The organism is Pimelobacter simplex (genome assembly GCF_900114845.1).
GTDB classification, from domain to species: Bacteria; Actinomycetota; Actinomycetes; order Propionibacteriales; family Nocardioidaceae; genus Nocardioides; species Nocardioides simplex.
Genome location: NZ_FOUK01000002.1, coordinates 336,450 through 562,333 on the forward strand (window position 1 = coordinate 336,450; position 225,884 = coordinate 562,333).

The following is a 225,884-nucleotide window of genomic DNA, read 5'->3' on the forward strand; positions in this document are numbered from 1 at the left end:
AGAGCTCGCCGTCGTCGCCCCGGCACACCAGCGGCACCGCCTCGAGCGGGCTGTCGAAGCGCTTGCCGTGCCAGCGCACCTTCTCGAGGACGGTGCTGGCGACGTGGCCGGTGGCGAAGTCGCCGCCGCGCCAGGCGCCGAGCATCTCGTCGACCTCGACGGTCGCGAGGTCCGCCCAGAGTGCGTCGAGGTCGGCGGGTTCGGCCCGCTCGGCGGCCCGGAGGTCGTCGAAGCGGGTTCGGATGTCGGTCACGCCGAGCAATCTAGAACACGTTCCACCTCTTGGCGAGGGGTCATCGTCACGAGGACCAGGTGCGTGCCACCCGGGCCGCCAGCTCGGTCAGCGAGCCGACGGGGTCGCCGTAGGCGCGGCTCTCGCCCACCGCCTCGACCAGCGAGTACGCCGCGTCCATGCCGAGGGCGCGCATCTCGCGCGAGCCGACGAGGACCTGGCCGGCGAGCGCGACGCACGGCCGCAGCGCGGTGGCGGCGACCGCCGCGACGCCGGCGGGGACCTTGCCGGCCCGGCTGCTGAAGTCGAAGGCGCCCTCGCCGGTGATGACCAGGTCGGCCGCCGCGGCCTGCTCGGCGAGGTGGACGGCGTCGGCGACGAGCTCGATGCCGGAGACCCGGTGCCCGCCGAGCAGGAGCAGCGCGAAGCCCAGTCCGCCGGCCGCGCCGGCCCCCGGCTCGAGGGCCAGGCGGCGGTCGGTGGCGGCGGCGAACTGCTCGAGGTAGCGGTCCATCACCACCTGCGTGTCGTCGTCGAGGCCCTTCTGCGGGCCGAACGTCTTGGCCGCCCCGAAGAGGCCGGTCAGCGGGTTGTCGACGTCGGTGGCGGCGACGAGCTCGACGCCGTCGACCAGGCTCCGGGCGATGCCGAGGTCGACCTCGGTGATGCCGTCGAGGAAGATCCCGCCGACGTCGAGCGAGACGTCGGCGTCCGCGCCGAGCGCCGCGAGCAGCCCGGCGCCGCCGTCGATCGTGCCCGAGCCCCCCAGTCCGACGACGACGCGGCGCGCGCCCGCGTTGATGGCGGTGAGCACGAGCGTCCCGACCCCGACCGTGGTGCCGAACTCGCCGAGCTCGCCGCGGGTCAGGTGGATGCCGCACGCCTGCGCGCTCTCGACGTACGCCGTGTCGCCGACGAGCAGCAGCGTGGCCGGGACCTCGTCGCCCGAGGGCGCCTCGACCGTCACGGCGAGCAGGTCTCCCCCCAACGACGCGTGGAGGACATCGACGAAGCCGGGGCCGCCGTCGGACATCGGGGCGAGGACCACCTCGTCGTCGGGCGCGTGCCGGTGCCAGCCGGCCGCGATCGCCTCGGCGGCCTCGACCGCCGTCAGGGTGCCCGCGAACTTGTCGGGGGCGACCAGAATCCGCATGCGGCCCATCATGGTGGACCCGTACCGTCCCCGGTGTGCACATCCGCCCCATGTCGCCCGAGGACGTCACCACCGCCGAGCAGATCAGCGCGGACGCCTTCCTCGCGCTCGACCTCGCCACCCGCCGTCCCCACGACCCCGAGCCGGTCCGCCGGCCGCCGGCCGGCGCGGCCGGCTGGGTGGCGCGCACCGAGCAGTTCCTCGTGACCGACCCCGGCGGCTCGTGGGTCGCCGAGGACGACGACGGCGTGGTCGGGTTCGCGACGAGCTTCCGCCGCGAGCGGGTCTGGTGCCTGGCGACGTTCGCGGTCCGCCCGGGCCGCCAGGGCACCGGGACGGGCGCCCGGCTGCTCGCCGCCGCCGAGGCCTACGGGGCCGACTGCCCGCACGGGATGCTCGCCGCCTCCGACGACCCCCGCGCCGCCCGGCGCTACCACGCGGCCGGGTTCACGCTGCACCCCCAGATGACGCTCACCGGGACCGTCGACCGGGCCGGGCTGCCGGCCGCGTCGGCGGTGGGGCCCGCGGTCCGCGAGGGCGGCGCCGACGACCAGGAGTGGATGGACGACCTCGACCGGGTCCGGCGCGGTGGCCCGCACGGCCCCGACCACGCCCGGCTGCGGGCGGCGGGGCGGCTGCTGGTGACCGCCGACCGGACCGGCTACGCGTACGCCAACGGACAGCTGCTCGCCCTCCTCGCCGCGGCGGACGAGGCCGCCGCCCGGGCGCTCCTCGTGGCCTGCCTGGCCGGCGCGGAGGGCCGCTTCTCGATCGATCACGTGACCGCGGCCAACGCCTGGGCGGTCGGGCCCGCGCTCGCGGCCCGGCTCGACCTCGGCACCAGCGGCTACCTCGGGCTGCGCGGCCTGGCGCCCCCGACGCCGTACGTGCACCACGGCGCGCTGCTCTAGTCGCTCCGGAGGAGACGGCGATCACCGCCGCCGCGCAGCGCCAAACTAGGATGAGCCCATGACCACCGTGGACCTTCCACTGCTGCCGCTCGGCCGGGGCACCGACCCGCTCTCCGAGCGTGGTGTCGACTGCCCGGGCGAGCTGCCCGCCGCCTCCGACCCCGACCTGGTCGCGCGGGCCCGCGCCGCCAAGGAGAAGCTCGGCGACAAGCTGTTCGTGCTGGGCCACCACTACCAGCGCGACGAGGTCATCCAGTTCGCCGACGTCACCGGCGACTCCTTCAAGCTCGCCCGCGACGCGGCCGCGCGCCCCGACGCCGAGTACATCGTGTTCTGCGGCGTCCACTTCATGGCCGAGTCGGCCGACATCCTCACCGGGCCCGAGCAGCGGGTCATCCTGCCCGACCTCGCCGCCGGCTGCTCCATGGCCGACATGGCGCGCATCGCCCAGGTCGAGAAGGCCTGGGAGGCCCTGGCCGCGGCCGGCGTCCAGGACGTCGTGGTCCCGGTCACCTACATGAACTCCAGCGCCGCGATCAAGGCGTTCTGCGGCCGCAACGGCGGCGTCGTGTGCACGTCGTCCAACGCCGAGGTCGCGCTCGAGTGGGCGTTCGCGCAGAAGGGCGACGACACCAAGGTCCTCTTCCTCCCCGACCAGCACCTCGGCCGCAACACCGCCGTGCTCCAGCTCGGCTACTCGCTCGACGAGTGCGTCGTGTGGAACCCCCACAAGCCCAACGGCGGGCTCACCGCCGACGAGCTCGCCCAGGCCAAGGTCATCCTCTGGAAGGGCCACTGCTCGGTGCACGGCCGGTTCTCGGCCGACGTGATCGACGAGCTGCGCGCGAAGGTCCCCGACCTCAACGTCCTCGTCCACCCCGAGTGCCAGCACGACGTCGTCCTCAAGGCCGACCTGGTGGGCTCGACCGAGTTCATCATCAAGACGATCGAGGCGGCCCCGGCCGGCTCGAGCTGGGCCATCGGCACCGAGCTCAACCTCGTGCAGCGCCTCAAGAACGCGCACCCTGACAAGAACATCATGTTCCTCGACCGCAACGTCTGCTACTGCTCCACGATGAACCGGATCGACCTGCCCCACTTCGTGTGGGCGCTCGAGAACCTGGTCGAGGGCACCGTGGTCAACCAGATCGAGGTCGACCCGCAGACCGAGGCCGACGCGCTCACCGCGCTGCAGCGGATGCTCGACCTTCCCGGCAAGTCGCACCGTGACTGACGCCCTGCCCGCCTGTCCCGCCTGCGCGGGCGAGTTCACCTACGCGATGGGCGACCTCGTGGTCTGCCCCGAGTGCGCCCACGAGTGGTCGCCCGCCGAGGCGGCCGCGGCCGCCGACGAGGCCGCGGCGGCCGACGTCGTCCGCGACGCCCACGGCACGCCCCTCACCGACTCCGACGACGTCATCGTCGTCAAGGACCTGCCCGTCAAGGGCGCCCCCAAGCCGATCAAGTCCGGCACCAAGGTCCGCAACATCCGCATCGTCGCGCCCGCCGACCGGGTCGGCGACCACGACCTCGACTGCAAGGTCGACGGTTTCGGGCCGATGCAACTGAAGTCCAGCCTGGTCAGGAAGGCCTGAGCGTGTTCAAGCGCACGAAGTCCCCCGTCGAGTCCCCGCAGCCGACCGACGTCAAGCCGGGCGGCAAGGGCCGCCCCACGCCCACCCGCAAGGAGGCCGAGGCCGCCGCGAAGGCGCGCAACAAGGCGCCGCGCGACAAGCGTGAGCTGGCCAAGCTCCAGCGCGAGCACCGCACCGAGCAGAGCCGCAAGATCCGCCAGGGCATGAAGAGCGGCGACGAGCGCTACTTCCTGCCCCGCGACAAGGGTCCGGTCCGCCGCTTCATCCGCGACTTCGTCGACGCGCGCTTCTCCATCGTCGAGATGGTGATCCCGCTGATGCTGGTGGGCCTGCTGCTCGGCTACACCGGCAACTCGGCGCTCGCCCAGGCCAGCAGCATGATCCTGCTCGCCACGGTGCTCTTCGTCGTGGTCGACATGCTCCTGCTGCGCTTCAAGGTGCGCCGCGAGCTCAAGCGCCGCTTCCCCGACGAGCCGCTCAAGGGGACGACGTACTACACGCTCACCCGGGCCATGCAGATGAAGTTCATGCGCCTGCCCAAGGCACGCGTCAAGATCGGCCAGCCGCTGCCCGAGGACTACCACAAGTAGTCCCCGTTCAGCCGACCCCGGGACCAAGCATCCGCTAGGTTGCCGGGCGTGAAGGTCATCGCTGCGCTGCACACCCCTGGGCCCGGCCTCGCGGCCGCCCTGCTCTCCCCCGCACTGCGCGCCGGCGTGGCCGCGGTGGGCGCCTCGCGCCTGCAGGTCAACGTCGACGACGACGCCGTCGCGCCCGCGATGCGCTTCGGCCCCGGGACGCCGATCACCGCCGTCGTCGCCGCGTGGGACGTCGCCGACCCCGCGGCGCTGCTCGACGTCCTGCGCCCGCTCGACGCGGACCTCGCCGCCTGGCAGGTCGACGAGCGCGAGCCGCTCGTGCCGCCCGTCGTACCGGACGGCGTGCGGGCGGACGCGCTGGCGAACATCGCCTTCCTGCGCCGGCCCGCCGCCATGGCGCACGACGCCTGGCTGGCCGACTGGCTGGAGCGGCACACCCAGGTGGCGATCGACACCCAGGGCACGTTCGGCTACGTCCAGAACCCCGTCGTCGCCGCGCTGACGCCCGGCGGCCACGACGTGGCCGGGATCGTCGAGGAGCACTTCCCGATGGCCGCGCTGAGCGACCAGCACGCGTTCTACGGCAGCGGCGGGGACGAGGCCGAGCTGCAGCGCCGGTTCACCACGCTCATGGAGAGCTGTGCGCGCTTCGGCGCCTCCGACGGGCTCGACCTCGTGCCCACCAGCCGCTACGTGTTCGGGCTGCGGGAACGCTCCTAGCCGAGGACCTCGGAGCGTCGCGGCGACTTCGTCAGGGCGGGGTCGGTGGTGACCACGCCGTCGAGCACCTTGTCGATGGCCGCGAGCGTCTCGGCGTCGAGCCGCACGCCGGCCGCCTTGACGTTCTCGGTGACCTGCTCGGGACGGCTCGCGCCGATGATCGCCGCGGAGACGTTGTCGTTCTGCAGCACCCAGGCGACGGCGAGCTGGGCCAGCGTGAGTCCGGCCTCCTCCGCGATCGGGCGCAGCTGCTGGACCCGCTCGAGGACGTCGTCGCGCAGCCAGCGGCTGATGTCGTTGGCGCCGCCCTTCTCGTCGGTGGCCCGGGAGCCGGCCGGCGGCGGCTGACCGGGGAGGTACTTGCCGGTCAGCACGCCCTGGGCGATCGGCGACCAGACGATCTGGCCGATGCCGAGCTCGCGGGAGGTGGGCACGACCTCGGCCTCGATGACCCGCCAGAGCATCGAGTACTGCGGCTGGTTCGAGACCAGCGGGACCCGCAGCTCGCGGGCGAGCTCGGCGGCGGCCCGGATCTCCTCGGCCCGCCACTCCGAGACGCCGATGTAGAGCGCCTTGCCCGCGCGGACGACGTCCGCGAAGGCGACCATGGTCTCCTCGAGCGGCGTCTCGTGGTCGTAGCGGTGCGCCTGGTAGAGGTCGACGTAGTCGGTGCCGAGCCGGCGCAGCGAGCCGTCGATCGACTCCATGATGTGCTTGCGCGAGAGCCCGTGGTCGTTGTGCTTGCCCGGGCCGGTGGGCCAGAAGACCTTGGTGAAGATCTCGAGCCCGGCCCGCCGCTCGCTCGCCAGGGCCTTGCCGAGGACGGTCTCGGCGGCCGTGTTGGCGTAGACGTCGGCCGTGTCGAAGGTGGTGATCCCCTCGTCGAGGGCCTGCCGCACGCAGGCGAGCGCGGCGTCCTCCTCGACCTGGGAGCCGTGCGTGATCCAGTTGCCGTAGGCGAGGGCCGAGATCCTGAGCCCGCTCGCCCCGAGGTTGCGCATCTCCATGGGTCCGACCCTAGTGCGGGACGCCACATGCGGCCCCTGACAGACTGCGGTCCATGGTCGTTGCCGACGTCTCCGTGCGGGTCGCCTGGCCCGCCGACGCCCCCGGGATCGCCGCGGTCCAGCTGCGCGCCTGGCAGCAGCGCTACGACGGCGAGGCCGCGGCCGGTCCCGACGCCGACGCCCTGGCCGCCGCGTGGCGCCAGTCGCTGTCCCGGCCGCCCGAGGCCCGGCACCGGGCCCTGGTGGCGCTCGCCGGCGCCGAGGTGGTCGGCTTCGCGCTGACCGGCCCCAACGCCGACCCGGACGCCGACCCCGCCGTCGACGGCGAGCTGGCCGAGTTCACCGTCGACCCCGGCGCCACCCGCGGCGGGCACGGCTCCCGGCTGCTCCAGGCCGGCGTCGACACGCTCGCCGCCGACGGCTTCACCCGGGCCGTGTGCTGGACCGACGCCGCCGACGACGTCCTGCGCGCCTTCCTGACCAGCGCCGGCTGGGCGGCCGACGGCGCGAGCCGCGAGCTCGCCGGCGAGTCCGGCACCCACGTGAAGCAGGTGCGGCTGCACACCGCGCTGGGGTGAGCGGGTGGAGCAGCAGACCCGCCGGACCGTCGTCCGCGACAGCCTGGGCGTGGCGATCGCCACCGGCACCTACGGCCTGAGCTTCGGCGCGGTCGCCGTCACCTCGGGCCTGGACGTCTGGCAGACGTGCGCGCTCTCGCTGGTCATGTTCACCGGCGCCTCGCAGTTCGCGCTCGCCGGGGTGCTCGGCTCGGGCGGCACTCCCCTGGCCGGCGCGCTCGCCGCGCTGCTGCTCGGGACCCGCAACACGCTCTACGGGCTCCGGATGGCGCCGCTGCTCGGCTACCGCGGCTGGCGGCGGGCGGCGGCCGCCCACGTGCTCATCGACGAGTCGACCGCCATGGCCGTGACCCGGCCCGACCGGGAGCTCGCCCGGACCGGCTTCCTCACCACCGGCGTCACCATCTTCGTGCTCTGGAACCTCACCACGCTCGCCGGCGCCGTGGCCGGCGAGCAGCTCGGCGACCCCCGCGACCTCGGCCTGGACGCCGCGGTGGGCGCCGCCTTCCTCGCCCTGCTCTGGCCCCGCCTGACCACCCCGCTGCTGCGCGTCGTGGCACTGCTCGCCGCCCTCGTCGCCGCGGGCGCGGTGACGGTGACCCCGGCCGGCGTCCCGGTGCTCGTGGCGGCGGGCGTCGCCGTCCTGGTGGGGGTGCTGAAGCGATGATCTGGTGGGCCGTGCTCGGCGCCGGCGTCGGCTGCTACCTGCTCAAGCTGGCGGGGCTGTCGGTGCCCGCGCGCGTGCTCGCGAACCCGGTCATCGCCCGGGTCGCCGAGCTGATCCCGGTGGCGCTGCTCGCCGCCCTGGTCGCCGTCCAGGTGCTCGCGGCGCCGGAGGGGCGGGCCTTGGTGGTCGACGCCCGGGCCGCCGCGCTGGGCGTGGCCGTGCTGCTCCTGCTCGCCCGGGCGCCGTTCCTGGTCGTGGTGTTCGGCGCGGCGGCCAGCGCCGCGCTGCTCCGGCTGCTCTGACCCCCCCCAGCCCGGCGAAGAGGCACGAACCGGCGGGCGAAGGAGCACGAAGAGGCGGTCGAGGACGCACGTTCCGGCGCGGCCCGAGCCGCGGTGTACACCCTCGGGCGCCGGTACTCGCTCCTTCGCCCGCCGGTTCGTGCCCCTTCGCGGGGGGAGGGTCAGCCGAGGTCGAGGAAGTGCTCGAGGCCCACGGTGAGGCCCGGGAAGTCGCCGATCTTGCGGACGCCGGCCAGCACGCCCGGGGTGAACGAGACCCGGTCGAGGGAGTCGTGGCGGATGGTGAGCGTCTCGCCCAGCCCGCCGAGGATGACCTCCTGGTGGGCGACCAGCCCGCGGACCCGCACGCTGTGCACCCGGACGCCGTCGACGTCGGCGCCGCGGGCGCCCTCGAGGCCGGTGCTCGTCGCGTCGGGCATCGGGTCGCAGCCGGCCTCGCGGCGCGCGGCCGCGATGATCTCGGCGGTGCGGCCCGCGGTCCCGCTCGGGGCGTCGGCCTTGGTCGGGTGGTGCAGCTCGACGACCTCGACCGACTCGAAGAACGGTGCGGCGATGGCGGAGAACCGCATCATCAGGATCGCGCCGATCGAGAAGTTGGGGGCGATGAGGACGCCGGTCCCGGGGTGCTCGGCGAGCCAGCCGCGCAGCGTGTCGAGGCGGGCGTCGTCGAAGCCCGTCGTCCCGACGACGGCGTGGATGCCGTTCTCGATGCAGTAGCGCAGGTTGTCCATCACCACGTCGGGGTGGGTGAAGTCGACGACGACCTGGGTGCCCGCGTCGCGCAGGGCGCCGATGGCGTCGCCGGCGTCGACCCCGACCGTGAAGTCGAGGTCGTCGGCCGCCTCGACGGCTCTGACCACCTCGGCTCCGACCTTGCCGCGGGCGCCCAGCACCCCGACTCGAAGGCGGTCTCCAGCGGCGTTCTCCGCGACACGTGACGTCACGGGACCAAGGTAGTGCGTCGCCTCCGGCGACGTTCTGGCAGGCTGACCCCCATGGTGAACAAGATCCCGAGCCGGATCCGGTGGGCGGTGGACTTCATGGACGTCCAGCCCAACGACCACGTGCTGGAGATCGGCTGTGGGAACGGCGCTGCCGCGGACCTCATCTGCCGGCGTCTCGAGGGCAAGGGCAAGATGTTCGCCATCGACCGGTCCGAGGCCGGTGTCGACCGCACGAAGGCGCGCTGTGCCGCCCACATCGAGGCCGGCAAGCTCACGGTCCGCCAGATCGACCTGGCCACCCTGCGGGTGCCGGTCAAGCGGCTCACCAAGGTGTTCGCCTTCGACGTCAACCTGTTCTGGGTGCGCGACGCGGCCGAGGAGATCGCGCTCCTCCACGAGCGGCTGATGCCGGGCGGCTCGGTCAACCTGTTCTTCGACACGACCCGTCCCGAGCAGGTCTCCGACATCCTCGCCAAGGCCTCCGAGCAGCTGCGCGACGGCGGCTTCCGGGTCTACATCGTGGACTCCAAGATGCCGCCGGTGATCGGCATCATCGGCCGCCGCTGAACCTGACGAAAACGACGATTCGTTCAGTTTTTGTTAACCTGCTGAGGCAGCACGCCCGAACCCGGGCTGATCTGACTCTCGGAAATATCACGAATACTTCGGGGTCCCATCACGACTCCTCCCGTCAGAACGTCGGGGCCCGGGCGTGCGCACGGACTGTGCGTGAGAGACCCCAGGAGTGACGTGAGCGAATCCAACAGCACCAACAACGGCCGACGGTCGCGGGCAGCCGCCGACCTGGCCGAGGCCCTGAGCAGCCCTGCGGCGGACGTCGTCCCGCACCCGGCGCTCGATCTGGCCATCGATGCGGGCACCGAGCCCGAGGAGCACCCGCGTCGCGGGATCGACCCCGTCGTCTTCGGGACGGCGGCCGCCGTCTCCATCGGCTTCGTGGTCTGGGGCCTGCTCGGCACCGACTCGCTCGCCGAGGCGTCCAGCAAGGCGCTCGACTGGGTGATGACCAACACCGGCTGGCTGTTCGTCCTGACCACCAGCGGCTTCGTCGTCTTCGTCATCTGGCTGGCGATGAGCAAGTACGGCACCATCCCGCTCGGCCGCGACGACGAGGAGCCGGAGTTCAAGACCGTCTCGTGGATCGCGATGATGTTCAGCGCCGGCATGGGCATCGGCCTCATGTTCTACGGCGTGAGCGAGCCGCTGTCGCACTTCGTCACCGCTCCCCCGGGTACGGGCGGCGACGCCGACGCCGCGGCGCAGACCGCGATGGCCACGACGATGTTCCACTGGACCCTGCACCCGTGGGCGATCTACGCCGTCGTCGGCCTCGCGATCGCCTACGGCGTCTACCGCAAGGGCCGCGTGCAGCTGATCTCGGCCGCCTTCGTCCCGCTCCTCGGCAAGCGTGCCTCGGGCGGCGCGGGCCGGGTGATCGACATGTTCGCCATCTTCGCGCCCCTGTTCGGCTCGGCGACCTCGCTCGGCCTGGGCGCGCTCCAGATCAGCAGCGGCTTCGAGATCGTCGCCGACATCGGCCCCCTGGGCAACGGCGCGCTCGTGCTGATCATCACCGTGCTGACCATCGCCTTCGTGCTCTCCGCCGTCTCCGGCGTCGCCAAGGGCATCCAGTGGCTCTCGAACATCAACATGGTGCTGGCCGTCGTGCTCGCGCTCTTCCTGTTCGTCGTCGGCCCGACCGTCTTCATCCTCAACCTGGTTCCGACCTCGCTCGGCAGCTACGTCCAGGACCTCGCGATGATGGCGGCCCGCACCGGCGCCGAGGGCCCCGACACCGAGGCCTGGCTGAGCTCGTGGACCGTCTTCTACTGGGCCTGGTGGCTCTCGTGGACGCCGTTCGTCGGCATGTTCATCGCCCGGATCTCGCGCGGCCGCACCATCCGCCAGTTCGTCACCGGCGTCCTGCTGGTGCCGAGCGTGGTCAGCGTCCTGTGGTTCTGCGTCCTCGGCGGCACCGCCATCGACCTGCAGAACAAGGGCACCGACATCGCCGGTGCCGGCGGCCTCGAGGCCCAGCTCTTCGGCACCCTCGACGCCCTCCCGCTGGCCACCGTCGCCATCGTGCTGGTCATGCTCCTGGTCGCGATCTTCTTCGTCTCCGGCGCTGACGCCGCCTCGATCGTGATGGGCAGCCTCTCCGAGCGCGGCACCACCGAGCCCCGCCGCACGGTCGTCATCTTCTGGGGTGTCGCCACCGGCGCCGTCGCGGCGGTGATGCTCCTCGCGGGCGGTGAGGACGCGCTCCAGGGCCTGCAGACGATCACCATCGTCGCGGCACTGCCGTTCGTCCTGATCATGATCGGGCTGACGGTCTCGCTGATGAAGGAGCTGCGCACCGACCCGCTCGTCGTCCGCCGGCGCTACGGCGAGGTCGCGGTCGAGCAGGCCGTCATCGCCGGCGTCACCGAGCACGGCGACGACTTCGCCATCACCGTCGAGGCGACCGAGCCGACCACGGAGACCGAGGTCCCCACCGAGCCCGCCGCCGAGCCCGAGCTCGAGACGACGGACCGCTGAGGCTCAGGCCGGTCCGACCTGCGCGAGCAGCTCGGGCCGGCCGGGCGCCGTCGCACCACCGGCGTCGGTCATCGCGGGCAGCGACGGAGCCAGAGCGCAGGGAGCGAGGCACGAGCGACCGGAGCGGCGGCTGCGAGCTTCCCGCGAGCCGACCGTCCGGTCGCCAGACCACCTCGACCGTCGCGGCGCTCGACCGCGGCGCGGCAGCGCGGCGCGAGGCCCGAGCGACGCGCTCGCGCCGTCAGGCGCCGCCCGGTCCGACCTGCGCGAGCAGCTCGGGCCGGCCGAACACCTCGGCCGCGACCTCGCGCACCTGCTCGAGGGTGACGCCCTCGATGCGCGCGATGACCTCGTCGATGCCGAGCACCTCGCCGTTGACGAGCTCGTTCTTGCCCAGGCGCATCATGCGGGAGCCGGAGTCCTCGAGACCGAGGATCATGCCGCCGACGAGCTGACCCTTGCCGCGGGCGAGCTCGTCGGCCGTGATGCCCTCGGCCGCGATGATCGCGAGCTGCTCGCGGACCACCGCCAGGACGTCGTCGGTGCGGTCCGGGAGGCAGCCGACGGCGACGCCGACCAAGCCGGAGTCGGCGTAGTGGGCGGCGAAGGAGTAGACCGAGTAGGCCAGGCCGCGGTGCTCGCGGACCTCCTGGAAGAGCCGGCTCGAGGTGCCGCCGCCGAGGGCGGTGTTGAGCACGCCGAGGGCGTAGCGGCGCTCGTCGTCGCGGGTCAGGCCCTCGCAGCCGAGGACCAGGTTGACCTGCTCGAAGGGGCGCGTGACGTGACCCTGGGCGGTGGCGATCCGCGGACGGCGGCGGGCGGCCGCCGCACGGGGCGCGACGGGGGCCGCGACGGTGTCGAGCCAGTCGTGGCGGGCGAACGCCTTCTTGACCGCCCGGACGACGGCCGCGTGGTCGACCGCGCCGGCCACCGAGATGACGGTGTTGGCCGGCACGTAGTGGCGTCGGTAGAAGCGCTTGATCTGCGCGGGCGTCATCGCCTCGATCGAGGCGTCGGTGCCGGCGATCGGGCGGCCCAGCGCGCTGTCCTCGCCCCAGGCCAGCGCGGCCAGGAGGTTCTGGACGACGTCGTCGGGGTCGTCGTCGTGCATGGCGATCTCGTCGAGGATGACGTCGCGCTCGGCGTCCACGTCAGGGGTGGCGATCACCGAGCCGGTGATCATGTCCCCCAGGACGTCGACCGCGAGCGGCAGGTCGTCGGAGAGCACCCGTGCGTGGAAGCACGTGTACTCCTTGGCGGTGAAGGCGTTGAACTCGCCGCCGACCGCGTCGAGCTCGATCGAGATGTCGAGTGCCGAGCGCTCCGTGGTCCCCTTGAACAGCAGGTGCTCGAGGAAGTGCGAGGCCCCGTGGGTCTTGGCCGTCTCGTCGCGCGAGCCGACCCCCACCCAGACGCCGACGGACGCGGAGCGAGCGCCGGCCATCTGCTCGGTGACGATCCGCAGGCCCGAGGCGAGCTGGGTGCGGCGGACCAGCGAGGTGACCTGACCGGTCTCGTCGCGGACGGTCTCCAGGGTGCGGGTGGAGGCCCGGGGAACGGCCGACGGCCGGCCAGCGGAACGCTGACCGGCCGTCGTGGTGCGGGTGGTGCTCACGCCTCGTCGGACTCCCCGGCCTCGGTCGCCTCAGCCGCGGCCTCGTCGGAGGCGGCCTCCTCGACCACGGGAACCAGCGAGAGCTTGCCGCGGTCGTCGATCTCGGCGATCTCGACCTGGAGCTTCTGGCCGACCGAGACGACGTCCTCGACGTTCTCGATCCGCTTGCCACCGGCCAGGGCGCGCAGCTTGGTGATGTGCAGCAGCCCGTCCTTGCCCGGCATCAGCGCGATGAAGGCACCGAAGTTGGTGATCTTCACGACCGTGCCGAGGTAGCGCTCGCCGACCTCGGGCATGGTCGGGTTGGCGATCGCGTTGATCGCCTGGCGGGCGGCCTCGGCGGCCTCGCCGTTGGTCGCGCCGATGTAGACGGTGCCGTCGTCCTCGATGGAGATCGAGGCGCCGGTGTCGTCCTGCAGCTGGTTGATGACCTTGCCCTTGGGCCCGATCACCTCGCCGATCTTGTCGACCGGCACCTTGACGGTGATGATCCGCGGAGCGTGGACCGACATCTCCTCGGGGCCGTCGATGGCCTCGCCCATGACCTCGAGGATCGCCAGCCGGGCGTCCTTGGCCTGGTTGAGGGCCTTCGCGAGGACCTCGGCCGGGATGCCGTCGAGCTTGGTGTCGAGCTGGAGCGCGGTGACGAACTCCTTGGTGCCGGCGACCTTGAAGTCCATGTCGCCGAAGGCGTCCTCGGCACCGAGGATGTCGGTCAGCGCGACGTACTCGAGCTTGCCGTCGATCTCACCGGAGATCAGGCCCATCGCGATACCGGCGACGGAGGCCTTGAGCGGGACGCCGGCCTGGAGGAGCGCCAGCGTGGACGCGCAGACCGAGCCCATCGAGGTCGAGCCGTTGGAGCCCATCGCCTCGGAGAGCTGACGGATCGCGTAGGGGAACTCCTCGCGGCTCGGCAGCACGGGCAGCAGCGCACGACGCGCCAGGGCGCCGTGGCCGACCTCGCGGCGCTTGGGCGAGCCCACGCGACCGGTCTCGCCGGTGGAGAACGGCGGGAAGATGTACTTGTGCATGTAGCGGCGGTGCGTCTCCGGGGAGAGCGTGTCGAGCTGCTGCTCCATCTTGAGCATGTCGAGGGTGGTGACGCCCAGGATCTGGGTCTCGCCACGCTCGAACAGCGCCGAGCCGTGCACGCGCGGGACGACGTCGACCTCGGCGTGCAGCGGACGGATGTCGGCCAGGCCGCGGCCGTCGATGCGGACCTTGTCGCGCAGCACGCGCTCGCGCACGACCTGCTTGTTGACCGAGCGGAAGGCCGCGCCGATCTCCTTCTCGCGACCCTCGAACTGGCCGGAGAGCTTCTCGAGCAGCTCGGCCTTGAGCTCGTCGGTGCGCGCCTCGCGCTCCTGCTTGTCGCCGATGGTCATCGCCTCGGCCAGGTCGGCCTTGGACGCGGCCTCGACGGCCTCGAAGACGTCGTCCTCGTAGTCGAGGAAGATCGGGAACTCCTGGACCGGCTTGGCGGCCACGTTGGCGAGCTCCTGCTGGGCCTCGACCAGCTGCTTGATGAACGGCTTGGCCGCGTCGAGACCGCTGGCGACGACCTCCTCGGTCGGCGCCTGGGCGCCCGAGGTGACCAGGCCCCACGACTGCTCGGTGGCCTCGGCCTCGACCATCATGATCGCGACGTCGCCGGTCTCGGTGACGCGGCCGGCGACGACCATGTCGAAGACGGCGTTCTCGAGCTGGCTGTGCGTCGGGAAGGCGACCCACTGACCCTCGATGAGGGCCACGCGGGTGGCGCCGACCGGGCCGGAGAACGGCAGGCCGGAGAGCTGGGTCGAGATGGACGCGGCGTTGATCGCGAGCACGTCGTACGGCGTGTCGGGGTTGAGCGCCATCACGGTGATGACGACCTGGACCTCGTTGCGCAGACCCTTCTTGAAGGTCGGGCGCAGCGGGCGGTCGATGAGGCGGCAGGTGAGGATGGCGTCCTCGCCGGGACGACCCTCGCTGCGGAAGAACGAGCCGGGGATCTTGCCCGCGGCGTACATCCGCTCCTCGACGTCGATCGTCAGGGGGAAGAAGTCGAAGTGGTCCTTGGGGTGCTTCCCGGCGGTGGTCGCCGAGAGCAGCATGGTGTCGTCGTCGAGGTAGGCGGTCACCGAACCGGCGGCCTGGCGGGCCAGCAGGCCCGTCTCGAACTTGACGGTGCGGGTGCCGAACTTTCCGTTGTCGAGAACGGTCTCGACGGCGGAGATGACGGGTTCAGTCAACGTTTGACTCTTTCGTTCGCGGTGCGATCCGCGACGCCCGCGTCGGTGATCGATCTTCGATCGAGGCATGCAGGACGCGACGGCCCTGAGTGCCACTACCGAGGATCGATGGCGTGGTTGACGCGGATCGCTCCAGTGGTTGCTGTCTTCAGTTGTGCTTCAAGGCTGAATGTAGCGAAGGGACCCACCGGAGTGGTGGATCCCTTCGCTTCGAGTCAGCGGCGCAGGCCGAGGCGCTCGACGATCGAGCGGTAGCGCTCGATCTCGGTCTTCTTCAGGTAGTTGAGAAGACGACGGCGCTGGCCGACGAGGAGCAGCAGGCCACGACGGCTGTGGTGGTCGTGCTTGTGCTGCTTGAGGTGCTCGGTCAGGTGGCTGATCCGGTGGCTCAGGAGCGCGATCTGGACCTCGGGCGAACCGGTGTCACCCTCGGTGGTGGCGTACTCCGCGATGATCTTCTTCTTGGTCTCAGCGTCGGTACCGACTGCCATGGGAACTCCTGGTTCGCTCGTTGCGCGGCGCCCCAGCCTGAAATCCTGGGGCTCTCTTTGTCCGCGGCCGTTCTGACGGCAACCGCACAAGGCTAACAGCGGGGGCCGCACGGGGCCGAATCCCTGTGCAACGATGCCAGCGTGGAGACACGGACCGGCGTGTGCAACCTGTGCGAGGCCACCTGCGGCCTGCTGCTGACCATCGAGCCGACCGCCGACGGCGAGCGGGTGAGCGGCGTCCGGGGCAACCCGGACGATCCTCTCTCACGCGGGCACATCTGCCCCAAGGGGGTTGCGATCGGCGACGTCCACGCCGACCCGGACCGGCTGCGCCGCCCGGTCCGGCGCGTGGGCGACACCTGGGTCGAGCTCGGGTGGGACGAGGCGCTCGACCTGGTGGCCGACCGGCTCGCCGCGACCGTCAACGAGCACGGCGAGGACGCGCTCGCGATCTACCTCGGCAACCCCAACGTGCACAGCCTGGGCTCGATGACCCACGGCGTGGCCCTGGCGCAGTCGTTCCGCACGCGCAACAAGTTCAGCGCGACGTCGGTCGACCAGCTCCCCCACCAGCTCGTCGGGTACCTCCTCTACGGCCACCAGCTGCTGCTGCCGGTCCCGGACATCGACCGGACGTCGTACTTCCTGGTGCTGGGGGCCAACCCGATGGCCTCCAACGGCTCGCTGATGACGGTCCCCGACTTCCCGGGACGGCTGCGCGAGCTGCACGCGCGCGGCGGGCGGATGGTCGTGCTCGACCCGCGCCGCACCGAGACGGCCAAGGTCGCCGACGAGCACCACTTCGTGCGGCCGGGCACCGACGCGTGGGTGCTGCTGGCGCTGCTGCAGGTGCTGTTCGCCGAGGGGCTGACCCGGCCGCCGGCGTACGCCGACGGGCTCGACGACGTCGAGCGTCTCGTCGCGGACGTCACCCCCGAGCTCGCCGAGCAGGCCAGCGGCGTGCCGGCGGGCGAGATCCGGCGGATCGCCCGGGAGCTCGCGGCGGCCGACGGGGCGGCGGCGTACGGGCGGATCGGCGTCTCGACCCAGGAGTTCGGGACCGTGTGCCAGTGGGCCGTGCAGATGATCAACCTGGTCACCGGCAACCTCGACCGCGAGGGCGGCGTCCTGCTGACGGAGCCGGCCATCGACGCGATCGGGCGCGGACTGATCGGGCGGGGACACCTCGACCGCTACCGCTCGCGGGTGCGCCAGGCACCGGAGTTCGGCGGCGAGCTGCCGGTGTCGGTGCTGCGCGAGGAGATCGAGACGCCCGGCGAGGGCCAGGTCCGCGCGCTGCTGACCGTGGCCGGCAACCCGGTGCTGTCGACGCCCGACGGCGCCGCGCTCGACCGCGCGATCCAGGGGCTCGACTTCTACGTGGCCGTCGACATCTACGTCAACGAGACCACCCAGCACGCCGACGTCATCCTGCCGCCGACCACGCTGCTCGAGCGCGACCACTACGACCTCGTCTTCCACCTGCTCGCGGTGCGCAACACGGCGCGCTTCACGCCCGCCGTGCTCGCGAAGGGACGCGACCAGCGCCACGACTGGGAGATCTTCCGCGACCTCTACCTGCGCGTCACCCGGCGCCGGCGCCGCAAGCCGCCGCTCAAGCGCCGTCTCGTCGCCGAGGCCCGGATGCGGATGAGCCCGACCTTCCTGATCGGCATGCTGCTGCGCACCGGCCGCTCGCAGACCACCCTGACCGAGCTGCGCCGGCACCCCGAGGGCGTCGACCTCGGCCCGCTCCGCGCCGGTCAGCTGCCCGGCCGGCTGCGCACGAGGACCGGCCGGATCGACGCGCTGCCCGCGATCGTGGCCGAGGACGTCGCCCGGCTGCGCGAGCGCGCACTCCCCCGCGACGGCGAGCTGCTGCTCATCGGCCGGCGCCACCAGCGCGACTGCAACTCGTGGATGCACAACACCGACCGCCTCACCCGCGGCAAGGCCCGCCACCAGCTCCTCATGCACCCCGCCGACCTCGCCTCCCGCGGGCTGAGCGACAGCGCGGTCGTCACCGTCCGCTCGCGGGTGGGCGAGGTGCGCGTCGAGGTGCGTGCCACCGACGACGTCATGCCCGGCGTCGTCTCGCTCCCCCACGGGTACGGCCACGGCCGCGCGGGCGCGCGCCTGGGGGTGGCGGCCGGCGTGGCCGGCGTCTCGATCAACGACCTGACCGACCCCGAGCGGCTCGACGTGTCGGGCAACGCGGCGCTGTCCGGCGTACCGGTGACGGTGTCGTAGTGGACCTCACCGTCCCACCGGGGCCGGGGCTCCCCGGCGGCCTCGTCGTCCCCGACAGCGAGCTGGTCGAGCGCTTCTCGCGCTCCCCCGGCCCCGGCGGCCAGTCGGTCAACACCACCGACACCCGCGTCGAGCTGGTCTGGGACCCGGCCGCCTCCACGGTGCTCGACGAGCGCCAGCGCGCCCGGCTGCTCGCGCGCACGTCCGGCCCGATCGCGGTCGTGGCCCACGAGCACCGCTCCCAGCACCGCAACCGCGGCGCGGCCCGCGAGCGCCTCGCGGCCCGCATCCGCGAGCTGCTCGCCCCACCACCTCCGCCGCGGCGTCCCACGAAGCCGACGCGGGGGTCGAAGGAGCGGCGGCTCGACGCGAAGCGGCAGCGTGGGCAGACCAAGCAGCTGCGCGGGCGGGTCGAGGACTGACCCCCCGCTACGGTGACGGCGTGACCGCGACTGCCTGGGACCGGCTCTTCCACGCCTACGGACCCGCCACCGACACCCCCGAGCACCTCGCCGCCCTCTCCGGCGGCGACGAGGACGAGATCGACGACGCGCTCGACCACCTCGACGGCGCGGTGCTGCACCAGGGCACGATCTGGACCGCGACGCCGGCCGCCGTGGCCGAGGTCGCCGCACGGCTCGCGGACCCGGCCGCGGCGGCGACGGCCCAGGCCGGGATGCTGCAGTGGCTGGGGTGGGCGATGGACGCCGCCCGGCAGTCCGACCCCGGCGCCGAGCCGGTGCCGGAGCCCGCCGAGGCAGACGTCGACGCCTTCCTGCGGGCCAGCGCGGCCGAGGACGAGGAGGCGTGGTCGAGCCCCGTCGTGGACCTGCTCATGAGGCGTGCCGTGGTCGACGTGCGGGCGCTCGCGCCGCAGGTCGCGGCGGCCGCGAGCCCGCTCCTCGACCACCCCACCCCCGACGTACGACGCGAGGCCGTCGCCGCCCTCGGTGCAGCCACGGCACTGCTCGGCGAGGGGGCGCAGGCGCCCGCGGTGAGCGCACTGACCGACCTGGTCGCCGCGTCAGCCGACCGCGACGAGAAGGCCGCCCGGGTGCTCGCCGTGCGCGACGGCGGCGGCGACACGAGCCCCTGGCTCACCGACCCCGACCCGGCGGTGCGGGCGTGCGCGGCGCTGGGCGAGCGGGGGCCGGCCGGCAGCGCCGAGCTGGTCGCGGCGCTGCGCGACCCGGCGGCGTGCGACGCGTGGTTCACCGAGCGGCCGCCCCAGCTCGGGCGGCACGTGCGGCTGGTGCTGCTCGGCGAGCTGCTGGAGCGCGAGGACGTGGGCCTCGACGAGATGCTCCCGGCGCTGACCGCGATGATCGCGGCCGGCGGCGCCTTCACGGTCGACTCCGACGTGGCGCCCATCCTGCGGCGGACCTTCCCCGAGGTGGTCTTCACGCCCGGGGTGCGCCCCGAGCCGGCGCCGGTGTGGAGCGCCGCGCAGTGCGCGGTCGTGGCCGCGCTCGTCGCCAACGAGGCCACCTGGGCGCCCGGCAACGGCAATGCCGTGCTTGCCCGGATGCAGGTGGGGCTCCCCGACGACCGGGCCGCCGCCGCGGCGCTCCTCGCCGAGCGGCAGCGCTAGCCCACCGTCACCGGGTGCCGCACCACCGCGTCGAAGAAGTACCCGTTGGGGTTCACCGCCGCGACGTCCGGCTGCGACCGCCCGTGCGCGTCGGTGGCCCGGGCGAGCAGCTCGTGCGCGCCCGCGGCGGGGCGGTGCCAGGTGTGGGTCCACTGCGTCCAGCCGCGGCCGCGGGCGGGGTGCAGCCGGGCCCGGGACCAGGTGGCGCCGCCGTCGGTGCTGACGTCGACCCGGGCGATGGGCGCGGCGCCCGACCAGGAGCGTCCGGTCAGGGTGACCCGGCGCCCGGCGGGGAGGCTCGCGGCCCAGGGCAGCTCCCAGGCGGAGCGGACCGGGTTGACGGTGAGGGGGCCGTCGACGTTGTACCAGCGGGTGTTCCAGGGCGAGGTGAGCTCGGTGGTGGCGACCTCGAGCGAGCCGAGCCACTTGACGCTGGCGATCCCGATCCAGCCCGGCAGCACGAGCCGCAGCGGGTAGCCGTGGTCGGGCAGCAGCGGCCGGCCGTTCGCGCCCCAGGCCAGCAGGGCGTCGTCGAGCGCCTTCGCGACCGGGAAGGGACGGCGCACCCGGCCGTGGTCGACGCCCTTGTCGACGTACGGCGCGTCGAGGCCGGTGGCCTGGATCGACACAGCGTCGGGGCGCAGTCCCGCCGCGGCGAGGACGTCGCGCAGCCGGACGCCCTGCCAGGTGACGGTGCCGACGGCGCCGAGCGTCCAGGGCGTCCCGGAGACCGTCGCGCGCTGCTGCGAGGCGAAGAAGCTGCGCCCGTTGCCGGTGCACTCGTGGACGGCGGTCACCTCGACGGTGCGGAACCGGCGCCGCAGCTCGCGCAGGTCGAAGGAGCGCCCGACCGGGTCGCGCAGGCCGTCGCCGAAGACGCGCAGGCGGTAGTCCGCCGGGTCGATCGTGGGCGTCGCCGTGTGGTTGCGCACGAACAGCCGCGCCTGGGGCGTGCGGTAGCGCTGCGGGTCGACGGACTCCCAGCGCATCTCGGCGTTGGTGCCGTAGTCGATGAACCAGGACGCCGGCAGCACCTTGCGGATCGCCGGGGCACCGGCGAGCGCGCGCTGGGTGAGAGGTCCGGCCTGGGCCGCGACGGCGGCGGCCAGGCCCGCCAGCGGCATCCCGAGCAGCGCGCGTCGGCGCAGAGCGTTCTCCGTCATGCCCTCGACGGTAACACGATTGACTTGGTTGACTTAGTGCTGTTTTCCGAGTGTCGTGCACAGCAGGTCGACGTACCGCTGCCGGTCGGCGCCGACGGCGACCGTGGTCCGCCCGCGCTTCTCGTCGACCTCCGCGGCGAACCGGGTCGCGCCGTACGTCGTGGGGTCGGCGCACTCGACCCGGACCGCAGCGCGCAGCGTCACCAGCAGGGTCGGGTCGATGACCGCGGCCACGGCGAGCGGGTCGTGCACGAGCGCACCGCGGTCGAGCCGCTCGGCGCACAGGTCGGCCGCCGCGCCGGCTCCCGCGGCGCGAAGGCGGGCGAGGTCGGCGTCGGTCAGCGCGGCCGACGCGGTCGCGTCGGCGGTCACCAGCCAGGTGTCGCGGAAGGGCGCGGCCAGCACGGTCGCGGCGGCCGCGGGATCGGTCCAGATGTTGCGCTCGGCGTGCGCCGTCACGCCCGCGGCGCGGTGCGCTCCCCCGAGCACGACCAGCCGGGCGACGGCACGTGTGATCGACCGGTCGGCGGCCAGCGCGGCGGCGACGTTGGTGAGCGGCCCGGTCGTGACGAGCGTGACCGGGGCCGGCGCCGCGCGCAGCAGGTCGCCGAGCCGCGCGGGACCGGCGTGCACCGTCACCGACCCGGTCAGCGCGCCGAGCGCGCGGGCCTGGTCGTCGTCCGCCGCGCACACCCCGAGCAGGTCGACGGCGGGGTGCGCCGCCGCGAGCAGGACGGCGACCGCGTCGTCGGTGTTGGCGTCGGCGTCGATGACGACGGGCGTGGTCACTCGACGACCTCGCCGTCGCGCAGCGACCGGTAGGCCACCCGGGCGCTGACCGCCCGCTCGAGCTCGCGGATCACCGTCGAGAAGAACTGCCGGCGGTAGAGCTCGTCGGTGACGGCGTAGACCGTGAAGTAGAGCCCGCTGAACGCCGCCAGGAACGTCGAGACCCGCAGCAGCTCGAGGCTCAGCCGGTCGCCGAACAGGTCGCCGAGCGGGCCGTCGAGCGGGTGCAGCGGGTGGGTCGTCCACAGGGTGATGACGTCGGGGTCCATCGCGACCAGGCCGAAGACGATGAAGAAGGCGAACACGGCCAGCGCCAGCAGCAGCACCTGCACCGCCTGCGCGACGAGCAGGACGAGGACCAGGTTGACCCGCTGCAGCCCGCTCACCTCGGCGTCGACGGAGCCCACCCGGTCGACCTGCGCGGCGATCCGGCGCGCGGCCGGCTCGAGCGGCGTCCCGGTGCAGGCGTCGACGAGCTGCTTGCCCTCGACCTCGTCGTCGACGCTGTCGAGCTCCTCGGGCAGCCGGGTGAGCAGGAAGCCGACGGCCATCGCCGCGAACAGCAGCACCGCGACCCACAGCACGCCGCCGTCGAGGCTCGCCGCGACCTGCCAGACCTCGGCGTTGATGAACAGGAAGGTGACGAAGAGCAGCAGCAGCGGCAGCGCCCGCGTCACCAGCGGGACCATCAGCCCCAGCGACCGGAAGGTGCGGCGCACCGCCCAGCCCACGATCAGCCACGCGCGGAGGGTCGCGACGGCGTACCCCGCGAGGACGACGCCCAGCGCGGTCAGGGCCGCCCCGAGCGCGGCCGCAGCGCCCAGCCACGGCCCGGTCAGCGCCCCGGCCAGCGCGCCCACGACGACGGCCACGGCGAGCACCGGCACCAGCCGGGCCCGGCTCAGCCCGCGGGCGACGGCGGCGCGGTAGTCGTCGACGAAGTACGGGAGCCCGTGGTCGACGAACCACCGCTCGGCGGCGGCGACGTCGGACCGCGAGCGGTCGGGCATCAGTCCGCGAGGATCGTGCGGGCCCGGGCGACGTCGTCGGCCATGGCGGTGAGCAGGTCGTCGACCGAGTCGAAGCGCACCATGCCGCGCAGCCGGTCGGCGAAGGCGACCTCGACCTCACGGCCGTAGAGGTCGAGGTCGGTCCGGTCGAGGACGTAGGACTCGACCCGGCTCTCCCGCTCCCCCGCGAACGTCGGGTTCGTGCCCACGCTGATCGCCGCCGGGTACGTCGTCCCGGCGTCGGGGCCGTCGAGCACGGTCAGCCGCCCCGCGTAGACGCCGTCGGCAGGCACGGCCGCGCCGGTCCGGACCGGCACGTTGGCCGTGGGGTAGCCGAGCTCGCGCCCGCGCTTGTCTCCCTCGACGACGACGCCGCGGGTGGTGAACGGGCGGCCCAGCGCCTCGGCGGCGCCGGCCACGTCACCGGCGGCCAGGCAGGTCCGGACGTAGGTCGAGGACCACACCTGCGGACCGCCGTCGAGGCTGACCTCCTCGAGGACGAAGTCGTGCTCGGCACCGGCGGCGCGCAGCAGGTTGCAGTCGCCGGCCGCGCGGTTGCCGAACCGGAAGTTCGCGCCCACCACGACCGCCTTGGCGTGCAGTGCGGCGAGCAGGATCCGGTCGATGAACTCCTGCGGGCTCCAGCCGGCGATCTCGCGGGAGAACGGGATGACCAGGACGTCGTCCACGCCGGCCTCGCCCAGCAGCCGCAGCCGCCCGTCGATCGTGGTCAGCGTCGGCGGGGCGTGCTCGGGCCGCAGCACCGCGATCGGGTGCGGGTCGAAGGTCACCGCCACCACGTGGTCGACGCCGACCTCGGCCGCGACCTCGCGGGCACGTCGTACCACGTGCTGGTGCCCCAGGTGCATGCCGTCGAAGTTGCCGATCGTCACCACCGTGCGGCCGAGATCGCTCGGCACCTCGGAGAAGTCGCGCCACACTCGCACGGCGGCAACTCTCCCACATCGGGCTCGCAGGTTCAGCGTCCGGGCAGCAGCGCGATCGTGGCGAGCACTGGCCGGTGGTCCGAGGCGTAGCCGTCGAGCGAGCGGTGCGTCACGAACCCGGCCCGGCCCGCGGCGAGCGACGGCTCGTCGAGCCAGACGTAGTCGATCCACCGCGTGTTGCGGCTCGGGCAGACGCCGGTGAGCCCCAGCACCTCGAACGAGCTGCGCGCCTTGCCCGCGAAGGTGTCGGTGATCCCGCCGCGCGGACGGGCCGCGAGGTCGTCGTGGTGGTCCCACTGGAAGTCCCCCGTCGCCAGCCGCACGCCGCCCGGCCGGCCGAGCAGGTCGGCGAGCCGACGGTAGTGCTGGCGGGCGGCGCGGGCGTTGACGTTGTCCCCCCAGCGGTCGCCCGTCTCGATGTGGTTCGGGACGTGGGTGTCGAGCAGCGTGACGACCCGTCCGGTGGCCCGGTGCCGCAGGGTGACCGCGGTCGCCCACTTCGGGCGGAACGGGTGGTCGGTGACGTCGCGCCCGGCACCCTCGGTCATCGGGTGCGCCGCGGTGGCGACGAGCGCCCAGCGCGACGTGCGCCAGCTGATCGGCACCTGGCGCTGCCCGTCGGCGGCGTCGAAGATCTCGGTGCGCCAGCCCGGGACGTCCCGCACCGCACGGGCGAAGGCGGCGGTGTCGGCCTCCTGCCAGCCGACCAGGTCGACGTCGTCGCGCCCCAGCAGGCGGCGGACGTCGGCCGCGATGCCCCGGGGGCGCCCGGTCCGGTCGACGTTGAAGCTCGCCACGGTCAGCCGGGCCACGGCGTCGTCGTAGGTGCGGACGGCGGGGCGCTCGCTCGCGCACGACGCCGCCCCCGACGACGGCTCGGGACCCGGCTCCCCCGCGCCCGCCGAGCACCCCGTCAGCACGACGAGGGCCAGCAGGACGCCGAGCCGCCGGCTCACCCGACGAAGACCGCCGCGGGCCGGGCCGCGGCGCCCTCGGGCTTGTAGAGCGCGAGGAACTCGCCGGCCGGGTCGAAGACACCGGTGAGCTCGTCGATCGCCAGCGCCAGGGGGCGGCCGTAGCGCACCGCCTGGGCCTGCTCCGCGTCGAGGTCGATCGCGGGGAACGAGCGGCGCGCGGCCTCGGCCAGGGGCAGCACCGCGACGTCGTCGAGGTCGGTGACGGCGCCGTCGAGCGTGAACTCGCCGACCGCGTGCCGGCGCAGCGCGGTGAGGTGGCCGCCCACGCCGAGCGCGGTGCCGAGGTCGCGGGCGATGGCGCGGATGTAGGTGCCGCTGGAGCAGCGCACCCGGATCTCGAGGTCGAGGAAGTCGCCCTCGCGGCGGAACCCGCCGGCCGTGATCTCGTGGATCGTCACCGGCCGGGCCTGGAGCTCGACCTCCTCTCCCGCGCGGGCGCGGGCGTAGGCGCGCTTGCCGTCGACCTTGATCGCCGACACGGTCGAGGGCACCTGGGAGATCTCACCCTCGAAGGCGGCGAGCGCGGTGCGGACGGCGTCCTCGGTGACGTGGGCCGTCGAGGTGGTCGCGGTGGGCTCGCCCTCGGCGTCGTCGGTGGTCGTCGCCTGCCCGAGCCGGACCGTCGCGGAGTAGGTCTTCTCGGTCAGCATGAGGTGCCCGAGCAGCCGGGTGGCGCGCTCGACGCCGAGCACCAGGACGCCGGTCGCCATCGGGTCGAGGGTGCCGGCGTGCCCGACCTTGCGGGTGCCGAGCGCGCGCCGCACCCGGGAGACGACGGCGTGCGACGTCATGCCACCGGGCTTGTCGACGACGACGAGCCCGGACGGCGCGCCGGACGACGTCACTCGGTGTCCTCGGCCTCTTCGTCGACGACCTCGCGCGGCTTCTTGTACGGGTCCGGCTCGCCGGCCGGCTGGGCGCCCTCGCGGGCCGCGGCGACGGCGGCGTCGGCCTCGCGCGCCTTGGCGAGGACCTCGTCGAGGTGCCGGGCGGCCTCGGGGACGTCGTCGAGCTCGAAGGCGAGCGTCGGGACGGTCCGCATGCCGAGCTGCTTGCCGACCTCGGAGCGGAGCATCCCCCGGGCCGACTCGAGCGCCTGGGCGGTGGCCGCCTGGTCGGCGTCCTCGCCGAGCACGGTGTAGTAGATGGTGGCGTTCTGGGCGTCACCGGTCATCCGGACCTCGGTGACGGTCACGAACCCCAGCCGGGGGTCCTTGACGCGCCGCTCGAGCATCTCGGCGACGATCACCTGGATCCGGTCGGCGATCTTGCGTACGCGCGGGCTGGCCATGGTCTGATTCCTATCAGTTCGAACGGCTGTGCCGCCCGTCCCGGGGTCGGGACGGACGGCACAGCACGGGTGGAGCGTCAGCGCCTCAGGAGCGCGGGATCTCCCGCATCTCGAAGGCCTCGACGATGTCGCCCTCCTTGATGTCCTGGAAGTTCCGGAGCACGAGACCGCACTCGAAGCCTTCCCGCACCTCGGCGGCGTCGTCCTTCTCGCGCTTGAGCGAGGCCAGGTCGAGGTTGTCGGCCACCACGGCGCCGTCGCGGAGGACCCGCACCTTGGCGTTGCGGCGGATGACCCCGTCGATGACCATGCAGCCGGCGATGTTGCCGAGCTTGGACGAGCGGAAGATCGCACGGATCTCCGCCTGGCCGAGCGCGTGCTCCTCGAACTCCGGCTTGAGCATGCCCTTGAGCGCCGCCTCGATCTCCTCGATCGCCTGGTAGATGACCGAGTAGTAGCGGATCTCGACGCCCTCCTTCTCCGCCATCTGGCCCGCCTTGCCCTGGGGCCGGACGTTGAAGCCGATGATGATGGCGTCGGAGGCGGCGGCCAGGTCGACGTTGGTCTCGGTGATCGCACCGACACCGCGGTCGATGACCCGCAGGCTGACCTCGTCGCCGACGTCGATCTGCGCGAGGGCGTCCTCGAGGGCCTCGACCGAACCGGACACGTCGCCCTTGAGGATGAGGTTGAGCTCCTGGCTCTCGCCCTTCTCCATGGAGGCCATGAAGTCCTCGAGCGTACGACGCACGCGGCGCTTGGCCTGCATGGCCGCCCGCTCGCGGGCCTCACGCTTCTCGGCGATCTGGCGCGCCATCCGGTCGTCCTCGACCACGATGAAGTTCTGGCCGGCGCCCGGGACGGACGAGAGGCCGAGCACCATCGCGGGCCGGGCCGGGTCGGCCTCGGTCAGCTCGTTGCCGTGCTCGTCGAGCATCGCGCGGACCCGGCCGTGGGCCGGACCGGCGACGATCGAGTCGCCGACCTTGAGCGTGCCGCGCTGGACGAGGATGGTCGCCACCGGGCCGCGACCGCGGTCGAGGTGCGCCTCGACCACGAGACCCTGGGCGTCCTGCGTCGGGTTGGCCCGCAGGTCGAGCGACGCGTCGGCGGTCAGCACGATCGCCTCGAGCAGCTTGTCGAGGTGGAGACCGGCCTTGGCCGAGACGTCGACGAACATCGCGTCGCCGCCGTACTCCTCGGGCACCAGGCCGTACTCGGAGAGCTGGCCGCGGACCTTCGTCGGGTCGGCCGTCTCCTTGTCGATCTTGTTGACCGCGACCACGATCGGCACGCCGGCCGCCTTGGCGTGGTTGAGCGCCTCGACCGTCTGCGGCATGACGCCGTCGTCGGCCGCGACCACCAGGACGGCGATGTCGGTCGCCTGGGCACCACGGGCACGCATGGCGGTGAACGCCTCGTGACCCGGGGTGTCGATGAAGGTGATCCGGCGGTCGTTGCCGTCGACCTCGGTGTGGACCTGGTAGGCACCGATGTGCTGGGTGATGCCACCGGCCTCGCCCTCGACGACATTGGCGTTGCGCAGCGCGTCGAGGAGGCGGGTCTTTCCGTGGTCGACGTGACCCATGACGGTCACGACGGGCGGACGGACGACCAGGTCGTCCTCGCCGCCCTCGTCGGCACCGAACTCGATGTCGAACGACTCGAGCAGCTCGCGGTCCTCGTCCTCCGGGGAGACGACCTCGACGACGTAGTTGAGCTCGTCACCGAGCAGCTCCAGCGTCTCGTCGCCCACCGACTGGGTGGCCGTGACCATCTCGCCGAGGTGGAAGAGCATCTGCACGAGCGAGGCCGCGTCGACGCCGATCTTCTCGGCGAAGTCGGTCAGCGAGGAGCCGCGGGCGAGACGGATCGTCTCGCCGTTGCCCTTGCGGACCCGCATGCCGCCGATCGTCGGGGCCTCCATGGCCTCGAACTCCTGGCGACGCGCCCGCTTGGACTTGCGGCCACGACGAGCCGGACCGCCGGGGCGCCCGAAGGCACCCTGGGTCTGGCCACGCTGACCGGGCCGGCCACCGCCACCGGGACGACCGCCGCCACCGGGGCCGAAGCCACCGGGACCACGGCCGGGAGCACCGGCACCGGCACCCGCGCCACCACGGCCCGGAGCACCTGCGCGACCGGGACCGCCGGGACGACCCGGACCACCCGCGCCGCCGCCGGGACGACCCGGACCACGACCGCCGGGACCCTGGCCGAAGGCGGCCGGGGACTTGGGCATCATCGCCGGGTTGGGACGCGGCATGCCCGGGCGGGCACCGCCGCCACCACCGGCACCGGCGGGGGGACGCGGTCCGGCGGGACCGGCCTCACCCTCGCGCGGCGGCGGGGACGGACGACGTCCCATGCCCTGGCTGGGCGCGAACGGGTTGTTGCCCGGGCGCGGCGTGCCGCCGGGCTTGCCGACCGGACGCGGGGCCGGAGCCTTGGGCGTCGGGGGCTTGGGACCCGGGGTGGCCGGCTTGGCCGGAGCCTCGGGCGCCGCCGCGGCAGCGGCCGGCTGCTCGGGCTCGGCCGGGGCGACCGGCTCGGGCTCGGGCTCCGGCGTCTTGGCCGGACCGGGGCGCGGGCCCGGTCGCGGACCGGGCGCGGGCGTGGCGGGCTTGGCCGCGGGGGCAGCCTCGGCCGGAGCCGGGGCGGCCGGAGCGGCCGGGGCCTCGACCGGCGCCTCGGCAGCGGGCGCCTCCGGAGCGGGGGCGGCCGCGGCCTTCTTGGCCGGAGCGGGCTTGGGGGCGGCGGGCTTGGCCGACGCCTCGGCGCCGGGCTTCATCTTCGAGAGAAGCTCCGTGCCGTAGGTGTCCTCGAACTTCTTGACAGCAGGAAGCTCGATGCTCGAGGACGCAGTCTTGGCGAACTCGCCGATGTCATTGAGCATCTTGAGCGCGTCGGCGCTCTTGATGCCGTACTTCTTTGCGAGTTCGGAAACTCGGGTCTTGGCCACTTTTCTCCTCATGGCCCAAGACCCGGGTGGATCTCAGACCGTCGATGGGTGGTGCTGCAGAACGAACTGGCTCATCGCGAGGTACTCATCGAGTGCTCATGAGCTGTTGCTCCAGTCTCTGTTGACGGGTTCGGTCGGATCGATCAGCGAGGCGACGTACTCCCCCACCGGCGCACTGGAAAGCCCACCCGCGCCCGGCGTGAGCCGGAGCGCACGGGAGAAGGCCTTCCGCCGCACCGCGAGGTCGTAGCAACCGGTGGTGGGGTGCAGGTGCGCTCCACGCCCCGGTGCGGTGCCGTCAGGATCGGGGACGACGGCCGGGCGGCCATCGGGACCCGAGCCGGCGGTCACCCGCAACAACTCGCGTTTGGCGGCCCGCTGCCGGCATCCGATGCAGGTCCGGACGGGCTCCCCGAGGGGAAGGTCGTCAGGGCGTGCAGGGGAATTCATTCGGCGTGCCACCGAGGGTCGACTCTACCGCCCTGGCGGTGCAGATCACGAACCGGCACCCCTTCGGCGGGCGACCTCGGTCACACCGGAACCGCGTTCACGCGCACAGGAAGGGCTCCGCCGCCTTCTCGTACGTCGCCAGCACCGTCCCGTCGCCGTCGGTGTAGGTGAGCACCCCGTCGGCGCCGAGGGTGGCGTAGCCGTAGACCCCGCCGCCGCCCGGCGGGATCGGCCAGCCCGCCGGTGGCCGGTCGCCGCCGTCGTAGCCGGGTCCGTCGTCGGTGCGCTGCCAGCTCTGCTCGCCGAACCAGATCGGGTCGATCCCGCAGTGGGTGGACAGCGGAGCGGCGTAGCGGGTGCCGACCTCGGGCCGCTCGCCGTCGGCGAGCCGGACCAGGTCGACGGTCCGCGGCCGGTCCAGGGCAGGCGCGTCGGCCAGCGGGACGCCGGCCGGCCAGGTGTCGACGAGCACCCCCTTCTCACCCGCACGCAGCACGAGCAGCCGGCCGTCGGCGGTCGCGGCGGCCGCGGCGACGTCCGTCGGCCCGGCGACCGCGCGCCAGTGCTCGCCGTCCTCGCTGAGCGCGAGCCGCGGGCCCGGCCCGGCGCCGGCGCGGCACTGGTCGAGGTCGGCGTAGCAGACCTCGGGCCGGTTCCAGTCGACGCCGTCGTCGGCCGGCGAGCGGACGGTCAGCAGGCGGCTGCCGGCCTGCCACAGCCAGACCGGCTCGTCGCTCTCGAAGGGGACCGCGAGGCCGCGGTTGATCCGCCAGCTCCGCCCGCCGTCGTCCGAGAGGAGGGTCGGGTGGCTCAGCCCGCTCACCGCGGCGAGCACCCGGTCGCCGTCGGCGATCGGGCGCTCGATGCCGTCGGCGCGGGCGACGAGCGGGTCGTCGACCACCGTCCAGCTGGCGCCGTGGTCGGCGGAGCGCCAGAGCCGCACCGACCGGCCCGCCCGGCCGGTCGCGAGCAGCGCGCCGCCGGCGACCGGCACCAGCCCGCTGACCGACGACTCGCTCCGGTAGCCGCGGTAGGCGGGCACCCCGGGCAGGGCGACCTCGGTGAACGCGCGACCGTCGTCGCTGCGCCAGGCCAGTGCCGAGAAGCCGCCCATGCTCGGGTCCGCGGCGTGGCGGCGCACGCCGACCGCGACGACTCCGTCGGCGGTCGCGACCAGCGCGGAGAGCTCGGCCCGGTCGGTGACGCCGGTGGTGGGCTCGACCGTCCAGGTGAGACCGTCGGCGCTGCGCAGCGCGCGGACGACGTAGTCGTCACCGCCGGTGGCGACCGTGTACCAGCTGCCGTCGGCGAGCCGCACGGGCGTCAGCACGTCGAAGAAGCCGTCGAGGCCGGTCGCGAACGGCGTGCCGGCCGCGAAGGGCGCGCCGTCGCGGGAGACGTGGGGCTGGACCCGGCCGTGCTCGGAGACGAGCAGCACGAGCGCGTCGTCGCCGTCGGTCACCAGGCGCGGGGACTGGTCGGCGCCGACCGGTCCGGCCAGCCGCTGGCCGGACCACTCCCCCTGCGCGTCGGCGGGCGGGGCCGGTCGGTCACCGCACCCGCTCGCGACCAGGACGAGCGCGAGCAGGGCGGCGCCGAGCGGCAGGGTGCGACTCATGACGGAGTGACGGCCCGGACGGGCCGCCGGTTCCGTCGTCGGTCAGTCGGCCGACTCCTCGTCGGAGTGGATGTCGATCCGCCAGCCGGTCAGCCGGGCGGCGAGGCGGGCGTTCTGGCCCTCCTTGCCGATCGCCAGCGACAGCTGGAAGTCGGGGACGACCACGCGCGCCGACTTGGCCGCGGCGTCGACGACGGTCACCGACTGCACCTGGGCCGGCGACAGCGCGTGGGCGACCAGCGCCGCCGGGTCGTCGGACCAGTCGACGATGTCGATCTTCTCGCCGTGCAGCTCGGACATCACGTTGCGGACCCGCTGGCCCATCGGGCCGATGCAGGCGCCCTTGGGGTTGACGCCGGAGACGGTCGAGCGGACCGCGATCTTGGTGCGGTGGCCGGCCTCGCGGGCGATCGCCGAGATCTCGACGGTGCCGTCGGCGATCTCGGGGACCTCGAGCGCGAAGAGCTTCTTGACCAGGTTCGGGTGCGAGCGCGAGAGCGTGATCTGGGGACCGCGCATGCCCTTGCGGACCGAGATCACCAGGCACTTGATGCGCGTGCCGTGGCTGTAGTCCTCGCCGGGCACCCGCTCGCTGGCGGGGAGCTGGGCCTCGATCTTGCCGAGGTCGACGAGCACGTCGTCGGGGTTGCGACCCTGCTGGATCACGCCCGAGATGATGTCGCCCTCCTTGCCGGAGAACTCGCCGAACTTGATCTCGTCCTCGGCGTCGCGCAGCCGCTGCAGCATGATCTGCTTGGCCGTCGTGGCCGCGATCCGGCCGAAGCCGTCAGGGGTGTCGTCGAACTCGCCGACCTTGTTGCCCTCGTCGTCGAGCTCGGCGGCCAGCACGCTGACGTGCCCGGTCTTGCGGTTGAGCTCGACCCGCGCCTGCGCGACCGAGCCCTCGGTCTTGTGGTACGCGGTGAGCAGAGCCTGCTCGATCGCCTCGACGAGGACGTCGAACTTGATCTCCTTCTCGCGCTCCAGCGTCCGGAGGATGCTGAGGTCGATGTCCATCAGTCGGCGTCCTTCTCTTTGCGGTTGAACTCGATCTGCACCAGTGCCTTGCGCACCTCGCCGTACGGGACCCGGAGCTCGCTGCCGGCGACGTCGAGGGTGACGCCGTCGTCGTCGCTGGCCCCGATCCGGCCGACCAGCTCGGACGACTCCTCGCCCTCGGCCCGGGTCAGCTTGACCAGGCGGCCCTCGTTGCGCCGCCAGTGGCGGGGCAGGGTCAGCGGCCGGTCGACCCCGCGCGAGGTGACCTCGAGCGTGTAGGGCTGCTGTCCCATCGCCGTGCTGCCGCCGTCGGGACCGTCGTCCTCGAGGACCTGGTCGATGACCTTCGTGGCCGCGGCCACGTCGTCCAGCGTCAGGCCGCCGTCGGTGTCGACGGCGACGCGCAGGACGCGGCGCTTGCCCGCGGGGGTCAGCTCGACCGCCTCGACGTCGAGGCCCAGTGCGGCCAGCGGCGCGGCGAGGACCTGCTCGATCCGCTCTGCAGTCGCTCCCTGAGCGGAATGAGTACCCATGGGAGTCCTCCCCGTGTCCTGTTGTGGCTGTGCGGAGGCCACGATACCCGCCGGGTAGGGTCACCGCGTGCCCGCCAGCCCCCCTCCCGTCTCCCGACGGCTCGTCGTCGCCGGCGGCCTCGGCGGCGCGGCCCTGGCGCTGAGCGGGTGCGACGCCCTCGACGACGTCCTCGGACGCAACGACGACCCGGGCGTGTCGGGCGCCGCCTCGGGCACGGTCACCCCGACCGCCCCCGCCGCGGACGCCGACAGCACCCTCGTCGACACCGTCGTCGCCGCGATCTCGGGTACGAGCGCACTGGTGGCCGCCACCGGGACGGCCGTCCCCGGGCTCGCCAAGATCACCGCGTCGCTGACCCGCCTGCACACCGCGCACGCCACCGAGCTGGGCGGCACGCTCAGCACCACCCCGCCGGCCACCCCGGTCACCGGCCCCCGGGCCGCGGCGCTGCGCCGGCTGCTGCGCGCCGAGGCCGACCTCCAGGAGCGGCTCGTCGCCGCGGCCGGCCAGGCCCACAGCGGCGCGCTCGCCCAGCTCTTCGCCGCCATGGCCGCGGCGCTCGCCCAGCAGCGGGCGGTGCTCGGATGAGCACCCCGACGCCCACGCCCACGCCGACGTCGTCCTCCGCGCCGGACCCGACGAGCGCCGCGCTCCAGCAGACCCTCGCTGCCGAGCACGCCGCCGTCTTCGTGTACGGCGCCCTCGGCGGGCAGACCTCGCAGTCGCGCACCCCGGCGCTCTACGCCGCCGTCACCGCGGCCTACACGGTGCACCGCACCCGGCGCGACGAGCTCACCGCCCGGATCCGCGCCGCCGGCGCCGAGCCGGTCGCCGCCGAGCCGGGCTACCAGCTGCCGGCCGACCTCGGCTCGACCGCCGCCGTCACCGCCCGCGGTCGCTCCCTCGAGGAGGCTGCCGCCGCGACGTACGCCTATCTCGTCGCCAGCTCGACCGGCGAGACCCGCGGCTGGGCGGTCGCCGCGCTCATCGACGCGGCCGTGCGGGGCCTGGGCTTCGGCGCGGCGCCGGACCGGCTGCCCGGCCTCTGAGCCGCCGCCACCACGGACCGGCGAGGAGCGGCGAGGACCGGCGCCAAAAAGACCAACGGTCCGCGACCTCGACATCCGGGGAACTCCCGAGACGTCCCCCGAAGCCGGGGTCGCGAACCATTGGTGACCGGGGACAACGGTCATCAGGTGCAGGGAGAGGTGGGGCTCACCAGCACCTGTGCACAATCATGCAACAGAACGCGTCCGCCGTGTGCCAACCGCGATCCTCATAAATGTGCAGTGCACAAACCTGCAGCCGCGACATGCTGTCGCGCGAACCGCCCGCGGGGGCACTCAGCGCCAGGGCGCGAGCAGCTCCGGGAGGTCGGCGAGGCGGTGCGCGACGGCGTCCGGCTCGCCCTCGGTGTGGCCGACCTGGTCGGCCGGGATGGCGCTGTGGGGGATGTGGATCGCCCGCAGCCCGGCGTTCTGGGCGCCCCAGACGTCGTCGAAGAGGCGGTCGCCCACGTAGACGCAGCGGGCCGGGTCGGTGGCGCCCACGGCGTCCATGGCGGCCTGGAAGGCGTGGGGCGAGGGCTTCGTCCACGGGACCTCGCTCGTGTAGACGTCGCCGTCGACCAGGTCGAGGACGCCGTCGCGCGCGAAGAAGCCGCGGTGCCACTCCCGCGGCCAGATCGTGTTGGACAGGACGCCGACCTTGATCCCCTCGCCGCGCAGCCACTCCCACAGCGGCCGCACCTCGGGGTCGGTCAGCGTGTGCGCCTCCCAGAAGGCGTAGTAGGCGTCGAGCAGGTCGGCGTCGTGCTCCAGCCCGGCGGCCGTGAAGAGGTCGGCGATGGTCGCCGACTGCTGGTGGTCGCGGCTGCGCCCCCAGATCACGCTGCCGGCCTCGTGGAGGCGGGTGGCGAAGGCGTGGTGGTCGTCGGAGGTGTCCGGGGTGGTCAGCACCGCCTGCGCCAGCGCGAGCGACTCCGCGTGGAAGTCGATGTCGTGCCAGGCGGTCAGCGTGCCGCCCCAGTCGAAGATGACCGCGTCGACCGCCACCGCCCGGCCCCCGCTCAGCCCCGGACGATCGCCGACAGGGCGGCGACGGCGCCGTCGAGCGCGAGCTCCTGCCGCTCCCCCGTACGACGGTCCTTGACCTCGATGACCTGGTTGTCGGGGTCGGCCACCCCGCGGCCCACCGTGACGATGGTCGGGCAGCCGATCAGCTCGGCGTCCTTGAACTTCACGCCGGGGCTGATCTTGCCGGCCCGGTCGTCGTAGATGACGTCGAGGCCGGCCTCGGCCAGGCCGGCGACGAGGGCATCGGCGGCGGCGAAGACGGCGTCGTCCTTGCCGGCGGCGACGACGTGGAGGTCGGCGGGCGCGACATTGCGCGGCCAGCACAGACCGATCTCGTCGAGGCTGTTCTCGGCGATGGCGGCGACGGCGCGGGTGACGCCGACGCCGTAGGAGCCCATGGTGACGGTGACGAGCTTGCCGTTCTCGTCGAGGACCTTGAGGTCGAGCGCCTCGGCGTACTTGCGGCCGAGCTGGAAGACGTGGCCCATCTCGATGCCGCGCGCCGACTCGAGGGTGCCCTCGGTGCAGTTCGGGCAGGCGTCGCCGTCGCGGACGTCGGCGGCCTCGATGGTGCCGTCGGCGGTGAAGTCGCGGCCGGCGACCAGGTCGATCACGTGGCGCCCGGGCTCGTCGGCACCGGTCACCCAGCTGGTGCCCTCGGCGACGCGCGGGTCGACCAGGTAGCGGATGCCGCTCTTGCCCTCCTCGCCCAGCACGCCGGGCCCGATGTAGCCCTTGACCAGCGCCGGGTGCTTGGCGAATTCGGTCTCGTCCATGGGCTCGACCTCGATCGGCTCGAGCTGGCCCTCGAGCCGCTTCTGGTCGACCTCACGGTCGCCGGGCAGGCCGATCGCGAGGGGCTCGCGGGTGCCGTCGGGGTGCTTGAGGACGACGAGCACGTTCTTGAGGGTGTCACCGGCGACCCAGGGGCGGTCCGCGCGGGGGAACGCCGTGTTGAGGTGGTCGACGAGGCTGTCGATCGTGGGCGTGCCGGGGGTGTCCTCGACGTGCGCGGCGGGGGCGTCGTCGTAGGGCGCGGGGGCGGCGGGCCGGACCTGGACGGCCTCGACGTTGGCGGCGTAGTCGCAGGTGGTGCAGCGGACGTAGGTGTCCTCCCCGACGTCGGCCTTGGCCAGGAACTCCTCGGACTTCGAGCCGCCCATCGCGCCCGCGGTCGCCTTGACGATGGCGTAGTCGAAGCCGAGCCGGTCGAAGATCCGGACGTACGCCGCCCGGTGCTTCTGGTACGACGCGTCGAGCCCGGCGTCACTGACGTCGAAGGAGTAGGAGTCCTTCATGGTGAACTCACGACCGCGCAGCAGGCCGGCGCGCGGACGCGCCTCGTCGCGGTACTTGGTCTGGATCTGGTAGAGGCTCAGGGGCAGGTCCTTGTAGGAGCTGTACATGTCCTTCACCAGGAGGGTGAACATCTCCTCGTGCGTGGGGCCGAGCAGGTAGTCGGCGTCCTTGCGGTCCTTGAGGCGGAAGATGTTGTCGCCGTACTCGGTCCAGCGGCCGGTCGCCTCGTAGGGCTCGCGGGGCAGCAGCGCCGGGAAGCTGACCTCCTGCGCGCCGATGGCGTTCATCTCCTCGCGGATGATGCCCTCGATCTTGCGCAGCACGGCGAGACCCAGCGGCAGCCACGTGTAGATACCCGGCGCGGCGCGGCGGATGTAGCCGGCGCGCACGAGCAGCCGGTGGCTCGGGACCTCGGCGTCCGAGGGGTCCTCGCGCAGGGTTCGAACGAACAGGGTCGACATCCGCATCAGCACGGGCGAAGCCTACGGCCGCCCGTGCGGGTGGAGCGAACCAGTAACGCTCAGGCGGTGCGCGCCGCCTTGAGCGCGGAGCGGATCATCGGCCACTGCAGGGGCAGCCGGGCCAGCGCCGCCGCCTTGAGCCCGGGGTTGTCGCCGCGCAGCGCGTCGGCCGCCATCTGCACGTTGCCCGGGAAGACGCCGGCCAGCAGCGCGGCGCTGGCGTAGCCGGCGACCTTGCGGGTCCGCGGCGCGAGCAGCCCCGCGGCGCAGAGCAGCTCGGCGACGCCGCTGGCCAGGATGATCTCGCGGTGCGCGGGCAGCTGCTTCGGCATCAGCGGCTCGAAGACCTCGGGCTTGACCAGGTGGACGACGCCGCTGACGACGAACGCTCCGGTGACGACCTTGGCTCCGGCGGGCAGGCTCATGGCGCCATCATGGCAGCCGGTCCTACCCGAGCGCGGCCGCGCCGGTGAGCACGACCCGGTCACCCTCGAGCAGCGCGTCCCAGCCGTCGACCTCCTGGCGTCCGACCCGCTCCCCCGTCGTCAGGTCGTAGGTCTCGAGCACCACCTGGTGATCGCCACCGACCAGGACCAGGTGGAGGCGGTCGCCCTGCCAGGCGGCGGTCGCGTCGACGGCACCGGCCGCCTCGGGGCTGAGCGTGCCGACGACGCGGACCTTCCTGGTCGGCAGGTCGATGCCGAGGATCTCGCCGTCGGTGGTGCCGGCGTACAGGGTGTCGCCGTCGAGGTGGCCCGCGCGCAGCTCCACCGCGGCGCGGTCGACCGCTCCCCGGTCCCCGGACGGCGCGGCGCCCGGGCGCTGGAGGGCCGTCGTGGTCGCGCGGCGCGTGACGGGGTCGAGCTCGGCCAGGCGCAGGTCGGCGTCGAGGGCGACCAGGCGGCCGGCGTGCCAGAACAGGTCGGTGAGCGTGTCGGACCCCACCTCCCAGGACAGGTGCTCGGTGGTCTCGCCGGTGGCGAGGTCGGTCCGGTAGAGCGTCTCCGGGCCGGGTCCGGACTCGGGCGCCCCGAGCACCCAGAGCGCGTCCGGCGACAGGCCGGCCGGCCCCGGGATGTCCGGTACGACGGAGCGCCGGGCGCGCCCGTCGGTCTCCCAGCGCACCTCGGCCGAGGTCCCGCTGACCACGCTCACGCACCCGCCGCCGTCGGACCTCACGCCCGCCCACCGCCCCGAGGCCTCGTCGCCGCCGCGCGGAAGGGCGGTCCGCTGCGCGCCGGAGGCGGTGACCCGGTAGGTCCAGCGCCGGTCGGTGGCGCAGAGCACGCCGTCACGCGCCGCGAGGAGGCCGTCGGCCCGGGTCTCGATGGTCAGGAACTCCGTGCGGCCCTCGCTGTCGACGAGACCGAGGTAGCCCCGCGGCTCGGCCGCGTCGGCGTACGTCGACACGAGGACGGCGACCCGCCCGTCGCTGCCGGTCCCGGCACGCTCCAGCTCACGCCACGACAGCCGGTGGTCCGGGTCGGCCTCGGGCGCGCCGGCGCATCCCGACAGGCCGAGGGCCGCGACGCAGACGGCCAGCACCCAGCTCCGCATGCAGGCAGGGTGTCACCCCAGGTCAAGCAGGTTGCGCCGGCCGAGCCGGTACAGCAGCCGGTCGGTCTGCTTGAGCAGCGTGAACTCCGGCGGGTCGTAGAGCCGGAACGTCGTGGCCCGCGCCGCCGACGATCCCGACTCGTCGAGGATGGCGTTGACCGCGTGGCGCGCCGACTCGTTGGCGCCCTCCATGGTGGCGAGGTCGATGTCGGTCTGCACGAAGTCGCCGCTCATCATCAGGTTCGGCACGCCGGTCCGGGCGGTCGGGCGCCGCGACCAGGAGTCGACGGTGTTGACGAGCAGCGGCGTCTCGTTGGTGTTGCGGCGCTGGGCGGCGTCCCAGCGCACGCCCGGGTCGAGGAACCAGGAGTGCACGATCCCCTCGGGCAGCAGGTCGCCGGCCGTGTGGTGGGCCCGGACCTGGGCGAGCACCTCGGCAGCGATCTCGGCGGGCGTGCACTCCTTGGCGGTCTTGCCGTAGAGGATGCCCGGCGCGTCCCAGTTGGAGATGTCGATCGAGAGGATGTCGACGACCGCACCGTCGCCGTAGTCGCGGGTGATCGTCCGGTCGGCCCAGAACTGGCCCTGGGTGAGGGCGGTCAGCGACCACGGGGCGTCGAGGAAGGTGAGGTGCCCGTGGGTCAGCTTGACCGGCGCGCGCAGGAAGAACTGGATGCCCACCATCCAGTCGGTGGTCAGCGTGCCGAGCTCCTTCAGCTCGGGCGCGAGGCCGAGCAGGTCGGGCGTCAGCGTCGGCACCACGCGCTCGACGGGCATCGCGCTGACGAACCAGTCGGCCTCCACCCGGGTCGTGGCACCGGAGGCGTCGGCGAGGACGGCGGCAGCGACCCGGCCGCGCTCGACGTCGTACCGGACCAGGCGCCGGCCGTGGACCAGGCGCACTCCCCGGCTGCGCAGGTACGCCGTCCACGGGTCGATCCAGGCCTCGTTGGTGGGCAGGTCGAGGACCCGGTCGAGCGCGCCGTCGTTGCCGCGGCCCATCATGTTGTAGACGAACGCCTCGCCCATGGTGCCGATCGTGCGGGTGCTGGCGATCGTCTCCTTGGCCGCGACGAGGCTGCGGGTCAGGCCCGCGGCGAGGACGCGCTGGTACTCCTTCGAGCGCCGGCCGGCGCCGACGAAGTCCCACCAGCTGACCTTCTCCCACTGGCCCAGGCGGCGCTCGTCGCAGCTGGTCAGGAAGACGAGGAGGCGCTCGACGAAGTAGGCGAGCTCCTGCGGCGGGACGGTCCGGCCGCCGAGCGTGTCGCGCAGGTAGCGGCGCAGGCCGTCGACGGTGAGCAGCTGCTGGGGGTCCGGTCCGATGCCGAAGACGAAGCCGTCGGCCCGCTCCCCCGCGCGCAGGAACTTGCCGCCGGTCGCCGCGACGAGGTTGTCGCCGACGGTGCCCGCGCCGAACGGGATGCGGCGCATCGTCTCGGGGACGTGGTGGTAGAAGCCCGGGAAGAACCGGAAGCCGTGCTCGCCAGGCAGGTCGGCACGACCGCCGGTCCCGGTGCCGGCGACGGGGATGCTCCGGGCCTTGCCGCCCCAGGCCGACGGCTCGAAGACGGTCACCTCGAAGCCGCGCTCGACCAGCTCGTGGGCGGCGGTCAGCCCCGCCATCCCGCCGCCGAGGACGACGGCCCGGCGACCGGGCGTCGCGGCGAGCGCCGGCGCCAGGCCGGTGCCGGCCAGGACGGCGCCGGCGCCGACCGCGGCCGACGACGTGAGCAAGGTACGACGGTCCAGACGCTGCGCCATCCGCGATCACCCCATGATCTCAACCGACACTGGTGTCGGTAAGTGCGTGCCGCCGAGTATCGTGACCCGCGCCACACCAGGTCAAGGGGCGCCCAGGAGGAGCCGTGAGCACGACACCGTCCGTCCGCCGCCGGCTCACCGCGCCCGCGCGCCGCGAGCGGATCGAGGCCGCGGCCGTCGAGGTCTTCGCCGGCCGCGGGTACGACGCCGCGTCGGTCGGCGCCATCGCGGCCGCCGCGGGCGTCTCGCGGACGGTCCTCTACGACCACTTCCGCGACAAGCGCGCGCTCTACCTGCACGTGCTCGGCACCGAGAACGCCGCGATGCTCGCCGAGGTCGGTGCCGGGATCACCGGCGCGGGCGCCGGCCGGGCCCGGATGCGAGCCACCGTGGCGGCCTACCTGTCCTTCGCGCAGCAGCGCCCCGCGGCCCGCCGGCTGCTCGTCGACCCGGTCCCCACCGGCGACCCCGGCCTCGACGAGGCGGTGCGCAGCTACCGCACCGCGCGGACCCAGGCGGTCGCGGAGATGCTCGGCCCCGACCTCGTCCGCGCGGGGCTCGCGCCGGGGGCGACCGCGACCGCCGTCGTGGTCGAGCTGCTCATCACCGGCGTCGACGGCGTCGCGAACTGGTGGCAGGACCACCCGGAGGCGACGCTCGACGAGGTCACCGACGTCGCGGCCCGGCTGCTGTGGAGCGGGCTGCCGCGGGTCCGGGCGCCTAGAACATGACGGTCGCGAAGCGCGCCGTCTCGACGAAGCCGACCCGCTCGTAGGCCGTGCGCGCCGCGTGGTTCCAGTCGTTGACGTAGAGCGAGACCGTCGGTGAGATCCGGGCCCGGACCTGCTGGACCACGGCAGCCATGCCGGCCGTCGCGATCCCCTCGCCGCGCCGGTGCGGCGGCACCCACACGCCCTGGATCTGGGCCGCGTCGGGCGTCGCGCACGCGACCTCGGCCTTGAAGACGAGCTCGCCGCCGTCGTACCGGACGAACGACCAGCCGCGGCCGACGAGCTGCGCGACGCGGGCCCGGTAGAGGTCGCCGCCGCCACCGGCCTCGGGTGAGACGCCGACCTCCTCGGTGTACATCGCGACGCACGCCGGGTAGAGCGTCGGCAGGTCGTCGCGGACCCCCGCGCGCACGCCCTGGTCGGGCGCGATCGCCGGCGCGGCGTCGATGGCGAGGTGGCGCTGGTCCCAGCGCACGTCGCGCGGCTGGCCCCAGTGCGGCGCGACCTGGCCCCAGAAGGAACGGACCGGGTCCTGCGGGCCCACGATCGTCGAGACGGTACGACGCCGGGCCAGTGCCCGCTCGGCGAACCGGGCCGCGTCGTCCGCGGTGGCCTGGACGGGGACCAGGTTCGCCGCGACGTGGCAGGCCGCGACCAGCTCGCCGTCGCGGAACCGGCCCCACATCTCGCCCCCGAGCCAGCGCGGCTCGAGGTTCGTGGTGTGCGCGCGGTGCAGCACGAAGACGTTGACGACGGGGTCGCGCCCGGCCAGGGCCAGGAACGCGGGCAGGTCGGCCTGCGCGAGCACGCGGATGCCGGACCGGGTCGTCAACACGGCCCGAGCCTAGTGGGCGCGGCGGGGCGCCGGTACGGGACCGCTCAGGAGACCGAGACGCTGGGCTCGGCGCCCTCGACCGGCTCCATCGACTCGGCGATCTTCATCGCCTCCTCGATCAGGGTCTCGACGATCTCGGCCTCGGGCACGGTCTTGATGACCTCGCCCTTGACGAAGATCTGACCCTTGCCGTTGCCCGACGCGACGCCGAGGTCGGCCTCGCGGGCCTCGCCGGGGCCGTTGACGACGCAGCCCATGACCGCGACGCGCAGCGGCACCTCGAGCCCGTCGAGGCCGGCGGTGACCCGCTCGGCCAGCGTGTAGACGTCGACCTGGGCGCGGCCGCACGAGGGGCACGAGACGATCTCGAGCTTGCGCGGGCGCAGGTTGAGCGACTGGAGGATCTGGATGCCGACCTTGACCTCCTCGACCGGCGGCGCCGAGAGCGAGACCCGGATGGTGTCGCCGATGCCGCGGGAGAGGAGCGCACCGAAGGCGGTGGCCGACTTGATGGTGCCCTGGAAGGCGGGGCCGGCCTCGGTCACGCCGAGGTGCAGCGGCCAGTCGCCGGCCTCGGCGAGCAGCTCGTAGGCGCGGACCATGACGACCGGGTCGTTGTGCTTGACCGAGATCTTGAAGTCGCGGAAGCCGTGCTCCTCGAAGAGGCTCGCCTCCCACACCGCCGACTCGACGAGGGCCTCGGGCGTGGCCTTGCCGTACTTCTCGAGCAGGCGCTTGTCGAGCGAGCCGGCGTTGACGCCGATCCGGATCGAGGTGCCGTGGTCGGAGGCCGCCTTGGCGATCTCCTTGATCTGGTCGTCGAACTTCTTGATGTTGCCGGGGTTGACCCGCACCGCCGCGCAGCCGGCCTCGATCGCCGCGAAGACGTACTTCGGCTGGAAGTGGATGTCGGCGATCACCGGGATCTGGCTGTGCCGGGCGATCTCGGGCAGCGCGTCGGCGTCGTCCTGGCTCGGGCAGGCGACCCGGACGATGTCGCAGCCGGCCGCGGTGAGCTCGGCGATCTGCTGGAGCGTGGTGTTGACGTCGGAGGTCAGCGTCGTCGTCATCGACTGCACCGAGATGGGGTGGTCGCTGCCGACGCCGACCTTGCCCACCTGGATCTGGCGGGTGGTACGACGGGGGGCGAGCACCGGCGGCGGGGCGGCCGGCATGCCCAGGCTGATCGACGTCATGACGTCAAGACTACTTTCCGCAGGGGCGGGATCAGGATTCGAGGTGCACGGGCACGACGATGTCCGCGACGATCAGCACGAGGCCCATCACGAGCAGCGCGCTCGCCACGACGTAGGCGATCGGGAGCAGCTTGGCGGCATCGACGTAGCCCGGGTCGGGACGGCGGAACAGCCGCGCCCGGCCCCGGCGCACGGCCTCCCACAACGCGCTGGCGATGTGGCCGCCGTCGAGCGGCAGCAGCGGCACCAGGTTGAGCATGCCGATGAAGAAGTTGAAGCCGGCCACGAGCATGAGCAGCGAGAGCACCTTGTCGCGGCTGCTGATCTCGTCGTGCGCGGCGGTCTCGCCGGCGAGGCGGCCGCCGCCGACGATGCTGACCGGGCCGGCGGGGTCGCGCTTCTCGACCCCGACGATCGCCTTGGCCACGCCCCACACCTTGACCGGCAGGGTGGCCAGCGACTTCACGACCTCGACGGTCATGTGGCCCATCTGGCCGCCGGTGTAGAAGACGCCGCCCTTGGTCGGGTGGGTCTCGGGGCTGACGCCGAGGAAGCCGACCGCGGTCTTCTCCTTGTCGTCGGCCTGCAGGAAGCGCGGCTCGACCCTGGTCCGGGTCGCGACGGTGAGCTGCTCGCCGCCGCGCTCGACGACGATCGTGGCCTCGCCGTCGTCGTTGGCCCGGATCAGCTTCTGCAGCTGCTCCCAGGTGGAGATCTCGGTGCCGTTGAAGGAGACGAACCGGTCGCCCTTCTGCAGCCCGGCCGCGTAGGCGGGGGTCGGCGAGGTCGCGATCTCGTCCTCGGTGCAGGTCCGGCCGTTCTCGTCGGCCGGGATGACGCAGCCCTGGACCTCGCTGATGGTCAGCTCGGTGGTCGGGTCGCTCGGGTTGCCGTAGGTCGCGAAGACGCCGGCGAAGATGAGGAAGGCGATGGCGATGTTCACCATCGGGCCGCCGCCCATGACGATGACCTTCTTCCACCAGGCCATCTTGTAGAAGAGCCGCTCGGTGTCCTCGGGACGGACCAGCTCCCACTCCGCCGCCCGCGCGTCGGAGATGAGCTGGGTGAACATGCCCGTGTTGGACTTGCGGACCTTGAGCACCTGGTTGCCGTGCTCGTCGACGTCGGCCTCGTCGGCCAGCTGCTCGGCGCCGGGCGGGAGCATGCCGACGATCTTGACGTAGCCGCCGAGCGGGATCGCCTTGACGCCGTACTCGGTCTCGCCGACCTGCTTGCTCCACACGGTGGGGCCGAAGCCGATGAAGTACTGGGTGACCTTCCCGCCGAAGGCCTTCGCGGGGATCATGTGGCCGAGCTCGTGCAGGCCGATCGACGCCAGGATCGCGACGGCGAAGACGACGACACCGAGAAGGTAGAGCAGAGCGGTCATGGGCGGGGCGCGGTCCTCGGTTCGATGAGCTGGGTGGCCGCTTCCCGCGCCCACGCGTCGGCCGCGAGGACGTCGTCGAGGGAGAGCTGCCCCTCCGAGGGTACGTCGTGGGCGGCTAGAACGTCCCGCACAACGTCGACGATCCCGGTGAAGGGAAGCCGGCCCCTGCGGAAGGCGTCGACGGCGACCTCGTTGGCGGCGTTGTAGACCGCCGGCGCGGTGCGCCCGCGCTCCCCCGCCGTCCGGGCCAGGGCGACCGCGGGGAAGGCGTCGTCGTCGAGCGGGAGGAACTCCCAGGTCTCGGCCCTGGTCCAGTCCACCGCGGGCGCCGCGTCGGGCACCCGGTCGGGCCAGGAAAGGCCGAGCGCGATGGGGATGAGCATGGTCGGCGGGCTGGCCTGGACCAGCGTCGAGCCGTCGACGAACTCCACCATCGAGTGCACGACGCTCGTCGGGTGGACGACGACCTCGATCCGGTCGAAGGGGATGCCGAAGAGCAGGTGCGCCTCGATCACCTCGAGGCCCTTGTTGACCAGGGTCGCGGAGTTGATGGTGATCACCGGCCCCATGTCCCAGGTCGGGTGCGCAGCGGCCTGCTCGGGGGTGACGTCGGCGAGCTCGGCACGGGTGCGGCCGCGGAACGGCCCGCCGCTCGCGGTGAGCACCAGGCGGCGCACCTCCTCCGGGGTGCCGGCACGCAGGCACTGCGCGAGCGCGCTGTGCTCCGAGTCGACCGGCACGATCTGGCCGGGCCGGGCCCGCTCCAGGACGAGCGGGCCGCCCATCACCAGCGACTCCTTGTTGGCCAGGGCGAGCGTCGTCCCGGCGTCGAGGGCGGCGAGGGTGGGCCGCAGACCGACCGCACCGGTGATCCCGTTGAGGACGACGTCGCACGCCTGCTGGGCCGCCTCGACGCTCGCCTCCTCGCCCAGCCCGTGGAAGCGGGGGGCGAACTCGGCGACCTGCTGGTCGAACAGCGCGGGGTTGCTCCCGCCGGCGGTCAGCCCGACGACGCGGAAGCGATCGGGGTTGGCACGCACCAGGTCGAGCGCCTGGGTGCCGATGGAACCGGTCGAGCCGAGGATGACGACGTCCTTCACCCGCCCATCCTCTCAGCGGGCGACATCACAGCACCGAATCGCCGAAATGACCGTGCCGGGGCGCCGGACGGTTCATGCTGTCCGCGTGCTCCTGCGCCGTACCCCCCTTCTGCTGGTCACGCTGGCCCTGGCCTGCGTCCTCTCCGTCCTCGTCGCGCCCGCCCAGGCCGCCGCCCCGGCGCCGGCGAAGAAACGGGGGTGCAAGGGGCAGGTCGCGCTCACCTTCGACGACGGCCCGGTCCGCGGGACGACGCACCGGCTGGTCCGGCTGCTGCGCAGCAAGCACGTGCCGGCGACCTTCTTCGTCGTCGGCCAGCGGGTCGAGGCGCTGCCGGGCGCGGTCCGCGAGATCGAGCGGTCCGGCTTCCTCGTGGGCAACCACACCTGGGCGCACCAGGACATGCGCACGCTGTCGTACGACCAGGCGCTGCGGACCCTGCGCACCACCCACCGCGCGCTGCTGCGCGCCGGTGCCCACCCCACCCGGCTGATGCGGCCGCCGTACGGCGCGACGAACCCGACGATCCGCCGGGCGATCCGCGACGCGGGCTTCGTGCCGGTGCTGTGGACCACCGACTCGCTCGACTGGAAGAGCGGCACCTCCGAGCAGATCGCCGCCCGGATCCTCGGCTCGCTGCGCCCCGGCGCCAACATCGTGCTCCAGCACGACGGCGTGAACCGCTCCCCGATCTCGGTCGGCGCGGTCGCCCAGGTGGTGCAGGGCGCGCGGCGCCGCGGCTACTGCTTCACCGCGCTCGACGAGAAGGGACGCCCCGGCTTCCCGACCCCGACCGCCACGCTCGTCACCCGCGACGGCGTCGAGGGCGGCTCGGCCGTCGTCCGGGTCCGGCTCGACCGGCTGGCCGGTCGCGACACCGCGGTCGTCGTCGAGACCCACTCCGGCACCGCGACCGTGGGCAGCGACCTGCCGCGGCTGAGCACCCGGGTCGTCGTCCCGGCGGGCCGGCGCTCGGCCAAGCTCCGGATCCCGCTCACCTCCGACGGCGTGCTCGAGCCGGCCGAGACCTTCACCGTGCGGCTGCGCTCGCCCGAGGGCCTGCGCCTGGACGACGTGCGCTCGGCGGCGGTGACGATCACCGACGCGGCGGCGGCCGGGCGGGTCGTCCTGCCGGGGCCGCCGATCCTGCTCAAGCGGGGCGGGGTGCTCTAGGAGCCTGCGACCAGCGCGTCGGCTGCCGTGTAGGGGTCCGTCTCACCGGCGACCACGGCCGCGGCCAGCTCGTCGAGCCGGTCGCCGGAGCCGACGCTCCCCCAGCGGCGGCGCAGCGCGGTGAGCGCGAGGGTCTCGACCTCGTCGCGCGCACGGCGGACCCGCCGGCGCTCCAGCTCGCCGCTCTCGCGCAGCCAGGCGGCGTGCTCCTCGAGCGCGTCGACGACGTCGGCGACGCCGGTCGCCGTGGACGCAGTGGTCTTGAGGACGGGCGGGCGCCAGGCACCGTCGCGGCGCTCGGCGAGGCCGAGCATCGAGCGCAGGTCGCGGCGCACCTTGTCGGCACCGTCGCGGTCGGACTTGTTGACGACGTAGAGGTCGCCGATCTCGAGGATGCCGGCCTTGGCCGCCTGGATGCCGTCGCCCATGCCGGGCGCGAGCAGCACGATGGTGGAGTCGGCGTGGCCGGCCACCTCGACCTCGCTCTGCCCGACGCCGACCGTCTCGACCAGGACGACGTCGAAGCCGGCCGCGTCGAGGACCCGCAGCGCCTGGGGCGTCGTCCAGGCCAGCCCGCCGAGGTGCCCGCGCGCGGCCATCGAGCGGATGAACACGCCCGGGTCGAGCACGTGGTCGCCCATCCGGATCCGGTCGCCCAGCAGCGCCCCGCCCGAGAACGGCGACGACGGGTCGACCGCCAGCACCGCGACCCGCTGGTCGCGGCGGCGCAGCTCGCCGATGAGGGCGTTGGTCGACGTCGACTTGCCGACACCCGGCGAGCCGGTGAGGCCGACGATGCGGGCGTGCCCGGCGTACGGCGCGAGGGCCCGCATGAGGTCGGGCAGCAGGGGCGACTCGTCCTCGACGAGCGAGATCAGCCGGCCCACCGAGCGCGGGTCGCCCTCGCGCGCCTTGGCCACGATGTCAGGAACGGCCGCCGCGGTGATCCCGCGACGGCCGCCCTGGGTGCTTCGGTCAGGCAAAGCCGGACGATCAGGCAGAGGGAACCCGGATGACCAGGGCGTCGCCCTGGCCGCCGCCGCCGCAGAGCGCGGCCGCGCCGACGCCGCCACCGCGGCGCTTGAGCTCGAGCGCGAGGTGCAGCGTGATCCGGGTGCCGGAGGCGCCGAGCGGGTGCCCGATCGCGATCGCGCCGCCGTTGACGTTGACCTTGGCCTCGTCGAGGCCGAGCGCGCGCGCCGACTCGATGCCGACCGCGGCGAACGCCTCGTTGAACTCGACCAGGTCGAGGTCGGCCGCGCTCAGGCCCGCCTTGTCGAGGGCCTTCTGGGTGGCGTTGGCCGGCTGCAGCTGGAGGCTGGAGTCGGGGCCCGCGACCTGGCCGTGGCTGACGATCTCGGCGAGGATCGGGAGACCGAGCTCCTCGGCCTTCTTCTTGCTGGTGACGACCACGGCGGCGGCGCCGTCGGAGATCTGCGAGGCCGAGCCCGCGGTGATCGTGCCGGACTTGGAGAACGCCGGGCGCAGGCCCGCGAGCGACTCGACGGTGGTGTCGCCGCGCACGCCCTCGTCCTTGCTGATGACGACCGGGTCGCCCTTGCGCTGCGGGATGCTGACCGGGACGATCTCGTCGTCGAAGACGCCGTTCTTCTGCGCGGCGGCGGCGAGCTGGTGCGAGCGGGCCGAGAACTCGTCCTGCTCCTCACGGGTCAGCGCGTTGTCGCGCTCGGCGTTGACGGCCTCGGTGAGGTTGCCCATCGCCTGCTGCGTCGCCTGGTCGTAGAGAGCGTCGTAGGCCATCGAGTCGACGAGCGTGGTGTCGCCGTACTTGAAGCCGTCGCGGCTCTTGGGGAGCAGGTGCGGCGCGTTGGTCATCGACTCGGCACCACCGGCGACGACGATGTCGGCCTCGCCGGCGCGGATCATCTGGTCGGCCTGGGCGATCGCGTTGATGCCCGACAGGCACACCTTGTTGATGGTGATCGACGGCACGCTGGCCGGCAGGCCCGCGGCGAGACCGGCGGTGCGGGCCGGGTTCTGGCCGGCGCCGGCCTGGAGGACCTGGCCGAGGATCAGGTAGTCGACCTGCTCGGGCGCGACGCCCGCCTTCTCCAGCGCGCCCTTGATCGCGACGCCCGCCAGGTCGGCGGCCGACAGGGTCTTGAGACCGCCGAGCAGGCGGCCGATCGGCGTACGAGCGCCGGCGACGATGACGCTGGGGTTGTCGGACATTGCTGCCTCCGTGAAGAAAACATCGGTGGTACCGAAACGTGAACTCCTTCGACTCTACTCGCGGGTCACCTGGGGTCGCGAGGGGTCTCAGAGGGGCGTGGATGTGGCACTCGTCACCGATCGGGGGTGGTGCCCCGTGGTCCAGAATGGCCCGCATGAGTACTGACGGCCTGCCCCAGCACCTGTTCACCGCGATCGACCACGTCGGCATCGCGGTCCCCGACCTCGACGTCGCGATCGCGTTCTACCGCGACACGTTCGGCATGGTCGCCGTGCACGAGGAGACCAACGAGGAGCAGGGCGTGCGCGAGGCGATGGTCGCCGTCGGCGACTCCGGCTCCTGCATCCAGCTCCTCGCCCCGCTCAACGAGGAGTCGACCATCGCGAAGTTCCTCGACCGCAGCGGCCCGGGCGTCCAGCAGATGGCCTACCGCGTCGCCGACCTCGACCAGGTCTCGGCGATCCTGCGCGAGCGCGGCGTCCGCCTCCTCTACCCCGAGCCCAAGCGCGGCACGGCCAACAGCCGGATCAACTTCGTGCACCCCAAGGACGCCGGCGGCGTCCTGGTCGAGCTCGTCGAGCCGGCCGCCGACGGCAGCCACTGAGTCTTCCGGCGGGGCGAAGGGGCGCGTTCCGGCGGGCGAAGGAGCACGTTCCGGCGGCCGAAGGAGCACGTTCCGGCGGCCGAGGGAGCGCGGATGCCCGGGCACGCGCACCTGGACCGCCGGTCTGCGCCACTTCGCCCGCCGGTCTGCGCCACTTCGCCCGCCGGACCGTGCCCCTTCGCGGGGATTCAGGCCCAGCGGAAGCGGACCGGGTCGCCGGGGCGCAGCTGGGCCAGCCGGTCGGTGTCGGCGTCGACGACCACACCGACCACGGGATAGCCGCCGGTGACGGGGTGGTCCGGGCCGAACACGACCGGTCCCCCGCCCGGCGGCACCTGGATCGCGCCGCGCAGCGCGCCCTCGCTCGGCAGCTCACCCCGGTCCGGTGCCGGCGTCAGCGCCGCACCGTCGAGGCGCAGGCCGACCCGGTCGCTGGCCGCGCCGACCTGCCAGGTCGTGGTGACCAGCCGGTCGGCGTCGGCGACCCAGTCCGCTCGCGGGCCGCGGACCACGCGCAGCACCACCGGGCCGTCGTACGACGTCGGGGGGACGGCGTCGACGAGCAGCTCCCCCGTCCCGTCCGCCCCCAGCGGCACCCGGTCGCCGGCGGCCAGCGGCGCGGGCCCGATCCCGGCGAGGGTGTCGCGCGAGCGCGAGCCGAGCACCGGCGCGACCGCGATCCCGCCGCGGACGGCGAGGTAGGAGCGCAGGCCGCTCGCCGGCGTCCCCATCCGCAGCCGGTCGCCGGGCCGCAGCGCGAGCACGGCGCCCGTCGGCTCGGCGCGGCCGGCGACGGTGAGCGGCACCGGCGCCCCGGTGACGCAGACCCACGTCGCGGCGGTCGCCTCGACCTCGAGCCCGCCGAGGACCACCTCGAGCGCGGCCGCGCCGGGGCCGTTGCCGACCAGCCGGTTCGCCAGCCCGTACGACGTCCGGTCGGCCGCCCCGCTCGCCCCGACGCCGATCGCGGCGTGCCCGGGCCGGCCGGCGTCCTGGACCAGGCACGGCCCGCCGACGGCTCGCACCACCAGGGCGCCGCTCACGCCGGGACCGCCACGAACCGCACCGTCGCGCCCGCAGCGAGCAGCGCCGGCGGCTCCCGGTCGAGGTCCCACAGCACGACGTCGGTGCGCCCGATCAGCTGCCAGCCGCCGGGCGAGGCGCGCGGGTAGACCCCGCTGAACTCCCCCGCCAGCCCCACCGATCCCGCCGGCACCGTGGTGCGCGGCTCGGCCCGGCGCGGCACCCGCAGCCGCGGGTCGCCGCCGACGAGGTAGGCGAAGCCCGGCGCGAACCCGCCGAACGCCACCCGCCACGGCGTCCCGGTGTGCGCGGCGACCACCTCGGCCTCGCTCAGGCCCGTCTGCCGGGCGACCTCCGCGAGGTCCGGGCCGTCGTACACGACCGCCACCCGGATCTCCGCCCCCGCCCGTCGTACCGGACGAAATGGTCGTGATGCGGGCGATTCGACGACCATTTCGTCCGGTACGACGGAGCGCAGGCGGTCGAGCGGGATGCCGGGGCGGGCGACGAGGAGGACCGACCGCGCTCCCGGCACGACGTCGAGCAGCAGCGCGGCAGCGGCCGGGTCGGCGCGGACGGCGTCGGTGCAGGCGACGACCTCCGCGGTGCCGGCGAGCTCGACGAGCAGCCCGCGGTCGCCGTAGGGCAGCAGCCTCATGCGAAGGCGCCGACGGGGATCCCGGCCTCGTCGAGCCCGGCGCGCACGGCCGCGGCGAGCCCGGGCGCGCCCGGGGAGTCGCCGTGGATGCACACCGAGCGCACGTCGCCGGCCCGGGCGAGCTCGACCGCCTGCGCGGCGACCGCGACCGGGTCGGTCAGCACCGCGCCGCGCTCGGTGCGCGGCACCAGGCCGCCGTCCGGCAGGTACGCGCGGTCGGCGAAGCCCTCGCCGACGGCCTCGAGCCCGGCCGCGGCGACGGCGTCGAGGAACACCGATCCGGCCAGGCCCAGCACCGGGAGCCCGCCGAACGCGCGGACGGCGTCGACCACCGCCTCCGCCTGCCCCGGGTGCCGCGAGACCGCGTGGTAGAGCGCGCCGTGCGGCTTGAGGTAGGCCACCCGACCCCCGGCCGCGCGGGCGATCGCGTCGAGCGCACCCAGCTGGTAGAGGACGTCGGCGGTCAGCTCGGCGGCCGGGACGTCGATGTAGCGGCGCCCGAAGCCGGCCAGGTCGCGGTAGCCGACCTGGGCCCCGATCGTGACGCCCGCCGAGACCGCCATCGTGCAGGTGTGACGCAGCGTGAGCGGGTCGCCGGCGTGGAAGCCGCACGCCACGTTGGCGCTCGTCAGGTGCGGCAGGAGGGCGCCGTCGTCGCCCAGCTGCCAGCGGCCGAACGACTCGCCGACATCGGCGTTGAGGTCGACGACCCCCTCGTTCGTGGACAGGCCACCCGCATGCGACGTCACGGCTCTATGGTGGCCCATCGGAGCGCCGCCGAGCCCAGGACGGCGCGAGCCGCCGCCGCCCGCCTGCCGGGCGGGAGCCGATGAGATGAGTGTCACGAACTCACCACCCGATGGTTACCGACGGGTATCTTCGCGGCGGCCGTACTAGCCCACCCGGCCCGACTGGTTACGCACCGACTTTTCTAGGGAGACGACGATCGTGCAGCACATCCTCGACGCCATCCAGGCGGAGGCCTCTGCGGAGGACTTCGCCAACCTCGAGCTCCCGGAGTCCTACCGGGCCGTCACGGTCCACAAGGACGAGGTCGACATGTTCGAGGGCATCGACTCTCGCGACAAGGACCCCCGCAAGTCCCTGCACGTGGACGAGGTCGCCCTCCCCGAGCTCGGTCCGGGTGAGGCGTTCGTGGCAGTCATGGCCTCCGCGATCAACTACAACACCGTGTGGACCTCGATCTTCGAGCCGGTCTCGACGTTCGGCTTCCTCGAGCGCTACGGCCGCGAGTCCGACCTCGGCGCCCGGCACAACCTCGACTACCACATCGTCGGCTCCGACCTGTCCGGCGTCGTCCTCGCCGTCGGCGCGGGCGTGACCAAGTGGAAGCCCGGCGACCGCGTCGTCGCGCACTGCCTGAGCGTCGAGCTCGAGGCGCCCGACGGCCACAACGACACGATGATGGACCCCTCGCAGCGCATCTGGGGCTTCGAGACCAACTTCGGCGGCCTCGCCGACGTCGCGATGGTCAAGGCCAACCAGCTCATGCCCAAGCCCGAGCACCTCACCTGGGAGGAGGCCGCCTCCCCCGGCCTCGTCAACTGCACCGCCTACCGCCAGCTCGTCTCCGCCAACGGCGGCAACATGAAGCAGGGCGACAACGTCCTCATCTGGGGCGCCTCCGGCGGTCTCGGCGGCTTCGCCACGCAGTACGCCCTCAACGGCGGTGCGAACCCGATCTGCGTGGTCTCCAACGAGGAGAAGGCCCAGATCGTGCGCAACATGGGCGCCGAGATGGTCATCAACCGCTCCGAGCTCGCTCCGAAGTTCTGGAACGAGGAGGGCACGAAGCAGAACCCGAAGGAGTGGCAGCGCTTCGGCAAGGCCATCCGCGAGCTCACCGGCGGCGAGGACATCGACATCGTCTTCGAGCACCCGGGCCGCGAGACCTTCGGCGCCTCGGTCTACGTCACCCGCAAGGGCGGCACCATCACCACCTGTGCCTCGACCTCGGGCTACATGCACGAGTACGACAACCGCTACCTGTGGATGAACCTCAAGAAGATCATCTCCAGCCACTTCGCCAACTACCGCGAGTCGTGGGAGGCCAACCGCCTCATCGCGCAGGGCAAGATCCACCCGACCCTGTCGCGCACCTACAAGCTCGAGGACACCGGCCAGGCCGCCCTCGACGTGCACCACAACAAGCACCAGGGCAAGGTCGGCGTCCTGTGCCTCTCCCCCGAGGAGGGTCTCGGCGTGCGCAACGGCGAGATGCGCGAGCAGCACCTCGACAAGATCAACCTGTTCCGCGGGATCTGATCCCAGCGGTACGACGAACGGGCCGAGCGCACCACGCGCTCGGCCCGTTCGGCTTTTCGCGCACGGATCCGGGCCGCCGTCCGCGCCCGGCGAGGCGGGCTGGGAAACGCTTCGCCTATCGGGGATCATGGGTCCGGTCCCACCCCAAGTCCACCCCCCAGAACACCGACGCGAGAGCCAGGGAGGCTCAGTTCCATGAGCGACGAGGGTCTGTCCATCTTCGACGACGAGCCCACCCCGACCGAGGAGTCCAAGAACGTGACCACCAAGGCTGACGACGAGCCCACCCAGGTGATCCCCGCCGTGAAGACGGCCGAGACCCCGGTCGCCCGGCCGCAGGCGGCGGCAGGCAACCGCCCTGCCCCTGCCGGCCGTCCCGCGAACCCCGCCCCGGTCCCGCCGGCCGCCCCCGCCGGGAGCGCCGGCGGCGCCCGTCCGGTGGGCTTCTCCGCCCCGGGCGCGGGCGGTGGCCTGCCGATCGTCCGCAAGGGCGGCTACGACCGCGACGCGGTGGACGCCCAGATCCGCCAGCTCTCCAGCGAGAAGGCGACGCTCGGCGCGAGCCTGACCGAGTCCGAGCAGAAGGTCATCGAGCTCGAGCAGGAGGTCGCCCGGCTCAAGGGCGAGCTCGACGAGGCCGACAACCCGTCGTACGCCGGTCTCGGCGGCCGCGCCAGCGCGATGCTGCGCCTGGCCGAGGAGGAGGCCTCCGAGATCCGGGTGACGGCCGAGAACGACGCCGCCGAGATCCGCGAGCAGGCCGCCCGCGACGCCAAGGCGATCCGCGCCGAGGCCGCCCGCGAGGCCGACGACATGCGCGCCGTCCAGCTCCGCGAGCTCGAGGAGAACCGGACCCGGCTGCTCACCGACGCCGAGCAGGAGCGGTCCCTGGCCAAGAGCGAGGCCGAGGACACCCTCGCCGCCGCACGCCGCGAGGCCGACCAGCTCCGGCTCGCCTCCCAGCAGGAGGCCTCCGAGCTCCGCGCCCAGGCGCAGCGCGAGGTCGAGCAGGCCCGGGCGGCCGTCGACCGCGAGGTCCAGGAGGCGCGCCGCGCCCTGGCGATGGAGAAGGAGCGGCTGGCCCGCGAGGCCACCGACCACCACAACACCGCCGTCGGCGAGACCCGGCGCCTGGTCGAGGAGGCCGAGCAGCGCGCCAACGCGGCCGAGGCCCGCGCCGCCGAGGCCAGCAAGCAGGCGAGCGCCAACCGGTCCGCGGCCCAGGCCGAGGCCGAGGGCCTGCTCACCCGCGCCCGCCGCGAGGCCGAGCAGATCATCGTCTCCGCCCGCACCCAGGCCGAGGCGGTCACCGCCACCGGCGACGCCGAGCTGGAGCGCGAGATCGCCACCCGCAAGGCCGAGCTCGACCGGCTCACCAAGCGCCGCGCCGCCATCACCGCCCAGCTGTCCTCGCTCGCCGACCTGGTCGCCGGCTTCGGCGAGGACGACAGTTGAGCACATCCGCGGCCGCTGACGGCGTCCAGGAGCACGGCGGCGTCGACCCGGCGACCCCGGTCGACGCCGACTCCGACCCGACGCCGTACGGCACGCCCGGACGGCCCTTCGACCGGCGCTCGCCGTTCTTCTACGGCTTCGTCGGCGGTCTGGGCGCGCTGACGGCGTTCCTGCTCTTCAAGTCGCTCACGGCCATCAGCTCGGTGCTGATGCTCGTCGTGGTCGCGTTCTTCCTCGCCGCGGGCCTCAACCCCGCGGTCGAGGCGCTGGAGCGGCGCGGCCTGCGCCGCTCCTTCGCGGTGACCGTGGTGCTCGTCATCGCCTTCGTCGCGCTCGGGCTCTTCCTGGTGGCGATCGTCCCGGTCATCACCGACCAGGTCACCGCGATCACCAAGAACGCCCCGGCCTGGCTCGACGAGCTGCAGCGCAACAAGCAGATCCAGGACCTCAACCGCGAGTACGACGTCATCGACAAGGCCAAGGCCTACATCGAGGACGGCGACTTCCTCTCCGGGCTGTTCGGCGGCGTGCTCGGCGTCGGCCTCAAGGTCATCTCGGCGCTGTTCAACCTGTTCGTCATCATCGTCCTGACGCTCTACTTCCTGGCCTCCCTCAAGACGACGACCGGCGCGATCTACAAGCTCGCCCCGGCCTCGCGCCGCGAGCGGGTCTCGAAGCTCGGCGACAAGGTCATCGCCAACATCGGCGGCTACGTCTCCGGCGCCTTCATCGTCGCGCTCTGCGCGGGCCTGTCCTCGCTGGTGTTCCTGTGGTTCACCGACATCCGCGAGTACGCCGTCGCGCTGGCCTTCGTCGTCGCGCTCCTCGACGTGATCCCGATGATCGGCGCCACGATCGGCGCGGTGATCGTCTCGGCGATCGCGTTCGCGACCGACGTCAAGACCGGCATCGCCTGCGTGATCTTCTACGTCGTCTACCAGCAGATCGAGAACTACGTCATCTACCCGCGGGTGATGAGCAAGTCCGTCGACCTGCCCGGCGCGGTCATCGTGATCGCGGCGCTCGTCGGCGCGGGCCTGCTCGGCGTCGTCGGCGCGCTGCTCGCGATCCCGGTCGCGGCGGCGGTGCTGCTGATCCTGCGCGAGGTCGTGGTCAAGCAGCAGGACCTGCGCTAGGGCGCGTCTCCCACGTCCGCGCCGTCGCGAGCGGCGTTTGCGGCCGATCTGGCAAGGCGGAGCAGTGAAGGCGGGCCGGAGGCCCGTCGAGTCTGCGACAACGCTGCCAGTTCGAGTCGCAGACGCCGCGCAGCAGGCGGGGAGGTGGGAGACACGCCCTAGCCGAGCGGACCGACGAGGCTGCGCAGCGAGGCCTGCGCCAGCGGGCCCACCCACGGCTGCAGCACCTCGTCGGTCAGCCGGCGCAGCGTGCCGTCACCGAGGTCGACGCTCTCGCAGCCCAGGTCGAGGACGACGGTCCGCTAGTCGTCGCGCAGCTCGACGACGTCGGCCGGCCGGCGCACGTGCCCGCGTCCGTCGTCGTTGCGGCGCGGACCGGGACAGGTCCAGCCCGCCGGCACCTCCCCCGCCCGCTCCGCGGCGGCGACCGTCGCGGTCAGCGTGGCCGGGTCGACCCGCTCCGCGAACGCGAGCGAGAGCGCGTCGTCCGTGCCGCGCCCGTAGCCGCACACCTCGGTCTCCCCCGCGGTGACGCCGCCGGGCCGGCACCGCTCGGCCGGGCGCGCGGAGCCGAGGATCCGCGCGCGCAGGCCGGCGTCGGCGCTGCCCACCGTGAGCGTGGTGCCGTGGCGGGCGACCGTCTGCTGGACCAGCCCGCCGTCGTACCGGACGACTCCGACGGGGATCTCCGCGCCCAGCCAGACGTAGGGCGTGGTCGAGGTCAGCGCGCGCGAGTGCGGGATCCACGGGTAGCCCGCGCACACGTCGGAGAGCGTGACCGGACGCCCCACCCGGCCGGTCGCGGCGTCGTCCGGGCCCATGACCGGCGGCGGGCAGACCGTGCGCTCGCCGCCTCCGGACCGCACCGGCGCGCCGCCGTAGGTCCACTCGCCGGGGACGTCCACGCTCAGCCCGGCCCACGTCTCGGTGCGCCAGCCGTCGGTGGCGGGCGCGGCGAGGACCGGATCAGCGGGCCGCGCGGGCTCCTCGGCGGCGCACGCCGCCGTCACCGTCGCCGAGACCAGCAGCATCGCGAGCAACCACCTCATGCTCCGACGACGCGACCGGGAGCGGATCGGTTCCCACCGCGATGCCGACCGCGCTGACGCCGCGCTCGCCCAGCTTGACCCCGACGACACCCGCCACGATCAGCGCGCCACCGGCGAGCTGGACCAGTCCGGGCAGCTGGTCGAGCAGCAGCCAGGCCCAGACCACGGCCAGCACGACCTCGCTCAGCGCCACGAACGACGCGAGGCGCGAGCCGAGGCGCCGGCTGGCCTCGATGCCGGTGGTGTAGGCCACCGCGGCGGTGACCAGGCCGAGGACGACGATCGGCACCCACGGCGCCGTCGTCAGGCCCGCGTAGGTGACGTGCGACGACGAGGTCGCCATGGGCATCAGCCCGACCAGGCCGAGCAGCCCCAGCATCACGCCGCCGACGACGAGGCCGCCGGTGGCGAGCGCGAGCGGCGGCAGCCCGTGCCGGTCGTCGGCCGAGATGACGAAGTAGGTCGCCGCGCCGACCATCGCCGCGAGCGCCCACGCCGCTCCCCGCAGGTCGAAGTCCGCGCCGGAGAACAGGTCGAGCACGAGCACCAGGCCCAGGGCCGCGACCACGGCGCCGACGACGGTCAGCCGTCCCGGGCGCTGGCCGTGCGCCAGCCACATCCACAGCACGACCGCGGCCGGCGCGGTGTACTCGATGAGCAGCGCCGGGCCGACCTCGAGGGTGCGGACCGCCGAGAAGTAGCAGTACTGCGCGCCGGCGACCGCCAGGCCGCCGTACAGCAGGACCGTGGGGGCGCTGCGGCGCAGGAGGTGCCAGCGGCCGCGCAGGGCGGCGATGCCGAACGGGAGGACGGCGAGCGCGCCGATGACGATCCGGAGCAGGACCACGCTGCCGGCGGTCCAGCCGTCGTCGAGCAGCGGGCGGGCCAGCGCGCCGGAGAGGCCGAAGGACGCCGCGGACGCGAGCGCGAACCCGATGCCCACACCGACACGGGGCCCACTGTCACGAGTCAACGTCCTCATGACCAATGACAGTAGGTCCGGATCGGGTAACCTGTCAAAGTGGTTTTCGCCCATGACACCTCGCTCGCCCTCCAGGCGGCGGTCGCGCTCACCAACTCCGCCCTCGAGCCGGTCACGCTGACCACGCCCGACGAGCTCGAGGCCTTCTTCGCCGAGCACGGCTACACCGGGCGCCACGACGGCGACCAGGCCGAGGTCGACGCCGTGCGCGCGATCGTCCCCCGGCTGCGCGCCCTGCTCACGGCCGGCCGCGACCAGGCCGTCGACATCGTCAACGCGATGCTGCGCGAGGCCTCCGCGCTCCCCCAGCTGCGCCGCCACGACGGCTACGACTGGCACCTGCACGCCGTCGACCCCGAGCGCCCGCTGGCCGAGCGGATCACCGTCGAGACCGCGATGGCGATGATCGACGTGATCCGCGCCGACGAGATGTCCCGGCTCGCGGTCTGCGCCGACGACGGCTGCGAGGGCGTCGTCCTCGACCTCTCGCGCAACCGCTCCAAGCGGTTCTGCTCGGTGGCCTGCGGCAACCGCAACGCCGTCGCCGCCTACCGCGCCCGCCAGGCCAACGACGGGTGAGCACCGCATGACCAGTCCGTCGCGGGCTAGCGGCGCGACCCCGTCGCGGGTGAGGATCGCCGGCATGACACGCATGCTCGGGCTGCGACGTCGCGCACTGCACGCCGTCCTCCTCTCCCTCCTGGCCACCTCCCTCCTCCTCGTCGGTCCGCGCCCCGATCCCGCGGCGGCCGCGACGCCGCTCGCGGTCGCCCAGGCGATCGCCACCCAGAACGGCTCCGGCGCCACCGTGCGCGGGTACGTCGTGGGCCAGCCGACCGCGAGCTCCACCGTCGTGCGCAGCGGCTTCCCCAGCGACTACGCGCTCGCGCTCGCCGACTCCCCCGGGACCACCGCGACCGGCTCGATGATCTACGTGCAGATCCCGTCGGCGTTCCGCTCGTCGTACGGGCTCAAGACCAATCCCGGCCTGCTCGGCAGGCAGATCGACGTGACGGGCACCCTGGCGGCGTACTTCTCGCACCCGGGGCTGACCGGAGGCACCGCCTTCGCGCTCGTCGGCGGCGGCGGGGGCACCGACCCCGGCACGCCGACCGATCCGGGCGTCCCGGCCGGCTACTACGACGCCGCGGCCGGCAAGACCGGCGCCGCGCTGGCCACCGCGCTGCACGGGATCATCGACGGCAACCGGACGCTCACCTACGCCCAGGTCTGGGACGCGCTCGAGGTCACCGACCAGGACCCGGCCAACAGCAGCAACGTCATCGAGTTCTACTCCGGCCGCTCGGTGCCGAAGTCCAGCAACGGCGGCAGCACCGGCAACTGGAACCGCGAGCACACCTGGCCGCAGAGCCACGGCGGCTTCGGGACGGCGGCCGGCCCGGGCACCGACCTGCACCACCTGCGCCCCGAGGACGTCACCGTCAACTCCACCCGCGGCAACAAGGACTTCGACAACGGCGGCTCCGCGGTCGCCCAGTGCCCCGACTGCTTCACCGACGCCGACTCGTTCGAGCCGCGCGACTCCGTCAAGGGCGACGTCGCGCGCGGGCTGATGTACATGGCGGTGCGCTACGAGGGCGGCGACGGCTTCGCCGACCTCGAGCTCAACGACAGCACCAACGGCACGACGCCGTACCTCGGGAAGATCTCGGTGCTCCTCGCCTGGAGCGCCGCGGACCCGCCGACGGCGGCCGAGCGGGCGCGCAACGACCTCGTCTACACCCGGTACCAGGGCAACCGGAACCCGTTCGTCGACCACCCCGAGTACGCCGACGCGATCTGGTGACCGCCGGGGCGGTCAGTCAGTCCCCCAGGAACCTCTTGAGCACCTCGAGGAAGAGCTCGGGGCGCTCGGAGTGCAGCCAGTGCCCGGTGTCCTTGAGCGTCACCTTGCGGTTGCGCGGGAACCAGCGGTCCATCGCCGCGTCGTACGCCGGGCGCACGTAGTCGGAGCGCCCGCCGGCGAGCCACAGCACCGGCCCGTCGTACGGCGCGACGGCGGCGAGCTCGTCGGCGGGCCACGAGCTGATCACCGGCAGGTCGCGGTCGAGGACCTCGAGGTTGACCTGCCAGCTCCACCCCGCCGGCGCGGCGGCGTCCCGGCGCAGGTTCTGGAGCAGGAACGAGCGCACCACCGGGTCCGGGACGGCGGGCTCGAGCAGCCGCTCGGCGTCCGCCCGGCGCTCCACCTGGGTCAGGTCGAGGTCGCGCATCGCCTCGATGTAGCCGGGGAACTCGCGGCTCGCCTCGTAGTCGACCGGCGAGATGTCCGCGACCACCAGCCGCGCGACCCGCTCGGGGTGCAGCAGCGCCAGCACCATGGCGACCTTGCCGCCCAGCGAGTGACCGACGAGGGTCACCGGCTCGTCGTCCGGCAGGGTGGCGACGACCTGCGCGGCGACCTCGGCGAAGTCGAAGCGCTCGGGCCACGGCGAGCGGCCGTGGTGGGGCAGGTCGACCAGCAGCACCCGGTGCCGCTCGGCGAGCTGCTTGGCGATGCCGGTCCAGTTCTTGCCCTGGCCGAAGAGACCGTGGAGAAAGACCACACGGCTCCCGGTGGTCCCGAGAGCCGTGTGGTGAAGCGTGGTCACGCCAGAAGGCTACTTGGCGTAGTCGTGGAAACCTCGGCCGGTCTTGCGGCCGAGCTCGCCCGCCTCGACCTTGGCGACCAGCGTGGCGGCCGGCGCGAAGCCCGGCTCGCCGAACTCGGCGTGCAGCTCCTTCTGGATGGCGAGCGAGACGTCGTTGCCGACGACGTCGAGCAGCTCGAACGGGCCCATCGGGAAGCCGGCGGTCTCCTTGATGGCGGCGTCGATCGTCGTCATCTCGACACCGGACTCGAGCAGCGTGACCGCGTCGTTGAGGTAGGGGAAGAGCAGCAGGTTGACGATGAAGCCCGCGCGGTCGCCGGCCGAGACGCCGACCTTGGCGACGTTGGCGGTGAGCGCGCGGACGGTCTCGTCGACGTCGGCGGCGGTGTCGGGCGTGGTGATGATCTCGACGAGCTTCATGACCGGAGCCGGGTTGAAGAAGTGCATGCCGATGACGTCCTGCGGCCGGCTGGTGGCCTCACCGAGCTTGGTGATCGGCAGGGACGACGTCGTGGTCGCCAGGATCGCGCCCGGCTTGACGATCTTGTCGAGGTCGCGGAACAGCTCGAGCTTGATGTCGAGGTCCTCGGCGATCGCCTCGACGACGATGTCGACGCCCCCGAGCGCCTCGCGCTCGGTGGAGCCGGTGAGCCGGCCGAGCAGCGCGTCCTTGTCGCCCTCGGTCCCCTTGCCCTTGGCGATGGCGCGGTCGAGGTTCTTGGTGATGTAGCCGAGGACGCCCTCGAGCTTGTCCTGGCTGCGGCCGACGTAGATGATGTCGTACCCGGCCTGGGCGAAGACCTGGACGATGCCCGAGGCCATCGTGCCGGTGCCGACCACGCCGACGGTCTTGATGTCGTGCTTGAACTCCGGCGCCGCGCCCCCACCAGCGGCCGCGGCCTCGTCGGCGAACGTGCGTCCCTCGGCGACGAGCTTGTCGAGCAGCCCGGCCGGCTCGTGCAGGTGGTCGCCGGTCTCGGCGTACCGCGCGGCGAGCAGGTCACGGACCTGGGCGGCGCCGATCTCGTCGACGACGGTCAGCGGACCCTTCGGGTAGCCGCACCCGAAGCGCATGGCAGCGTCGATGTCGGCGACGGACGCGTACCCCGACTCGTAGGTGCGCACCGCGTGGTTGAGGTACGGCAGCACCAGCGTGTTGAAGATCTGCTCGCTCGAAGTCATGGGCCGGATTCTGACACCCGCAGAGGGCCTTGACTACCCGTCGGTAACCACCGATCCGCGATCGAGACCGACGTCACAGAACTCAGTCCCGCGGCTGCGGTACGGCGACCCGCACCACCTTCGACCGCGACCGCTGGCCACGGACCAGCGTCACCGCCGAGCGCGGGACGCCGAGCTCCTTCGCGAGCCAGCGGACCAGCTCGTCGTTCGCCCGCCCGTCCACCGGCGGCGACGCGAGCCGCACCTTGAGCTCGTCCCCCGCAGGCCCGGCCGGGCCCGCCGTACCGGTGCGGGACGCCCCTGGCTGGACGCGGACCGCGAGCAGCCAGGTCGTCGTACTGCCGGGCTCGGGGCGCCACCAGGGAAGGCCGGGCTCGATCTCCACGGCCCTGAGGGTATGTTGCTGGCTCGTGAGACTCGTCGTGGCGCGTTGCCAGGTGGACTATGCAGGCCGACTGACCGCCCACCTCCCCATGGCCACCCGGGTGCTCATGATCAAGGCCGACGGCTCGGTCCTCGTCCACTCCGACGGCGGCTCGTACAAGCCCCTCAACTGGATGTCGCCCCCCTGCACCGTCCGCGAGGGCAGCACCGACGAGGGCCACGTCGAGTGGACCGTCACCGCCAAGGCCCCCAAGGGCGCCACCCCCGACACCCTGCGGATCCTCATCGAGGAGATCCACCACGACTCCCAGCACGACCTCGGCATCGACCCGGGCCTGCAGAAGGACGGCGTCGAGAAGCACCTCCAGGAGCTCCTCGCCGAGCACCCCGCCACCCTCTCCGCCGGCCTCGTTCTCGTCCGCCGCGAGTTCCCCACCGCCATCGGCCCGGTCGACCTGATGTGCCGCGACGAGTCGGGGCTCAGCGTCGCGGTCGAGATCAAGCGGCGGGGCGAGATCGACGGCGTCCTCCAGCTGGAGCGCTACCTCGAGCTGCTGAACCGCGACCCCCTGCTGACGGGCAAGGGGCCGGTGCGTGGGATCTTCGCGGCGCAGGAGATCAAGCCGCAGGCGCGCGTGCTGGCGACCGACAAGGGCATCGCGTGCGCGCTGGTGGACTACGACGCACTGCGCGGTCTGGACGACCCCACCGAGCGACTGTTCTGACCTACGCAGAACCGCGTGCGGCAGGAGGTCGCAGACCGGCCGTTCTGCGAGGATGAGCGGCGATGGCCACGATCTTCCACCTCGCCCTCGCCTCGGAGTGGGCGGCGGCGCAGCAGACCGGTGCGTACACGACCTCGACGCTCGGGCGCACGCTCGCGGACGAGGGCTTCATCCACGCCAGCCGGGCGGACCAGTGGACGGGTGTCCGCGACCGGTTCTACGCGGACGTGACCGAGCCGCTGGTGCTGCTGCACATCGACACCGACCTGCTCGACGTCCCGGTGGTCGACGAGCCGCCGGCGCCGGGGATGACGGAGACGTTCCCGCACATCTACGGGCGGCTGCCGGTGTCGGCGGTGGTCAAGGCGATCCCGCTCTCCCCCGCGACGCCGACGAAGGCGACGCCGCCGGCACCCCAGGAGAGCTTCTCCCGCATCTACTTCCGCGAGATGTTCTTCAACCTCGCGATCGCCACCCTCGCGCTCGCCGCAAGCGTCCTCGGGCTGGCGCTGGGCCTGGCGATCGGGGGTGACCGGGCGCCGGGGATCGGCGGGCTGGTCGGGCTTGTGGCCGGGATCGTGGCGGCCGCGGTGCTCTACCGCCGCCGCCACGCCCGGACGACGCCGGAGCGCCCTCAGCCCTGACCGGCCACCGGGGGCGCGGTGGGGTCGGTGTCGGCGCCGCCCTGCTCGCGCGCGACCCAGTCCTCGATGGCGTTGATGTCGTCCTTGCTGCGGGTGACGACGGCGAGCAGGTCGTTCATGGTGGCGACCTCCTCGACCTGCTCCTTGATGAACCACTGCATGAACTGCTCGGAGGCGAAGTCGTTCTCCTCGCGGGCGGTGCGGAGCAGGGCGTTGATCTGCTCGGTGACCTTCTTCTCCTGCTCCAGGGCGAGCTGGACCGGGCCGCTGATGTCGGCGAAGGCGGAGACCGGGGCGTCGACGCCGGGGATCTCGACCGGGGCGTCGGTGTCGAGCAGGTACTGGACCATCATCAGGGCGTGCTGGCGCTCCTCGAGCGCCTGACCGTAGAAGAACCCCGCGAGCTGCGGCATGGTCAGCCCGTCGTAGTACACCGCGCACGCGAGGTACTGGTTGTGGGCGGCGAACTCGTTGCCGATCTGGGCGTTGAGCAGGTCGGTGAAGCGCGGGGCAGCCATGGCGCCCAGCCTAGGGGATCCGTACCCGGACGACGGCCAGCGGCAGCGGCGCGACGGCAGCATCGCCGGCGTACCTGACGGCGTAGCGCTGCCGACCTCGCGGCTGCTTGCGCAGCACGATCTCGGCGACGCCGTTGCGCAGCGTCCAGGTGCCGCGGACCGCCGTACCGCCACGGCGGACCACGACGCTCCCGGTCGGGACGACGCCGGGTGCGGTGAGCGCGACTCGCAGCCGCACGGTCCGCTTGCGGACGGTCGCGGTGGCCCGTCCGGTCGCGACGGCGCGCAGCACGGGCGCCGTCGCTGCGGACTCGGCGGCGACGCCGTCCCACCCGGCTCGCACCCCCGTCTCGCGCACGACGACCCGGTGGCCGGCGTCCGCCGCCGTCAGGCGGTAGGACCTTCCCGTCGCTCCTGCGATCGGGAGGCCGTCGCGCAGCCACTGGCGGCTGCTGCCGGTGGCCGCCGGAGCGTAGGCGCCCGGCGTCGCGCTGAGGGTGGCGCCGACGCGCGCCGGGCCGGTGATCCGCGGTGCGGCCGACACGACGAGCCCACCGGTGACGGGCCCGCGGGCGGCCGTTTCCTGGCTGCGCGGGGTGTAGCCCGCGGCGGCGTAGGTCAGCCGGGCCCGCAGGGTGGCTCCGACGTCGTCGGGTCCGGCGCGGTAGGTCGCGTCGTGCCCGACGACGGTGTCGCCGCGCAGCCAGGTGTAGGTGACCGCGTCCGGTCGCGGGTCGATCGTCGGGAGGCGAACCGACAGGGTCGCGCCGAGCCGGGTCTCCCCCACGACCTCCGGCACGCCGCTCACCAGCAGCTCCCCGGTCACGACGACGGGCGTGGCCGTGGAGGCCTGGGCGGTGTCGTCCCAGCCCGCCTTGTGCCCGGTCGCGACGACCCGGAGCCGGGCGCCGGCGTCCGCGGGCCGCAGCACGTAGGACGCGCCGCTGCCGACGGGGACGCCGTCGCGCTCCCACCGGTAGCCGACCGTGTCGGGTTGCGGCGTGAACTGGCCGCCGGTCGCGACGAGCTGGAAGCCGACCTTGGCGGTGCCGCTGATCGTCGGCGGCGCGACGGCGGTCAACGGCCCGTTCACCACGGTGTAGCGGAAGACCCGCTGCGTGGTGTTGCCGACGATGTCGGTTGCCTGGACCACGACCTGGTGCGGTCCCGCGGTCGACGTCGGCAGCACGCCGCCCGACGGGATCGAGCCGGTGCACGAGGCGACGATGGTCCGCACGTCGTGGCAGCCGTACGAGAAGGTGTAGCCGAACCCGACGTTGACCGACGCGCCCTCGGGCACCACGGTCGCGAAGGTGATCTCCGGCGCGGTGCGGTCGATGCTGACCGGCAGCTCCCGGGTGGCGCTGTTGCCCTCGTTGTCGGTGGCCACCACGGTGATCGTGGTGAGTCCCTCCTGGGTGACCGTCACCGTCGCGGGCACGCCCGTCGACGATCCGCTGCCGGTCTGCGCGCCGGTCAAGGTCCAGTCCCAGCCGGCCACGCCGGAGCCGCCGACGTTGTCCTCGACCGAGATCCGGACCGGCACGTTGCCGCCGTACCAGCTCCCCCAGGGTGAGACCGGCGCGGCGAAGGCGATCGTGGGCGGCTTGACGTCCGGGCCGGGGTCGCCGCCGGAGGCCGAGACCGGTCCGGTGGCCGCGCCGGTCCCGACGAGCGTGGCGGCGAGGGCGAGCGTGCCGAGCACGCGCGCGCGGGCCCTCACCGGGCCACCCGCTCGATGCCCGCGTGGCGCCCGAAGGTGAGCCAGGGGCCGAGGACGACGAGCAGCAGCGAGCCGATCGCCGGCAGTCCCGGGATGCCCGTCACGAGCGCTCCGGCCAGGAAGACGCCGGCCACCACCCCCACGGTGGTGCCCAGCACCCGGCTGACGAGCGCCTCGCGCCAGGCCATCCAGGCCAGCGCCACGCAGGCGATCGTGACCCCCAGCCAGGCCACGAACGGCGAGAAGTCGGTGAGCATGAAGTAGACGAAGGTCCCCCGTTCGTCGAACGTCGCGCGCTCCGGGCCTGCCTCGAGGTAGCGGCTCAGCGCCCCCTTCCAGCCGTAGGCGAGGGACAGCCCGGCCGCCGAGGCGACGAGGCCGGCCTGGACGATCGAGGCGCCGACCGAGCCCGGGAAGCGCTGCTCGACGTTGCGCCGCCACAGCCCGGCCAGCACCACGAGCGCCGCGACCGCGAGGTAGCCGCACACGAGCGCGAGGTGGAAGGCACCGGTCGGCAGGGCGTCGACCAGCTCCGGGGTGACCGGGTCGCCCTTGTCGACGTCGGGGGCCGCGCCGATCACGGCGCTGCCGAGGAAGCCGAGTGTCCCGGCGACGGTGGCCCACATCGGCCACCACCCGCGCCGGGTCGGTCGTGCGGTGGGCGGGCTGCTCGCCCCGTGCTCCTGGGGACGTGTGGTCATGGTGGTCGTCCTTCTGCTGCGCGGCGTCGGCCGCCCGGTCGCGCTCGCGACCGGCGGCACCGACGCTTCCCATCCCGGCAGGGGCCCGGACAGGGACGACGGTCCTCAGCTGCCGGGATCCGGCGAGCCCATGCCCGCCTCCCGGGCCCGGACGATGAGCGCGCTGCGGTCGGAGGCGTGCAGCTTGGCGAGGATGCCCGAGACGTAGTTGCGGATCGTCTTGTTGCTCAGCACCAGCCGGCGCGCGATCGTCGCGTTGTCGTAGCCGCGCGCGACCAGGTCGAGCACCTCGCTCTCGCGGTCGGTGAGCTCGGGGAAGACCGCGGCCGCGCTGCGCGTCGGGGTGCCGCGCACCAGCGCGATGGCCCGGCTCGCGACGTCGGCGCCGAAGAGGACCTCCCCACGGGCCACGGCGCGGACCGCCCGCTCGACGTCCTCGTGGTCGGCGCCCTTGAGCACGTAGCCGCGGGCACCGGCCCGGATCGAGGCGAACAGCGAGTCGTCGTCGCCGAGCATCGTGACGACGAGGACGGCGACCCCCGGCTGGGCGGCGGTGATCGCGCGCGTCGCCTCGACCCCGGAGCCGGCCCCGAGGTCGAGGTCCATCACGACGACGTCCGGGAGCTCCCGGGCCACCACCGCGACCGCCTCCTCCTCCGAGCTCGCCCGGCCGACGACGGTGAGCCCGCCCAGGGACTCCAGCGCCGCGGCCAGGCCGAGCTGGAAGATCGGGTGGTCGTCGACGATGACGATCCTGATGTCACGGACGTCAGTCACGGGATCCTCACCTCGATGGTCGTGCCGGGGCCGTCTCCGGCGAGGGCGAGCACGCCGCCCAGCTCCTCGGCCCGCTCCCGCATCGACGCGAACCCGACGCCGGGGCGCGCCGCCGGGTCGAGCCCGGCGCCGTCGTCGCTGACCCGGACGAGGGTCGGCACGGCACCGCCGCGGACCTCGACCAGGCAGCGGGTCGCGCCGGCATGCCGTCGTACGTTGAGCAGTGCCTCGGAGACGATGAGGTAGACCGCGACCTGGGTCCGGGGCGCGAGCCGCTCGACGTCGCGCAGGTCGGTGGCGATGGTGAGTCCGTGCCCGCCGATCCGCTCGACGAGGGTGGCGACGGCGCCCGCCAGGTCGCCGTCGTCCAGGGCGGGCGGGAGCAGGGCCCGGGCCAGGGTCCTCATGTCCTCGGTCCGGCGGACCAGCTCGGTGCGCAACCTGCCGATCAGGGCGGATCGGTCGGCACGCTGGTCGTCGCCCATCTGCTCGACCGCGGTCAGCCCCAGGCCGACCCCGGCCAGGCTCGGCCCGAGGCTGTCGTGCAGCTCGCGGCGCAGCAGCCGGCGCTCCTCGTGGCGGACCTCGACCAGGCGGGAGCGGGCCCGGTCGAGCGCCGCGTTGACCTGGGCCACCTCGAGGGTGATCGCCACCAGGCCGGTCAGCCCCTCGGCCAGCCGTCGGGTGCGCTCGTCGAGCCGGGTCCCCGGGCGCGGGCCGATCCGCAGCTCGCCGCGGCGCCGCTCGCCGACCAGCAGGGGCAGCACCAGCAGGTCGTCGGCCGGCGCGCCGACGCGGGCGTCCAGCCCCTCGGCCGGCGGGTCGGAGACGATCGCGACGTGCCCGAGGCGCAGGCTCTCCGCCAGTGCCGAGGCCAGTGCGCGCAGGCTCTCGGCCGGCGTCCGGGGCACCGCCGCGTCCGCCGCGAACGTGCCCAGGACCGCAGCCGGGTCGGGCGCCTGCCCGTAGACGAGCCGGTCGACCTCGCGCTGCACCCAGCGCCGGACCGGCTGGACGGCGAGCGCCAGCAGGGCCACCGAGAGGTAGCCGCCGAAGCGGTCGTCCGACGGCATCAGCCGGCCCCACAGCCACACGACCGCGCTGTAGGCGACCACGACCAGGGCGGTCAGCACCGCCCAGACGGTGGCCCGCGAGACGGCGACGTCGAGTCCCCCCATCCGCCCCCGGAGGACGACGGTCAGCGCGGCGACCGGGATCATCAGCTGGGAGCCGAGGAACAGGAAGAGGGCCGCCTCGAGCACGTCGGTGAAGCCGACGGCGTCGACCGGGGTGAGCCGCAGCCCCAGGAAGGCGACCGTGAGCAGGCCCAGGCCCGCCGCGACCCACGCCGACGCCGTCCGGTCGGCGCGCTCGCCGGCGAGCGCGCGCCGCACCAGCGACGCCAGTGCGGCGCCCGCCAGCAGCACGGTGACCACCAGCAGCACCCGGCCGGCGCCGGTGAGCAGGCGGTCGGTCGCGGCACTGACGGCCCAGGGATGGGGCGGCGCGTCCGGCTGCTGGTGCAGGAGCCGGATGAGCGTCGTCCCCGTCGCGACGAGCACGCCCGCGGCGATCGGCAGCGCCGGCGCCCGCCCGGAGGCGCGCAGCACCCACGGCAGCACCAGCGCGGAGGCGTACGCACCCGGCACCCATACCCAGTACGGCGCGTGCGCCAGCGCCGCGTGCACGGAGGGCGAGCCGACGCCCGCCAGCGCCAGCTGACCGGTCACCAGGGCGAGGGTGAAGCCGAGCGCGACGAGCCCGAAGATCCAGCCGACGACGTGCCGGCGCCGGCCGAGCACGAGCGCCGCGACGACGCCGTTGACGAGGGCGACGATCCCTTCGAGGACGTAGACCAGGTCGTCGATGGCGAACGGCTCGCCCCGCCCGACGGGACGCAGCACCAGGCCGACGAGCGAGCCCAGGATCGCCGCCCAGGACAGCACCAGACCTGCCGTCGCCACCGGACCCCCCAGGCGACGGCGCGGTCTCATGCGCCGAGTATGGAGCAGCGAGCGGCTGCCCGGACAGGGACGCGAGTCCCGGGTCGCCGGGCCGGCTCAGGCGGCCTTCTGCAGGCCCTTCTTGGTGACCTTCTTGCCGTCGGCGCGGACGAGCACGCGCTTCTTGACGGTGTAGCCCTCGGGGAGGGTGCCCTCCTTGAGCATGCGCAGGGGGCAGCGACCGCAGCGCGACTTCGACACGCAGCACTTCGTCTTGGGGAGCTTGCGCACCTTCCCCTTCGACTTCTTCTTGTCCTTGCCCACGAGGACGAGGGTAGGCGACTGAGGGTAGGCAGACCTAATCAAGGTGAGGCGCGTCACATCGGTAGGGTCCGGGCGTGATCGAGATCTGGCTCAACCCCGCCTGCTCCAAGTGCCGCACCGCCCAGAGCGAGCTCGACGCCGCCGGTGTCGACTACACGGTCCGGCGCTACCTCGACGAGCCGCCGACGGTCGCCGAGCTCGAGGACGTCCTCGGCCGGCTCGGCCTCGAGCCGTGGGACATCGCCCGCACCGCCGACGCGCGCAAGCTCGGCGTCACCCTGCCCACGAAGGACGCCGGCGAGCGCGGCGCGTGGCTGGCGCTGATGGCGGCGCACCCGAAGCTCATCCAGCGGCCGATCCTGACGGCGTCCGACGGGACGACGGTCGTCGGCCGCGACCCCGCCTCTCTCGCGCAGGTGATCGCGGCCGACTGAGCGTCGTACGACGGGCCGGGCTCAGGCGAGCCCGTTGGCCTTGCGGATGACCTCGACGATGCCGGCCATGATCTCGGTCAGCCCGAAGTCCTTGGGCGTGTAGACGGCGGCCACGCCGAGGTCGATCAGGGCCTTGCCGTCGGAGTCGGGGATGATCCCGCCGACGATGACCGGGACGTCGCCCATGCCGGCGGCCTTCAGCCCGTCGAGGACGGCGGGCACCAGCTCCATGTGCGAGCCGGAGAGGATCGAGAGCCCGACGCAGTGGACGTCCTCGGCGACGGCGGCCGCGACGATCTGCTCCGGGGTGAGCCGGATGCCCTGGTAGATGACCTCGAAGCCCGCGTCCCGGGCCCGGACGGCGACCTGCTCGGCGCCGTTGGAGTGCCCGTCGAGCCCGGGCTTGCCCACGAGCAGGCGCAGCCGGCCGCCGAGCTCGTCGCCGGTGGCGCGCACGGCCTCGCGGACGGCGGTCAGCTCGGCGCCGGCCTCGGCCACGCCGACCGCGCCGGCGACGCCGGTGGGGGCGCGGAACTCGCCGAAGACCTCGCGCAGCACGCCGGCCCACTCCCCCGTGGTCGCGCCCGCACGGGCGGCGGCGAGGGTGGCCTGCATCAGGTTGACGCCGGACTTGGCGTCCTCGGCGAGGCGGGCGAGTGCGGCCTCGACCTCGGCGGCGTCGCGCTGCGCCTTCCAGGCGGCGACGGAGTCGAGCGCGGCCTGCTCGGCCTGGGGGTCGGCGACCATGATCGCCTCGTCCAGGTTGGCGGTCAGCGGCGAGGGCTCGGTGGTGTCGAACTTGTTGACGCCGACGATGATCTCGTCGCCGGCCTCGATCCGGCCGCGGCGCGCGGCGTGGGCGGAGACCAGCTCCTGCTTCATGTAGCCCGAGTCGACGGCGGCGATCGCGCCGCCCATCGCCTGGACCCGGTCGATCTCGGCCTTGGCGCCCTCGATGAGCGCCTGGACCTTGGCCTCGATGACGGGCGAGCCGTCGAAGATGTCGTCGTACTCGAGCAGGTCGGACTCGAACGCGAGGACCTGCTGCAGGCGCAGCGACCACTGCTGGTCCCACGGGCGCGGCAGGCCGAGGGCCTCGTTCCACGCGGGCAGCTGGACGGCGCGGGCGCGGGCCTTCTTGGAGAGGGTGACCGCGAGCATCTCGAGCACGATGCGCTGGACGTTGTTCTCGGGCTGCGCCTCGGTCAGCCCGAGGCTGTTGACCTGGACGCCGTAGCGGAAGCGGCGCATCTTCTCGTCGGTGACGCCGTAGCGCTCACGGGTGATCTCGTCCCACAGGTCGACGAAGGCGCGCATCTTGCACATCTCCTCGACGAAGCGCACGCCGGCGTTGACGAAGAACGAGATCCGGCCGACGACCTTCTCGAAGTCCGCGTCGGAGACCTGGCCCGACGACTTCACCTGGTCGAGGACGGCGATCGCGGTGCACATCGCGTAGGCGATCTCCTGCACGGGCGTCGCGCCGGCCTCCTGCAGGTGGTAGCTGCAGATGTTGATCGGGTTCCACTTGGGGATCTCGTGGACCGTGTAGGCGATCATGTCGCCGATCAGCCGCAGCGAGTGCTCGGGCGGGAACACGTAGGTGCCCCGCGAGAGGTACTCCTTGATGATGTCGTTCTGGGTCGTGCCCGCGAGCTTGTGGGCGACCTCGGACGGCGACAGGTCGGGGTTCTGCTCCTCGGCGGCGACCTGGTACATCGCGAGCAGCCACATGGCCGTCGCGTTGATCGTCATCGAGGTGTTCATCTCGGTGAGGGGGATCTGGTCGAAGAGCTTGCGCATCTCGCCCAGGTGCGGCACCGGGACGCCGACCTTGCCGACCTCACCGCGCGCGAGCGGGCTGTCCGGGTCGTAGCCGGTCTGGGTGGGGAGGTCGAACGCGACCGAGAGGCCGGTCTGGCCCTTCGCCAGGTTGGTCCGGTACAGCGCGTTGGAGGCCTCGGCCGTCGAGTGGCCGGCGTAGGTCCGCATCACCCACGGGCGGTCCTTGGGCTGGGTGGCCTTGTCGGCGCCGCTGGCTGCGTCGGGCGTGGTGCTCATAGAGCGAAGACTAGGACGATTGCTACCGCTTGGTAACGGTCCGGACATGTGGGGTACTGCACAGCACCCACCCCCGGACGGGCCCGCTCAGGCGGGGACGGCCTCGCGCTCGACCTCGATCAGCCGGATCAGGTGGGTGAGGTGGAGCATCCGCCGCACCGCCGGGGTGGCGCCGCGCAGGACCACCCGGACGCCGTACTGCTGGGCCTGGCGGCTGGCCGCAGCGAGCACCTTGAGCGCGGTCGCATCGACGGAGCGCACGGCGCTGACGTCGATGATCACCGGGCTGACCCGGTCGATGCCGCAGCGGCGGATGTGGTCGTGGACCGCCGCGCGCAGCTCGCCCGTACTGCGCACGTCGAGATCGCCGCCGAGGAGGAGGACCGGCTCCCCTGGAACGATCTCGATCAGGACAGGGGTCGACTGTCGCACTCTCATGGTTCTCCCTCCCGAGATGTCAGTCGTGTCTCCCACCTGTTACCCACCATGACGCGCCAGCACCCGGATCGGTTGCACCTCGGACCGACTTTTTTCCGTCGGACCCCGCGACTACGCTCCGAGGCATGGTCAACCTGACGCGGATCTACACCCGTACCGGCGACGCCGGAGAGACCCGGCTCGGCGACATGAGCGTCACCACGAAGACCGACCTGCGCCTCCTCGCGTACGCCGACGTCGACGAGGCCAACGCCCATCTCGGCGTCGCGATCGCCACCGGCGGCCTCGACGAGGACGTCGTCCGGATCCTCACGCACGTCCAGAACGACCTCTTCGACGTGGGTGCCGACCTGTGCACGCCGGTCGTCGCCGACCCCGAGTACCCGCCGCTGCGCATCGAGCAGGACTACGTCGACCGGCTCGAGGGCTGGTGCGACGAGTACAACGAGCCGCTGCCCAAGCTGCGCTCCTTCATCCTCAACGGCGGCACGCCGGGCGCCGCGCACCTCCACGTCGCGCGGACCGTGATCCGGCGCGCCGAGCGGGGCGCCTGGGCGGCGTACGAGGTGCACGGCGAGGTGATGAACAAGATCGCGATCACCTACCTCAACCGGCTCTCCGACCTGGTCTTCATCCTCGCCCGCCACGCCAACCGGGCCGAGGGCGATGTGCTGTGGGTGCCGGGCGGCGAGCGGGGTGCCGCCCGAAATCCGGGCGACGCGAGCGCCTGAGACGCGCGAGGATGTCGGGGTGCAGGTGAGGTTCACGAAGCTGTCCGGCCGCTACGAGATCGCTGTCGACCGGTCCGTCGGCGCGACCCTGGCCCCGCGCAACGGGCCGGGGCACAGCGACGCCGTGCCCCACGACGTGGCGCACCTGCTCGTCGAGATCGAGGACGGCCTGCGCGGCGCGGTCTACGGGCGGCTCGCCGCCGCCGACGGCGACGACGGCATGTTCTGGCCGGCCGACCCGAAGGCCCGGCGGGCCTCGCTCAAGAACCGCCGCTCCCCCACGCCCCAGGAGTCCGCCGACATGGCGCGCTCCGAGCGGCTCGCCTCGCTCACCGTGGCGCTGTGGGAGGTCGCCCGCGGGCACCGGAAGCCCGACCCCGCCTGGCCCGGCCAGGTCGGCGACAGCGGTCTCGACAGCGCACTGGTCGAGCGGCTGTTCGCACGCTACGACGACTTCTCGGCCCGCTGGGCCGCGCTGCCCGTGGGCGGCACGATCACGCTCGACTGGCCCTTCCCCGAAGGCACCGGCAAGCGACGGCGCACGTGAACGTCCTCGCCACGCTGACCGACGAGTTCCTCGGCCGCCACTTCGACCCGCCGACCCTCCAGCGCGCCCGCGAGGTGGCCGCCGCTGGCTCGGTACGGCGTCCCGAGATCGGGCAGCTGACCGCCTCCTCGGTGACCGCGACCGCCGAGGTGCAGGGCTCGCGCGACGTGCCCTACCAGGTGCAGCTGCACGCCGAGGCGCCCACCGACGACTACGCCGGCTGGCTGTTCACGGTATGCACGTGCCCGGTCCGCTCGACCTGCAAGCACGGCGCGGCACTCGCGCTGACCCTGCGCCAGACGTTCACCCAGCCGGCCGGCGAGGCCACCTGGCGGCGCTCGCTCGAGCGGCTGCTCACCGAGCTCGACCGGCAGCAGAGCGCCCCGCTCGAGCAGGTGCCGCTCGCGCTCGAGATCAGCCTCGAGCAGGGGCGCACGAGCTACCGCTCCGTCGGTCCGGCGATCCGGGTCCGGCCGATGCGCCAGGGCAAGAACAAGCCGTGGATCAAGACCGGCGCCGACTGGAGCGACATCGGCCTGGGGTCGGGTGCGGCCGGCTTCCCGCCCGAGCAGGCCGACGCCATCGCCGCGCTCCACGCGCTGTGGTCGGGTCACCGCGCCTACTACTACGCCGGCGTGGCGCCCTCGCTCGACGAGTTCGGCGACCACGTGGTGCGCGCGCTGCGCCACGCCCGCGACGCCGGCGTCACGCTGCTCGCGGCCCGGCCGCTGCGCTCGGTCGAGATCGCCGACGAGCCGGCCGAGGTGGTCGCCGAGCTGGCCGACGTCGACGGCGGGACGACGCTGCGCGCGGCCGTGACGCTCGGCGAGCACACCTGGCGCGGCGACGCCGTCGTCCCGATCGGGTCGCCGGCCACCGTCGTGGGCCTGGTCGACGACCGCCACCTCGTGATCGCCGCGACCACGGCGCCCGTCCCGCCGGCGCTGCGGCACCTGGTCGACGGGCCGCCGATCGTCGTCCCGCCGGCCGACCTGGCGGCCTTCCGGTCGGCCCTGCCGGGGCTGATGAGGCACCTGCCGGTGCGCGCCGAGGAGTCCGCCGTCGAGCTGCCCGAGCCGCTGGCGCCGACCCTCGTGCTCACCGTGACCTGGCACAGCGCGACCAAGGCCGGGCTCGCCTGGCACTGGCAGTACGGCGAGGGCGACGAGCAGCGCACCTGCGCGCTGACCAGCCACGACCCGCTCGGCGGCGTCCGCGACCGCGCCGCGGAGCACGAGATCCTCGGCACCGTCTCCCCCGGCCTGCTGACCGTCAGCACGATGACCGACGGCGACGCGCTGGCGCTCGCCATCCACGGCCTGCCCCACCTGCGCACGCTCGCCGGAGTCCGGGTGGTCGAGCAGGAGCGGCCCGACTTCCGCGAGGCCGACGTCGCCCCCGAGATCCGCTTCGACCTGGTCGAGCCCTCCGAGGCCGACGCCACCGACACCACCGACTGGCTCGACCTCGCCGTCACCGTGAGCGTCGACGGCGAGCAGATCCCGCTGCCCGACGTGCTCGCCGCGCTCACCCTCGACCAGGAGTTCCTGGTGCTGCCGAGCGGGCTCTACGTCACCACCGACCGGCCCGAGCTCGCCCGGCTGCGCGAGGTCGTCGACGCCGCCGCCGAGCTGCGCGAGCGCGACGGCGAGCACCTCGGCATCGGCCAGCACGACCTCGGCCTGTGGGCCCAGCTCGCCGAGACCGGTCTGGTTGACGCCCAGGTTGCCGAGTGGGTCCACCGCGCCCACGCGCTGCGCGACCTCACCGACATCCCCCAGCCCACCCCGCGGGGCCTGGTCACCGACCTGCGCAGCTACCAGCGCGAGGGCTTCTGGTGGCTGGCGTTCCTGTGGCAGCACGGGCTCGGCGGCATCCTCGCCGACGACATGGGCCTCGGCAAGACGCTCCAGGTGCTCGCCCTCATCGCGCACGCCCGCACCGAGCGGCCCACCGACGCCCCCTTCCTCGTCGTCGCCCCCACGAGCGTCGTCACCGCGTGGGCCTCCGAGGCCGCCCGGCACGCGCCGGACCTGCGGGTGGCGGTCGCCGGACGCCGTACCGACGACGTGGCGGCGCTCGCCCGTGACCACGACATCGTCGTCACCACCTACACCCTGCTCCGGCTGGCCCACGAGCGCTATGCCGGCGTCGCGTGGTCGGGCCTCGTTCTCGACGAGGCGCAGCAGGCCAAGAACCACCAGAGCAAGACCTACCAGGCGGTGCGCACCATCGAGGCGCCGTTCAAGCTCGCCGTCACCGGCACCCCCTTCGAGAACCGGCTGATGGAGCTGTGGTCGCTGCTCTCCATCACCGTGCCCGGCCTCTACCCGTGGCCGCGCGCGTTCGCCGACAAGGTGGTGCGGCCTGTCGAGCGCGACGCCGACCAGACCGTGCTCGACCGGTTCCGGGCCCGGATCAAGCCGTTCCTGCTGCGGCGCACCAAGGAGCTCGTCGCCGACGACCTGCCGCCCAAGCAGGAGCAGGTGCTCGAGGTCGACCTCGACCCGAAGCACCGCAAGATCTACGACACCCACCTCGCCCGCGAGCGCCAGCGCATCCTCGGCCTGGTCGAGGACTTCGACCGCAACCGGGTCGCCATCTTCAGCGCCCTCACCAAGCTGCGCCAGCTCGCCCTCGACCCCGCCCTGGTCGACGCCGAGCACGACAAGGTCGGCTCGGCCAAGCTCGACGTCCTCGTCGACCACCTGGCCGAGATCACCGCCGAGGGCCACCGCGCGCTCGTCTTCAGCCAGTTCACCTCGTTCCTCGGCCGGGTCCGCAGCCGCCTCGACGACGCGGGCATCGTCACGACGTACCTCGACGGCGCGACCCGCGACCGCGGCGCGGTCATCGACGAGTTCCGCACCGGCGCCGCGCCCGTCTTCCTCATCTCGCTCAAGGCCGGCGGTGTCGGCCTGACCCTCACCGAGGCCGACTACGTCTTCGTCCTCGACCCCTGGTGGAACCCCGCCGCCGAGGCCCAGGCCGTCGACCGCGCCCACCGGATCGGCCAGACCGCCCACGTCCACGTCTACCGCCTCGTCGCCACCGACACCATCGAGGAGAAGGTGATGGAGCTCAAGGCGCGCAAGGCCGAGCTGTTCGCCCAGGTCATCGACGGCGACGGTGCGATGAGCACCGCGATCGGGGCCGACGACATCCGGGGATTGTTCGCGGACTGAGGCGCTGGCGCCGGACAGGGGACGTTTGCTCCCAACTTGCTCCAAGTTTCTCCCAGAGTTGGAGCAAAGGGGTTATGCTCCAAGAGTTGGAGAAACTTGGAGAAAGTTGGGAGATGCGACGACCGGCCCCCGCACCCTCCGACGGGCCCGACTCCGCGGTCTGGGAGAGTCCCGCCGACTTCCTGCGCGCCTTCGCTGATCACGAGGACACCGATCCGCGCTACCTGGCGTGGGACGATTTCAGGTTCCGGCGCGAGCCCGGCGCCCTGACGGTCGAGCAGCAGTGGTCCCTGGTGCGGTTCCGCAGGCGCAGCACCGCACGCGCACTGCCTCAGCTGGTCGACGAGCACGGCCACGCTTTCAGCTATGTCCTCGCCGACGAGGTCCTGCAGCTCATCGATCACATCCGGGGCGCGGCGAGTGGCGAGATCACCATCGCCGACGAGGTGACCCACACGGGGAGCCGCAACCGCTACATCGTCAGCTCACTGATCGAGGAGGCCATCACCTCGAGCCAGCTCGAGGGTGCCGCCACCAGCCGCATGGTCGCCAAGGAGATGCTGACCAGCGGGCGCTCACCGCGGACGCGGGACGAGCGGATGATCGTCAACAACTTCCGAGCCATGCAACAGGTCCGCGAGTGGCGCAGCGACGACATCACCCCCGACCGGATCCGCGAGCTCCACCGCATCGTCACCGACGGCACCCTCGACGACCCCGCTGCCGCCGGACGTCTGCAGGTGCCCGATGAGGACCGGGTCGCTGTCTGGTCCCCGCAGGGAGAACTGCTGCACTCCCCTCCCCCGGCCACCCAGTTGCCGGAGCGCCTCGAACGGTTGTGCCAGTTCGCGAACGGGCCGCGCCCCGGGGAGCCGTACCTGCCGCCGCTCCTTCGCGCGGTCGCGGTTCACTTCATGACGGGTCACGACCATTACTTCGAGGACGGCAACGGCCGGACCGCCCGGGCACTCTTCTACTGGGTGATGCTGCGCGAGGGATTCTGGCTGACGGAGTACCTCAGCATCAGCCGTCTCCTCAAGGCTGCGCCGAGCCAGTACGCCAGGTCCTACCTGCTCACCGAGACCGACGACGGCGACCTGACCCACTTCTTCATCTACAACCTGGGCACCGTGCGTCGGGCCATCGAGGCGCTCCACGAACACCTCGCCCGCAAATCCGCTGAGCTGCGGAAGGTCAAGGCCGCGATGGATGCGCGCCATGGCGAGTTCAACCACCGGCAGCTGACGGCGCTCGAGCATGCCCTCCGCAACCCGAGTGCGGTCTTCACGGTGCACAGCCACGCCACGACCCATCACGTCTCGGGTGAGAGCGCTCGCAAGGACCTGGCCGATCTTGCCCACCGCGGCTACTTCGTCCAGCGCAGATCCAGCAAGCACAACGAGTGGAGGCCCACGCCCGACCTCGCCGATCAGCTCGGGGCGCCGACCGCCTGACGGCGGCGGGGTTGCTCCGGGTTGCGGATCGTCAGGTACGACACCACGCCCCCGGCCGCCAGCAGGCCCGCGCACCACAGCATCGCCGCGCGGTAGCCGTCGTCGAGGGCGCCGGCCGCCTGGTAGTCCTCGCCCGACAGCCCGACCAGCAGCGGCAGCGCCGCCACCGCCAGCAGCGAGCCGGCCCGGGCGACGGCGTTGTTGATGCCCGAGGCGACGCCGGCGTGGTGGTCTGGCGCCGCCGCCAGGACGGCGGCCGTGAGCGGCGCGACCAGGAGCGCGAGGCCGAGCCCGAACACAGTGAGCGGCAGGCCGACGTCGCGCCAGTAGACGAGGTCCGCGCCGACCCGGGTCAGCAGCAGCGTGCCCACGGCGCAGAGCAGGGGGCCGAAGGTCATGGGGAGGCGGGGGCCGATCCGGGCGGCGAGCGCGCCGCCGCGGCCGGCGAGCAGCACCATGACGACAGTGATGGGCAGGGTCGCGACACCGGCCTCGAGCGGGCCGAGGCCCGACACGGTCTGCAGCTGGAGCACGACGAAGAAGAGCACGCCGCCGAGCGCGGCGTAGGTCAGCAGGGTCATCGCGTTGGCGGCGGAGAACTGGCGGGAGCCGAAGAGCGACAGGGGCAGCATCGGGTGCCGGCTGCGGCGCTCCTGCAGGCCGAAGGCGACGGCGGCGAGGAGGCCGACGACCAGGGCGAGGAGGGCGGCACCGGGCAGCGCCGTCCACTCGATGAGGGCGTAGGTGATGCCGCCGAGCGCCACCGAGCCGAGCACCGCGCCCACGACGTCGAAGCCGCGCACGGCGTCCGGATCGCGGGTCTCGGGGACCGCCCGGGCCGCGAGCAGGGTGAGCGCGGCGAGCGGCAGGTTGATCAGGAAGACCCAGCGCCAGCTCGCCGTCTGCACGAGCCAGCCGCCGAGGAAGGGGCCGACGGCGGTCGCGACGCTGCCGAGCCCGGACCAGGCGCCGATGGCGCGGGGCCGGTCGTCGGGGGCGAAGGTGCCCTGGATCATCGCCAGGCTGCCGGGCGTGAGCAGCGCGGCCGCGGCGCCCTGGGCCACCCGGGCCGCGATGAGCACCGGAGCGGTGGGCGCCAGGCCGCAGGCCACCGAGGTGAGGGCGAAGCCGAGCACCCCGAGCACGAAGATCCGGCGCCGGCCGAAGCGGTCGCCCAGCGAGCCGCCGAGCAGGGTCAGCGAGGCGAGGCTGAGCAGGTAGCCGTTGGAGACCCACTGGAGGTCGCCGAGGCTGGCGTCGAGGTCCTCACCGATCCGGCGCAGGGCGACGTTGACGACGGTGCTGTCGAGCAGCGCCATGGCAGTGCCCAGCGTCGCCGCGGCCAGGACGATCCGTCCGGTCCGCGACCCCAGCCCGACCTGCGCGCACGTCGGCTCCACGGAAGCCAGGCTACGAGGGTCCGGAGCCCTTGACCCGGTTCCAGTCGGTGCCGGGCGGGCGCGCCTCGAGCCAGGACTGGAAGCCGGTCAGCGAGGACACGCTCATGGCCAGCTCGACCGGTCCCTGCGGGGACTGGCAGCGGATCACGAGGTGGTCGGGGTACAGCGAGGCCTGCTCGGCACCCAGCGGCTCACGCCGGCCGTCGTACTTGAGCTCGTCGCGGCGCCAGGACCGCTTGGGCCGGCGCGACAGCGTGAAGACCCGGAACCACTCCAGCCGCTCGCCGGAGTACCGGCCCAGGCCGAGCACCCACCCACGCTCCGGCGTGTCCATCCGGTAGCGGTGGCTCAGCTCGAAGGTGCCACCGTTGCGGGAGAGCAGACGGCGCCGGACGATGAGTCCGGCGCCGTACAGCACACACAGGAGCAGGAGCGCGCCACACGCGTCGAGCAGCCACTCCCACCACGTCATCTGTGAACTACGAGACCTTCCCGCTTACCTTCTCCGCGGCCCGGATCCGGGCCTCGGCGTGGCGGACCCGCTGCTCGGCCTCGTCGCTCGAGTCGAGCAGGCGCTTGGCCTCCTCGAGGTCGACCTGGGCCTGGGACACCTCGATGTCCTCGCCCCGCTCGACCCGCTCGGCCAGGATCGACACCCGGTCGTTGGCGACCGAGAGGAACCCACCGTCGAGGGCAGCGACCAGCAGCTGGTTGGTGCCCTCGACCTGGATCTCGACGACGGAGGCCGACAGCAGCGACAGCGTCGGCGCGTGCCCACGCAGGACGCCGATGTCTCCCTCGAGCGTGCGCGCGATGACCATCGACGCCTCACCGGACCACACGGTCCGGTCGGCGGCGACGAGCTCGACGTGCAGGGTCGAGGCTGCGGACTCGGCCATGATCAGAGGCTCTTCTGGATCTCGGCCCAGTTGCGCTCGACGTCGTCGAGACCGCCGCACATGAAGAACGCCTGCTCGGCCACGTGGTCGTACTCACCGTCGGCGATCTTGTTGAACGCCTCGATGGTCTCGGCCACGGGAACAGTCGAGCCCTCGATGCCGGTGAACTGCTTGGCGACGTAGGTGTTCTGCGACAGGAACCGCTGGATGCGACGCGCGCGGGAGACGATGATCTTGTCTTCCTCGGAGAGCTCGTCGACACCGAGGATCGCGATGATGTCCTGGAGCTCCTTGTTGCGCTGCAGGATCTGCTTGATCCGGATCGCGCAGTCGTAGTGCGCCTGACCGATGTACTGCGGGTCGAGGATCCGCGAGGTCGAGGTCAGCGGGTCGACGGCCGGGTAGATACCCAGCGACGCGATCTCACGGGAGAGCTCGGTCGTCGCGTCGAGGTGCGCGAACGTCGCGGCCGGAGCGGGGTCGGTGTAGTCGTCCGCGGGGACGTAGATCGCCTGCATCGAGGTGATCGAGCGACCGCGCGTCGAGGTGATCCGCTCCTGCAGCGTGCCCATCTCGTCAGCCAGGTTGGGCTGGTAGCCCACCGCGGACGGCATCCGGCCGAGCAGGGTCGACACCTCGGAGCCCGCCTGGGTGAACCGGAAGATGTTGTCGATGAACAGCAGCACGTCCTGGCCCTGGACGTCGCGGAAGTACTCCGCCATCGTCAGGGCGGACAGGGCGACGCGCAGACGCGTGCCCGGCGGCTCGTCCATCTGGCCGAAGACCAGGGCGACCTTGTCGAAGACGCCGGCCTCCTGCATCTCGACGATGAGGTCGTTGCCCTCACGGGTGCGCTCGCCGACACCGGCGAACACCGACACACCACCGTGGTTCTTGGCGACGCGGGCGATCATCTCCTGGATGAGAACGGTCTTGCCGACGCCGGCACCACCGAACAGGCCGATCTTTCCACCGGTCACGTACGGCGCGAGCAGGTCGATGACCTTGATGCCGGTCTCGAACATCTGGGTCTTCGACTCGAGCTGGTCGAAGGCCGGCGCCTTGCGGTGGATGCCCCACCGCTCGTTGACCTCGACGGTCTCGCCCTCGGCGAGGTTGAGGAAGTCACCGGTGGCGTTGAAGACCTTGCCGAGGGTGGCGTCGCCGACGGGGACGGTGATCGGGCCACCGGTGTCGGAGACGCTCTGGCCACGGACCAGGCCGTCGGTCGGCTTGAGCGAGATGGCGCGGACCATGCCGTCGCCGATGTGCTGGGCGACCTCGAGCGGCAGGACGCTGGTCTCGCCGTCGAGGGTGATCTCCGCCTCGAGCTTGTTGTAGATGTCGGGCATCGCGTCGGTCGGGAACTCGATGTCCACGACCGGGCCGATGACCCGCGCGATCCGACCCACCGAGGCCGCACCGCTGGCGGTGGTCTCTTCAACCGTTGCAGTCATGTCTTACTCCGTTAGGTGTTTTCTCTGGTGGGGTCAGTCGTTCGCAGCCTGGGCGTCGGCGAGCGCGTTCACGCCACCGACGATCTCACTGATCTCCTGGGTGATGCCCGCCTGGCGCGCCTGGTTGGCGATCCGGGTGAGCTTCTTGATCAGCTCCTCGGCATTGTCCGTCGCGGCCTTCATCGCCTTCTGGCGGGCGGCGAGCTCGGAGGCCGCCGCCTGCAGCAGGCTGTAGAAGATCCGGCTCTGGACGTACTGCGGCAGCAGTCCGTCGAGCACCTGCTCCGGCGAGGGCTCGAAGTCGTAGAGCGGCAGCAGCTCGTCGGACTCCGGGGCCTCCTCGCCCTCGACGACCTCGAGCGGCAGCAGCCGGATCGCGGTCGGCTCCTGGACGAGCATGGAGCGGAAGCGGGTGGAGACCACGTGGACCTCGTCGACGTCGCCGTCCTCGCCCTGCTCCTTGAGGAAGGCCTCGATCAGCGTCGCGCCGATCTCGGCCGCCTTGTCGTACGTCGGCTGGTCGGAGAAGCCCGTCCACGCCTGCACGAACGGGCGACCGCGGAACTTGAAGTACGCCTCCGCCTTGCGACCGGCCAGGAAGTAGTCGATCTCCTTGCCCTCGTCGCGCAGCCGCTCGGAGAGGCGCTCGGCCTCCTTGAGCACGCTCGAGGAGTAGGCACCGGCCAGGCCGCGGTCGCTGGTGATGATCAGCACGGCCGCGCGCTTGGGGTTCTCCTCCTCGCGGGTCAGCGGGTGGTCGACGTTCGAGAACGTCGCCACCGCCGACACCGCGCGGGTCAGCTCACGGGCGTACGGCGCTGCCGCCGTGGCCCGCTGCTGCGCCTTGATGATCCGGGACGCAGCGATGAGCTCCATGGCACGCGTGATCTTCTTCATCGACTCGGTCGACTTGATCCGCGCGCGGTACTCACGCAGCGATACGGCCATGGTCAGCCCCGCTTCTGCTTGACGATCTGCTCCTGCTCGAGCTCGTCGTCGGCCAGCGCCTCGGCCTCGGGCTCGTGCCCGGCCTTGATGCTGCCGCCGTCGGAGGTCTCGAACTGGTTCAGGAAGGAGTCGTACGCGGCGACGAGGCCGTCCTCGTCCTCGAACTTCTGGGTCTCGCGGATCGCGGCGAGGAGACCCTCGTGCGAGCGGCGCAGGTAGTCGAGGAACTCGCTCTCGAAGCGGAGCACGTCACCGGTGGCGACGGCGTCGAGGCGACCCGACGTACCGAGCCACAGCGAGACGGTCATCTCCTCGAGCGGGTACGGCGAGTAGGCCGGCTGCTTGAGCAGCGCCATCAGCCGCTGACCGCGGGCCAGCTGCTGCTTGGACGCGGCGTCGAGGTCGGAGGCGAACATCGCGAAGGCCTCCATCGCGCGGTACTGCGCGAGGTCGACCTTGAGCGAGCCGGTGACGGCCTTCATCGCCTTGGTCATCGCGGCGCCACCGACGCGCGAGACCGAGATGCCGACGTCGATGGCCGGGCGCTGGTTGGCCGCGAACAGGTCGGACTGCAGGAAGATCTGGCCGTCGGTGATCGAGATGACGTTGGTCGGGATGAACGCCGAGACGTCGTTGGCCTTCGTCTCGATGATCGGCAGACCGGTCATCGAGCCCGCGCCCAGCTCGTCGGAGAGCTTCGCGCAGCGCTCGAGGAGCCGCGAGTGCAGGTAGAAGACGTCACCCGGGTACGCCTCGCGGCCCGGCGGGCGGCGCAGCAGCAGCGACACGGCGCGGTAGGCCTCGGCCTGCTTGGTCAGGTCGTCGAACACGATGAGGACGTGCTTGCCGTCGTACATCCAGTGCTGGCCGATGGCCGAGCCGGTGTAGGGGGCGAGGTACTTGAAGCCCGCGCTGTCGGACGCCGGGGCCGCCACGATCGTGGTGTACTCCAGCGCGCCGGCCTCCTCGAGGGCACCGCGCACGGAGGCGATGGTGGAGCCCTTCTGGCCGATGGCGACGTAGATGCAGCGGACCTGCTTGGTCGGGTCGCCCGACTCCCAGTTCTGCTTCTGGTTGATGATCGTGTCGATCGCGACCGTGGTCTTGCCGGTGGCGCGGTCGCCGATGATCAGCTGACGCTGGCCACGGCCGATCGGGGTCATCGAGTCGATGGCCTTGATGCCGGTGGCGAGCGGCTCGTGGACCGACTTGCGGGCCATCACGCCGGGCGCCTGGAGCTCGAGGGCGCGGCGGCCGTCGGTGGCGATGTCGCCGAGACCGTCGATCGGCTTGCCGAGCGGGTCGACCACGCGGCCGAGGTAGCCCTCGCCGACGGGGACCGAGAGGATCTCGCCGGTGCGGCGGACCGTCTGGCCCTCCTCGATCTTGTCGAAGTCACCGAGGATGACGACACCGATCTCGCGGTCCTCGAGGTTCAGCGCGAGGCCGAGCGTGCCGTCCTCGAACTCGAGGAGCTCGTTGGCCATGGCCGACGGGAGACCGCTGATGCGGGCGATGCCGTCACCGGCGGAGGCGACGGTGCCGACCTCCTCCTTGCTGGCGGCCGCGGGCTGGTAGTCCGCGACGTACTTGGCGAGGGCGTCGCGGATCTCGTCCGGACGGATGGAGAGTTCCGTCATCTCTGGTGCCTTCTCTCTTCTTCTGCTGCTGAAGTCTGGTTGCGGGTCGCGTTGCCGGGTCAGCCGGCGATCTTGCGGCGGGCGTCGTCCAGGCGGCTGGAGACGGTGCCGTCGATGACGTCGTCGCCGATCTCGACCCGGAGGCCGCCCACGACGGTGGGGTCGACGACGATGTTCAGGTGCACCGGACGGCCGTACTGCCGGCTCAGTGCCGTGGTCAGCCGCTGCTGGACCGCGGGGTCGAGCGGCCGCGCGGCGTGAACCGTCGCGACACCCTCGCCGTTGACCTGGGCTGCCGTGCGCTCGTAGTCCTCGAGCGCCGCGACCACCGTGCGGTAGGAGCCGGAGAGCGCCTGGCGGGTGAGCTGGACCGTGGCCGGCAGCGTCTTGCCGGCGAGCAGCGACTCGACCAGCCCGGCCTTGTCGGCGACCGAGCGGGTCGGGTCCGACAGGGCGTTGCGCAGGTCGCTGTTGGCGGTCACCAGCTGGCGCACGCCGAACAGCTCGTCGACCAGCGTCGACGCCTGCAGGCCCACCGAGCGGACCGCGGCCACGACACCGAGCTCCTCGAGCGCGTCGGCGAGGTCGCGGACCCGGGTCCAGCGCTGGCCGGCCGCCGTGGCGACGACCTCGAGCGCGGCCGGGTCGACCTTGCCGGCGAAGACGTCGCGGACGACGCCCTCACGCGCCTGCGCCGCCACCGACTGGTCGGTGGCGAAGCGCCGGAGCGTCCCCTCGGAGCGGAAGCTGGCCGCCGCGGCGAACAGGTCCCCGGCCACCGTGGCGGCCGAGCCCTCCGCCACCCCACCGACCCGGTCGGTGAGGGTGGCCATCGCCTCGGCGGAGGCGCCGCGGAAGGACACCATCAGGCGTCCTTCGCCGCGGCCTCGGAGGCCTCGAGGTCGGCGAGGAAGCGCTCGACGACGCGCGCCTGGCGCTCGTCGTCCTCGAGCGACTCGCCCACGATCCGGCCGGCGAGACCGGTCGCGAGGGTGCCGACCTCGGCGCGCAGCGAGGTGACCGCCTGCTGGCGCTCGGCCTCGATCTGCGCCTTGCCGTGGTCGAGGATGCGCGCGGACTCGGCCTGGGCCTGCTCCCGCATCTCTGCCACGATCGCAGCACCCTGCTCACGCGCCTCCTCACGGATGCGCGCCGCCTCGTGACGGGCGTCCGCGAGCTGCTTCTCGAGCTCGGCGAGCTTGGCGTCGGCCTCGGCCTGCTTCGACTCGGCCGCGGCGATACCGCCCTCGATCGCCTCGGTGCGCTCGGCGAAGGTCGCCTCGAACTTCGGCGTGACGAACTTCCAGATCAGGAAGAACAGGATGCCGAAGATCACCAGCGAGAGCACGAACTCGACAGGCACGAAGGCGAGCGGTCCGTGGTCGCCTTCCTCCGCGGCGGAGATCAGAAATGACTGCATGTGGCAGGCCCTTCAGTGACGAACTGTGGAGGTTGTCAGAGCACGAAGGCGAGCGCGATGCCGATGATGGCGAGCGCCTCGGCGAGCGCGAAGCCGAGGATCGCGATCGACTGCAGGCGGCTCTGCGCCTCGGGCTGGCGGGCAACGCCGGAGATGTACGCGGCGAAGATGAGACCGATGCCGACGCCGGGGCCGATGGCGGCCAGGCCGTAACCGATCATGTTGGCGGAGCCGTCGATAGCCATAGGAAGCACGGCTTGTTCCTTTCGGTTGTTTCCTTGTTGGAAAACTGTGGGGTGGGGAGGTCAGGCGGGGTGAGCGGGTGCTCAGTGCTCGTCGGCGAGCGCGCCCTGGATGTACATCGCGTTGAGCAGGGTGAAGACGTAGGCCTGCAGGAACTGGACCAGGATCTCGAGGAAGCCGATGGCGATCGCGAGGACCCAGGCCGCGAGACCCGAGACGATGCCGATGCCGCCGCCGTAGTCCTTGATCAGGTAGAGGCCGCCGGTGGCGAACAGCATGATCAGGAGGTGGCCGGCGAACATGTTGCAGAACAGACGCAGGGCCAGCGTGACCGGGCGGACGAGCAGGTTGGAGAAGAACTCCAGCGGCACGAGCAGCGGGTACATCACCGGGCTCACGCCGGACGGCACGCACTGGAGCTTGAGGTAGCCGACCAGACCGTGCTTCTTGATGCCGACGGCGTTGTAGACGACCCAGCTCAGACCGGCCAGCGCGTAGGCCATCGAGGCCCGCGAGAAGGTCGGGAACTGGATGATCGGGACGCTGGCGAAGAGGTTGTTGACCAGGAGGAAGAAGAAGACCGTGACCAGGTAGGGCACGAACTTGGCGAAGTCGTGGCTGCCGATGATGTCGCGGCCGATGCTGTTGCGGACCATGCCGTAGGCGCTCTCGCCGGCGAACTGCAGCTTGCCGGGCACCAGCGCGCCGCGGCGCAGTGCCAGGTAGAAGAACGCGAAGACCAGGATGGCGGCCAGCACGAGCTGGAACATGGGCTTCGTGATCGCCTGGTCGGCGATGTGGAAGAAGCCCGGAAGGTCGAAGTTGCCGGGCCCCGGAGCGTGGAACTCCTCGGCGGTGGGGGCGCTGGTCGCGGCGATCACCAGGTCTCCTCTGCGTTCACTTCAGCTTGTCCTGCTCGGATGAGTTCGGGGGTTTGGGCGGATCGATCCGGAACCGTGCTGCGGTCTGGTAGATCCCGAGGGCAGCGCCGAACAGGATTCCGACCGCAACGATGAAGTCGGTGCCCAGCCACCGATCCGCGAGCCAGCCGAGCAGGCCGTAGAACGCGACCCCGGCGGTGATGTAGCCGAACGCATGCCACGGATCGCCCTTGGGCTTCTCCTCGGGCTGACTCATTGCGCCCCGGACAATAGCAGTCGCGAGTGGTCATCGCGCACCGCCCTCGGGCCGGGCGACAGCAGGGCTGTCGAAGGCCGGGATCCGGGCCGTCGTGGCGAGCCGGATCTGCACGACCGTCCACACCAGGACGCCGGCGATGATGGCACCGCCGAGCCAGTTGCGGTCGAGCTCGCGGTCGAGCAGACCGGAGCGGCTGAGGGCCACGAAGACGAGCGCCATGAGCACCACCTGGAAGGTGTAGGTGACCAGGGCGAACAGCAGCGAGGCGGCCGGCATCAGGCGCGAGACGGCATCGACGGCGAGGGCGCCGAAGGCCAGGACGCCGACGGCGATCGCTCCCCCGACGGCAGCTCCGGCAGCGGCGCTGCCGCCACCGGCGACGGCGGCGACGACCACGACGACGCCCGCGGCGAGCGCGGACACAGCGGCCGCGCGCAGCACCACCGGTGGTGTCCTGGTGTCGGTCGTCAGCATTGGCGGCCGTCCTGCTCGGGTGCGTCTCGGGCGGACTCCGGAGGCGTGCTCCGGGAGTTCGTGAAAGTTATCACAAGGTGCCGGAAGGCTCCGAATCGGGGGCGGGTACGACGCTCCCGGTGGGCCCCGTGGCGCCTGCCACCGGGGTCGAGCGGACGGCGTCGGCCAGGTCGGCGAGCTCGCCTGGGGTGACCGCCACCGCGGGGCCGCCGGCCTCGTCGGTCGGCTCCGCGGGATCGGTCGGCTCGGTGGGCCCGGCGGGCTGCTCCCCCGGGTCGGCGAGGTCGGACGGGTTGTGCACGAGGGGCAGCGCGAAGGTGAGCGCGACGGTGACCGCGACCCCCGCCCCGAGCACCCACCACACGACCGGTCCGGTGAAGACCGAGGCGATGACGACGCCGAAGGCGATCAGCCCGGCCCACAGCCACATGATGATGACCGCGCGGCGGTGCGAGTGCCCGATCTCGAGCAGCCGGTGGTGCAGGTGCTGCTTGTCGGGCGCGAAGGGCGAGCGTCCGGCCCGGGTTCTTCGCACGACGGCGAGGACCAGGTCGCCCAGCGGCACGATCAGGATGGTGACCGGCAGCGCCACCGGGAGCAGCACCGGCAGCAGGCTGGAGCGGGCGCCGTCGGCGCCCTGGGTGAGGTCGCCGGGCGCGAACTGGGTGGTCACCGTGATCGCGCTGGCCGAGAGGACCAGGCCCAGCAGCATCGAGCCGCTGTCACCCATGAAGAGGCGGGCCGGGTGGAAGTTGTGGACGAGGAAGCCGACGCACGCGCCGGCCAGCGCCGCGGCGAGGAGCGCGCCGGTCACCGCCCGGGTGACGTCGTTGAGGTAGGTCAGCGAGTAGCAGAAGAGGAAGAGCGCGGAGGCGCTGATCCCGATCACGCCGGCGGCGAGCCCGTCGAGGCCGTCGATGAAGTTCACGGCGTTGACCGTGGTGACGACGATCAGCGCCGTGAGCAGCGCGCCCTGCGCGGTGTCGAGCGTGAGGACCTGGCCCTCGGCCTGGTAGAAGTACCGGAACTGGATGCCGGAGTAGACCAGGAAGCCCACCGCGAGCACCTGGCCGCCGAACTTCGTGAGCGCGTCGAGGTCGAAGATGTCGTCGACCACCCCGACCGCGCAGATCAGCGAGCCGGCCACGAGCACCGAGAGCGCGTCCTCGAAGAACGGGTTCTGCGAGCCGAGGAAGGGCAGCTGGCGGGCCACGAAGTACGCCGCCCACAGCCCGCCGAGCATCGCGAGCCCCCCGAGGTACGGGATGGGCTGGGCGTGCACGTCGCGGTCGCGGACCTTGGCGACGGCTCCCGTGCGTACCGCGATCTCCCGGGCGACGACCGTCAGGAGGTAGGTGACGATCGCCGCGACGAGGAAGACGACGAGGTACTCACGCATCGGTCGGCTCGGTCTCCACGCTCAGCTCGAGGTCGGCCAGGACGGCGTCGAGCTCGGCGACGCCGATCGCGCCGAGGCGGAGCAGGCGCGGCTGCTCGGTGGTCGCGTCGATGATCGTGGAGGCCACGCCGCCGGGCGAGGTCCCGCCGTCGATGACGACCGCGACGGCCTCGCCGAGCATGTCGATCGCCTCGTCGGCGTCGAGCGCGGCGGGCTGGCCGGAGAGGTTGGCTGAGCTGACCGCGAGCGGTCCGGTGCGGTCGAGCAGGGCCCGGGCCAGCTCGTGGTCCGGCATCCGCACGGCGACCGTGCCGCGCGTCTCGCCGAGGTCCCACTGCAGCGACGGCTGCTGGTGCAGGACCAGGGTGAGCGCGCCGGGCCAGAAGGCCTCGACCAGCGGGGCGACGTACGCCGGGACCCGCGCGGCGAGCGCCTCGAGCGTGCCCTTGGTGCCGACGAGCACCGGCGGCGGCATCTCGCGGCCGCGGCCCTTGGCGCCGAGCAGCCGGGCCACGGCGTCGGGGTCGAAGGCGTCCGCGCCGACGCCGTACACGGTGTCGGTGGGCAGGACGACGAGGCGTCCGCGGCGGACGGCACGGCTCGCGGCGTCCAGCGCCTCCTCGCGCTCCTCGTCGGTCTGGGTCGGGAACCGCTCGGCAGTCACGCTCTCCATCCTCCCACCGTGGTCGTCGTCATCGCGGGCGGCGTGCCGTCAGGAAGCGCGGGCGCCCGGCGAGGTCCCGGTGGTCGCGGACCTCCTCCCAGCGTCCGCTGCGGCTCAGCACACCGGGTGCCGACTCCCCCTGGGCGTCGGCGTGCTCGATGCCGACGACACCGCCGGGCTTGAGCAGCTCGGCGCCGCGGCGGTCGAGGACGCGGATCGCGTCGAGGCCGTCGTCGCCGGAGAACAGGGCCAGGTGCGGGTCGTGATCGCGCGCCTCGACGGCGACCGACTCCCACGCCTCGAGGGGCACGTACGGGGGGTTGCTGACGAGCACGTCGACCTGGCCGACGAGGTCGTCGAAGGCCGTCGCGAGGTCGCCGAGGCGCAGGTCGACGCCGGTCCCGGCCAGGTTGCGCTCAGCCCAGGCGTGGGCCGGCGGGTCGAGCTCGACGGCGTGCACCCGCGCCTGCGGCACCTCGTCGGCGATGCTCTTCGCTATTACTCCCGACCCGGTGCACAGGTCGACGACGACCGGGGTCTCCCCCGCCGCCACCAGCGCCGCGGCCCGCTCGATCGCCCAGCCGGCCAGCAGCTCGGTCTCGGGGCGCGGCACGAAGACGCCGGGGCCGACCTCGACCGAGACGTGCCGGAACCAGGCGACGCCGAGCAGGTGCTGCAGGGGCTCGCGCCCTGCGCGGCGGGCGACCAGCTCGTCGTACCGCTCGGCCTGGGCGGGGGCGACGGGCGGGTCGAGGTGGAGCGCGCCGCGCGTCGTCCCGAGGACGTGGGCGAGGAGCTCGGCGGCGTCGTGGTCGGGGCTCGCGACCCCGGCCGCACCGAGCCGCTGGGCCGCGGCGCGGACGAGCTGCTGGGCGGCCATCTCAGTCCTCGAGGGCGGCGAGCCGGGCGGCCATGTCGGTCTCGACGCAGGAGTCGAGCAGCGGCTGCAGGTCGCCGTCGAGGACCTGGTCGAGGTTGTAGGCCTTGTAGCCGGTGCGGTGGTCGGAGATCCGGTTCTCCGGGTAGTTGTAGGTGCGGATCCGCTCGGAGCGGTCGACCGTGCGGACCTGGCTGCGGCGCGCGTCGCTCGCCTCGGCGTCCGCGGCGTCCTGGGCGGCCTGGAGGAGCCGGGCGCGCAGGATGCGCAGCGCCTGCTCCTTGTTCTGCAGCTGGGACTTCTCGTTCTGGCAGCTCACCACGATGCCCGTGGGCAGGTGGGTGATCCGCACCGCCGAGTCGGTCGTGTTGACGCTCTGGCCGCCGGGACCGGACGAGCGGAAGACGTCGATGCGCAGGTCGTTGTCGTTGATCTCGACGTCGACCTGCTCGGCCTCCGGCATCACCAGGACACCGGCCGCGCTCGTGTGGATCCGGCCCTGCGACTCGGTCACCGGCACCCGCTGGACCCGGTGCACGCCGCCCTCGAACTTGAGCAGCGCGTACGGCGTCTGCCCGGGCTCGGTGGCGCCCGGCGACTTCACCGCGACCGTCACCGACTTGTAGCCCCCGAGGTCGGACTCGGTGGCATCGAGGATCTCGGTCTTCCAGCCGCGGCGCTCGGCGTACCGGCTGTACATCCGCAGCAGGTCGCCGGCGAAGAGCGCGCTCTCCTCGCCGCCCTCCCCCGACTTCACCTCGAGCAGGGCGTCCTTGTCGTCGGCCGGGTCGCGCGGGACCAGCAGCCGGCGCAGCCGCTCGGCGGCCTCCTCGCGCTGCTCGAGCAGCCCGTCGACCTCGTCGGCGAAGGACGGGTCGTCGGCGGCGAGCTCGCGCGCGGCCTCGGCGTCGTCCCCGTGCTGCTGCCACTCGCGCCAGGTCGCGATGATCGCGTTGAGCTCGGCGTAGCGGCGGTTGAGCGTGCGCGCGAGCCGCGCGTCGGCATGGGTCTCGGGGAGCGCGAGCCGGGACTCCAGCTCGGCGTGCTCGGCGAGCATGCCCTCGACGGCTTCGAACACCTCAGGGAACCTCCGTGGCAGTGGCGGGAATGCGAAACGCCGGCCGTCCGCAGGTGCGGACGGCCGGCGCTCGGAGGCAGCTACTTCTTGGCAGCCTTGGCGTAGCGGGCCTCGAAGCGGGCGACGCGGCCGCCGGTGTCGAGGATCTTCTGCTTGCCGGTGTAGAACGGGTGGCACTGCGAGCACACGTCGGCGTGGATCGAGCCGGACGTCGCGGTGCTGCGGGTGGTGAACGACGCGCCACAGGTGCAGGTCACCTGGGTCACGACGTAGTCGGGGTGGATGTCCTTCTTCATGGGTGTCCTCTCACAAGGGGTCCGGGTCGTCACACGGGTTGCGGACGTGAACCGGAGCCAACAGATGATTCTACGACGTGGGTGGGCGGCACCCAAATGCCGGGCGGCGCCGCCTCCCCCGGTTCTGCTGGTCGAGCTAGTCGCGCAGGCCGGCAGCGTGTCGGGAGCCGCGTCTCCGGCAGCTTGCTGCCCTTCTCGCGGCGGAGACACGCTCGGCCCATCCCATCAGTCGCGCTGGACGCGGAGGAGGAACTCGTAGTTCGACTTGCTGTTGCGCAGCCGCTGGAGGAGCGTCGCGTGGGCCTCGACCCGGTCGCCGTCCGCGAGCTCGCGGCGCAGCTTCCAGACGATCTCGAGCTCCTCCTTGCCGAGCAGCAGCTCCTCGCGGCGGGTGCCGGAGGCGACGACGTCGATCGCGGGGAACTCGCGCTTGTCGGCGAGGTCCGAGCGCAGCCGCAGCTCGAGGTTCTCGGTGCCGCGCAGCTCCTCGAAGATGACCTCGTCGACGCGTGAGCCGGAGTCGACCACGGCGGTCGCGAGGACGGTGAGCGAGCCGCCGTTCTCGATGTTGCGGGCAGCCCCGAAGAAGCGCTTCGGCGGGAAGAGCGCCGAGGCGTCGACGCCGCCGGACAGGATCCGGCCGCTGGCCGGCGCGGCCAGGTTGTAGGCGCGTCCCAGTCGGGTCAGGCCGTCGAGCAGGACGACGACGTCGTGCCCGAGCTCGACCAGGCGCTTGGCGCGCTCGATGGCGAGCTCGGCCAGCGTCGTGTGGTCGGCCGCCGGGCGGTCGAAGGTGCTCGCGATGACCTCGCCCTTGATCGACCGCTCGAAGTCGGTGACCTCCTCGGGGCGCTCGTCGACCAGGACCACCATCAGGTGGCACTCCGGGTTGTTCGCGGTGATCGCCGCGGCGATCTGGCGCAGCAGCGTCGTCTTGCCCGCCCGCGCCGGCGACACGATCAGGCCCCGCTGGCCCTTGCCCACGGGCGCGGCCAGGTCGATCAGCCGGCCCGCGAGGTTGTCGGACGTCGTCTCGAGCCGGAGCCGCTCGGTCGGCGAGACCGGCGTCAGCTCGGTGAACTCGACCCGGTTCTTGACCTGCTCCGGGTCGACCCCGTTGACCGTGTCGATGCGGACCATCGGGTTGAACTTCTCGCGCCGCTCGCCCTCGCGCGGCTGGCGGACCTGGCCGGTGATCGCGTCGCCGCGGCGCAGGCCGTACTTGCGGACCATCGACAGCGACAGGTAGACGTCGTCGGTGCCGGGCAGGTAGCCGCTGGTCCGCACGAACGCGTAGTTGTCGAGCACGTCGAGGATGCCGGCGGCCGGCACCAGGACGTCGTCCTCGCGGACCTCGGTGTCGGGCTCGCGGCCGGCGCGCGTCGTCCGGTCGCGGTCGCGGCCGCGGCGACGCCGGTTGCGGCGGCTGCCGCCCTCGGTGCCGTCGCCGTCGTCGTCACCGTCGGCGTCGTCGGCCTCGGCGTTCGCGCTGGCGGCTGCGGCGGCCTCCCGGGCTGCGGCGGCGGCGGCCTGCTGCTGCTGCTGCTTCTGGGCGGCCTGCTGCTTCTGGCTCTGCTGCTGGTTCTGCTGCTTCTGCTTCTGCTGCTTGCCGGAGCCCTTGCCGCCGCCCTGCTGCTTCTCGGCCTGCGGCTGCTGCTTCTCAGCCTGCTGCGGCTGCTGCTTCTGCTCGGCCTGCTGCGGCGGAGCGGTCTTCTCGGCGACCGGCTGCTGCGGCTGCTGCTGCTTCTCGGCGACCGGCTCCGCTGCCGCCGGCCGACTGCTGCCGCCACCACCGCCACCGCCACCGCCCGCCTGCGCGCCCTTGATGGCGTCGACCAGGGCGGCCTTCTTCATGCTGCCGGCACCGGCGATGCCCATGCCGTTGGCCATCGCCTTGAGGTCGGCCAGGAGCATCGAGTTGAGTCCACCGGAGCGCTTCCGCGGCGCCTTCGCGGCAGCCTTCTGCGGAGCCTTCTCGGCAGCCTGCTGCTCGGGCGCGGCCGCGGGGGCCGACGGGGTGGAGTCGGGGGTTTCGGTCACGTGAGTCCTTCCCACGTATCTCGCGCGTCCCGCCCGGGTCCGGCTGGTCCGGAGCGGACCAGCGCACTGGTCTGAGTCCTGCGAAGATCCTGCGAAGACCGGTCCGGACGGTGCCGGTCCGAGTCTGGAAAGAGAGGGCGAGCCGTGCTCGCCGGGCGCCGGGAACTGCGGCGCAGCGTCAATGTACCACCACGGCACCTGTGCTGCTGATCACCAGGGCGCGCGCGTCCCAGCCGTCGGGGCAGCGGGCGAGGAGGGCGTCGGTGGCGGCGGTGCCGGGGCCGTCGGCGAACGCGAGGACGGTGGGACCGGCGCCCGAGACGACCGCCGGCACGCCGTCGGCGCGGAGCGCGTCGACGAGGGCGAGGCTCGTCGGCATGGCGGGGCGGCGGTAGTCCTGGTGGAGCCGGTCCTCGGTGGCGCGCAGGAGCTCCTCGGGGCGCCCGGAGAGGGCGGCGACGAGGAGGGCGGCGCGGCCGGCGTTGGCGGCGGCGTCCGCGTGCGGGACGGCGGCGGGGATCAGGCCGCGGGCGGCCTCGGTCGAGAGCGGGGACGGGGGGATGAAGACGACGGCGCCGATCCGCGGGTCGACGCCGGCGGGGACGGCCCAGAAGGCGCCGTCGGCGTCCTGGCCGGAGATGACGAAGCCGCCGAGCAGGGCGGGCGCGACGTTGTCGGGGTGCCCCTCGAGCTGGGCAGCGAGGTCGAGCAGCGCGGCGTCGTCGAGGAGCAGCCGGCCGCCGGCGACGAGCTCGCGGGCGAGCCAGACGCCGCCGACGATGGCGGCCGACGACGAGCCGAGCCCACGGGCGTGCGGGATGACGTTGGCGCAGGTCAGCCGCAGGCCGGTGGGCTGCTTGCCGAGGCGGTCGAAGGTCGCGCGCATCGCGCGGAGGACGAGGTGGTCCTCGTCGAGCGGGACCTCGCCGGCGCCGTACCCGGTGACCTCGACGACGAGGCCGTCGGGCAGCACCTCGGCCTCGAGCTCGTCGCGCAGGTCGAGCGCGAGCCCGAGGGTGTCGAAGCCGGGGCCGAGGTTCGCCGACGTGGCGGGCACCCGGACGCGCACGGGGCCGGCGACGAAGGTCATCGAGCCGGGCCCGGGGTCAGAGGCCGGCCGCGTGGGCCGCGGCGTCGACGTCGGCGTCCACGACGGTGTCCGGGAGGACGAGGCCGTCGAGGGCGGTGGCGATGTCCTTGAGGCCGTGGCCGGTCACCGTGACCGCGACGGTCGCGCCGGCGTAGCTCTCCCCCGCGGCGAGCTCGGCGAGCAGCCCGGCGATGCCGGCCGCCGAGGCGGGCTCGACGAAGACGCCGTCGTTGGCGGCGAGCGCCTTCTGGGCGGCGAGGATCTGGGCGTCCGAGACGGCGGCGAAGCGGCCGCCGGACTCGTCGCGCGCGGCCTCGGCGAGCTTCCAGGAGGCCGGGTTGCCGATCCGGATCGCGGTCGCCGCGGTCTCGGGCTCGGGGAACGGCTCACCGGTCACCAGCGGGGCGGCGCCCTCAGCCTGGAAGCCGCGCATCACGGGCTTCTTGGTGGCGCGCCCGAGCGCGGCGTACTGCGTGTAGCCGAGCCAGTACGCCGAGATGTTGCCCGCGTTGCCGACCGGCAGCAGGTGGAAGTCCGGGGCGTCGCCGAGGAAGTCGACGATCTCGAAGGCGGCCGTCTTCTGGCCCTCGAGGCGGGCCGGGTTGACCGAGTTGACCAGCGCGACGGGGTACTTCCACGCCATCTCGCGGGCCATCCGCAGGCAGTCGTCGAAGTTGCCGCGGACCTGGATGACCTGCGAGCCGTGCAGCACCGCCTGGGCCATCTTGCCGGCCGAGATCTTGCCCTCGGGCACGAGCACGATGGGGGTGACGCCGGCCTTGGCCGCGTAGGCCGCCATCGACGCGGACGTGTTGCCGGTCGATGCGCAGACCACCGCCTTCGCACCCTCGTGGACGGCGACCGAGAGCGCAGTCGTCATCCCGCGGTCCTTGAAGGAGCCCGTCGGGTTGTTGCCCTCGACCTTGAGCCACACCTCGGCCCCGGTCTGGCCGGAGAGCCAGCCGGAGTGGACGAGCGGCGTGCCGCCCTCGCGGAGGGTGACAGCAGGGGTGTCCTGCGGGATGTCGAGGAGCTCGCGGTACTCCTCGATGACGCCCCGCCACTGACCGTTGGTCGCGCTCATGCTCACTCTTCGGTTCCCTCGACGCGCATCACCGAGGTGACCTCGCGGACGATCTCCATGTCGCGCAGCTTGTCGACGGTCGCGGCGAGTGCCGCGTCCGTCGCCTCGTGCGAGACGACGACGAGCTGGGCGTCGTTGCCCCGGCCCTCCTGACGGACGGTCTGGATCGAGACCCCCTGCTCGGCGAAGGCCTGCGCCACCGCCGCCAGCACGCCCGCCCGGTCGTCGACGTCGATGGCGACGTGGTAGCGGGTGCGGGTCTCGCCCATGGGCAGCACCGCCCGGTCGGCGTACGCCGACTCGCCGACGCCGCGCGTGCCCTGACGGTGGTTGCGGGCGACCGTGACGAGGTCGCCGAGGACCGCGCTCGCGGTGGGCGAGCCGCCCGCGCCCGGTCCGTAGAACATGAGCTGGCCGGCGGCCTCGGACTCGACGAAGACAGCGTTGTAGGCCTCGCGCACGCTGGCCAGCGGGTGCGAGCGCGGGATCATCGCCGGGTGCACGCGCACGCTGACGGCGTCGTCGCCCTCGGGGGTGGGGCGCAGCTCGGCGATGGCGAGCAGCTTGACGACGCTGCCCATCTCGCGCGCGGAGCGCACGTCGCCGGCGGACACGTCGGTGATGCCCTCGCGGTGGACGTCGGCCGCGGTCACCCGCGAGTGGAACGCCAGGCTGGCGAGGATCGCGGCCTTGGCCGCGGCGTCGAAGCCCTCGACGTCGGCGGTCGGGTCCGCCTCGGCGTAGCCGAGCGCCTGGGCCTCCTCGAGGGCGTCGGCGAAGCCGGCACCCGAGGTGTCCATCTTGTCGAGGATGAAGTTGGTGGTGCCGTTGACGATGCCGAGCACCCGGGTCACCCGGTCACCCGCGAGCGACTCGCGCAGCGGGCGCAGGATCGGGATGGCGCCGGCGACGGCGGCCTCGTAGTAGAGGTCGCGACCGGCCTTCTCGGCGGCCTCGAAGAGCGTCGGGCCGTCCTCGGCGAGCAGCGCCTTGTTGGCGGTGACCACCGAGGCGCCGTTCTCGAGCGCGGAGAGGATGAGCGAGCGGGCGGGCTCGATGCCGCCGATCACCTCGATCACGAGGTCGACGTCGTCGCGGGCGACCAGCGCCGCGGCGTCGGTGGTGAGCAGATCGGCGGGGACGTCGACCTCGCGCGGCGCGTCGAGACGTCGTACCGCGACGCCGGCGAGCTCCACACGGGCCCCGACCCGGGCCGCCAGGTCGTCGGCCTGCTCGCCGAGGAGCCGCACCACCTGCGACCCGACGGATCCGCAGCCGAGCACGGCAACCTTGAGAGGACTGTTCACCGGTCTAGGGTATCGGCGCCGGTGGAAGGTCCCGCCACCCGCTGCGCATGGCGGACACCTTGCGGTCCGATCAGCCCCGCAACCGGGCCGCCGGCACCAGCGCGAGCGCGCCGAGCACGGCCGCCGCGACGACGAGCGCGGTCGCGGCCGGCACCGGCGCGGTCGCGGCGAAGCCCGCGAAGAGGACGCCGCCGAGCGCGACGCCGGCGCTGTTGGCGAGGTAGTCGCTGAGCTGGAGGGACGACGAGACCTCGCCGGCCCGGTCGTCCTCGGCGGTGGCGAGCGCGAGCACCGACAGGGTCGGGAAGGCCAGGCCGATGCCGAAGCCGGCGCACCCCCACGCCAGGACCGGCACGACGAGCGGGACCGCCGCGACCGACACGAGCGCGAAGCCGCCGATCCCCAGGGCGAGCAGCGCCGCACCGAGCCGGACCCGGCCGGGCTGGTCGGCGAGGAGCGGCCACCGGGCGGCGAGCACCGCCCCGCCGGACCAGGTGAGGGCGCCGACGGTGAGCACCCAGCCGGCCTGGGTGAGGGTCAGGCCGCGCTCCAGGGTGAGCAGGAGCGGGAGGTAGACCTCGGCGGCGGCGAAGGCCGTCCCGACGGCAGCGCGGGTGCCGAGCACGGCGGGCAGCCCGGCGCGCAGGGTCCACACGCGCGGCGGGAGCAGCCGCCCTCCCCCGGCGACGATCGCCGCGAGGCCCGCGGCGACGAGCAGCGGCCAGAGCGGCAGCGTGCGCTGGCCGGCGACGCTGACCAGCAGGACGCCGCCCGCGGCGAGCAGCGCGAACGGCAGCCGGGCCGGCCGGGGCCGGCTGGTCCCGGCGCGCGAGGGTGCGTCGGCGACCAGCAGCCAGGCGGCGACCGCGAGCACCGGCACCCCGAGGAAGACCCAGCGCCAGCCGACGGTGGCGGCGACCCACGCCGCGACGACCGGGCCGACCAGCGCCGGCAGCACCCAGCCCATCGTGAGGACGGCGAACACCTGCGGGCGCAGCCGCTCGGGGTAGGCCTGGGCGATCAGGACGTACAGCGCGACGCCGAGCACGCCGCCGCCGTACCCGTGCACGAGGCGGCCCAGCAGGAACAGCGGCATGCTCGGGGCGAGCCCGGCGAGCACCACGCCGAGGCAGAAGACGACCAGCCCGCCGCGCAGGGCCGGACCGGGGCCGAGCCGGTCGACGGCGGCGCCGGTGACGGGCAGGGCGACGACCGCGGCGGCGAGCGGCGCGGCGAACGCGACGGCGTACCAGCGCAGGCCGTCGAGCTCGTCGGCGATGTCGGGCATCACCGTGGCGACGGCGAGCGCCTCGAAGGCGAAGAGGAAGGCGAGCGAGAAGACGCCGACCGTGGTGCGCCCGTGCCGGCCCCGCCACGGCGACTCCACCGCGGCCGGGACGACCGCGGTCACCGGGCGGGCCGATCGGTCACCAGGACGACCTTGCCCGTGACGGCCGACGCCTCGAGAGCACGGTGTGCGGCGGCCGCGTCGGCGAGCGGGAAGACCGAGCCGACGTGCGGCACCCGGGTGCCGTCGGCGGCGGCGTCCAGGGCCGCGCCCTCGAACTCGGCGAGCCGGCTCATGATCGGCGGCCCCAGGACGTCGACGACCGGCCGGGCCGGGTCGTCGTAGGCGTTCTGGACGCCGGACGCCCAGCCGTAGCGGACCAGCCGCCCGCCGGGCGCGAGCCGGTCGTAGAGCGCCTGCCCGACCTCGCCGCCGACGCCGTCGAGGACCAGGGCGAGCGCGGGGACCTGCGCCGCCCAGTCGGGGTCGTGCCGGTCGAGGGACGGGTCGGCGCCGTACCGTGCCGCGAGCGCGACCTTCGCCGGCCCGCCCGCCACGCCGAGCGCGGTGCCGCCCGCGTGCCGCACGCCCTGCAGGAGCAGGACGCCGAGCCCGCCGGCGGCCGAGGTGACGGCGACGACGTCGTCCGCGGTCAGGCCGGCGACGCCGGCGAGCTCGAGGATCGCGGTGGCGGTCCGGCCGGTGCCGATCGCGGCCACCGCGGTCGGCGCGTCGAGCCCGTCGGGCAGGACGTAGGCGCGGGTCACGTCGACGACCGCCTGGTCGGCGTACCCACCGCCGGCAAAGCCGAGGTGGGCGACCACGCGCTGGCCGATCCAGGCCGGGTCGACCCCGGGACCGACCCGGTCGACCGCGCCGGCGACCTCGCGTCCCGGCACCACCGGCAGCGTGGGCGGCTCACCGGCCCCGAACGACTCCCCCGCCCGGATCGAGGTGTCGAGCAGGTGGACGCCCGCCGCCTCGACGGCGATCCGGACCTGGCCGGAGGCGGGGACGAGGTCGGGGAGCTCCTCGAGACGGAGGACGTCGGTGGGCCCGAAGGCGTGGTGGCGGATCGCATGCATGACGTCATTCGACAACCTCAAGTATGGTTGAGGTCAATGAGCGACATCAACCGCGAGCTCCGCAGCCACGACCTCACGCCCGGCGACGTCTCCCGCCGTGCGGGCGTCGCCATCTCCGCCCTCCACTTCTACGAGCGCGAAGGACTGATCGAGAGCATCCGGACCGCCGGCAACCAGCGCCGCTACCACCGCGACGTGCTCCGCCGCGTCGCCTTCATCCGGGTCTCGCAGAGCGTGGGGATCTCCCTGGCCGACATCCGCGCCGCCCTCGCCACCCTCCCCGAGGGCCGGACGCCGACGAAGGCCGACTGGGCCCGCCTCTCCGGCGGCTGGCGCACCGAGCTCGAGACCCGGATCGCCCAGCTGCAGAAGCTCCGCGACACCCTCGACGACTGCATCGGCTGCGGCTGCCTGTCGATGCGCTCGTGCGCGCTGGCCAACCCCGGCGACGTCCTGGAGCAGTACGGCGACGGGCCGGTCCGGCTCATGGGGCGCGGCTGAGAGTCGGGTCGAGCCGCAGACGCGCTCGGCCCGACAGGGTCAGCCCAGGTCGGTGGCGAGCAGGTCGTCCTCGGTCTCACGCCGCACGATCACCCGCGCCACCCCGTCCTTGACCGCGATCACCGGCGGCCGCAGCGCGTGGTTGTAGTTGGACGCCATCGAGCGGCAGTAGGCGCCGGTGCCGGGCACCGCGAGCAGGTCGCCGGGGGCGATGTCGCCGGGCAGGAACTCGTCGCGGACGACGATGTCGCCGGCCTCGCAGTGCTTCCCGACCACCCGGGCGAGCACCGGAGTGGCGTCGGAGCGGCGTCCGGCGAGCGTGCAGGAGTAGTCGGCGTCGTAGAGGGCGGTGCGGATGTTGTCGCTCATCCCGCCGTCGACGCTGACGTAGGTGCGGACGGCGCCGGCGTCGAGGGTGACCTGCTTGACCGTGCCGACGGTGTAGACGGTGCACATCGCGGGGCCGACGATGGCGCGGCCGGGCTCGATCGAGAGCCGCGGGCGGGCGACGTCGAGGGCCCGGCACTCGTGGTCGACGATCGCGGTCAGCTCGGCGGCCAGCTGGGCGGGCTCGCGCGGGTCGTCCTGGGTCGTGTAGGCGATGCCGAAGCCGCCGCCGAGGTCCATCTCGGGCATGACGGCGCCGAGCTCGGTCGCCACCCGGGCGTGCAGGCCGAGCACCCGGCGGGCGGCGACCTCGAAGCCGGCGGAGTCGAAGATCTGGCTGCCGATGTGGGAGTGCAGGCCGAGCAGCTCGACGCCGGGCGCCTCGTGGAGACGACGGACGGCCTCGAAGGCGTCGCCGGAGGTGATCGAGAAGCCGAACTTCTGGTCCTCGTGGGCGGTCGCGATGTACTCGTGGGTGTGCGCCTCGACGCCGGCGGTCACCCGGACCATCGCGCGCGCCGGGAGGCCGGTGTCGGCGGCGACCATCGCCAGCCGCTCGACCTCCTGGAAGGAGTCGACGATGACCCGCCCGACGCCGGCGGAGACCGCACGGCGCAGCTCGGCGACCGTCTTGTTGTTGCCGTGGTAGCCGATCCGGGCCGGCTCGACCCCCGCGCGCAGCGCGACGGTCAGCTCGCCGGCCGAGCAGACGTCGAGGTGGAGACCCTCCTCGGCCACCCAGCGGGCGACCGCGACGGAGAGGAACGCCTTGCCGGCGTAGTAGACGTCGTACTCGGCGAAGGCGTCGCGGAAGGCGCGGGCCCGGCCCCGGAAGTCGTCCTCGTCGAGGACGTACGCCGGGGTGTTGTGCTCGGCGACCAGGTCGGCGAGCGGCAGCCCGCCGACGACGAGGTCGCCACTCTCGGTCTTGTGCGCCGTCGCCGGCCACAGCTGCGGCACGAGCGTGTTGACGTCGGCGGGCGGCTGCAGCCAGGCAGGTCCGCGCAGGGCGCCGGGCGCGTGCGCCCAGCCGGCCTCGTGGGTCATCTGGTCGTCTCTTCCCGGGTCACATGCGCTCGGGCGCGGAGACGCCGAGCAGGTCGAGGCCGTTGGCGATCACCGTCTGGGTGGCGACGACCAGCACCATGCGGGCGAGGTTGGCCGGACCGGCCGGCTCGTCGCCCTGGGGCAGCATCCGGCACTCCTTGGTGTCGTACCACTTGTTGAACACCGAGGCGGTGTCCTCGAGGTAGCGCGCGATCCGGTGCGGCTCGCGCAGCTCGGCGGCGCTCGCCACCACCCGCGGGAACTCCGCGAGCGCCCGCAGCAGCTCGCCGTCGCGCTCGTGGTCGAGCAGCGCCGGGTCGAAGCCGGTCGTGAGGTCGGGCAGCACCATGCCGAGGTCGGCGGCGTTGGCGAGCATCCGGCACGTCCGCGCGTGGGCGTACTGGACGTAGTACACAGGGTTGTCGTTGGACGCCTTGGTGATCTCGGCGACGTCGAGCACCAGCGGCGAGTCGGCCGGGTAGCGCGCCAGCGAGTAGCGCAGCGCGTCGACGCCGATCTCCTCGGCCAGCTCGTCGAGCGTGACGATGGTGCCCGCCCGCTTCGACAGCTTGAGCTCGGCCCCGTCCTTGAGGATCTTGACCAGCTGGCCGATCAGCACCTCGAGCGTCTGGGCCGGGTCGTCGCCGGCGCAGGCCGCCATCGCGCGCAGCCGGCCGACGTACCCGTGGTGGTCGGCGCCGAGCAGGTAGATGCAGCGGTCGAAGCCGCGCGCCCGCTTGTTGAGGTAGTAGGCGGTGTCGGAGGCGAAGTAGGTCAGCTCGCCGTCGGACTTGATGAGGACCCGGTCCTTGTCGTCGCCGTAGTCGGTGGTGCGCATCCACAGCGCGCCGTCCTGCTCGAAGACGTGGCCCTTCTCCTTGAGGCTCGCCAGCGTCTCGGGCACCGAGCCGGACTCGTGCAGCGACAGCTCGGAGAACCACACGTCGAAGTGGGTGTTGAAGCCCGCGAGCTGGTCCTGCTGCTCCTTGAGCTGGATCTCGTAGCCCTTGGCCCGCACCGCGGCCAGCCGCTCGTCGCCCTCGAGCTCGAAGATGCCGGGGCTCGCCGCGGCCACGGCCTTGGCCAGGTCGTCGATGTAGGCGCCCGCATAGCCGTCGTCGGGCTTGGGCTCCCCCAGCGCCGACGCGATGATCGACGCGGCGAAGTTGTTCATCTGCACGCCGCGGTCGTTGATGTAGAACTCGCGGGTCACCTCGGCACCCGCCGCCGCCAGCACCCGCGCGATCGCGTCGCCGAGCACCGCCCACCGGGTGTGCCCCAGGTGGAGCGGACCGGTCGGGTTGGCCGAGATGAACTCGACGTTGATCCGCTGTCCGTCGAGGGTGTCGGTGCGCCCGTACGCCGCCCCGGCGGCGACGACCTCGGCCGCCACCTTGCCCTGCGCACCGGCCTCGACCGTGATGTTGAGGAAGCCCGGACCGGCCACCTCGACGTCCCCGATGCCCTCGGCGGCCCGCAGCTGGACGGCGAGCGCCTCGCCCAGCGCCCGCGGGTTGGTGCCGGCCTTCTTCGCCAGCTGGAGCGCCACGTTGGTCGCGTAGTCGCCGTGCCCCTTCTGCCGCGGTCGCTCCACCGTCACCTCGCTCGGCACGCCGTCGGGCAGGGTCAGGGAACCCTGGTCGACGAGCGCCTGGAGGGCATCGACGATGGTGGTGGAGAGCTGGGCCGGAGTCACGCCGGCAAGCCTATCGATGGGCACCGGTTTCTCTTGCACGGATATCGACCGGTAGGGTTCGGGACCGCACCTCCACGAGGTGCATGCCTCCGTAGCTCAGGGGATAGAGCACTGGTTTCCGGTACCAGGTGTCGCAGGTTCGAATCCTGCCGGAGGCGCCGCATGAACTCTTCGGACATCTCGTTGTCGAAGCACCTCTCGCTGGTCCTGCGGCATCGGCCGGACTCGATCGGCCTCGTGCTCGAGTCCATGGCTGGGTCCCTCTCGACGACGTCCTCTCGGCCCTGGCCGCCCACGGCTCGCGCGCGACGCGCGCCGACGTGCTGCGCGTGGTGGCAGGCAGCGACAAGCAGCGCTTCGAGCACGACCCGGCCACCGACCTGATCCGGGCGCGCCAGGGCCACTCGGTCCCCGTCGACCTCGGTCTCACCCCGACCACCCCGCCTGACGTCCTCTTCCACGGGACTCCCCGCCGCAACCTCACCTCGATCCGCGCCACCGGCCTCGATCGCCGGCGCCGGCACCACGTCCACCTGTCGCCGGACCGGCGGACGGCCGAGCTCGTCGGCGCCCGGCGTGGAGACTTCGTCGTACTGCGGGTCGAGGCGGCCGCGATGGCGGCCGACGGCCACGTGTTCCGGAGGACGGCGAACGACGTGTGGCTCACCGACACGGTGCCGCCGGCGTACCTCGCCGAGGACGACGTCCCACCGGCCTGAGGCTGTCGCGCGCCACCTACGCTGTCCCGGTGCCGACCGACCCCACCACCTCCCGCGTCACCATCCACACCGACGGCGCCTGCCTCGGCAACCCCGGTCCCGGCGGGTGGGGCGCGGTCCTCAGGTACGGCGACCACACGCTCGAGCTGCACGGCGGGGACCCCGCCACGACGAACAACCGGATGGAGCTGATGGCGGCCATCCGGGCGCTCGAGACGCTGACCCGGCCCTCGGTGGTCGACCTGCACACCGACAGCAGCTATGTCCGCAACGGGATCATGTCGTGGGTGGCGAAGTGGAAGGCGAACGGCTGGCGGACGTCGGCGAAGGCGCCCGTCAAGAACGACGACCTGTGGCGCCGGCTCGACGTCGCCGCGGCCGCGCACGATGTCGCCTGGCACTGGGTCAAGGGGCATGCGGGCGACCCGGGCAACGAGCTGGCGGACGCGTTGGCGGGCAAGGGGGCGCGCGAGGCGCGGGACGGGACACTCAGCAGCGCTTGATCGTCGCGTCCTTCCGGGCGTCGTCGCCGTAGCGGCGCGCGGTGCCGACCGAGGGCAGGACGACGCTGGCACCGTTGATGTTGCCGATCGAGCCGGGCAGCACGCAGGTGGTGACCTTGCGCGGGTCGACCTGGGCGATGGCCTGGCCGATGCGGAAGAGCTCCTTGGGCGAGACGCCCCGGGTCTTGAGGTGGCGCAGCACGCTGAGGACGCCGGCCTCGATCCAGCCGGGGCGCTCGGCGTTGGCCGCGATCTTGCGCTGGATGCCGCGGATGACGCGCTGCTGGTTCGCCGAGCGGTCGAAGTCGCCCTGGGGCAGCGACTTGCGGACCCGGGCGAACTCGACGGCGCGCATGCCGTTGATCTTGATCCGGCCGGCCTTCCAGCCGCGCGGGTTGAGGTGGGAGTCCGCGAAGAAGCGGGGGTTGTCGACGGTGATCCCGCCGATGCCGCTGATCAGCTCGGCCAGGCCGCTGAAGGTGGCGAGCATGACGTAGTCGGGCTGGACGCCCATCAGGTCGCCGACGGTCCGGCCGAGGAGCTGGGGGCCGCCGAAGTAGAGGGCGGCGTTGACCCGGTTCGAGCCGTGGCCGGGGATGGGCACCCAGCTGTCGCGCGGGATGCCGATGGCGGTCGCGGCGCCGGTCCGGGTGTCGATGCCGACGAGCTGGAGGGCGTCGGCGCGGCTGTGGAGGGGGTCCTCGCGGGGGCGGGTGTCGACGCCCGCGGCCAGGATCCAGACGACGTCGGGGTCGACGTCGACGCCCTCGGCGCGGTCGACCTTGACCAGGGTCAGGGTCGTCGGCGCCGGCGTGCTGTCCGGGACGACGAGCGCGGTGAGGGCGAGCACCAGCCCCAGCACCGCGGTCCGTACGATCCTGCGCACCATCACGCCCCCTCCTTGCCGCGGCTGACGTCGAACCCGAAGACCTGCCAGCCACCCTTCACCGGCGTCAGCAGCAGCCGGCCGGTGACCTGCTCGGTGCGCTCTCCCCCGCCGCTCAGCGCCAGGCCGATGCGCACCCGTGCGGTCGCCCCGGCGGCCCGGCCGTCGACGCCCAGGACGTCGACCCGGACCCGGCGCTCGGTGATCTCGACCGCGCTGAGGTCGGCGCCGACGGCGGCGTTGCTCATCACGCCCGGCTGGCGCTGGGCCAGCTTGCGGGCGTCGCGGGTGAACCCGGCGAAGGCCGGGCCGAAGTCGGTGCGCGGGTAGTCGCCGCCGTAGGCGCCGTCGACCCAGGTGTCGACGGCCGCGCTGACCGCGGCCACGACGGCGTCCGCCTTGGCCTTGCCGAGCCGCCCCCGGACCTTGCCGAGCCGGGCGTCGGTCGGGACCTGCTCGGTCGCGTGGCCGGACGGCTCGGGGCCGCTCGGCGCACCTTTCTCGTCGCCTCCCGAGCACCCGCTCAGGGCCAGGACCAGGACCGTGACGACGGCCACTTTCCGGGCGCGATCCGCTCTGCTCAGCACCTTCGGCACCCCCGTTCGCTCCACCCCCGGTACCCGGGCGGAATGTCTGATGCGCAACACCCTGCCTCAAAGGGTGACCGAGGGTCGGTATTTGCTTCGGCAGGGGACTAGCCTTGGCGGTCGACAGCACCCGCTACCGGTACGCGGGTCGGAGCAGCTCATCGGAAGAGGCGAAGCACGTCGTGACGCAGTCGTCAGACCAGTCCACCGGATCACCCGTTCCTGCGGACTTCGGAGCCAACGAGTGGCTCGTGGAGGAGATGAAGGAGCGGTTCGAGGCCGACCCCGGCAGCGTCGATGCCGCCTGGGCCGCCTTCTTCAAGAACAACGGCGCCACGGCCGCCAACGGGACGACGGCGACGGCCACCACGACGGCCACCACGACGGCCACCGCGGCCGCGCCCGCCGCCGCGGCCCCGGCAGCGCCGGCCGCCCCGGCCGCCCCGGCCGCCCCCACGCCGAAGGCGACCCCCGCTCCCCAGGTCAGCCCTGCCTCCACGACGACGCCCACGCCGCCCAAGGCCGACGCGCCCAAGCCCACCCCCAAGGACGCCCCGCGTCCCGCGCCGGTCACCGCCAGCGACGAGCCGACGCTGACCGTGCTCCGCGGCATCCCGGCCGCCACGGCCAAGAACATGGACATCTCGCTGTCGGTCCCGACGGCGACCTCGGTGCGCAACATCCCGGTCAAGCTCCTGTGGGACAACCGCATCGTCATCAACAGCCACCTCAAGCGCGCCCGCGGCGGCAAGGTGTCGTTCACCCACCTCATCGGCTACGCGATCGTCAAGGCGATCAAGGCGCTGCCGGCGATGAACAACACCTTCGACGAGATCGACGGCAAGCCGACCATGGTGACGCCGGCCCACATCAACCTGGGCCTGGCCATCGACCAGCAGAAGAAGGACGGCACCCGCCAGCTGGTCGCCCCCAGCATCAAGGCGTGCGAGTCGATGGACTTCGCGCAGTTCTGGACGGCGTACGAGGAGATCGTGCGCAAGGCCAAGGACAACAAGCTGACCATGGAGGACTACTCCGGCACGACGGTCAGCCTCACCAACGTCGGCGGCCTCGGCACCAACAACTCGGTGCCGCGCCTCATGCAGGGTCAGGCCGCCATCATCGGCGTCGGCTCGATGGACTACCCGCCGGAGTTCCAGGGCGCCTCCGACGAGACGATCGCGCGCAACGCGATCTCGCGGATCATGACGATGACCTCGACCTACGACCACCGCGTCATCCAGGGCGCGCAGTCGGGCGAGTTCCTCGGTCAGGTGCACCGCTACCTGCTGGGTGAGGACGGCTTCTACGACGAGATCTTCCGCGCGCTGCGCATCCCGTACGAGCCGATCCGCTGGAACAACGACATCGCGACCTCGCACGACGACGAGATCGACAAGCAGGCGCGCATCCTCGAGCTGATCCACGCCTACCGCGTGCGCGGCCACCTGATGGCCGACACCGACCCGCTCGAGTACAAGCAGCGCAGCCACCCCGACCTGCGCATCGAGTCGCACGGCCTGACCCTGTGGGACCTCGACCGCGAGTTCCCGACCGGCTCGTTCGGCGGCGGCGACCGGCGCTTCATGAAGCTGCGCCACATCCTCGGCATCCTGCGCGACTCCTACTGCCGCACCACCGGCATCGAGTACATGCACATCATGGACCCCGAGCAGCGCCGCTGGATCCAGGAGCGGGTCGAGCAGCCGCACAGCAAGCCGCCCCGCGAGGAGCAGCTGCGGATCCTGCTGAAGCTCAACCAGGCCGAGGCCTTCGAGACCTTCCTGCAGACCAAGTTCGTCGGCCAGAAGAGGTTCTCGCTCGAGGGCGGCGAGACGACCGTCCCGGTCGTCGACGAGATCGCCGAGGCAGCCGCGCAGGCCGGCCTCGACGAGGTCACCATCGGCATGGCCCACCGCGGCCGGCTCAACATCCTCGCCAACATCGTCGGCAAGTCCTACAACCAGATCTTCCGCGAGTTCGAGGGCAACATCGACCCGCGCACGGTCCAGGGCTCCGGCGACGTGAAGTACCACCTGGGCGCCGAGGGCGCCTTCGTGGCCGGCACCGGCGAGACCATCAAGGTCTCCGTCGCCGCGAACCCGTCGCACCTCGAGACGGTCGACCCGGTCCTCGAGGGCATCGCGCGCGCCAAGCAGGACGTGCTCAACCGCGGCCAGGAGTTCCCGGTGCTGCCGCTGCTCCTGCACGGCGACGCCGCGTTCGCCGGCCAGGGCGTGGTCGCCGAGACGCTCAACCTCTCGCAGCTGCGCGGCTACCGCACCGGCGGCACGGTCCACCTGGTCATCAACAACCAGGTCGGCTTCACCACCTCGCCGGGCTCGTCGCGCTCGACCCTCTACGCCACCGACGTGGCCCGGATGATCCAGGCGCCCATCTTCCACGTCAACGGCGACGACCCCGAGGCGTGCATCCGCGTCGCGCGGCTGGCCTTCGAGTACCGCCAGGCCTTCCACAGCGACGTCGTCATCGACCTCGTCTGCTACCGCCGCCGCGGGCACAACGAGGGCGACGACCCGTCGTACACGCAGCCGCTGATGTACGACCTGATCGAGCAGAAGCGGTCGGTGCGCAAGCTCTACACCGAGTCGCTGATCGGTCGTGGCGACATCACGATCGAGGAGGCCGAGCAGGTCCTGCGCGACTACCAGCAGCAGCTGGAGCGGGTCTTCACCGAGGTCCGCGAGGCGTCCACGGCGCCCAAGGAGTGGACCACGGTCCCCGACTACCCGGACAAGACGGCGGGCGAGACCCAGACGGCCGTGTCGGCCGAGGTGCTCAAGCGCATCGCCGACGCCTACGTCACCCCGCCCGACGGCTTCACCGTCCACCCGAAGGTGATGCCGCAGCTGCAGCGTCGCGCCGCGGCCATCGCCGACGGCCCGATCGACTGGGGCACCGGCGAGATCCTCGCCTTCGGCTCGCTGCTCATGGAGGGCCGCCCGGTCCGCCTGGCCGGCCAGGACTCGCGCCGCGGCACGTTCGTGTCCCGCTTCGCGACGATCATCGACCGGCACAACGCCGACGAGTGGACGCCGCTGGCCAACCTCACCGAGGACCAGGCGAAGTTCTTCGTCTACGACAGCCTGCTCTCCGAGTACGCCGCCCTCGGCTTCGAGTACGGCTACTCGGTGGCGCGTCCCGACGCGCTGGTGCTGTGGGAGGCGCAGTTCGGCGACTTCGTCAACGGCGCCCAGTCGGTCATCGACGAGTACATCTCCGCGGGCAAGACCAAGTGGGGCCAGGACTCCGGCGTGGTGCTCCTGCTCCCCCACGGCTACGAGGGCCAGGGCGCCGACCACTCGTCGGCGCGCATCGAGCGCTTCCTCACGCTGTGCGCGGACGACGCCATGCTCGTCGCCCAGCCGTCGACCCCGGCTTCGTACTTCCACCTGCTGCGCCGCCACTCCCTCGGCGGCGAGCACAAGCCGCTCATCGTCTTCACCCCGAAGTCGATGCTCAAGCGCAAGGAGGCGGCCTCGCACCCCGCCGACTTCACCAGCGGCGACTTCCGCCCGGTGATCGGCGACGCCGCGGCCGAGCCGGGCAAGGTCTCCACGGTGCTGTTGGTCTCCGGCCGGCTCACCTGGGACCTCATGGTCGAGCGCAAGAAGAGCGAGCGCGACGACGTCGCGATCCTGCGCGTCGAGCAGCTCTACCCGTGGCCGATCGAGGAGATCAAGGCCGAGCTCGCGAAGTACCCGGACGCCCGGGTCAAGTGGGTCCAGGACGAGCCCTTCAACCAGGGCCCGTGGCCGTCGTACCACCTCAACGTGGTGCCCGAGCTCGGCCGCGCGGTCGAGCCGGTCACCCGGGCGGCCTCCTCCACCACCGCGGTCGGCACGATCAAGCGGCACGCGGCGGAGCAGGCGGACCTGATCGAGCGCGCGTTCGCCTGATGTACTTCACCGATCGCGGGATCGAGGAGCTCCAGCAGCGCCGGGGTGACGAGGAGGTCACCCTGGCGTGGCTCGGCGAGCGGCTCCAGGAGTTCGTCGACGTGCACCCGGACTTCGAGACGCCGATCGAGCGCTTCGCCACCTGGTTGGCCCGGCTCGACGATCCCGAGGACTGAGTCCAGCGTGACCGGCGAGGTGCTCGTCGTCGACTGGTCGGGTGAGGAGCACGAGGGCCAGCTCGCGGCGTTCGTCGCCGGGCGGCTGCGTGCCCTCGGCGTGGGGGTCGGCGGGGATGGCGCCGGCGACCTCGACCTCGGCTCCGGCCCCGCGTACGACGACCCGGCGGCCCGCCGCGGCGACGTCGTCCCGCGGGTACTGGACCACCTCGCCGAGCGGGTCCGCGCCCACGGCCGCACGCTGGCCGTGCGGGACGAGGGCGACGACGCCTACCACGTCCTGGTGCTCGACGCCGGTGAGGTCCCGCACCCACCGGTCCGGGCCTGGGGCGCTCCGGCCGGTGCCGGCGGCGGACTCGTCAGCCTGACCTGCCCCGCCTGCGGCAGCATGCAGGTCTGGGACCTGCCGCCCGGCGAGACGCTGGCAGACGAGGCCTGCGACTGCGGCACGCCGCTGTTCGACGACGACGCCCGGCCGCTGCCGGGCGTCGTCGTCGACTCCTGACCCGCGCTCAGGCCGGTGCGCGCACCGGCCCTGCCTCGGACAGCCCGACCCGGCGGTGCAGCGCGCGCAGCGGGCGCGGCGCCCACCAGGCCCGCTCCCCCAGCAGCCGGACGGCGGCCGGCAGCAGCACGCCCCGGATCAGGGTCGCGTCGATCAGGATCGCCAGCCCGGTGCCGAGCCCGAAGAACTGGATGAAGCTGACCGAGCTCACCAGGAAGGCGAAGAAGCTGATCGCGATGAGCGCGGCGGCAGTACTGACGATCCGGCCGGTGTGGGCCAGGCCGTGCACGAGCGCCTCCTCGTTGCCCAGGCCGCGGTCGCGCATCTCCTTGATCCGGCCCATCACGAACACCTCGTAGTCCATCGACAGGCCGAAGGCGACGCAGAAGAGCAGCACCATCATCGAGCTGTCCATCGGCTGCGGCGTGAACCCGAGCAGCCCGGAGAGATGGCCGTCCTGGAACACCCAGACCATGGCGCCGAGCGTCGCGGCGAGCCCGACGGCGTTGAGCAGGAGGGCGCGGACCGGCTGGATCACGCTGCCGGTGAACAGGAACAGGATCACCAGCGTGCTCAGCACCAGCCAGCCGGCGACGATCGGGAGCCGGTCGCCGATCCCGGTCATCTGGTCGTGCAGCTGGGCGGACGCCCCGCCCACGAGCGCCTCGGTCCCGGCGGGCGGGGCCACGCCGCGCACGTCCTGGACGAGGTCGCGTGCGGCCGCCGAGCGCGGGTCGAGGTCGGTGACGACCGAGAGCAGGTCGGAGCCCGCGCCGCGCCGGGTGTCCACGCGGACGACGTCCGGCAGGGCGCCGAGCCGGCTGGCGTAGGCGGCCAGGTCGGGGTCGTCGAGCGACGCGGTGGTGACCACCTCGATCGGGTGCGTGCCGTCGCCGGCGAACTCCGAGCGCAGCGCGTCGCCGGCCTGCCGGCTCGAGGCGCTGGAGGGCAGCACCCGGTCGTCGGGCGTGCCGAGCGAGATCCCGGCCAGCGGCAGGGCGAGCACGACCAGACCGGCGAGCACCGGCAGTGCGCTCAGCACCGGGTGCCGGACGACGAACCGGGCCAGGCGCGCCCACGACGGGGCCTCCTCGCCCCGGATCCCGCGCACCTTCGGGATCCGCCAGGCGTCGATCCGGTCGCCGAGCAGGAAGAGGCCCGCGGGCAGGAGCAGGACGGCGCTGAACGCGGTGATGAGCATGACGCCGATGCCGGCGTAGGCGAACGAGCGCAGGAAGTACATCGGGAAGACGAGGAGCGAGGCGAGCGCCACCGCCACCGTGGTCGCGCTGAACACGATGGTGCGCCCGGCGGTCTCGACCGCCCGCCGCACGGCGGCGTCGTGAGCGTGCCCGGCCGCGCGCTCCTCGCGCACCCGGGCGACCATGAGCAGCCCGTAGTCGACGGCCAGGCCCAGCCCCAGACCGGTGGTGAGGTTGACCGCGTAGATCGACACGTCCGTCATCGAGCCGAGCACGGAGAGCTCGGCGAACGTCCCGAGGATGGCGACCAGGCCGATGCCGAGGGTGACCAGCGCGCCGACGACGTTGCCGAAGGCGAGCACGAGCAGGACCAGGATGAGCGGGATCGCGATGCTCTCGGCGAGCCCGAGATCCTGGCCGATCTGGCCGCCGATCTCCTCGCCGACGACCTCGGAGCCGCCGACGTGCACGTCGATCGGCCCGTCCGCGCCGGCGTAGTGGTCGAGCACGGCCGCCGGGTCGGCGTCGGTGCCCGGGGCGATCGCGGCGGTGATGAGCGCGTGGCCGCCATCGGTCGAGCGCAGCGGCGGCGCCTGCCCGTCGTAGTACGACGCCACGTCGGCCAGGTCCGGGTCGGCGCGGAGCCGCTCGGTGAGCGCGGTGCCCGCGGCCGCGGCGGCGGGGCTGTCGACGTCGCCGTCGGCGGCCTCGACCACGAAGACGTAGTCGGCGCTGCCCCCGAACCGGTCGGCGAGCAGCGTGGCGGCGCGGCTGCTGTCGGAGGCGGGGTCGTCGAAGCCCTGCGTCTCCAGCTTGCCGAAGGCGCCGATGCCGACGTAGGCGGCGATGAGCACGGCGAGCACGCCGAGCCCGAGCACCCACCGGGCGTGGGTGGTGACGAGTGTGCCGATCCTGCGGAACATGGCGATCTCCTGGCGGGAAAGAATGTGGGTGGCTGTAAACTTTGCTGCCGTTAACTTGGCACGGATGTGTGCGGGTGTCAACATGTACGACGTGAGCACCTCGACGTCGTCCGGCAAGCGCGCCTACCACCACGGCGACCTGCGCAACGCCCTCGTCCGCGCGGCCGCCGACCTCGCCGCGACCGGTGGCCCCGATGCGGTGACGATCCGGGGCGCGGCCCGCGAGGTCGGCGTGACGCCCACGGCGGCGTACCGGCACTTCGAGAACCAGGCCGACCTGCTCGACGCCGCCCGGGCCCTGGCGATGGACGGCATGGTCGCCGCGATGGCCGACTTCCTCGCCCAGGTGCCCGCCGACGGCGACCCCGTCGAGCGTGCCCTGGCCCGGCTGCGCTCGACCGGGCTGGGCTACATCCGCTTCGCGGTCGAGGAGCCCGGGGTCTTCCGCACCTGCTTCACCGGCCGGCTCGGCGGCGAGGCGGGCGGGATGCAGGACCCGGCGCCCTACGTCCTGCTGGGCGAGATGCTCGACGAGCTGGTCGCGGTCGGCTACCTGGCCCCCGAGGACCGGCCCGACGCCGAGGCCGGCCCCTGGGCCGCCGTGCACGGGCTGGCGATGCTGCTCATCGACGGCCCGCTGTGCGACCTCGGCGGTGCCGACCGGGAGGCCGCGATCGAGCGGACCCTCCAGCTCGTCACCCGCGGACTCGCGACGGGGCCGCGCGCGATGCCCTAGGGTCACCCGCGTGAGCGAGGACCGGATCGACTACGCGGACTGGGGCGAGCGGTTCTTCGCCAGCGCGGTCACCGCCGAGCGGGTGCTGCGCGGCGTCAACGTGCTGGCCGGGCGCCCCATCGACGTCGGCCCGATGGGCGTGGGCCCGGGCCGGATCGCCAAGGTGACCGCCCAGGGCCGGATCGGCACCGCCACCGGCGAGCGCACCGGCGCCGACCCGGTCTCCTTCCACGTCGACCTGCCCGTCGAGCTCGTCTTCACCATCGACCTCGGCATGGACAAGCAGCGCTTCGACGCCGCCATCACCGTGCCGCTCGTGATCACCGCGCACGCCCGCGCGGACCTCGCGATCGCGCTCGACGTCGAGCCGCCGCGGCCGGCGCAGGTCGTCGTCCGGCTCAAGGCGCAGGGCCTGCGCGCCTCGCTGACGAGCCGGGCCGCGAACGTCGAGGGCGAGCTGCGCCGCTTCGTCGCCAAGTACGTCGCCCGCGAGCTCGACCAGCCCTACGTGCGCCAGGCGACCCTGATCGACGTCGCCGGCGCCGTCGAGCGCGCTGCCGCCGGGCTCGGCCCGCGGGCCGAGAGCCCGATCGCCGACGAGCTCACCGACGCGCTGCCGGCGGCGATGGAGGCCGAGCTGGAGCAGACCGCCCAGCTCCTGCTGGAGGAGGAACCCGAGTCGTGAGCGTCTATCCCCCCGCGCCCTGGCACATGCACGGCTCGCTGTGGCTCTCCGTGTTCCGGCTCGGCGCCGACGTCGACGAGCGCCACCCCGCCGGCACGTACGGCGTCGCGCTGGTCTCGTACGAGGAGCCCAGCCCGCTGACCTACCACGAGCTCCTGCTCGCGCGGACGGTGAAGAACAGCGCCGGCAAGGGTGCGGTGACCATCACCGACATCTGGGTCGACTCCCCTGCCTCGCAGGCCGGCGGCCGCGAGCTGTGGGCGATCCCCAAGGAGCTCTGCGACTTCGACCTCGAGACGTCGTTCCACGGCCCGGTCACCTCGACCGACTGGACCGCCACCGTCGAGCGCCGCCCGATCGTCGAGGCGAGCTTCACCGACGTCTCGCGTGCCGCGCTGCGGGTTCCGTTCACCGGACTCGTCGAGCAGCCCGGCATCCCCGAGCACCCCGAGACCGCCGACGTCACCATGAAGGGCAGTGCCAAGGCGCTGCCCTGCCGCGGCCGGTGGAGCTTCGCCGCGGACGGGCCGCTGGGCTTCCTGCAGGACGCCCGCCAGCTCGGCTCCTTCCGGATGTCAGGCTTCCGGCTGCGCTTCGAGTGAGGCCGGCGGCGCCTCGTCGTCGCCGAGCTCCTCGACCTGGTCGGCGAGGGCCCGGCGCGAGGAGTCGCGGATCTCGAAGATCTCGGTGGCCAGGCCGCCGACCGCCGCGGCGACGTCGCCGACCGCTCGGGTCACGATCGTGGCGACCTCGCCGACGGTCTGGGCCGCCGCCTCGGCGCCGGCCTGCAGCGCGTCCTTGGTGATCTCGCCCCGGGTCAGGCGGTCGCGTCCGTCGGTCATGCCGGCCAGTCTCCCCCGCGCGGGCTCAGGCTGCCAACGAGTCGTCGGTCACGGCGCCGGGGCCGCGCACGGGGGCGGGCTTCGCCGTCCCGCCGGGCAGGGAGTAGCGCACGATCTTCTTGAACACGCTGAACAGCTGCTGGTGCAGGCGACCGGTGTTGTAGGGCAGGCCGTAGCGCTCGCAGATCTCACGCACCTCGACCGCCATCTCCGGGTAGCGCCGGGCCGGCAGGTCGGGGAACAGGTGGTGCTCGATCTGGTGCGAGAGGTTGCCGCTCATCAGGTGCATGAGCTTGCTGCCGGTGATGTTGGCCGAGCCGAGCATCTGGCGCAGGTACCAGTGGCCCCGGGTCTCGTCGGCGGTCTCCTCCTCGGAGAACGACGCGACGCCCGCCGGGAAGTGACCGCAGAAGATGATGTTGAACGCCCACACGTTGCGCACCAGGTTCGCCACCGCGTTGCCGGCGAACGTGAGCGGGAACAGCGGGCCGGTCAGCGCCGGGAAGAGCACGTAGTCCTTGAGCGCCTGGCGCCGGATCTTGCGCATCAGGCCCGGGTAGAGCGGCTTGTTGTCGGCCAGCTTCCGCTTGCCGGAGACGATGTTCTCGACCTCCAGGTCGTGCAGCGCCACACCCCACTCGAAGAAGGTCATCAGCAGGAAGGCGTAGAGCGGGTTGCCGAGGTAGTACGGGTGCCACTTCTGGTCCGGGTCCATGCGCAGGATCCCGTAGCCCACGTCGCGGTCCTTGCCCACGATGTTCGTGAACGTGTGGTGGATGTAGTTGTGGGAGTACTTCCACTGCTCGCCGGGGCACACGGTGTCCCAGTCGAACATCCGGGAGTTGAACGCCGGGTCGCCCAGGAAGTCGTACTGACCGTGCATGACGTTGTGCCCGATCTCCATGTTGTCGAGGATCTTCGACACGCTCAGACAGGCCACGGCCGGGACCCAGCCGATCACGGGCAGGTAGAAGAGCGCGCGGCCGGCGATCTCCATCTTGCGCTGGGTGGTGACGACCTTGCGGAGGTACTCCGCGTCCGCCTCGCCGAGGTCGGCGAGGACGCGCTGGCGCAGGCCGTCGAGCTCGGCGCCGAGCTGCTCGATCTGCTCGGCGGTGAGGCCGTGGTACTTCTCGTCGGCCGGGGCGGCCGTGGTGTCGATGCTCATGGGGATCTCCTCAGAGGTCGATGTGGCAGTCACCGGCAGCGGCGGTGACGCAGATGCGGATCTCCTCGTCCGGCAGGGAGGACTCCTCGCCGGTGAGGACGTTGCGGACGGTGCCGGCGGTCTTGGTGCGGGTGCAGGAGAAGCAGATGCCCATCCGGCAGCCGAACTCCGGCTTCAGGCCGAGCTCCTCGGCCTGCTCGAGCAGGCTGGTCCCGGAGGCGGGGGCACTCGCGCCGGAGCGGGTGAAGGTCACCTCGCCGCTCAGCTCGGCGCCGTCGGCGGACTGCGCGGCCCGGGCCACGGCGGGCTTGAAGAACTCCATCCGCAGCCGCGGGGCGAGCACGCCCTCGGCGTCGGCGTAGGCCTCCTTGACCAGCTCGACGAGGCCCGCCGGGCCGCAGAGCCAGGTGTCGGTCTCGCGGTAGTCGGGCACCAGCCGGCGCAGCTCGAACGCGCTGAACAGCGCGTCGCCGTGGCGCAGGTGGACGTCGACCCCGTTGTCGGCCGCCGCGATCGCGGCCAGCTCGTCGGCGAAGATCTGGTCCTCGGCGCTGCGGGCGAAGTGCAGGAAGGTGACCTTGCGGCCCGCGTGACCGTCGTACCCGTCACGCAGGAGGGTGCGCACCATCGACATCGCGGGCGTGATGCCCGAGCCGCCGGTGATGAACAGCAGGTGGTTGGTGGTCGGCGTGGCCGGGCTCTCGTGGAGCGTGAACTCCCCCTGCGCCTGGCTCAGGTGCAGGATCGTGCCGGGCTGCGCCTGCCGGACCAGGTACGCCGAGACCTGGCCCTCGTCGTGCGCACGGATGGTGAGCGTGATCTGCTCCCCCGGCGCCGAGGCGGCCGAGGAGATCGAGAACGCCCGGGTCAGCCGCTTGGCACTGCCGGGGAGCTCGACGCCGACGAGCACGTGCTGGCCGGCCCGGTGGCCGCGCCAGGTGCTCGTGGGCTGCAGGGTGAGGGTGGCGACGGGCGCCGAGTCGGTGCCAGTGGTCTCGCGGTGGACGGAGACGACCCGGGCGCGCACCTCGTGCGCAGCCCACATCGGGTTGAACCGCTCGAGGTACCGGTCGACGCCGTGCGGGGTGGCCAGCGCCGCGGCGAGCCGCGAGCGCAGGAGCCGCCCGACCGGGCCGCCGGGAGCCGGCGGGGAGATGAGCGCGGACATGCGCGCCTCCTTCGGGGCTTCAGGACTTCGTGGGCGGAAGTTGGGTGTACGTCTGTACACCCAAACTCTGACCCGCCGCCCCCGCGACCGTCAACGACCCCACCGCGTGACAGTGCACACATGTGCACTCACGTAGACTCGCGGCCATGACCGAGAGCCGCGTCGAGCGCAAGGGCCGGACCCGTCGCGCGATCCTCGACGCCGCACTCGCGCTCTCCGACGACACCACGCTGGTCGCGCTCTCGCTGCGCCAGGTCGCCAAGGAGGTCGGCATCGTGCCGACCGCCTTCTACCGGCACTTCCCCTCCATCGAGGACCTCGGCCTCGCGCTCGTGGAGGAATCGCTCGACACGCTGCGCGCCCTGCTGCGCGAGCTGCGCCGGGCCGCGGGCGAGGACGCGGGCACGATCATCGACGGCTCGGTCGCCGTCCTGGTCGAGCAGGTGCGGGGGCACCACGCCCACTTCGGGTTCCTGGCCCGCGAGCGCTTCGCCGGCCCGGCCGGCGTCCGCGCGGCGATCGCCCGCGGCATCGAGCTCGCCGAGCGCGAGCTCGCCACCGACCTGGCCCACCTGCCCGGCACCGACGTCTGGTCCGAGCGCGACCTGCAGATCCTCTCCGCGCTCATCGTGGGCGCCATGGTCACCACCGCCGAGCGCCTGGTCACCGCCGAGCCGGGCTCGCCGGAGGAGCACCGGATCGCCGAGGCCGCCCGGACCCAGCTGCGGATGCTGCTCATCGGCGCGCAGAGCTGGAAGTCGCGCGACTGAGAACCAAACGCCCTGCAGCGGCGTCTCCCCTGGTGCCAGTGTCCCCTTCTCCAGGAGAACCCCCATGTCCCGCACTCCCCGGCCCCTCGTCCGGATCGTCCCGCTGCTCGCCCTGCTCGCCCTCGTCGGGAGCCTGCTCGCCCTCGGCTCCGTGCCGTCGACCGCGGCCGCACCCCACCGCACCCGGGTGGTGGTCAAGGTCGCCGACTGCGAGGGCTGCCAGGTCTTCCTCCAGCAGGGCCTGCGGAACTCGTGGTGGAGCAGCCGGACCCACCGCGTCCGCGACGGCAAGGCCGTCTTCTCGGTCCCGTCGACGCGCACCCGCGGCATGTCGATCGGCATCACCGGCACCTGGGAGGCGACCAGCCCGCACCCGTCCGGCTTCCAGTCGATCGTGACCCTGCGCTACCGCGGCGTCGCGGCCGGCGACGAGGTCACCGCGGCGGTGGCCCGGACCCAGCGTCGCGGCTCCGCGTGCTTCGCCGGCACGAGCGCCGACCGCGTCGTCTTCCGGGTCGAGGCCCGGCGGCAGCGGATCGCCGGCAACGGCGGGCCCGCCGTGACCACCCTGGCCTGGGCCAGCCCGCAGGCCGCCGTGCTCCCCCGCACCCAGGAGCGGGTCTACCGCGGCGTCTTCGGCGCGCAGGACGTCGTGCCCTGCTCCTGACCTCCCGGGTCGTGGCTACTCACGAGTAGTCAGACGCGTCACGTTCGGTGGACGGGCGTGCACCGCGAACGCCACCATGTCGCGGTGCCCGCCTCCGTCGACACCCTGACCACCGCCGCGACCACCGCCGCCCGCAACGCCTGGGCGCTGTCCCCCCTCGGCACCGGCATCGAGCAGTACGACGGCCTGCCGGCCACCGTGCTCTCCGACGAGCCGCACCGCCGCCTGGTCCGCTACGACCGCACCACGTCGGCGACGGCCTCCCGGCCGGTGCTGCTCGTCCCGCCGCTGGCCGTCTCGGCCCGCTGCTTCGACCTGCGCCCGGGCCAGAGCCTGGCCGCGCACCTGGTCGCCGCCGGGCGGGCGACGTACCTCGTCGACTACGGGCAGATCACCTTCGCCGACCGGGCGATGGGCTTCGAGACCTGGATCGACGACATCCTGCCGACCGCGATCCACGCGGTGCTGCACGACCACGCCGCGGCCGGCGACCCGGTCGACGGTGTCGACCTGGTCGGCTGGTCGCTCGGCGGCACGATGAGCCTGCTCACCGCCGCCGCGCACCCGGACCTGCCGATCGCCTCGCTGACCGCGTTCGGCACGCCGATCGACTACACCCGGATCCCGGCCATCCAGCCGCTCGTCGTCGCCGACCGGCTGCTCGGCACCCGCGCGGTCACCGCCCCCACCGCCGCGCTCGGCGGCGTGCCCCGGCACCTGGTCCGGGCCAGCTACCGCGCGATGGCGCCCAAGCGCGAGCTGACCAAGGCCGTGCACCTGGCCCGCAACATCCTCGACACCGAGGCACTCGCCCGGACCTCGGCGATCGACGGCTTCATCGGCGAGATGCCCGGCTACCCGGGGCGCGCCTACCACCAGATCCACACCCGGCTGATGGTCCGCAACGAGCTCGCGTCCGGGACCGTGCGGCTCACGCCGGGGCGCGAGATCCGGCTGGCCGACGTCCGCACGCCGGTGCTCTTCGTCGGCAGCGCCAGCGACAACATCGCCGACGGTCCCGCGGTCGAGGCCGGGCCGCGCGTCGTCCCGACCGCGCGGTACGCCGCCGCGGACGGCCTGAGCCACCTCGGCCTGGTCGCCGGCCCCCGCGCCGCCGAGGTCAGCTGGCCGCTGCTCGACGCCTTCCTCGACGAGCAGCGCTAGAGACGCCGAACGGCCCGGCCCCCGCGAGGGGACCGGGCCGTTCGTTCGTCGTACCGGCTCAGTGGCCGCCGTGGCCCTCGGCGGCGGGCAGGTCGGACTTGCCCGGCAGCAGGAGCGCCATCGCGACCACCACGACGCCGATCACGGCGCCGGTCGCGAAGGCCCACTGCAGGCCGCCCATGAACGCGTCGACCGGGTGCTCGCCGGCCTTGGCGAGGTGCTCGGTGCGGTTGGTCATGATGACCACGAGCAGCGCGGTGCCGATCGCGCCGGCGACCTGCTGGAGCGTGCCGAGCAGCGAGCTGCCGTGCGAGTAGAGCTGCGGCGACAGGTCGCCCAGGCCGATGGTGAACACCGGGGTGAACACCGTGGCCAGGCTCGCCATCAGCGCGACGTGCAGCACCACGATCAGGACGTACGGCGTCTCGGCGCCGATCCGGCTCAGCCCGAACAGCAGCGCGACCATCGCGATCGAGCCCGGGATGACCAGCGGCCGGGCGCCGATCCGGTCGTACACCTTGCCGACCTGCGGCCCGAGCAGACCCATGGCGAGGCCACCGGGCATCACCATCAGGCCGGTCTGGAGCTCGGTGAGCCCGCGCAGGTCCTGGAGGTAGAGCGGCAGCAGGATCATCGAGCCCAGGAAGGCCATGAAGCCGGCGGCCATCAGGACGAGCGAGACGGCGTAGTTGCGGTGCAGCAGCGTGCGCAGGTCGAGCAGCGGACGCTCGTCGCGCTGGAGCCGGACCTGGTAGAGCGCGAACAGGGCGATCAGCACGACACCGGCGCCGATGAGCGCGGTCGGCTCGGGCCAGTCGGCGTTGCCGACCTTGCTCAGGCCGTAGACGAAGCTGCTGAAGCCGCCCGCCGCGAGCACGACGCTCAGCCAGCTGACCGGGCTGCTCGTCGTCTCGCCGACGTTCTCGAGGTTCTTGAAGCCGAAGTAGCCGACCAGGATCGCGATGGGCAGCACCGCGACGAAGATCAGCCGCCACGAGCCGAGCTCGAGGAGGATGCCGGACACCGCCGGGCCGAGCGCCGGGGCGCAGGACATCGCCAGGGTGACCTGGCCCATCACCCGGCCGCGGTCCTGGGCGGAGACGACCGTCATCAGCGTGGTCATCAGCAGCGGCATCATGACCGCCGTACCGCCGGCCTGGACGACCCGGCCGACGAGCAGGACACCGAACGTCGGCGCGGCCGCCGCGATCACGGTGCCGATGCTGAACGTCGTCATCGCCGTGGCGTACGCCGTGCGCGTGGTCACCCGCTGGAGGAACCAGCCGGTCACCGGGATCACCGACGCCATCGTCAGCATGAACACGGTCAGCGCCCACTGGGCGGTCGTCGAGGTGATCTCGAAGTCGGCCATCAGCCGCGGGACGGCGTTGACCATGATGGTCTCGTTGAGGATCACGACGAAGGTCGCCGCGACCAGCAGCTTGATCACGAGCGGGGTGCGTCCCGGCGTCGGGATCGCCGACGCGTGGGAGAACTCCTCCTCGAGCTCGGCGATGTCGCCGGTCTCCGTAGGCCCGGTGGGCGCAGTCATGACAGGTCCTATCGGTAGGGGGGCATGGTCCAGCGGTGGCCGACCAGGTGACGCCGGACGATTCGGTGTGGCCGTCGCTTCATCTGTTCCACGAACGAGCCGACACCTTTTCGACAGTCGCCGCCGAGAGAATTCATCGCTCTCGGCGCAAGCACTGTCAGGATTCAATCGTCCACCACCGACAGTGATTCCCGCCAACGGTTTTTCGTTGGTCGCGGGCGCGCTGGGCTCGCCGGTCGGGCGGCGGGGCTGGGGCGCGCCCCGAGCGGCAGTTTCACCGCCTAGGCGGTGAAACTGCCGGACGGCTCAACGGGTGAAGACGACCTTCCCGAAGACATCCCCGGCCGCCATCGCCGCGAACCCGTCGCGCGCCTGCTCCAGCGGCAGCACCCGGTCGATCACCGGGCGCAGGCCGGTGCTGTCGAGCAGGTTGACCAGCGCGGCGAGCTCGCCGCGGGTGCCCATGGTCGAGCCGATCACGCTCAGCTGGGTGAAGAAGATCCGGGTCAGCTCGGCGTCGTCGACGTTGGGCCCGGAGGTGGTGCCGGAGATGACGATCCGGCCGCCGGGGCGCAGCGCGCGCACCGAGTGGGTCCACGTGGCGCGGCCGACGGTCTCCATGACGGCGTCGACCTTGACCGGCAGCCGGGCCCCGGACTCGAAGACCTCGTGGGCGCCGAGCTCGAGCGCCTTGGCCCGCTTCGCCTCGTCGCGCGACGTCGCGAGCACCCGCAGGCCGCCGGCCCGGGCGAGCGCGATCAGGGCGGTGGCCACGCCGCCGCCCGCGCCCTGGACCAGGACCGTCTCGCCGGGGGTGAGCCCGCCCTGGGTGAAGAGCATCCGGTACGCCGTGAGCCAGGCCGTCGGCAGGCAGGCGGCCTCCTCGAACGACATCGAGGCGGGCTTGGGCACCACGTTGCGGCGCGGGACGACGACCTGCTCGGCGAGGGTGCCCTGGTAGCGCTCGGAGAGCAGCGAGCGGCGCGGGTCGAGCGTCTCGTCGCCGGTCCAGTCGGGGTCGGAGACGACCGCGTGGACGACGACCTCGTTGCCGTCCTCGTCGTACCCGGCGGCGTCGCAGCCCAGGATCATCGGCAGCGCCTCGGCCTTGAGGCCGACGCCGCGCAGCGACCAGAGGTCGTGGTGGTTGAGCGCGGCGGCCTTGACCGTGACGGTCGTCCACCCGTCGGGGGCGACCGGGTCGGGCCGCTCGCCGACCACGAGGCCGGTCAGCGGGTCGTCGGGAGAGCTGGCGAAGGAGTCGGCGTAGACGGCGAGCATGGGCCCGACGCTATCCGGCGATCAGATCCGGGCGACACCGTCTCGGCGTGCGGCGTCGGCCACAGCGGCGGCCACGGCCGGGCCGACCCGGGGGTCGAACGGCGACGGGATGACCAGGTCCTCGGACAGGTCGTCGCCCACGAGGGCGGCCAGCGCGTCGGCCGCGGCGACCTTCATGCCCTCGGTGATCGCGCTCGCGTGGACGTCGAAGGCGCCCCGGAAGATGCCCGGGAAGGCCAGCACGTTGTTGATCTGGTTCGGGAAGTCCGAGCGACCGGTGGCCACGACCCGCGCGTGCCGGTGCGCCACCTCGGGGTGGACCTCCGGGTTGGGGTTGGCCATCGCGAAGATGATCGCGTCGTCGGCCATCGTGGCGACGACCTCCTCGGGCACGGTGCCACCGGAGACGCCGATGTAGACGTCGGCGCCGTCGAAGGCCTCGGCCAGCGTGCCGCGGCGTCCGCACTGGTCGGCGGTGAGCTCGGCGAGCGCCTTCTTGGACGGCGTCAGGTCGGTGCGGTCGGAGCTGACCACGCCCTTGCGGTCGGTCACCGCGATGTCCTTGACGCCGGCGGCGAGCAGGATCTTGGCGATCGCCACGCCCGCGGCGCCCGCGCCGGAGATGACCACGCGGGTCGACTCGACGCTGCGGCCGGTGAGCTTGAGCGCGTTGACCAGGGCGGCCAGGGTGACCACGGCCGTGCCGTGCTGGTCGTCGTGGAAGACCGGGATGTCGAGGGCCTCCTTGAGGCGGTCCTCGATCTCGAAGCAGCGCGGGGCCGAGATGTCCTCGAGGTTGATCCCGCCGAAGCTCGGCGCGAGCCGGACGACGGTCTCGATGATCTCCTCGACGTCGGTGGTCGCCAGGCAGATCGGGATGCCGTCGACGCCGCCGAACTGCTTGAACAGGACGGCCTTGCCCTCCATCACCGGCATCGCGGCGGCCGGGCCGATGTCGCCCAGGCCGAGCACGGCGGTGCCGTCGGTGACGATCGCGACGGTGTTGGGGACCCAGGTGTAGTGCCGGGTCAGCGCGGGGTCGGCCGCGATGGCCTCGCACACCTCGGCGACGCCGGGGGTGTAGGCGAGCGAGAGCTGGTCCTTCGTGCTGACGTCGGCCGTGGGTACGGTCGCCATCTTCCCGCCGACGTGCAGATCGAAGACCGGCTCACCCGCGCGCGGATGGGAAGAGGAAGTGTCAGCCACGATCGTTCATTCTTTCACATCCTCGAACGCACCGAGCCTCCGGGGCCGCGGCCAGAGACGGCCCCGGACCACGCCCAGGACAGCCCGGTCCGGCACCGGCCCCCGGTGCCGCGAGTCGACCCCCACGCCCGGGTCCGGGTTGTCGCCGCGCAGCCACCAGCCGCTCCCCCGGCGCTCGGTGGCCCGCTTGACCACGAGCGTGCCGTCGGCGAACCGGGCCACGACCACCTGCCCGGCGCGCACCCGGGCGCCGTACGTGACGACGAGACGGTCGCCGGGCCGCAGCGTCGGCCGCATGGAGTCGCCGGTGACCACGGCGAGCCCGATCCGGCGTCCCGACGTCCGACCTGCCGTTGCCGCGGGATCCATGACGAGTAGTGTCGCAGCCGTACGTCCGTTCCCCCGCCAGACCAGAGAGAGGACCCACATGTTCTCGCGTCTCACCACGCTGCTCGTGGCCCCGACCGTCGAGGTCTCCGCCCACTGCGACCTGCCCTGCGGCGTCTACGACCCCGCCCAGGCCCGCATCGAGGCCGAGTCGGTCAAGGCCGTCATCGCCAAGGCCCTCGACAGCGACGACCCCGACTTCCGCACCCGAGCGATCCTCATCAAGGAGCAGCGCTCCGAGCTGGTCAAGCACCACCTCTGGGTGCTGTGGACCGACTACTTCAAGCCCCCGCACTTCGAGAAGTACCCCCAGCTCCACACGCTGGTCAACGAGGCCACCAAGCTGGCCGGCGCCACCGGCACCAAGGGCACCCTCGACGCGGCCAAGGCCGACGAGCTCCTCGCCAAGATCGACGAGATCGCCGAGATCTTCTGGGAGACCAAGAAGGCCTGATCTGCCAGTGGCAGACCAAGAAGGCCTGATCTTCATGGCCCTTCCGGACTAGGTCGCTGCCGACCTTCGTCCTCATTTGCGGGAACCGCACGCCGATCGGCGTGCGGTTTCCCGTTTTTTGCGGCGCTCGGCGCCCGGCAGCGCCTACCGTCGGCGCATTCCGGGCCGCCAGCGCCCGGGAGCAGCACCGGGTCGTCGTCCGGAGGGAGAACTGCGACGACGTCCCCGGTCCAACCGGAGGGAGACACCCCGCGATGAATCGCGCCCTTGTGAAGATGTTCCTCGGTCTCGCCGTCGCACTCGGCCTGACCCTCGCCGCGGCGCCGGTGGCGTCCGCCGCGCCGACGGCTGCCGGGACGGCGTCCGCCGCGGCCGCAGCCCCCGACTGCACCCGGCAGCAGGCCGCCCACAACCGGGCCACCGCGGCGTACAACTCCGCGCACCGCGCGGTGAAGGCCGCGCAGGCCAAGGTCAAGAAGCTGACCAAGAAGGTCAAGAAGGCGAAGAAGGCCCACGCCAAGAAGCAGGTCAAGAAGCTCAACAAGAAGCTCCGCAAGGCCAAGAAGTCGCTGCGGGCCAAGAAGGAGTACCGCAGCAAGGTCGCGATCACCCGCACCTACACCGCTCGGTCGCTGGCGCGCTGCCAGTCCGGCCAGGCGGCGACCGGCTCGGAGAGCCCGATCCAGGCGCTCTGCGACGCGGGTCTGCCGCAGCCGCTGTGCGACGCTCTGGCCAACCTGATCCCCGGTGGCTCGACCACCAACCCGATCGGGCTGCTGTGCGCGCAGTTCCCGCAGGCCAAGCCGCTGTGCGACCTGGTCGCCACCGGGCTGCCGACCGACCCGACCGACCTGCTCGACATCGTCGAGGGTCTGCTGGTGACCCTCGGCCTGGGCGACCTGCTCGACACCCTGCTCGACGGTCTCGGCCTCGGCACGCTGGGCGACCTGCTCAACGGCACCGGGCTCGACGACCTGCTCGACCTGCTCGGCCTGGGTGGTCTGCTGCACCCCTGAGCGACGGACGACGTACCGCGCCGAGCCCCCGGAGCCGCTTGCTCCGGGGGCTCGGTCGCGCCCGGGACCATCGTCCTCTGTGACCCGGGACACTTTCCCGGATCTTCCTGGTGACGGCCCGCCAAACTTCCCCTAGGGTGACCCCCGCCGGGCATCCCCCCTGAGCCCGGCACCATGTCCGGTCGTCGTCCGGAGGGACACTGACGGCGCCCGGCTCACCGGAGGGAGAACCCGGCATGCTCCGTGCCATTTCGAAGATGATCGTCGGCATCGCCGTCGCACTCGGCCTCACCCTGGCCGCCGCGCCGGTCGCCTCGGCCGCCCCCGCCCCCACGGCGGAGCGCACCGCCGAGCGGGCCCCGAACTGCACCGTGCAGTTCCAGGCCTACAAGATCGCCACCTCGACGCACACCACCGCGAAGGCGAACGTCTCCAAGCTCAAGGCGAAGGTCGCCAAGCTCAAGAAGAAGATCAAGAAGGCCAAGCGCGCCCACCACCCGCGCAAGGTCGCGCACTACAAGAAGGTCCTCAAGAAGACCAAGAAGAAGCTCAACCGCGCCAAGGTCGTGCGCACCAAGGCCGCCACCGCGGTCTCCTCGACCACCCGCGCGTTCGCCGCCTGCGAGCGGGGCGAGGGTCCGACCCTCCCGACCGAGCCCACGGACGGCAACCTGCTCGCCTTCCTCGGCGAGATCCTCGACAGCCTCGGCATCGGCGCCCTCGTCGACCTGCTCGGCCTCAAGACCGTCGTGGACCTGCTCAACCTGCGCCCGCTGCTCGTGGGCCTGGGCCTCGGCGCCCTCCTGGACTGATCCAGGTCACCACCGCAGCACCCCGGTGACCACCTCCCTGGTCACCACCGCAGCACCCCCTGCCGCACGACGGGTGGCGTCCCACGCCCGTCGTGCCGCGGGACCGGCGGCCGCGCCCCTCGGGGCGCGGCCGTTGTCGTAGGCTGACCCGACTGGTCCACCCCTTCCCGGAGGAGCCGCATGTCCGAGACGAGCACCCTCGCCGCCGGTGGCGTCACCGACGACCCGGACGAGGTCGAGCTGCGGCTGCCCGCCGACGGCGCCTACGCCTCGGTCCTGCGCACGCTGACCGCCGGCCTGGCCGCGCGCGTCGACTTCACGATGGACGACATCGAGGACCTGCGCATCGCCGTCTCCGAGGCCGCCGCGATGGTGCTCGACGAGGCCGACGACGACGCCGTCCTCGACTGCCGCTTCCAGCTCGGCGCCGGCCGGCTCGCGATGACGATCGCCACCACCGCCGCCGCGCCCTCCTCGCCCGACTACGAGAGCTTCGGCTGGCAGGTGCTGGCGACGCTCGCCGACCAGGCCGCCATCGACGCCGCACCCGGGCGCTACGCCGTCCGCCTGGTCGTCCGGTCCTCGCTCCCCGCATGACCGCCGACGTCTCGCGGGACGGCGCCGAGGGCGGGCCGCCGCTCACCGGCGTCGAGCTGACCCGGCGCCGCAGCGCCGAGCTGTTCGTCGTCCTCCGCGACGAGGACGCCTCCGCCGCCGAGCGCGACAGCGCGCGCGACGCCCTGGTCCACCTGCACCTGCCGCTGGTCGAGCACTGCGCGCGCCGCTTCCGCAACCGCGGCGAGCCCTACGAGGACCTGGTCCAGGTCGGCACGATCGGGCTCATCAAGTCGGTCGACCGCTTCGACACCGAGCGCGGCGTCGAGTTCTCGACGTACGCCACGCCGACGATCATCGGCGAGATCAAGCGCTACTTCCGCGACAAGGGATGGGCGATCCGGGTGCCGCGCCGGCTCCAGGAGCTGCGGATGCAGATCACCGCCACCACCGCCGAGCTCACCCAGAGCCTCGGCCGCTCCCCCACCCCGCGCGAGCTCGCCGACTCGATCGGCTGCTCGGTCGAGGAGATCGTCGAGGGCCTGGAGTCGAGCAACGCCTACTCCACCCTCTCCCTCGACGCCACCGACGACGACTCCGACGGCGGCGCCGGGCAGAGCATGCTCGACGCGATGGGCGTCGACGACGCCGGGCTCGAGCACGTCGAGATCCGCGAGTCGGTCAAGCCGCTGCTCGAGAACCTCCCCGCGCGCGAGAAGAAGATCCTGCTGCTGCGGTTCTTCAAGAACATGACGCAGTCGCAGATCGCCGAGGAGATCGGCGTCTCCCAGATGCACGTCTCCCGGCTGCTCAGCCGGACCCTGGCCCAGCTGCGTCAGTCGCTGGAGGCCGACGGCTGATCGGGGTCGTCGTCGGCGTCGTCGGCGTCCGTCGTCCCGTCGAGGGCGGCGAGGGTGTCCTTGCTGACCATCCCGGCCAGCACCACGAGCGCCACCACGGCGAGCACGATCGCGACCAGGACGTGCTCGCGCAGGTTCCAGGCCAGCCCCAGGAAGATCAGCTGGGTGATGAGCACCGGCCCCCGCGACCACCCCTGCCGGCGCCACAGCGCCACGGCCGCGACCATCAGCACCACGCCGTACGCCGCGAAGAAGCCGGCCGTCGACAGCCCGAACGCCAGCCGCCCCGACGTCACGCTCGCGAACTCCAGGATCGCCAGGAGCAGCAGCACCGCCCCCTGGACACCGGCCACGGAGGCCGCCACGATGAGCGGAGGAGGGTTCGTCGCGGGGCGCGCAGCGGGCCGATCGGTCACGGCGGTCAGCGTAGAGGACACGTCGTCCGGAGCCCGGGCTGCATCTTTGTGACCCAAGAGACCACGAGAATTGCTTGATTCGTGGCCGAATCCTTGGAAACCTTGCCGGAGCGATCGTGAAGCCTTTCACTTTTGCGGCTTCACGCGTGCCCGAAAGCATGCGGGCACCCCTGCGCGTACATTGGAAAGAGGGCATTCCCACCCATGGATTGGCGACACCGCTCCGCCTGCCTCGACGAGGATCCGGAGCTGTTCTTCCCGATCGGCAACACCGGCCCGGCCATCCTCCAGATCGAGGAGGCCAAGGCGGTCTGCCGACGCTGCGACGTGCGCGAGCAGTGTCTCGCGTGGGCGCTGGAGGCGGGACAGGACCACGGTGTCTGGGGCGGCCTCAGCGAGGACGAGCGGCGCGCACTCAAGCGACGCAACGCCCGGGCCCGCGTCCGTACGCCTGTCTGATCACCGGAGCGAGCGCGTCTCCGGCGTGACGCCGAGAGGCAGCAAGCTGCCGGAAGTCATGGCAGCGGGCGTTGGCAGTTTCACCGCCTAGGCGGTGAAACCGGTCGTTGGCGCACGGAACTCCCTGTGCCCAGGGGCAGTTTCACCGCCTAGGCGGTGAAACTGCCGCCCGCCCCGCTAGTCAACCGGCAGGCTGAAGCTCGCCCGGGTCCCGTGGTCGGGGGCTGGGCCGAGGGTCAGGTGACCGCCGAGCTCGGACTCCACGAGCGTGCGGACGATCGAGAGTCCCAGGCTGGTCGCGGCGTCGAGGTCGAAGCCGTCGGGCAGGCCGCAGCCGTCGTCCTCGACGGCGACCTCGAGGACGGCGCCGTGGCGGGCCGCGCGGACCACGATCTCGCCCGAGCCGCCGCCGTCGTAGCCGTGCTCGGCGGCGTTCTGCATGAGCTCCATGACGACCATGGCGAGCGGGGTGGCGACCTCGGAGACGAGGACGCCGAAGCTGCCCTCGCGGCGGACCCGGACCTGGGCGGTGGTCGAGCCGACGTCGGTGACGAGGCGGGCGAGGCGGTCGGCGATGTCGTCGAAGGCGACGGTCTCCTCGACGGCCTGGCTGAGGGTCTCGTGGACGATGGCGATCGAGCCGACCCGGCGCACGGCCTCCTCGAGGGCGGACGCCGCCTCGGGTGAGCCGATCCGGCGGGCCTGGAGGCGGAGCAGGGCGGCGACGGTCTGCAGGTTGTTCTTCACCCGGTGGTGGATCTCGCGGATGGTGGCGTCCTTGGTGACCAGCTCGCGGTCGCGCCGGCGCAGGTCGGTGACGTCGCGCAGCAGGATGATGGCGCCGATGTGCTCGCCCTTGGGGCGCAGGGGGATGGCGCGGACGATGAGGGCCGCGCCGTCGCCGGGGCCGCCGACGCTGGAGGCGCCGAGCTCGGTGTCGCGGTGGGCGCGGCCGCCGAGGACGGCGCTCAGGGTCTCCTCGTCGGGACGCTTCTTGGGGGCGACCAGGTCGCGGGTGAGGTCGGTGAGGCGGTGACCGGTGAGGTCGCCGGTCAGGCCGAGCTTGCGGTAGACCGAGAGGGCGTTGGGGCTGGCGTAGATGACCCGGCCCTCGGCGTCCACGCGCAGGAAGCCGTCGCCCACGCGCGGCGAGTCGGCGTGGTCGCTGCGCTGCGCCTCGGTGGGGAAGTAGCCGGAGGCGATCATGTTGGCCAGGTCCGAGGCGGCCTGGAGGTAGTTGATCTCCAGGTGGCTGGGGGTGCGGATGCCGAGCAGGTTGGTGTTGCGGCTGATCACGGCGATCACCCGGCCGTTGCGGCGCACCGGGATCGCCTCGACCCGCACCGGCACCTCGTCGCGCCACTCCGGGTCGCCCTCGCGCGCGATCCGGCCGAGCTCGAACGCCGCGTCGACGAGCGTACGGCGGCCCGCGGGCGAGAAGGTGCCCACGATGTCGTCGACGTACGCCGTGGGGCCGGTCGTGGGCCGCATCTGGTCCCCCACCCAGAACCCCTTGCCGCCGCGGTCGGGCAGCCAGAGCACGAGGTCCGCGAACGAGAGGTCGGCGATGACCTGCCAGTCGGCCTGGATCAGCTGGATCCAGGCGATGTCCCCCTCGTCGAGGTCGGTGTGGCGCCGGGCGATCGCGGACAGGGAGGGCACGGCGCCAACCTAGGCCATCTCGGCTGCGCGGACGTCCCCGGCTGAGGGTGACTTCACCCCGTTTGGCAGGATAGGGGCCGGGGGATCAGGTCTCGGCGTTTTCGGCAGTGTCCGGAGGGTGTGGGTTGGTGATGGTGTCGGTGGATTGGGCGCGCCTCCAGCAGGCCCTCCGCGACGGGCAGCGACGTCCGCCGTCGGACCACCCGCTGGGCGACCTCACCGCTCAGCTGACCCACATGCTCGGCGACCCGGACCCCCAGGTCCGCGACGGCCTGGCCTACTCGTTCCTCGCCACGTGGATCGAGCACGGCGTGTACGACGACCTGCTGGCCGGCCTCGGCGACGGCATGTGCGCGGGCCTCAACACCGGCCTGGGCGAGCGCGACACCGACACCGTCTTCCGGCGCAGCTTCTCGGTGCTGCTCCTCGCCGAGTGCATCGAGCGTGACGCCCGGATCCGCCGGCTCCCCCCGAGCCGGGTGCTGCACTGGGGCGACCGGATCGCGGCCTGGTACGTCCGGGAACGCGACCTGCGCGGCTTCGTGCCGGGCAAGGGCTGGGCGCACGCCGCGGCCCACGGCGCCGACGCGCTCGCCGCGCTGGCCCGCGCCCGGCACTTCGGGATGACCGAGCTGACCGTCCTTCTCGACGTCATCGCCGACCGGGTGCTCAGCCCGGACACGCCGCCGCTCGTCCACGGCGAGCCGGACCGCATCGCGCACGCCGTGATGGAGGTGCTGCGCCGCGACCGGGTGCCGCTCAACGTCCTCGAGCCCTGGGTGGTCCGCCTCGAGCGCGGCGCCCGGGCCAAGCCGCCCGCCGGCCGCGACCCCTACCGGGCCACCGGCAACGCCCAGGCGGTGCTGCGCGCGCTCTACCTGCAGCTGACCATCTCGCCGCGGCACCCCGCGGTCCGCCCGGACCTGCTGCTCGCGCTCGTCGCCTCGCTGCGCCGGGTGCACCCGTACTTCCTCGACGACATCCGCTGATCGGGCCCGACCGGCGGGCCGTCCCTGGTTAGGGTGCCCGGGTGACCACTCCCCCGGATTCCCTGACCGGCCACGCGGGCGAGATCGCCGTGGCGGTCGCCCAGGCGCACGGCGTCGAGACGATGTTCACGCTCTCGGGCGCCCACGTCTTCCCGATGTACGACGGCGCGGTGAAGTCGGAGCCGCCGGTGCGGCTGCTCGACGTGCGCCACGAGCAGACGGCGGCGTTCGCGGCCGAGGCCACGGGCAAGCTGACCCGGGTCCCCGGCCTGGCGGTGCTCACCGCGGGCCCGGGCGTGACCAACGGCGTCAGCGCGATGGCGCAGGCCTCGTTCGCCGGCTCCCCCATGGTCGTCGTCGGCGGCCGCGCGCCGGCCAACCGCTGGGGCACCGGTGCGCTGCAGGAGATCGACCACCTGCCGATCGTCGCGCCGGTGACCAAGCACGCCGCGACGCTGATGACGGCGAACGACGTGGCGGCCGGCTTCGACCAGGCCTTCACCCAGGCGCGCAGCTCGCACCGCGGGCCGGCGTACGTCGACGTGCCGATGGACGCCTTCTTCGACGCCGGCACCGGGCCGGCCCCGGTGCTCGGCGCCTACCGCGGCGCCGAGCCCGACAGCGACGCCGTCGCCCGGATCGCGGGACTGGTCGCGAGGGCCGAGCGGCCGGTGCTCATCCTCGGCACCGACGTGTGGGCCGACCACGCCGAGGAGGCCGCGCTGCGGCTGGTCGAGGAGATGCGGCTGCCCGCGATCACCAACGGCATGGGCCGCGGCGTGGTGCCGGGCGGCCACCCGCTCCTGGTCACCAAGGCGCGCGGCGCCGCCCTCAACGGCGCCGACCTGGTGGTCGTGGTCGGGACGCCGCTCGACTTCCGGCTCGGGTACGGCGTCTTCGGCGGCAAGGACGGCGGCACCCCGGCGGCCGTCGTTCACATCGCGGACTCCCCCGGCCAGCTGTCCGGGCACGCCGATCTCGCCGCGTCGGTGAGCGGCGACCTGAGCGCCGTCCTCGACGGCCTGCTGTCCGCGCTGGCGGGCGCGGCCCAGCCCGACCGCGCGGACTGGCTGACGCTGCTGCAGGACACGGTCGCCGCGGCGAGCGCGCGCGACGCCGCGCTGCTGAGCGCCGAGGCCGACCCGGTGCACCCGGCCCGGATCTACGGCGAGCTGGTCCCCCGCCTCGCCGACGACGCCGTCGTGATCGGCGACGGCGGCGACTTCGTGTCGTTCGCCGGCAAGTTCGTCGAGCCGAAGCGGCCCGGCTGCTGGCTCGACCCGGGCCCCTACGGCTGCCTCGGGGCGGGGCTCGGCGCCGCGATCGCCGCCCGGATCGCGCGGCCCTCGGCCCAGGTGGTGCTGCTGCTGGGCGACGGCGCGGCCGGCTTCTCCCTGATGGACGTCGACACCCTCGTGCGCCACGGCCTGCCGGTCGTGATGGTGATGGGCAACAACTCCGCGTGGGGGCTCGAGAAGGGGCCGATGCAGATGCTCTACGGCTACGACGTCGCCGCCGACCTGGCGCCCCGCACGGCGTACGACGAGGTGGTGCGCGCGCTGGGCGGTGCCGGCGAGACGGTCACCGACCCGCGCCACATCGGGCCGGCCCTCGACCGGGCGTTCGCCGCGAACGCGCCGTACCTGGTCAACGTGATCACCGACGTCGACGCCGCCTACCCGCGGGCGACCTTCGGGATCTGAGATGACGAGCGCCACGCTGACCTTCACCGTGACCGACGCCGACACCGCGCTCGCGCTCGGCTCGGGAAGCCTGCCCGTGCTCGGCACGCCGCGGCTCCTCGCCTGGTGCGAGGCGGCCACCTGCGCGGCCGTCGAGGACTCCCTGGGCTCCGGCGAGACGAGCGTCGGCACCCGGGTCGAGCTCGAGCACCTCGCCGCCACCGGCGTCGGCGGGAGCGTCGAGGTCACCGCCCGCGAGGTGTACGCCGACGGCCGGCTCCGCCGCTACGCCGTCGCGGCGCGCAACCGGGGCGCCGACGGCCGTCCGGGCAAGCTCGTGGGCTCCGGGGAGGTCACCCGCGTCGTGGTCGACGCCGACCGCTTCCTGGCCCGGATTTCCGGCTGAGCCCCCGGCCTGAGAGAATGACCCGATTCACGACTTCAGGAGGAACCATGGGCAAGACCGGCCGCAAGCGCCGCGCGCGCCGCAAGAAGGGCGCGAACCACGGCAAGCGCCCCAACAGCTGAGCGCAGCGCATCCGCACAACCCCCCGACCGCACCGGTCCGGGGGTTCTGCTTTTTTGCGGTCCGCTCACGCCCCCTGGGACGACGGCGCGGGGCCGGCGGCGGCAGCCGGCACCTGGAGCGCGCGCGAGGCGCGCTGGATCCGCAGGAAGAGCGCGGCTGACGGCGTCACCGAGCCGCGGATGTAGCTCGACAGCCGCGACGGCGAGGTGCCGATCCGGGCCGCGAACTGGCGCTGCGAGACGCCGCTGACCGCGACCAGGTGCTGGACATGCCGGGCGATCTGCTCGCGCTCGCGGTCGTGCCCCCAGGCGCGGCACCAGGCGAGCACGGTGTGGATCGCGGGACGATCGGCGGCGTCGGCGAGCTCGGAGATGCTCTCGGCGTACGGACCCCACGGGCTCGTCGCGAGCCGCTGCAGGTGCCGGCGCCACTCGACGAGCGAGCCCTGCTCGAGGAGGGTGACCAGCTCGTCGGCGGAGTCGATCGGCACCACCTCGTCGACGGCGACGCCGACGGGCTGGGGGTCGATCGGCTGGAAGAGGAGCTCGCGGCCGAGCTCGAGGCACCCGGCGACGACGTCGTCGCCCTCGCCGTCGCCGGTGCCGGCGCCAGTGCCCTCGCCGTCGCCGTCGGCCGTCCGCTGCGCGAGCATCGGCGCGAGGAGGCGGCGGGCCACGGCCGTCGTCCAGGGCAGGTCGGCCCGGGTCTCGAGCATCCGCGCCACCCGGTGCTGGAGCCGGCCGACCCGGTCGGCACCCAGCCGCTCGCCGAGGCCGGCCGCGGCGGCGAGGTCGTCGGGGTCGTCGAAGACGACGAGCGCGACGAAGTTGGCGAGCACCGCGCACAGCACCAGCGAGCGCCCGTCGCTCCCCCGCTGCTCCAGCACCGTCAGGAAGCGCCCCCAGAGCAGCTGGTGGTGCTCGGGCACCTGCTCCTGCCGGGCCAGCACGTCGCGGATCACCCCCGCCTTGAACGCCCCGATCGGCTGCTCGGCCCGCCGCTCGTACTGGGTGAGGAGCGAGAACGGTGCTGCGCGGACCGCCGGTACCGCGGGTGTCGGAGCGGACGGGGTGGACGGGCGAAGCATTGACGGGACCGCCTTGCGGGTGGGGGGATCGACTGCCGGTCCGAGACTCCGGTCATCTACCAGACCCTGGACCGGTCGAAACATCACGCGGGAATGTCCATAAAACCGAGAGGACTTTCCCGCGGGGAGTGTGGGCGGTATCACGTTCCGCCGCGGGCGCGACGGCGGGCAGGGCCTAGCGACCCGGCTCGGGCACCCCGAGGTCCGGGTCCCGGTCCCGGTCCCGGCCGGCCCGCTGGGCACGGCGCGCCGCGCGGTTGATCCGCAGCAGCATCGCCGCCGAGGGCGTCACCGTCCCGGTCACGTAGGTCGAGAGCCGCGACGGCGAGGTGCCGACGAGCGCGGCGAACTCACGCTGGGTCAGCCCGGTCTGGTCGATGGTGCTGCGGATGTGGGAGGCGACCGCGCGGCGCTCGTCCTCCTCGGCCTCGCGGCGCGACAGCTCGACGACCGCCCGGATGCTGGCCACCTCGAACGGCTGGGAGACCGGGTCCAGCAGCCCGAGGTGCCGCTCGGCCGTCCCGTCCCAGGGGTCCCCGACCCGCGCCGCCACGACGGCCCGCCAGGCGGGCAGGGCGTGGTCCTCGAAGACCGCTCGCAGGTCGTTCGCGTCGGTGATCGGGGGCGGGGGCCCGCTCGCGTCGCCCACCAGGAGCAGCCGGACGACGCACGCGCCGGCCAGCTCCTCCCGCTCGGTGCGGCCGTCGGGACGCAGCGGCGTGTCCGGACCGCCCCACGCGTAGCCGGCGAGGACCCGGACCAGGTGGGTGGTCAACGGGCGCTCGCCGGTGTCGATCGCGGCGAGCGCGGACTCCTGGAGCCGCGCGACCTGGCTGCCGCCGTGCTGGGCGACGAGCCGGGCCAGGTCGTCGACGTCGCGGGGCTCGGGGAAGTGGATGAGGGCGAGGGCGTTGGCGAGCACCGCCCGCGCGGCGAGGATCGGCGCGTCGTCGTCCGTGGCGCTCAGCGCGGCCGAGGCCCGCGCCCACCGTCGCAGCGCGCCGGCACCGGCACCGGCACCGGCACCGGCACCGGCACCGGCACCGGCTGCACGATGCTCGAACGAGGTGATGATCCCGCGCACCTGACGTCGTTCCCACTCTCGGAGCACCACCGGGGCAGGTGGCCGCGGCGGCCATCGCCGACGACCAGCGTGGGGCCCGGACCCCGTCGCTGGCGAGGACCACCGGCGAAGCGGTATCAGATCCGAGATCCGGCCACCGGCGTCCGGCGCAGCCCGGTGCGCAGCCGCCCGAGCGCGGACGGCGCCAGGCGGTGCACGGCCAGCACCGCGACGACGACGTACGCCAGGCCCGCCACGGCGAGCGCGGGCAGCAGCGGACCGACGGCCTCGAGCACCAGCCCCACCACCACGGCCGCCACGAGGACGGCGACCAGCTCGGGCACCGACACGATGCTGCCGACGGTCCGGGTCAGCGCCCGGACGACGACCACCGACTGCACGAGGAAGGCGACGCTCGTCGCCACCGCGGCCGCCGTGATCCCCCAGACCGGGATCAGCCAGAGGTTGAGCCCGATGTTCGCGACCAGCGCGGCGACGCTCCCGACCAGCACCACGGGATCGGGGCGCAGCGCGAGCAGCACGGTCGACCCGAGGTAGGAGACCCCGAACAGCAGCGGTGCGACGGCCAGCCCCCAGAGCAGGCCGCGGTGCACGTACTCGGGTCCGAACAGCAGGCCCACCAGGTCGTCGCCGCGGGTGGCCAGCAGGACGCCGTACGGCACGTAGACCGCGGCCACCACGACCAGGCTCCGCTGCGCCCACCGGCGCACGTGCTCGGTGTCGTCGGGACGGCTGGCGATGACCGGCACGTACGCACGGGCGAGCGTCCAGCTGACGAAGAGGACGGTCTCGAAGATCCGGTAGCCGGCTCCGTAGACGCCGACCGCCGTGGTGCCGAGGATCATGCCGATCAGGGCGGCGTCGATCCGGAACATGCCCATCGCGGCGACGGCGCCCAGGCCCATCACCGGGGCCGCCTCGAGGATCATCCGGGCCTCGGCCCGGCTCCCCCGGATCCGCATCCGGACGCCGGCCCGGCGGGCCGCGAGGTGCATGCCGAGCACGCCGATGCAGGTCGCGACGAGGTAGCCCAGCGCCGCGCACCACACGCTCTCGGTGACCACCAGCACGCCCACCGACAGGATCAGCGCCGAGAAGCGCTGGACGACGAGCACCACCGCCGACAGGTGCTGGCGCTGCCGGGCGCCGCAGGCCGCGCGCGAGGCGTCGACCAGCGTGTCCGCGAGCCCCGCGGCGACCAGGAAGGTGACCGTGAGCGCGTGGGTCGTGCTCATCGTCCCGAAGAGGAGGCCGGTGGTCGGCACCAGGACGACGGCGCAGAGCCCGAGGCGGATCGCGACGAGCGCGCCGTAGCAGCGGTCGAGCAGCTCGGGCCGGGCGCTGCCGAGCTGGGTGAGCCGGGCCTCCAGGCCCAGCGACGAGAACACCGCCAGGAGCAGGCCCAGGCTCCACCCGAAGGAGAGGACGCCGAACTCCGCCACGCCGAGGATCCGGGCCAGCAGCAGGAAGGTCACGAAGGTCGCGACCTTGCCGAGCAGCTCGGCCACGGCCAGGGTGAGCACGGCGGCGCCGGTGCGGCGCAGCAGCGCGGCCTGCTCGGCCTGCTGGTCCTGCTCGCTCTCGCTCGTCATCGCTCCACGATCCGGTGCACGAGCCCGGCCGGGAGCAGCTCCTTGACCCGGGCGCGGGCCCGGGCCCGGGCGTCGTCCAGCCGGTCGATCCAGGCGTGCGAGCTCGCGCGCAGCTCGGCGCGGTGGATCTCCGCGTTGCCGAACTTGGCGTCGGTGCGCCCGCGCAGCCAGTCGAAGGTGACCACCTCGGGGTCGTCGATGGCGCGCTGGACCGCCGCCATCTCGCAGACGATGCCGCCGCGGTAGCGCATCCAGTCCTGGGCGACCCGGCCGTCGAACAGCCGGGAGACCGGGCCGTCACGCAGGGTCGTGGTGAAGCCCAGCACCTCGTCGCCGACGACGAGCAGGTCGACCACGGCCCGGCCCCGGGCCATCGCGTCGCGCACGACCTCCTCGTGGAAGGCGCGGGTGCCGTCGTCGTCGAGGTGGCTGCGCCGCCCGCTGCCGTGGTCGCGTCCACGGCGGACCTCGACCAGGCGCGGCAGCCACCGCTCCAGCGCCTCAGGGTCGTCGACGACGAGCCGCTCGGCGTGGTGCCCGTCGGCGGCCAGCCGGTTGAGGTCGGTGTTGATCTTGCGCCGGCGGTGCCGGGTCAGGCGGTAGTCGGTGCCGGCGCCCTCGATGCGCGGCATCGGCGGTCCCGGGACGACGGCCGCGCCCGGCAGCCGCGCGAGCAGGCCGGCCAGCACGGGGTCCTCGGGCGCCAGCTGGCTCAGCCGCAGCGACCACCGGCGCTGGCCGCGCAGCCAGGCCACGATCGCGCCGGCGAGCAGGTCGGCGGCCTCAGGGTCGTCGTGGAACAGCTCGGCGTAGTCGTTGAGCTCGCCGCCCAGCACCTCGACCCGCAGCACGCCGGTCCGGCGCCGCACGACGAGCGGGGCGAGCGCGACCACGCGCCCCGGGCTCGCCGTGCTCCCCGGGCTTCCCGGCTCGCGGAGCACGATCGTCACCGGCTCGCCCGGCAGGTGCCGGGCCGCGGCGGCGAGCCACCCGGCTCCGGTGCTGAAGGCGCTGCTGCGCCCCTCGACGTACGGCGCGAGGTCGGCGAGAGCGGCGCGCGCGGCCGCTCCGTGGGCGACCTCGGTGAGCACGGTGGCGACGGTGGTACGCGGGGGCATGTCCCTCTGGTGCACCGGGCTCACCTGCTTGATCCCACGAGCGCCGGATTCTCGAGAAGGGCCGGGCGCCGCTCGAGCCAGGCCAGGAGGTCGGCGATGCCGGTGGCGAGGTCGCGCTCGGCGTGCCAGCCGAGCAGGTACGCGGCGCGCTCGGTCCGGGCGAAGGTGCCGGCGGTGTCGCCGGGCCGGCGCGGCGCCGCGACGACGGGGACCGGGCGGCCGGTCACCGCGGCGAAGGTGGCGACCAGCTCGTGCACCGTCGTCCCGCGCCCGGTCCCGAGGTTGATCGCCTGGGACCGCCGGCCGTCCAGCGCCCGCTCGAAGCCCTCGACGGCGGCGACGTGGGCGCGCGCGAGGTCCCAGACGTGGACGTAGTCGCGCAGCGCGCTGCCGTCCCGCGTGGGGTAGTCGGTGCCCCGCACGGGGAAGCTCGCCCCGGTCCGGAGGCTCTCGGCGAGCACGCCGAGGACGTGCCCGGGGCGCGGCTGCTGGGGACCGGTGCGCAGCTGCGGGTCGGCGCCCACCGGGTTGAAGTAGCGCAGCGAGAGCACGCGCAGCCGGGTCGCCGCGGCGAGGTCGGCGAGCATCAGCTCGGCGACGGCCTTGGTCCGCGCGTAGGGGCTGGCGGGCGCCCAGGGCGCGTCCTCGTCGACGCCCGCGGCGCCGGCCGGACCGTAGACCGACGCCGAGCCGCTGAGCACGAGGTCGCGCACCCCGGCCTCGGCGAGGGTCTGGGCGAGCTCGAGGGTGCCGGTCACGTTGGTCCGGTAGTAGTCGGCGGGCCGGGCGACCGACTCGGGGACCGCGACCCGGGCCGCGCAGTGCACGGCCGTGCGCAGGCCCGGGTGCTCTGCCACGATCCGGCGCACCAGGCCCGCGTCGGCGATGTCGCCGCGGTAGAAGCGCCGGCCCCGGACGAACTCCGCCCGCCCGGTCGAGAGGTCGTCGAGGACGACGGGCCGGTGCCCGGCGTCCGCGAGCGCGGAGGCGACGGTGCTGCCGATGTAGCCGGCCCCGCCGGTGACGAGGACGTCCATGTCAGCACCGCCCCGGGACGCCGGGCGGCACGCCCTGCGGGATCGCCTGGGCGAGCACCCGGCCCAGCCGCAGGTCGCGGGGCACCGCGTGGAACAGGCGCAGCCGGACGGTGCCCGGCCGGCCGGACGCGAAGCAGTAGAAGCGCCCCGACACCACCTGGACCACGCGGCCGTCGGCGTCGACCAGCAGGGCCTGCGCGGCGACGTAGCCGCTGAGGTCGCCCTCCGCGGTGAGCCGCGCGGTGACCACGGTGTCGTCCGGCAGGTGCCGCAGCCGGGCGTCGCGCACCCGCACCGCGGGCACGGCGCCGTCGCCGGTGCGCAGGTCGCGCGCGACCGGACGGGCCTCGACCTCGGCGACGTCTCGCAGCGGCGAGCGCAGCTCGGCGAACAGCCCGAACTCCGCGCCCGGGGCGAGCCCGACCACCGTGCAGCAGACGTCGTCGGGCGTGCCGCTCGTGCTGAGGACGGCCGCGCCGGAGCGGTCCCGCGCGGTGAGCAGCACCCGGGCCCGCTCGATGACCTCGTCGGTGTCGTTGCGCACGACGACCGCGAGCTGTCCGCCCTCCTGGCCCCACGAGACGACCGTCAGCCCCGAGGCGTCGGGGGCCGTCGGCGACGGAGACGACGAGGGCGATGCGGGCGGTGGGCTCGCGTCGCTCGGCGCGGGGCTGCTCGGGACCGGGTCCGGGGCCGGGTCCGGGTCGTCCGCGCCGCGGTCGACGCCGTACATCAGCAGGAAGCCGCCGATCAGTCCGGCCAGCACGCACCCGATGCCGGCGAACAGCGGCCAGCGCGGGCCGCGCTTCTCGCTCCAGGGGCTCATTGCGTTCCTTCCGTCGTCAGGGCACTGCGGGGGGCCTCGCCGGCCAGGCGGGCGTAGATCTGCCGGTACTGCGCGAGCATCCGCTCGGGGCCGAACCGGCGCGCGGCGACCTCGCGGCCGCGCTCGGCGAGCGCGTGGCGCACGGCGGGCGTGCCGGCGACCTGGTCGAGGGCCTCGACCAGGGCGGGCACCGAGCCGGGCCGGACGATCCGGACCGCGCCGGCGAAGTGGTCGACCACCCCCGGCACGCCCGAGGCGACCACGGGGACGCCCGCCCCGATCGCCTCGAGCACCGAGATCGGCAGGCCCTCCCAGTCGGTGGGCAGGACGGCGAAGTCCGCCGCGGCCAGCAGCCGCGGGACGTCGGTCCGCTCCCCCAGGAAGCGCACCCGGTCGGTCAGCCCGAGCATGCCGCTGCGCGCGGTGAGGTGCGCCCGGTGCGGGCCGTCGCCGGCCAGGAGCAGGACGGCGGGCTGCGGCAGCCGGGACCAGGCCTCGAGCAGGAGGTCGTGCCGCTTCTGGTCGACCATCCGGGCCAGGCAGACGCCGACGACGGCGTCCGGGGCCAGGCCGAGCTCGCGGCGGGCGCGCTCGCGCGGGTAGTCCGGGAGCGGCTCGATGGTGTTGGCGACGACGTCGATCCGCGCCGCCGGGTAGCCGTGCCGCTCGAGCTGGACGGCCAGGTGCGGCGCGACGACCACGACCCGGTCGCTGGTCTTCTCGAGGAGGCTGGCGGCCCGCCCGACCTCGGCCTCGCTGACGCCGTGCAGCGTCGTGACGATCGGAGCGCGACGGCCGAAGGCCAGCCGGGCGAGCGTCGCGGGCTTCGGGTTGTGGGCGTGGACCAGGTCCGGGGGCGCGAGGGTGCGCAGCCGGCGCAGCGAGCTGGCGAGGTCGGTCAGCCGGCGGCCGACCAGGCGCAGCGGCAGGTGGTCGACCCCGGCGGCCTCCAGCTCGGCGACCCGGAAGCCGGGCGTGCTGGCGACCCGGACCTCGTGCCCGTCGGCGGCGGCGGCGAGCGCGAGGCGCACGGCCACCACCTCGGCGCCCCCGACGCCGAGCTCGGAGATGATGGTCAACAGCCTCATCCGGCCACTCCTTCGTAGATCGGGACCAGGGCGGCCACGGTGTGGTCGATCCGGTGGTGGCCGGCGACACGGGCCCGGGCCGCGGTGCCCAGCGCCCGCCGGCGCGGGGCGTCGGCGACGAGCGCGCCGAGGGCCGCGACCCACTGCTCGTCGTCGCCGGGGCGCACGAGGAGGCCGTCGACGCCGTCGCGCACCACCTCGGGGACGCCGCCGACGCTGGTCGCGACGGGGGGCACCCCGCAGGCCATCGCCTGGAGCAGCGCCATCGGCGAGGCCTCGGCCGCCGACGACAGGACGAACAGGTCGGCATCGCGCAGGACCGGCGCCGGGTCGGGGAGGTAGCCCGCGAGCCGGACCCGGTCGCCGGTGCCGGTGGCCGCGACGGCCGCCTCCACCCGGGCGCGCTCGGGGCCGTCGCCGACCAGCACGAGCTCGAGGTCCGGCACCCGGGCGGTCGCCCGGACCAGGTCGTCGACCCGCTTGACCGGCTGCAGGAGGCCGACCCACACCGCCCGCACCCGGCCGGAGGCCGGGACGGTCCGGGGCGCCGGCGCGGCGTCGAGCCAGGACCCCGCCACCCCGTTGGGGACGACGTGCACCCGCTCGGCCGGCGCCCCGACCTGCTCGCGGGCGTAGCGCGCCAGCGCGGCGCAGGGCGTGGCCACCGCGGTCCGGGGCCGGGACGCCAGGACGCGCTCGGCCCACAGGTAGGCCGCCCGGTCGCCCCGGCGCGGTGCGGTCACGGCGAGGTTGCCCGGCACGAGGGGCGCCAGCGAGTCCGGGACGCCGTGCAGCGTGTAGACCGTCGGCACGGCCGCACGGCCGGCGAGCAGCCGGCCGACGAGCCCGGCCCGCCGGTCCTGGAGGTGGACGACGTCCGGGGCGATGGTGCGCAGGGTGCGGGCGATCGCGCGGGCACCGCGCAGGTCGCGCTTGCCGCCCATCGCGGCCGGGTGGACGCGCACCCCGAGGCCCGACGCCCGGTCGAGCACCGCGCCGGGCGGCCCGACCAGGTGGCTCTCGTGCCCGCGCCGGGCGAGCTCGGCGGCGACGTCGACGGCGTGGTCGACCGGTCCCCCGCGTTCCTGGGTGATCAGCTGGACGACGCGCACGGGCGCACCTCCTCCCGGGCCGCGGCGCCGAGCGCCGTGCCGAGCGCGACGAGCAGCCACACCGGCAGGTAGAACTGCTCGCTGAGGAAGCAGGCGGCGGTGAGGGTGCCGGCGAACGCGACGACCACGGCGTCCGCGACCGGGCGCAGCGCGGGACGACGGCGGGCGCGGAGGGCGCCGCGGACGCCGTACCCGAGGGCGGCGAGGAAGGCGGCGAGCGCGGGCAGGCCGAGCTCGGCGCCGACGTCGAGGTACATCTGGTGCGCGACGCTCTGGCGCACGACCGGCACGTCGGCGGGGAGGTAGTACGAGGCCGACGCGGCGAACCCGCCGGGGCCCTGGCCGAGCAGCGGGTGGTGGGCGGTCATCTCGGCGGCGACCGTCCAGGTGGCGAACCGCTGGTCGACGTTCTGGGCGGCGACGTGGCGCTTCTCGCCGAGGCTGCGGTCGACGGTGTCGGCGTGCGTGGCCCAGAGCGCGACGAGCGCGGTCCCGGCCGCGGCGGCGACGGCCAGCGCGGTGACCGGACGGACCGCGCCGATCGCCAGGGCGACGGCCACCATCGCGACCAGGCCGATGAGCGCCCCGCGCGAGAGCGTCGCGAGGGCGGCGAGGACGAGGACCGCCGCGCACACCGCGAGCAGGGGCGTCAGCAGCCGCGGCCGACGGGGCCGCACGAGCACGAAGGGCAGCGCCGCGACGAGGAAGAACGCGAGGTCGTTGGCGTCGGCGAGCGGACCCGCCGCGCGCCCGCCGTCGCGGAGGAAACCGATCAGCGCGACGAGTCCCGCCGCGCTGCACGACAGCGCGAAGGCGGTCGCCAGGCGCCGGACCGCCGCGGCCGGGTCGGGCCGCCCGCGGGCGATCGTGTCGACGAGCACCACGACCACGACGAGGTACGACGCATAGGTCAGCGCGTGCGCGCCGCCGGTCGCGAGGTCGCCCCCCGCTGCCACGAACGAGGCGAGCAGCAGGACGCCGAGGCAGCCGAGCGCGGCGACGGCCGGCTCGCGCAGGGTGCGGCGGCCGGGCTCGGCCACGAGCCGGACCACCCAGGCCAGGAGCAGCACCGCGCCGGTCGCCTTCACCGCGGCCGGGTGCACCTCGCGGGCCAGGTCGCCGAACGGCTCGACCACGACATAGGCGATCGCCGCCCACTCGACCCGGCAGACCGCGACGGCCAGCGCGAGGACGACGACGATCCCGAGCAGCAGCGCGACCGGCTCCGTCACCGCGAGGTGGCCGCCGCCGGCGACGACCGCGGCGAGCGGGAGCAGGAGGAGCCAGCCGGGCCGGACGCGCGCCCGCGCACGCCCGGAGGTCCGGGGCCGGCCGAGGAGCAGGAGGGTCCCGGCGTAGGCGGCGAGCGCGCACGTGCCCACCACGCCGAGCCGGACGAACGAGACCGCGGGCCCCGGCAGCAGCCGGTCGGCGACGACGGCGACCGCGGCGAGCGCGACCGCCGCGACCGCGACCGGCACCAGCCTCCGGCCCGCGCGGCGCAGCGCGGCACCGTCGAGGCCGGGCACCCCGCGCCGGGCCAGGACGACGGCCGCGGCGAGCGTCAGCAGCCCCGCCGCGACCTGCGCGACGGCGACGGCGGTGACCCCGCGGTCGACGACGAGGAGCAGCAGCGCGACGAGCGCGACGAGGTGGAGCGCGGTGATCCGGAGCAGGTCCGGGGTCCGGCCGACCGCCTTGAGCGCGGCGAGCAGCGGCTCCAGCGCGCTGAGCAGGAGCCCGTAGCCGGCCAGCCAGCGCAGCGCCGGGACCGCGGGCGCCCACTGCTCGCCGAGCAGAGTCAGCTGGGGCGCGAGGACCAGCATCCCGGCGTACAGCGGGACGACGAGGACGTGCACCCGGACGGCCGCATCGACCGTCGCGGCGCCGATCGCGGGACCGCGCAGGCGGCACAGGTGCGCGAACACCGCCCCGCCGATGACCAGGGCGATGAGGAGGTACGGCATGAAGGCGAGCCGGAAGGCGATCGAGTAGGTCCCCACGTCGGCGCTGCCGAGCCGGTGCGCGACGAGCAGGTAGTCCACGTTGAGCACGAGCAGCGAGAGCACGCTCCCGGCGGCGAGGCTGCGGCCGAAGGCCAGCAGGGCGACGGCGTCCGGGCGCGCCCAGCCCGGGCGGACCGGCGGGCGCACCACCCAGAAGACGACGAGGGTCACGGCCGCCAGCGCGACCTGGCCGTGGACGAGGGCGTAGGCGCCCTGCCCGGCGGCGAGCGCGGCCACGGTGACGAGCGCGCCCACCACGTTGCCGGCGACGTCAGGCAGCACCCGGCGCCGGAAGTCCAGGGAGCGGCGGAGCAGCTCGCCGCTGACCCCCGCGGCGGCCACCAGGGGCGCGCAGAGCACCACCCCGCGCAGCACGCCGGTGCCCTCCTCGCCCACGCGGAGGACGTCCGCCAACACCGGCGCCGCCACCCAGACCACGGCGACCAGGACCGCGGAGGTGGCCAGCGCGAGGGTCAGCGCGGTGCGCGCGGCCCGCTCGGCGTCCCCGCGCAGGTGGACGAGGGCGGTGCTCGTGCCGAGGTCGGCGAGCACCGTGACCACGTTGAGCACGACGGCGGCCAGGGCGATGAGGCCCATCGCACCGGGGTCCAGCACCGCGGCGAACACCAGCAGGACGAGCGTCTGCGCGGTCTTCGCCGTCACCGCCCCGACCGCGAGCCACCCGGCCCCACCGGTCACCGGCGGCGCGGGGGTGGGTCGCACCGGCACGGCGGCGCGGGCCGGGCGCTCGGGGGCGCGCTCGGTGCGCTCGGAGCGCTCGGGGACGAGGACGGACATCGGGCTCAGGCCTCCGGGCGCCGGCCGTCGGCGAGGACCCGCTCCAGCGCGGCGCAGCGGTCCCGCAGGGCGCCCAGCAGGTCGGCGAGCTGGCCGGTCGCGGTGGCGAGCACCTCGTGCAGGGCGGCGCCGGCGCCGAGCGCCTCCTCGAGCTCGGCGCGGGCCTCGGCCCGGGCGCGCTCGGCGGCGAGCTCGCCGGCCGCGGACTCCTCCGCGATCCGGCGCCGGGCCGCGCGCTCGGCGTCCGGGACGGCGGTGCGCCGCGCCTCGGCGCGCAGGTTGGCGGCGGTCTCCTCGGCCTGGGCGGTGAGCTCGCCGGTGAGCTGGTCGACCCGGTCGCTCCAGGTGCGGCCCCAGGCCTCGACGTCCGCGGAGATCCGGCGGGCGTCGGCCTCGGCGGCGGCCCGGATCCGGGCGGCGACCTCGGCCGCCTCCTGGACCACGGACGCGCCCTGGGCGGACGCCTCGGCGTGCTCGCGACGGGCCAGGGCGAGCAGCTCGTCCGCCTGGTGCCGGGCGTCCTCGGTCGCGGAGCGCGGGGCGACCGGGCCCGCGAGCAGGTCGTCGATCCCGGCCCACCCCTCGCGGCGTACGGGGCGCTCGGGGCGCTCGGGTCGCTCGGGTCGCTGGCGTGGGAACATCGGGCTCACCGCCCCGCCCGCTTCGTCCGCTTCGCCTCGGCCTCGAAGGCGCGCAGCGCGGGCTTCGGGCGCAGCCCGGCGGTCAGCAGGCCGAAGCCGTCCTGGTAGGACGCCGAGCGGCCGTCGACGTCGCGATACCAGATGATCGGGCCGACGTAGGGGTACCGGTCGCGGATGAGCTCGACCGCCTGGCGCAGGTAGCGCGCCTGCTGGCGCGGCGTGACCGGGCGGTCCCAGGGGTTGCCCTCGTTGTCGGTGCCGGACGACCAGCCGAGCTCGGTGACCCAGATCCGCTTGCGCTGGTCGCCCCACTCGTCCATCACCGCCCGCATCGCCGGGGTATGGGTGAGCCGCCAGACGGCGCCGACCGCCGGGGTGTCGGGCGCCGCGTCGCTCGGCCCCACGTACGGGTGGGTGGCGAGCGCGTCGAAGCAGTCCTGGGCGCCGGCCTGATAGGCGCGGCGGAGCCAGGCGTCGTCGTTGTACATGAGCCCGCCGAGCAGGACCGGGGAGCTGTCGTGCTCCTTGACCGCGGGATAGGCCGCGCAGAGAAGCCGGGTGTACGTCGCCGGGTCGGCGCCGGTGAAGAAGCCGTCGAAGTTCGGCTCGTTCCAGATCTCCCAGGCGGCGACCTGGCCGGACCAGCGCTCGGCCGCCCGGCCCAGCGCCCGCGCGTAGTCCTGCGGGTCGTCCGGCGGCGCGTGCAGGCTGCCCGACGCACTCGCCCAGGGCGGGGTGAGCCAGAACGACAGGATGACCTCCAGGCCGTTGGCCCGGGCGCCGGCGAGCACGTCATCGATCAGGTCGACGTACCACTGCGCGAACGGGCCGGGGCCGTCCGGCTCGAGGGTCGACCAGCCGACGTCGACGCGGACCCAGTGGCTGCCCGCGGCGCGCAGCCGCTTCATCACCCGCAGCGCCCGGCGCGCGTCGGTGCCGTGGTGCGCGGAGAGCTGGAAGCCGAGCGTGCTGTCGGGCGCCACCGCGCGCGACCGGGCCGGCGGCCCGGGCGCGGTCTCCTGCGGGGCGCTCGGCGCGGCGGTCGGCCCGGGAGGGCGCGCGCCGTCGTCCGAGCGGGCGTCGAGCTGCCAGGGCAGCGCGGCGCCGAGGGCCCAGAGCCCGACGATGCCGAGCACCACCAAGCAGCGACGTAGGACCGTGCTCATCGTCCACCTCCGGTGGCCTCGTGCGGGTGGCAGTCCTCGCGCGGCGCGCGGCCGACGAGGTCGTGCGCCTTGCTGCGCAGCAGCGGGAACCGGTTGGTCGCGTGCCGCAGCCGGGGGTAGAGCCGGTGCAGCTTGATCCGGAACGAGCGCAGGGTGTCGGTGGCGTTGACATCGACGCGGCCGGTCGCGAACGGCCCCGCCGCGTCGTGGACGGCGAACGCCGCGTCGTACCCGGCCGCGCGCACCGCCGAACGCACCCGCGCGTCGTGGGTGCCGTAGGGGAAGGCGTAGGACCGCACCGGGCGGCCCACCACCTGCTCCAGCTCGGCCCGGGCCGCGACCACGTGCCGGTCGAGGTCGGTGTCGCCGAGCGTGGTGAGGTCGGCGTGGTCGAAGCCGTGCGCGCCGATCGCCATGCCGTCGGCGGCGACCTCGCGCAGCTCCGCGGCGCCCATCAGCGGGTGCCGGTGGCGCACGGGCAGCCAGTCCGAGCTGCCGCCGACGAGCCCGGCCGGCACGTAGAGGACGCTCGGCACCCCGAACGACGCGAGCACCGGGGCGGCGTGCTCCCCCACGCCGACGTACCCGTCGTCGAACGTGATGAGCACCGAGCGGCGCGGCACCGGGGTGCCCGTGGCCGCGGACAGGTAGGTGGCCTCGTCGATGGGGACGTAGCCCGCCTCGAGGAGGTGCTCCACCTGGTCGCGGAAGGCGCGTGGCGTGACGAACATGCCGTGCGGGTCGCGCGTGGCGCTGACCCGGTCGACACCGTGGTACATCAGGACTCGGACCCGGGGCGTGCTCACGGCACTCGCTGCCTGATCTGGTAGATGCCGCCGGCGAGCAGCAGGCCGGCCAGGGTGAACAGCGCGGCGAGGTAGAGGCGGCGGGGCGGGTCGGAGGTGACCCCGGCGCTGCCGGCCTGGACGACGACCACGACCTTCGCCGTCTCGTCGGACTCGCCGAGCTGCTCGGCCCGGGCGGTGAGTCCGTTGGCGACGTCGATGGCCGCCTCCTTGCTGGTCGAGGAGACCGCGATCCGGATGGTCGACGTCCCCGGGTCGCGCGTGGTGGTCACGCTGACCTCCGGGCGGTCGGACGAGCGGTCCGCGGTGCTGGCGACGAGGGCGGCGGTCTCCTTGGCGCCGAGCGCGACGCCGTACTCGTGCGCCTGCATCTCGATGCTGTCGGCCGACTGCTCCGCGGTCAGCGGGCGCAGCGCGATCGCGCTCGTCGCGGTGTAGGTGGTCGGCATCAGCACGATCAGCTGGACGCCGAAGGTGACCAGCAGCGCGAGGCCACCGACCAGCAGTCCGATCGAGCGCCACTGCTCCCGCTGGCGCCGGGCCTGTCCCTCGGTGCTCACCATCGTCGTCTCTCTCCTGTTGCGGGGTGGTTCGGTACGGCGGGACGGGGCTCGTCGCCCTCGTCGGGGGCGCCGCGGGCCTCGACCGTCATCGCCATGCCGAGGAGGGTCCACACGAGACCGGCGACGATCGGGTTGCGCAGCGGCATGTCGAAGATGCAGTGGACGACGACCGCGGTCAGCGCCGCGAGGACCGCCATGCTCCGCACCCGCGTGGGCGCGCCGGGGCGCACCGGCCCCGGTCCGGCGAGCACCTGGCGCCGCGCCGCGACGACGCAGCCGGCGACGACGACCAGGCCCAGGGCCAGCCCGATCACGCCGCGGTCGGCCAGGATGGTCAGCATCAGGTCGTGCGGGTGGTCGGCCGGCTCGGCCGAGATCGTGCTGCCGGCCTGGCCGGCGGCGACCTTGAACCCGCTCGGGCCGACGCCGAACCACGGGTGCTCGGAGGCCTGGCGCCAGGCCTCGGCCCAGATCAGCGGGCGGTCGTCGTACTGGTTCTGGGTCGGGTCGCCCAGCGAGCGCAGCCGCGCGCCGACGACGCCGAGCACCGGCGTCGTCGCCGGCAGCAGGACGGCGGTCGCGGCCGCGCCCAGCACCGTCGCACCGACGCCGGCCAGTGCACGCCGGGTGGTGGGCTCGCAGATCGCGAGGCCGGCCAGGGCGACGACGCCGCCGATCCACGCGCCGCGCGACATGCTCATCGCCCAGGCCGCGACCAGGCAGGCAGCGGCGATGCCGAGCACCACGGTCCGGCGGCGCGAGCCGGCGCTGACGAGCGCCACGACGGTCAGCGGGAGCAGCGCGGCGCAGAAGATGCCGAGCTCGTTGGGCTGCGAGAAGGGCCCCGTCAACCGGCCCAGGACGACGCTGCCGCCCTCGGCGGCCTGCAGCGAGCCCGCCGAGGCCAGGGCCGTCGCGGCGACCACGCCGCCGACGACGACCAGCAGGTCGACGGCGTCGACCTCCCGGCCGGGCCGGAAGGCGACCACGACCGCGAGCCCGTAGCCGAGCGTGAGCAGGGAGATGAGGACGCTCGGGACGGCCCGGTCCGGGTCGACTCCCGTCGCCGCCGACACGACGCCGGCCGCGACGCTGAGCGCCAGGCCCAGGAACATCAGCGACGGCGGCAGCGAGATCCGGTCGAGCACCAGCAGCCGCAGCACCAGCACCGCGGGCACGGCCATCGCCACGTAGGTCAGGCTCAGCCCGGCGCCCGGCACCGAGGTGTCGCCGAAGGGCAGCACCACGATGACGAGCGCGACGGCGAGCGCGAGCGGCCGGCCGCCGGCGGCGGACGCCTGCGGGCGCGCGTCGTCGAGGACGACGGGGCGGTAGCCGCGCAGGCCCGGGAGCGGTGCGGCGGTGGGGAGCGTCACGAGGCGGACCTCCGGCGCAGCGCGGCCGACACCGCGCCGTACGCCTTGGCGAGGTCACGCGCCGCGGCGACGCCCGGGACGAGCGCCAGCGTCCGGACCGGCGCGGGTCCCCGCGCGGCCCGCACCGCGGGGAGCGAGAGGTAGCCGGTGGCACCGGCGAGCGCGAGCCCGCGGGAGCGGGGGCCGCCGCGCAGGGCGACCACCGCCGCCACGCCGTAGGCCGCGACCCGGGCGAGGTCCCGGCTCAGCAGCCGCCGGTCGAGCGAGTAGCCGCTGCCCTCGCCGTACCGGCGGTACATCGTCAGGTTGGCGCGGAAGGTCGGCCGCTGGGCCCAGACCACCTCGGCTTCGCGGACCATCGCGGCCCGGGCCCCCGCGGCGACGACGCTGCGCCCGAAGAGCACGTCCTCGCCGGTGGCCAGGTCCTCGGGGAAGCCGCCCGCCGCGCGCCAGGCGTCGCGGCGGAAGGCCACCGAGCGGCCGGTGGGCATGGTGGGGTCGAAGCTGCGGCCCAGGAACCGGCCGTAGACCCGGACCAGCGGGGTGGGCCGGGCGAGCTCGTCGACCATCGGGTAGCCGACCGCGGCGAGCGCGTGCTCCCAGGCCCGGTGCGCCTCGACGCTGTAGGTGCCCGTCCACAGGCCGACGTCCGGGTGCCGGTCGAACGCCCGGCGGAGGGCGGCGAGCCAGCCCGGGACCGGCACGCAGCCCGCATCGGTGCAGGCGATCGCGTCGTGGGTGGCGGCGGCGATGCCGAGGTTGCGGCCCTGCGAGATGCCCGCGCCGGGCTCGACCAGCAGCCGGACCCGGGGGTCGCGCGCGGCCAGGCCGGCGAGCAGCGCGGTGGTGCCGTCACGCGAGCCGCCGTCGACGACGAGCAGCTCGTCGTCCGGGCCGAGCTGCGGCAGCAGCGCGTCGAGGAGCGAGCGGACGGCGTCGAGGTCGTCGAGCACGGTGGTGACCACGCTGACCGGAGGGCCGGCCGGGTCGCGCCCGGCACCGGGGCGGTGCGCGAGGTCGGCGAGGAAGTCGACGAGCGTGTCGGCGGCCTCGGCCGCCTCCGCGAAGGCGTCGGCACGGCGGGCGGCCGCGGCGCCCAGGCTGCGACGGGCCTCGGCGTCGGCGAGCCGGGCGAGCGCGGCGGCGACGTCGTCGGGGCGACCGGGGGCGACGACCACGGCGCCGTCCCCGGCGACCTCGTCGACCGGCGGGACGGCGACCACGGGCACGCCGCCGGTCACCGCCTCCAGGGCGGCCATGCCGAACGCCTCACGCACCCACGGCTCGGCAGGCGTCGGCCGGGTCAGCACGGCGACCGCGTCGAAGGCGGTCACGAGCCGCCCGAAGTCGGCGACCTCGCCCAGGAAGCGCACCCGGCCGGCGACGCCGAGCGCGGCGGCGAGGGCGGCCAGCCGGTCCCGCTCCCCCGGCTCGGCGGGGTCGGCGATGCCGGCGACCGCGAGGTCCCAGGCGTGCGCGCCCGGCTCGGCGAGGGCGCGGACGGCGTCCTCGATGCCCTTGTAGGCGGTCAGCCGGGCGCCCATGCCGAGCAGCAGCCGGCCGTCGGCGACGTCGACCCCGAGCTGTGCCCGGGCCGCGGGACGCGCGACCGGACGGGGCATCCGCGGCGGCGGGAGCACCAGGCCGTGCCGCGGGCGGCGCCCCTCGGTGAGCCAGGCGCTGGTCGAGACCTGGCCGTCGGTCAGCCGGTCGAGCAGGTCGACGACCCGGCCCGCGAAGGAGGCGTCGTGGCGCACCCAGACCACCGGCACGCCGAGCAGCCGCGCGACCGGGGCCGTGATGAGCGCGGCCTTCACCCCGTGCGCGACGACGACGTCGGGCAGGATCCGCCGCAGGTGCGGCAGGAGCCGGGCCTGCGAGCGGGCGACGCCGGCCGCGGAGCGCTCGGCCGGCAGCACGACGACGTCGTGACCGCGGGCGGCCCACTGCGCGGCCGCGGGGCCGTCACCGAGCGCGACGACGGCGAGGTCGAGCCGGTCGGTCGCGTCCGCGAGGTGGAGCTGCCAGCGCTCCGCCCCACCGAGCACGCCGCCGGCCTGCACCACGCACACCCGCAGCCGGGACGGCGCGGGGCCGGGGCCCGGGTCGCGGCGGCGCTGGGTCATCGTGGGTCCTCTCGGGTCGTCGTCGTGGTCGAGGTCGTGGTCGGGGTGGCTCAGAACGAGCGGCTGCGCCGGCGCCGGCGGGTGGGCTTGACGCCCAGCAGGACGCTGCCGAGGATCCGCAGCCGGATCCCGCGCAGGTGCTCGGCGGCGCGGCGGACGAAGCGCGGGTGCACGCGGCCGGAGGGGACGGTGAGCAGCATCGCGCCGTGGATCGCCATGATCCGCGCGTCCTCCGAGCCGGACACCGGCGGCGCGTGGGCGATGACCACGTCGTAGGCGTCCTCGGTGTCCTGGAGCAGGCCGCGGAAGCGCATCTCGAGCAGGCTGGGCGCGGCCAGGTGGGCGTGCCCGACCGGCAGCACGTGCACCTGCGGGGTCGGGCCGACGATCACGGCCTCCTCGAAGGTGCAGGTGCCCGCCATGACGTCGTACAGGCCGGGCTCGCCGGGCGAGTCCAGTGCCGGGTGGACGGCGCCGTCGCGGTCGGCGTTGACCACGAGCACCCGGTGGCCGACCTCGGCCAGCGCGGTGGCCAGGTTGATCTCGGTCCAGCCGGCCCACGGGTCCGAGCCGCTGGCGGAGGCGACGACGAGCAGCCGGCTCGGGTCCTCGGCGCTCGCGAACTCCACCGCGATGCGCAGCGCGCGGATCGACTGGAACTCCTCGGCGTCGAGCTCGAGCGCCGGGACGCCGTCCGGGTCGGCCGGCTTGGGGATCACGCCGAGCACCGTGGTCTCGGAGACCTCGCCCATCTCGTCGGGGTCGGTCACGGTGCGGAACATCCGGTCCGCCGCCACCGCCGCGGCCGCCGCGAGCAGCAGCGCGAGCACGAGGCCGGCGAGGCTGGTCAGCGGGATGTTCGGCGAGCTGAAGGTGTCGGGCGCGACCGCCGACTCGGTCACGTGGTAGTCGAACGACCCGTTGCTCGGGTCGTGCGCGGGCAGCGCCTCGACCACCAGGTTGGCGATCCGGGCGGCCTTGTCGGGATCGGTGTCGCGCACCGACACCTGCACGATCACCGTGCCCTCGACCACCTCGCCGCGCACCTCGTCGGCGAGCCGGGGCGCGGAGCGGCCGGAGATCTTGCCCGCCACCTCGTCGAGCAGCGGCCGCGACGCGGCGACGTCGGCGATGGTGCCGAGCAGGTCGTTGTAGCTGACCGCGGACGGCGGCAGCTCGGCCTTCGGCGTGACCGCGATCCGCGCGGTCGCGGTGTACTCGCGCTCGGCCAGCACCAGGCCCGCCGCGACGACGTTCGCCACGAGGGCGAACACCAGCAGCACCACCCACTTGCGGCGCCACAGCAGCGCACCGGCGGCCCGCAGGCCGCCGCGCACCGTGAGGGTGCGGGCGCCGTCGTGCTCGATCGGGTCCAGGGATGTCGTGGGCATGGCGGTCGGTCCTAACTGAGGATCAGTGCTGCTGCGGGGGTGTGCTGGTACGCGGTGCCGAGTCGGCGCCGCTGCGCCGAGACGGAGTGGTCGGCGGCGAAGGCCAGCGAGCTCTGCTGCTCGGCCGACCACTGGGACGGGTCGTGCAGCCCGGCCACCCGGAGCGCGATGTCCTCCGGCGACGAGGCGAGGCCGGGGACGCTCAGGCTCTCCAGGGTCGGGATCCGCCGGGCGACGATCGGCAGGCCCACCGAGGCCGCCTCGATGACGCTCACCGGCGCGCCCTCCCAGGCCGCCGTGTGCACGTAGACCTGGGCGGACGCGAGGCGGCGCACGACCTCCTCGCGGGGCAGCCAGCCCGAGACGGCGATGCCGCCCTCGCGCAGCTCGGCCTCGGCGCCGGCGTCGCCGCCCCCGAGCCACTCCCACTGCGCCGGCCAGGCGCCGGCGTGGTCGAAGGAGCGCTTGGCCGCCAGCAGGTGGCGCCAGTCCTTCTGCGCGCTGATCCGGCCCACCGTGACGACGCGCAGCGGCGCGGCGAAGCGGGCCCGCTCGTCGGGCACGTGCAGTGCCCGGTTGGGCACCGTGACGACGCGGCGGTGGCCGAGGTCCCGGGCGAGCACGGCCTCGTGGGGCGAGCAGGCGACCAGGACGGCCGTCCGCCCGACGAGCGCGCGCTCGACGCGCCGGATGCCCGCCCGGGGCGCGGCGCCGATGTCGCGCCGCTCGAAGGCGAAGCAGTGCGGGCTGTAGAGCACGTCGACGTCGAGCTCGATCCCCCGCGCGAGCATCCCGGCGTACGACGAGTGCGCGTGCAGGACGTCGGGGGCCAGGTCGTCCACCTCGGAGCGCAGCGCCCGCGCCGCGGCGAGCGGACGGCGCGGCAGCGCCCCGGTGCTGTCGAACACGCCCCGCTCGTCACCGGTGTCCGCGTGGTCGCGGCGCGGCCAGGTGAGCAGGTGGTGCTCGATGTCCGGGGTCGCGTCGACCATGGTGAGGACGGAGCTCAGCACTCCTCCCCCCAGGGACTCGACGAGGTGGACGACGCGCATGACCGGTCAGTCCTCGTCGGACTCGCCGCGGAAGATCGCGCCGAGCTGGCGGCCGCTGCGGGCGGCGGCCTCGGTGCTCTCCGTGGTCTCGGTGGTCTCGGTCTCCGGCTCCGCCTCGGCCTCGGCCTCCGGCTCGGGCTCGGGCTCGGGCTCGGTCGCCTTGGCCGGCTCGGGCTCGGGCACGGGCACCGGCGGGTTGCGCCGGGTCTCCTCGAGCAGCGCGTCGATGGCCTGCAGCTGGTCCTTGACCGCGGCCATCGCCAGGTCGAGGGCGTGCGCCACGTCGGCCATCGAGGACTGCAGACCCGTCCCGAGGTCGGCTGCCTGGTGCAGCACCTCGCGGGCCCGGCCGCGGATCTCCTCGGCGTCGCGGGCCCCGCGGGCCGCCGCCTCGCCGACGTAGAGCCGGGCGGTCTGCTCGGCCTCGGCCATCGCGGCGCGCATCGCCTCGGTGCGGATGTTCTCCGCGTCGCGCTCGGCCTCCTTGGTCAGCGTGTCGGTGGCGACCTCGACCCGGGCGCGCTGGGCCTTGACCCACTCGATCGCCTCGAACCGGGTCCGCTCGGCCTCCGCGGCCGCGTCGGCCCGGACCCGGTCGGCGACGTCGGTGGCCTCGACGACGATCTGCTCGGCCTGCTCGGTGGCGTCGTTGCGCGCCTGCGCGGCCATGGTGAGCATCTCCTGCGCCTGCTGCTGCGCGTCCCGGGTCGCACGCAGGGTCGCGGCGTGCTCGGTGACCGACAGCGGCGCGGGCGCCTCCGCGGGCGGCTCCGCCGGCGGGGCGGACGGCGGTGCGGACGGCGGCGCCGTGGGCGGTGCCGTCGGGGCCGGGGTGGCCGGGGTGGCCGGCGCCTCGGGCGCGGACTCGCTCCCCTGGAGCTCGGCCAGGACGTCGTCGAAGGCCGCGGCGGCCTGGGTGGCGCGGTCGCCGGAGCGAGGTCGGTTGAACATCGTGGGGTCTCCTCGGTTGGTGGGTCAGTAGGCGCCGCGCGCGCGAAGGACCGCCGGGACGGTGCGGAGCAGGATCCGCAGGTCCAGCGCGAGCGAGCGGTGGTCGATGTAGTGCAGGTCGAGGTCGACGGCGTCGTCCCAGGCCAGGTCGCTGCGACCGCTGACCTGGGCCAGCCCGGTCACGCCCGGGCGCACGGCACAGCGGCGGTGCTCGCGCGGCACGAACCGCGCCACCTCGCGCGGTGTCGTGGGGCGCGGGCCGACGAGCGCCATCGTCCCGTTGAGGACGTTCCACAGCTGCGGCAGCTCGTCGAGCGAGGTCCGGCGGAGCCAGCGGCCGACCGGGGTCACCCGCGGGTCGCGGCGCAGCTTGTCGAGCGGACCGGAGCCGTCGTTCGCGACGGCGAACAGCGCCTCGGCCCGGGCGGCGGCGTCGCGGCGCATGGTGCGGAACTTGAGCACCACGAACGGGCGGCCGCCGTGACCGATCCGCTCCTGGCGGAAGAGCACCGGACCGCGACTGGTGCCCACGACGAGCAGCGCGACGAGCAGCAGGAGCGGCGCCAGGAGCAGCAGCGCGGCCGCGGCGAACGTCCACTCGAGGACCCGGCGGGTCCGCCCGTGGTCGAGGACCTCGAGCACCAGTGCCGGGGCGGGCGCCGGCGGCGCGGCCGGGGCCCGGTGCGGCGGCGAGAGGACGGAGGCCGGCTCCGGCAGGGCGCTCATGGCTCCGCCCGGTCCGGGACGCCCAGGTCGGCGAGCCCCGCGGCCCGCAGCTCGACCCGGTACGCCTCGCGCACGGTCGCCATCAGCCGGTCCGCCTCGTCGAGCCGCGAGCTGAGCACGGTCAGCCCCGCGTGCCGCAGCGAGTCGGCGTGCCCGAGCGCCTCGCTGACGATGCCGCGGGCCTCCCGGTCGGCCTCGGCGAGCTTCTCGGTGGTCAGCCGCAGCGTCATGGAGCGCAGCCGCTGGACCTCCTTGGTGACCAGGCGCAGCAGCCGCGCGGCCTCCGCAGGGTCGACGACGGCGGCGTGCTCGAGCCGCTCCAGGAGGCGGTCGATCTCCCGGTGCGGGAGAAAGGCGGGCCAGTCCGGGGCCGGGTTCGAGTCGCTGTCAGGCTGCGTCACACAGCACAGGTGCGGGTCCGGGTGGTGGTTGATCCACCGATCCGGAAGTTTTTTCCGGGGACTTCCCGCGAGGCCTCAGGAGCCGGGCGTGAAGTAGCGGAACGCCGCCCAGTGGTAGGGGTGCGGATGGGTCCGCGCGACCGCCCGGCGGGCCGCGCCGAGCGCCGTCCGCGGGGGGTCCCCGGCCGCGATCCGCTCGTAGAAGCGGGCCATCAGGGTGACCGTGACGGCGTCGTCGACCGGCCACAGCGAGGCGACGACGCCCGCCGCCCCGGCGCTCAGGCACGCCCAGGCCAGGCCGATCGGGCGCTGCAGGTCGTCGGCGGCGCGACCCGACCCGCAGGCGCTGAGCACCACGACCCGGCCCCTCATGTCGAAGCGTCCGTCGACCAGCTCGGCCGCGGTCAGCCAGCCGTCGCCCAGGCGCAGCGCCGAGAAGAGCGGGTTGCCGGCGTGGAAGCGCCCGTGCGCGGCGACGTGGACGACGTCGGCCGAGCGCATCCGCCGGGCCAGCGCGAGCGCCGTCGCGGCGGCACCGACCCGGATCTCGGAGCGGACCAGGGTGGCCGCGATCATCGCGGCCTCCGTCGCGATCGCCGGTGCCTGGTCGTCGGGGACGGCGAGGACGAGCACCCGGAGGGCGTCCGGGTGGGACCACGGGCCGGCGTCGGCGTCGGCCAGGTCGAGCGGGCACGGGTCGCCGGCCCCGGTCAGCTGCCGGTGCCAGGGACCGCCGACGTCGAGCAGCGCGTCGAAGGGGACGCCGAGCAGGTGCCGGTGCGCGGCGACGGGCACGGCGTCGTGGCCGACGTCGGCGAGGAGGTCCTCGAGCGGCAGCACGAGCTGCCCGTAGAGGGCGTCGAGCGACGGCGACGTCGCGGAGGTGGCGCCGACCACCGAGACGAGGTGGCACTCCTGCTGCCAGGCGGCGACGAGCCGGGCGGTCTCCCGGCCGGCGCCGGGCAACCGGCGCACGTGCACCTGCCCCTCGCGGATCACGAACGCGATCACGTCGGCGCCGCTGACGTAGAGCTCGAGGGCCGGGCCCTCGGGGACGGGCGGCAGGTCCGGCGGTGCGGTGGGCCGGGCGGTCCCCGCGCGGCGGCGGGCGGACTCGATGAGGCTGTCGACGTCGGCCGCGGAGACGGCGGCCTCGTCGACCTGCCACCCCAGGGCGTGCCCGCGCAGGGTGGCGAACGCGCTGGCCTTCGCGCTGCTCACCCGCTGCCAGGCCTCGATCAGGGCCCCGTGGCCGCCGTCCTCGAGGAGGACGTCGATGAGCTGGTCGCTCGCCTCGGCGAGCAGGCCGCCGTGCCGGCCGCCGATCCGCGGGCGCTGCACCAGCAGGTGGCCCATCTCGCAGGCCGCGCGCAGCTCCTCGGCGGCCTGCTTGGTGCAGCCGGACTCCTGGAGGCGGCGGGCGCGGACCATCCGCAGCTCGAGCCGCAGCTCGGGCTGACCGAGCCGGTCGACCTCGGCGGAGGCGGCGGCGATCCGCGCCTCGGCGTCGTCGGGGTCGCGGGTGGCGCGGGCCAGCAGGATCGCGGCCCGGACCCGGGTGGTGTCGGTGACGGTGTCGTCCTGGAGCAGCCGGCCCAGGAGCAGCTGCGCCGCGTCGCGCTGCTCGGCCCCGCGGGCGAGCAGGATCCGCGCCTCGTCGCGGACGACCACGTCGCCGCACTCGGTGGCGAGCTGCTCGGCGGCGGTGAGGGCGTGCCGGGCGAGATCGGTCCGGCCGAGGCGCTGCGCGGCGACGGCGCACACGAGCTCGGCCCGGGCGCAGGCCGCGATCCGGCCCGACGCCCAGAAGGCGTCGCGCGCGGCGCGGCCGCGCTCGTAGGCCTCCTCGGCCAGGCCGACGCCCAGCTGCGCCTCGGCCAGCGCCCGGTCGCGCTCGCCGAGGCCGCTGCCGAGCTCAATGAGCTCCGGGCCCACCCGCTCCAGCAGCACCATCGCCGAGACCGGGCTGCCGGCCGCGGCGAGCGCCTCGGCGATCGGGACGACGGCCGCGGCGGCGAGCCGGGTCGCGCCCACGGCCAGCGCCTCGCGGCGCGCGTCGCAGAGCAGCTCGATGGCCCGGTGCACCAGCCCGTCGGCGACGAGCACCTGTCCCCGGCGCAACGCGATCCGGGCGACCTCGTAGCGGTCGCCGAGCCGGCGGGCGAGGTCGTCGGAGAGGTCGAAGTGGCGCACCGCGCTCGCCAGGTCGCCGGTCGCGGCGTGCGCGCTGCCGAGCTGCTGGTGGGCGGTGAGGTGGAGCCGCGTCGCCAGCTCCTCGTCGACCGCGCTGCCCTGCTCGATGCCGGTGAGGATCCGCTGGACGACGAGGATCACGTCGGCGTACTCCCCCGCCGCGAGCATCACGTCGGTGCGCCCGAGCATCGCCTCGCGGGCCTCGAGCGAGCGCCCGGCGGCGAGCCACGCCATCCGGGAGAGCTGGTAGCCGGTGATCGCGCCGAGCAGGTCGCCACGGTCGAGGCAGAGCCCACCCCGGATCCCCTCGAGCCGGCCCCGGTGCTCGTGGTCGTGCTCCCGGTCGGCCAGCGCCGCGGCCTCGTCGAGGAGCACGGCGCAGCCCTCGAGGTCGCTGCGGCGCAGCACCTCCGCCTCGTCGATCAGCCTCGTGAGCGCATGCTCGCGAGCGTCGACCACCTCGACGACCACGGGCGGACCGCGCTCAGGCCTGGGCCAGGTCGAGCGTGGCGCTGACCCGCACGTCGCGCACGGCGATGCGCAGCTCGTCGATGGTGACCGGCACCTGGGTGAGCTCGAAGCGGCCGTCGGCCGTGGTGCGCGCCCGCCGCCGGACCGCGCCGGCCTCGAGCAGCGTGACGTCGGCCGCCGCGGAGCCGTCGTCGAGCAGCAGCAGCCCGTGCAGGTCCACCTCGCCCCCGCCCGCCCGCCGGACCTCGACCACGAACCGTCCGTGCTCGGTCTCGAACGCCAGGTGGGTGTGGTCGAGGAGGTCGGCCGACCGGGTCCCGGTCATCGCCTCGCGGGTGTCGTAGAGCAGGCGGGCGCTGGCCCAGCGCACCTCGGGCGGCAGGTTCGACGCGTCGTCGAAGAGCGCCCGCAGCCGGGCGCTCAGCGCGGGCGGCGGCGTCTCGAGCGGCAGCCGCCGGGCGTCGGCGAGGAACTGCGTCATCCACGCCGCGGCGTCGGCCGAGCTGTCGTCGGCGGCCACGACGGCGGCCACCCGGTCGGCCTGCTCGTCGGAGAGCCGGCCCTCGATCCAGTCGACGATCTCGGTGAACGTCGGGCGCCGGGTCACCATGCCTCGTCCTCCGTGAGGATCGCGCGCAGCTTCTCCAGGCAGCGCCCACGCAGCGGGCCGATGCCGCCGATCGAGCGTCCGAACCGCGCCGCGATCTCAGCGTAGCTGGGCGACTCGGGGTCGAGGTAGAGCGCCTCGAGCAGGCTGCGGCAGGTGCCGCCCAGCTCGGCCAGCCCGTCGTGCAGGGCGAGGACGGCCGCCCAGTCCTCGGACGAGTCGTCGACGATGTCGGGCGCCTGCTCGAGCTGGACGTCGCGCCGGCTGAGGTTGCGCACCCGCCACGCCTGGCGCCGGGTCACGGTCATCAGCCACGACGCCAGCCGCTCCTCGTCGCGGAGCCGGCCGAGGGCGTCGAGCAGGGCGACGAAGGTGCCCTGGGTGACGTCGGCGGCGTCCTCCTCGGAGAGACCGTTGCGGCGCGCGACCGAGTAGACGAGCCGCTCGTAGCGGGTGACGAGCAGGTTCCACGCCTCGCCGTCCCGGCGCCGGCAGCGCTCCAGCAGCTCGGCGTCGGTGGGCTCGGCGACCTGGACGCGAGAGGCGCGGGGCGGGCGCAGCGGGATCACGGTGGCCGAGGAAGGGTGGCTCGGCCGGTCGGGCACGCCGTCAGGATCGGGCGCTGCCAGTGCTTCGGAGGACCGGGACGTCATCGTGGGTATCGACTTTCGGGTGCGGGAGCCGGAGCGCGATCGGCGCGTGGCTCCCTGCGCGGGTCGACCGTGGTTCCGAGTGTCCTCGGCCGGGTCGGCCCGCGACTGCTGGTGGGCTGGTGGGCTGTGGAGCTGGGGAGCGGTCCCGAGTCCGCTCATCTCCAGAACGCCCGCCCGCGCTCCCCCGTCACGCAGGGGGGCGGCGGCGTTCTCATACCTGATATGCCGCGCCGGGACGGCGGATCACCGGCCGGCTCGCGCGGTCGCGGCTCTGTCCAGACCTGCCCGGAACCGGCCGTACGACGCCAGCTCGGCGCGCACCGGATCGAGCACCTGGGTGCGCAGCACGCGGGCGATCACGCGGCCGCTCTCGTCGTCCGTGCGGGCCTCGGGCAGGTCGGCGCCCGCACCGCGCGTCCGCCCCGCGACGTGGGCGCCGAGGGCGAGCGCGACACCCGCCGCCAGCAGCGCGGCCCCGGCCGCCGTGCCGGCGCCGGTGACGAGCAGGACGAGGCCGGCCGCGGCGGCCACCAGGCCGGCGGCACGGGCCAGGGCCCACGGGCCGCGCACCTGGCCCCCGGACCGGGGCTCGGGTGCGGGCTCGGGCAGTGCGGCGAGCTCGGCGTCGAGCCGGTCGGCGGTGCGGTCGAGGTGGGCGGTGGCGGCGGCACGGACCGGCGCGCCCCACGCCGCGGTCAGGTCCCGGGCGAGGTCGTCGGCGAGCGAGCGGACCGCGGCGTTGACCGCCGAGCGGTCGACCGGACCGCGACGCCGGGCGCCGGCCGCCTGCGCGACCCGGCGCTCCAGGTCCGCGACCCACACGTCGGGGATCGTGCCGGACGCGTCCCCCGCCGCGGCGCGCAGCCGCTCGGCGGCGGCGCTCACGTCGGCGAGCGCCCGCCGCTCGGCATTGCGGTTCTCCTCGACCCGGCGCACGATCGCGGTGCGCAGCTCGTCGATGCCCAGGCCGTGCCGGGCACTGACCCCGAGGATCCGCGGGTCGCGCATGCCGTCGGCCACCAGCACCTTGCGCACGTCGCGCAGCAGGTCGGGCCGGACCTCCTCCGGCACCGTGTCGAGGTGGTTGAGCACCACCATGGTCACGTCGCGGTGCCCGGCCAGGGGGCGCAGGAACCGCTGGTGGATCGCCGCATCGGCGTACTTCTGCGGGTCGACCACCCAGATCAGCGCGTCGGCCAGCGCGACCACGCGCTCGGCCTCGTCGTGGTGGGCCGTGCGGATCGAGTCGTGGTCGGGAAGGTCGAGCAGCACCAGGCCCTCCGGGAGGGAGCCGCGGGGCGCGCAGGTCGCCAGCTCCGAGCGCCGGAACCGGCTCTCCTCCGGGACGTCGAGCCAGTCGAGCAGCGCGGTCACCTCGGCGGCGTCCTCGTCGTCGCTCCAGACCAGGGCCGTGGCGCGCGACGTCGTCGGCCGCTGCGCCCCCGCCGTCGAAAGGTCGGCGCCGGCCAGCGCGTTGAACGTCGTCGACTTGCCCGAGCCGGTGGCGCCCGCGATCGCGACGACCGTGGCCGACGTCGACAGCCGGAGCCGTCCCGTCGCCCGCTCGACCGTGGCCGCGACGTCGTCCAGCAGGACGTCGTCGAGCCGGCCGCGGCCCTCGGCGACCGCCCGCTCCAGGCCGTCGAGGCGGTGCCGGACCGGTCCCGTCGCCCCGGCCTGCTCGGCCGGTTCAGCCGGTACCTCCCGGAACGCCGCGCCCAGTCCTCCGCTGCCGCCGGTGCCCATCGGGGCTCCCTCCCTCATGGTGCTCACTTCCTCAGCTCGTCAGCTCGTCAGCTCGTCAGCTCGTCAGCCCCGCGACGCCGTGCCCGGCGGCCCGGAGCCGCTCCGGTGCGGCCGGGGTCAGCCGCCAGCCCAGCACCGGTGCCAGGTAGCGGTCGCGCTCGCCGTCGAGCAGGGCGGCCACCGTGGTCCGGAGCCCGGCCCGTGCGGCCGCCACCGGCCCGCGTCCCTGCTGGTCGTGGTCGGCGTGGCCGGCGTGGTCGGCGTGCTCGGTGCCGGGCGCCGCGATCGCGCACACGGCGAGCGCCGCGGCGATCCCGCGGGCCGCCGGGTCGTCGACGAGGCCGCGGCGCCAGGCCGCGACGTCCTGCCGGGTCCGGGCCGCGAGCCGGGCACCGGGGCGGGTGAGGTCCTCGTCGCTCCAGCTCAGCAGGGCGTCGCCGTGCCCGGTGGCCTGGAGCCGGCGCGCCGCCGTCCCCGCGGCCCGCTCGGCGTGGTCGGCCACGAGCGCCTCGAGCGCGAGGTCGAGGGCGAGCTCGAGCCGGACGAGTCGGGCCTCCTGCCGCTCCGGTGGCGTCGCGAGCAGCCGCTCGCGCACCCGGCGCACCATCTCGGTCATCGGCAGCGCGGCGTCGGTGCCGACGAGGTCGCTCCACTGCGAGCGCAGCTCGCCGCGCAGCACCGTGCCGTCGGTCAGCGCCGCCAGCAGCGCGGAGCGCGCCGTCGCGTAGGACGCGTCGACGACGGCGAGCAGCTCGCCGATGGCGGCCACCTGCTCGTCGGCCGCGTCGGCGACCGCGGCGGCGACGGTGCCGGCCTGGGCGACGGCCCCGGCCACGCACTGCCGTGCGATCGACCGGCGGGTCGCGGGCGAGGCGGACAGCTCGTCGAGCGCGCCCCGGATCTGGGCGACCTGGGGCGAGCGGAGCAGGCCCTCCTCGACCGCGCCGTGCTGGACGAACACCAGCTTGCCGCGCCCGATCCCCCGGGCGTCGAGCTGCACGGTGAGGTCGGCCGAGACGGTCGCCAGGTCGTCGGCGGGGATCCGGTTCATCACGACCAGGAGCGGGGTGTCGCGCTCCCGGGCGATCGCGAGCTGCTCCCAGGGCAGCTGGTCGGCATAGCGGGCGGCGGAGGTGACGAAGAGCCACATGTCGGCGGCGGCGAGCAGCCGGGTGGCCAGCGTCCGGTTGGTGAGGTCGATGGAGTCGAAGTCGGGCGCGTCGATCAGCGCCACCCCCGGCGGCACGGCCGGCGTGCCGACGAGCTGGAGCGAGCCCGGGTCGTGAGTGGGCGCGTCGACCCGGTCGAAGGCCGGCAGGATCCCGTCGCGGCCGAACCAACCGGCGTCGTCGGGATGGTGGACCAGCACCGGCGAGCGGGTCGTGGGCCGGATCATGCTCGAGTGCGAGACCACCTCGCCGACGAGCGTGTTGACGAGGGTCGACTTGCCGACCCCGGTCGGTCCGCCGACGACGACCAGGAGCGGCCGGTCCGGAGCGCTCAGCCGGGGCAGCAGGTAGTCGTCGAGCTGCTCGAGGAGCTGGCTGCGCCGCGAGCGCAGCTCGCCGGTGCCCGGGAGCGCGAGCGGCAGCGGTGCGTCCAGGAGGGCGGTGCGCAGCGCGGTGGCCGCGGCTGTCGGCTCACGGGACGGGTCGGCCGGGTCGGCCGGTGCCGGCGGGACGAGCAGGCGCGAGCCCGGGCTCGCATCGACCGCTGTCACGCCACCTCAACGGGCGCTCAGCCGGCAGGGCACGGGTGCGCGGCACCCCGTGACCAGATCCGAGAACGAGCCTCAGGCGTCGGTGATCCGGACCTGGACCTGCTGGATCTGGATGCGGACCCGCTCGCGCAGCTCGGCCGGCGCGGTCTCGCCGCAGGAGCGGGCGACGACGGCCTTGACCGTGCGCTGCAGGTCGTAGCGCTCGAGGCAGGGGCTGCAGGAGTCGATGTGGGCCCGGACGACGGCACAGTCACCGGCCTCGAGCTCGTTGTCGATCAGCCGGACGATGCGCTCGAGGAAGTCGGCACACTCGGCGTTGCTCGGGTCGTCGCTGACGTGGATGTGCTCGGTGTGGTCGGACATCACAGGCCTCCGTCGAGGGGGGCGTCGCCGCCCGTGCGGACGTAGTCGGACAGCATGTCGCGCAGCTGACGACGGCCGCGGTGCAGGCGGGACATGACCGTCCCGATCGGCGTGTCCATGATCTCGGCGATCTCCTTGTACGCGAAGCCCTCGACGTCGGCGAGGTAGACCGCGAGCCGGAACTCCTCGGGCAGGCGCTGCAGCGCGTCCTTGACCTGGCTGTCGGGGAGGTGCTCGAGCGCCTCCATCTCGGCCGACTTGAGGCCGGTGGAGGTGTGCGCCTCGGCCCGCGCGAGCTGCCAGTCCTCGACGTCGCCGGTGTCGCCGGCGAGCGACTGCTGCGGCTGGCGCTGCTTCTTGCGGTAGTTGTTGATGAACGTGTTCGTCAGGATCCGGTAGAGCCACGCCTTGAGGTTGGTGCCGGGCCGGAACTGGTGGAACGCCGAGAACGCCTTCGCGAAGGTCTCCTGGACCAGGTCCTCGGCGTCGGCCGGGTTGCGGGTCATCCGCATGGCGGCGCCGTAGAGCTGGTCGAGGAACGGCAGGGCGTCGCGCTCGAATCGGGCCGCGCGCGCCTCGGGGGTCTCCGTGGCGACGTCGACCTCCTCGCCGGCGCCCTCAGCGGGGGCGGTGGCGTCGAGGTCGGCGTCCAGGGACGAAAGGTCGGAAGTCTCGGTCATCGCGTCCCAGCCTACGGTGCTTCCCGTCGTGGGGCGCTCCAGCGTCGCGATCATGAAGGCCGAACGCCTCAGGTGCCGGAGGCATTCCCCACGCCGGCGACCTCGCGCACGATCCACTCGAGCGCCGACTCGACCACGATCCCCATCGCCTCGTCCTCGGACAGCGGCCCCTTCTTGGGGACGGCGAGCCCGTGGTCGGCCCCCGGGACGACGGCCAGGTCGGCGCCGCCGGGCAGCGGGTCGGGGAACTCCTCGGGCCGGCCCATCGGGTCGCGCTCCCCCTGGACGACGAGCGTCGGCACGCCGGCCTCGGCCACCCCGGCCAGCTCGGCGAGCCGGGAGCGCTCCGGCTTGCCCGATGGGTGCAGCGGGAACGAGAGCGCGAGGCAGCCGGCGGCGCCGAGCTCGACCGCCGTCCGGCAGGCCGAGCGGGCGCCCGCCGAGCGGCCGCCGACGACCAGCGGGGTGCGGACCCGCAGCGCCGCGGCCGCGGCACGCAGGCCGACGTCGAGGGTGGGCGGCGGGGTCGCGACCTTGCGCCCGGCCCGGCGCCACGGCTGCTCGAAGCGGGCCACGGTGATCCCCTGGCCGGGCAGCTGGGCGGCCAGCGCGGCCAGGTCACGGGCCTCGATGCCGCCGCCGGCGCCGTGGCTGACGAGGAGGGTGGCCAGCGGCCGGCGGGCCCGGCGGACGACGAGGCGTCCCTCGCCGAGCTCGGTGGGGACGATCCGCTCGTCGCTCACAGCAGCGTCCCCTGTCCGTCGTGGTCGTCGTGGTCGTCGGGCCCGGCGTCGTCGAGCGGGACGGGCTCGACCAGCTCGGGACCGTTGTTGGCGACATTGCCCACCGCCGTCCCGACCGGGTACGCCGTGAGGCCGGTCTGCTGCGCGGGGCGCAGCAGCGCGGGCAGCTCGCCGGCGGGCGTGCGCGGGTCGAGCCACTCGTGGCGCCGCTCGGGCGTGACCAGGAGCGGCATCCGGTCGTGGATCCGGCCGAGGTCGTCGCTGGCCTCGGTGGTCAGCACCGTGCAGGTCCAGCGGAACCGGTCGTCGGCGTCCTCGGGCTTGCTCGGGTCGCGCCAGATCTCGTAGAGCCCGGCCATCGCCAGCACCGACCCGTCGCCGGGGGTGATGAAGAAGGGCTGCTTCTTCGGCTTCCCCTTGGCCGTCTTCTGCTGCGTCTCGTACCACTCGAAGTAGCCGTCGGCCGGCAGGATGCAGCGCCGGGCCGCGAACGCCTTGCGGAAGGCGGGCTTCTCGGCGACGGTCTCGATGCGGGCGTTGATCATCCGGCTGCCGATGCTCGCGTCCTTCGCCCACGACGGCACCAGTCCCCAGCGCAGCGCGCGCAGCTGGCGCACCGGCTCCTCGCTGCCGTCCTTGGCCATCCGCTCGAGGACGGCGTAGACGGGGTCGGTCGGGGCGACGTTCCACGACGGCGGGATCGCCTGCTCGAGGCGCGGGTCGAGCACCTCGAACTCCTCGACCAGGTCCTCAGGGCTCCGACTGGAGGCGTAGCGCCCGCACATGCGGCCAATCTAGCGGTCTGCTCCGACCCTGGCCGGGTACCTGCGGGCCATGGCACTGAGCAGACTGATCGCCCGGCCGTTGCTGGCGTCGTACTTCCTCGCGAACGGCGCCCAGGACCTCAAGGACGCGCCCGCGCTCGCACAGCAGGCAGCACCGGTGACCGAGCAGGTCGTTCCGGTCGTCGACGGCGCGACGCCGGACAGCGTCCGGCTCCCCCGCGACCCGGTGCTGTGGGTGCGGGCCAGCGGCGTGATCCAGCTGGCGGCCGGCCTCGGCCTGGCCACGGGGCGGTTCCCGCGGCTGTCGTCGGCGGTGCTGGGCGCGACGCTGGTGCCGTCGACCGCGGCCCGGCACCGGTTCTGGGAGGCGACCGACAAGGCCGAGCGGCGCGAGCAGCTGACCCACTTCCTCAAGAACGCCGCACTGGCCGGCGGACTGATGATCGCCGCGCTCGACACGGCCGGGAAGCCGGGTCTCGCCTGGCGCACCCGGCACGCGACGCACGACGCGCGGCGCGAGGCAGTGCTCCTCGGCACCAAGGCGAAGGCGCACCTTCACTAGACTCGGGCGGGAGATGACGACTCCCGCGCAGCACGCCGACCTCTGGCCCGCCCCCACCGTGACCGCTCCGGTCGCGGCGACCGTCACCCTTCCCGGCAGCAAGTCGCTGACCAACCGGGCCCTGGTGCTGGCCGCGCTGGCCGACGGTCCGTCCGTCGTCCGCCGGGCGCTGCGCTCGCGCGACACCCTGCTGATGGCGCAGGCGCTGACGGCGCTCGGCGCCCGGGTGGACACGTCCGGCGACGACTGGGCGGTGACGCCGCTCGACGGCTCCGTGCCCGGCGACCGGGCGGCGGTCGACTGCGGCCTGGCCGGGACCGTGATGAGGTTCGTGCCGCCGGTGGCCGGCCTGGTCCGCGGCGAGGTCGCCTTCGACGGCGACCCGCACATGCGCAAGCGGCCCGTCGGCGAGATCCTCGCCGCGCTGCGCGCCCTCGGCCTGCAGATCGACGACAGCGACGGCGCGCTCCCCTTCACCGTGCACGGCACCGGCCCGGTGCCGGGCGGAACGGTGGTGATCGACGCGTCGGCGTCCTCGCAGTTCGTCTCGGCGCTGCTGCTCGCCGGCGCCCGGTTCGAGGCCGGCGTCGACGTGCGCCACGACGGCAAGCCGATCCCGTCGCTGCCCCACATCGAGATGACGATCGCGATGCTCCGCGACCGCGGGGTCGCCGTCGACGACGGCGACGCGAACCGCTGGGCGGTGGCGCCCGGCCCGATCGGGGCCCACGACGAGGCGATCGAGCCGGACCTCTCCAACGCCGCCCCCTTCCTGGCGCTCGCCGCGGTCTCCGGCGGCACGGTCACCGTGCGCGACTGGCCGGCGAGCACCACCCAGGCCGGCGACGCGCTGCGCGACCTCCTCGCCCGCATGGGCTGCGGGGTCGAGCGGGTCGCCGAGGGGCTGCAGGTCACCGGACCCGCCGGCGGCTGGCGCGGGCTGCGGGGCCTCGACGCCGACCTGCACGACGTCGGCGAGCTCGCCCCGGCCGTGGCCGCGCTGTGCGCGCTCGCCTCGTCCCCGTCGCACCTCACCGGCATCGCCCACATCCGCGGCCACGAGACCGACCGGCTGGCCGCGCTCGCCGCCGAGCTCGGCGCGCTCGGCGCCGACGTCGAGGAGCACCCCGACGGGCTGACGATCCGGCCGGCGACGCTGACCGGCGGCGTCTTCCACACCTACGCCGACCACCGCATGGCGCACGCCGCCGTCATCGTCGGCGCCGCGGTCCCCGGCGTCCTCGTCGAGGACGTCGCGACCACCAGCAAGACGTTCCCCGACTTCGCCGGCTTCTGGTCCGGCCTGGTCTGAGGATCTGAGGACGCCATGCCGCGGTACGACGAGCACGACGTCGAGCACTACGACCGCCCGCGCCGGCGCACCCGTCCCCGCACCAAGGAGCGCCCCGCCCACGACGACGCCGTCGAGGGCCTCGTCGTCACCGTCGACCGCGGCCGGTTCACGCTGCTCATCGACGGGCGCACGGTGCTGGCCATGAAGGCCCGCCCGCTCGGCCGCAAGGGCGTCGTCGTGGGCGACCGGGTCCGGGTGGTCGGCGACGTGTCCGGCGCCGACGGCTCGCTCGCCCGGATCGTCGAGGTCCTCGCCCGCACCAGCACGCTGCGCCGCACCGCCGACGACGACGACCCGATCGAGCGCGTCATCGTCGCCAACGTCACCCAGCTCGTCGTCGTCACCGCGCTCGCCGACCCCGAGCCCCGGACGCGCTGGATCGACCGCGCCCTGGTCGCTGCCTACGACGGCGGCATGGCGCCGCTGCTCTGCCTCACCAAGGCCGATCTCGAGGACCCCGAGACCCTGCTGGCGACGTACCGGTCGCTGGGGGTGCCGTGGGAGGTCACCCGGCGCGACCCCGACCGCACCATCGTCGGCCTCGACGCGCTGCACGACCGGCTGCGCGGCGAGACCAGCGTGCTGATCGGGCACAGCGGCGTCGGCAAGTCCACGCTCGTCAACGCGCTCGTGCCCGACGCGCGCCGCGAGACCGGCCACGTGAACGCGGTGACCGGTCAGGGCCGGCACACGTCGACGTCGGCGCTGATGCTCCCGCTGACCGGGGGCGACGGCTGGATCATCGACACCCCCGGCATCCGCTCGTTCGGGCTCGCGCACGTCCAGCCCGAGCACCTGATCGAGGCCTTCCCCGACCTCGACGAGATGACCGAGGACTGCCCGCGCGGCTGCACCCACGGTGACGACGAGCCCGAGTGCGGGCTCGACGAGGCCATCGCCGCCGGCGAGGCCGACCCGGTGCGCGTCGCGTCGTTCCGGCGGCTGCTGGCGGCGCGGTCGGTCACCGACTACTGAGCGCTCGGCTCAGTCGATGCGCCAGGTCGCCTGCGCGCCGGCGTCGCCGGTCAGCACGACGAGCACGAGCGTGACCAGCCCACCCGCGACCACGAGCAGGGTGAGCACGCTCCGGACCGGACCGCTGCGGGTGTGGAGCCAGGCCGCGGCCACCGCCAGGACGGCGAACACCGACGCGCCGATCCGCAGCCGCTTCGCCCAGGTCTCGTGGTCGGCGATCCGGTCGGCCAGGGTGCCGGTGACGCCCGCGAACCGGTCGGTGCGCAGGTTCTCGCCCGACAGGTAGGCCACCCACACCGCAGCCGCCGCGACCACCGCGAGCACGACGAGCGGCCAGCGGAGCCGGTCACGCCAGGCCGGGACGGCGTACCCGACCGCGGCGAGGCCCGCGAGCGGCGTGAGCACGACGGCGGCGTGGACCACGAGCGGGTGGAGGGGCACCCCGTTGATCTCCATGGTTGAAGAGTGCACCAACCGCCCGGCTCCGAACCAGACCCACGCCGGTCCGGCGCGCCCTGACGGCTAGGGTGCCCCTGTGGCTGCCCCCGACTACACCGACGACCTGCGTCTGGCGCACCTGCTCGCCGACGACGCGGACTCGCTCACCCAGGCGCGCTTCCGCGCGCTCGACCTCCACGTCATGAGCAAGCCCGACCTGACGCCCGTCACCGACGCCGACCAGGCGGTCGAGGAGTCGATCCGCCGCACGCTCTCGAAGGCGCGCAGCCGCGACGCGGTCACCGGCGAGGAGCAGGGCACGTCCGGCCACTCCCAGCGCCGCTGGATCGTCGACCCGATCGACGGCACCAAGAACTACGTCCGCGGCGTCCCCGTGTGGGCCACGCTCATCTCGCTGGCCGTCGACGACGAGGTCGTGCTCGGCGTCGTGTCCGCGCCGGCGCTGCAGCGCCGGTGGTGGGCCTCGGCCGGCCAGGGCGCCTGGACCGGCCGGTCGCTGATGAAGGCGACCGAGTGCCGCGTCTCCGACGTACGGCGGCTCGAGGACGCGTCGTTCTCGTACTCCTCGATCAGCGGGTGGGAGGACCGCGGCCTCGGCGAGGACCTCCTCGCCCTGATGCGCCGGGTCTGGCGGACCCGCGCGTACGGCGACTTCTGGTCCTACATGCTGCTCGCCGAGGGCGCCGTCGACCTGGCCGCCGAGCCCGAGCTCGAGGTCTACGACATGGCCGCGCTCGACATCATCGTGCGCGAGGCCGGTGGCCGGTTCACGTCCCTCGACGGCCGCGACGGCCCCTGGGGCGGCAACGCGATCGCCAGCAACGGCCACCTCCACGAGGCCGGCCTGTCGTTCCTCGGCAGCGTCACCGACGCCGGCGACGACCCGGACTGGCCGCGGACCGGCCCGGGCAGCGTGTCCGACCTGCGGTCGCGTCGTGCGCGGACCAGTGACGAGGACGACCCCGCCGAGTAGACCCCGACTCCGCCGCCGGCTGGCTGCTGCGCGTCACCCCAGCGGCACCCTCGCGGCGTTGCGGCCGCTCGGGAGTGCAACCAGACTGCCGTCGCGCCCGCGCCTTGCGAGCGCACCCCTGGGATGACGCTCGCTACGCCACCCGGCAACGGATTCGGGGTAACCTGCGTCACATGCGCATCGCCGACATCCTCCAGTCGAAGTCGCTCCGCGACGTCGTCACCATTCGTCCGGACGCCGGCGTGCGCGAGCTCCTCGCGACGCTCGCCGAGCACAACATCGGCGCCGTGGTGGTGAGCAGCGACGGCACCGCCCTCGAGGGCATCGTCTCCGAGCGGGACGTCGTCCGGCACCTCCACAGCGACGGCACCGTGATCAACAACGTCGTGTCGGCGATCATGACCGCCGAGGTCCGCACCTGCTCCCCCGACGACGACCTCGACGAGGTCATGCAGGTGATGACCGACGGCCGCTTCCGGCACATCCCGGTCGCGTCCGACGACGGCGCGGTCGTCGGGATCGTCAGCATCGGCGACATGGTCAAGCACAAGATCGACCAGCTGCAGTTCGAGCGCGACCAGCTCGACAACTACGTGCACCAGTCCTGACGGTCACGCCTCGAGCCGGGCGACCACCTCGTCGACCGCGGCGAGGAACACCGGCCGCCAGCGGTGGACGTCGAACACCACCGAGGCGTGCCCGCCGGGCGTCTCGTGCACGATCGCGTCCGGGATCGCCGCGGCGAGAGCGCGCTGCCGCGCGGTCGGGATGGCGTGGTCGCGCGCGGTGATCACGACCGCCGTGGGGACGTCGATCTCGGCCAGCCAGGGCCGGGCGTCGAACCGGCCGAGCGCGCCGAGCACCTCGGGCATGGCCCAGGCACTGGTGCTGCGGAACTCCGCCCACGCCCAGGCCGGCATCTCCTCCCCCGGCTCCGGGACGACGGGCAGCCCGGCGCGCACCTCGGCGACCCGGGCCCGGTAGTGCCCGCGCAGGCGCGCGTTGGCCACGCCGAGGACGGGGTAGAACATCGCGTCCCCGAGGTTGGCCTTCCAGCAGGCGGCGGTCGAGGCGAGCACCAGGCCGCCCGTCCGCTCGGGGTGCCGGCGCCAGAAGAGCTGGGCGAGCGCCCCACCCATCGAGTAGCCGACGGCGACCACGCGGTCGATGCCGAGCGCGTCGAGCGTGGCGGCGGCGTCGTCCACGCAGTCCTCGAGGACGAAGCGCTCCGAGACGATCCCCCGCCCGTGCCAGCGCTGGTCGAGCATCACCACGCGGTGCGTGGCGCGCAGCTCGTCGATCGTGCTGAACCAGGTCAGGTACGACGTCGTGGCCAGCCCGTGGAAGAGCAGCAGGGTCGGTGCGTCCACGACGCCCTCGGGCGCGCCGGAGTCGATGACGAACACCTCGCCGCGCCCCGGCAGGTCGAGCACGCGGCCCGGTGGCAGCTGCGGGAGGTCGGGGAAGTGCTGGGTCCGGCGGATGCCGGTGCGGACGCCGTGCACCGCGACGCGGCCGACCGTCCTGATCACACGAGTGGTCACGCAGGGTTCCTTCGCAGCGAGGGGGCTCCGGCCGGCGGCGCGAGGTCGAGCTCGGCCAGCGCCGCCGGGAAGTACGACGCCAGGTGGTGCACGTCCGGCAGCAGGTCCGGGCAGGCGAGGAGCGAGAAGTTCATCCGGTCGACGTAGGACCAGACCGTCACGTTGAGCCCGATCCCGTCGACGAGCGGCCCGACGCTGAACAGGTCGCGCAGCCGCGCTCCCCCGACGGTCGCCGGCTCGCGCGGCCCCGGGACGTTCGACACGATCGCCGAGAACGCGGCCGGGTGCCACGAGGCGGCACGCATCCGCGAGTACGCGCGGACGGCGGCGGCGAAGGGCCGCGGCGGCGTGAACTGCGACCAGTCGGCGAGGATCGAGGCGCCGAGCCGGGCCTGGATGCGCTTGGCGTCCGCGGTGGTGCGGGCGATGGTCCGCAGCCGCTCGGTGGGGTCGTCGACGTCGGTGGCGAGCGTGGTGAAGAGGTTCGAGACCCGGTTGCCGCCCAGCCGCGGGACGGCGTCGCGCTCGTCGGCGCTCACCGGCACCCCGGCCAGCAGCGACGACGACGGCCGCTCGTCGTGGTCGGCCATCCAGCGCCGCAGCGCGCCCGACGTCGTCGCGAGCACGATGTCGTTGAGGGTGACGTCGAGCCCGGCCTCGCGGTGCAGCGCGCGGACCCGCTTGAGCTCTGCCAGCGGGAGGGTCACCGTCGCGAAGGAGCGCAGCGGCGTGAGCGCCCCGTTGAACGACACCCGCGGCGCGTGCAGCACCGGCACCGGCGAGCGCGCCCCGGCCCGCCGCTCGCGCAGCACGCCGACGATCCCGCGCAGGGTGCGCCGCAGCAGGGCGGGCAGCGTGCCGGCCTGGGCGGCGGCGTCGGCCCACGCGTGGCGCAGCAGGTCGAGCCGTCCGGGCAGGCGCTCGGTGGCGGCGTACTCCTCCTGGACCGCCTCGGGGGCGGCCGCGCTGCGCACGTCGGTGACGTTGGCGAGCAGGGCGTTGGCCGCGGCACCATCGGCGAGTGCATGGTGCATCTTGCCGACGATGGCGACCCGGCCGCCCTCGAGACCCGCGCAGTAGTGCAGCTCCCAGAGCGGCCGGTCGCGGTGCAGCGGCGTGCTGGCGATCATCCCGACCAGCTGCTCCAGGTCGCGCATGCTGCCGTCCCCGCCGACCCGGTGCCGCCGGATGTGGTGGGCGACGTCGATGCGCGGCTGGGTCACCCACACCGGGTGGTTGAGCCCGAAGGGCACCTCCACGACGCGCCGCCGCAGGGGTGGCAGCCGCTTGAGCCGGGCGAGCATGCCGGCCACGAAGGCGTCGTACGACAGCGCGTCGTCGGCCTCGAGGATCGCGATCTTGAGCGTGTGCATGTGCACCGACGGGGTCTCCATGTAGAGGAAGCCCGCGTCGATCCCCGTCATCCGCTCGATGGCGGGCCGGACGTTCACGACGCCGCCGCCGGCAGCTCGCGCACCATCACCTTGCCGGTGGCGTTGCGCGGCAGCACGTCGAGGACGACGACCTCGCGCGGCACCTTGTAGCCGGCGAGCTGCGCCTTGACGTGCGCCTTGAGCTCGTCGGCGCTCACGGCGTCCGCCCCCGTGAGCACGACGTACGCCGCGAGGCGCTGGCCGAAGGCCGCGTCGTCCACACCGATCACGACCACCTCGCGCACGGCCGGGTGCGCCCCGAGCACCTTCTCGACCTCGATCGGGTAGACGTTCTCGCCGCCCGACACGATCATGTCGTCGTCCCGGCCCACGACGTAGAGCCGCCCCTCGGCGTCGAGGCGCCCGACGTCGCCGCTGACCATGGCGCCGTCGAGGAACTCCTTCTCGGCACCGGCGGTGTAGCCGTCGAACGGCGAGACGCCGCGGACCAGGATCCGGCCCACCTCGCCGACCGAGACGTCGCGGCCGGCGTCGTCGACGACGCGCAGCAGCGTGCCGCGCACGGGCCGGCCCGCCGTGTCCGGCGCGTGCCGCAGGTCGGCCGGCTGCGCGACGCTGATCTGGCCGGCCTCGGTCGCGTTGTAGCTGTTGTGCACGACGTCGCCGTAGCGGTCCATGAACGCGATGACCGACTGCGGGCGCATCCGCGAGCCGCTCGCCGAGACGAACCGCAGCGTCGACAGGCGGTACCGGTCGAGGACCCGGGCCGGCAGGTCCATGATCCGCTCCAGCATCACCGGGACGACGCTCAGCCCGCTCGCCCGGTGCTCGTCGACGAGCCCGAGCGTCGCCTCCGGGTCGAACCGGCGCCGGGTGACGACCGTGCACGTCATCGTCGCGGCGATCACCAGCTGCCCGAAGCCCCACGCGTGGAACATCGGCGCCGCCACGACGACCGTCTCGCCGCCCCGCCACGGGATCTTCTCCAGCATCCCCGCGAGCTCGTCCGCGCCGCCCCCACTGCGGCGCGCACCCTTCGGCGTCCCGGTCGTCCCGGAGGTGAGCAGGACGATCCGGCCGGGCCGGGCCGGCCGCGGCGGCGCCTGGCCGGCGTACCGGGCGACCAGGCCCTCGATGCCGAGCACGCCGTCGGCGAGCGGCGCTTCGGTCCAGCCGAGCACCTCGACCAGGCCGGGCACCCGGGCCCGGGCGTCGGCGACGACGGCGGCGAACTCCTCGTCGTACAGGATCACGCGGGCGCCCTCGCGCTCCATGACGTCGGCGAGCTGCGGGCCGGAGAAGCCGGTGTTGAGCAGCAGCGCGCTCGCGCCCAGCCGCGAGCTCGCGAGCAGGGCGTCGACGAAGCCACGGTGGTTGCGGCACAGGATCGCGACCGTCTCGACCGGTCCCCCGGCGACGTCGAGCAGCCCGGCGGCGAGCGCCGCGGACCGGTCCTGCAGGTCCTGCCAGGTCAGCGGGCCGCGCTCGTCGACGAGCGCCGTGCCGTGCGGGTCGCGGACCGCGGCGAGCGCGAAGCTCGTCGTCGCGTGGGTGCCCTGGCGGCGCAGCACCCGGACCAGCCGGACGTACTTGGCCGGGCTCATCGGGACCAGCATCCGGCTGGTCACCAGCATCCGGAGCACCCAGAGCCGGGTGCGCAGCCCCCGCAGCACGGCGCTCATCCCAGCACCGGGAGACGCCGGCGGCGGGCGAGCGCCCGCAGCGCGTCCTCCATCCGGGCCCGGATCACGGCGTCGACCTCGGCGACGTCCGGCTCGGGGCCGAACTCCGCGGCGACGTCGATCGGGTCGAGCACCTCGGTCGTGATCTTGGTCGGCAGCGGCAGGTTGAGCGGCGCGGGCACCAGGCCGAACGGGAAGCCGAAGCCGATCGGGAACAGGTCGGTGCGCATCAGCCTGCGCAGGGGCGAGCGGCGGCCGATCCACTCCCCGCGGGTGAGGAAGAGCTGCGACTCCTGGCCGCCGACCGAGACCACGGGGACGATCGGGACGCCGGCGCGCAGCGCCGTCCGGACGTAGCCGGTGCGGCCGTTGAAGTCGACGACCGCGGCCTGCCGGGTGGGCCGGAAGGTGTCGTAGTCACCACCCGGGAAGACGATCGTCACGCCGCCGCCGCTGAGGATCTCGTGGGCGGCCTCGCGGGTGGCGTTGACGAAGCCGAAGCGGCGCATCACGGGTCCCGCCGCGCCGGTGAAGAGCAGGTCGTGGGCGAGGCAGTAGAGCGGCCGCTCGGCGCCGAACGCCTCGGCGAAGGCGACCGCGATGATCGGCACGTCCATCGGCATCAGGCCGCCGGAGTGGTTGCCCACCAGGAGCGCGCCCCCGTCGGGCACCTTGTCCATGCCGCTGACCCGGGAGCGGAAGTAGGTCCGCATCGCCAGCCGGAGCGCCGGCAGCGCGGCGGCGACGTACGCCGGGTCGCGGCCGGCGAGCGCGCTCACGACGCGACTCCGGCACCGGCACCGGCACCGGCACCGGCGGCAGCGCCGGGGACCAGCGCGCGCCACGCGAACGGCGTCCAGGCGGCCGGGTCCTGCCGGAGCCGGTCGACGACGACGGCGAGCACGAGCGGGTTGGCGACCAGGCCGACGTGGCTGCTCACCACCTCGACGTTCTCGGCCGGCGGGTCCTGCTGCTCGTCGACGGTGCAGCCGTGCCACGGCACGATGCCGTCGCTCCGGGACCAGACCGCGGTGAGCGGTACCGGCACCGGCTCGCGCAGCCGGTCGACGATCGCGCGGGCGTTGCCGGCGATGCCGTGCTTCGTGCGGGAGCGCTCGAAGAGCGCGGTCGCCCGGGTCCGCTCCCCCTCGGCACGCCACGGGGAGCCGAGGCAGACCACCTGGCGGACCCGGTCCGGGTGCTCGTGCGCGAGCCAGCGGGCGAGCAGGCCGCCGAAGCTCCAGCCGACGACGCTGACCGGCTCGTCGTACCGCTCGGCGATCTCGGCGAACCGGCGGGGCAGCCCCTCGACGATCTTGTCGGTCAGGCCGTGGTTGCTGCCCAGCTCCCAGCCGTGCACGTCCCAGCCGCGCTGCGCGAGGTGGCCGCGCAGCCGGCCGGTGTACCTGTCGTGCGCGGAGAAGCCCGGCAGCACGAGCACCGGGCGGCCCTGGCCGAGGTCGGCCTCGCCCGGCGCCACCGCGCGGGCCAGGTCGAGGAGCCGGGAGGCGCCGTACTCGACGCCCCAGCGGGGCAGCTCGAGGAGCAGGAGGGCGCGCGGCGGCGCCCCGCCACCGCCGGTGGCGGCGGCCTGCTCGCCTGCGAAGTCGTACACCGTCGCTCGTCCCCCATGTAGAACGTGTTCTAGTTTCGGGACGAGTATGACCGCGGGCCCCCTGCCCGGCAAGCGGGCGGGGCGCAGATCACAGCCGGTTGTCTAGCCGGCTAGCGGGCTAGCGGGCGGGGGCCAGCGGGGTCAGCGGGTTGCCGGCGGGGATCGACGCGCAGTTGTCGGGCGCCGGCCGGCCGGCGAAGCGCGCGCCGAGCCAGGCGATCGCGTCGGGCAGCCACAGCGGGACCGAGGTGAAGTGGCTCAGCGGGTACTCCCGGTGCACGACGTCGACGCCGCCCGCGCAGTACTTGCGCGCCAGCGACCGGACGTCGCCGGCCAGCATCACGCCGTCCCCCTTGCCGAGGCCGGGCCGGTCGCCTCTGGTCCCCTCGAGCTGGCCGCCGGTGCCCTGGCCGATGAACATCGGCACCGTCGGGTTCGGCCGGGTGCCGAGGTTGAGCTGGTTGACGGTCCGCACGAAGGCCGGGATGCTCGCCGGGTCGGCGTACGCCGGCTGGGTCAGGTCGGCCCAGGTGAGGCCGGGATAGGCGCCGAGCACCTCGATGATGGGCGCCTTCTCGAGCCTCGCGTAGATCCGCCGGCCCTCGTCGCTGAGGTACGGCATCAGGTCGATCCCGAAGCCGCGGGCCACCCCGACGACCGCCATCGGGATCACGCCGGCCCAGATCCGGCTGCCGTCGACGTACCGCAGGTTCGCGGCGGGGCGCACGAGCACGCCGCCCTCGGCCGCGCCGACGAGGCGCCGGTCGACGTCGGGCGCGTACGACGGCGCGAGCACCGCCGCCCAGTTGGTCGCGATCGCGCCCCCGGAGTAGCCGACCAGGCCGACCTTCGCGGCGGGCGCGATGCCGGTGGCGGGCGTGCGCAGTGCGGCCCGGATCGAGTCGAGGGTGACCCGCCCGTACTCCGGACCGGCCGCGAAGTCGGCCGTCGGCCCCTCGGTGTCGGCCATCACGATCGCGTACCCGCGCAGCAGGAACGCCGCCATGAGCACCGTCTCGACGTGCGCGGCCATCGCGCCCGGCGCGGTGCTGCCCGCGATCGCGCGCGAGGGACCGTGCTCGGGGTCGAGCGAGTCGTAGAAGGACTGGTAGGAGATCACCCGGCTCGTCGTCCCGGTCAGGGGCTTGATCACCGACGTCACCCCCGCGACCGCCCGGCCCTGCTGGTCGGTGGTGCGGAAGACGATCTGGACCACCCGCAGCGGCAGCGGGACGCCGGCCACCCGGTACGGCAGCGTGCGGGTCTTGAGCACGGTGCCGGGCGCGAGCTCCCGCAGCGGGGTGCTGCCGGCGTAGGTGAAGAACGGGTCAGGCGCCACCGACGGTGCCGGGGCAGCGTGCGCCGGCGGGCTCACCGGAGCCAGCGTCGCGAGCACCGCGACGACCGCCGCGAGCGCTCCCCCGAACCGTCCGTACCGCGTGCGCACGCGCGTGCCGCCCATCGCCGACCTCCCCATGTCGTCTCCGATGCCGCCGCACCGTGACGGGCGTCACGACCGGCCCCGTCATGCTTGTTGACAGGGCTGTCACTTGTCAACGGTCAGGCGCAGGGCCAGGAGGTCGTCGTCAGCGTGTGCCGCGCGCCGCGCTTGGTCACCACGACCGCGCGGACCTGGCCCGAGGAGCGGTCCGCGATCGGGCCGACCCGGACCGACCTGGCCCGCAGCGCCGGGCCGCGCAGCACGAGCCGGCGGTGGCCGTTGACGGAGAACGTGATCGTGCGGACCTTGGTCCGGGCGGCCCGGGTGAGCGCCACCGGCAGCCGGTGCCGGGCGCAGCTGCGGTCGCCGGGCCGGACGTACCGCAGGGCGGTGCCGGACCGCGTCCGCAGGGCCCCGGCAGGCACCAGCAGGATGCTCCCCGCGACCCGCCCGCCGGCCGCGACCGGGCCGCTGGCCTTCGGCACCTCGGCCGAGGCGATGGCGGTGATCGAGAGGTCGTAGGTGCCCGGCGGCAGGAGCGCCGAGCGCGCCTCCCCCATCGGGACGTCGTGGTACAGCTCGCTGCCGGCGGTGCGGTAGGCCGAGACGTAGCCGTGGACGACGCCGGTCCGGCTGCTGCGCGCCACGAACCACGACGGCCTCGCCACCGGCACGGTCACCACGTCGGAGGCGGCCGTCTGGAGGAGGATCCGGCACCGCCGCACGTCGAGGGAGGGGGTCGCCGAGACGCCGAGCTCCGCCGTCAGCGACGTCGTGTAGGTGCCAGGCCGCGGACGGCTCGCCCGCGCCTGGGCGGACCCGGTGGAGCGAACGGTGGCGTTGTCGGCCGAGCCGGTCTGGTCGAGCCGCAGCTCGCGAGGCAGGCCGTCGATCGGCGTGTGGACGAAGTGGTCCTGGTGACCGGTCATCGCGACCGGTCCGCTGCCCGTGCAGTCGTCCAGGTCGTAGTTCGCGGACCCGAGCCAGGCCTGCTGCTCCGCCACCGTCGCCGCCGTCGCCGCGCCGTTGGCTCCGGCCGGCGCCGGGCTCGAGACCGGGCCCAGGCCCACGGCCAGCACCAGGGCCGCGCCCGCGGCCACTCCCCTGCTCAGGCGCACGGCCACGACCTGGCCGTCATCTTCCGGACCGCACCGGACCGGGTCACCACGGTCGCGCTGATCGCGCCGTCCGACCGGGCCGGGATCTTCGTCAGCCGCACGGTCGTGCGGCGCAGCGCCTTGCCGGTGAGGACCCGGGCGCGCTTGCCGTTGACGCTCAGCGTGATCCGCCGGGCCTTCGTGGCGGCCTTGGGGGTCAGCGTCATCGTCACCCGGCGGCCGGCGCAGTCGCGGTGGCCGGCCGTGAGGTAGGCGCGGGCCTTGCCGGACTGCTGGCGGAGGGTGCCGATCGGGAACAGGCCGAGCGAGCCGGAGACGCTCGCCGACGACGCGACCGCCGGCGGCGTGCTCGACGTGGCCGGGACGGCGACCTGGGCGGTGACCCGCGTGCCCACCGCGTAGCCGCCGGCCGGGACGAGCCGGGTGAGCTTCCGGCCGGGGAGGACGACGTGCTCCGCACCGGAGTCGGCGGACGCGGCGACCACGGCGGTGCCGCCGCTGCGCACCGCTCCCTTGGCGCTGATGACCAGCCACGAGGGGCGCGGTGCCGTCACATCGGCGACGACGCCGGAGTCGAGCTTGTAGGTGAGCGAGCAGATCGTGCCGCCGCGCGGGCGGGCGGTGACCGAGCTGGAGATCGCGAGCCCCATCCGCACGCTCCCCCACGCGTCACCTGTGAGCGTGCCGGTCACCACGCTGGTGCCGCTGACGGCGCTGTTGCTGACCGTCCCGGAGCGCTGCAGCCGGACCGTGTGCGGCCGGCCGTCGCGCGGCAGGTCCACCCGGTTCGGCTCGCTGCCCGTCATGTCGTCGGCGCAGCCGGACGGCACGGTCACCCACTCGGCGGCCGTCAGCTCGGCCGCGCGGACCACGGCCTCGGCGGACGGCACCGGCTGCAGGCCGAGCCCGCCGGCGAGCAGCACCACAGCACCCGCAGCGACCCCACGACGCACCGCGACCATCCGACCCGACCCCCGAGACCTGCGCACCGGCTATCGGCGCTTCCGCCGCAAGGTACCAGCCCGGCGCCGCAGGGCCTGACCGCGCCGGGCGGCGGCCCCGCGGACCCGGTCGAGGCCGCTGCGCCAGGGCACCGAGGCGAGCGAGAAGCGGGCGAGGAGGCGGCGCCACCAGGGGGTCTCCTTGCGGAGCCGCTTGAGGGCGGTGTCGACGTCGGCCCAGTAGGCCTGGGCCTCCTCGATGCTGGGCTCGCCCTCGCCGTAGACGTGGCGGTCGGCGGTGTGCGCCAGCGTCACCACCGGGACGACGTCGTACCGGTCCGCGGCGGCGTAGGCGCTCTCGCGGCGGGTGGCACCGGGGGCGGGGCGGACGCCGAGGTCGCGCATCCGGTCGGCGAGCTCGCGCCAGGCGCCGGTGAGGCGGACGGTGGCGTCGCAGGCCTTGCGCCGGCGCCGGCGGCGCAGCAGCTTGAAGAGCAGGACGCCCCACAGCGGCGAGAGGATCAGGAGGACCTTGGCCACGTCGAGGACGATGCCGATGATCGCGCCGAGCACCTCGAGGATGTCGAGGTCCTTGCGCTGGCCGTCGCCCTGCTGGAGGTTGTCGCTGGCCTCCTTGGGCTCGCCGGGTACGCGCGGCGGCTGCAGCACCTGGGGCTGCGGCTCCTCGTCGGGGTCGTCGTTGGGGCGGCGCAGCTTCTGGTCCTCGGGCGGGGTGGGCTCGAAGGGGACCCAGCCGGCGTCGCCGAGCTTGACCTCGGTCCAGGCGGTCATGTTCTCGCCGCGGACGTCGCCGGTGCCCGGCGGCACCTTGAAGCCGACGACGACGCGGATCGGCAGGCCGAGGCGCTGGCCGATGACGCCCATGGCGGCGGCGTACTGCTCGGCGTTGCCGACCGGGTTGGCGGTCTTGGTGAGCATCGCGAGGCGGCTGGCGCCGTGGCCGGCGGGGACGTCGTCGTCGATGCCGTCGGAGTAGAAGCCGTGCTCGCGGAAGGCGTCGCGCAGGAACTGGGCGAGCTCGCCGCCGGTGCCGCCGCCGAAGCGGTCCTCGCTCTCCCAGCGCTGCACCCGGTCGACGAGCTCCTCGGGCACGATCGCGGGCGGCGGGAGGGAGACCGACTCGTCGGCCTCGAGCACCGCGATCTCCTCCTCGACCAGGGACGGCGGCGCGACGGCCTCGACCTCGAAGGAGGTGCCCGGGGCGACGCCGCCGATCTGCGCGACGGTCCCGGTCTCGGGGTTGATCACGAGCTCGGCGGCCGCGGTGTCGTCGGTCCGGCCGTCGCGGACGGGCGTCATCGACAGCGTCTCGCCGATGCTCGGCACCCAGACACCGGTGTAGCTGCCGATGGTGACCCGGCCGCGGACCGTGGCCCGGGCGTTGGCCTCGGGGTCGTTGCGCAGCCGGCGGAAGGTGCCGGAGTCGTGGGCGGAGCCGGGGCCGCCGGAGACGTTCCAGACGATGCCGTCGTAGGTGTCCATCACGGCGAGCCGGACCAGCGTGCCAGGCTCGAGGTTGTCGACGGTGAAGAGGATCGACTCGGTGCGGACCGGCTCCTTCTTGTAGGCCCGGAACTTCGCCAGCGGGCTCGGGTAGTCGCGCGGGTCGAAGGGCGGGTCGACGTGGTCGCGCAGCACCTCGCGGTGGGCGGCGGGGTCGCTGAGCGAGCCCAGGCCGGCCGCCGCACCACCGGCCACGCCGACGACGAGCAGGGTGGCGAGCACCCGGCGGCCCCAGCGCCCGCGGACGTGGCGCTGCCCGCGCCACTGCAGCCAGACCAGCCCGACCGCCGCGACCGCGAGCCCGCGGGTCAGCGCGGCCCCGGCGGCGATGTCGCCGAACGCGGAGGCCAGGACGAGCACCAGTCCGAGGACCACACCGGCCAGGCCCGGCGAGCGCGAGCGCCACAGCAGCACCGTGGCGACCAGGCCGCCGACCAGGCCGATGACGAGGGGCACGATCAGCACGACGCCGCTCTCGCCGAGGGGCACCGGCAGGGTCAGCGCCTCGCGCCAGGCGTGCACGAGTCCGACAGTGAGGTCGCGCAGCGAGTCGGCGGTCGGGACGACGCCGCCACCCTGCGCCCGGTTCGGCACGGCGACCGCGGAGCCCACCGCGAAGTAGCCGACCGCAGCGGCCAGGGTCGTCGTCCACGGACCCCAGCGCCAGCGCGCACCGAGCCAGCCCACGAGGACGCCGACGAGCAGGCCGGTCACGACGGCGAGCAGCCAGCGGCTGCCCGTGTAGGCCGCGCCCAGCGGCCACGCGCAGAGCACCCCGAGCCCGACCACCAGGACGGCGTCGACGACGGCCAGCCACCACGGCAGTGCCGCGCCCGCGCGCCGCCCCCGCTGGGGGACGACGACGACCGGCTGGCTGCCGCTGAGCGCGCTCATGCTGCGACCCGCCGGACCGCCACCGCGAGCTCGTCGAGCCGTCCGACCGTCGCCACGGCGAGGTCGCCGAGCCAGCGCACCGACGGCTCGTCGCCGACCAGGCAGCGGACCGCGATGGCGCGGGTGTCGACGGGCAGGTACTGGCGGGCGCGGCGCAGGTCGGTGATGCTCACGCCGGACCCGATGCAGAGCACGATCACGCTCGCGGCCAGCTCGTCGCTGCCGAGGTGGCGGGCGACGTCGACGAGCCGGCGCGCCTTCCAGTCGTAGGTCAGCCCGGAGAGCCCGTCGAGGAAGCGCTGCGCGCCCGCGGCAGGCAGGGAGCCGTGCGAGGCCGCCGCGCTGAGCTGCTGGCCGTCGGCGAGCGCCTGGGTGCCGAGCGAGCCGGCGACCGAGATGGCGAGCTCGAACTCGTCGTCGCTGGCGTAGTCCTCGAGCCGCGAGCTGACGACGGTGAGCAGGTGCGAGCGCCGGGTCTCCTCGAACTGGCGGACCATGAGGCTGCCGGTCTTGGCGCTCGACTTCCAGTGGATGTGGCGCCGGTCGTCGCCCGCGACGTAGCCGCGCAGCGCGTGGAAGGACACGTCGTTGTCGGAGACCTTGGGCACCGTGCGGCCCTCGAGGTCGCGGATCAGCCCGGCCGCGGAGCCGTCGACGCGCAGCGTCTTGGGGTGCACGTAGAGCCGGTCCATCTCGCTGAGGTGGCGCACCCGGCGCAGCAGCCCGAGCGGGTCGGCGCGCACGGCGGTGACCGGGCCGACGTCGAGCACCGCGCGATGGGCCGTCGGGACGGCGAACAGCTCCTCGTGCAGCGCCCCGGGCGCCAGCCCCGGCAGCTCGAAGGCCGCCCGCCCCGCGCCCACCGGGAACTCCACGACCAGCGGCCGGGAGCGGCGCTGGCTGGGGTTGGTCAGGGTGAGGTAGCCGTTGGCCCGCTCCCCCACGATCACCCGGTCGCGAGCCAGGTCGAGACGCGCGGCCAGCGGCGAGCGGCCGACGACGAAGCCGACCGCGATGAGCAGCACGAGCACCAGGAAGATCCCGGCCACGACCAGCTCGCGCCAGTGCAGCAGCGGTCCCGCGACCACGAGGACGACGGCGAGCAGGCCGACCACCCACCCGGCCGGCGTGACCGTGTCGGTGACCGGGGCGACCGCCGTCCGCAGCCGGCGGGTGCGCTCGGCGACACCGTCGCGCAGCGCGCCGCCCAGCGCCGCGCGGCGCCGGGAGACAGCGGTCAGGGCACGGCGGGCGCCGGCCACCCAGGAGCGGGGACTCATCGAGCAGCGGGCTCCAGCGGGACGGGCACGCGCTCGAGGACCCGGCGCACGACGTCCTCGCACGTGGTGCCGCGGAAGTCCTCCTCGGGGTCGAGCACCATGCGGTGCGCGAGGACCGGCACCGCGAGCGTCTTGACGTCGTCGGGGACGACGTAGGTGCGGCCGTAGGACAGCGCGAGCGCGCGGGCGGCGCGGACCAGCGCGAGGCCGGCCCGGACGCTGGTGCCGAGCACCACCTCGGACGACTCGCGGGTCGCCTCGGTGAGCCCGGAGACGTACTCGTAGACCGCCTGCTCGACGTGCACCTGCTGGGCCAGCCCGATCAGGTGCAGCACGTTGTCGCCGCTGATGATGGGCCGCAGCACGGTGGCGGCCTTGCCCTTGGGGGCGTTGGTGAGGATCTGGACGGTGCTCTCGTGGTCCGGGTACCCCAGCGAGGTCTTGATCAGGAAGCGGTCGAGCTGGGCCTCGGGCAGCCGGTAGGTGCCGGCCTGCTCGATGGGGTTCTGGGTGGCGATCACCATGAACGGCTGGCCCACCTGGTGGGTGACGCCGTCGACGGTGACCTGGTTCTCCTCCATCACCTCGAGCAGCGCCGACTGGGTCTTGGGCGAGGCCCGGTTGATCTCGTCGGCCAGCACCACGTTGGAGAAGATCGGCCCGCGGTGGAACTCGAACTCCTGGCTGCGCTGGTCGTAGATCGTCACGCCGGTCACGTCGCTGGGCAGCAGGTCGGGCGTGAACTGGATCCGGTGGTGGTCGCCCTGGATCGTCTGCGCGATCGCCCGGGCCAGCGACGTCTTGCCCGTGCCCGGGTAGTCCTCGAGGAGCAGGTGGCCCTCGGCGAGGAGCGCGACGAAGGCGAGCCGGACGACCTCGGTCTTGCCGACGATGGCCTGCTCGACGTTGGCGACGAGCTGGGCGAAGGTCTGCGCGAACCACTCGGTCTGTTCGGTCGTGAGCGACATGATTTCCTTTCGGGCGGATCAGGGGGCGGTGCGGGAGACGCCGTCGAGCGTGACCGAGGGCTTGGCGTCGCCGGTGACGCGGCAGCCGTTGCCGCCGGCGGTGTAGCTGAGCCTGCCGGAGACCGACTGCGTGAAGCTGCCGCAGGAGTCGCCGTAGGGCTGCAGGCCGTTGAGCGACACGACGGCGTCGCGCGGCTGGTTGATGAAGCCGTCGGCGTTGACGCCGATCGCGCAGCGGCCCAGGACGTTGCACGACACGCTGATCGCCAGGTACTTCTCCTTGGAGGTGCCCGTGATCGTGATCGGGTCGCTGAACTCGCGGTCCCCGGTCGCCGACGACCGGGTCCGGACCATGATCCGGGCGGTGCTGCCGCCCTGCTCGACCGCGGTGGACCAGGACTCGCCCGAGCGGCGGTCGTTCCAGCTCGCGCCGCCGTCGGTGCTGAACTGCACGCCGGTGACCGGCTTGCCGTTGGCCGCTCCCGCCTGGAGCCGGAGGTCGACCGAGTAGTACTCCGTGCTCGTCTTGGAGGTGTCGTCGGGTGGGAACGGCTTGCCCCAGGTGAGGATCCCGTCGAGCGAGTCCGCCTGGCCCTCGACGGACCGGTCTCCGTTGAAGGTGACCGCCCAGACCCGGATGGAGTGCGTGCCGTTGTCGGCAAAGGTGATGGCCTGGCCCCCGCCACCGGGCGCGGCGGGAACGGTGACGCTGCCGGACGACCCGGTCTGCACCACGTAGTAGCGGATCGGCAGGCCGCCGTCGTCGGCCGGCGCGTCCCAGCCGATCATCGCGGTCCGGTCGGACGGCGAGCTGCCCACCTCGCGCAGCCCGCGGACCGGGCCCGCCTTGGTCCACGGCCGGCCCGACACGCTCGGGCTGCGGTCGCTGGTGCCGGCGTCGTTGGTCGCCGCGACCGTGAAGGTCACCGTCTGGCCCTTGCGGATGCCGTCGCCGGCACCGAACGTCTTGGACGACGTCCCCGCCCCCACGGTGTAGGTCGAGCGGCTGCAGCCGTCGCAGGTGATGACGTAAGCGGAGACCGCGTTGCCGTTGCTCTGCGAGACCGACCAGCGCGACCAGTCGATCCGCACCCACGGCTCGTTGGTGTAGGGGCTGTCCTCGCTGGCGGTCAGCTGCGGCGGCGCGCCGGAGCGCACCGGGACGCCGAACGGCGCGACCGACTGCGAGGCGCCGGAGAACTGCCGGCGCGGCTCGACGTCGTTGACCGCCCGGATCTCGAAGGCGTACGACGTCCCGTTGTCGAGGCCGGTGATGAGGTGCGAGGTCTGGCCGCCGGTAGCGGTCCAGGTGCGCCCGCTGCCCGCCTCCTTGATCTCGTACGACGTGATGGGCGAGCCCTCGTTGGCCGGCGGGGTCCAGCGCACGGTGAGCTGGCGGTCCATCCGGCTGCCGGTGGGCTTGGGCTCGACGACGATCGTCGGGGGCGACATCAGGTCGGGCGCCTTGTTGGGGGTGATCGCCTCGGACGGCGGGCTCGCCTCGCTCCAGCCGACCGAGTTCTCCGCCTTGACGGTGAACGTGTAGGTCTCGCCCGGGGTGAGGTCGTCGAGCCGGCACGTGGGGCCCGTGCAGATCTGCCGGAAGCCGTGCGAGCCCGAGACCTCGTACTGCTCGATCGGCGCGCCGTTGGCGTCCGGCTCGCGCCAGGACAGCACCGCCGAGGACGCCTCGACCGACGACAGGGCCGGCCGGGGCGGCGCCGCGGGCACGTCGAGGACGACCACGTTGATCCGCGCGGTGACGTCGCGCTTCTTGTCGTCGGAGGCGTCGGAGACGGTGACCTTGATCGTCGAGGTGCCCGACCCGACCGGGCGGAACGAGACGCTCGAGCCGTCGGTCTCGAGGTCGTCGACCCGGCCGGAGCCCTCGATCCGGGCGTTGCTCGCCTTGATCGGCTCACCGGGGTAGGGGTTGACCGCGTAGTCCGCGAGGTCGACGGAGCGGACCTCGCCCTTCTTGGTGGTCACGCTGATCACCGGGATCTCGAGGCGCGGGCGGTCGCTGTCGACGATGTGCGCGGTGACGGTGGCCTCGGTGGTGCCGCCGTGACCGTCGTCGGCCACGACCGCGACCTTGAGCGTGTCGCCGTCCTTGGCGCCGCCGCTCGCCTCGATCGACAGGATGCTCTCGCCCGACGGGATGCTCGCGGTGAGCCCGGCCTCGGCCGACTTCACCGAGTAGGCCATGGTGTCGAGGTCGTCCTCGTTGGCGTCGCGGGTGAGCCCGGCGAGGTCGACCTGGGCGGCGTCGCCCTCGGTGCCGACGTCGACCGCGGCGTCGCGCATCTCGGGCGCGACGTTGCCGCTGGGCCGGACGTCGATCGGGATGGTCAGCAGCGACGTCAGCCCGGCGTCCTCGCCGGTGGTGCGGCCGTCGCTGACCGAGACCGTGACCGAGGCCGGGCCGACGTGGCCGCGGTCGGAGACGAACGACAGCGAGGTCGGGCTTCCCTCGACCGCGCCGACGACGCCGTTGACGGCGGTCGGCGTGCGGTCCGGGACGATCCGCGGCTCGCGGCCGGCGCGGGTGACGACGAGGTCCTCGAGGTCGAGCACGACCCGCTCCCCCGACACCGCCTTGACCGGGATCTTGTCCTTCGCGGTGGTCAGCTGCGGCGGCACGTTGGCGGTGCCGGTCACGTAGATGACGCCGAAGGTGTCGGACGACTCGTCGTCGCTGTCGTCGAGGCGGTAGAGGACCACCTGGTCGTCGGCGGTGAGCTTGACCCGCACCGTCGAGTCGCCCTTCGCGACCTCGCACTCGCCGCGGCTGCCGGCGTCGCAGTCGGTGACCTTCAGCTCGACCTTGGGACCGTCGAAGTCGAGGTCGTTCTCGAGCACCGGGATGTCGACCCAGGCGCCCGGGTCGCGCCCGATGATGTCGCCGAGGTCGGCCACGTCGTCGCGCGCGATCGGGGCGTAGAAGGGCGCGTCGTGGCTCGCGGAGACCTTGAGCACCGCGTGGCCCTCGGCGCCGGCGGCGTCCTCGATCGTGTAGCCGATGTTGGTCGCGGCGGCGCCGGCGTCGGGCGCGTCGCCGACGTCGAGCTCGACGAAGCCGTTGCGGTGCTTGGCCTTCGTCGTGCTGTTGAGCTCGGCGATGCGCAGCGGGTCGTCGTCGGGGTCGACGTCGTTGGTGAGCACGTTGTAGGAGATGGTCCGGTTGGGCTGGACCAGCACGTTGTCGTCGAGCGCGACCGGCGGCTGGTTCTCGGCCTCCTCGGGAACGACCCCGACCCGCACCTCGGCGACGCCGGTCTCGCCGTACTTGTCCTGGACCTGGACCTGGAAGAAGTCGGTGCCGGCCTTGTCCTCGAACGCCTCGTAGCGGAGCCAGTCGACGCCGGTGTCGAGCACCCGGCCGAGCTTGGGCGCGGTCAGGATGCTGCGGAAGGCGACCGAGTCGCCGTCGGGGTCGGCACCGGCGAGGTCGACCGAGATCACCTTGGGCCGGCCGCTGATCACCCGGTCGATGATCGGCTCGGGCAGCGGTGGGTGGTTGTTCTTGGCGGAGTCCGGGATGACGAAGATGCTCACCTCGGCGGTCGCCTTGAGGCCGTCGGTGTCGCGCACGCCGTAGATCACCGAGTAGGTGCCCGGCTTGTCGGGGGCGCGCAGGCGCAGGACGTCGCCGGCCACCCAGACGTTGAGGTCGCCGGCGTCGAGGTCGGACTGGAACAGCCGCGGCTTGCCGCCGTCGGGGTCGGAGTCGTTGGCCAGCACCGGGATCGTGGTGACCGCCCCGGCCCGCACGGTGACCTGGTCCTTGTTGGCGACGGGGTGCCGGTTGACCTGGGAGGCCTCGCGCTGGGCGATCACGAGCTGACCCACCGTCGAGCTGCGGCCGTCGGACACGACGTACTCGACCGTGGCCTGCTGGCCCACGATGTCGGTGGTCGTGCTGACCACGGCCAGCCGCTTGTCGACGACCGAGACCTTGACCCCGGCCACCGACGGCCGACCGACCCGCTTGACGACGAGGACGTCGCCGTCGGGGTCGAAGTCGTTGAGCAGCAGGTCGACCTGGGCGGAGCCGCCCGGGGTGATGACCGCCTTGTCGCGCACCGCGATGGGGGCCCGGTTGTCCTTGGGCGGCGACTCGATGTCGAGCCGGATGAACGACGAGCGGGTGGCCGACGAGTTGTAGGCCGTGTACTCCAGGTAGTAGCTGCGCGCCTTGGTCGCCTGGAAGGTGAACGTGCCGTTGTCGAGGTCCCGGGTGATCGACGTGCCGGTGTCGTCGCCGACGACCTTGACGCCCTTGAGCTTGAGGTCGTTGCCCTCGGGGTTGCGGTCGTTGGTCAGCGGCTGGACGACGACCTGGGTGTCCGCGACGCCGGAGGCCAGGTCGGGCACCAGCTCGGGCGGCGCGGTGTCGCCGACCACCTGGACCCGGAGCTTGTCGGTGATCGTGTCCTGGCCGTCCTCGATCGTGTACTGGATCTCGGAGACCTTCGAGCCAGAGCCGTCGTCGGTGAAGGTGATGGTGCCGTCGGGGCGGAACTCGACGTCGCCGCCGCGCGCCGTCGCCTCGCGCAGGGTGAGGTCGTCGCCGTCGGGGTCGTAGTAGTCGGCGAGCAGGTAGTAGTCGGACGTCGCCCCGCGCGCGACGGTGAGCACCGGCTCGCGGTCGGGCATCAGCTTGGGCCGGCTGTGCTGCTCGTCGGTGCGCACCTGCACGCGCAGCTCGGCGTAGGCCAGGTCGTTGACCTTGCCGTCGGTGACGGCGTAGCGGAAGACCGCCTTGCCCTCGGCGTCCGCCGGGACGTTGACCTGGAGCTGCGTGCCGCCACCGACGATCCGCACCTCCATCGGCTCGCCGGACTGCTGGGTCACCTTGGCGATGCTGATGATGTCGCCGTCGGGGTCGTGGTCGTTGAGCGCGACCACCGGGAAGACCGTGGTCCGGCCGCGGCGGGCGCCGAGGTCGTCGTCCTCGGGCACCGGCGGGCGGTTCTCCTGGTCGGGGACCTCGTCGGTGGTCTCCTTGATCTTCGACCGGTTCTGGTTGTTCGGGTCGACGGCCGGCCAGTTGTCGATCTTGGCCTTGCCCGGGTCCTGGACCAGCCAGCTGTCGCCGGTGCGGGTGTCGTTGAGGACGACGACGTCGCGGTTGACGCGGAACTCCAGCTCGGCGCCGTCCTCCATCTCGGGCACCGGGGCGGTGTCGTCGTCGGCGTCGTCGGCGCAGTCGCGCAGGTAGTTGCCGCTCGAGTCGGGGTCGGCCCAGGCGGCGTAGACGCAGCGCGTGCTGGTCATCGCGACCGGCGCGGCCGGGCGCCCGTCGACGTCGCCGCGGCTGACCTTGTCGAGCTTGCCACCCTCGAGCGGCACGGAGTAGAGCCCGTTCTGGGTCGCGACGTAGACCTCACCGGACTCCCCCGACGGCTGCTGCAGCGCGACGGCCGTGGGGTCGGCGGCCTCGACGACGACCGGGTCGGCGTCGGGGCGGCTGAGCTCGAGCGTGGAGCGGTTGTAGAGGACGGGCGTGTCGCCGACGACGGTCAGGTCGACGTTGCCGGGCTCGGTGCCGACGTCGCTGCCGAGCTTCATCCGGTCCTCGGTGACGGGCAGGCCGGCGTCGTCGGTCGAGACCGGCGTGACCTTGCCGTCGCGGCCGAGCACGTAGGCGCGGCCGTCGGTGCCGACGACGGCGGAGAGCGCGCCGGTGACGTCGGGCTTCGCGGCCTTCACGGTGAAGCCGCGCAGGCCCTCGCCGGAGCGCACCCACGCCTTGCCGCCGGGGTCGACGATCGCGAACGTGTCGCCGCCCTGGGCGACCACGGCGCCGGTCGGCAGCGCGGTCGGGTCGAGCACCGCGGCACGCGCGACGTCGACCGGTTTGACGGCACGCTCGGAGGACGCGTCGTCGACGTACAGGCTGGTGTCGCGCTGGAAGATGTCGAAGGTCGTGCTGCCCGAGTCGACGCCGAGGTCGAGCTCCTCGATCTGCGGGTTGAGGCGGGCGACCAGACCCTTCTCCTGGTTGGTCACCCACACGCCGCCGTCGTTGAGGTCGACCTCGGTGAACGGCTTGCCGTCGTGCTCGAAGGCGAGGACGACGAGCGTGCCGAGCAGCAGTGCGAGCGCAGTCGCGGATGCCGTGCGGCGCCAGCGGCGGATCACCGGCCCACCTCGCAGACCTCGCGCGACGGCGCCGAGATGGGCAGGCCCTGGCGCCGCAGCGAGACCTGGACGCAGACGGACGACTTCGGCGCGATGGTCACGGTGCGGCTCGTCTCCCGGACGTACTGGGCGTCGTCGGTCACGACGCCGTTCTCGCGGATGCGGACCTTGAACTCGTCGTCGGGCTTCGGGTCGGCCTGCTGCCAGCGGAAGGTGTAGCGGGTGCCCTTGCCCGAGGAGGTGACGACCGGGGCGTCCGGGGCGTCGAGCGCCTGCACCGGGTCGGCCGGCTTCTCGCCGCGCAGCGGGCCCGAGCGCGGGTCGTCGTCGGTGCCGCCGCCGGCCAGCACGGCGTACCCGACGACGCCGGCGAGCGCCGCCGCGACCACGCCGACCGCCACCCGGGCGCCGGTGCCGAGGCGCCGGTCGTCGGTCCGGCGGGGCGGCGCGGTGCCGCTGCGGCCACCGTGCCCGCCGGTGCCGCCCGTCGCGGGGTCGGCGCCGGGGCTCCGGGTCGACTCCTCGACGGCGGGGCGCACGGGCGCCGGGCGGGCGCTGACCGCGGCCGGGATGATCACCGAGACCGGGCGGACCAGGGTCCGCGCGTCGTCGGGGTGCTCCTCGACCAGCGCCGACGGCGAGGCGTCCATGACCTCGAGCCGGGTCGGCGACTGGCGCAGCTCGATCTGCACGTCCTGGAGCTGGCGGCCGAGCACCATCGCCGAGACCGGGCGCTTCTCGACCTGGACCGACATCGCGCGGCGGAGCACGTCGACCAGCGAGGCCGGCACGTCGGGACGGCGCAGCGGTGTCAGCTGGCCGCGCTCGATCCGGGTCATCATCGTCGCGTTGTCGTTGGACGCGTCGCGCCGCTCGTAGGGCGCGTGCCCGATGAGCAACGAGTAGAGCGTCGCGGCCAGCGAGTAGACGTCGCTGCGCACGTCGTGGCTGTCGGAGGTGAGCGTCTCGGGCGGCGACCACGGGATCGACAGCGCCTGGCCGGCCGCCCCCGTCTGCCCCACGACCGAGGCGATGCCGAAGTCGGTGAGGAGCGGGACGCCGAACGTGCTGGTGAGGATGTTGTGCGGCTTGATGTCGCGGTGCAGGATCCCGGCCCGGTGGGCGGTCTCGACGGCGCTCGCGATCTTGACGCCGATGTCGAGCACCTCGCCGACCGCGAGCGGCTCGACCCGGTAGCGCTGCGCGACGTGCGGCGGCGGGCAGAACTCCATGACCAGGAACGCGCGCCCGTCGGAGCTCACCCCCGCCTGGTAGATCGGCACGATCGAGGGGTGGTTGGACAGCTGGGCCATCACGTTGGCCTCGGCCCGGAAGAGGTCGAGCGAGGCGGTGTCGCTGCCGCTGCGCAGCACCTTGATCGCGACCTGCCGGGTCGGCAGCTCCTGCTGGTAGCGGAAGACGTCGGCGAACCCGCCCTCGCCGACGAGGTCGACGTACGCGAAGCCGGGGATGTGCGGCGCGTGCATGCTCAGCCCTCCGTCTCGCGCGCGGGGACGATGGTGGCGGTGATCCCCTTCGACAGGGTGAGGACGTCGCCGGTGGCGATCTCGGTCGGCACCCCGCGGTCGAGCGGGACCGGGATCTGGCCCGGCCGGGTGAGCAGCGTGCCGTTGGTCGAGGTGTCGGTCGCCGTCACCCGGACGCCGTCGGAGGAGACCTCGAGGTGGGTGCCGGAGACATAGGGGTCGTCGACGGTGACCAGCGCCGGCAGGTTCGCGCTGCCGCCGACCTGCTGCACCCGCGGGCTGCGCCCGACCAGGACCCGGCGCCGGACCGGCACCACCCGCCCGGTCGAGAGCCGCAGCGCGACGAGGGGACGCACCGGCGGCGGCGTGGGCGGGACCGGCGCGGCGGGGGCCGGGGGCGGCGGGGGGCTGCTCGGCAGGCCGCTCGGCGGGCTGCTCGGCGGGGTCGAGGTCGCGCTGGCGCGGATGGCCTGGAGCTGGGCCGGCGTGATCGTGCGGCCGTCGTGGTCGGTGGACGGCTCGGCCGGGGTCCAGCCGGGCGGCGGGCCGGTCGGCACCGGGCCGGCGGCGCCGCGGACCACGGTGTGCTCGGGGGCGGCGGGTGCCGGTGCCGGGGGCTCGCCCAGCGGGCACCACCGGACGCCCGCGCTGCGGACCACGCCCGTGCCGATCGGCAGCACCGGCGCGGCGGCTCCCCCGGCGAGCGGCCCGACCTCGACCGCCACCGCCGTGACGAGCGGCGTCGAGGTCGCGGTGCCGGAGGCCGCGGCGCGGCCGTCGATGCTCAGCCCGCCCACGCGGACGACGTACCCGCCGCGGACCAGGATGGCCAGCGCGTCGCCGTCGCGGTGCAGCACGGCGACCTCGGGCAGGGCGGCCAGCGCCGCGGCCCAGGTCTCCGGAGCGCTGCCGGCCAGGGCGGCGACCTCGGTGAGCCGGTCGGCGGGCGCCAGCACGACGCCCCCCTCGGTCACGAGCGTCGCGAGCTCGCCGGGGACGTAGGTCGCCGTCATGGCCGCTCCCAGGGCGCGGGACTGGTGTCCTCGCTGGGCCGGTCACCAGCGATGTCGACGACGACGACGGTCACGTTGTCGTGCCCGCCCGCGGCGACGGCCGCGTCGACGAGCGTGAGGACGGTGAGGTCCGCCGGCGTCCGCTCGGAGAGGATGTGGCCGATCGCGGTGTCGGAGAGCTCCGAGGTGAGGCCGTCGGAGCACAGCAGCAGCCGGGTGCCGGGGTCGGCGGGCACCAGGGAGAAGTCGGCCTGGGAGGCGCTGAGCGCGCCGATGGCGCGCGTGATGATGTGCCGCTCGGGGTGCGCGATGGCCTCGTCGCGGGTGAGCTGACCGGCGTCGATGAGCTCCTGGACGACGGAGTGGTCCTTCGAGATCTGCTCGAGGACGCCGTCGGCGGTGAACACGTAGGCGCGGGAGTCGCCGATGTTGGCGAGCAGCCAGTAGCCGCGCCCGTCCTGCAGCACGTGGGTCGCGGTGACCAGCGTCGAGCCCGGCGCCGCCGTCCCGGGCGCACCGCCGGCGGCCCCGGCGAGCGCTCCCACCCGGTGCTGGGCCGCCACGATCGCGGCCTCGACGTCACCGGCCTGGACGACGGGCAGCGTGGCCAGCGGCTCGAAGGCCTCGGCAACCAGCCGGCTCGCGACGTCGCCGCGGTCGTTGCCGCCCATGCCGTCGGCGACGAGGAAGACCGGCGGCGCCACGAGCGAGGAGTCCTCGTTGAGCTCGCGGACCCGCCCGGGGTGCGTGCCGGCGGCGTAGACGAGCCGCGACGCGCTGTCCGGCGAATTCCACACCTCGGCACCTGTCGCGTTGACCCGCACGGCGTTCCCCCCGAGACCTCCCCATCGATCCCATCCATCCTGCGGTGGGACGCTGCGCGCAGCCTACAGCGACCGGCGCCGATCTACCGACCCTTCACCGACCCGCGGATCCCGCGGGTCCGGGGCATAGGCTGGGGCGCATGTCCCAGAAGCCTGAGATCGACTTCGTCGACCCCACTCCGCCCACCGACCTCGTGATCACCGACCTCACCGTCGGCGACGGCCCCGAGGCGAGCGCCGGCAGCACCGTCTCGGTGCACTACGTCGGCGTCGCGCTGTCCAGCGGCGAGGAGTTCGACGCGTCCTACAACCGCGGCACCCCCCTCGACTTCCGCCTCGGCATCGGCCAGGTCATCCAGGGCTGGGACACCGGCGTCCAGGGCATGAAGGTCGGCGGCCGCCGCCAGCTCGTCATCCCGCCGCACCTGGGCTACGGCGACCGTGGCGCCGGCGGCGTCATCAAGCCGGGCGAGACGCTGATCTTCGTGGTGGACCTGCTCGACGTGAAGTGAGCTGAACCCCAGCGTCACCAGGGCAGGTCGTCGGGGACGTCCGCGTCGGACACCCGGGCGGCCTGCCCTTGCAGCTCCACGACGTCCCCGACCCGGAGCTGGCGCCCCCGGCGGGTCTCGACCTCGCCGTTGACCCGGACCAGCCCGTCGGCGATCACCGGCTTGGCCTCGGCTCCGGACTCCACCAGGTTGGCGAGCTTGAGGAACTGGCCGAGCCGGATCGACTCGTCGCGGATGGCGACGTCGACGGGCACCGGGCCCGCGGGCTCCGACTCCTTGCGCTTGCGGCCGAACATGGTCATCAGTGAAGCAGCACCGAGATCGTGTGGATCAGCACCCCCACCAGACCGCCGACGATCGTGCCGTTGATCCGGATGAACTGCAGGTCGCGTCCGACGTGCAGCTCGATCCGGCGGGCTGCCTCCTTGCCGTCCCAGCGCTCGATCGTGTGGGTGATGACGGCGGTGAGCTCGGCGCCGTAGCGGTCGACGACGAAGACCGCGCCGTCGGCCGCGAGCCGGTCGAGCCGCTCGCGCAGCGCGGCGTCGGTGCGCAGCCGGGCCGAGGCGCCCTCGATCTCGACCAGCAGCCGCCGTCGCACGGCGCCCGCCGGGTCGGCCAGCGAGCCCAGCAGCGCCTTGCGCAGCGCCTGCCACAGCGAGATCGCGCTCGCGATCACGGCGGGGTGGTCGAGCACCCGCTCCTTGAGCCGCTCCGCGCGGGCCTGGGTGGCCGGGTTGGCGAGCAGGTCGTCGGAGAGCTGGACGAGCATCGAGTCGAGCGCCCGGCGGGCCCGGTGGTCGGGGTTGTCGCGGATCTCGCCGACCCAGCGGACCACCTCGAGGTGGAGCCGGTTGATGACGTAGGTGTTGACCGAGTCGGGCGCCCACCACGGGGCCCGCTCCCCCAGGACGTCGTGCACGGTGTCGGGGTTGGCGAGGAGCCAGCCGTGCATCTCCTCGAGCATCAGGTCGACCAGCCCGTGGTGCAGGTCGTCGCGGATCGCCTCGGCGAGCAGCCCGCCCAGCAGCGGGGCGATCGGCTCCTCGCGGAAGCGCGGGACGAGCGCCTCGGTGACGAGCGCCTCGATGTGGTCGTCGCGGACCTTGCCCAGCGCGAGCGCGGCCAGCTCGGAGCCCTCGGTGACGACCCGCTCGGCGTTCGCCGGGACGGCGAGCCAGTCGCCGACCCGCTGCGCGACCTGGACGCCGAGCACGCGCTCGCGGATGACCTCCTCCTGGAGGAAGTTCTCGCCGACGAACTCCTCGAGCCCCTTGCCCAGGTCGTCCTTGCGCTTGGGGATGAGCGCCGTGTGCGGGATCGGCAGGCCCAGCGGGTGCTTGAACAGCGCCGTCACGGCGAACCAGTCGGCGATCGCACCGACCATCGAGGCCTCGGCGCCCGCGTTGACGAACCCCCAGACGCCGTCCTCGCCGAGCGTGACGACGTAGACCGCCGCGGCGAGCAGGAGCAGCGACACCGCCACCGTGCGCATCCGGCGCAGCGCGCCGCGGCGGAGGGCGTCGGCGGTGGGGTCGGAGGAGATCAGTGGCCCGGACACGCGGACCATCCTCGCCTACGCAGGGGGCGGGAACGGCGAAGCGGCCCCGGTACGACGTCCGGGGCCGCTTCTCGCGTCGCGGAACCCCCCAGTCGCCACGACGGCGCCGACCAGCTCCGAGCGCGGGCCTGCCGGTCCAACGAGCGGCACGAGGGGAGGTTCCGGTTAACCGTGCCGTCTTGTCACGGCAACTGACGGCGCGGCACGAGGGCCGCGAGGAGGACGCCGGCGAAGGCCGCCGCCGCCCCGACCGCGAAGCAGATCGCGAAGGCGTCCTCGCTGGGCAGGTCGTGCCCGCCGAGGTCGATCGTGGCGGAGGTGAGGATCGCGGCCATCACCGCCGACGAGACGCTGGTGCCGATCGAGCGCATCAGGCCGTTGATGCCGACCCCGGAGCCGGCCTCGGCCGGCGGGACCGACTCGAGGATGAGGGTCGGCATGGCGGCGTACCCGATGCCGACGCCGGCCGAGGTGATGCACGAGGCGACCATGAGCTGCCACGGCGCGTCGGTGAGGAACAGCGCGAAGACGTAGCCGAGGCCGAGCACGGTGCCGCCGAGCATGAGGGTCACCCGAGCGCCGACGACCCGGATCAGCCGGCCCGAGACGGGCGAGAACGCCATCATCACCAGGCCGCCGGGCGCCATCCACAGGCCGGTCTCGAGCAGCGTCTGGTCGAGCCCGTACCCGGTGGCCGACGGCGACTGCAGCAGCCGCGGGACGACGATCGCCTGGGCCATCATGCCGAAGCCGATCGCGATGGCGGCGGCGTTGGTCAGCAGCACCGGACGGCGGGCCGACACGCGCAGGTCGCACAGCGGGTCGCTGACCCGCAGCTCGTAGCTGCCCCAGGCGAGCAGGACGAGCACGCCGGTCACGATGAGGCCGATCGTGCGGCCGTGCCCCCAGCCCCACTCGTTGCCCTTGGAGACGGCGACGAGCAGCGCGACGAGCCCGAGCGCGAGACCGATCGCGCCGACCACGTCGAAGCGGCCGGGGACGGCGTCGCGCACGTGCGGCACCAGGACCACGACGGCGATCGCGACGACGGCGGCCAGGCCGGTGGAGACCCAGAAGAGCGTGTGCCAGCTGTAGTCCTGCACGATCCAGGCCGACAGCGGGAGGCCGATCGCGCCGCCCACGCCGAGGGTGGCGCTCATCGCGGCCATCGCCGTGGCGGTGAGCCGGGGCGGGGTGACCTCGCGCAGGAGCGCGATGCCGACCGGGATGAAGCCCATCGCGAAGCCCTGGAGGAGGCGTCCGGCGAGCATCGGCAGGAGGCTGTTGCTCAGCGCGCAGACCAGGGAGCCGACCAGCAGCACGAGGGCGCTGATCGCCAGCACCCGCTGCTTGCCGAAGAGGTCGCCGAGCCGTCCGGAGATCGGCATCGCGACCGCGCCGGCGACCAGCGTCGACGTGATCACCCACGAGGCGTTGGCCTCGCTCGTGTGGAGCAGCCCGGCGAGCTGTCCCTGGATCGGGATCACCATCGTCTGCGTCAGCGAGGCGACGAGGCCGCCGAGGCAGAGGACGGCGACGGTCAGGAGCGGGGAGCCCGAGCGGGCGGCTCCGGCGTCGACCGGGGCGCCGGGGGCAGAGGAGGTCGCGGTCACGAGGGCTGAGTCAACGGCGTTGACGGTGTGAGTGTCAACACCGTTGACCGCAGACTCCGATGCCCTACGGTTGCGGTGTGACGAAGACCTCTCCCGCGACGGACCACCTGCGGCCCGCCGGCCGGGCGACCCGTGCCGCCATCGAGGAGGCGGCGCGCACCCTCTTCTCCACCCGTGGCTTCGAGGGCGCCTCGGTGCGCGCCATCGCCGCCGAGGCCGGCGTCGACCCGGCCCTGGTCATCCGGCACTTCGGCTCCAAGGAGGCGCTCTTCCTCCGCACGGTCGACACCTCCCTCGGGATCGGCAGCGTCCTCGAGGGCCCCGTCGAGACGGTCGGACGCCGTCTGGTCGCCTACTTCGTCGACGCGGAGCGGCCCGCCGTCCGCCAGCGCTTCGTCGCCCTCGCCCAGGCTGCGCACCGCGACCAGGTCCGCGAGGAGATGGTCCGGCACACGGCCGAGACGTACGTCGCTCCCCTGGCCCCGCGGCTGACCGGTGCCGACCGCGAGCTGCGCGCCGCGCTCGCCGTCGCCCAGCTCGCCGGCCTGCTCAACCTCCTCTACGTCCAGGAGGACCCGATCATCACCGCCGCCGATCCCGCCACCGTCGTCGCTCTCTACGGCGACGCGATCCAGGGCCTGCTCACCCCCGAGGCCGCCGGATGACCCGCGCCCGCGGCTGGCACCTGCTGACCGCCGTCGTCGTCATCGCGGCTCTCGTGCTCCAGCTCGTCCTCGTGCTCCAGGGCGGCCGGGTCCTCGACGAGCAGACCCCGCCCGGCCTCGGCGTCCGGCTGGCCCGGTTCATCGCCTACTTCACGATCCAGAGCAACGTGCTCGTCGCCCTCGCCGCCGTCGCCCTCACCCGCGACCCGGACCGCGACGGCCCCGGCTTCCGCGCACTGCGCCTGGCCGGCACGGTCGGCATCACCGTGACCGGCCTGGTCCACTTCTTCCTGCTCCGCCCCCTCCTCGACCTCGACGGCGCCGACTGGGTCGCCGACAAGATGCTCCACATGGTCGTCCCGGTCCTCGCCGTGATCGGCTGGTTCGCCTTCGGCCCCCGCCCCCGCGTCGACACCCGCGCGATCGCCGTCGCCTTCGCCTGGCCCATCGCCTGGCTCGCCGTCACCCTCGCCGTCGCCGGCGCGACCCGCTGGGTGCCCTACCCCTTCCTCGACTTCCGGGCGGAGGGCTGGGGACACGTCGCCGTCGTCTGCTCGGGGATCACGGCGTTGTTCGCGGCGCTCATCGCCGGGTTCCGGTACGCCGACAGGAGGATGACCCCATGAGCACGCTCTACGAGCAGGTCGGCGGCTTCGACGCCGTCCTCGACCTGTGCCGGCGCTGGCACCACCTCTGCCTCGCCGACCCCGTCGCCGCGCACCCCTTCGAGCACGCGATGCACCCCCACCACGACGAGCGCCTGGCGGCGTACCTCGCCGAGGCACTGGGCGGCCCACCCCTCTACACCGCGGGCTACGGCGACGAGTCGGCCGTGCAGCGCATGCACGCCGGCAACGGCGAGCACCCCGACCTCGACGAGGCCTGCCTCGACCTCTTCGACCAGGCGCTCGCCGACGTCGGGATCGACCGGCACACGGCGGCGTCGGTGTCGGCGTACTTCCGGCGGGCGACGCAGGCGATGAACGCCTACAGCGACAGCGCCGACCAGGTGCCCGACGGGTTGCGGTTCAACTACGCCTGAGCGTCCACCGCCGCCAGCTTCGCCGGCGCCCGCAGGATGTCCACCCGCGTCGCCCGCTCCCCCACGACCGTCAGCACGATCAGCGACGTCAGGACGCCGTCCTCGCGCAGCGCGATCGCGGGCGCCCCGTTGACGCCGAGCAGCTCGATCTCGACGTCCCCGACGTCGACGTACTTGGCGACGAGCCCGGCCAGGAAGCGGGCGGAGCGCTCCGCGCCGTGCACCGGACGGCGGGCCGCACTGACGGCGCCGCCGCCGTCGGAGGTGACGACGACGTCGGGGTCGAGGGTGGCGACGAGGGCGTCGAGGTCGCCGCCCGCGGCGGCGGCGAGGAAGCGGTCGAGCAGGGCGCCGTGCGCGGCCCGGTCGACCGCGAACCGGGGCGTGTCGGAGGCGAGGTGGGCGCGGGCGCGCGAGGCGAGCTGGCGGACGGCGGCCGGGGTGCGGCCGACGACGGCGGCGACCTCGGGGAAGCCCATGCCGAAGACGTCGTGCAGCACCCAGGCGGTCCGCTCGGCCGGCGACAGCGACTCCAGGACGACGGCCAGCGCGTAGCTGACGGTCTCGTCCAGGGTCACCCGGTCGGCCGGGTTCGCGACGACGAAGGGCTCGGGCAGCCAGGGGCCGACGTACTCCTCGCGGCGCACCCGCGCCGAGCGCAGGACGTCGGTCGCGGCGCGGGCCACCGCGACGGTCAGCCAGCCGGCCAGGTCCCGGACGGGCTCGCGCTCGTCGGCGGCGGCGAGGCGGGTCCAGCAGTCCGCGACGACGTCCTCCGCCTCGGCGCGGCTCCCGACGATGGCGTAGGCGACGCGGACCATCCGCGGGCGGAGCGCGTCGTACTCCTCGGCCAGGCCGGGGCGCACGTCAGGCACGGGCCAGCCACTCGTCGAAGGTCTCGACGCCCAGCGTCGCGTCGGCGCCCGGCAGCAGCCCACCGGCCTTCGTCTGGCGTCCGGCCCGCCCCACCATCGGCACCGGTACGACGAGCCGCCGGCCCCCGCGGCGGGCGAGCACCCGGCGCACCATCACGTCCATCGCCTCGGGGCGCGGTCCGGCGAGGTCCGGCAGCAGGCCCTGCGGGCGGTCGACCGCGGTGGCGACCAGCTCGGTCGCGACCTCGCGCGCCGCGACCGGCTGGGTCCGCATCCGCGGCGCCAGCGCGAGGGGCCGGGGGCTGCGGGAGATCAGCTGCTCCGCGAACTCGTGGAACTGGGTCGCGCGCAGCACCGACCACGGCACCGGGCCGGCCGCGACGAGCTCCTCCTGGCGGCGCTTGCCCCGGTAGTAGGGCAGGTCGACGCGGTCGCAGCCGACGATCGAGAGCGCGACGTGGTGGCGCACCCCGGCGGCCGCTCCGGCCGCGAGCAGGTGGCCGGTCGCCGTCTCGAAGAAGGCGATCGAGCGCCGGGCGCTCATCGTGTCGACGTTGCTCGTGTCGACGACGGCGTGCACGCCGTCGAGTGCCGCCGCCAGCCCCGCGCCCGTCACCAGGTCGACCCCGGCGGACCGGGCGATCACGACGGGCGTCGCGCCCGCGCGTCGCACCTCGTCGACGACCAGCCGCCCGACCAGTCCCGTGCCGCCTGCCACTGCGATCTTCATGTCCATGACAGGGGGACGAGACGGCCGGCCGGACTGTGACATCAGTCCCCGCGGGCCTCGAGCGCCCCGGTGAGCAGGGCCACGAGCGCCTCGGTCTGCAGGTCGATCGCGCCGCCCTCGACCTCGTCGCCGGCACCGTCGAGCGCCCGGGCGGCGAGCCCGGCCTTCTTGTCGATCAGCTCGGCGATGCGGGTGTCGAGCGTCTGCGTCGCGATCACGCGCCACGCGGTGACCGGCTCGGCTTGGCCGATCCGGTGCACCCGGTCGATCGCCTGGGTCTGCTCGGCGTCGGTCCAGGAGAGCTCGGCGAGCACCAGGTTGGACGCGACCTGCAGGTTGAGGCCGACGCCCGCCGCGGTGAGCGAGCAGACCGCGACCTGCACGTCGGGGTCGTTGACGAAGGCGTCGATCTCGCGCTGGCGCGTCGTCGAGGACTGGTCGCCGCGCACCGAGCTGTAGCGGATACCGCGCTCGGCGAACGTCTTCTCGGCGGTGTCCATGACGTCGATGTGCTTGGCGAAGAAGACGACCTTGCCGACGTTGCGCGCGAGCTGCGCGGTGTAGTCGGCGGCGAGCCCCGCCTTGGCCTGGCCGATCCGGCGCATCATCTCGAAGACGTTCTCGCCCGTCTTGGTCGAGTTGTCCTCGCGCTCCCAGCCGGCGACCTGGCGGACCAGGCGGTGGTCGATGCCCTCGACGACCGCGCCGGTACGACGGGTCGCGATCGCCGCGTCGTAGCGCTCCACCATGCGGCGGGCCAGCTCCTGCTCGGCCTTGCGGATGGACCGGCCGGACTCGCCCTCGAGCTCGACGGGGATGTCGGCGACCCGGCGGGCCGGGATGTCGGCGGCGACGTCGATCTTGCGGCGCCGCACGATGCCCTGCTCGACGACCGCACGGCGTGCGGCCGGGTAGAAGGCGGGGTCGGCCGGGGTCAGCCCGGTCTCCTCGAGCGCCTCCATGAGGTCGCCCTGCGGCACGACGTCGTCGATCCAGCCGAGGAACTGCCAGATCGCGCGGAAGTCCTCGATGTCGTTGATCAGCGGCGTGCCGGTGAGCGCCATCATCAGCGGACGCGCGATCCGGGCGCGGATCCGCTCGGACAGGTCGAGCACGTTCTGGGAGCGCTGCGAGGACTTGTTCTTGATGTAGTGGGCCTCGTCGACGATCATCCCGCGGAAGCCGTGGGTGCCGAGCCAGCCGACGTGGCGGTCGAGGATCTCGTAGTTCACGACGAAGACGTCGGCGAACCCGTCGGCGTCGGCACCGTCGCCGTGCAGCACGGTGGCGCGGCGGTTCGGCGTCCAGATCTCGACCTCGCGGGCCCAGTTGGTCTTGACGACGTTGGGGACCACCGCGAGCAGCGGGAAGGCACCCGCCGCCTCGGCCGCGAGCAGCGCCTGGGCGGTCTTGCCGAGGCCGGGCTCGTCGGCGAGCAGGTAGGTGCGGTGGCCCAGGGCCGCCGACGCGATGAGCTGGGCCTGGTGCGCCATCAGCTCACGGCCGGCCGGGGCGGCGTGGCGCCCGGTCAGCGCGGTGAGCTGCTCGGCGTCCGGCAGCGGCATGCAGGCCGGGGCGTCGGGCGCGGCCCGCTCGAAGGAGCGGAACAGCGGCTCGAGCAGCTCCCACCCGGCCAGCCGGCGCGGGCGGACCTTGGCCCGGGCGTGAGCGAAGTCGGGGACGAGGAAGGGGTTGGCCAGCTGGCGGGCCTGGACCGAGAGCGGGATGACCCGCTTCTCGAGCAGCGCCGCCGCCTCGGGGTCCTCGACGACGGGCGTCGGCTCGGGCTCCGGCTCGTCGACGCCGGCCTTGCGCAGCAGCTCGCGGCGCATCGCCTTGGCCGACTCGGAGATCTCGGCGTTCTCGTCGAGGAGGGTGAAGAGGGTGCTGTCGCGGGCCGCGGTCTGGGCCAGGATCGTCGCGATCCCGTCGAGCCGCTTGAGCTCCTCGCCGCGCCGGCTGTCGGAGAGCGTGGGGTCGTTCTTGACCCGCGCCCGCTCCTCGCGCGCCAGCAGCGCCACGACCTGGAACTTCGCCCGCACCTCCGGCATCGCCGAGCGCCGCGCGACCGCCGCCTCGACCTCGCGCACGGCGCGCGCGAGCTGCGGGATGATGCCCTCTTCGTTGCGACGCGTCCGCGCCGACCCGGAGCCGCGACGCTGCTGCGTCGCCCCCCGCTGGCCTCCTCGAGCCACAGGTGTCCTTCCGATGCGGGCCGACAGCGCGGCTCTGCAAGGTTTCGCCGGCGGCTCGCGCTGCTGCGGGAGAGCGCCGATCAGGTGATCCGTCACCGGCGTGCGTCGAGAAGACGGCGGCCGGCGGTTCTCCCAGGCTACCGCACCGGTCCGGAGCGCGGGCGCAGCAGCATCAATAGAACCTGTTCTAGAGTCCTCGCGTGGGTACCTACGCAGTCACCGGCTCCGCCTCCGGCATGGGCGCGGCCGTCGTCGCCCGGCTCGTCGCGGACGGGCACACCGTCATCGGCGTCGACCTCAGGGCCGCCGCGGAGGGCGACGTCGTGGCCGACCTCTCGACCCCGGCCGGACGCCGTGCCGCGGCGCGCGCCGTGCTCGACCGCGCGGACGGCGTCCTCGACGGCGCGGTCCTGGCCGCGGGCCTGGGCCCGGCGCCCGGCCGGGACCGGGCCCGGCTGATCGCCGAGGTCAACTACCTCGGGGTCGTCGAGCTGCTCGACGCCTGGCGTCCCGCGCTCGCCGCCGCCGAGCGGGCCAAGGTCGTCGTCTTCGCCAGCAACTCGACCACGACGATGCCGGTCGTGCCGCGCCGCGCGGTCCGCGCCCTGCTCGAGCGCGACGTGCCGCGAGCGCTGGGCGCCCTGCGGGTCTTCGGGAGGATGGCGCCCTCGTTCGCCTACGGCGCCAGCAAGATCGCCGTCAGCCAGTGGGTCCGCCGCGAGGCGGTGACCCGCGAGTGGGCCGGGGCCGGCATCCGGCTCAACGCGATCGCCCCCGGCGCGATCCTCACTCCCCTGCTGGAGCAGCAGCTCGCGACGCCCGCCGAGGCGCGGCGGATCAAGGCGTTCCCGGTGCCCGTCGCCGGCTTCGGCGACCCCGGCCAGCTCGCCGCGTGGGTCGTCTTCATGCTCTCGGACGCGGCCGACTTCCTGTGCGGCAGCGTGGTCTTCGTCGACGGCGGCTCCGACGCGTGGTTCCGCGCCGAGGACTGGCCGCGCGCCGTCCCGGCCCGGCACCTGCGGCGCTACGTCACCCGGATGAAGGAGTTCCGCGCGCTCAGCCGCTGACGAGCGCCGCCAGCAGCACCCGGACGGGCTCGCCGAGCGGGCCGGGACCGGCGGCGACGGTCGCGAAGATGCCCCGCCGGGGCGCGTCGCGGACCTCGACCGCGACCACGTCGCGGCGCAGCGCCGGCACCAGCAGGCCGGGGACGAGCGCGACCGCGTGCCCGGCCGCGACCAGCGCGGTCTTGCCCGCCAGGTCGGCCGCGGCGAGGTCGATCCGCGGCGCGAACCCGGCCCGCGCGGCCGCGCTCCGCAGCAGCGCCGCCGAGCCGTCGTCGTCCTCGACCCAGGTCGCGTCGGCGAAGTCGGCCAGGCCCGCCCCGGCGGCGCCCGCGGCGGGGTGGTCGGCGGGGACCAGCACCCGCATGGCGTCCTCACCGAGCGGGTGCCGGACCAGGCGCGGGTCCGGCACCAGCCCCGGCGGCGCATCGGTGACGACGGCGAGGTCGAGCTCGCCGGCCGCGACCAGCTCCTCCAGCGCGGCGGAGCCGCCGGTCGTGAGCGTCCAGCTGCCGGCGCCGGCCGGGAGCCTCCGCAGGGCCGCCGGGACCAGGCCCGCCGACGCGGACGGCGTCGCGCCGACGGCGAGCAGCGCCGCCGTCCCGGAGCCGGTCTCCCGCGCCGCGCGCAGCGCCCGGTCGGCCGCGGTCACCACGAGCCGGGCGTGCTGGGCGAACGTCTCCCCCGCGGCCGTCGGGACGACGCCGCGCGCCCGCCGCTCGACCAGCAGCACGCCGACCTCGCGCTCCAGCGCGGCGAGCTGGCGGGAGACCGCGGACTGCGTGTAGCCGAGCTCGGCGGCCGCCGCCGACAGCGAGCCGAGCCGGCAGACCGCGAGGTAGGAGCGCCAGCTGGTCAGGGGCATGCGCTCACCCTATGCGGTCCACGCATGGCTGAGGTGCCAGATCTGCGCTGGTCGCAGGGCTCCCCGCGCGCCAGCATGGCGCCATGCCTGTCCACGTCACCCTGCTCGGCCTCGGCCGGATGGGCCGCGCCCTCGCCACCCGGCTCACCGACCGCGGCCACACCGTCACCACCTGGAGCCGCTCCGGCGGCGGCACCGCCGCGACCCCCGCCGAGGCGGTCGCCGGCGCCGAGGTCGTCCTCCTCTGCCTGTACGACGGCCCCGCCTGCCGCGCCGTCCTCGACCAGGTGCGCCCGGCCCTCCCGGCCGGTGCCGCCGTCGTCAACCTCGCGACGGTCGGTCCCGACGAGGCCGCCGAGCTCGCCGCACTGGTCCCCGGCACCGTCCACGTCCCCGTGCTCGGCTCCACCGGACCGGCCGCCGCCGGCACGCTCACCCTGCTCGTCGGCGGCACCCCGGGCCCGGCCGCCACCGCGGTCCTCGCCGACCTCGGCACCGCGCTCCCGTCCGGCACCCCGGCCCAGGCCGCCGCGGCCAAGCTCGTCGCCAACGGCGTCCTCGCCGACGCCCTGCTCGCCGTCCGCACCGCCCGGAGCCGCGCCGCCGCCCTCGGCCTCGCCCCCGCACTGACCCTCGACCTTCTCGAGCGGACCACCCTCGGCGGCCTGGTCCGCGCGAAGCGGGACCGCCTCGACGACGATCGCCTCGACGGCGCCGACTTCACCGCGACCGCGCTCGCCAAGGACGTCGCCCTCCTCGCCGCTGCCCTCACCCCGGGCGCCGACGTGGCCGGCCTCATGACCGACCCCGCCGTGCTGGCCCCGCTGCACGACTACGCGGCCGGGCACGCGACCGGCGATCCGTCGTACCACCGGCGGGCGTTCCTGCCGACCGCCCGCGTCGAGGGCCTGCGCGACGGCGTCCTCACGTCGTGGACGCTCGACGAGTACTGCGCGCTCTTCACCGGCTCCCCGGCCCCCGACGAGGCGACGCGCCGCCGCCGGATCGACCACGTCAGCGTCACCGGCACCACCGGCACGGCGACGATGACCCTCCACCACGGGCCCGACGTGTTCACCGACGCGTTCGTGCTGCTGCAGGTCGACGGCGCCTGGCGGATCGCGAGCAAGACCTACCACCGGGCGGTGTGACGAAGTCTGCAACTAGTTGCATAGGGCCTGGATCCGGGGCATGCTGCTGCCATGGCCCTCGAGCACGCGATCCTCGTCTCGCTCAGCGAGCGGGCGGCGTCCGGCGCCGAGCTGACCCGCCGCTTCGACGCGTCGATCGGCTACTTCTGGACGGCGACGCACCAGCAGATCTACCGCGTGCTCGGGCGGATGGAGACCGACGGCTGGATCACCGCCGAGTCGGTGCCGCAGCCCGACCGCCCCACCACCAAGGTCTACGCGGTGACGGCGGCCGGCCATGCCGAGCTGCGCCGCTGGATCGCCGAGCCCACCGCGCCCGACCCGGTCCGCAGCACCCTCGGGGTCAAGATGCGCGGCGCCTCGTACGGCGACCGCGCGGCCCTCCTCGACGACCTGCGCCACCAGCTCGACGAGCACACGAAGCGGCACTCGCTCTACGAGTTCCTCGCCGCACGCGACTTCCCCGACCCGGCCGCGCTCGACGACGCCGGCCGCGACATCTACCTCGTGCTGCGCGGCGGACTCCTCATGGAGGAGTTCTGGATCCGCTGGCTGACCGAGTACCTCGACGCCCACACCAAGGAGATCCCGTGACCACCACGCCCTATCCCCTCCTCACCGGCCCGGCGACCGTCGGGGGCCTGGCGCTGCAGTCGCGCGCCGTCATGGGCTCGATGCACACCGGGCTCGAGGACCGGCCCTGGCACGTCGACGAGCTGGCGGCGTACTTCGCCGAGCGCGCGGCGGGCGGCGTCGGCCTGATCGTGACCGGCGGCTACTCCCCCAACGTGCGCGGCTGGCTGCTGCCGTTCGGCTCGCAGATGACGACGCGCCTCAACGCGCACCGCCACCAGCGGGTCACCGAGGCGGTGCACGACAACGGCGGCCGGATCGCGCTCCAGATCCTCCACGCGGGTCGTTACGGCTACACGCCGTTCAGCGTCTCGGCGAGCGCGACGAAGTCGCCGATCACGCCGTTCAAGGCCTCCGCGCTGTCGACCAAGGCGGTCGACAGGACGATCGACGACTTCGTCGCCAGCGCCAAGCTCGCCCGCAAGGCCGGGTACGACGGCGTCGAGATCATGGGCTCCGAGGGCTACCTCATCAACCAGTTCCTCGCCGCGCGCACCAACCGCCGCACCGACAAGTGGGGCGGGTCGGCCGAGAACCGGATGCGCTTCCCGGTCGAGGTCGTGCGCCGGATCCGCCAGGAGCTGCCGGACTTCTTCGTGATGTACCGGATGTCGCTGCTCGACCTGGTCCCCGACGGCCAGACCTGGGCCGAGACCGTCGACCTCGCCCACAAGATCGAGGAGGCGGGCGCGAGCGTCGTCAACACCGGCATCGGCTGGCACGAGGCACGCGTCCCCACCATCGTCACCAGCGTCCCGCGCGGCGCCTGGGTCGACAGCACGCTGCGGATCAAGCAGGAGCTGACCATCCCGGTCTGCGCGAGCAACCGGATCAACACCCCCGACGTCGCCGAGGACGTGCTCGCCCAGGGCATCGACCTGGTCTCGATGGCGCGGCCGTTCCTGGCCGACGCCGACCTCGTCGCCAAGGCCCGTGCGGGTCGCGCCGACGAGATCAACACCTGCATCGGCTGCAACCAGGCGTGCCTCGACCACACCTTCCAGGCCAAGCGGGCCTCCTGCCTGGTCAACCCGCGCGCCTGCCACGAGACCACGCTCGTGCTCCGCCCGACCCGGCGCGCCAAGCGGGTCGCGGTCGTCGGCGGCGGCCCGGCCGGCCTGGCCACCGCGGTCAGCGCGGCCGAGCGCGGCCACGACGTCACGCTCTTCGAGGCCTCCGACGAGCTGGGGGGCCAGTTCCGGCTGGCCATGCAGATCCCCGGCAAGGAGGAGTTCGCCGAGACGCTGCGCTACTACCGCCGGCGCATGGAGGTCCTCGGCGTCAACGTCAAGACCGGCACCTACGCCACCGCCGACCTCCTCAGCGGGTACGACGACGTGGTCGTCGCGACCGGCGTCGAGCCGCGCACCCCGCAGATCCCCGGCATCGACCACGCCAAGGTCGTCTCCTACCCCGACGCGATCACCGGCAAGGTCGACGTCGGCGCGAAGGTCGCCGTGCTGGGCGCGGGCGGCATCGGCTTCGACGTCACCGAGCTGCTGGCCCACACCCCCGAGACGGTCGAGGAGTGGAAGGCGCACTGGGGCGTGGCCGACCCCGCCGTCGTCCGCGGGGGCGTGACGGACAAGACGCCCCGCACGCCGGCGCGCGAGGTCTGGCTGCTGCAGCGCAAGGAGTCCGCCCAGGGCAAGGGCCTGGGCAAGACGTCCGGCTGGGTGCACCGCGCCGCGGTCAAGGACCTCGGCGTCCACCAGGTCAGCGGCGTCACCTACGACCGGATCGACGACGCCGGCCTGCACGTCACCGTCGCCGGCACCCCGCAGGTGCTCGATGTCGACCACGTCGTGGTCTGCGCCGGCCAGGAATCGGTCCGCGGCCTGTACGACGAGCTCACCGGCTCCGGCTTCCCCGGCACGGTCCACCTGATCGGCGGCGCCGACCTGGCCGCCGAGCTCGACGCGAAGCGCGCCATCAAGCAGGGTACCGAGCTGGCGGCCGCGCTGTGAGCGCCTTCCGTGCGGCCGTCGAGGCCCGCGACGTCGCCGCCATGCGCGCCTGCCTGGCCGACGACGTCGTCTTCCGCAGCCCGGTCGCCCACAAGCCCTATGCGGGCAAGGCGATCACCGGCGCGATCCTCGCCCACGTGATCGAGGTCTTCGAGAACTTCCGCTACGTCCGCGAGCTCGGCGACGACACCGGCCACGCCCTCGTCTTCGAGGCCGAGGTCGGCGGGCTCGAGCTCACCGGCTGCGACTTCCTGGTCCTCGACGACGAGGGGCTGATCACCGACTTCATGGTGATGGTCCGCCCCCTCAAGGCAGCGCAGGCGCTCGCCGAGGCCATGGGCGCCCGGTTCGAGTCGATCGTCGCGCTGGCCTCGGAGGGCTAGACCACACCAGGACCCGCTACAGCGCGGGGTTGTCGGCGTCCCCGGGGCTCACCTCGCCGCGCCAGCCACCGGTCTCGGTGCCGCGCGCCTCGATGAAGCTCTTGAACCGCTCGAGGTCCCCCTCGGTACGGCGGTCGACGATGTGGAGCGCGTCGCCGACCTTCTCCACCATGCCCTCGGGCTCGAACTCCATCCGCAGCGTCACCCGGGTGGCGGTGCCGGTGGCGTCGGCCGCGAACGAGACGGTGCCGTCGTTGCGGGCGCCGTCGAGCGAGCGCCACGTGATGCGCTCGTCAGGCGTCTGGTCGACGATCTCGGCGTCCCACTCGCGGTGCACGCCGGCGATGTCGGCCGTCCAGTGCAGGTGGGTGTCGTCGAGCTGGCGGACCTCCTCGACCCCCTCCATGAAGCGGGGAAAGGTCTCGAACTGCGTCCACTGGTCGTACGCCGTGTGGAGCGGGACGTCGACGGTCACGGACTTCTCGATCGTGCTCACGGAGCTGTCTCCTCTCGTCGGGTTCTCATCGGGTCCACCCCGCGGTACCCGCCCACGCGGGCTGAAACCGGCCGATCCGATCAGGCTGCATCGACCTTCGGAGCACGGGCGACCGCGCCGCGGAACTCCGCGCCGTTGTCCCCGCGGACCCGTAGGGTGACCGGGACCCCCAGTCCAGGAGGAGCAGATGGGCATCGAGTTCAGGGACGTCGGCAAGACCTATCCCGACGGCACGGTGGCGGTGACGGGCTTCTCCTGCTCGATCCCCTCGCACCGCACGCTCGCCCTCGTGGGGACGTCCGGCTCGGGCAAGACCACGTTGATGCGGATGGTCAACCGGATGGTCGAGCCGACCACCGGCACCGTGCTCATCGACGACCGCGACGTGCACGAGCTCGAGAAGGTCGCGCTGCGCCGCTCGATCGGCTACGTCCCCCAGGCGGGAGGCCTGCTCCCCCACCGCCGCGTCGTCGACAACGTCGCGACCGTCCCGGTGCTCACCGGCACGACGCGGCGCGCCGCGCGCACCGCCGCGCTCCAGCTGCTCGAGCTCGTCGGGCTCGACCCCGCGCTCGGCAAGCGCTACCCCGCCCAGCTCTCCGGCGGCCAGCAGCAGCGCGTGGCCGTCGCCCGGGCGCTCGCGGCCGACCCCAACGTGCTCCTCATGGACGAGCCCTTCGGCGCGGTCGACCCCATCGTGCGCCGCGACCTGCAGGACCAGCTGGTCCAGCTCCAGGCCGAGCTCGGCAAGACCATCGTGCTCGTCACCCACGACATCGACGAGGCGTTCAAGCTCGGCGACCAGGTCGTCATCCTCCGCACGGGCGGGATCGTCGCTCAGACCGGCACGCCCCAGGAGATCCTCGCCGCCCCGGCCGACGACTTCGTGCGCGACTTCGTCGGCATCGGCCGCGCGGAGCGCAGCCTCCAGACGGTCGACGTCGACGGGCGCAATATCGTCGTCGACGGCTCCGGACGGCCGGTCGGCGTCCTGACATGAGCGTGCGATGACCTGGCTCGACACCAACCGCGCCTACGTGCTGGACATGCTGGTCCAGCACGTGCGGCTCGCCGTGCCCGCCATCGCGATCAGCGTGCTGGTCGCGATCGTGCTGGGCCGGATCGCGTGGCGCTGGCCGCGGGCCGGCACGGTGGTGCTCGGCATCGCCAGCCTCCTCTACTCCGTGCCCGCGCTCCCCCTGCTCATCGTGATCCCCGTCCTGCTCGGCATCCCGCTCCGCTCGGGGCTCACGCTTGTGGTCGCGCTCGCCGTCTACGGCACCGCGCTGCTCGCCGGGACGGCGGCCGACGCCTTCCGCTCCGTCGACCCGCGGGTGCGCGAGGCGGCCGAGGCGATGGGCTACTCCCGCACCGGGCTGTTCTGGAAGGTCGACCTGCCGCTCGCCGTGCCCGTGCTGCTGTCGGGCATCCGGGTGATCACGGTGAGCACCGTCAGCCTCGTCACGATCGGCGCCCTGGTGGGCATCCCGAGCCTCGGCAACCTGCTCACCGACGGCTTCCAGCGCGACATCCGCGCCGAGATCGTCGTCGGCGTGCTCGGCACGATGCTGCTCGCGATCGCGCTCGACGTCCTGCTCGTCGTCGCCGGTGCGCTGCTGACGCCGTGGCGCGAGCGGCGCCCCCGCCGCGCCCGGGCCACCACGGCGAGCGCCGTCCCGGCCGTCGAGGGGGCCGCATGAACCTCTTCGGCGAGGCGCTGCGCTGGATCGGCGACGGCAGCCACTGGGGCGGCCCGGGTGGCATCGACACCCGGATCGTCCAGCACCTGTGGGTCACCTTCGCCGCCGTCGGCATCGCCGCGGTGCTCGCGATCCCGCTCGGCGTCCTGATCGGTCACACCGGCCGCGGCCGGCTCGTCGTGGTCGCGCTCGCCGGCGCGGTCCGCGCGGTGCCGACCCTCGGCCTGCTCACGCTGCTCGGCCTGGCGATCGGCATCGGCGTCGAGGCGCCGCTGCTCGCCCTCGTCGCGCTCGCCTTCCCCTCCCTGCTCGCCGGCGCCTACGCCGGCATCGAGGCCGCCGACCCCGGCGCCGTCGACGCCGCCCGTGCCGTCGGCATGAGCGAGTGGCAGGTGGTCACCCGGGTCGAGGTCCCGCTCGGCGCCTCGGTGCTCATCGGCGGCATCCGCGCCGCGACCCTCCAGGTCGTCGCGACGGCCACGCTGGCGGCGTACATCTCCGACACCGGGCTCGGCCGCTATCTCTTCTCCGGGCTCAAGTCCCGCGACTACGCCCAGATGCTCGCAGGCGCGCTCCTCGTGGCCGCGCTCGCGCTCCTGCTCGACCTCCTCATGGCGGCTCTCCAGCGCGCCAGCTCCCCCACCCAAGGAAAGGTTCCGTCATGACCCGCACCCGGATCGGCCTGGTGCTGATCTCGCTCGTCTCCCTCGCCCTCACCGCCTGCGGCGGCGGGGACTCCGACCCCCTCAGCTCCGGGGACAAGGACGGCAAGGCGATCGTGATCGGCTCCCAGGAGTACTACTCCAACGAGATCGTCGCCGAGGCCTACGCCCAGGCGCTCGAGGCCGCCGACATCGAGGTCGAGCGGTCGTTCAAGATCGGCCAGCGCGAGGCCTACCTCCCCGAGATCGAGTCGGGCAAGATCGACCTCTTCCCGGAGTACACCGGCCCGCTGCTGCAGGTCTGGGAGCCCGACACCAAGGCGCGCCTCTCCGACGACGTCTACGCCGAGCTCGTCACCGCGGCGAAGGCCAAGGGCCTCAACGTCCTCGACCAGTCCCCCGCGGCCGACCAGGACTCCTACGTCGTCACCCGTGCGTTCGCCGAGAAGTACGGCCTGAGCACGATCGACGACCTCAAGAAGGTCACCGAGCCGATGACCTTCGGCGCCAACTCCGAGGCCGAGAAGCGGCCCAACGGTCCGAAGGGCCTCAAGGACACCTACGGCGTCAGCGTGAAGTTCACGCCCATCGAGGACGGCGGCGGCCCGCTCACCGTCAAGGCCCTCAAGGACAACGACATCCAGCTCGCGATCATCTACACCGGCGACCCGTCGATCAAGAAGAACGACCTGGTCACCCTCGAGGACACCAAGGGCCTCTTCCTGGCCTCCAACATCGTCCCGATCGCCAGCGACAACGTCGACGACAAGGCCGCGGGCATCATCAACAAGGTCAGCGCCGCGATGTCGACCGACGACCTGGTCGACCTCAACGCGCGCAGCATCGACGAGCAGCTCCCCGCGGCCACCATCGCGAAGGACTGGCTCGACAAGGAGGGCCTGCTGTGACGCCTGGGCAGAGCCGGCCGAGCCGGCCGTGACGACGACCCTCGCGGTCACCGGCGCGACGGGAGGGCTCGGGGGACGCGTCGCCCGGGCCCTCGCGGCGCGCGGGGTCGCCCAGCGCCTGCTCGTGCGCGACCCCGCGCGGGCCCCGCAGCTGCCGGGCGCCACCGTCGCCCGCACCACGTACGGCGACCGCGCGGCCGCCGTCGCCGCCCTCGACGGCGTCCGCACGCTGCTCATGGTCTCGGCCGCCGAGACCGAGGACCGGCTCGCCGAGCACCGCGCGTTCGTCGACGCGGCGGCGCAGGCGGGCGTCGAGCACGTGGTCTACACGTCGTTCTACGGCGCGGCGCCCGAGGCCACGTTCACGCTCGCGCGCGACCACTGGTTCACCGAGGAGCACCTGCGCGCCTCGGGGATGGCGTTCACCTTCCTGCGCGACAACCTCTACCTCGACTTCCTGCCGCACATGGTCGGCGAGGACGACGTCCTGCGCGGCCCCGCCGGCGACGGCCGGCTCGCCGCCGTCACCCGGGACGACGTCGCCGCGAGCGCGCTCGCGGTCCTGCTGGCGCCCGGCGAGCACGCCGGCGCGACCTACGACCTGACCGGGCCCGAGGCGCTGACGTTCACCGAGATCGCCGCGATCATCGCGGCCCACACCGGGCGCCCGGTGACCTTCCACGACGAGACCGTCGACGATGCCTACGCCTCGCGGCGGCGCTGGGAGGCGCCGCCGTGGCAGTACGACGCGTGGGTGTCCACCTACACCGCCGTCGCCGCCGGCGAGCTCGCCAGCGTGACCGACCACGTCGCGCGGCTCACCGGCCGCGCCCCGACCGGCCTCGCGGCGTACCTCGCCGCGCCGCACGACGAGGAGACCCCATGACCGCCGTCGGCCTGGTGTTCGCGGGGCTCGCCGCCCTGCTGCACGTCTACATCTGGGTGATGGAGTCCCTCACCTGGACCAGCCCCCGCACCCGCGCGACCTTCGGCACCTCCGCCGAGGAGGCGGAGGCCACCAAGGAGCTGGCGTTCAACCAGGGCTTCTACAACCTCTTCCTCGCGCTGATCACGGCCGGCGGCATCGTCGCCCACGCGGCGGCCGACGACGACACGGTCGGCGTCACGCTCGTGCTGGCCGGCACCGGCTCGATGGTGGCGGCCGCGCTGGTGCTGCTGATCTCCTCGCCCGACAAGGCGCGGGCAGCGATCACCCAGCTCGCCTTCCCGGCGGTCGCCGTGGTGCTCGTCGCGCTCGGTCTCTAGCGCGCCCGGCTAGGCGATCGCTCCCACCTGCTCCGGCTGGAAGCCCGGGAACACGCGCGCCGACGAGGCGCCCATCCGCTTGACGACGACCTCGGCGAGCACGCTGCGGTAGTCGGTGGTGACCAGCAGGTCGGCGTTCACGTCGTTCGTCAGCCCCGGCCAGGCGCCGTGGTAGCCGCCGCGGACGCCGGCGCCGAGCAGCAGCATCACGTTGCCGAAGCCGTGGTCCAGCCCGTAATTGGCGTTCTCCTTGGTGCGCCGCCCGAACTCCGAGAGCGTCACCACGGTCACCTTCGACGCGAGCGGGCCGAGGTCGGTGAAGAACGCCGCCAGCGCGGAGGCCAGCTCGGTCGTCATCCGCTGCAGGTCGCCCCACTCGAGGGTGCCGAGGTCGGCGTGGTGGTCCCACGAGCCGTGGTCGACGGTGATCACCTCGGCGCCGACGTCGCCGCGGATCGTGCGAGCCGTCGCCGCGAGCGCCTTGCCGAGGTCGCCGCCCGGATAGCGCGCCCCGTTGGCCGGGCCGGGCGCGGTGGCGCGGACCGGTCCGTAGTCGGCGATCGCGCGCATCGCCGAGCGCGCGCCCACGCCCAGCGGTCCCGGCGCTCCGGCCCACATGGTCCGCATCGAGCGCGGCCGCCGTCCGGCGGTGTCCCACTTGTCCGCGCCGGCCAGGCGCATGTCGTCGATGCTCTCGACCGCGACCGACGCCTGCGGCCCGGCGAGCGCGACGGGCGGCACCGACTCCCCGAGCTGGATCGCCTGCAGCGGGTGGGTGTCGGCGTCGCGGCCGATCAGCCGGTTGAGCCAGCCGACCCGCGCGGCCGAGCCGGGGTCGGCGTCCTCGACCTCCTCGATCGCCGCGAAGTGCGAGCGGTTCGGCGCCGGCAGCCCCGTCGCGTGGACGGCGGCCATCCGGCCGGCGTTCCACATCGGCAGCAGCGGGGCGAGGTTCGGGTGCAGGCCGAAGAAGCCGTCCTTGGCCAGCAGGGTCGCCGCCGGCACGGCGATCCGCGGCCGGGCCGCGTAGTACACCGGGTCGCCGTGCGGCACGACGAGGCTCATCCCGTCGACCGCGCCGCGCAGCGAGAGCACCACGAGCACGGCGGGCGCCGAGCGCGTGGCGGCGTACGACGTCTGCACGAACGCGCTGCCGTAGACGCTCGTCACGCCGATCCCCGCACCGACGGCGAGGGTGCCGCGGAGCAGGCCGCGGCGCGAGAGGCGGCTGAACTCCGCGCACCCGTCCTGGTCGCTGCTGGTCATCGCGCTCACCTCGTCATGTGGGTCGGGCTGTCGAGCAGGACCGTGAGCAGCCGGGGCATCTCCCAGCGCATGATCCGGTGCTTGCGGGTGATCACCTCACGCGGCTTGCAGCCGGTCGCCTCGCACGCGACGCGCAGCAGCAGCGGTGTCGAGCGCTGCCCGTGCAGGTTGCGCGCGAGGTGGTCGACGAGCTGGTCGAAGCGCAGCTTCTTCGCCGGCAGCCACGACGCGGGCGCCCGGTAGGCCGCGCCGCGACGGGGCCACCAGCCGCCGGCCATCGTGTAGTGCACGTCGACCGAGGCCAGGAAGCGCGACGTCGACGACCACGACGCCGCGTCGTCCGGGCGCCCGTCGGGCCGCTGCCAGCCGAACGGCGTCAGCCCGAGCGACGCGGTCTGCCAGAGCAGCTGGTTGGCCGCGATCTCGTCGTCGCCGTTGCGCGGCGCCGCCGTCAGCCGGACGTCGAGCGCCCGCCAGGTCGCGACGACGTCCTCGGCCGGCGTGCGGACCTTGGCGTTGCGCGCCGCCGCGAGCTCGGGCGACGTCACGAGCGCCCGCAGCACCGGCACGATCGCCGTGTCGTTCTTCAGGTAGACGCTCGCCAGCCGGCTCACCAGCGCCGCGGGCGGCGCGTCCGAGACGAAGCGCCGAGCCAGCTTGGTCGCGATCCGCCGCGCGGTCGCGGGGTGCCGGGCGAGGTAGTTCAGGTAGGCGGTGACCACCGGCCGGCCGTCCGCGGCCGCGTTGGCGTGGCTGAAGCCCATCACGGTGACCGGACCGGTCCAGTGGTGGGCCGGGTCGTAGGAGACCGCCCAGTCGCGCCACAGCCCGATCCGCCAGCCGGTGAGGATCCGGGCCGAGGCCTTGACGTCGTCCTCGTCGTACTGGCCGCGGCCGACGGTGTGCAGCTCCAGCAGCTCGCGCCCGAGGTTCTCGTTGGGCGCCCGCTTCGACGAGTTCGCGTTGGTCAGGTACACCGCCATCGCCGGGTGCGTCACGGCCGCCTGCAGGAGGTCGGCGTAACGGCCCAGCGCCCGCGCCCGGACCATCCGCCCGTACGACGCGCGGAACGGCCCCACCTCGCCCGCGGCCGGCACGTGCAGGTGGTGCTCCCAGAAGTCGGCCATCGTCTCCAGCACCTGGCGCTGCGACCCGATCCGCCGCGCCAGCGACCAGCACTGGTAGTTCGCGTCGGCCCGCCACAGCTCCTCGACGCCGTCCTGGTGGCGCTTCCAGACCTGCTCGGGGGTGGCGTCGACCGACGGCCACCAGGCGGCGGTCTGGGTGGCCCAGCGGTCGTCGTACGCGCCGGTGAGCTGGCGCTCGAACCAGCGCGCGAAGCCACCCGCCGCCACGACCTGCCGGTTCAGCGCCGGCGTGTAGCCGGCGGTGAACCGCTGCAGGGCGTGCAGCGTCGCCCGGGTGGGGATCGGGGTCTTCGGATACGGACGCGCGGCCGTCACCCCGCTCCGATCGGCCCGTCGTCCGCGGACCTGAGCGGTGCGGGCCCGGGTGCGGACGCGGACTCCGGGTAACGCGGGGACCATGAAGGCACTGGTGCTCTGCTGCACGCTCAAGAAGTCCCCGTCCGAGTCCAGCTCGGGCCTGCTCGGCCGCCGCGTCCTCGCCGCGCTGCGCGAGCACGACGTGACGGGCGACCTGATCCGCGTCGTCGACCACCCGGTCGCGTTCGGGGTGAGCACCGACGAGGGCGACGGCGACGCCTGGCCACAGATCCGGGAGCGGGTGCTCGACGCCGACATCCTCGTCATCGCCACGCCGATCTGGATGGGCCAGCCCTCGGCGGTGTGCAAGCTCGTGCTGGAGCGTCTCGACGCCGAGCTCGGCGAGACCGACGACGAGGGCCGGATGCCGACCTCCGGCAAGGTCGCCGCGGTCGCCGTCGTCGGCAACGAGGACGGCGCCCACCACGTGAGCGCCGAGGTCTACCAGGCGTTGAGCGACGTCGGCTTCACGATCCCCGCCAACGCGGTCACCTACTGGGTGGGCGAGGCGATGGGGTCCACCGACTACAAGGAGCTCGACCCCGAGCCCGAGAAGACCGCCGAGACCACGCGCACGCTCGCCGCCAACGCCGCGCACCTCGCGGCGCTGCTGCGCGACGCGCCGTACCCGAGCACGTGAGCGGCCGGGCGACGGAGGTCGCCCGGCCGCCCGGCCGCTGGTCGGTCAGTGCGCGAGCACCGCGGTGCCGGCGTGCTCCGGCGCGTCGATCTGCCGGATGGTGCGCGGCAGCAGGGCCGCGACCACCGCACCGACGACGGCCGCGCCGGCGCTGATCAGGAAGGCCACCAGGTAGCCGTCGTTCGTGTAGAGCACCGCTCCCCCGGTCATCTCGGGCGGCAACGGGGCGACGTACGAGTTGTTGAGGACGGCGAACACGATCACCGGCAGGATCGCCGGGAACGCGCTCTGGAAGACGCCGACGATGCTCGCCGTCGACGCCTGCAGCTGCGGCGGCACCGCGGCGATGAGCAGGTTCGGGATGGCCGCGTACCCCAGGCCCTGGCCGAAGCCGAAGACGCCCGCGAGCACGATGAGCAGGCCCTTGCCGTCGTGCGCGACACCGACCGCCGCGAACCCGGCGGCCATGATGAGCAGACCGGCGACGAGCAGCGGCTGCGGACGCATCCGCCGGCCCACGAGCAGGCCGACGACGAGACCGCCGACCATCACCATCGCCCCGATCGGCGCCTGGAAGATGGCGAAGCCCTCCGCGCTCAGGCCGAAGCCGTAGCCCAGCCCCAGCACGGCCGGCGTCATCGCGATCATCGGCAGCAGCATGGTGAACAGCGCGCTCGAGCCGTACACGAAGCCGGCGCTGATCGTCGTGAGCAGGACCGGACGGCGGCGCAGCACGTCGATGTCGATCAGCGGCTCGCTGGTGGTGCGCGCCGACAGGAGCCACGCCGCCACCAGCACGACGCCGGCGACGAGGTAGGCGAGGGTGCGGCCGGCGGTCCAGCCCCACGTGGGACCGAAGCTCACCGCGACCAGGATCCCCGCGATGCCGCCACCCAGGAGGACGGCGCCGAGCAGGTCGAGCCGGGCCCGGGCCCGCACCGGCGACTCGTCGGTCGACAGCGCGATCATGGCGCCGAGCAGGACCAGCCCGATCAGCGAGAACCAGAAGATGCTGCGGAAGCCGTGGTTGTCGATCAGCCAGCCGGTCAGGAACGGCGCGGGGATGGCGACCAGGCCCATGCCGCTCGTCGCGACGCTGACCGCGAGCGCGACCGTCCGCGCCGGGAAGACGTCGCGGATCAGCGAGTAGCTGAGGAACAGGCACGGCACCAGGAGGCCCGAGAGGGCCCGGCCCGCGATGAGGACGCCGTAGCTCGTCGCCACCGCCGAGAGGAGCGAGCCGAGCGCCGATCCGGCGACGCAGACGAGGAGCAGCCGGCGCTTGCCGTGCAGGTCCGCGAGCCGGCCGACCAGCGGCGCCGCGACCGCGCCGAGCAGCAGGAACGCGGTGAGCAGCCAGGCACCCTGGCTGGTCTGGTAGTGCGTGGTGATCGTCGGCAGGGCCATGGCGATCATCAGGTAGCTGATCGTGAGCATCTCCAGGAGCAGCACGATCGAGACGAGGGAGAACACCAGGCGCGGTGTCCACCGCTCGGGTGCGGATGAGGCGCTGTCGGCGGGCGGCGGCAGGGCGCTGTCGTGGGCGGTGACCATCGTGATCTTCCTTCCGGGAGGCCGGCCGGGAGGCTCGGCGCACCTCCGGCGAGCGCCGGAGTGAGGCACATCACAGGGCACGGGCAGGCCGTGCCGGTCACCCGCTCCCGCACCGCGGGAGCGTCGCGCGCAGGTCGCGCGCGGCTCTGATCATTCGCCCGGGTCGCGCTCCAGCACGAAGAAGTACGGCGGCGCGTCGCGCAGGTCCATGCAGCCGAGCAGGGTGCGCTCGTCGACCCGGCGGAACAGGTCGATGATCGGCAGGTGGTCGTAGCTCATCCCGGCCGTCACCACCCCGCGGTACTCCACGTTGCGCAGCCGGGCCCGCGGCTTGCGGGTGCGCAGCGCGGGCAGCGCGGCGCCCATCACCTGGCGCCCGCGCGCGACGACGCCGGACGGGATCCTGTCGACCATGCCGAACGGGATCCGGCGCGGGTCGACCGAGACGATCTGCCCCGAGGGCCCCCGGAACAGCAGCGGGTGCACCTCGTCGACCGAGTCGAACTGCTTGCCGTACCAGCCCGAGGCCTCCAGCAGCCCGTCCATCGGGTGACCGGTGGCGAGCTCGCGCCCGTGCCAGCGGCCGGTCACCTCGTCGGCGCGGACGGCGGGCAGGGAGTCGAAGAGCGCGAGGGCGTCGTCGAGCGCGCAGGCGGGCTCCAGGGCGGCGAGGGCGGCGAGGGCGGTGCTCGCGGCCTGCGGGTCGGCGGCGGTCACGGTCGCACCCAGGCGTGGAACAGCGGGACGCCCTCCCAGGCGCCGCCACGAGCCAGCGCGACGAGCGCGTGGGGACGGTCGTAGGTCACGGTCACCCGACGCACCCTACGGTCCACGTACGACGGCATCCCGGCCGCCCGCACCGACAGCGCCGTCACCGCCGCGGCGCGGAAGCCGTCGGCGTCGTACGACGCCGTCGCGGCCTGCACGCACTGCAGGTCGATGCCCCGGGCGGTCGCCTCGGGCGGCAGCAGCGCGCCGAGCCCGTGGCCCACCTCGGTGACGCCGGGCGCGCTCGTCAGGTCGTGCGTCGCGTCGGCCTGCCAGGCCGGGAGCCGGCCGGTCCAGACCTCGGCGCCGTCGTCGGGCGCGCCCCACGCCTCGAACCGCTCGGTGCGCTCGGCCACCCGCCAGGCGTGCCCGTCGGCGAGCTCGCCCGCGGGACGGTCGCCGTGCGCCAGCGCGCCGCCCAGGTGGCGGGCGACGACCTCGTCCACGGCCTGCCACACGTCCGCCGCGGCGACGCCGGGCGCGGCCACCACGCTCAGCACGTCGATGCCGTCGTCGGTCGGCGGGGCGGCCACCGCGACCGGTCCGGCCGCCTCGGTGGCGACGATCGCCTGCAGCTCGCCGTCCAGGAGCAGGAGGCCGTCGTCGTCGGTGCCGAGCGGCCGGCGCCAGCGCGGCTCGGTGACCAGGGCCGAGGCGAGCAGGAGCAGCGTGTCGGCGTCCACCTCGACCGGGAACCGCTCGATCAGCCCGCGGGTGTGCTCGCGCGCCCACGCGTCGAGGGCGGCCTGGCCCGGCAGCGCCGCGACGGGGACCGGGCCCGGGAGGGCCCGCGACAGCGCGAGGTCCGGCCGCAGCCACCCGCCGAGCGCCGCCCCGACGGCCGGGTGCGGGTCGGCCAGCAGCGCGGTCACGGCGCCGGTCGCGGTCGCGACGGGGACCCCGAGCACGTCCTCGACCGCGGCCCGGTCGGCGGGCTCGGTGACCGTCTCGGCGACCGCGGCCAGCAGAAGCCAGAGCCCCGCGGCGGAGACGATGGGGGCCTCGTCGAGGCCGGCCGCCGCGCGCAGCCGCGCGGCGTGGTCGCGCAGGGCGACGGCGGGGACGGTGGTGGGCGCCATGGGCCCACGCTAGGACACCCCGCTAGGACACGCCGCTAGTCCGCGTCCGGGAGCGGAACCCGCCACACGCGCAGGCTGAGCGCGAGCATCTCGTAGTAGCCGACCAGCGTGACCAGCTCGGCGAGCCGGGCCCTCCCCAGCGCCGCCTCCCCGGCCCGGAAGCTCGCGTCGTCGAGGTCGCGGGTGGCGACGAGCGCGGCGACGACGGCGTGCACCTGCGCCTCGTCCGCGCCGAACGTGCCGGCCGCCCGTCCCTCCCGCAGGTCCGCGAGCTCGGCCTCCGACAGCCCGCTCCGGCGGGCCACCCGCTCGTGCGCGTAGATCTCGAACGCGCTGTCGTGGGCGTGCGCCACCGCGAGGACGGCGATCTCCCGCTCGCGGCCGGTCAGCGACGTGCGGTAGCGCAGCGCCGCCCCCAGCTCCTGGACGGCGCCACCGGTCGCCGGCGCGAGCAGCATCGCGTCGAAGGGGCCTTCGAGCCGCCCGTGCGCGTCGGTCAGCGCGAAGGCCGGGTCCCGGCCCCGGTCCCCGCCGACGATCGCGTCGTAGAGCGCGCGCTGGCCGGCATCGAGCTCGTCCGGGGCGAGCCAGGGTGCCCGCCGCTCGTTCCCCGTCATGGACGCGAACGTAGCAACGCCCCGCATCCCGTTGTCCGCCACGGACGAAGGACGCCCGGATCTTCGGTCGCCGTGGCCGTGACCGCCGCCACATCCGCGGACCTACCTTCGTCGCGGGCCGCCGAGCGACCCGTCCCCACGAAGGAGCCAGACCGATGCCATTTCTCACCCCCGACGTCCCGCCGGTCGAGCCGGCGGAGTTCCTGACCCGCCCCCGCCAGGAGCGGATCCGCGTGCTCGCCACCTTCTGGAGCGAGTACGGCTTCGGCACCCCGAAGATGGTGCACACGATCTACATCGTGAAGCTGCTCGTCCTCTACATCGGCGGCGGCGTCGCGCTCGCGACGCTGACCTCCGACGTCGGCGGACCGTTCGACGTCGCGCAGTGGTGGGACCAGCCGATCATCTACCAGAAGCTCGTGCTGTGGACGGTCTTCGTCGAGCTGTTCGGCATCGGCGGCACCTGGGGACCGCTCGCCGCGCACTTCAAGCCGATGACCGGCGGGATCAGCTACTGGGCCCGGCCCGGCACCATCCGGCTGCCACCGTGGCCCGGGAAGGTCCCGTTCACGGCCGGCGACGACCGCAGCCCGTTCGACGTCCTGCTCTACCTCGCGTGCCTGGGCAGCCTGCTGCTCGGCGCGTTCTCCGGGGGCAGCGCGATCGACGGCATCCCGTTCGCGATGGTCGACCCGGTCCTCATGCTCGTCCCGGCCGTGCTGCTGGTGCTGTGCGGCCTGCGCGACAAGACGCTCTTCCTCGCCGCCCGCGGTGAGCAGTACCTGCCGATCCTGCTGGTCTCCTCGGCCGTCGGCCCGATCCTCACGTTCACCGACTTCATCGTCGCCGCCAAGCTGATCATCGTCCTGGTCTGGGTCGGCGCCGCGATCTCGAAGATGAACGCCCACTTCGAGAACGTCGTGCCGCCGATGGTGTCGAACGCGCCGTTCACCCCGCGGGCCCTCAAGCGCGCGCACTACCGCTCGCTGCCCGACGACCTGAAGCCGTCGCGGCTGGCCTGGTTCATGGCGCACGTCCTCGGCACGACCGCCGAGCTCGTCGTCCCGCTCGTGCTGCTGTTCAGCACGAGCTGGCCGATCACGCTGCTGGCCGTCGGCGCGATGGTGCTCTTCCACCTCTTCATCACCCAGACGTTCCCGCTCGCGGTGCCGCTGGAGTGGAACATCCTCTTCGCCTACATCTCGGTCTTCCTGTTCGCCGGGCACTTCGCCGGCGACGGCTACGGGATCGGTGATCTCAGCGAGCCGTGGATGCTGCCGGTGCTCGTCGCCGCGCTCGTCTTCTTCCCGGTGCTCGGCAACCTGCGTCCGGACCTGGTCTCGTTCCTGCCCTCCATGCGCCAGTACGCCGGCAACTGGGCCTCGGCCACCTGGGCGTTCCAGCCGGGCGCGGAGGCCAAGCTCAACCAGCTCAAGAAGCCCGCGAAGAACCAGATCGACCAGCTCATCGACGGCATGGGCTACGACCCCGACGTCGCCGAGATGACGATGCAGATGACGCTGAGCTGGCGCGCGATGCACAGCCAGGGCCGCGGCCTGTTCTCGGTGCTGCAGAACTACCTGGGCGACGAGTACGAGACCTACTCCCTGCGCGAGGCGGAGTTCTGCTGCAACGCGATCATCGGCTGGAACTTCGGCGACGGTCACCTGCACGACGACCAGCTGATCGAGGCGATCCAGCGGCGCATCGGCTTCGCGCCCGGCGAGTTCGTCGTGGTGTGGGTGGAGTCGCAGCCGATCCACAAGCCCACCCAGGCCTACTTCGTGATGGACGCCGCCCTCGGCATCGTCGAGCGGGGCACCTGGCTGGTCCGCGACTGCGTCGACGCGCAGCCCTGGCTGCCCGACGGCCCGGTCCCGACCACGGTCACCTGGCGCCACCCGCAGTACCACCCCGAGCTGCGCTCGCCCGAGGTGACGGCGTGAGCCCGCTCGCCGGTCTCCCGTTCGCCCGGGCGGAGCAGGACCCCACCGGGTCCTGCCTCCGCGACGGCGAGCGGGCGCTCGACAACGCCACCTTCGCCGACGCCGTCCGCCGTCTCGCCCGCCGCTTCGCCGATCTCGGCGTCGCGCCGGGCGACCTGGTGGCCGTGATGCTCCCGAACTGCGCGGAGATCGTCACCGCGCAGTTCGCCGCCTGGTACCGCGGGTCGGCGCTCGTCCCGGTCAACCCGGTGCTCACCGACGACGAGGCCCGCTACCAGCTGGAGGACTCGGCCGCGGCCGTCGTCGTCGGCGACGAGCGGGCCCGCGGGCTCGCGGCCGAGCTCGGCATCGCCTGGGTGGACGCGGCGACCGTGCACGCCGGCACCGGCGCCCTCGAGCCGGACGCCGAGCCGGACGCCCCCGAGCCGGACGCCGGCCCGGTCGCCGTCGCGGACGACTTCGCGCTCGTCATCTACACCAGCGGCACCACCGGACGGCCCAAGGGCGTGCTGCTCGACCACGCCAACCTCGACGCGATGAGCGCCTCGCTGGTCGAGCACTTCGCGCTCTCCCCCGCCGACACCAGCCTGCTGGTGCTGCCGCTGTTCCACGCCAACGGGCTGATCGCGAGCGTGCTGTCGCCGCTGCGCGCGGGCGGCGACGTCGTCGTGGCGCCGCGGTTCTCGCCGGACACCTTCTGGGACCTCGTCGAGACCCACCGGCCGACGTACTTCTCGGCGGTGCCGACCATCTACGCCGTCCTCGACGCCCGGACCTCGTGGACCCACGACACCTCGTCACTGCGGTTCGCCGTGTGCGGTGCGGCCCCGATGCCGGCCGAGCTGATCACCCGCTTCGAGGAGCGGTTCGGGATCCCGGTGGTCGAGGGCTACGGGCTCTCGGAGGGCAGCGTGGCGTCGACGATCAACCCCGTCGACGGCGTCCGCAAGCCCGGCACCGTCGGGATCGCGCTGCCGGGCCAGGAGGTCGCCGTCGTCACCGCGGACGGCGACCGGCTGCCGACCGGCGAGCGCGGCGAGGTGGTGATCCGGGGCGCCAACGTGATGCGCGGCTACCTCGGCAGGCCCGAGGAGACCGCCCGCACCGTCCGCGACGGCTGGCTCTTCACCGGCGACGTCGGGATCATCGACGACGACGGCTACCTGCGCATCGTCGACCGGATCAAGGACATGATCATCCGCGGCGGCGAGAACATCTACCCCAAGGAGATCGAGGAGTGCCTCTACGGCCACCCCGCGGTCCTCGAGGCGGCCGTCGTCGGCCGGCCGGACCCGGTGCTGGGCGAGGTCCCGGTCGCGTACGTCGCGACCCGACCCGGCCGGACCGCGAGCGCCGACGAGCTGGTCGCGCACTGCGCGGCGTCGCTCGCGCGCTACAAGGTCCCGGTGCGCGTCGAGGTGCTCGCCGAGCTGCCGAAGAACTCCGTGGGCAAGCTGGTGAAGGGTCGGCTGCGTGAGCTCGATCTGCCACACTGCGGCCATGGGTGAGGTTCCCGGAGACCTGGTCGAGACGGTCGCCGCGGCACTGCAGCAGCGGCTCCCCGATCTCACCGCGGCGCTCCGGGACCGGCTCTCGAGCCGGATCGAGGAGCTCGACGGGGACGCGGCGATCATCGA

The 225,884-nt window shown here is 73.8% G+C and carries 218 protein-coding genes and 1 tRNA gene (2 of these 219 cut by a window edge); 77 read left to right on the forward strand and 142 right to left on the reverse strand.

Features of this window, described 5'->3' with window-relative positions:
* Positions 1-253 carry the 5' portion of a DUF4334 domain-containing protein gene (locus BM223_RS09215; RefSeq protein WP_200887107.1) on the reverse strand. Its footprint begins 218 nt before the window's first position, so 253 of the gene's 471 nt are visible here — the first part of the coding sequence; it begins with the start codon at positions 251-253; its stop codon lies off the left edge, out of view.
* Positions 254-299: 46 nt separating this feature from the next.
* On the reverse strand, positions 300-1,385 hold the full coding sequence (locus BM223_RS09220; RefSeq protein WP_038678225.1) for a glycerate kinase family protein: 1,086 nt from the start codon (positions 1,383-1,385) through the stop codon (positions 300-302).
* Positions 1,386-1,420: 35 nt separating this feature from the next.
* On the opposite strand from BM223_RS09220, the gene BM223_RS09225 reads away from it, so the two are divergent.
* From BM223_RS09225 to BM223_RS09245, 5 genes are read left to right on the forward strand one after another with little or no spacing between them, the layout of a single operon-like run.
* Positions 1,421-2,296: a GNAT family N-acetyltransferase gene (locus BM223_RS09225; protein WP_235319235.1), complete on the forward strand. Its 876-nt coding sequence runs from the start codon at positions 1,421-1,423 to the stop codon at positions 2,294-2,296.
* Positions 2,297-2,354: 58 nt separating this feature from the next.
* Positions 2,355-3,530: a quinolinate synthase NadA gene (gene nadA / locus BM223_RS09230; protein WP_038678221.1), complete on the forward strand. Its 1,176-nt coding sequence runs from the start codon at positions 2,355-2,357 to the stop codon at positions 3,528-3,530.
* A complete protein-coding gene (locus BM223_RS09235) occupies positions 3,523-3,891 on the forward strand; it encodes a zinc ribbon domain-containing protein YjdM (RefSeq protein WP_038678219.1) in 369 nt (122 codons plus the stop codon). Before nadA ends, BM223_RS09235 begins: the two co-directional genes overlap by 8 nt.
* A 2-nt stretch (positions 3,892-3,893) precedes the next feature.
* Positions 3,894-4,481, forward strand: coding sequence for a DUF3043 domain-containing protein (locus BM223_RS09240; protein WP_038678217.1), 588 nt, complete (start codon positions 3,894-3,896; stop codon positions 4,479-4,481).
* A gap of 48 nt (positions 4,482-4,529) precedes the next feature.
* Complete coding sequence (locus BM223_RS09245) at positions 4,530-5,210, forward strand: hypothetical protein (RefSeq protein ID WP_038678216.1); 681 nt, start codon at positions 4,530-4,532, stop codon at positions 5,208-5,210.
* On the opposite strand, the gene BM223_RS09250 is transcribed toward BM223_RS09245, so the two are convergent.
* Positions 5,207-6,217 (reverse strand): aldo/keto reductase family protein, encoded by a 1,011-nt coding sequence (locus BM223_RS09250; RefSeq protein WP_038678214.1) that lies wholly within the window; start codon positions 6,215-6,217, stop codon positions 5,207-5,209. The genes BM223_RS09245 and BM223_RS09250 overlap by 4 nt on opposite strands.
* 53 nt (positions 6,218-6,270) lie before the next feature.
* On the opposite strand from BM223_RS09250, the gene BM223_RS09255 reads away from it, so the two are divergent.
* From BM223_RS09255 to BM223_RS09265, 3 genes are read left to right on the forward strand one after another with little or no spacing between them, the layout of a single operon-like run.
* Positions 6,271-6,795, forward strand: coding sequence for a GNAT family N-acetyltransferase (locus BM223_RS09255; protein ID WP_038678211.1), 525 nt, complete (start codon positions 6,271-6,273; stop codon positions 6,793-6,795).
* Positions 6,796-6,799: 4 nt separating this feature from the next.
* Entirely contained in the window at positions 6,800-7,462 is a 663-nt protein-coding gene (locus tag BM223_RS09260; RefSeq protein WP_038678210.1) for an AzlC family ABC transporter permease, read from the forward strand.
* The gene (locus BM223_RS09265; protein ID WP_038678209.1) at positions 7,459-7,764 is read left to right on the forward strand and encodes an AzlD domain-containing protein; all 306 of its coding nucleotides are present in this window, start codon (positions 7,459-7,461) and stop codon (positions 7,762-7,764) included. Before BM223_RS09260 ends, BM223_RS09265 begins: the two co-directional genes overlap by 4 nt.
* A gap of 161 nt (positions 7,765-7,925) precedes the next feature.
* On the opposite strand, the gene dapB is transcribed toward BM223_RS09265, so the two are convergent.
* A complete protein-coding gene (gene dapB, locus BM223_RS09270) occupies positions 7,926-8,708 on the reverse strand; it encodes a 4-hydroxy-tetrahydrodipicolinate reductase (protein WP_038678208.1) in 783 nt (260 codons plus the stop codon).
* Positions 8,709-8,759: 51 nt separating this feature from the next.
* Between dapB and BM223_RS09275 the strand changes: the two genes are divergently transcribed.
* Positions 8,760-9,275, forward strand: coding sequence for a class I SAM-dependent methyltransferase (locus tag BM223_RS09275; RefSeq protein WP_038678207.1), 516 nt, complete (start codon positions 8,760-8,762; stop codon positions 9,273-9,275).
* Positions 9,276-9,458: 183 nt separating this feature from the next.
* Positions 9,459-11,267: a BCCT family transporter gene (locus BM223_RS09280; protein ID WP_244895437.1), complete on the forward strand. Its 1,809-nt coding sequence runs from the start codon at positions 9,459-9,461 to the stop codon at positions 11,265-11,267.
* Positions 11,268-11,508: 241 nt separating this feature from the next.
* Here BM223_RS09280 and BM223_RS09285 read toward each other — a convergent pair whose 3' ends face one another.
* From BM223_RS09285 to rpsO, 3 genes are all read right to left on the reverse strand, one after another.
* Complete coding sequence (locus BM223_RS09285; RefSeq protein ID WP_038678205.1) at positions 11,509-12,882, reverse strand: M16 family metallopeptidase; 1,374 nt, start codon at positions 12,880-12,882, stop codon at positions 11,509-11,511.
* Entirely contained in the window at positions 12,879-15,119 is a 2,241-nt protein-coding gene (locus BM223_RS09290; RefSeq protein WP_038678204.1) for a polyribonucleotide nucleotidyltransferase, read from the reverse strand. The genes BM223_RS09285 and BM223_RS09290 overlap by 4 nt, the downstream gene beginning before the upstream one ends.
* Before the next feature lie 215 nt (positions 15,120-15,334).
* Positions 15,335-15,610: a 30S ribosomal protein S15 gene (rpsO, locus tag BM223_RS09295; protein ID WP_036542197.1), complete on the reverse strand. Its 276-nt coding sequence runs from the start codon at positions 15,608-15,610 to the stop codon at positions 15,335-15,337.
* Positions 15,611-15,751: 141 nt separating this feature from the next.
* Here rpsO and BM223_RS09300 point away from each other — a divergent pair, with 141 nt between their 5' ends.
* Genes BM223_RS09300 through BM223_RS09310 form a run of 3 tightly spaced genes read left to right on the forward strand, consistent with a single transcriptional unit; the run spans position 15,752 to position 19,451 of the window.
* Positions 15,752-17,860 (forward strand): molybdopterin-dependent oxidoreductase, encoded by a 2,109-nt coding sequence (locus tag BM223_RS09300; RefSeq protein ID WP_038678201.1) that lies wholly within the window; start codon positions 15,752-15,754, stop codon positions 17,858-17,860.
* Positions 17,860-18,282 carry an alternative ribosome rescue aminoacyl-tRNA hydrolase ArfB gene (gene arfB / locus BM223_RS09305; protein ID WP_038678200.1) on the forward strand — a complete coding sequence of 141 codons (423 nt, stop codon included), beginning with the start codon at positions 17,860-17,862 and terminating at the stop codon, positions 18,280-18,282. The genes BM223_RS09300 and arfB overlap by 1 nt, the downstream gene beginning before the upstream one ends.
* A gap of 20 nt (positions 18,283-18,302) precedes the next feature.
* Positions 18,303-19,451: a hypothetical protein gene (locus BM223_RS09310; protein WP_052138473.1), complete on the forward strand. Its 1,149-nt coding sequence runs from the start codon at positions 18,303-18,305 to the stop codon at positions 19,449-19,451.
* On the opposite strand, the gene BM223_RS09315 is transcribed toward BM223_RS09310, so the two are convergent.
* From BM223_RS09315 to rimP, 12 genes are all read right to left on the reverse strand, one after another.
* Entirely contained in the window at positions 19,448-20,614 is a 1,167-nt protein-coding gene (locus tag BM223_RS09315; RefSeq protein ID WP_038678198.1) for a sulfite oxidase, read from the reverse strand. The two genes, BM223_RS09310 and BM223_RS09315, sit on opposite strands and share 4 nt — an antisense overlap.
* Before the next feature lie 33 nt (positions 20,615-20,647).
* The gene (locus BM223_RS09320; protein ID WP_038678196.1) at positions 20,648-21,403 is read right to left on the reverse strand and encodes a nucleoside hydrolase; all 756 of its coding nucleotides are present in this window, start codon (positions 21,401-21,403) and stop codon (positions 20,648-20,650) included.
* Positions 21,400-22,413 (reverse strand): hypothetical protein, encoded by a 1,014-nt coding sequence (locus BM223_RS09325; RefSeq protein WP_038678194.1) that lies wholly within the window; start codon positions 22,411-22,413, stop codon positions 21,400-21,402. The genes BM223_RS09320 and BM223_RS09325 overlap by 4 nt, the downstream gene beginning before the upstream one ends.
* Positions 22,413-23,360 (reverse strand): bifunctional riboflavin kinase/FAD synthetase, encoded by a 948-nt coding sequence (locus tag BM223_RS09330; protein ID WP_038678192.1) that lies wholly within the window; start codon positions 23,358-23,360, stop codon positions 22,413-22,415. The genes BM223_RS09325 and BM223_RS09330 overlap by 1 nt, the downstream gene beginning before the upstream one ends.
* A gap of 32 nt (positions 23,361-23,392) precedes the next feature.
* Entirely contained in the window at positions 23,393-24,316 is a 924-nt protein-coding gene (locus tag BM223_RS09335) for an exonuclease/endonuclease/phosphatase family protein (protein WP_038678190.1), read from the reverse strand.
* A complete protein-coding gene (gene truB / locus BM223_RS09340; protein ID WP_038678188.1) occupies positions 24,313-25,182 on the reverse strand; it encodes a tRNA pseudouridine(55) synthase TruB in 870 nt (289 codons plus the stop codon). The genes BM223_RS09335 and truB overlap by 4 nt, the downstream gene beginning before the upstream one ends.
* On the reverse strand, positions 25,179-25,628 hold the full coding sequence (gene rbfA / locus BM223_RS09345) for a 30S ribosome-binding factor RbfA (RefSeq protein ID WP_038678185.1): 450 nt from the start codon (positions 25,626-25,628) through the stop codon (positions 25,179-25,181). The genes truB and rbfA overlap by 4 nt, the downstream gene beginning before the upstream one ends.
* A gap of 85 nt (positions 25,629-25,713) precedes the next feature.
* Complete coding sequence (infB, locus tag BM223_RS09350) at positions 25,714-28,590, reverse strand: translation initiation factor IF-2 (protein WP_038678184.1); 2,877 nt, start codon at positions 28,588-28,590, stop codon at positions 25,714-25,716.
* A gap of 96 nt (positions 28,591-28,686) precedes the next feature.
* Positions 28,687-29,040: a YlxR family protein gene (locus BM223_RS09355; protein WP_075018547.1), complete on the reverse strand. Its 354-nt coding sequence runs from the start codon at positions 29,038-29,040 to the stop codon at positions 28,687-28,689.
* A gap of 97 nt (positions 29,041-29,137) precedes the next feature.
* Complete coding sequence (locus BM223_RS09360; protein WP_038678182.1) at positions 29,138-30,658, reverse strand: beta propeller repeat protein; 1,521 nt, start codon at positions 30,656-30,658, stop codon at positions 29,138-29,140.
* 42 nt (positions 30,659-30,700) lie between these two features.
* Complete coding sequence (nusA, locus tag BM223_RS09365; protein WP_038678180.1) at positions 30,701-31,675, reverse strand: transcription termination factor NusA; 975 nt, start codon at positions 31,673-31,675, stop codon at positions 30,701-30,703.
* Positions 31,675-32,190 (reverse strand): ribosome maturation factor RimP, encoded by a 516-nt coding sequence (gene rimP / locus BM223_RS09370; RefSeq protein ID WP_038678179.1) that lies wholly within the window; start codon positions 32,188-32,190, stop codon positions 31,675-31,677. The genes nusA and rimP overlap by 1 nt, the downstream gene beginning before the upstream one ends.
* A gap of 67 nt (positions 32,191-32,257) precedes the next feature.
* Between rimP and BM223_RS28875 the strand changes: the two genes are divergently transcribed.
* Positions 32,258-32,779: a hypothetical protein gene (locus BM223_RS28875; RefSeq protein WP_038678177.1), complete on the forward strand. Its 522-nt coding sequence runs from the start codon at positions 32,258-32,260 to the stop codon at positions 32,777-32,779.
* Positions 32,776-33,240: a DUF4439 domain-containing protein gene (locus BM223_RS28880; RefSeq protein WP_052138472.1), complete on the forward strand. Its 465-nt coding sequence runs from the start codon at positions 32,776-32,778 to the stop codon at positions 33,238-33,240. The genes BM223_RS28875 and BM223_RS28880 overlap by 4 nt, the downstream gene beginning before the upstream one ends.
* A gap of 294 nt (positions 33,241-33,534) precedes the next feature.
* Here the strand turns inward: BM223_RS28880 and BM223_RS09385 are convergent, their stop codons facing one another.
* Genes BM223_RS09385 through BM223_RS09405 form a run of 5 tightly spaced genes read right to left on the reverse strand, consistent with a single transcriptional unit; the run spans position 33,535 to position 39,347 of the window.
* Positions 33,535-34,245: an HAD family hydrolase gene (locus BM223_RS09385; RefSeq protein ID WP_052138471.1), complete on the reverse strand. Its 711-nt coding sequence runs from the start codon at positions 34,243-34,245 to the stop codon at positions 33,535-33,537.
* Between the two features lie 14 nt (positions 34,246-34,259).
* On the reverse strand, positions 34,260-36,038 hold the full coding sequence (locus tag BM223_RS09390) for a proline--tRNA ligase (protein ID WP_038678175.1): 1,779 nt from the start codon (positions 36,036-36,038) through the stop codon (positions 34,260-34,262).
* A gap of 47 nt (positions 36,039-36,085) precedes the next feature.
* Positions 36,086-36,451, reverse strand: coding sequence for a DoxX family protein (locus tag BM223_RS09395; RefSeq protein ID WP_038678173.1), 366 nt, complete (start codon positions 36,449-36,451; stop codon positions 36,086-36,088).
* A gap of 22 nt (positions 36,452-36,473) precedes the next feature.
* A complete protein-coding gene (locus tag BM223_RS09400; RefSeq protein ID WP_038678171.1) occupies positions 36,474-37,583 on the reverse strand; it encodes a hypothetical protein in 1,110 nt (369 codons plus the stop codon).
* A 12-nt stretch (positions 37,584-37,595) separates the two neighbouring features.
* The gene (locus BM223_RS09405) at positions 37,596-39,347 is read right to left on the reverse strand and encodes a hydroxysqualene dehydroxylase (RefSeq protein ID WP_038678169.1); all 1,752 of its coding nucleotides are present in this window, start codon (positions 39,345-39,347) and stop codon (positions 37,596-37,598) included.
* Positions 39,348-39,451: 104 nt separating this feature from the next.
* Here BM223_RS09405 and BM223_RS09410 point away from each other — a divergent pair, with 104 nt between their 5' ends.
* Positions 39,452-40,078 carry a TetR/AcrR family transcriptional regulator gene (locus BM223_RS09410; protein ID WP_038678167.1) on the forward strand — a complete coding sequence of 209 codons (627 nt, stop codon included), beginning with the start codon at positions 39,452-39,454 and terminating at the stop codon, positions 40,076-40,078.
* Here BM223_RS09410 and BM223_RS09415 read toward each other — a convergent pair.
* The 4 genes from BM223_RS09415 to BM223_RS09430 are packed head-to-tail and all read right to left on the reverse strand — an operon-like array spanning position 40,068 to position 44,599.
* The gene (locus tag BM223_RS09415) at positions 40,068-40,913 is read right to left on the reverse strand and encodes a GNAT family N-acetyltransferase (RefSeq protein ID WP_218030657.1); all 846 of its coding nucleotides are present in this window, start codon (positions 40,911-40,913) and stop codon (positions 40,068-40,070) included. The genes BM223_RS09410 and BM223_RS09415 overlap by 11 nt on opposite strands.
* 44 nt (positions 40,914-40,957) lie before the next feature.
* Positions 40,958-42,109, reverse strand: a complete 1,152-nt coding sequence (ispG, locus tag BM223_RS09420; RefSeq protein WP_038678163.1) for a flavodoxin-dependent (E)-4-hydroxy-3-methylbut-2-enyl-diphosphate synthase — start codon at positions 42,107-42,109, stop codon at positions 40,958-40,960.
* A gap of 31 nt (positions 42,110-42,140) precedes the next feature.
* Entirely contained in the window at positions 42,141-43,499 is a 1,359-nt protein-coding gene (locus BM223_RS09425; protein ID WP_038678161.1) for a M50 family metallopeptidase, read from the reverse strand.
* Entirely contained in the window at positions 43,496-44,599 is a 1,104-nt protein-coding gene (locus BM223_RS09430) for a 1-deoxy-D-xylulose-5-phosphate reductoisomerase (protein ID WP_038678160.1), read from the reverse strand. Before BM223_RS09430 ends, BM223_RS09425 begins: the two co-directional genes overlap by 4 nt.
* A gap of 85 nt (positions 44,600-44,684) precedes the next feature.
* Here BM223_RS09430 and BM223_RS09435 point away from each other — a divergent pair, with 85 nt between their 5' ends.
* Positions 44,685-45,770, forward strand: a complete 1,086-nt coding sequence (locus BM223_RS09435) for a polysaccharide deacetylase family protein (protein ID WP_052138470.1) — start codon at positions 44,685-44,687, stop codon at positions 45,768-45,770.
* Here BM223_RS09435 and meaB read toward each other — a convergent pair.
* Together meaB and BM223_RS09445 are read right to left on the reverse strand one after the other, a co-directional pair.
* The gene (meaB, locus tag BM223_RS09440; protein WP_235319232.1) at positions 45,767-46,753 is read right to left on the reverse strand and encodes a methylmalonyl Co-A mutase-associated GTPase MeaB; all 987 of its coding nucleotides are present in this window, start codon (positions 46,751-46,753) and stop codon (positions 45,767-45,769) included. The two genes, BM223_RS09435 and meaB, sit on opposite strands and share 4 nt — an antisense overlap.
* Positions 46,754-46,763: 10 nt before the next feature.
* Positions 46,764-47,963 (reverse strand): acetyl-CoA C-acetyltransferase, encoded by a 1,200-nt coding sequence (locus BM223_RS09445; protein ID WP_038678158.1) that lies wholly within the window; start codon positions 47,961-47,963, stop codon positions 46,764-46,766.
* A gap of 146 nt (positions 47,964-48,109) precedes the next feature.
* Here BM223_RS09445 and mce point away from each other — a divergent pair, with 146 nt between their 5' ends.
* Positions 48,110-48,568: a methylmalonyl-CoA epimerase gene (mce, locus tag BM223_RS09450; protein ID WP_371861501.1), complete on the forward strand. Its 459-nt coding sequence runs from the start codon at positions 48,110-48,112 to the stop codon at positions 48,566-48,568.
* A 188-nt stretch (positions 48,569-48,756) separates the two neighbouring features.
* Here the strand turns inward: mce and BM223_RS09455 are convergent, their stop codons facing one another.
* The 3 genes from BM223_RS09455 to BM223_RS09465 are packed head-to-tail and all read right to left on the reverse strand — an operon-like array spanning position 48,757 to position 50,998.
* Positions 48,757-49,611: a 5-oxoprolinase subunit C family protein gene (locus tag BM223_RS09455; RefSeq protein ID WP_038678156.1), complete on the reverse strand. Its 855-nt coding sequence runs from the start codon at positions 49,609-49,611 to the stop codon at positions 48,757-48,759.
* Entirely contained in the window at positions 49,608-50,249 is a 642-nt protein-coding gene (locus BM223_RS09460) for a 5-oxoprolinase subunit B family protein (RefSeq protein WP_038678154.1), read from the reverse strand. Before BM223_RS09460 ends, BM223_RS09455 begins: the two co-directional genes overlap by 4 nt.
* Positions 50,246-50,998 carry a LamB/YcsF family protein gene (locus BM223_RS09465; RefSeq protein ID WP_235319231.1) on the reverse strand — a complete coding sequence of 251 codons (753 nt, stop codon included), beginning with the start codon at positions 50,996-50,998 and terminating at the stop codon, positions 50,246-50,248. Before BM223_RS09465 ends, BM223_RS09460 begins: the two co-directional genes overlap by 4 nt.
* 199 nt (positions 50,999-51,197) lie before the next feature.
* On the opposite strand from BM223_RS09465, the gene ccrA reads away from it, so the two are divergent.
* The 3 genes from ccrA to BM223_RS09480 all read left to right on the forward strand — a co-directional run bounded on the left by ccrA (position 51,198) and on the right by BM223_RS09480 (position 55,126).
* Positions 51,198-52,535 carry a crotonyl-CoA carboxylase/reductase gene (gene ccrA / locus BM223_RS09470; protein WP_038678152.1) on the forward strand — a complete coding sequence of 446 codons (1,338 nt, stop codon included), beginning with the start codon at positions 51,198-51,200 and terminating at the stop codon, positions 52,533-52,535.
* A gap of 195 nt (positions 52,536-52,730) precedes the next feature.
* On the forward strand, positions 52,731-53,990 hold the full coding sequence (locus tag BM223_RS09475) for a coiled-coil domain-containing protein (protein ID WP_052138468.1): 1,260 nt from the start codon (positions 52,731-52,733) through the stop codon (positions 53,988-53,990).
* A complete protein-coding gene (locus tag BM223_RS09480) occupies positions 53,987-55,126 on the forward strand; it encodes an AI-2E family transporter (protein WP_052138467.1) in 1,140 nt (379 codons plus the stop codon). Before BM223_RS09475 ends, BM223_RS09480 begins: the two co-directional genes overlap by 4 nt.
* A 302-nt stretch (positions 55,127-55,428) precedes the next feature.
* On the opposite strand, the gene BM223_RS09485 is transcribed toward BM223_RS09480, so the two are convergent.
* A complete protein-coding gene (locus tag BM223_RS09485; protein WP_141267232.1) occupies positions 55,429-56,175 on the reverse strand; it encodes a hypothetical protein in 747 nt (248 codons plus the stop codon).
* Positions 56,093-57,118 (reverse strand): EamA family transporter, encoded by a 1,026-nt coding sequence (locus BM223_RS09490; RefSeq protein WP_075018548.1) that lies wholly within the window; start codon positions 57,116-57,118, stop codon positions 56,093-56,095. Before BM223_RS09490 ends, BM223_RS09485 begins: the two co-directional genes overlap by 83 nt.
* Before the next feature lie 78 nt (positions 57,119-57,196).
* On the opposite strand from BM223_RS09490, the gene BM223_RS09495 reads away from it, so the two are divergent.
* Both BM223_RS09495 and BM223_RS09500 read left to right on the forward strand, forming a co-directional pair.
* A complete protein-coding gene (locus tag BM223_RS09495; RefSeq protein WP_038678149.1) occupies positions 57,197-57,736 on the forward strand; it encodes a CGNR zinc finger domain-containing protein in 540 nt (179 codons plus the stop codon).
* A gap of 64 nt (positions 57,737-57,800) precedes the next feature.
* Positions 57,801-58,964 (forward strand): endonuclease, encoded by a 1,164-nt coding sequence (locus BM223_RS09500; protein ID WP_038678147.1) that lies wholly within the window; start codon positions 57,801-57,803, stop codon positions 58,962-58,964.
* Positions 58,965-58,980: 16 nt separating this feature from the next.
* Here BM223_RS09500 and BM223_RS09505 read toward each other — a convergent pair whose 3' ends face one another.
* The 3 genes from BM223_RS09505 to BM223_RS09515 all read right to left on the reverse strand — a co-directional run bounded on the left by BM223_RS09505 (position 58,981) and on the right by BM223_RS09515 (position 61,336).
* Positions 58,981-59,769, reverse strand: a complete 789-nt coding sequence (locus BM223_RS09505) for an alpha/beta fold hydrolase (protein ID WP_038678145.1) — start codon at positions 59,767-59,769, stop codon at positions 58,981-58,983.
* A gap of 9 nt (positions 59,770-59,778) precedes the next feature.
* Positions 59,779-60,951, reverse strand: a complete 1,173-nt coding sequence (locus BM223_RS09510; protein ID WP_038678144.1) for a 3-hydroxyacyl-CoA dehydrogenase family protein — start codon at positions 60,949-60,951, stop codon at positions 59,779-59,781.
* 82 nt (positions 60,952-61,033) lie between these two features.
* Entirely contained in the window at positions 61,034-61,336 is a 303-nt protein-coding gene (locus tag BM223_RS09515) for a DUF167 domain-containing protein (RefSeq protein ID WP_200887106.1), read from the reverse strand.
* A 25-nt stretch (positions 61,337-61,361) separates the two neighbouring features.
* Between BM223_RS09515 and nucS the strand changes: the two genes are divergently transcribed.
* Together nucS and BM223_RS09525 are read left to right on the forward strand one after the other, a co-directional pair.
* Entirely contained in the window at positions 61,362-62,060 is a 699-nt protein-coding gene (nucS, locus tag BM223_RS09520) for an endonuclease NucS (RefSeq protein WP_038678142.1), read from the forward strand.
* A 62-nt stretch (positions 62,061-62,122) separates the two neighbouring features.
* Entirely contained in the window at positions 62,123-62,704 is a 582-nt protein-coding gene (locus BM223_RS09525; protein ID WP_075018549.1) for a DUF952 domain-containing protein, read from the forward strand.
* Here BM223_RS09525 and BM223_RS09530 read toward each other — a convergent pair.
* The 6 genes from BM223_RS09530 to BM223_RS09555 all read right to left on the reverse strand — a co-directional run bounded on the left by BM223_RS09530 (position 62,695) and on the right by BM223_RS09555 (position 68,690).
* The gene (locus tag BM223_RS09530; RefSeq protein ID WP_038678140.1) at positions 62,695-63,222 is read right to left on the reverse strand and encodes a ferritin; all 528 of its coding nucleotides are present in this window, start codon (positions 63,220-63,222) and stop codon (positions 62,695-62,697) included. The genes BM223_RS09525 and BM223_RS09530 overlap by 10 nt on opposite strands.
* 10 nt (positions 63,223-63,232) lie before the next feature.
* A complete protein-coding gene (locus BM223_RS09535; protein ID WP_141267230.1) occupies positions 63,233-64,945 on the reverse strand; it encodes a hypothetical protein in 1,713 nt (570 codons plus the stop codon).
* Entirely contained in the window at positions 64,942-65,646 is a 705-nt protein-coding gene (locus BM223_RS09540; RefSeq protein WP_141267229.1) for a hypothetical protein, read from the reverse strand. Before BM223_RS09540 ends, BM223_RS09535 begins: the two co-directional genes overlap by 4 nt.
* Before the next feature lie 105 nt (positions 65,647-65,751).
* The gene (locus BM223_RS09545) at positions 65,752-66,423 is read right to left on the reverse strand and encodes a response regulator transcription factor (RefSeq protein WP_038678133.1); all 672 of its coding nucleotides are present in this window, start codon (positions 66,421-66,423) and stop codon (positions 65,752-65,754) included.
* Entirely contained in the window at positions 66,420-68,417 is a 1,998-nt protein-coding gene (locus BM223_RS09550) for a sensor histidine kinase (protein ID WP_141267228.1), read from the reverse strand. Before BM223_RS09550 ends, BM223_RS09545 begins: the two co-directional genes overlap by 4 nt.
* A gap of 66 nt (positions 68,418-68,483) precedes the next feature.
* Positions 68,484-68,690 (reverse strand): hypothetical protein, encoded by a 207-nt coding sequence (locus BM223_RS09555; protein WP_038678129.1) that lies wholly within the window; start codon positions 68,688-68,690, stop codon positions 68,484-68,486.
* Positions 68,691-68,764: 74 nt separating this feature from the next.
* Between BM223_RS09555 and BM223_RS09560 the strand changes: the two genes are divergently transcribed.
* Positions 68,765-69,124, forward strand: a complete 360-nt coding sequence (locus BM223_RS09560) for an ArsC/Spx/MgsR family protein (RefSeq protein WP_235319230.1) — start codon at positions 68,765-68,767, stop codon at positions 69,122-69,124.
* A gap of 21 nt (positions 69,125-69,145) precedes the next feature.
* Here BM223_RS09560 and BM223_RS09565 read toward each other — a convergent pair whose 3' ends face one another.
* Together BM223_RS09565 and BM223_RS09570 are read right to left on the reverse strand one after the other, a co-directional pair.
* Positions 69,146-71,185, reverse strand: coding sequence for a protein meaA (locus BM223_RS09565; RefSeq protein ID WP_075018550.1), 2,040 nt, complete (start codon positions 71,183-71,185; stop codon positions 69,146-69,148).
* A gap of 87 nt (positions 71,186-71,272) precedes the next feature.
* Positions 71,273-71,623 (reverse strand): STAS domain-containing protein, encoded by a 351-nt coding sequence (locus BM223_RS09570; protein ID WP_141267227.1) that lies wholly within the window; start codon positions 71,621-71,623, stop codon positions 71,273-71,275.
* A gap of 125 nt (positions 71,624-71,748) precedes the next feature.
* Between BM223_RS09570 and BM223_RS09575 the strand changes: the two genes are divergently transcribed.
* From BM223_RS09575 to BM223_RS09590, 4 genes are all read left to right on the forward strand, one after another.
* Complete coding sequence (locus tag BM223_RS09575; RefSeq protein WP_038678127.1) at positions 71,749-72,354, forward strand: cob(I)yrinic acid a,c-diamide adenosyltransferase; 606 nt, start codon at positions 71,749-71,751, stop codon at positions 72,352-72,354.
* Positions 72,355-72,379: 25 nt separating this feature from the next.
* Complete coding sequence (locus BM223_RS09580; RefSeq protein ID WP_200887105.1) at positions 72,380-72,901, forward strand: hypothetical protein; 522 nt, start codon at positions 72,380-72,382, stop codon at positions 72,899-72,901.
* Positions 72,898-76,086 (forward strand): DEAD/DEAH box helicase, encoded by a 3,189-nt coding sequence (locus BM223_RS09585; protein ID WP_038678126.1) that lies wholly within the window; start codon positions 72,898-72,900, stop codon positions 76,084-76,086. The genes BM223_RS09580 and BM223_RS09585 overlap by 4 nt, the downstream gene beginning before the upstream one ends.
* A 113-nt stretch (positions 76,087-76,199) precedes the next feature.
* Positions 76,200-77,540 (forward strand): Fic family protein, encoded by a 1,341-nt coding sequence (locus BM223_RS09590; protein ID WP_038684090.1) that lies wholly within the window; start codon positions 76,200-76,202, stop codon positions 77,538-77,540.
* Here BM223_RS09590 and BM223_RS09595 read toward each other — a convergent pair.
* From BM223_RS09595 to BM223_RS09705, 23 genes are all read right to left on the reverse strand, one after another.
* Positions 77,516-78,940, reverse strand: a complete 1,425-nt coding sequence (locus BM223_RS09595; RefSeq protein WP_052138464.1) for an MFS transporter — start codon at positions 78,938-78,940, stop codon at positions 77,516-77,518. The genes BM223_RS09590 and BM223_RS09595 overlap by 25 nt on opposite strands.
* 10 nt (positions 78,941-78,950) lie before the next feature.
* On the reverse strand, positions 78,951-79,412 hold the full coding sequence (locus BM223_RS09600; protein ID WP_052138463.1) for a DUF2550 domain-containing protein: 462 nt from the start codon (positions 79,410-79,412) through the stop codon (positions 78,951-78,953).
* Positions 79,413-79,419: 7 nt separating this feature from the next.
* Entirely contained in the window at positions 79,420-79,839 is a 420-nt protein-coding gene (locus BM223_RS09605) for a F0F1 ATP synthase subunit epsilon (protein ID WP_038678124.1), read from the reverse strand.
* 2 nt (positions 79,840-79,841) lie between these two features.
* On the reverse strand, positions 79,842-81,296 hold the full coding sequence (atpD, locus tag BM223_RS09610; protein ID WP_038678122.1) for a F0F1 ATP synthase subunit beta: 1,455 nt from the start codon (positions 81,294-81,296) through the stop codon (positions 79,842-79,844).
* A gap of 33 nt (positions 81,297-81,329) precedes the next feature.
* Positions 81,330-82,244: a F0F1 ATP synthase subunit gamma gene (locus BM223_RS09615; protein ID WP_038678120.1), complete on the reverse strand. Its 915-nt coding sequence runs from the start codon at positions 82,242-82,244 to the stop codon at positions 81,330-81,332.
* A 2-nt stretch (positions 82,245-82,246) separates the two neighbouring features.
* Positions 82,247-83,884 carry a F0F1 ATP synthase subunit alpha gene (atpA, locus tag BM223_RS09620; protein ID WP_038678118.1) on the reverse strand — a complete coding sequence of 546 codons (1,638 nt, stop codon included), beginning with the start codon at positions 83,882-83,884 and terminating at the stop codon, positions 82,247-82,249.
* Between the two features lie 59 nt (positions 83,885-83,943).
* A complete protein-coding gene (locus tag BM223_RS09625) occupies positions 83,944-84,750 on the reverse strand; it encodes a F0F1 ATP synthase subunit delta (RefSeq protein WP_038678116.1) in 807 nt (268 codons plus the stop codon).
* A complete protein-coding gene (locus BM223_RS09630; protein WP_038678114.1) occupies positions 84,750-85,304 on the reverse strand; it encodes a F0F1 ATP synthase subunit B in 555 nt (184 codons plus the stop codon). Before BM223_RS09630 ends, BM223_RS09625 begins: the two co-directional genes overlap by 1 nt.
* Positions 85,305-85,339: 35 nt before the next feature.
* Positions 85,340-85,549, reverse strand: coding sequence for an ATP synthase F0 subunit C (gene atpE / locus BM223_RS09635; protein WP_038678112.1), 210 nt, complete (start codon positions 85,547-85,549; stop codon positions 85,340-85,342).
* An 81-nt stretch (positions 85,550-85,630) separates the two neighbouring features.
* On the reverse strand, positions 85,631-86,428 hold the full coding sequence (gene atpB / locus BM223_RS09640; protein ID WP_235319229.1) for a F0F1 ATP synthase subunit A: 798 nt from the start codon (positions 86,426-86,428) through the stop codon (positions 85,631-85,633).
* 16 nt (positions 86,429-86,444) lie between these two features.
* Positions 86,445-86,684 (reverse strand): AtpZ/AtpI family protein, encoded by a 240-nt coding sequence (locus BM223_RS09645; RefSeq protein WP_038678111.1) that lies wholly within the window; start codon positions 86,682-86,684, stop codon positions 86,445-86,447.
* A gap of 30 nt (positions 86,685-86,714) precedes the next feature.
* A complete protein-coding gene (locus BM223_RS28885; protein WP_158510193.1) occupies positions 86,715-87,161 on the reverse strand; it encodes a hypothetical protein in 447 nt (148 codons plus the stop codon).
* A gap of 70 nt (positions 87,162-87,231) precedes the next feature.
* Positions 87,232-88,560, reverse strand: a complete 1,329-nt coding sequence (locus BM223_RS09655) for a glycosyltransferase family 4 protein (protein ID WP_082003623.1) — start codon at positions 88,558-88,560, stop codon at positions 87,232-87,234.
* Positions 88,553-89,224, reverse strand: a complete 672-nt coding sequence (locus BM223_RS09660) for an L-threonylcarbamoyladenylate synthase (protein ID WP_235319228.1) — start codon at positions 89,222-89,224, stop codon at positions 88,553-88,555. The genes BM223_RS09655 and BM223_RS09660 overlap by 8 nt, the downstream gene beginning before the upstream one ends.
* Positions 89,225-89,252: 28 nt before the next feature.
* Positions 89,253-90,104: a peptide chain release factor N(5)-glutamine methyltransferase gene (gene prmC / locus BM223_RS09665; RefSeq protein WP_038678105.1), complete on the reverse strand. Its 852-nt coding sequence runs from the start codon at positions 90,102-90,104 to the stop codon at positions 89,253-89,255.
* 1 nt (position 90,105) lies between these two features.
* The gene (gene prfA / locus BM223_RS09670; protein ID WP_038678104.1) at positions 90,106-91,179 is read right to left on the reverse strand and encodes a peptide chain release factor 1; all 1,074 of its coding nucleotides are present in this window, start codon (positions 91,177-91,179) and stop codon (positions 90,106-90,108) included.
* A gap of 80 nt (positions 91,180-91,259) precedes the next feature.
* The gene (gene rpmE, locus BM223_RS09675; protein ID WP_038678102.1) at positions 91,260-91,475 is read right to left on the reverse strand and encodes a 50S ribosomal protein L31; all 216 of its coding nucleotides are present in this window, start codon (positions 91,473-91,475) and stop codon (positions 91,260-91,262) included.
* Positions 91,476-91,700: 225 nt separating this feature from the next.
* Complete coding sequence (gene rho / locus BM223_RS09680) at positions 91,701-93,515, reverse strand: transcription termination factor Rho (protein WP_038678100.1); 1,815 nt, start codon at positions 93,513-93,515, stop codon at positions 91,701-91,703.
* 178 nt (positions 93,516-93,693) lie between these two features.
* Positions 93,694-94,605 (reverse strand): homoserine kinase, encoded by a 912-nt coding sequence (thrB, locus tag BM223_RS09685; RefSeq protein WP_038678098.1) that lies wholly within the window; start codon positions 94,603-94,605, stop codon positions 93,694-93,696.
* A gap of 16 nt (positions 94,606-94,621) precedes the next feature.
* Entirely contained in the window at positions 94,622-95,695 is a 1,074-nt protein-coding gene (gene thrC / locus BM223_RS09690) for a threonine synthase (protein ID WP_371861500.1), read from the reverse strand.
* Positions 95,692-96,996: a homoserine dehydrogenase gene (locus tag BM223_RS09695; RefSeq protein ID WP_038678095.1), complete on the reverse strand. Its 1,305-nt coding sequence runs from the start codon at positions 96,994-96,996 to the stop codon at positions 95,692-95,694. The genes thrC and BM223_RS09695 overlap by 4 nt, the downstream gene beginning before the upstream one ends.
* A gap of 70 nt (positions 96,997-97,066) precedes the next feature.
* Positions 97,067-98,407, reverse strand: a complete 1,341-nt coding sequence (locus BM223_RS09700) for an MFS transporter (protein ID WP_038678093.1) — start codon at positions 98,405-98,407, stop codon at positions 97,067-97,069.
* Positions 98,404-99,369, reverse strand: a complete 966-nt coding sequence (locus tag BM223_RS09705) for a zinc-binding dehydrogenase (protein ID WP_038678091.1) — start codon at positions 99,367-99,369, stop codon at positions 98,404-98,406. The genes BM223_RS09700 and BM223_RS09705 overlap by 4 nt, the downstream gene beginning before the upstream one ends.
* A gap of 36 nt (positions 99,370-99,405) precedes the next feature.
* Here BM223_RS09705 and soxR point away from each other — a divergent pair, with 36 nt between their 5' ends.
* Entirely contained in the window at positions 99,406-99,870 is a 465-nt protein-coding gene (gene soxR, locus BM223_RS09710) for a redox-sensitive transcriptional activator SoxR (protein WP_038678089.1), read from the forward strand.
* A 39-nt stretch (positions 99,871-99,909) separates the two neighbouring features.
* On the opposite strand, the gene lysA is transcribed toward soxR, so the two are convergent.
* A complete protein-coding gene (gene lysA / locus BM223_RS09715) occupies positions 99,910-101,304 on the reverse strand; it encodes a diaminopimelate decarboxylase (RefSeq protein WP_038678087.1) in 1,395 nt (464 codons plus the stop codon).
* Between the two features lie 19 nt (positions 101,305-101,323).
* Positions 101,324-103,000, reverse strand: coding sequence for an arginine--tRNA ligase (gene argS, locus BM223_RS09720; protein WP_038678085.1), 1,677 nt, complete (start codon positions 102,998-103,000; stop codon positions 101,324-101,326).
* 85 nt (positions 103,001-103,085) lie between these two features.
* Between argS and BM223_RS09725 the strand changes: the two genes are divergently transcribed.
* The 3 genes from BM223_RS09725 to rnhA all read left to right on the forward strand — a co-directional run bounded on the left by BM223_RS09725 (position 103,086) and on the right by rnhA (position 104,222).
* Positions 103,086-103,158, forward strand: a tRNA-Arg gene (locus BM223_RS09725).
* A complete protein-coding gene (locus BM223_RS09730) occupies positions 103,129-103,719 on the forward strand; it encodes an RNA 2'-phosphotransferase (RefSeq protein WP_235319227.1) in 591 nt (196 codons plus the stop codon). Before BM223_RS09725 ends, BM223_RS09730 begins: the two co-directional genes overlap by 30 nt.
* A gap of 29 nt (positions 103,720-103,748) precedes the next feature.
* Positions 103,749-104,222, forward strand: coding sequence for a ribonuclease HI (gene rnhA / locus BM223_RS09735; RefSeq protein WP_038678084.1), 474 nt, complete (start codon positions 103,749-103,751; stop codon positions 104,220-104,222).
* Here rnhA and BM223_RS09740 read toward each other — a convergent pair.
* Together BM223_RS09740 and BM223_RS09745 are read right to left on the reverse strand one after the other, a co-directional pair.
* Entirely contained in the window at positions 104,209-105,111 is a 903-nt protein-coding gene (locus BM223_RS09740; protein WP_038678082.1) for an LCP family protein, read from the reverse strand. The genes rnhA and BM223_RS09740 overlap by 14 nt on opposite strands.
* Positions 105,111-105,665: a hypothetical protein gene (locus BM223_RS09745; RefSeq protein WP_038678079.1), complete on the reverse strand. Its 555-nt coding sequence runs from the start codon at positions 105,663-105,665 to the stop codon at positions 105,111-105,113. Before BM223_RS09745 ends, BM223_RS09740 begins: the two co-directional genes overlap by 1 nt.
* Before the next feature lie 290 nt (positions 105,666-105,955).
* On the opposite strand from BM223_RS09745, the gene BM223_RS09750 reads away from it, so the two are divergent.
* From BM223_RS09750 to BM223_RS09755, 3 genes are read left to right on the forward strand one after another with little or no spacing between them, the layout of a single operon-like run.
* Complete coding sequence (locus BM223_RS09750) at positions 105,956-109,615, forward strand: multifunctional oxoglutarate decarboxylase/oxoglutarate dehydrogenase thiamine pyrophosphate-binding subunit/dihydrolipoyllysine-residue succinyltransferase subunit (RefSeq protein WP_235319281.1); 3,660 nt, start codon at positions 105,956-105,958, stop codon at positions 109,613-109,615.
* Positions 109,615-109,791, forward strand: a complete 177-nt coding sequence (locus BM223_RS28890) for a DUF6104 family protein (protein ID WP_170222502.1) — start codon at positions 109,615-109,617, stop codon at positions 109,789-109,791. Before BM223_RS09750 ends, BM223_RS28890 begins: the two co-directional genes overlap by 1 nt.
* A 7-nt stretch (positions 109,792-109,798) precedes the next feature.
* The gene (locus tag BM223_RS09755; RefSeq protein WP_052138462.1) at positions 109,799-110,296 is read left to right on the forward strand and encodes a DUF6630 family protein; all 498 of its coding nucleotides are present in this window, start codon (positions 109,799-109,801) and stop codon (positions 110,294-110,296) included.
* A gap of 7 nt (positions 110,297-110,303) precedes the next feature.
* Here the strand turns inward: BM223_RS09755 and BM223_RS09760 are convergent, their stop codons facing one another.
* Positions 110,304-112,421 (reverse strand): MMPL family transporter, encoded by a 2,118-nt coding sequence (locus tag BM223_RS09760; RefSeq protein ID WP_038678077.1) that lies wholly within the window; start codon positions 112,419-112,421, stop codon positions 110,304-110,306.
* 91 nt (positions 112,422-112,512) lie between these two features.
* Here BM223_RS09760 and BM223_RS09765 point away from each other — a divergent pair, with 91 nt between their 5' ends.
* Genes BM223_RS09765 through BM223_RS09775 form a run of 3 tightly spaced genes read left to right on the forward strand, consistent with a single transcriptional unit; the run spans position 112,513 to position 114,444 of the window.
* Positions 112,513-113,157, forward strand: coding sequence for a TetR/AcrR family transcriptional regulator (locus tag BM223_RS09765; protein ID WP_200887103.1), 645 nt, complete (start codon positions 112,513-112,515; stop codon positions 113,155-113,157).
* A gap of 10 nt (positions 113,158-113,167) precedes the next feature.
* On the forward strand, positions 113,168-113,842 hold the full coding sequence (locus BM223_RS09770; protein ID WP_052138461.1) for a hypothetical protein: 675 nt from the start codon (positions 113,168-113,170) through the stop codon (positions 113,840-113,842).
* Positions 113,839-114,444, forward strand: a complete 606-nt coding sequence (locus tag BM223_RS09775) for an acetoacetate decarboxylase family protein (protein ID WP_052138460.1) — start codon at positions 113,839-113,841, stop codon at positions 114,442-114,444. The genes BM223_RS09770 and BM223_RS09775 overlap by 4 nt, the downstream gene beginning before the upstream one ends.
* Here BM223_RS09775 and BM223_RS09780 read toward each other — a convergent pair.
* The 3 genes from BM223_RS09780 to BM223_RS09790 are packed head-to-tail and all read right to left on the reverse strand — an operon-like array spanning position 114,418 to position 117,020.
* Entirely contained in the window at positions 114,418-114,684 is a 267-nt protein-coding gene (locus BM223_RS09780; RefSeq protein WP_038678074.1) for a hypothetical protein, read from the reverse strand. The two genes, BM223_RS09775 and BM223_RS09780, sit on opposite strands and share 27 nt — an antisense overlap.
* A 25-nt stretch (positions 114,685-114,709) precedes the next feature.
* Positions 114,710-115,852, reverse strand: coding sequence for a fatty acid desaturase family protein (locus tag BM223_RS09785; RefSeq protein ID WP_052138459.1), 1,143 nt, complete (start codon positions 115,850-115,852; stop codon positions 114,710-114,712).
* 10 nt (positions 115,853-115,862) lie between these two features.
* A complete protein-coding gene (locus tag BM223_RS09790; protein ID WP_038678072.1) occupies positions 115,863-117,020 on the reverse strand; it encodes a flavin reductase family protein in 1,158 nt (385 codons plus the stop codon).
* Between the two features lie 146 nt (positions 117,021-117,166).
* Between BM223_RS09790 and BM223_RS09795 the strand changes: the two genes are divergently transcribed.
* The 3 genes from BM223_RS09795 (at position 117,167) to BM223_RS09805 (ending at position 119,621) form a co-directional block, all read left to right on the forward strand.
* A complete protein-coding gene (locus BM223_RS09795; RefSeq protein ID WP_038678071.1) occupies positions 117,167-117,790 on the forward strand; it encodes a TetR family transcriptional regulator in 624 nt (207 codons plus the stop codon).
* 64 nt (positions 117,791-117,854) lie between these two features.
* Positions 117,855-118,457 (forward strand): hypothetical protein, encoded by a 603-nt coding sequence (locus BM223_RS09800; protein WP_038678069.1) that lies wholly within the window; start codon positions 117,855-117,857, stop codon positions 118,455-118,457.
* A gap of 84 nt (positions 118,458-118,541) precedes the next feature.
* Positions 118,542-119,621: an alpha/beta hydrolase gene (locus tag BM223_RS09805; protein ID WP_141267225.1), complete on the forward strand. Its 1,080-nt coding sequence runs from the start codon at positions 118,542-118,544 to the stop codon at positions 119,619-119,621.
* A gap of 58 nt (positions 119,622-119,679) precedes the next feature.
* On the opposite strand, the gene BM223_RS09810 is transcribed toward BM223_RS09805, so the two are convergent.
* The 4 genes from BM223_RS09810 to sodX all read right to left on the reverse strand — a co-directional run bounded on the left by BM223_RS09810 (position 119,680) and on the right by sodX (position 124,029).
* Positions 119,680-121,173 carry an MDR family MFS transporter gene (locus tag BM223_RS09810; RefSeq protein ID WP_052138458.1) on the reverse strand — a complete coding sequence of 498 codons (1,494 nt, stop codon included), beginning with the start codon at positions 121,171-121,173 and terminating at the stop codon, positions 119,680-119,682.
* 306 nt (positions 121,174-121,479) lie between these two features.
* On the reverse strand, positions 121,480-122,454 hold the full coding sequence (locus BM223_RS09815) for a zinc-binding dehydrogenase (RefSeq protein WP_038678065.1): 975 nt from the start codon (positions 122,452-122,454) through the stop codon (positions 121,480-121,482).
* A gap of 21 nt (positions 122,455-122,475) precedes the next feature.
* Complete coding sequence (locus tag BM223_RS09820; RefSeq protein ID WP_082003621.1) at positions 122,476-123,591, reverse strand: NAD(P)-dependent malic enzyme; 1,116 nt, start codon at positions 123,589-123,591, stop codon at positions 122,476-122,478.
* A 75-nt stretch (positions 123,592-123,666) separates the two neighbouring features.
* A complete protein-coding gene (gene sodX / locus BM223_RS09825; protein ID WP_038678062.1) occupies positions 123,667-124,029 on the reverse strand; it encodes a nickel-type superoxide dismutase maturation protease in 363 nt (120 codons plus the stop codon).
* 58 nt (positions 124,030-124,087) lie between these two features.
* On the opposite strand from sodX, the gene sodN reads away from it, so the two are divergent.
* From sodN to BM223_RS09850, 5 genes are all read left to right on the forward strand, one after another.
* The gene (sodN, locus tag BM223_RS09830) at positions 124,088-124,501 is read left to right on the forward strand and encodes a superoxide dismutase, Ni (protein ID WP_038678060.1); all 414 of its coding nucleotides are present in this window, start codon (positions 124,088-124,090) and stop codon (positions 124,499-124,501) included.
* Between the two features lie 254 nt (positions 124,502-124,755).
* Positions 124,756-125,517, forward strand: a complete 762-nt coding sequence (locus tag BM223_RS09835; RefSeq protein WP_141267224.1) for a hypothetical protein — start codon at positions 124,756-124,758, stop codon at positions 125,515-125,517.
* Positions 125,518-125,753: 236 nt separating this feature from the next.
* On the forward strand, positions 125,754-126,329 hold the full coding sequence (locus tag BM223_RS09840; protein WP_141267223.1) for a hypothetical protein: 576 nt from the start codon (positions 125,754-125,756) through the stop codon (positions 126,327-126,329).
* Positions 126,330-126,509: 180 nt separating this feature from the next.
* Positions 126,510-126,926, forward strand: a complete 417-nt coding sequence (locus BM223_RS09845) for an ATP-binding protein (protein WP_052138457.1) — start codon at positions 126,510-126,512, stop codon at positions 126,924-126,926.
* Complete coding sequence (locus BM223_RS09850) at positions 126,923-127,744, forward strand: RNA polymerase sigma factor SigF (protein WP_075018552.1); 822 nt, start codon at positions 126,923-126,925, stop codon at positions 127,742-127,744. The genes BM223_RS09845 and BM223_RS09850 overlap by 4 nt, the downstream gene beginning before the upstream one ends.
* On the opposite strand, the gene BM223_RS09855 is transcribed toward BM223_RS09850, so the two are convergent.
* Positions 127,720-128,160 (reverse strand): hypothetical protein, encoded by a 441-nt coding sequence (locus BM223_RS09855; RefSeq protein ID WP_141267222.1) that lies wholly within the window; start codon positions 128,158-128,160, stop codon positions 127,720-127,722. The genes BM223_RS09850 and BM223_RS09855 overlap by 25 nt on opposite strands.
* A gap of 204 nt (positions 128,161-128,364) precedes the next feature.
* Here BM223_RS09855 and BM223_RS09860 point away from each other — a divergent pair, with 204 nt between their 5' ends.
* Positions 128,365-128,619, forward strand: a complete 255-nt coding sequence (locus BM223_RS09860; protein ID WP_038678054.1) for a WhiB family transcriptional regulator — start codon at positions 128,365-128,367, stop codon at positions 128,617-128,619.
* A gap of 177 nt (positions 128,620-128,796) precedes the next feature.
* Here BM223_RS09860 and BM223_RS09865 read toward each other — a convergent pair whose 3' ends face one another.
* Positions 128,797-130,281, reverse strand: coding sequence for a sensor histidine kinase (locus tag BM223_RS09865; RefSeq protein WP_038678052.1), 1,485 nt, complete (start codon positions 130,279-130,281; stop codon positions 128,797-128,799).
* A gap of 131 nt (positions 130,282-130,412) precedes the next feature.
* Here BM223_RS09865 and BM223_RS09870 point away from each other — a divergent pair, with 131 nt between their 5' ends.
* The 4 genes from BM223_RS09870 to BM223_RS30220 are packed head-to-tail and all read left to right on the forward strand — an operon-like array spanning position 130,413 to position 133,480.
* Complete coding sequence (locus tag BM223_RS09870; protein ID WP_052138455.1) at positions 130,413-131,270, forward strand: DUF2785 domain-containing protein; 858 nt, start codon at positions 130,413-130,415, stop codon at positions 131,268-131,270.
* A gap of 41 nt (positions 131,271-131,311) precedes the next feature.
* Entirely contained in the window at positions 131,312-132,973 is a 1,662-nt protein-coding gene (locus tag BM223_RS09875; RefSeq protein WP_038678050.1) for an acetolactate synthase, read from the forward strand.
* 1 nt (position 132,974) lies between these two features.
* Positions 132,975-133,358: a thioesterase family protein gene (locus BM223_RS09880; RefSeq protein ID WP_052138454.1), complete on the forward strand. Its 384-nt coding sequence runs from the start codon at positions 132,975-132,977 to the stop codon at positions 133,356-133,358.
* 47 nt (positions 133,359-133,405) lie between these two features.
* Positions 133,406-133,480 carry a 50S ribosomal protein bL37 gene (locus BM223_RS30220; protein WP_370249596.1) on the forward strand — a complete coding sequence of 25 codons (75 nt, stop codon included), beginning with the start codon at positions 133,406-133,408 and terminating at the stop codon, positions 133,478-133,480.
* A 65-nt stretch (positions 133,481-133,545) separates the two neighbouring features.
* Here the strand turns inward: BM223_RS30220 and BM223_RS09885 are convergent, their stop codons facing one another.
* The 29 genes from BM223_RS09885 to BM223_RS10025 form a co-directional block, all read right to left on the reverse strand.
* The gene (locus BM223_RS09885; protein ID WP_052138453.1) at positions 133,546-134,568 is read right to left on the reverse strand and encodes a helix-turn-helix domain-containing protein; all 1,023 of its coding nucleotides are present in this window, start codon (positions 134,566-134,568) and stop codon (positions 133,546-133,548) included.
* A gap of 175 nt (positions 134,569-134,743) precedes the next feature.
* Entirely contained in the window at positions 134,744-135,652 is a 909-nt protein-coding gene (locus tag BM223_RS09890) for a helix-turn-helix domain-containing protein (RefSeq protein WP_052138452.1), read from the reverse strand.
* A gap of 116 nt (positions 135,653-135,768) precedes the next feature.
* Complete coding sequence (locus BM223_RS09895) at positions 135,769-137,244, reverse strand: oligosaccharide flippase family protein (protein ID WP_038678048.1); 1,476 nt, start codon at positions 137,242-137,244, stop codon at positions 135,769-135,771.
* Positions 137,241-138,362, reverse strand: coding sequence for a GNAT family N-acetyltransferase (locus BM223_RS09900; protein ID WP_038678046.1), 1,122 nt, complete (start codon positions 138,360-138,362; stop codon positions 137,241-137,243). The genes BM223_RS09895 and BM223_RS09900 overlap by 4 nt, the downstream gene beginning before the upstream one ends.
* Before the next feature lie 20 nt (positions 138,363-138,382).
* Positions 138,383-139,399 carry a UDP-glucose 4-epimerase GalE gene (gene galE, locus BM223_RS09905; protein WP_038678045.1) on the reverse strand — a complete coding sequence of 339 codons (1,017 nt, stop codon included), beginning with the start codon at positions 139,397-139,399 and terminating at the stop codon, positions 138,383-138,385.
* A gap of 1 nt (position 139,400) precedes the next feature.
* Positions 139,401-140,225, reverse strand: a complete 825-nt coding sequence (locus BM223_RS09910) for a hypothetical protein (RefSeq protein WP_038678043.1) — start codon at positions 140,223-140,225, stop codon at positions 139,401-139,403.
* Complete coding sequence (locus BM223_RS09915; protein ID WP_052138451.1) at positions 140,222-141,313, reverse strand: glycosyltransferase; 1,092 nt, start codon at positions 141,311-141,313, stop codon at positions 140,222-140,224. The genes BM223_RS09910 and BM223_RS09915 overlap by 4 nt, the downstream gene beginning before the upstream one ends.
* Positions 141,310-142,425, reverse strand: coding sequence for a glycosyltransferase family 4 protein (locus BM223_RS28895; RefSeq protein ID WP_038678042.1), 1,116 nt, complete (start codon positions 142,423-142,425; stop codon positions 141,310-141,312). The genes BM223_RS09915 and BM223_RS28895 overlap by 4 nt, the downstream gene beginning before the upstream one ends.
* The gene (locus BM223_RS09925; RefSeq protein WP_052138450.1) at positions 142,407-145,229 is read right to left on the reverse strand and encodes an oligosaccharide flippase family protein; all 2,823 of its coding nucleotides are present in this window, start codon (positions 145,227-145,229) and stop codon (positions 142,407-142,409) included. Before BM223_RS09925 ends, BM223_RS28895 begins: the two co-directional genes overlap by 19 nt.
* A gap of 5 nt (positions 145,230-145,234) precedes the next feature.
* Positions 145,235-145,870: a hypothetical protein gene (locus BM223_RS09930; RefSeq protein ID WP_038678040.1), complete on the reverse strand. Its 636-nt coding sequence runs from the start codon at positions 145,868-145,870 to the stop codon at positions 145,235-145,237.
* Positions 145,871-145,875: 5 nt separating this feature from the next.
* Positions 145,876-147,036: a cellulase family glycosylhydrolase gene (locus BM223_RS09935; protein WP_082003620.1), complete on the reverse strand. Its 1,161-nt coding sequence runs from the start codon at positions 147,034-147,036 to the stop codon at positions 145,876-145,878.
* Complete coding sequence (locus BM223_RS09940; RefSeq protein WP_052138448.1) at positions 147,033-147,815, reverse strand: polysaccharide deacetylase family protein; 783 nt, start codon at positions 147,813-147,815, stop codon at positions 147,033-147,035. The genes BM223_RS09935 and BM223_RS09940 overlap by 4 nt, the downstream gene beginning before the upstream one ends.
* 23 nt (positions 147,816-147,838) lie before the next feature.
* A complete protein-coding gene (locus BM223_RS09945; protein ID WP_141267220.1) occupies positions 147,839-148,402 on the reverse strand; it encodes a YveK family protein in 564 nt (187 codons plus the stop codon).
* Positions 148,399-149,781, reverse strand: coding sequence for an O-antigen ligase family protein (locus BM223_RS09950; protein ID WP_038678036.1), 1,383 nt, complete (start codon positions 149,779-149,781; stop codon positions 148,399-148,401). Before BM223_RS09950 ends, BM223_RS09945 begins: the two co-directional genes overlap by 4 nt.
* Positions 149,778-151,907 (reverse strand): glycosyltransferase, encoded by a 2,130-nt coding sequence (locus BM223_RS09955; protein WP_038678034.1) that lies wholly within the window; start codon positions 151,905-151,907, stop codon positions 149,778-149,780. Before BM223_RS09955 ends, BM223_RS09950 begins: the two co-directional genes overlap by 4 nt.
* A gap of 50 nt (positions 151,908-151,957) precedes the next feature.
* Complete coding sequence (locus BM223_RS09960) at positions 151,958-153,298, reverse strand: tyrosine-protein kinase domain-containing protein (protein WP_038678032.1); 1,341 nt, start codon at positions 153,296-153,298, stop codon at positions 151,958-151,960.
* Between the two features lie 11 nt (positions 153,299-153,309).
* Positions 153,310-154,350: a glycosyltransferase family 4 protein gene (locus BM223_RS09965; RefSeq protein WP_052138446.1), complete on the reverse strand. Its 1,041-nt coding sequence runs from the start codon at positions 154,348-154,350 to the stop codon at positions 153,310-153,312.
* A gap of 6 nt (positions 154,351-154,356) precedes the next feature.
* Positions 154,357-155,301 carry a hypothetical protein gene (locus BM223_RS28900; RefSeq protein WP_038678031.1) on the reverse strand — a complete coding sequence of 315 codons (945 nt, stop codon included), beginning with the start codon at positions 155,299-155,301 and terminating at the stop codon, positions 154,357-154,359.
* Positions 155,302-155,325: 24 nt separating this feature from the next.
* Complete coding sequence (locus BM223_RS09975; RefSeq protein WP_052138445.1) at positions 155,326-156,027, reverse strand: sugar transferase; 702 nt, start codon at positions 156,025-156,027, stop codon at positions 155,326-155,328.
* Positions 156,024-156,428, reverse strand: coding sequence for a hypothetical protein (locus BM223_RS09980; RefSeq protein ID WP_038678029.1), 405 nt, complete (start codon positions 156,426-156,428; stop codon positions 156,024-156,026). The genes BM223_RS09975 and BM223_RS09980 overlap by 4 nt, the downstream gene beginning before the upstream one ends.
* 75 nt (positions 156,429-156,503) lie before the next feature.
* A complete protein-coding gene (locus BM223_RS09985) occupies positions 156,504-159,092 on the reverse strand; it encodes a CHAT domain-containing protein (RefSeq protein WP_038678028.1) in 2,589 nt (862 codons plus the stop codon).
* A gap of 13 nt (positions 159,093-159,105) precedes the next feature.
* Complete coding sequence (locus BM223_RS09990) at positions 159,106-159,702, reverse strand: hypothetical protein (protein ID WP_038678026.1); 597 nt, start codon at positions 159,700-159,702, stop codon at positions 159,106-159,108.
* Positions 159,696-160,304: an RNA polymerase sigma factor gene (locus BM223_RS27860; protein WP_052138444.1), complete on the reverse strand. Its 609-nt coding sequence runs from the start codon at positions 160,302-160,304 to the stop codon at positions 159,696-159,698. The genes BM223_RS09990 and BM223_RS27860 overlap by 7 nt, the downstream gene beginning before the upstream one ends.
* A 291-nt stretch (positions 160,305-160,595) precedes the next feature.
* Positions 160,596-162,116 carry a dynamin family protein gene (locus BM223_RS10000; RefSeq protein WP_235319226.1) on the reverse strand — a complete coding sequence of 507 codons (1,521 nt, stop codon included), beginning with the start codon at positions 162,114-162,116 and terminating at the stop codon, positions 160,596-160,598.
* 37 nt (positions 162,117-162,153) lie between these two features.
* On the reverse strand, positions 162,154-163,818 hold the full coding sequence (locus tag BM223_RS10005) for a GTPase domain-containing protein (protein ID WP_052138442.1): 1,665 nt from the start codon (positions 163,816-163,818) through the stop codon (positions 162,154-162,156).
* A gap of 72 nt (positions 163,819-163,890) precedes the next feature.
* The gene (gene rsrA / locus BM223_RS10010; RefSeq protein ID WP_052138441.1) at positions 163,891-164,181 is read right to left on the reverse strand and encodes a mycothiol system anti-sigma-R factor; all 291 of its coding nucleotides are present in this window, start codon (positions 164,179-164,181) and stop codon (positions 163,891-163,893) included.
* Entirely contained in the window at positions 164,181-164,915 is a 735-nt protein-coding gene (locus BM223_RS10015; protein WP_200887101.1) for a sigma-70 family RNA polymerase sigma factor, read from the reverse strand. Before BM223_RS10015 ends, rsrA begins: the two co-directional genes overlap by 1 nt.
* 14 nt (positions 164,916-164,929) lie before the next feature.
* Positions 164,930-165,604, reverse strand: coding sequence for an alpha/beta hydrolase family protein (locus BM223_RS10020; protein WP_038678024.1), 675 nt, complete (start codon positions 165,602-165,604; stop codon positions 164,930-164,932).
* Positions 165,601-166,389: an SOS response-associated peptidase gene (locus tag BM223_RS10025; protein WP_052138439.1), complete on the reverse strand. Its 789-nt coding sequence runs from the start codon at positions 166,387-166,389 to the stop codon at positions 165,601-165,603. The genes BM223_RS10020 and BM223_RS10025 overlap by 4 nt, the downstream gene beginning before the upstream one ends.
* A 49-nt stretch (positions 166,390-166,438) precedes the next feature.
* Here BM223_RS10025 and BM223_RS10030 point away from each other — a divergent pair, with 49 nt between their 5' ends.
* The 3 genes from BM223_RS10030 to rsgA are packed head-to-tail and all read left to right on the forward strand — an operon-like array spanning position 166,439 to position 169,280.
* Complete coding sequence (locus tag BM223_RS10030; RefSeq protein WP_038678023.1) at positions 166,439-166,951, forward strand: DoxX family protein; 513 nt, start codon at positions 166,439-166,441, stop codon at positions 166,949-166,951.
* A gap of 13 nt (positions 166,952-166,964) precedes the next feature.
* Entirely contained in the window at positions 166,965-168,263 is a 1,299-nt protein-coding gene (gene aroA, locus BM223_RS10035; protein WP_038678021.1) for a 3-phosphoshikimate 1-carboxyvinyltransferase, read from the forward strand.
* A gap of 15 nt (positions 168,264-168,278) precedes the next feature.
* A complete protein-coding gene (gene rsgA, locus BM223_RS10040; protein WP_038678018.1) occupies positions 168,279-169,280 on the forward strand; it encodes a ribosome small subunit-dependent GTPase A in 1,002 nt (333 codons plus the stop codon).
* 9 nt (positions 169,281-169,289) lie between these two features.
* Here rsgA and BM223_RS10045 read toward each other — a convergent pair whose 3' ends face one another.
* Entirely contained in the window at positions 169,290-169,736 is a 447-nt protein-coding gene (locus BM223_RS10045; RefSeq protein WP_038678016.1) for a DUF2231 domain-containing protein, read from the reverse strand.
* 79 nt (positions 169,737-169,815) lie between these two features.
* On the opposite strand from BM223_RS10045, the gene BM223_RS10050 reads away from it, so the two are divergent.
* Complete coding sequence (locus BM223_RS10050; protein ID WP_038678014.1) at positions 169,816-170,712, forward strand: inositol monophosphatase family protein; 897 nt, start codon at positions 169,816-169,818, stop codon at positions 170,710-170,712.
* A 173-nt stretch (positions 170,713-170,885) separates the two neighbouring features.
* Entirely contained in the window at positions 170,886-171,320 is a 435-nt protein-coding gene (locus BM223_RS10055) for a CBS domain-containing protein (protein ID WP_038678012.1), read from the forward strand.
* Positions 171,321-171,323: 3 nt separating this feature from the next.
* On the opposite strand, the gene BM223_RS10060 is transcribed toward BM223_RS10055, so the two are convergent.
* From BM223_RS10060 to BM223_RS10130, 15 genes are all read right to left on the reverse strand, one after another.
* Entirely contained in the window at positions 171,324-172,256 is a 933-nt protein-coding gene (locus BM223_RS10060; protein ID WP_052138438.1) for an alpha/beta fold hydrolase, read from the reverse strand.
* The gene (locus tag BM223_RS10065) at positions 172,253-173,707 is read right to left on the reverse strand and encodes a wax ester/triacylglycerol synthase family O-acyltransferase (RefSeq protein WP_052138437.1); all 1,455 of its coding nucleotides are present in this window, start codon (positions 173,705-173,707) and stop codon (positions 172,253-172,255) included. The genes BM223_RS10060 and BM223_RS10065 overlap by 4 nt, the downstream gene beginning before the upstream one ends.
* The gene (locus BM223_RS10070) at positions 173,704-175,332 is read right to left on the reverse strand and encodes an AMP-binding protein (protein WP_038678010.1); all 1,629 of its coding nucleotides are present in this window, start codon (positions 175,330-175,332) and stop codon (positions 173,704-173,706) included. The genes BM223_RS10065 and BM223_RS10070 overlap by 4 nt, the downstream gene beginning before the upstream one ends.
* Positions 175,329-176,111: a lysophospholipid acyltransferase family protein gene (locus tag BM223_RS10075; RefSeq protein ID WP_038678008.1), complete on the reverse strand. Its 783-nt coding sequence runs from the start codon at positions 176,109-176,111 to the stop codon at positions 175,329-175,331. Before BM223_RS10075 ends, BM223_RS10070 begins: the two co-directional genes overlap by 4 nt.
* Positions 176,108-176,947: an esterase/lipase family protein gene (locus BM223_RS10080; protein WP_052138436.1), complete on the reverse strand. Its 840-nt coding sequence runs from the start codon at positions 176,945-176,947 to the stop codon at positions 176,108-176,110. The genes BM223_RS10075 and BM223_RS10080 overlap by 4 nt, the downstream gene beginning before the upstream one ends.
* Before the next feature lie 118 nt (positions 176,948-177,065).
* The gene (locus BM223_RS10085) at positions 177,066-178,409 is read right to left on the reverse strand and encodes a lipase family protein (RefSeq protein ID WP_052138435.1); all 1,344 of its coding nucleotides are present in this window, start codon (positions 178,407-178,409) and stop codon (positions 177,066-177,068) included.
* A gap of 98 nt (positions 178,410-178,507) precedes the next feature.
* Positions 178,508-179,512 (reverse strand): hypothetical protein, encoded by a 1,005-nt coding sequence (locus BM223_RS10090; protein WP_141267218.1) that lies wholly within the window; start codon positions 179,510-179,512, stop codon positions 178,508-178,510.
* On the reverse strand, positions 179,497-180,459 hold the full coding sequence (locus tag BM223_RS10095) for a hypothetical protein (protein ID WP_141267217.1): 963 nt from the start codon (positions 180,457-180,459) through the stop codon (positions 179,497-179,499). The genes BM223_RS10090 and BM223_RS10095 overlap by 16 nt, the downstream gene beginning before the upstream one ends.
* 39 nt (positions 180,460-180,498) lie before the next feature.
* Positions 180,499-182,865 (reverse strand): transglutaminase-like domain-containing protein, encoded by a 2,367-nt coding sequence (locus BM223_RS10100; protein WP_038678003.1) that lies wholly within the window; start codon positions 182,863-182,865, stop codon positions 180,499-180,501.
* On the reverse strand, positions 182,862-184,145 hold the full coding sequence (locus BM223_RS10105) for a DUF58 domain-containing protein (protein ID WP_141267216.1): 1,284 nt from the start codon (positions 184,143-184,145) through the stop codon (positions 182,862-182,864). The genes BM223_RS10100 and BM223_RS10105 overlap by 4 nt, the downstream gene beginning before the upstream one ends.
* Positions 184,142-185,113, reverse strand: coding sequence for an AAA family ATPase (locus tag BM223_RS10110; RefSeq protein ID WP_038678002.1), 972 nt, complete (start codon positions 185,111-185,113; stop codon positions 184,142-184,144). Before BM223_RS10110 ends, BM223_RS10105 begins: the two co-directional genes overlap by 4 nt.
* 18 nt (positions 185,114-185,131) lie before the next feature.
* Positions 185,132-191,260 (reverse strand): Ig-like domain-containing protein, encoded by a 6,129-nt coding sequence (locus BM223_RS10115; protein WP_038678000.1) that lies wholly within the window; start codon positions 191,258-191,260, stop codon positions 185,132-185,134.
* Positions 191,257-192,747, reverse strand: a complete 1,491-nt coding sequence (locus BM223_RS10120) for a serine/threonine-protein kinase (protein WP_052138433.1) — start codon at positions 192,745-192,747, stop codon at positions 191,257-191,259. Before BM223_RS10120 ends, BM223_RS10115 begins: the two co-directional genes overlap by 4 nt.
* A gap of 2 nt (positions 192,748-192,749) precedes the next feature.
* Positions 192,750-193,760, reverse strand: coding sequence for an FHA domain-containing protein (locus BM223_RS10125; RefSeq protein WP_038677998.1), 1,011 nt, complete (start codon positions 193,758-193,760; stop codon positions 192,750-192,752).
* On the reverse strand, positions 193,757-194,557 hold the full coding sequence (locus BM223_RS10130) for a PP2C family protein-serine/threonine phosphatase (RefSeq protein WP_158510192.1): 801 nt from the start codon (positions 194,555-194,557) through the stop codon (positions 193,757-193,759). The genes BM223_RS10125 and BM223_RS10130 overlap by 4 nt, the downstream gene beginning before the upstream one ends.
* A gap of 167 nt (positions 194,558-194,724) precedes the next feature.
* Between BM223_RS10130 and BM223_RS10135 the strand changes: the two genes are divergently transcribed.
* Positions 194,725-195,096 carry an FKBP-type peptidyl-prolyl cis-trans isomerase gene (locus BM223_RS10135; RefSeq protein WP_038677996.1) on the forward strand — a complete coding sequence of 124 codons (372 nt, stop codon included), beginning with the start codon at positions 194,725-194,727 and terminating at the stop codon, positions 195,094-195,096.
* A gap of 14 nt (positions 195,097-195,110) precedes the next feature.
* On the opposite strand, the gene BM223_RS10140 is transcribed toward BM223_RS10135, so the two are convergent.
* The 3 genes from BM223_RS10140 to BM223_RS10150 all read right to left on the reverse strand — a co-directional run bounded on the left by BM223_RS10140 (position 195,111) and on the right by BM223_RS10150 (position 198,270).
* Positions 195,111-195,392, reverse strand: coding sequence for an RNA-binding S4 domain-containing protein (locus tag BM223_RS10140; RefSeq protein WP_052139266.1), 282 nt, complete (start codon positions 195,390-195,392; stop codon positions 195,111-195,113).
* 5 nt (positions 195,393-195,397) lie between these two features.
* Positions 195,398-196,666, reverse strand: coding sequence for a DUF445 domain-containing protein (locus tag BM223_RS10145; protein WP_038677995.1), 1,269 nt, complete (start codon positions 196,664-196,666; stop codon positions 195,398-195,400).
* A gap of 173 nt (positions 196,667-196,839) precedes the next feature.
* Positions 196,840-198,270 (reverse strand): MFS transporter, encoded by a 1,431-nt coding sequence (locus BM223_RS10150; RefSeq protein ID WP_052138431.1) that lies wholly within the window; start codon positions 198,268-198,270, stop codon positions 196,840-196,842.
* Positions 198,271-198,347: 77 nt separating this feature from the next.
* Here BM223_RS10150 and BM223_RS30045 point away from each other — a divergent pair, with 77 nt between their 5' ends.
* The 3 genes from BM223_RS30045 to BM223_RS10165 are packed head-to-tail and all read left to right on the forward strand — an operon-like array spanning position 198,348 to position 199,977.
* A complete protein-coding gene (locus tag BM223_RS30045) occupies positions 198,348-198,935 on the forward strand; it encodes a TetR/AcrR family transcriptional regulator (protein ID WP_269465047.1) in 588 nt (195 codons plus the stop codon).
* Positions 198,932-199,561: a Pr6Pr family membrane protein gene (locus tag BM223_RS10160; protein WP_038677993.1), complete on the forward strand. Its 630-nt coding sequence runs from the start codon at positions 198,932-198,934 to the stop codon at positions 199,559-199,561. Before BM223_RS30045 ends, BM223_RS10160 begins: the two co-directional genes overlap by 4 nt.
* Positions 199,558-199,977 carry a globin domain-containing protein gene (locus tag BM223_RS10165; protein WP_038677991.1) on the forward strand — a complete coding sequence of 140 codons (420 nt, stop codon included), beginning with the start codon at positions 199,558-199,560 and terminating at the stop codon, positions 199,975-199,977. The genes BM223_RS10160 and BM223_RS10165 overlap by 4 nt, the downstream gene beginning before the upstream one ends.
* Here BM223_RS10165 and sigJ read toward each other — a convergent pair.
* Genes sigJ through BM223_RS10180 form a run of 3 tightly spaced genes read right to left on the reverse strand, consistent with a single transcriptional unit; the run spans position 199,968 to position 203,777 of the window.
* Positions 199,968-200,852, reverse strand: coding sequence for an RNA polymerase sigma factor SigJ (sigJ, locus tag BM223_RS10170; protein WP_038677989.1), 885 nt, complete (start codon positions 200,850-200,852; stop codon positions 199,968-199,970). The two genes, BM223_RS10165 and sigJ, sit on opposite strands and share 10 nt — an antisense overlap.
* Positions 200,845-201,582: an SDR family oxidoreductase gene (locus tag BM223_RS10175; protein WP_038684013.1), complete on the reverse strand. Its 738-nt coding sequence runs from the start codon at positions 201,580-201,582 to the stop codon at positions 200,845-200,847. The genes sigJ and BM223_RS10175 overlap by 8 nt, the downstream gene beginning before the upstream one ends.
* Positions 201,583-201,623: 41 nt before the next feature.
* Complete coding sequence (locus BM223_RS10180) at positions 201,624-203,777, reverse strand: DEAD/DEAH box helicase (protein ID WP_038677987.1); 2,154 nt, start codon at positions 203,775-203,777, stop codon at positions 201,624-201,626.
* Positions 203,778-203,977: 200 nt separating this feature from the next.
* Between BM223_RS10180 and BM223_RS10185 the strand changes: the two genes are divergently transcribed.
* On the forward strand, positions 203,978-204,844 hold the full coding sequence (locus BM223_RS10185; RefSeq protein ID WP_038677986.1) for an SDR family oxidoreductase: 867 nt from the start codon (positions 203,978-203,980) through the stop codon (positions 204,842-204,844).
* On the opposite strand, the gene BM223_RS10190 is transcribed toward BM223_RS10185, so the two are convergent.
* The gene (locus BM223_RS10190; RefSeq protein WP_038677984.1) at positions 204,834-205,706 is read right to left on the reverse strand and encodes a LysR family transcriptional regulator; all 873 of its coding nucleotides are present in this window, start codon (positions 205,704-205,706) and stop codon (positions 204,834-204,836) included. The genes BM223_RS10185 and BM223_RS10190 overlap by 11 nt on opposite strands.
* Positions 205,707-205,789: 83 nt before the next feature.
* Between BM223_RS10190 and BM223_RS10195 the strand changes: the two genes are divergently transcribed.
* From BM223_RS10195 to BM223_RS10210, 4 genes are read left to right on the forward strand one after another with little or no spacing between them, the layout of a single operon-like run.
* On the forward strand, positions 205,790-206,857 hold the full coding sequence (locus tag BM223_RS10195) for a nuclear transport factor 2 family protein (RefSeq protein ID WP_038677982.1): 1,068 nt from the start codon (positions 205,790-205,792) through the stop codon (positions 206,855-206,857).
* A gap of 51 nt (positions 206,858-206,908) precedes the next feature.
* Entirely contained in the window at positions 206,909-207,451 is a 543-nt protein-coding gene (locus BM223_RS10200; RefSeq protein ID WP_038677980.1) for a PadR family transcriptional regulator, read from the forward strand.
* Positions 207,448-209,457, forward strand: a complete 2,010-nt coding sequence (locus tag BM223_RS10205) for an NADPH-dependent 2,4-dienoyl-CoA reductase (RefSeq protein WP_038677978.1) — start codon at positions 207,448-207,450, stop codon at positions 209,455-209,457. Before BM223_RS10200 ends, BM223_RS10205 begins: the two co-directional genes overlap by 4 nt.
* Positions 209,454-209,840 carry a nuclear transport factor 2 family protein gene (locus BM223_RS10210; RefSeq protein WP_038677976.1) on the forward strand — a complete coding sequence of 129 codons (387 nt, stop codon included), beginning with the start codon at positions 209,454-209,456 and terminating at the stop codon, positions 209,838-209,840. The genes BM223_RS10205 and BM223_RS10210 overlap by 4 nt, the downstream gene beginning before the upstream one ends.
* Positions 209,841-209,856: 16 nt before the next feature.
* Here the strand turns inward: BM223_RS10210 and BM223_RS10215 are convergent, their stop codons facing one another.
* Positions 209,857-210,336 carry an SRPBCC family protein gene (locus BM223_RS10215; protein ID WP_038677974.1) on the reverse strand — a complete coding sequence of 160 codons (480 nt, stop codon included), beginning with the start codon at positions 210,334-210,336 and terminating at the stop codon, positions 209,857-209,859.
* A 187-nt stretch (positions 210,337-210,523) separates the two neighbouring features.
* Here BM223_RS10215 and BM223_RS10220 point away from each other — a divergent pair, with 187 nt between their 5' ends.
* The 6 genes from BM223_RS10220 to BM223_RS10245 are packed head-to-tail and all read left to right on the forward strand — an operon-like array spanning position 210,524 to position 214,872.
* Positions 210,524-211,336: an ABC transporter ATP-binding protein gene (locus BM223_RS10220; RefSeq protein WP_038677972.1), complete on the forward strand. Its 813-nt coding sequence runs from the start codon at positions 210,524-210,526 to the stop codon at positions 211,334-211,336.
* Between the two features lie 7 nt (positions 211,337-211,343).
* On the forward strand, positions 211,344-212,036 hold the full coding sequence (locus BM223_RS10225) for an ABC transporter permease (protein WP_038677970.1): 693 nt from the start codon (positions 211,344-211,346) through the stop codon (positions 212,034-212,036).
* On the forward strand, positions 212,033-212,701 hold the full coding sequence (locus BM223_RS10230) for an ABC transporter permease (protein WP_038677968.1): 669 nt from the start codon (positions 212,033-212,035) through the stop codon (positions 212,699-212,701). The genes BM223_RS10225 and BM223_RS10230 overlap by 4 nt, the downstream gene beginning before the upstream one ends.
* A complete protein-coding gene (locus BM223_RS10235; protein ID WP_038677966.1) occupies positions 212,698-213,606 on the forward strand; it encodes an ABC transporter substrate-binding protein in 909 nt (302 codons plus the stop codon). Before BM223_RS10230 ends, BM223_RS10235 begins: the two co-directional genes overlap by 4 nt.
* Before the next feature lie 28 nt (positions 213,607-213,634).
* A complete protein-coding gene (locus BM223_RS10240) occupies positions 213,635-214,492 on the forward strand; it encodes an SDR family oxidoreductase (protein ID WP_038677965.1) in 858 nt (285 codons plus the stop codon).
* Positions 214,489-214,872, forward strand: coding sequence for a DUF1304 domain-containing protein (locus BM223_RS10245; RefSeq protein WP_038677963.1), 384 nt, complete (start codon positions 214,489-214,491; stop codon positions 214,870-214,872). Before BM223_RS10240 ends, BM223_RS10245 begins: the two co-directional genes overlap by 4 nt.
* Before the next feature lie 9 nt (positions 214,873-214,881).
* On the opposite strand, the gene BM223_RS10250 is transcribed toward BM223_RS10245, so the two are convergent.
* Both BM223_RS10250 and BM223_RS10255 read right to left on the reverse strand, forming a co-directional pair.
* Positions 214,882-216,138: a DUF1501 domain-containing protein gene (locus BM223_RS10250; protein WP_038677962.1), complete on the reverse strand. Its 1,257-nt coding sequence runs from the start codon at positions 216,136-216,138 to the stop codon at positions 214,882-214,884.
* Positions 216,139-216,143: 5 nt separating this feature from the next.
* Positions 216,144-217,601 carry a DUF1800 domain-containing protein gene (locus BM223_RS10255; RefSeq protein WP_052138430.1) on the reverse strand — a complete coding sequence of 486 codons (1,458 nt, stop codon included), beginning with the start codon at positions 217,599-217,601 and terminating at the stop codon, positions 216,144-216,146.
* A gap of 82 nt (positions 217,602-217,683) precedes the next feature.
* Here BM223_RS10255 and BM223_RS10260 point away from each other — a divergent pair, with 82 nt between their 5' ends.
* Positions 217,684-218,283, forward strand: coding sequence for a flavodoxin family protein (locus BM223_RS10260; RefSeq protein ID WP_038677960.1), 600 nt, complete (start codon positions 217,684-217,686; stop codon positions 218,281-218,283).
* 45 nt (positions 218,284-218,328) lie between these two features.
* Here BM223_RS10260 and BM223_RS10265 read toward each other — a convergent pair whose 3' ends face one another.
* The 4 genes from BM223_RS10265 to BM223_RS10280 all read right to left on the reverse strand — a co-directional run bounded on the left by BM223_RS10265 (position 218,329) and on the right by BM223_RS10280 (position 222,301).
* Positions 218,329-219,837 (reverse strand): MFS transporter, encoded by a 1,509-nt coding sequence (locus BM223_RS10265; protein WP_038677958.1) that lies wholly within the window; start codon positions 219,835-219,837, stop codon positions 218,329-218,331.
* Positions 219,838-219,987: 150 nt separating this feature from the next.
* Positions 219,988-220,554, reverse strand: a complete 567-nt coding sequence (locus BM223_RS10270) for a DUF4334 domain-containing protein (RefSeq protein WP_038677957.1) — start codon at positions 220,552-220,554, stop codon at positions 219,988-219,990.
* A complete protein-coding gene (locus BM223_RS10275) occupies positions 220,551-221,684 on the reverse strand; it encodes a hypothetical protein (RefSeq protein WP_038677956.1) in 1,134 nt (377 codons plus the stop codon). Before BM223_RS10275 ends, BM223_RS10270 begins: the two co-directional genes overlap by 4 nt.
* Before the next feature lie 35 nt (positions 221,685-221,719).
* Positions 221,720-222,301, reverse strand: coding sequence for a carboxymuconolactone decarboxylase family protein (locus BM223_RS10280; RefSeq protein ID WP_038677955.1), 582 nt, complete (start codon positions 222,299-222,301; stop codon positions 221,720-221,722).
* Positions 222,302-222,456: 155 nt separating this feature from the next.
* On the opposite strand from BM223_RS10280, the gene BM223_RS10285 reads away from it, so the two are divergent.
* The 3 genes in view from BM223_RS10285 to BM223_RS10295 are tightly spaced (each overlapping or abutting the next) and all read left to right on the forward strand, a layout consistent with a single transcriptional unit that may run on beyond the window.
* A complete protein-coding gene (locus BM223_RS10285; RefSeq protein WP_052138429.1) occupies positions 222,457-224,247 on the forward strand; it encodes a DUF3556 domain-containing protein in 1,791 nt (596 codons plus the stop codon).
* Positions 224,244-225,755 (forward strand): class I adenylate-forming enzyme family protein, encoded by a 1,512-nt coding sequence (locus tag BM223_RS10290; RefSeq protein ID WP_038677954.1) that lies wholly within the window; start codon positions 224,244-224,246, stop codon positions 225,753-225,755. Before BM223_RS10285 ends, BM223_RS10290 begins: the two co-directional genes overlap by 4 nt.
* Positions 225,748-225,884: the start of a PucR family transcriptional regulator gene (locus tag BM223_RS10295; RefSeq protein ID WP_038677952.1), read on the forward strand. The gene runs 1,129 nt beyond the window's last position; the window shows 137 of its 1,266 coding nt (coding positions 1-137); it begins with the start codon at positions 225,748-225,750; its stop codon lies off the right edge, out of view. The genes BM223_RS10290 and BM223_RS10295 overlap by 8 nt, the downstream gene beginning before the upstream one ends.

Bases quoted from the DNA above. Each gene is read 5' to 3' on its own strand.
- BM223_RS09220 (WP_038678225.1), bottom strand. From the start codon at position 1,385: ATGCGGATTCTGGTCGCCCCCGACAAGTTCGCGGGCACCCTGACGGCG.
- nadA (WP_038678221.1), top strand. From the start codon at position 2,355: ATGACCACCGTGGACCTTCCACTGCTGCCGCTCGGCCGGGGCACCGAC.
- BM223_RS09250 (WP_038678214.1), bottom strand. From the start codon at position 6,217: ATGGAGATGCGCAACCTCGGGGCGAGCGGGCTCAGGATCTCGGCCCTC.
- BM223_RS09255 (WP_038678211.1), top strand. From the start codon at position 6,271: ATGGTCGTTGCCGACGTCTCCGTGCGGGTCGCCTGGCCCGCCGACGCC.
- BM223_RS09265 (WP_038678209.1), top strand. From the start codon at position 7,459: ATGATCTGGTGGGCCGTGCTCGGCGCCGGCGTCGGCTGCTACCTGCTC.
- BM223_RS09275 (WP_038678207.1), top strand. From the start codon at position 8,760: ATGGTGAACAAGATCCCGAGCCGGATCCGGTGGGCGGTGGACTTCATG.
- rpsO (WP_036542197.1), bottom strand. From the start codon at position 15,610: ATGGCAGTCGGTACCGACGCTGAGACCAAGAAGAAGATCATCGCGGAG.
- BM223_RS09315 (WP_038678198.1), bottom strand. From the start codon at position 20,614: ATGACGGAGAACGCTCTGCGCCGACGCGCGCTGCTCGGGATGCCGCTG.
- BM223_RS09325 (WP_038678194.1), bottom strand. From the start codon at position 22,413: ATGCCCGACCGCTCGCGGTCCGACGTCGCCGCCGCCGAGCGGTGGTTC.
- rbfA (WP_038678185.1), bottom strand. From the start codon at position 25,628: ATGGCCAGCCCGCGCGTACGCAAGATCGCCGACCGGATCCAGGTGATC.
- BM223_RS09355 (WP_075018547.1), bottom strand. From the start codon at position 29,040: ATGAATTCCCCTGCACGCCCTGACGACCTTCCCCTCGGGGAGCCCGTC.
- BM223_RS09360 (WP_038678182.1), bottom strand. From the start codon at position 30,658: ATGAGTCGCACCCTGCCGCTCGGCGCCGCCCTGCTCGCGCTCGTCCTG.
- nusA (WP_038678180.1), bottom strand. From the start codon at position 31,675: ATGGACATCGACCTCAGCATCCTCCGGACGCTGGAGCGCGAGAAGGAG.
- rimP (WP_038678179.1), bottom strand. From the start codon at position 32,190: ATGGGTACTCATTCCGCTCAGGGAGCGACTGCAGAGCGGATCGAGCAG.
- BM223_RS28880 (WP_052138472.1), top strand. From the start codon at position 32,776: ATGAGCACCCCGACGCCCACGCCCACGCCGACGTCGTCCTCCGCGCCG.
- BM223_RS09395 (WP_038678173.1), bottom strand. From the start codon at position 36,451: ATGAGCCTGCCCGCCGGAGCCAAGGTCGTCACCGGAGCGTTCGTCGTC.
- BM223_RS09400 (WP_038678171.1), bottom strand. From the start codon at position 37,583: ATGCGGAGCTGGGTGCTGGCCGTCTGCGTCGCGGCCCTCGGCCTGTCG.
- BM223_RS09405 (WP_038678169.1), bottom strand. From the start codon at position 39,347: ATGGCGCAGCGTCTGGACCGTCGTACCTTGCTCACGTCGTCGGCCGCG.
- ispG (WP_038678163.1), bottom strand. From the start codon at position 42,109: ATGACGTCGATCAGCCTGGGCATGCCGGCCGCCCCGCCGCCGGTGCTC.
- BM223_RS09425 (WP_038678161.1), bottom strand. From the start codon at position 43,499: ATGACCGCTCTGCTCTACCTTCTCGGTGTCGTCGTCTTCGCCGTCGCG.
- BM223_RS09445 (WP_038678158.1), bottom strand. From the start codon at position 47,963: ATGTCCGACAACCCCAGCGTCATCGTCGCCGGCGCTCGTACGCCGATC.
- mce (WP_371861501.1), top strand. From the start codon at position 48,110: ATGGCCCGCATGAGTACTGACGGCCTGCCCCAGCACCTGTTCACCGCG.
- BM223_RS09460 (WP_038678154.1), bottom strand. From the start codon at position 50,249: ATGAGGCTGCTGCCCTACGGCGACCGCGGGCTGCTCGTCGAGCTCGCC.
- BM223_RS09475 (WP_052138468.1), top strand. From the start codon at position 52,731: ATGAGCGACGAGGGTCTGTCCATCTTCGACGACGAGCCCACCCCGACC.
- BM223_RS09485 (WP_141267232.1), bottom strand. From the start codon at position 56,175: ATGAGGTGGTTGCTCGCGATGCTGCTGGTCTCGGCGACGGTGACGGCG.
- BM223_RS09500 (WP_038678147.1), top strand. From the start codon at position 57,801: ATGACACGCATGCTCGGGCTGCGACGTCGCGCACTGCACGCCGTCCTC.
- BM223_RS09510 (WP_038678144.1), bottom strand. From the start codon at position 60,951: ATGACTTCGAGCGAGCAGATCTTCAACACGCTGGTGCTGCCGTACCTC.
- BM223_RS09525 (WP_075018549.1), top strand. From the start codon at position 62,123: ATGGCCACGATCTTCCACCTCGCCCTCGCCTCGGAGTGGGCGGCGGCG.
- BM223_RS09530 (WP_038678140.1), bottom strand. From the start codon at position 63,222: ATGGCTGCCCCGCGCTTCACCGACCTGCTCAACGCCCAGATCGGCAAC.
- BM223_RS09540 (WP_141267229.1), bottom strand. From the start codon at position 65,646: ATGACCACACGTCCCCAGGAGCACGGGGCGAGCAGCCCGCCCACCGCA.
- BM223_RS09550 (WP_141267228.1), bottom strand. From the start codon at position 68,417: ATGAGACCGCGCCGTCGCCTGGGGGGTCCGGTGGCGACGGCAGGTCTG.
- BM223_RS09565 (WP_075018550.1), bottom strand. From the start codon at position 71,185: ATGAGCACCACGCCCGACGCAGCCAGCGGCGCCGACAAGGCCACCCAG.
- BM223_RS09570 (WP_141267227.1), bottom strand. From the start codon at position 71,623: ATGAGAGTGCGACAGTCGACCCCTGTCCTGATCGAGATCGTTCCAGGG.
- BM223_RS09575 (WP_038678127.1), top strand. From the start codon at position 71,749: ATGGTCAACCTGACGCGGATCTACACCCGTACCGGCGACGCCGGAGAG.
- BM223_RS09590 (WP_038684090.1), top strand. From the start codon at position 76,200: ATGCGACGACCGGCCCCCGCACCCTCCGACGGGCCCGACTCCGCGGTC.
- BM223_RS09600 (WP_052138463.1), bottom strand. From the start codon at position 79,412: ATGACGTGGTGGGAGTGGCTGCTCGACGCGTGTGGCGCGCTCCTGCTC.
- BM223_RS09605 (WP_038678124.1), bottom strand. From the start codon at position 79,839: ATGGCCGAGTCCGCAGCCTCGACCCTGCACGTCGAGCTCGTCGCCGCC.
- atpD (WP_038678122.1), bottom strand. From the start codon at position 81,296: ATGACTGCAACGGTTGAAGAGACCACCGCCAGCGGTGCGGCCTCGGTG.
- BM223_RS09615 (WP_038678120.1), bottom strand. From the start codon at position 82,244: ATGGCCGTATCGCTGCGTGAGTACCGCGCGCGGATCAAGTCGACCGAG.
- atpA (WP_038678118.1), bottom strand. From the start codon at position 83,884: ATGACGGAACTCTCCATCCGTCCGGACGAGATCCGCGACGCCCTCGCC.
- BM223_RS09625 (WP_038678116.1), bottom strand. From the start codon at position 84,750: ATGGTGTCCTTCCGCGGCGCCTCCGCCGAGGCGATGGCCACCCTCACC.
- BM223_RS09630 (WP_038678114.1), bottom strand. From the start codon at position 85,304: ATGCAGTCATTTCTGATCTCCGCCGCGGAGGAAGGCGACCACGGACCG.
- atpE (WP_038678112.1), bottom strand. From the start codon at position 85,549: ATGGCTATCGACGGCTCCGCCAACATGATCGGTTACGGCCTGGCCGCC.
- BM223_RS09645 (WP_038678111.1), bottom strand. From the start codon at position 86,684: ATGAGTCAGCCCGAGGAGAAGCCCAAGGGCGATCCGTGGCATGCGTTC.
- BM223_RS28885 (WP_158510193.1), bottom strand. From the start codon at position 87,161: ATGCTGACGACCGACACCAGGACACCACCGGTGGTGCTGCGCGCGGCC.
- BM223_RS09655 (WP_082003623.1), bottom strand. From the start codon at position 88,560: ATGCGTGAGTACCTCGTCGTCTTCCTCGTCGCGGCGATCGTCACCTAC.
- prmC (WP_038678105.1), bottom strand. From the start codon at position 90,104: ATGGCCGCCCAGCAGCTCGTCCGCGCCGCGGCCCAGCGGCTCGGTGCG.
- rpmE (WP_038678102.1), bottom strand. From the start codon at position 91,475: ATGAAGAAGGACATCCACCCCGACTACGTCGTGACCCAGGTGACCTGC.
- thrB (WP_038678098.1), bottom strand. From the start codon at position 94,605: ATGACCTTCGTCGCCGGCCCCGTGCGCGTCCGGGTGCCCGCCACGTCG.
- BM223_RS09705 (WP_038678091.1), bottom strand. From the start codon at position 99,369: ATGCATGCGATCCGCCACCACGCCTTCGGGCCCACCGACGTCCTCCGT.
- soxR (WP_038678089.1), top strand. From the start codon at position 99,406: ATGAGCGACATCAACCGCGAGCTCCGCAGCCACGACCTCACGCCCGGC.
- lysA (WP_038678087.1), bottom strand. From the start codon at position 101,304: ATGACCCACGAGGCCGGCTGGGCGCACGCGCCCGGCGCCCTGCGCGGA.
- BM223_RS09740 (WP_038678082.1), bottom strand. From the start codon at position 105,111: ATGGTGCGCAGGATCGTACGGACCGCGGTGCTGGGGCTGGTGCTCGCC.
- BM223_RS09750 (WP_235319281.1), top strand. From the start codon at position 105,956: ATGAAGGAGCGGTTCGAGGCCGACCCCGGCAGCGTCGATGCCGCCTGG.
- BM223_RS28890 (WP_170222502.1), top strand. From the start codon at position 109,615: ATGTACTTCACCGATCGCGGGATCGAGGAGCTCCAGCAGCGCCGGGGT.
- BM223_RS09760 (WP_038678077.1), bottom strand. From the start codon at position 112,421: ATGTTCCGCAGGATCGGCACACTCGTCACCACCCACGCCCGGTGGGTG.
- BM223_RS09780 (WP_038678074.1), bottom strand. From the start codon at position 114,684: ATGACCGACGGACGCGACCGCCTGACCCGGGGCGAGATCACCAAGGAC.
- BM223_RS09785 (WP_052138459.1), bottom strand. From the start codon at position 115,852: ATGAGCATCGACACCACGGCCGCCCCGGCCGACGAGAAGTACCACGGC.
- BM223_RS09790 (WP_038678072.1), bottom strand. From the start codon at position 117,020: ATGTCCGCGCTCATCTCCCCGCCGGCTCCCGGCGGCCCGGTCGGGCGG.
- BM223_RS09795 (WP_038678071.1), top strand. From the start codon at position 117,167: ATGACCGAGAGCCGCGTCGAGCGCAAGGGCCGGACCCGTCGCGCGATC.
- BM223_RS09800 (WP_038678069.1), top strand. From the start codon at position 117,855: ATGTCCCGCACTCCCCGGCCCCTCGTCCGGATCGTCCCGCTGCTCGCC.
- BM223_RS09810 (WP_052138458.1), bottom strand. From the start codon at position 121,173: ATGACTGCGCCCACCGGGCCTACGGAGACCGGCGACATCGCCGAGCTC.
- BM223_RS09815 (WP_038678065.1), bottom strand. From the start codon at position 122,454: ATGCTCGCCGTCTACGCCGACTCCTTCGCCAGCTCTCCCGACGACCCG.
- BM223_RS09820 (WP_082003621.1), bottom strand. From the start codon at position 123,591: ATGGCGACCGTACCCACGGCCGACGTCAGCACGAAGGACCAGCTCTCG.
- sodX (WP_038678062.1), bottom strand. From the start codon at position 124,029: ATGGATCCCGCGGCAACGGCAGGTCGGACGTCGGGACGCCGGATCGGG.
- sodN (WP_038678060.1), top strand. From the start codon at position 124,088: ATGTTCTCGCGTCTCACCACGCTGCTCGTGGCCCCGACCGTCGAGGTC.
- BM223_RS09835 (WP_141267224.1), top strand. From the start codon at position 124,756: ATGAATCGCGCCCTTGTGAAGATGTTCCTCGGTCTCGCCGTCGCACTC.
- BM223_RS09840 (WP_141267223.1), top strand. From the start codon at position 125,754: ATGCTCCGTGCCATTTCGAAGATGATCGTCGGCATCGCCGTCGCACTC.
- BM223_RS09845 (WP_052138457.1), top strand. From the start codon at position 126,510: ATGTCCGAGACGAGCACCCTCGCCGCCGGTGGCGTCACCGACGACCCG.
- BM223_RS09850 (WP_075018552.1), top strand. From the start codon at position 126,923: ATGACCGCCGACGTCTCGCGGGACGGCGCCGAGGGCGGGCCGCCGCTC.
- BM223_RS09860 (WP_038678054.1), top strand. From the start codon at position 128,365: ATGGATTGGCGACACCGCTCCGCCTGCCTCGACGAGGATCCGGAGCTG.
- BM223_RS09870 (WP_052138455.1), top strand. From the start codon at position 130,413: ATGGTGTCGGTGGATTGGGCGCGCCTCCAGCAGGCCCTCCGCGACGGG.
- BM223_RS09880 (WP_052138454.1), top strand. From the start codon at position 132,975: ATGACGAGCGCCACGCTGACCTTCACCGTGACCGACGCCGACACCGCG.
- BM223_RS09885 (WP_052138453.1), bottom strand. From the start codon at position 134,568: ATGCTTCGCCCGTCCACCCCGTCCGCTCCGACACCCGCGGTACCGGCG.
- BM223_RS09895 (WP_038678048.1), bottom strand. From the start codon at position 137,244: ATGACGAGCGAGAGCGAGCAGGACCAGCAGGCCGAGCAGGCCGCGCTG.
- BM223_RS09900 (WP_038678046.1), bottom strand. From the start codon at position 138,362: ATGCCCCCGCGTACCACCGTCGCCACCGTGCTCACCGAGGTCGCCCAC.
- galE (WP_038678045.1), bottom strand. From the start codon at position 139,399: ATGGACGTCCTCGTCACCGGCGGGGCCGGCTACATCGGCAGCACCGTC.
- BM223_RS09910 (WP_038678043.1), bottom strand. From the start codon at position 140,225: ATGAGCCCCTGGAGCGAGAAGCGCGGCCCGCGCTGGCCGCTGTTCGCC.
- BM223_RS09915 (WP_052138451.1), bottom strand. From the start codon at position 141,313: ATGAGGCTGTTGACCATCATCTCCGAGCTCGGCGTCGGGGGCGCCGAG.
- BM223_RS09925 (WP_052138450.1), bottom strand. From the start codon at position 145,229: ATGTCCGTCCTCGTCCCCGAGCGCTCCGAGCGCACCGAGCGCGCCCCC.
- BM223_RS09930 (WP_038678040.1), bottom strand. From the start codon at position 145,870: ATGTTCCCACGCCAGCGACCCGAGCGACCCGAGCGCCCCGAGCGCCCC.
- BM223_RS09935 (WP_082003620.1), bottom strand. From the start codon at position 147,036: ATGAGCACGGTCCTACGTCGCTGCTTGGTGGTGCTCGGCATCGTCGGG.
- BM223_RS09940 (WP_052138448.1), bottom strand. From the start codon at position 147,815: ATGTACCACGGTGTCGACCGGGTCAGCGCCACGCGCGACCCGCACGGC.
- BM223_RS09955 (WP_038678034.1), bottom strand. From the start codon at position 151,907: ATGACCCAGCGCCGCCGCGACCCGGGCCCCGGCCCCGCGCCGTCCCGG.
- BM223_RS09960 (WP_038678032.1), bottom strand. From the start codon at position 153,298: ATGCCCACGACATCCCTGGACCCGATCGAGCACGACGGCGCCCGCACC.
- BM223_RS09965 (WP_052138446.1), bottom strand. From the start codon at position 154,350: ATGCGCGTCGTCCACCTCGTCGAGTCCCTGGGGGGAGGAGTGCTGAGC.
- BM223_RS28900 (WP_038678031.1), bottom strand. From the start codon at position 155,301: ATGTTCAACCGACCTCGCTCCGGCGACCGCGCCACCCAGGCCGCCGCG.
- BM223_RS09975 (WP_052138445.1), bottom strand. From the start codon at position 156,027: ATGAGCGCCCTGCCGGAGCCGGCCTCCGTCCTCTCGCCGCCGCACCGG.
- BM223_RS09990 (WP_038678026.1), bottom strand. From the start codon at position 159,702: ATGGTGACCCGGCGCCCGACGTTCACCGAGATCGTCGACTGGATCGAG.
- BM223_RS10000 (WP_235319226.1), bottom strand. From the start codon at position 162,116: ATGAGGGAGGGAGCCCCGATGGGCACCGGCGGCAGCGGAGGACTGGGC.
- rsrA (WP_052138441.1), bottom strand. From the start codon at position 164,181: ATGTCCGACCACACCGAGCACATCCACGTCAGCGACGACCCGAGCAAC.
- BM223_RS10015 (WP_200887101.1), bottom strand. From the start codon at position 164,915: ATGATCGCGACGCTGGAGCGCCCCACGACGGGAAGCACCGTAGGCTGG.
- BM223_RS10025 (WP_052138439.1), bottom strand. From the start codon at position 166,389: ATGTGCGGGCGCTACGCCTCCAGTCGGAGCCCTGAGGACCTGGTCGAG.
- BM223_RS10030 (WP_038678023.1), top strand. From the start codon at position 166,439: ATGGCACTGAGCAGACTGATCGCCCGGCCGTTGCTGGCGTCGTACTTC.
- aroA (WP_038678021.1), top strand. From the start codon at position 166,965: ATGACGACTCCCGCGCAGCACGCCGACCTCTGGCCCGCCCCCACCGTG.
- rsgA (WP_038678018.1), top strand. From the start codon at position 168,279: ATGCCGCGGTACGACGAGCACGACGTCGAGCACTACGACCGCCCGCGC.
- BM223_RS10045 (WP_038678016.1), bottom strand. From the start codon at position 169,736: ATGGAGATCAACGGGGTGCCCCTCCACCCGCTCGTGGTCCACGCCGCC.
- BM223_RS10055 (WP_038678012.1), top strand. From the start codon at position 170,886: ATGCGCATCGCCGACATCCTCCAGTCGAAGTCGCTCCGCGACGTCGTC.
- BM223_RS10070 (WP_038678010.1), bottom strand. From the start codon at position 175,332: ATGAGCGCCGTGCTGCGGGGGCTGCGCACCCGGCTCTGGGTGCTCCGG.
- BM223_RS10085 (WP_052138435.1), bottom strand. From the start codon at position 178,409: ATGGGCGGCACGCGCGTGCGCACGCGGTACGGACGGTTCGGGGGAGCG.
- BM223_RS10100 (WP_038678003.1), bottom strand. From the start codon at position 182,865: ATGAGCGCGCTCAGCGGCAGCCAGCCGGTCGTCGTCGTCCCCCAGCGG.
- BM223_RS10105 (WP_141267216.1), bottom strand. From the start codon at position 184,145: ATGAGTCCCCGCTCCTGGGTGGCCGGCGCCCGCCGTGCCCTGACCGCT.
- BM223_RS10110 (WP_038678002.1), bottom strand. From the start codon at position 185,113: ATGTCGCTCACGACCGAACAGACCGAGTGGTTCGCGCAGACCTTCGCC.
- BM223_RS10120 (WP_052138433.1), bottom strand. From the start codon at position 192,747: ATGCACGCGCCGCACATCCCCGGCTTCGCGTACGTCGACCTCGTCGGC.
- BM223_RS10125 (WP_038677998.1), bottom strand. From the start codon at position 193,760: ATGACGGCGACCTACGTCCCCGGCGAGCTCGCGACGCTCGTGACCGAG.
- BM223_RS10135 (WP_038677996.1), top strand. From the start codon at position 194,725: ATGTCCCAGAAGCCTGAGATCGACTTCGTCGACCCCACTCCGCCCACC.
- BM223_RS10140 (WP_052139266.1), bottom strand. From the start codon at position 195,392: ATGTTCGGCCGCAAGCGCAAGGAGTCGGAGCCCGCGGGCCCGGTGCCC.
- BM223_RS10145 (WP_038677995.1), bottom strand. From the start codon at position 196,666: ATGGTCCGCGTGTCCGGGCCACTGATCTCCTCCGACCCCACCGCCGAC.
- BM223_RS10160 (WP_038677993.1), top strand. From the start codon at position 198,932: ATGACCCGCGCCCGCGGCTGGCACCTGCTGACCGCCGTCGTCGTCATC.
- BM223_RS10165 (WP_038677991.1), top strand. From the start codon at position 199,558: ATGAGCACGCTCTACGAGCAGGTCGGCGGCTTCGACGCCGTCCTCGAC.
- BM223_RS10175 (WP_038684013.1), bottom strand. From the start codon at position 201,582: ATGAAGATCGCAGTGGCAGGCGGCACGGGACTGGTCGGGCGGCTGGTC.
- BM223_RS10190 (WP_038677984.1), bottom strand. From the start codon at position 205,706: ATGCCCCTGACCAGCTGGCGCTCCTACCTCGCGGTCTGCCGGCTCGGC.
- BM223_RS10195 (WP_038677982.1), top strand. From the start codon at position 205,790: ATGCCTGTCCACGTCACCCTGCTCGGCCTCGGCCGGATGGGCCGCGCC.
- BM223_RS10200 (WP_038677980.1), top strand. From the start codon at position 206,909: ATGGCCCTCGAGCACGCGATCCTCGTCTCGCTCAGCGAGCGGGCGGCG.
- BM223_RS10220 (WP_038677972.1), top strand. From the start codon at position 210,524: ATGGGCATCGAGTTCAGGGACGTCGGCAAGACCTATCCCGACGGCACG.
- BM223_RS10225 (WP_038677970.1), top strand. From the start codon at position 211,344: ATGACCTGGCTCGACACCAACCGCGCCTACGTGCTGGACATGCTGGTC.
- BM223_RS10230 (WP_038677968.1), top strand. From the start codon at position 212,033: ATGAACCTCTTCGGCGAGGCGCTGCGCTGGATCGGCGACGGCAGCCAC.
- BM223_RS10235 (WP_038677966.1), top strand. From the start codon at position 212,698: ATGACCCGCACCCGGATCGGCCTGGTGCTGATCTCGCTCGTCTCCCTC.
- BM223_RS10245 (WP_038677963.1), top strand. From the start codon at position 214,489: ATGACCGCCGTCGGCCTGGTGTTCGCGGGGCTCGCCGCCCTGCTGCAC.
- BM223_RS10250 (WP_038677962.1), bottom strand. From the start codon at position 216,138: ATGACCAGCAGCGACCAGGACGGGTGCGCGGAGTTCAGCCGCCTCTCG.
- BM223_RS10260 (WP_038677960.1), top strand. From the start codon at position 217,684: ATGAAGGCACTGGTGCTCTGCTGCACGCTCAAGAAGTCCCCGTCCGAG.
- BM223_RS10265 (WP_038677958.1), bottom strand. From the start codon at position 219,837: ATGGTCACCGCCCACGACAGCGCCCTGCCGCCGCCCGCCGACAGCGCC.
- BM223_RS10275 (WP_038677956.1), bottom strand. From the start codon at position 221,684: ATGGCGCCCACCACCGTCCCCGCCGTCGCCCTGCGCGACCACGCCGCG.
- BM223_RS10280 (WP_038677955.1), bottom strand. From the start codon at position 222,301: ATGACGGGGAACGAGCGGCGGGCACCCTGGCTCGCCCCGGACGAGCTC.
- BM223_RS10285 (WP_052138429.1), top strand. From the start codon at position 222,457: ATGCCATTTCTCACCCCCGACGTCCCGCCGGTCGAGCCGGCGGAGTTC.